Annotated in this window: 210 protein-coding genes and 1 tRNA gene (1 of these 211 cut by a window edge); 139 read left to right on the top strand and 72 right to left on the bottom strand. The window is 65.5% G+C overall.

From position 1 onward, the window contains the following. The 3 genes in view from ACFPOE_RS13285 to ACFPOE_RS13275 are tightly spaced (at most 27 nt apart) and all read left to right on the top strand, a layout consistent with a single transcriptional unit that may run on beyond the window. Positions 1 to 280: the end of an SPFH domain-containing protein gene (locus tag ACFPOE_RS13285; protein WP_376850564.1), read on the top strand. It extends 617 nt beyond the left edge of the window; only the last 280 of its 897 coding nucleotides appear in the window; its start codon lies off the left edge, out of view; the stop codon is at positions 278 to 280. A 27-nt stretch (positions 281 to 307) separates the two neighbouring features. Beyond that, complete coding sequence (locus ACFPOE_RS13280) at positions 308 to 502, top strand: type II toxin-antitoxin system antitoxin (RefSeq protein WP_376850563.1); 195 nt, start codon at positions 308 to 310, stop codon at positions 500 to 502. Then, complete coding sequence (locus tag ACFPOE_RS13275; RefSeq protein ID WP_376850562.1) at positions 499 to 729, top strand: hypothetical protein; 231 nt, start codon at positions 499 to 501, stop codon at positions 727 to 729. The genes ACFPOE_RS13280 and ACFPOE_RS13275 overlap by 4 nt, the downstream gene beginning before the upstream one ends. On the opposite strand, the gene ACFPOE_RS13270 is transcribed toward ACFPOE_RS13275, so the two are convergent. The 6 genes from ACFPOE_RS13270 to xdhA all read right to left on the bottom strand — a co-directional run bounded on the left by ACFPOE_RS13270 (position 730) and on the right by xdhA (position 9,132). Next, positions 730 to 969, bottom strand: coding sequence for a hypothetical protein (locus tag ACFPOE_RS13270; protein WP_376850561.1), 240 nt, complete (start codon positions 967 to 969; stop codon positions 730 to 732). A gap of 182 nt (positions 970 to 1,151) precedes the next feature. Further along, entirely contained in the window at positions 1,152 to 1,358 is a 207-nt protein-coding gene (locus tag ACFPOE_RS13265) for a DUF6494 family protein (RefSeq protein WP_376850560.1), read from the bottom strand. A gap of 32 nt (positions 1,359 to 1,390) precedes the next feature. Next, positions 1,391 to 3,217, bottom strand: a complete 1,827-nt coding sequence (locus tag ACFPOE_RS13260; protein WP_376850559.1) for an ABC transporter ATP-binding protein — start codon at positions 3,215 to 3,217, stop codon at positions 1,391 to 1,393. Then, on the bottom strand, positions 3,207 to 4,949 hold the full coding sequence (locus ACFPOE_RS13255) for an ABC transporter ATP-binding protein (protein ID WP_376850558.1): 1,743 nt from the start codon (positions 4,947 to 4,949) through the stop codon (positions 3,207 to 3,209). The genes ACFPOE_RS13260 and ACFPOE_RS13255 overlap by 11 nt, the downstream gene beginning before the upstream one ends. A 176-nt stretch (positions 4,950 to 5,125) precedes the next feature. After that, on the bottom strand, positions 5,126 to 7,516 hold the full coding sequence (xdhB, locus tag ACFPOE_RS13250; protein ID WP_376850557.1) for a xanthine dehydrogenase molybdopterin binding subunit: 2,391 nt from the start codon (positions 7,514 to 7,516) through the stop codon (positions 5,126 to 5,128). After that, entirely contained in the window at positions 7,513 to 9,132 is a 1,620-nt protein-coding gene (gene xdhA, locus ACFPOE_RS13245) for a xanthine dehydrogenase small subunit (RefSeq protein ID WP_376850556.1), read from the bottom strand. The genes xdhB and xdhA overlap by 4 nt, the downstream gene beginning before the upstream one ends. Before the next feature lie 111 nt (positions 9,133 to 9,243). Between xdhA and ACFPOE_RS13240 the strand changes: the two genes are divergently transcribed. The 13 genes from ACFPOE_RS13240 to ACFPOE_RS13180 all read left to right on the top strand — a co-directional run bounded on the left by ACFPOE_RS13240 (position 9,244) and on the right by ACFPOE_RS13180 (position 24,123). Then, positions 9,244 to 10,176 carry a LysR family transcriptional regulator gene (locus ACFPOE_RS13240; RefSeq protein WP_376850555.1) on the top strand — a complete coding sequence of 311 codons (933 nt, stop codon included), beginning with the start codon at positions 9,244 to 9,246 and terminating at the stop codon, positions 10,174 to 10,176. Positions 10,177 to 10,199: 23 nt separating this feature from the next. Beyond that, positions 10,200 to 11,729 (top strand): ABC transporter ATP-binding protein, encoded by a 1,530-nt coding sequence (locus ACFPOE_RS13235; RefSeq protein WP_376850554.1) that lies wholly within the window; start codon positions 10,200 to 10,202, stop codon positions 11,727 to 11,729. After that, on the top strand, positions 11,716 to 12,795 hold the full coding sequence (locus tag ACFPOE_RS13230; protein WP_376850553.1) for an ABC transporter permease: 1,080 nt from the start codon (positions 11,716 to 11,718) through the stop codon (positions 12,793 to 12,795). Before ACFPOE_RS13235 ends, ACFPOE_RS13230 begins: the two co-directional genes overlap by 14 nt. After that, the gene (locus ACFPOE_RS13225) at positions 12,795 to 13,715 is read left to right on the top strand and encodes an ABC transporter permease (protein ID WP_376850552.1); all 921 of its coding nucleotides are present in this window, start codon (positions 12,795 to 12,797) and stop codon (positions 13,713 to 13,715) included. The genes ACFPOE_RS13230 and ACFPOE_RS13225 overlap by 1 nt, the downstream gene beginning before the upstream one ends. Before the next feature lie 37 nt (positions 13,716 to 13,752). Next, positions 13,753 to 14,931, top strand: coding sequence for a BMP family ABC transporter substrate-binding protein (locus ACFPOE_RS13220; RefSeq protein ID WP_376850551.1), 1,179 nt, complete (start codon positions 13,753 to 13,755; stop codon positions 14,929 to 14,931). A gap of 129 nt (positions 14,932 to 15,060) precedes the next feature. Then, positions 15,061 to 16,968, top strand: coding sequence for an NHL repeat-containing protein (locus ACFPOE_RS13215; RefSeq protein ID WP_376850550.1), 1,908 nt, complete (start codon positions 15,061 to 15,063; stop codon positions 16,966 to 16,968). A gap of 110 nt (positions 16,969 to 17,078) precedes the next feature. Beyond that, the gene (locus ACFPOE_RS13210) at positions 17,079 to 18,119 is read left to right on the top strand and encodes an adenosine deaminase (RefSeq protein ID WP_376850653.1); all 1,041 of its coding nucleotides are present in this window, start codon (positions 17,079 to 17,081) and stop codon (positions 18,117 to 18,119) included. An 85-nt stretch (positions 18,120 to 18,204) separates the two neighbouring features. Next, positions 18,205 to 19,284, top strand: a complete 1,080-nt coding sequence (locus ACFPOE_RS13205; RefSeq protein ID WP_376850549.1) for a BMP family ABC transporter substrate-binding protein — start codon at positions 18,205 to 18,207, stop codon at positions 19,282 to 19,284. A 65-nt stretch (positions 19,285 to 19,349) separates the two neighbouring features. Then, the gene (gene guaD, locus ACFPOE_RS13200) at positions 19,350 to 20,630 is read left to right on the top strand and encodes a guanine deaminase (protein ID WP_376850548.1); all 1,281 of its coding nucleotides are present in this window, start codon (positions 19,350 to 19,352) and stop codon (positions 20,628 to 20,630) included. Positions 20,631 to 20,722: 92 nt separating this feature from the next. After that, complete coding sequence (gene dcd / locus ACFPOE_RS13195; protein WP_376850547.1) at positions 20,723 to 21,289, top strand: dCTP deaminase; 567 nt, start codon at positions 20,723 to 20,725, stop codon at positions 21,287 to 21,289. A gap of 5 nt (positions 21,290 to 21,294) precedes the next feature. Continuing rightward, on the top strand, positions 21,295 to 22,707 hold the full coding sequence (locus ACFPOE_RS13190) for an AAA family ATPase (RefSeq protein ID WP_376850546.1): 1,413 nt from the start codon (positions 21,295 to 21,297) through the stop codon (positions 22,705 to 22,707). Next, on the top strand, positions 22,704 to 23,339 hold the full coding sequence (locus ACFPOE_RS13185; RefSeq protein WP_376850545.1) for a hypothetical protein: 636 nt from the start codon (positions 22,704 to 22,706) through the stop codon (positions 23,337 to 23,339). The genes ACFPOE_RS13190 and ACFPOE_RS13185 overlap by 4 nt, the downstream gene beginning before the upstream one ends. Before the next feature lie 97 nt (positions 23,340 to 23,436). Beyond that, positions 23,437 to 24,123 (top strand): type 1 glutamine amidotransferase domain-containing protein, encoded by a 687-nt coding sequence (locus ACFPOE_RS13180; RefSeq protein WP_376850544.1) that lies wholly within the window; start codon positions 23,437 to 23,439, stop codon positions 24,121 to 24,123. Here the strand turns inward: ACFPOE_RS13180 and ACFPOE_RS13175 are convergent. The 3 genes from ACFPOE_RS13175 to ACFPOE_RS13165 are packed head-to-tail and all read right to left on the bottom strand — an operon-like array spanning position 24,120 to position 26,405. Then, positions 24,120 to 24,719: a class I SAM-dependent methyltransferase gene (locus tag ACFPOE_RS13175; RefSeq protein ID WP_376850543.1), complete on the bottom strand. Its 600-nt coding sequence runs from the start codon at positions 24,717 to 24,719 to the stop codon at positions 24,120 to 24,122. The two genes, ACFPOE_RS13180 and ACFPOE_RS13175, sit on opposite strands and share 4 nt — an antisense overlap. Before the next feature lie 16 nt (positions 24,720 to 24,735). Then, positions 24,736 to 25,491 carry a molybdate ABC transporter substrate-binding protein gene (locus tag ACFPOE_RS13170; RefSeq protein WP_376850542.1) on the bottom strand — a complete coding sequence of 252 codons (756 nt, stop codon included), beginning with the start codon at positions 25,489 to 25,491 and terminating at the stop codon, positions 24,736 to 24,738. After that, positions 25,488 to 26,405, bottom strand: a complete 918-nt coding sequence (locus tag ACFPOE_RS13165) for a delta(1)-pyrroline-2-carboxylate reductase family protein (protein WP_376850541.1) — start codon at positions 26,403 to 26,405, stop codon at positions 25,488 to 25,490. The genes ACFPOE_RS13170 and ACFPOE_RS13165 overlap by 4 nt, the downstream gene beginning before the upstream one ends. Positions 26,406 to 26,532: 127 nt before the next feature. Here ACFPOE_RS13165 and ACFPOE_RS13160 point away from each other — a divergent pair, with 127 nt between their 5' ends. Both ACFPOE_RS13160 and ACFPOE_RS13155 read left to right on the top strand, forming a co-directional pair. Further along, a complete protein-coding gene (locus ACFPOE_RS13160; protein ID WP_376850540.1) occupies positions 26,533 to 26,883 on the top strand; it encodes a hypothetical protein in 351 nt (116 codons plus the stop codon). A gap of 187 nt (positions 26,884 to 27,070) precedes the next feature. Further along, positions 27,071 to 27,373, top strand: coding sequence for a hypothetical protein (locus tag ACFPOE_RS13155; protein ID WP_376850539.1), 303 nt, complete (start codon positions 27,071 to 27,073; stop codon positions 27,371 to 27,373). Between the two features lie 166 nt (positions 27,374 to 27,539). Here the strand turns inward: ACFPOE_RS13155 and recJ are convergent, their stop codons facing one another. Both recJ and ACFPOE_RS13145 read right to left on the bottom strand, forming a co-directional pair. After that, complete coding sequence (recJ, locus tag ACFPOE_RS13150; protein ID WP_376850538.1) at positions 27,540 to 29,339, bottom strand: single-stranded-DNA-specific exonuclease RecJ; 1,800 nt, start codon at positions 29,337 to 29,339, stop codon at positions 27,540 to 27,542. Beyond that, positions 29,336 to 30,289, bottom strand: a complete 954-nt coding sequence (locus ACFPOE_RS13145) for a phosphoglycerate mutase (protein WP_376850537.1) — start codon at positions 30,287 to 30,289, stop codon at positions 29,336 to 29,338. Before ACFPOE_RS13145 ends, recJ begins: the two co-directional genes overlap by 4 nt. A 50-nt stretch (positions 30,290 to 30,339) precedes the next feature. Here ACFPOE_RS13145 and ACFPOE_RS13140 point away from each other — a divergent pair, with 50 nt between their 5' ends. Both ACFPOE_RS13140 and lolD read left to right on the top strand, forming a co-directional pair. Then, entirely contained in the window at positions 30,340 to 31,596 is a 1,257-nt protein-coding gene (locus ACFPOE_RS13140; RefSeq protein ID WP_376850536.1) for a lipoprotein-releasing ABC transporter permease subunit, read from the top strand. 4 nt (positions 31,597 to 31,600) lie between these two features. Continuing rightward, entirely contained in the window at positions 31,601 to 32,311 is a 711-nt protein-coding gene (gene lolD, locus ACFPOE_RS13135; protein WP_376850535.1) for a lipoprotein-releasing ABC transporter ATP-binding protein LolD, read from the top strand. Positions 32,312 to 32,396: 85 nt separating this feature from the next. Here the strand turns inward: lolD and ACFPOE_RS13130 are convergent, their stop codons facing one another. Continuing rightward, the gene (locus tag ACFPOE_RS13130; RefSeq protein WP_376850534.1) at positions 32,397 to 34,238 is read right to left on the bottom strand and encodes an ATP-binding protein; all 1,842 of its coding nucleotides are present in this window, start codon (positions 34,236 to 34,238) and stop codon (positions 32,397 to 32,399) included. Between the two features lie 241 nt (positions 34,239 to 34,479). Between ACFPOE_RS13130 and ACFPOE_RS13125 the strand changes: the two genes are divergently transcribed. Continuing rightward, a complete protein-coding gene (locus ACFPOE_RS13125) occupies positions 34,480 to 35,703 on the top strand; it encodes a porin (protein ID WP_376850533.1) in 1,224 nt (407 codons plus the stop codon). A gap of 11 nt (positions 35,704 to 35,714) precedes the next feature. Continuing rightward, positions 35,715 to 36,146, top strand: a complete 432-nt coding sequence (locus ACFPOE_RS13120) for a type 2 periplasmic-binding domain-containing protein (protein WP_376850532.1) — start codon at positions 35,715 to 35,717, stop codon at positions 36,144 to 36,146. Positions 36,147 to 36,195: 49 nt separating this feature from the next. Here ACFPOE_RS13120 and ACFPOE_RS13115 read toward each other — a convergent pair whose 3' ends face one another. The 4 genes from ACFPOE_RS13115 to ACFPOE_RS13100 are packed head-to-tail and all read right to left on the bottom strand — an operon-like array spanning position 36,196 to position 40,295. Continuing rightward, the gene (locus ACFPOE_RS13115) at positions 36,196 to 37,236 is read right to left on the bottom strand and encodes a VWA domain-containing protein (protein ID WP_376850531.1); all 1,041 of its coding nucleotides are present in this window, start codon (positions 37,234 to 37,236) and stop codon (positions 36,196 to 36,198) included. Between the two features lie 16 nt (positions 37,237 to 37,252). Continuing rightward, the gene (locus ACFPOE_RS13110; protein WP_376850530.1) at positions 37,253 to 38,293 is read right to left on the bottom strand and encodes a DUF58 domain-containing protein; all 1,041 of its coding nucleotides are present in this window, start codon (positions 38,291 to 38,293) and stop codon (positions 37,253 to 37,255) included. Continuing rightward, the gene (locus tag ACFPOE_RS13105) at positions 38,274 to 39,281 is read right to left on the bottom strand and encodes an AAA family ATPase (protein WP_376850529.1); all 1,008 of its coding nucleotides are present in this window, start codon (positions 39,279 to 39,281) and stop codon (positions 38,274 to 38,276) included. Before ACFPOE_RS13105 ends, ACFPOE_RS13110 begins: the two co-directional genes overlap by 20 nt. Positions 39,282 to 39,302: 21 nt before the next feature. Then, a complete protein-coding gene (locus ACFPOE_RS13100; protein WP_376850528.1) occupies positions 39,303 to 40,295 on the bottom strand; it encodes a S1C family serine protease in 993 nt (330 codons plus the stop codon). Positions 40,296 to 40,387: 92 nt separating this feature from the next. Here ACFPOE_RS13100 and ACFPOE_RS13095 point away from each other — a divergent pair, with 92 nt between their 5' ends. Beyond that, positions 40,388 to 41,215 (top strand): TatD family hydrolase, encoded by an 828-nt coding sequence (locus ACFPOE_RS13095; protein WP_376850527.1) that lies wholly within the window; start codon positions 40,388 to 40,390, stop codon positions 41,213 to 41,215. Here the strand turns inward: ACFPOE_RS13095 and ACFPOE_RS13090 are convergent. Then, positions 41,173 to 42,024 carry a mechanosensitive ion channel family protein gene (locus tag ACFPOE_RS13090; RefSeq protein WP_376850526.1) on the bottom strand — a complete coding sequence of 284 codons (852 nt, stop codon included), beginning with the start codon at positions 42,022 to 42,024 and terminating at the stop codon, positions 41,173 to 41,175. The genes ACFPOE_RS13095 and ACFPOE_RS13090 overlap by 43 nt on opposite strands. A gap of 91 nt (positions 42,025 to 42,115) precedes the next feature. Between ACFPOE_RS13090 and ACFPOE_RS13085 the strand changes: the two genes are divergently transcribed. The 14 genes from ACFPOE_RS13085 (at position 42,116) to ACFPOE_RS13020 (ending at position 56,441) form a co-directional block, all read left to right on the top strand. Beyond that, on the top strand, positions 42,116 to 42,871 hold the full coding sequence (locus ACFPOE_RS13085; RefSeq protein WP_376850525.1) for a spermine/spermidine synthase domain-containing protein: 756 nt from the start codon (positions 42,116 to 42,118) through the stop codon (positions 42,869 to 42,871). Between the two features lie 17 nt (positions 42,872 to 42,888). Then, entirely contained in the window at positions 42,889 to 44,679 is a 1,791-nt protein-coding gene (tfpB, locus tag ACFPOE_RS13080) for a type IV pilus assembly ATPase TfpB (RefSeq protein ID WP_376850524.1), read from the top strand. A 198-nt stretch (positions 44,680 to 44,877) separates the two neighbouring features. After that, positions 44,878 to 45,366: a tripartite tricarboxylate transporter TctB family protein gene (locus ACFPOE_RS13075; RefSeq protein WP_376850523.1), complete on the top strand. Its 489-nt coding sequence runs from the start codon at positions 44,878 to 44,880 to the stop codon at positions 45,364 to 45,366. Positions 45,367 to 45,379: 13 nt separating this feature from the next. Beyond that, positions 45,380 to 46,891, top strand: coding sequence for a tripartite tricarboxylate transporter permease (locus tag ACFPOE_RS13070; protein WP_376850522.1), 1,512 nt, complete (start codon positions 45,380 to 45,382; stop codon positions 46,889 to 46,891). Between the two features lie 87 nt (positions 46,892 to 46,978). Further along, a complete protein-coding gene (locus tag ACFPOE_RS13065) occupies positions 46,979 to 48,274 on the top strand; it encodes a DUF3422 family protein (protein WP_376850521.1) in 1,296 nt (431 codons plus the stop codon). Beyond that, positions 48,271 to 49,182, top strand: coding sequence for a DMT family transporter (locus ACFPOE_RS13060; RefSeq protein ID WP_376850520.1), 912 nt, complete (start codon positions 48,271 to 48,273; stop codon positions 49,180 to 49,182). The genes ACFPOE_RS13065 and ACFPOE_RS13060 overlap by 4 nt, the downstream gene beginning before the upstream one ends. 43 nt (positions 49,183 to 49,225) lie before the next feature. Continuing rightward, the gene (gene rfbF / locus ACFPOE_RS13055; RefSeq protein ID WP_376850519.1) at positions 49,226 to 49,993 is read left to right on the top strand and encodes a glucose-1-phosphate cytidylyltransferase; all 768 of its coding nucleotides are present in this window, start codon (positions 49,226 to 49,228) and stop codon (positions 49,991 to 49,993) included. Further along, a complete protein-coding gene (gene rfbG / locus ACFPOE_RS13050; RefSeq protein WP_376850518.1) occupies positions 49,987 to 51,084 on the top strand; it encodes a CDP-glucose 4,6-dehydratase in 1,098 nt (365 codons plus the stop codon). Before rfbF ends, rfbG begins: the two co-directional genes overlap by 7 nt. After that, on the top strand, positions 51,077 to 52,414 hold the full coding sequence (gene rfbH, locus ACFPOE_RS13045; protein ID WP_376850517.1) for a lipopolysaccharide biosynthesis protein RfbH: 1,338 nt from the start codon (positions 51,077 to 51,079) through the stop codon (positions 52,412 to 52,414). The genes rfbG and rfbH overlap by 8 nt, the downstream gene beginning before the upstream one ends. 4 nt (positions 52,415 to 52,418) lie before the next feature. Continuing rightward, on the top strand, positions 52,419 to 53,429 hold the full coding sequence (locus ACFPOE_RS13040) for an NAD-dependent epimerase/dehydratase family protein (RefSeq protein WP_376850516.1): 1,011 nt from the start codon (positions 52,419 to 52,421) through the stop codon (positions 53,427 to 53,429). Beyond that, on the top strand, positions 53,422 to 54,234 hold the full coding sequence (locus ACFPOE_RS13035; RefSeq protein ID WP_376850515.1) for a transketolase: 813 nt from the start codon (positions 53,422 to 53,424) through the stop codon (positions 54,232 to 54,234). The genes ACFPOE_RS13040 and ACFPOE_RS13035 overlap by 8 nt, the downstream gene beginning before the upstream one ends. Beyond that, positions 54,231 to 55,148 (top strand): transketolase family protein, encoded by a 918-nt coding sequence (locus ACFPOE_RS13030; RefSeq protein ID WP_376850514.1) that lies wholly within the window; start codon positions 54,231 to 54,233, stop codon positions 55,146 to 55,148. Before ACFPOE_RS13035 ends, ACFPOE_RS13030 begins: the two co-directional genes overlap by 4 nt. A 19-nt stretch (positions 55,149 to 55,167) precedes the next feature. Beyond that, a complete protein-coding gene (locus ACFPOE_RS13025) occupies positions 55,168 to 55,515 on the top strand; it encodes a GtrA family protein (protein ID WP_376850513.1) in 348 nt (115 codons plus the stop codon). Then, positions 55,512 to 56,441, top strand: a complete 930-nt coding sequence (locus ACFPOE_RS13020) for a glycosyltransferase family 2 protein (protein WP_376850512.1) — start codon at positions 55,512 to 55,514, stop codon at positions 56,439 to 56,441. The genes ACFPOE_RS13025 and ACFPOE_RS13020 overlap by 4 nt, the downstream gene beginning before the upstream one ends. Positions 56,442 to 56,462: 21 nt before the next feature. On the opposite strand, the gene ACFPOE_RS13015 is transcribed toward ACFPOE_RS13020, so the two are convergent. Together ACFPOE_RS13015 and ACFPOE_RS13010 are read right to left on the bottom strand one after the other, a co-directional pair. Further along, positions 56,463 to 57,389: a M48 family metalloprotease gene (locus tag ACFPOE_RS13015; protein WP_376850511.1), complete on the bottom strand. Its 927-nt coding sequence runs from the start codon at positions 57,387 to 57,389 to the stop codon at positions 56,463 to 56,465. Further along, positions 57,386 to 58,009: an SH3 domain-containing protein gene (locus ACFPOE_RS13010; protein WP_376850510.1), complete on the bottom strand. Its 624-nt coding sequence runs from the start codon at positions 58,007 to 58,009 to the stop codon at positions 57,386 to 57,388. Before ACFPOE_RS13010 ends, ACFPOE_RS13015 begins: the two co-directional genes overlap by 4 nt. Positions 58,010 to 58,026: 17 nt before the next feature. Between ACFPOE_RS13010 and ACFPOE_RS13005 the strand changes: the two genes are divergently transcribed. Then, a complete protein-coding gene (locus tag ACFPOE_RS13005; protein WP_376850509.1) occupies positions 58,027 to 58,824 on the top strand; it encodes an SDR family oxidoreductase in 798 nt (265 codons plus the stop codon). A gap of 161 nt (positions 58,825 to 58,985) precedes the next feature. Here the strand turns inward: ACFPOE_RS13005 and ACFPOE_RS13000 are convergent, their stop codons facing one another. Continuing rightward, positions 58,986 to 59,888 carry a DMT family transporter gene (locus ACFPOE_RS13000; RefSeq protein WP_376850508.1) on the bottom strand — a complete coding sequence of 301 codons (903 nt, stop codon included), beginning with the start codon at positions 59,886 to 59,888 and terminating at the stop codon, positions 58,986 to 58,988. A 99-nt stretch (positions 59,889 to 59,987) separates the two neighbouring features. On the opposite strand from ACFPOE_RS13000, the gene ACFPOE_RS12995 reads away from it, so the two are divergent. Together ACFPOE_RS12995 and ACFPOE_RS12990 are read left to right on the top strand one after the other, a co-directional pair. Continuing rightward, entirely contained in the window at positions 59,988 to 60,971 is a 984-nt protein-coding gene (locus ACFPOE_RS12995; protein WP_376850507.1) for a quinone oxidoreductase family protein, read from the top strand. Positions 60,972 to 61,119: 148 nt separating this feature from the next. Beyond that, the gene (locus tag ACFPOE_RS12990; protein ID WP_376850506.1) at positions 61,120 to 61,524 is read left to right on the top strand and encodes a response regulator; all 405 of its coding nucleotides are present in this window, start codon (positions 61,120 to 61,122) and stop codon (positions 61,522 to 61,524) included. Positions 61,525 to 61,529: 5 nt separating this feature from the next. Here the strand turns inward: ACFPOE_RS12990 and ACFPOE_RS12985 are convergent, their stop codons facing one another. The 4 genes from ACFPOE_RS12985 to ACFPOE_RS12970 all read right to left on the bottom strand — a co-directional run bounded on the left by ACFPOE_RS12985 (position 61,530) and on the right by ACFPOE_RS12970 (position 67,792). Then, on the bottom strand, positions 61,530 to 63,188 hold the full coding sequence (locus ACFPOE_RS12985) for a Na/Pi cotransporter family protein (protein WP_376850505.1): 1,659 nt from the start codon (positions 63,186 to 63,188) through the stop codon (positions 61,530 to 61,532). A gap of 73 nt (positions 63,189 to 63,261) precedes the next feature. After that, positions 63,262 to 63,756: a signal peptidase II gene (gene lspA, locus ACFPOE_RS12980; RefSeq protein ID WP_376850504.1), complete on the bottom strand. Its 495-nt coding sequence runs from the start codon at positions 63,754 to 63,756 to the stop codon at positions 63,262 to 63,264. After that, positions 63,756 to 66,665: an isoleucine--tRNA ligase gene (gene ileS / locus ACFPOE_RS12975; RefSeq protein WP_376850503.1), complete on the bottom strand. Its 2,910-nt coding sequence runs from the start codon at positions 66,663 to 66,665 to the stop codon at positions 63,756 to 63,758. The genes lspA and ileS overlap by 1 nt, the downstream gene beginning before the upstream one ends. A 128-nt stretch (positions 66,666 to 66,793) precedes the next feature. Beyond that, positions 66,794 to 67,792 (bottom strand): bifunctional riboflavin kinase/FAD synthetase, encoded by a 999-nt coding sequence (locus tag ACFPOE_RS12970; protein WP_376850502.1) that lies wholly within the window; start codon positions 67,790 to 67,792, stop codon positions 66,794 to 66,796. A gap of 137 nt (positions 67,793 to 67,929) precedes the next feature. Here ACFPOE_RS12970 and ACFPOE_RS12965 point away from each other — a divergent pair, with 137 nt between their 5' ends. Next, positions 67,930 to 68,487 carry an HNH endonuclease gene (locus tag ACFPOE_RS12965; RefSeq protein WP_376850501.1) on the top strand — a complete coding sequence of 186 codons (558 nt, stop codon included), beginning with the start codon at positions 67,930 to 67,932 and terminating at the stop codon, positions 68,485 to 68,487. Positions 68,488 to 68,505: 18 nt separating this feature from the next. Here ACFPOE_RS12965 and ACFPOE_RS12960 read toward each other — a convergent pair whose 3' ends face one another. The 4 genes from ACFPOE_RS12960 to ACFPOE_RS12945 all read right to left on the bottom strand — a co-directional run bounded on the left by ACFPOE_RS12960 (position 68,506) and on the right by ACFPOE_RS12945 (position 73,033). Beyond that, a complete protein-coding gene (locus tag ACFPOE_RS12960) occupies positions 68,506 to 69,885 on the bottom strand; it encodes an alpha/beta fold hydrolase (protein ID WP_376850500.1) in 1,380 nt (459 codons plus the stop codon). A 77-nt stretch (positions 69,886 to 69,962) separates the two neighbouring features. Beyond that, entirely contained in the window at positions 69,963 to 71,078 is a 1,116-nt protein-coding gene (locus ACFPOE_RS12955) for an acyl-CoA dehydrogenase family protein (protein ID WP_376850499.1), read from the bottom strand. A 54-nt stretch (positions 71,079 to 71,132) separates the two neighbouring features. Next, positions 71,133 to 72,311 carry an acyl-CoA dehydrogenase family protein gene (locus ACFPOE_RS12950; RefSeq protein WP_376850498.1) on the bottom strand — a complete coding sequence of 393 codons (1,179 nt, stop codon included), beginning with the start codon at positions 72,309 to 72,311 and terminating at the stop codon, positions 71,133 to 71,135. A gap of 2 nt (positions 72,312 to 72,313) precedes the next feature. Beyond that, positions 72,314 to 73,033, bottom strand: coding sequence for a YceH family protein (locus ACFPOE_RS12945; RefSeq protein ID WP_376850497.1), 720 nt, complete (start codon positions 73,031 to 73,033; stop codon positions 72,314 to 72,316). 18 nt (positions 73,034 to 73,051) lie between these two features. Here ACFPOE_RS12945 and purN point away from each other — a divergent pair, with 18 nt between their 5' ends. Then, complete coding sequence (purN, locus tag ACFPOE_RS12940; RefSeq protein ID WP_376850496.1) at positions 73,052 to 73,633, top strand: phosphoribosylglycinamide formyltransferase; 582 nt, start codon at positions 73,052 to 73,054, stop codon at positions 73,631 to 73,633. On the opposite strand, the gene ACFPOE_RS12935 is transcribed toward purN, so the two are convergent. Continuing rightward, positions 73,619 to 73,861: a DUF1653 domain-containing protein gene (locus tag ACFPOE_RS12935; RefSeq protein WP_376850495.1), complete on the bottom strand. Its 243-nt coding sequence runs from the start codon at positions 73,859 to 73,861 to the stop codon at positions 73,619 to 73,621. The two genes, purN and ACFPOE_RS12935, sit on opposite strands and share 15 nt — an antisense overlap. Before the next feature lie 30 nt (positions 73,862 to 73,891). Here ACFPOE_RS12935 and ACFPOE_RS12930 point away from each other — a divergent pair, with 30 nt between their 5' ends. The 3 genes from ACFPOE_RS12930 (at position 73,892) to ACFPOE_RS12920 (ending at position 78,326) form a co-directional block, all read left to right on the top strand. After that, positions 73,892 to 75,169, top strand: a complete 1,278-nt coding sequence (locus ACFPOE_RS12930; protein WP_376850494.1) for an RsmB/NOP family class I SAM-dependent RNA methyltransferase — start codon at positions 73,892 to 73,894, stop codon at positions 75,167 to 75,169. Between the two features lie 133 nt (positions 75,170 to 75,302). Next, positions 75,303 to 76,517: a DesA family fatty acid desaturase gene (locus ACFPOE_RS12925; RefSeq protein ID WP_376850493.1), complete on the top strand. Its 1,215-nt coding sequence runs from the start codon at positions 75,303 to 75,305 to the stop codon at positions 76,515 to 76,517. A 111-nt stretch (positions 76,518 to 76,628) separates the two neighbouring features. After that, positions 76,629 to 78,326, top strand: coding sequence for a ClcB-like voltage-gated chloride channel protein (locus tag ACFPOE_RS12920; RefSeq protein WP_376850492.1), 1,698 nt, complete (start codon positions 76,629 to 76,631; stop codon positions 78,324 to 78,326). 25 nt (positions 78,327 to 78,351) lie between these two features. On the opposite strand, the gene ACFPOE_RS12915 is transcribed toward ACFPOE_RS12920, so the two are convergent. From ACFPOE_RS12915 to trxB, 4 genes are all read right to left on the bottom strand, one after another. Continuing rightward, positions 78,352 to 78,759 carry a DUF3597 domain-containing protein gene (locus ACFPOE_RS12915; protein WP_376850491.1) on the bottom strand — a complete coding sequence of 136 codons (408 nt, stop codon included), beginning with the start codon at positions 78,757 to 78,759 and terminating at the stop codon, positions 78,352 to 78,354. A 190-nt stretch (positions 78,760 to 78,949) separates the two neighbouring features. After that, positions 78,950 to 79,120: a 50S ribosomal protein L33 gene (gene rpmG / locus ACFPOE_RS12910; RefSeq protein ID WP_141510265.1), complete on the bottom strand. Its 171-nt coding sequence runs from the start codon at positions 79,118 to 79,120 to the stop codon at positions 78,950 to 78,952. A 61-nt stretch (positions 79,121 to 79,181) separates the two neighbouring features. Further along, on the bottom strand, positions 79,182 to 79,415 hold the full coding sequence (gene rpmB / locus ACFPOE_RS12905; protein ID WP_376850490.1) for a 50S ribosomal protein L28: 234 nt from the start codon (positions 79,413 to 79,415) through the stop codon (positions 79,182 to 79,184). A 144-nt stretch (positions 79,416 to 79,559) separates the two neighbouring features. Next, positions 79,560 to 80,513, bottom strand: a complete 954-nt coding sequence (gene trxB / locus ACFPOE_RS12900; RefSeq protein WP_376850489.1) for a thioredoxin-disulfide reductase — start codon at positions 80,511 to 80,513, stop codon at positions 79,560 to 79,562. Positions 80,514 to 80,668: 155 nt separating this feature from the next. On the opposite strand from trxB, the gene ACFPOE_RS12895 reads away from it, so the two are divergent. The 10 genes from ACFPOE_RS12895 to ACFPOE_RS12850 all read left to right on the top strand — a co-directional run bounded on the left by ACFPOE_RS12895 (position 80,669) and on the right by ACFPOE_RS12850 (position 91,926). Continuing rightward, positions 80,669 to 81,343: a Crp/Fnr family transcriptional regulator gene (locus ACFPOE_RS12895; RefSeq protein WP_376850488.1), complete on the top strand. Its 675-nt coding sequence runs from the start codon at positions 80,669 to 80,671 to the stop codon at positions 81,341 to 81,343. A 58-nt stretch (positions 81,344 to 81,401) separates the two neighbouring features. After that, on the top strand, positions 81,402 to 83,735 hold the full coding sequence (locus ACFPOE_RS12890; RefSeq protein ID WP_376850487.1) for a DNA translocase FtsK: 2,334 nt from the start codon (positions 81,402 to 81,404) through the stop codon (positions 83,733 to 83,735). A gap of 46 nt (positions 83,736 to 83,781) precedes the next feature. Then, complete coding sequence (gene lolA, locus ACFPOE_RS12885; RefSeq protein ID WP_376850486.1) at positions 83,782 to 84,423, top strand: outer membrane lipoprotein periplasmic chaperone LolA; 642 nt, start codon at positions 83,782 to 83,784, stop codon at positions 84,421 to 84,423. 234 nt (positions 84,424 to 84,657) lie between these two features. Beyond that, positions 84,658 to 86,088 (top strand): cytochrome C, encoded by a 1,431-nt coding sequence (locus tag ACFPOE_RS12880; protein WP_376850485.1) that lies wholly within the window; start codon positions 84,658 to 84,660, stop codon positions 86,086 to 86,088. Positions 86,089 to 86,131: 43 nt separating this feature from the next. Then, complete coding sequence (locus ACFPOE_RS12875) at positions 86,132 to 86,776, top strand: c-type cytochrome (RefSeq protein ID WP_376850484.1); 645 nt, start codon at positions 86,132 to 86,134, stop codon at positions 86,774 to 86,776. 38 nt (positions 86,777 to 86,814) lie between these two features. Beyond that, entirely contained in the window at positions 86,815 to 88,128 is a 1,314-nt protein-coding gene (locus ACFPOE_RS12870) for a replication-associated recombination protein A (RefSeq protein WP_376850483.1), read from the top strand. A gap of 179 nt (positions 88,129 to 88,307) precedes the next feature. Further along, complete coding sequence (locus tag ACFPOE_RS12865) at positions 88,308 to 89,237, top strand: branched-chain amino acid ABC transporter permease (RefSeq protein ID WP_376850482.1); 930 nt, start codon at positions 88,308 to 88,310, stop codon at positions 89,235 to 89,237. Positions 89,238 to 89,251: 14 nt separating this feature from the next. Then, on the top strand, positions 89,252 to 90,385 hold the full coding sequence (locus ACFPOE_RS12860) for a branched-chain amino acid ABC transporter permease (RefSeq protein WP_376850481.1): 1,134 nt from the start codon (positions 89,252 to 89,254) through the stop codon (positions 90,383 to 90,385). 39 nt (positions 90,386 to 90,424) lie between these two features. Next, positions 90,425 to 91,195, top strand: coding sequence for an ABC transporter ATP-binding protein (locus tag ACFPOE_RS12855; protein ID WP_376850480.1), 771 nt, complete (start codon positions 90,425 to 90,427; stop codon positions 91,193 to 91,195). A 14-nt stretch (positions 91,196 to 91,209) separates the two neighbouring features. Continuing rightward, the gene (locus tag ACFPOE_RS12850) at positions 91,210 to 91,926 is read left to right on the top strand and encodes an ABC transporter ATP-binding protein (RefSeq protein WP_376850479.1); all 717 of its coding nucleotides are present in this window, start codon (positions 91,210 to 91,212) and stop codon (positions 91,924 to 91,926) included. A 10-nt stretch (positions 91,927 to 91,936) separates the two neighbouring features. On the opposite strand, the gene ACFPOE_RS12845 is transcribed toward ACFPOE_RS12850, so the two are convergent. Both ACFPOE_RS12845 and ACFPOE_RS12840 read right to left on the bottom strand, forming a co-directional pair. After that, entirely contained in the window at positions 91,937 to 92,533 is a 597-nt protein-coding gene (locus ACFPOE_RS12845; RefSeq protein WP_376850478.1) for an outer membrane beta-barrel protein, read from the bottom strand. Positions 92,534 to 92,650: 117 nt separating this feature from the next. Further along, positions 92,651 to 93,622: a Bug family tripartite tricarboxylate transporter substrate binding protein gene (locus ACFPOE_RS12840; protein WP_376850477.1), complete on the bottom strand. Its 972-nt coding sequence runs from the start codon at positions 93,620 to 93,622 to the stop codon at positions 92,651 to 92,653. Positions 93,623 to 93,767: 145 nt separating this feature from the next. Between ACFPOE_RS12840 and ACFPOE_RS12835 the strand changes: the two genes are divergently transcribed. Together ACFPOE_RS12835 and ACFPOE_RS12830 are read left to right on the top strand one after the other, a co-directional pair. Beyond that, the gene (locus tag ACFPOE_RS12835) at positions 93,768 to 94,076 is read left to right on the top strand and encodes a hypothetical protein (RefSeq protein WP_376850476.1); all 309 of its coding nucleotides are present in this window, start codon (positions 93,768 to 93,770) and stop codon (positions 94,074 to 94,076) included. 272 nt (positions 94,077 to 94,348) lie between these two features. Continuing rightward, positions 94,349 to 95,272: an MraY family glycosyltransferase gene (locus tag ACFPOE_RS12830; RefSeq protein WP_376850475.1), complete on the top strand. Its 924-nt coding sequence runs from the start codon at positions 94,349 to 94,351 to the stop codon at positions 95,270 to 95,272. 9 nt (positions 95,273 to 95,281) lie between these two features. Here the strand turns inward: ACFPOE_RS12830 and ACFPOE_RS12825 are convergent, their stop codons facing one another. After that, entirely contained in the window at positions 95,282 to 96,364 is a 1,083-nt protein-coding gene (locus tag ACFPOE_RS12825; RefSeq protein WP_376850474.1) for a CDP-6-deoxy-delta-3,4-glucoseen reductase, read from the bottom strand. A gap of 43 nt (positions 96,365 to 96,407) precedes the next feature. Between ACFPOE_RS12825 and ACFPOE_RS12820 the strand changes: the two genes are divergently transcribed. From ACFPOE_RS12820 to gmd, 6 genes are all read left to right on the top strand, one after another. Beyond that, a complete protein-coding gene (locus tag ACFPOE_RS12820; protein ID WP_376850473.1) occupies positions 96,408 to 97,337 on the top strand; it encodes an SDR family oxidoreductase in 930 nt (309 codons plus the stop codon). Positions 97,338 to 97,519: 182 nt separating this feature from the next. After that, positions 97,520 to 99,022 carry a lipopolysaccharide biosynthesis protein gene (locus ACFPOE_RS12815; protein ID WP_376850472.1) on the top strand — a complete coding sequence of 501 codons (1,503 nt, stop codon included), beginning with the start codon at positions 97,520 to 97,522 and terminating at the stop codon, positions 99,020 to 99,022. Positions 99,023 to 99,205: 183 nt separating this feature from the next. After that, positions 99,206 to 100,678 carry a hypothetical protein gene (locus ACFPOE_RS12810; RefSeq protein ID WP_376850471.1) on the top strand — a complete coding sequence of 491 codons (1,473 nt, stop codon included), beginning with the start codon at positions 99,206 to 99,208 and terminating at the stop codon, positions 100,676 to 100,678. A gap of 272 nt (positions 100,679 to 100,950) precedes the next feature. After that, on the top strand, positions 100,951 to 101,904 hold the full coding sequence (locus tag ACFPOE_RS12805) for a GDP-L-fucose synthase family protein (RefSeq protein WP_376850470.1): 954 nt from the start codon (positions 100,951 to 100,953) through the stop codon (positions 101,902 to 101,904). 7 nt (positions 101,905 to 101,911) lie between these two features. Then, on the top strand, positions 101,912 to 103,348 hold the full coding sequence (locus tag ACFPOE_RS12800) for a mannose-1-phosphate guanylyltransferase/mannose-6-phosphate isomerase (RefSeq protein ID WP_376850469.1): 1,437 nt from the start codon (positions 101,912 to 101,914) through the stop codon (positions 103,346 to 103,348). Next, positions 103,345 to 104,505: a GDP-mannose 4,6-dehydratase gene (gmd, locus tag ACFPOE_RS12795; protein ID WP_376850468.1), complete on the top strand. Its 1,161-nt coding sequence runs from the start codon at positions 103,345 to 103,347 to the stop codon at positions 104,503 to 104,505. The genes ACFPOE_RS12800 and gmd overlap by 4 nt, the downstream gene beginning before the upstream one ends. 184 nt (positions 104,506 to 104,689) lie before the next feature. Here gmd and ACFPOE_RS12790 read toward each other — a convergent pair whose 3' ends face one another. Beyond that, the gene (locus tag ACFPOE_RS12790) at positions 104,690 to 105,712 is read right to left on the bottom strand and encodes a S1C family serine protease (protein ID WP_376850467.1); all 1,023 of its coding nucleotides are present in this window, start codon (positions 105,710 to 105,712) and stop codon (positions 104,690 to 104,692) included. Between the two features lie 187 nt (positions 105,713 to 105,899). Here ACFPOE_RS12790 and ACFPOE_RS12785 point away from each other — a divergent pair, with 187 nt between their 5' ends. The 31 genes from ACFPOE_RS12785 to ACFPOE_RS12635 all read left to right on the top strand — a co-directional run bounded on the left by ACFPOE_RS12785 (position 105,900) and on the right by ACFPOE_RS12635 (position 143,714). Continuing rightward, on the top strand, positions 105,900 to 106,220 hold the full coding sequence (locus ACFPOE_RS12785; protein ID WP_376850466.1) for an H-NS histone family protein: 321 nt from the start codon (positions 105,900 to 105,902) through the stop codon (positions 106,218 to 106,220). Positions 106,221 to 106,317: 97 nt separating this feature from the next. Then, positions 106,318 to 108,711 carry an SLBB domain-containing protein gene (locus ACFPOE_RS12780; protein ID WP_376850465.1) on the top strand — a complete coding sequence of 798 codons (2,394 nt, stop codon included), beginning with the start codon at positions 106,318 to 106,320 and terminating at the stop codon, positions 108,709 to 108,711. Between the two features lie 7 nt (positions 108,712 to 108,718). Next, positions 108,719 to 109,942 (top strand): GumC family protein, encoded by a 1,224-nt coding sequence (locus tag ACFPOE_RS12775; RefSeq protein WP_376850464.1) that lies wholly within the window; start codon positions 108,719 to 108,721, stop codon positions 109,940 to 109,942. Between the two features lie 100 nt (positions 109,943 to 110,042). Continuing rightward, positions 110,043 to 111,350 carry a nucleotide sugar dehydrogenase gene (locus tag ACFPOE_RS12770; RefSeq protein ID WP_376850463.1) on the top strand — a complete coding sequence of 436 codons (1,308 nt, stop codon included), beginning with the start codon at positions 110,043 to 110,045 and terminating at the stop codon, positions 111,348 to 111,350. A 6-nt stretch (positions 111,351 to 111,356) separates the two neighbouring features. After that, positions 111,357 to 112,385, top strand: a complete 1,029-nt coding sequence (locus ACFPOE_RS12765) for an NAD-dependent epimerase/dehydratase family protein (RefSeq protein ID WP_376850462.1) — start codon at positions 111,357 to 111,359, stop codon at positions 112,383 to 112,385. A gap of 65 nt (positions 112,386 to 112,450) precedes the next feature. Next, positions 112,451 to 113,563, top strand: a complete 1,113-nt coding sequence (locus tag ACFPOE_RS12760; RefSeq protein ID WP_376850461.1) for a DegT/DnrJ/EryC1/StrS family aminotransferase — start codon at positions 112,451 to 112,453, stop codon at positions 113,561 to 113,563. An 11-nt stretch (positions 113,564 to 113,574) separates the two neighbouring features. Then, complete coding sequence (locus ACFPOE_RS12755) at positions 113,575 to 114,285, top strand: WbqC family protein (protein ID WP_376850460.1); 711 nt, start codon at positions 113,575 to 113,577, stop codon at positions 114,283 to 114,285. Positions 114,286 to 114,311: 26 nt separating this feature from the next. Further along, the gene (locus tag ACFPOE_RS12750; protein WP_376850459.1) at positions 114,312 to 115,241 is read left to right on the top strand and encodes a DegT/DnrJ/EryC1/StrS family aminotransferase; all 930 of its coding nucleotides are present in this window, start codon (positions 114,312 to 114,314) and stop codon (positions 115,239 to 115,241) included. A 3-nt stretch (positions 115,242 to 115,244) separates the two neighbouring features. Next, entirely contained in the window at positions 115,245 to 115,688 is a 444-nt protein-coding gene (locus ACFPOE_RS12745; RefSeq protein ID WP_376850458.1) for a GNAT family N-acetyltransferase, read from the top strand. Between the two features lie 19 nt (positions 115,689 to 115,707). Then, positions 115,708 to 117,219: an oligosaccharide flippase family protein gene (locus ACFPOE_RS12740; protein WP_376850457.1), complete on the top strand. Its 1,512-nt coding sequence runs from the start codon at positions 115,708 to 115,710 to the stop codon at positions 117,217 to 117,219. A 41-nt stretch (positions 117,220 to 117,260) separates the two neighbouring features. After that, complete coding sequence (locus ACFPOE_RS12735; protein ID WP_376850456.1) at positions 117,261 to 118,502, top strand: glycosyltransferase family protein; 1,242 nt, start codon at positions 117,261 to 117,263, stop codon at positions 118,500 to 118,502. A 1-nt stretch (position 118,503) separates the two neighbouring features. Further along, on the top strand, positions 118,504 to 119,763 hold the full coding sequence (gene wzy / locus ACFPOE_RS12730; RefSeq protein ID WP_376850455.1) for an oligosaccharide repeat unit polymerase: 1,260 nt from the start codon (positions 118,504 to 118,506) through the stop codon (positions 119,761 to 119,763). A gap of 67 nt (positions 119,764 to 119,830) precedes the next feature. Next, positions 119,831 to 120,742 carry a class I SAM-dependent methyltransferase gene (locus tag ACFPOE_RS12725; protein ID WP_376850454.1) on the top strand — a complete coding sequence of 304 codons (912 nt, stop codon included), beginning with the start codon at positions 119,831 to 119,833 and terminating at the stop codon, positions 120,740 to 120,742. Between the two features lie 3 nt (positions 120,743 to 120,745). Continuing rightward, entirely contained in the window at positions 120,746 to 121,852 is a 1,107-nt protein-coding gene (locus tag ACFPOE_RS12720) for a glycosyltransferase family 4 protein (RefSeq protein ID WP_376850453.1), read from the top strand. Between the two features lie 11 nt (positions 121,853 to 121,863). Next, positions 121,864 to 122,988: a glycosyltransferase family 4 protein gene (locus tag ACFPOE_RS12715; protein WP_376850652.1), complete on the top strand. Its 1,125-nt coding sequence runs from the start codon at positions 121,864 to 121,866 to the stop codon at positions 122,986 to 122,988. After that, on the top strand, positions 122,988 to 124,946 hold the full coding sequence (gene asnB / locus ACFPOE_RS12710) for an asparagine synthase (glutamine-hydrolyzing) (protein WP_376850452.1): 1,959 nt from the start codon (positions 122,988 to 122,990) through the stop codon (positions 124,944 to 124,946). Before ACFPOE_RS12715 ends, asnB (ACFPOE_RS12710) begins: the two co-directional genes overlap by 1 nt. Continuing rightward, the gene (locus tag ACFPOE_RS12705; protein ID WP_376850451.1) at positions 124,943 to 126,118 is read left to right on the top strand and encodes a glycosyltransferase family 4 protein; all 1,176 of its coding nucleotides are present in this window, start codon (positions 124,943 to 124,945) and stop codon (positions 126,116 to 126,118) included. The genes asnB (ACFPOE_RS12710) and ACFPOE_RS12705 overlap by 4 nt, the downstream gene beginning before the upstream one ends. Before the next feature lie 103 nt (positions 126,119 to 126,221). Beyond that, positions 126,222 to 128,372: a YjbH domain-containing protein gene (locus ACFPOE_RS12700; RefSeq protein ID WP_376850450.1), complete on the top strand. Its 2,151-nt coding sequence runs from the start codon at positions 126,222 to 126,224 to the stop codon at positions 128,370 to 128,372. Positions 128,373 to 128,476: 104 nt separating this feature from the next. After that, positions 128,477 to 129,040 (top strand): hypothetical protein, encoded by a 564-nt coding sequence (locus tag ACFPOE_RS12695; protein ID WP_376850449.1) that lies wholly within the window; start codon positions 128,477 to 128,479, stop codon positions 129,038 to 129,040. 351 nt (positions 129,041 to 129,391) lie between these two features. Next, positions 129,392 to 130,051 (top strand): sugar transferase, encoded by a 660-nt coding sequence (locus ACFPOE_RS12690; protein WP_376850448.1) that lies wholly within the window; start codon positions 129,392 to 129,394, stop codon positions 130,049 to 130,051. Positions 130,052 to 130,220: 169 nt separating this feature from the next. Next, positions 130,221 to 131,591 (top strand): UDP-glucose dehydrogenase family protein, encoded by a 1,371-nt coding sequence (locus ACFPOE_RS12685; protein WP_376850447.1) that lies wholly within the window; start codon positions 130,221 to 130,223, stop codon positions 131,589 to 131,591. A 223-nt stretch (positions 131,592 to 131,814) separates the two neighbouring features. Next, complete coding sequence (locus ACFPOE_RS12680; protein ID WP_376850446.1) at positions 131,815 to 133,560, top strand: right-handed parallel beta-helix repeat-containing protein; 1,746 nt, start codon at positions 131,815 to 131,817, stop codon at positions 133,558 to 133,560. Between the two features lie 18 nt (positions 133,561 to 133,578). Continuing rightward, on the top strand, positions 133,579 to 134,892 hold the full coding sequence (locus ACFPOE_RS12675; RefSeq protein WP_376850445.1) for a lipopolysaccharide biosynthesis protein: 1,314 nt from the start codon (positions 133,579 to 133,581) through the stop codon (positions 134,890 to 134,892). A gap of 53 nt (positions 134,893 to 134,945) precedes the next feature. Further along, a complete protein-coding gene (locus ACFPOE_RS12670) occupies positions 134,946 to 135,668 on the top strand; it encodes an FkbM family methyltransferase (protein WP_376850444.1) in 723 nt (240 codons plus the stop codon). 116 nt (positions 135,669 to 135,784) lie between these two features. Further along, entirely contained in the window at positions 135,785 to 137,227 is a 1,443-nt protein-coding gene (locus ACFPOE_RS12665) for a hypothetical protein (protein ID WP_376850443.1), read from the top strand. A 2-nt stretch (positions 137,228 to 137,229) separates the two neighbouring features. Continuing rightward, positions 137,230 to 139,113 (top strand): asparagine synthase (glutamine-hydrolyzing), encoded by a 1,884-nt coding sequence (gene asnB / locus ACFPOE_RS12660; RefSeq protein WP_376850442.1) that lies wholly within the window; start codon positions 137,230 to 137,232, stop codon positions 139,111 to 139,113. 13 nt (positions 139,114 to 139,126) lie between these two features. After that, positions 139,127 to 139,981 (top strand): glycosyltransferase family 2 protein, encoded by an 855-nt coding sequence (locus tag ACFPOE_RS12655; protein WP_376850441.1) that lies wholly within the window; start codon positions 139,127 to 139,129, stop codon positions 139,979 to 139,981. Beyond that, positions 139,978 to 140,895 (top strand): glycosyltransferase family protein, encoded by a 918-nt coding sequence (locus tag ACFPOE_RS12650; RefSeq protein ID WP_376850440.1) that lies wholly within the window; start codon positions 139,978 to 139,980, stop codon positions 140,893 to 140,895. The genes ACFPOE_RS12655 and ACFPOE_RS12650 overlap by 4 nt, the downstream gene beginning before the upstream one ends. A gap of 23 nt (positions 140,896 to 140,918) precedes the next feature. Then, positions 140,919 to 141,704 (top strand): class I SAM-dependent methyltransferase, encoded by a 786-nt coding sequence (locus ACFPOE_RS12645; RefSeq protein WP_376850439.1) that lies wholly within the window; start codon positions 140,919 to 140,921, stop codon positions 141,702 to 141,704. A 1-nt stretch (position 141,705) separates the two neighbouring features. Next, positions 141,706 to 142,860, top strand: a complete 1,155-nt coding sequence (locus tag ACFPOE_RS12640) for a glycosyltransferase (protein ID WP_376850438.1) — start codon at positions 141,706 to 141,708, stop codon at positions 142,858 to 142,860. An 80-nt stretch (positions 142,861 to 142,940) separates the two neighbouring features. Then, complete coding sequence (locus ACFPOE_RS12635; protein ID WP_376850437.1) at positions 142,941 to 143,714, top strand: WecB/TagA/CpsF family glycosyltransferase; 774 nt, start codon at positions 142,941 to 142,943, stop codon at positions 143,712 to 143,714. A 420-nt stretch (positions 143,715 to 144,134) separates the two neighbouring features. Here the strand turns inward: ACFPOE_RS12635 and ACFPOE_RS12630 are convergent, their stop codons facing one another. From ACFPOE_RS12630 to ACFPOE_RS12615, 4 genes are read right to left on the bottom strand one after another with little or no spacing between them, the layout of a single operon-like run. After that, entirely contained in the window at positions 144,135 to 146,396 is a 2,262-nt protein-coding gene (locus tag ACFPOE_RS12630; protein ID WP_376850436.1) for a polysaccharide biosynthesis tyrosine autokinase, read from the bottom strand. Between the two features lie 18 nt (positions 146,397 to 146,414). Then, the gene (locus ACFPOE_RS12625; protein WP_376850435.1) at positions 146,415 to 146,846 is read right to left on the bottom strand and encodes a low molecular weight protein-tyrosine-phosphatase; all 432 of its coding nucleotides are present in this window, start codon (positions 146,844 to 146,846) and stop codon (positions 146,415 to 146,417) included. Continuing rightward, positions 146,843 to 148,006, bottom strand: coding sequence for a polysaccharide biosynthesis/export family protein (locus tag ACFPOE_RS12620; protein WP_376850434.1), 1,164 nt, complete (start codon positions 148,004 to 148,006; stop codon positions 146,843 to 146,845). Before ACFPOE_RS12620 ends, ACFPOE_RS12625 begins: the two co-directional genes overlap by 4 nt. Before the next feature lie 59 nt (positions 148,007 to 148,065). After that, positions 148,066 to 150,264 carry a YjbH domain-containing protein gene (locus ACFPOE_RS12615; RefSeq protein ID WP_376850433.1) on the bottom strand — a complete coding sequence of 733 codons (2,199 nt, stop codon included), beginning with the start codon at positions 150,262 to 150,264 and terminating at the stop codon, positions 148,066 to 148,068. 139 nt (positions 150,265 to 150,403) lie between these two features. Between ACFPOE_RS12615 and ACFPOE_RS12610 the strand changes: the two genes are divergently transcribed. Then, positions 150,404 to 150,979 (top strand): hypothetical protein, encoded by a 576-nt coding sequence (locus tag ACFPOE_RS12610; protein ID WP_376850432.1) that lies wholly within the window; start codon positions 150,404 to 150,406, stop codon positions 150,977 to 150,979. A 48-nt stretch (positions 150,980 to 151,027) separates the two neighbouring features. Here ACFPOE_RS12610 and ACFPOE_RS12605 read toward each other — a convergent pair whose 3' ends face one another. Next, positions 151,028 to 151,420 (bottom strand): VanZ family protein, encoded by a 393-nt coding sequence (locus ACFPOE_RS12605; protein WP_376850431.1) that lies wholly within the window; start codon positions 151,418 to 151,420, stop codon positions 151,028 to 151,030. Between the two features lie 110 nt (positions 151,421 to 151,530). On the opposite strand from ACFPOE_RS12605, the gene galE reads away from it, so the two are divergent. Next, positions 151,531 to 152,541, top strand: coding sequence for a UDP-glucose 4-epimerase GalE (galE, locus tag ACFPOE_RS12600; protein ID WP_376850651.1), 1,011 nt, complete (start codon positions 151,531 to 151,533; stop codon positions 152,539 to 152,541). Positions 152,542 to 152,561: 20 nt separating this feature from the next. Here the strand turns inward: galE and ACFPOE_RS12595 are convergent. Beyond that, positions 152,562 to 152,648 (bottom strand) — tRNA-Leu (locus ACFPOE_RS12595). Positions 152,649 to 152,689: 41 nt separating this feature from the next. Here ACFPOE_RS12595 and cysM point away from each other — a divergent pair. The 6 genes from cysM to ACFPOE_RS12565 are packed head-to-tail and all read left to right on the top strand — an operon-like array spanning position 152,690 to position 156,751. Then, entirely contained in the window at positions 152,690 to 153,592 is a 903-nt protein-coding gene (gene cysM, locus ACFPOE_RS12590) for a cysteine synthase CysM (RefSeq protein WP_376850430.1), read from the top strand. Next, positions 153,589 to 154,116, top strand: a complete 528-nt coding sequence (locus ACFPOE_RS12585) for an NUDIX hydrolase (protein WP_376850429.1) — start codon at positions 153,589 to 153,591, stop codon at positions 154,114 to 154,116. Before cysM ends, ACFPOE_RS12585 begins: the two co-directional genes overlap by 4 nt. Before the next feature lie 10 nt (positions 154,117 to 154,126). After that, on the top strand, positions 154,127 to 155,029 hold the full coding sequence (gene rfbD / locus ACFPOE_RS12580; protein ID WP_376850428.1) for a dTDP-4-dehydrorhamnose reductase: 903 nt from the start codon (positions 154,127 to 154,129) through the stop codon (positions 155,027 to 155,029). Between the two features lie 47 nt (positions 155,030 to 155,076). Next, positions 155,077 to 155,964 (top strand): glucose-1-phosphate thymidylyltransferase RfbA, encoded by an 888-nt coding sequence (gene rfbA, locus ACFPOE_RS12575; protein ID WP_376850427.1) that lies wholly within the window; start codon positions 155,077 to 155,079, stop codon positions 155,962 to 155,964. Beyond that, positions 155,961 to 156,524: a dTDP-4-dehydrorhamnose 3,5-epimerase gene (rfbC, locus tag ACFPOE_RS12570; protein ID WP_376850426.1), complete on the top strand. Its 564-nt coding sequence runs from the start codon at positions 155,961 to 155,963 to the stop codon at positions 156,522 to 156,524. Before rfbA ends, rfbC begins: the two co-directional genes overlap by 4 nt. Continuing rightward, entirely contained in the window at positions 156,524 to 156,751 is a 228-nt protein-coding gene (locus ACFPOE_RS12565) for a sulfurtransferase TusA family protein (protein WP_376850425.1), read from the top strand. The genes rfbC and ACFPOE_RS12565 overlap by 1 nt, the downstream gene beginning before the upstream one ends. A gap of 11 nt (positions 156,752 to 156,762) precedes the next feature. Here the strand turns inward: ACFPOE_RS12565 and galU are convergent, their stop codons facing one another. Next, positions 156,763 to 157,656, bottom strand: a complete 894-nt coding sequence (gene galU, locus ACFPOE_RS12560) for a UTP--glucose-1-phosphate uridylyltransferase GalU (protein WP_376850424.1) — start codon at positions 157,654 to 157,656, stop codon at positions 156,763 to 156,765. A 106-nt stretch (positions 157,657 to 157,762) separates the two neighbouring features. Here galU and ACFPOE_RS12555 point away from each other — a divergent pair, with 106 nt between their 5' ends. Further along, entirely contained in the window at positions 157,763 to 158,779 is a 1,017-nt protein-coding gene (locus ACFPOE_RS12555; RefSeq protein WP_376850423.1) for an NAD(P)-dependent oxidoreductase, read from the top strand. Here ACFPOE_RS12555 and ACFPOE_RS12550 read toward each other — a convergent pair. The 4 genes from ACFPOE_RS12550 to ACFPOE_RS12535 all read right to left on the bottom strand — a co-directional run bounded on the left by ACFPOE_RS12550 (position 158,776) and on the right by ACFPOE_RS12535 (position 164,249). Beyond that, positions 158,776 to 161,625, bottom strand: a complete 2,850-nt coding sequence (locus tag ACFPOE_RS12550; RefSeq protein ID WP_376850422.1) for a valine--tRNA ligase — start codon at positions 161,623 to 161,625, stop codon at positions 158,776 to 158,778. The genes ACFPOE_RS12555 and ACFPOE_RS12550 overlap by 4 nt on opposite strands. An 85-nt stretch (positions 161,626 to 161,710) precedes the next feature. Continuing rightward, complete coding sequence (locus tag ACFPOE_RS12545; protein WP_376850421.1) at positions 161,711 to 161,908, bottom strand: DUF2783 domain-containing protein; 198 nt, start codon at positions 161,906 to 161,908, stop codon at positions 161,711 to 161,713. Then, a complete protein-coding gene (locus tag ACFPOE_RS12540) occupies positions 161,905 to 163,629 on the bottom strand; it encodes an FAD-dependent monooxygenase (RefSeq protein ID WP_376850420.1) in 1,725 nt (574 codons plus the stop codon). Before ACFPOE_RS12540 ends, ACFPOE_RS12545 begins: the two co-directional genes overlap by 4 nt. Then, entirely contained in the window at positions 163,629 to 164,249 is a 621-nt protein-coding gene (locus tag ACFPOE_RS12535) for a VOC family protein (RefSeq protein WP_376850419.1), read from the bottom strand. The genes ACFPOE_RS12540 and ACFPOE_RS12535 overlap by 1 nt, the downstream gene beginning before the upstream one ends. 191 nt (positions 164,250 to 164,440) lie before the next feature. Between ACFPOE_RS12535 and ACFPOE_RS12530 the strand changes: the two genes are divergently transcribed. The 4 genes from ACFPOE_RS12530 to ACFPOE_RS12515 all read left to right on the top strand — a co-directional run bounded on the left by ACFPOE_RS12530 (position 164,441) and on the right by ACFPOE_RS12515 (position 167,697). Next, on the top strand, positions 164,441 to 164,995 hold the full coding sequence (locus ACFPOE_RS12530) for a phosphatase PAP2 family protein (RefSeq protein ID WP_376850418.1): 555 nt from the start codon (positions 164,441 to 164,443) through the stop codon (positions 164,993 to 164,995). A gap of 214 nt (positions 164,996 to 165,209) precedes the next feature. Further along, positions 165,210 to 165,632, top strand: coding sequence for a rubrerythrin family protein (locus tag ACFPOE_RS12525; RefSeq protein ID WP_376850417.1), 423 nt, complete (start codon positions 165,210 to 165,212; stop codon positions 165,630 to 165,632). Positions 165,633 to 165,748: 116 nt separating this feature from the next. After that, positions 165,749 to 167,104, top strand: a complete 1,356-nt coding sequence (locus ACFPOE_RS12520; protein WP_376850416.1) for a heterodisulfide reductase-related iron-sulfur binding cluster — start codon at positions 165,749 to 165,751, stop codon at positions 167,102 to 167,104. A 2-nt stretch (positions 167,105 to 167,106) separates the two neighbouring features. Then, complete coding sequence (locus ACFPOE_RS12515) at positions 167,107 to 167,697, top strand: DUF3501 family protein (RefSeq protein ID WP_376850415.1); 591 nt, start codon at positions 167,107 to 167,109, stop codon at positions 167,695 to 167,697. A 3-nt stretch (positions 167,698 to 167,700) separates the two neighbouring features. Here ACFPOE_RS12515 and ugpQ read toward each other — a convergent pair whose 3' ends face one another. The 5 genes from ugpQ to ugpB all read right to left on the bottom strand — a co-directional run bounded on the left by ugpQ (position 167,701) and on the right by ugpB (position 172,731). Beyond that, complete coding sequence (gene ugpQ / locus ACFPOE_RS12510; protein WP_376850414.1) at positions 167,701 to 168,459, bottom strand: glycerophosphodiester phosphodiesterase; 759 nt, start codon at positions 168,457 to 168,459, stop codon at positions 167,701 to 167,703. A gap of 8 nt (positions 168,460 to 168,467) precedes the next feature. Continuing rightward, on the bottom strand, positions 168,468 to 169,475 hold the full coding sequence (gene ugpC / locus ACFPOE_RS12505) for a sn-glycerol-3-phosphate ABC transporter ATP-binding protein UgpC (RefSeq protein ID WP_376850413.1): 1,008 nt from the start codon (positions 169,473 to 169,475) through the stop codon (positions 168,468 to 168,470). A gap of 94 nt (positions 169,476 to 169,569) precedes the next feature. Further along, entirely contained in the window at positions 169,570 to 170,421 is an 852-nt protein-coding gene (ugpE, locus tag ACFPOE_RS12500) for a sn-glycerol-3-phosphate ABC transporter permease UgpE (RefSeq protein WP_376850412.1), read from the bottom strand. Positions 170,422 to 170,457: 36 nt separating this feature from the next. Beyond that, positions 170,458 to 171,342, bottom strand: a complete 885-nt coding sequence (gene ugpA / locus ACFPOE_RS12495; protein WP_376850411.1) for a sn-glycerol-3-phosphate ABC transporter permease UgpA — start codon at positions 171,340 to 171,342, stop codon at positions 170,458 to 170,460. Between the two features lie 84 nt (positions 171,343 to 171,426). Next, positions 171,427 to 172,731 carry a sn-glycerol-3-phosphate ABC transporter substrate-binding protein UgpB gene (gene ugpB, locus ACFPOE_RS12490; RefSeq protein WP_376850410.1) on the bottom strand — a complete coding sequence of 435 codons (1,305 nt, stop codon included), beginning with the start codon at positions 172,729 to 172,731 and terminating at the stop codon, positions 171,427 to 171,429. Between the two features lie 212 nt (positions 172,732 to 172,943). Here ugpB and ACFPOE_RS12485 point away from each other — a divergent pair, with 212 nt between their 5' ends. From ACFPOE_RS12485 to ubiB, 8 genes are all read left to right on the top strand, one after another. Then, the gene (locus ACFPOE_RS12485) at positions 172,944 to 176,885 is read left to right on the top strand and encodes a DUF3683 domain-containing protein (protein WP_376850409.1); all 3,942 of its coding nucleotides are present in this window, start codon (positions 172,944 to 172,946) and stop codon (positions 176,883 to 176,885) included. A gap of 169 nt (positions 176,886 to 177,054) precedes the next feature. After that, the gene (locus ACFPOE_RS12480; protein ID WP_376850408.1) at positions 177,055 to 178,431 is read left to right on the top strand and encodes a FecR family protein; all 1,377 of its coding nucleotides are present in this window, start codon (positions 177,055 to 177,057) and stop codon (positions 178,429 to 178,431) included. Between the two features lie 81 nt (positions 178,432 to 178,512). Beyond that, the gene (locus ACFPOE_RS12475; protein ID WP_376850407.1) at positions 178,513 to 180,141 is read left to right on the top strand and encodes a ShlB/FhaC/HecB family hemolysin secretion/activation protein; all 1,629 of its coding nucleotides are present in this window, start codon (positions 178,513 to 178,515) and stop codon (positions 180,139 to 180,141) included. An 18-nt stretch (positions 180,142 to 180,159) separates the two neighbouring features. Next, positions 180,160 to 180,573 carry a gamma-butyrobetaine hydroxylase family protein gene (locus ACFPOE_RS12470; RefSeq protein ID WP_376850406.1) on the top strand — a complete coding sequence of 138 codons (414 nt, stop codon included), beginning with the start codon at positions 180,160 to 180,162 and terminating at the stop codon, positions 180,571 to 180,573. Positions 180,574 to 180,681: 108 nt separating this feature from the next. After that, entirely contained in the window at positions 180,682 to 181,413 is a 732-nt protein-coding gene (gene ubiE / locus ACFPOE_RS12465; RefSeq protein WP_376850405.1) for a bifunctional demethylmenaquinone methyltransferase/2-methoxy-6-polyprenyl-1,4-benzoquinol methylase UbiE, read from the top strand. Positions 181,414 to 181,441: 28 nt separating this feature from the next. Continuing rightward, complete coding sequence (locus ACFPOE_RS12460) at positions 181,442 to 182,422, top strand: Tim44 domain-containing protein (RefSeq protein WP_376850404.1); 981 nt, start codon at positions 181,442 to 181,444, stop codon at positions 182,420 to 182,422. A 56-nt stretch (positions 182,423 to 182,478) separates the two neighbouring features. Next, complete coding sequence (locus tag ACFPOE_RS12455; protein ID WP_376850403.1) at positions 182,479 to 183,078, top strand: hypothetical protein; 600 nt, start codon at positions 182,479 to 182,481, stop codon at positions 183,076 to 183,078. Continuing rightward, a complete protein-coding gene (gene ubiB / locus ACFPOE_RS12450; RefSeq protein WP_376850402.1) occupies positions 183,075 to 184,640 on the top strand; it encodes a ubiquinone biosynthesis regulatory protein kinase UbiB in 1,566 nt (521 codons plus the stop codon). The genes ACFPOE_RS12455 and ubiB overlap by 4 nt, the downstream gene beginning before the upstream one ends. Before the next feature lies 1 nt (position 184,641). Here the strand turns inward: ubiB and ACFPOE_RS12445 are convergent, their stop codons facing one another. From ACFPOE_RS12445 to ACFPOE_RS12430, 4 genes are all read right to left on the bottom strand, one after another. Beyond that, entirely contained in the window at positions 184,642 to 185,529 is an 888-nt protein-coding gene (locus tag ACFPOE_RS12445; RefSeq protein ID WP_376850401.1) for an ABC transporter permease, read from the bottom strand. Next, positions 185,526 to 186,455 carry an ABC transporter permease subunit gene (locus tag ACFPOE_RS12440; RefSeq protein WP_376850400.1) on the bottom strand — a complete coding sequence of 310 codons (930 nt, stop codon included), beginning with the start codon at positions 186,453 to 186,455 and terminating at the stop codon, positions 185,526 to 185,528. The genes ACFPOE_RS12445 and ACFPOE_RS12440 overlap by 4 nt, the downstream gene beginning before the upstream one ends. Before the next feature lie 12 nt (positions 186,456 to 186,467). Then, positions 186,468 to 187,589 carry an ABC transporter ATP-binding protein gene (locus tag ACFPOE_RS12435; RefSeq protein ID WP_376850399.1) on the bottom strand — a complete coding sequence of 374 codons (1,122 nt, stop codon included), beginning with the start codon at positions 187,587 to 187,589 and terminating at the stop codon, positions 186,468 to 186,470. A 76-nt stretch (positions 187,590 to 187,665) separates the two neighbouring features. After that, the gene (locus tag ACFPOE_RS12430) at positions 187,666 to 188,796 is read right to left on the bottom strand and encodes a polyamine ABC transporter substrate-binding protein (protein WP_376850398.1); all 1,131 of its coding nucleotides are present in this window, start codon (positions 188,794 to 188,796) and stop codon (positions 187,666 to 187,668) included. 222 nt (positions 188,797 to 189,018) lie between these two features. Between ACFPOE_RS12430 and ACFPOE_RS12425 the strand changes: the two genes are divergently transcribed. The 17 genes from ACFPOE_RS12425 to ACFPOE_RS12345 all read left to right on the top strand — a co-directional run bounded on the left by ACFPOE_RS12425 (position 189,019) and on the right by ACFPOE_RS12345 (position 202,815). After that, positions 189,019 to 189,354, top strand: coding sequence for an FmdB family zinc ribbon protein (locus tag ACFPOE_RS12425; RefSeq protein WP_376850397.1), 336 nt, complete (start codon positions 189,019 to 189,021; stop codon positions 189,352 to 189,354). Between the two features lie 9 nt (positions 189,355 to 189,363). Further along, positions 189,364 to 189,963, top strand: coding sequence for a DUF502 domain-containing protein (locus tag ACFPOE_RS12420; protein WP_376850396.1), 600 nt, complete (start codon positions 189,364 to 189,366; stop codon positions 189,961 to 189,963). 55 nt (positions 189,964 to 190,018) lie between these two features. Continuing rightward, the gene (gene aspS / locus ACFPOE_RS12415) at positions 190,019 to 191,806 is read left to right on the top strand and encodes an aspartate--tRNA ligase (protein WP_376850650.1); all 1,788 of its coding nucleotides are present in this window, start codon (positions 190,019 to 190,021) and stop codon (positions 191,804 to 191,806) included. Between the two features lie 107 nt (positions 191,807 to 191,913). Then, positions 191,914 to 192,183, top strand: coding sequence for a type II toxin-antitoxin system prevent-host-death family antitoxin (locus ACFPOE_RS12410; RefSeq protein WP_376850395.1), 270 nt, complete (start codon positions 191,914 to 191,916; stop codon positions 192,181 to 192,183). Positions 192,184 to 192,189: 6 nt separating this feature from the next. Further along, complete coding sequence (locus ACFPOE_RS12405) at positions 192,190 to 192,498, top strand: CcdB family protein (RefSeq protein ID WP_376850394.1); 309 nt, start codon at positions 192,190 to 192,192, stop codon at positions 192,496 to 192,498. Further along, positions 192,452 to 192,961 (top strand): dihydroneopterin triphosphate diphosphatase, encoded by a 510-nt coding sequence (gene nudB, locus ACFPOE_RS12400; RefSeq protein ID WP_376850393.1) that lies wholly within the window; start codon positions 192,452 to 192,454, stop codon positions 192,959 to 192,961. Before ACFPOE_RS12405 ends, nudB begins: the two co-directional genes overlap by 47 nt. Then, a complete protein-coding gene (locus ACFPOE_RS12395; protein WP_376850392.1) occupies positions 192,958 to 193,686 on the top strand; it encodes an endonuclease/exonuclease/phosphatase family protein in 729 nt (242 codons plus the stop codon). The genes nudB and ACFPOE_RS12395 overlap by 4 nt, the downstream gene beginning before the upstream one ends. Then, positions 193,683 to 194,903, top strand: coding sequence for a cardiolipin synthase ClsB (gene clsB, locus ACFPOE_RS12390; protein WP_376850391.1), 1,221 nt, complete (start codon positions 193,683 to 193,685; stop codon positions 194,901 to 194,903). The genes ACFPOE_RS12395 and clsB overlap by 4 nt, the downstream gene beginning before the upstream one ends. A 2-nt stretch (positions 194,904 to 194,905) precedes the next feature. Next, a complete protein-coding gene (locus ACFPOE_RS12385; protein ID WP_376850390.1) occupies positions 194,906 to 195,928 on the top strand; it encodes a ligase-associated DNA damage response exonuclease in 1,023 nt (340 codons plus the stop codon). Further along, complete coding sequence (locus ACFPOE_RS12380) at positions 195,925 to 197,664, top strand: ATP-dependent DNA ligase (RefSeq protein ID WP_376850389.1); 1,740 nt, start codon at positions 195,925 to 195,927, stop codon at positions 197,662 to 197,664. The genes ACFPOE_RS12385 and ACFPOE_RS12380 overlap by 4 nt, the downstream gene beginning before the upstream one ends. A 15-nt stretch (positions 197,665 to 197,679) precedes the next feature. After that, on the top strand, positions 197,680 to 198,396 hold the full coding sequence (folE, locus tag ACFPOE_RS12375) for a GTP cyclohydrolase I (RefSeq protein ID WP_376850388.1): 717 nt from the start codon (positions 197,680 to 197,682) through the stop codon (positions 198,394 to 198,396). Between the two features lie 2 nt (positions 198,397 to 198,398). Further along, positions 198,399 to 198,821, top strand: coding sequence for a BLUF domain-containing protein (locus ACFPOE_RS12370; protein WP_376850387.1), 423 nt, complete (start codon positions 198,399 to 198,401; stop codon positions 198,819 to 198,821). A 27-nt stretch (positions 198,822 to 198,848) separates the two neighbouring features. Next, positions 198,849 to 199,730: a DMT family transporter gene (locus ACFPOE_RS12365; protein WP_376850386.1), complete on the top strand. Its 882-nt coding sequence runs from the start codon at positions 198,849 to 198,851 to the stop codon at positions 199,728 to 199,730. A 7-nt stretch (positions 199,731 to 199,737) separates the two neighbouring features. Continuing rightward, a complete protein-coding gene (locus ACFPOE_RS12360; RefSeq protein ID WP_376850385.1) occupies positions 199,738 to 200,556 on the top strand; it encodes a DUF429 domain-containing protein in 819 nt (272 codons plus the stop codon). Between the two features lie 4 nt (positions 200,557 to 200,560). Then, on the top strand, positions 200,561 to 200,788 hold the full coding sequence (locus tag ACFPOE_RS12355; protein WP_376850384.1) for a DUF167 domain-containing protein: 228 nt from the start codon (positions 200,561 to 200,563) through the stop codon (positions 200,786 to 200,788). Between the two features lie 148 nt (positions 200,789 to 200,936). Continuing rightward, positions 200,937 to 202,109, top strand: a complete 1,173-nt coding sequence (locus tag ACFPOE_RS12350; RefSeq protein WP_376850383.1) for an SGNH/GDSL hydrolase family protein — start codon at positions 200,937 to 200,939, stop codon at positions 202,107 to 202,109. A gap of 25 nt (positions 202,110 to 202,134) precedes the next feature. Beyond that, positions 202,135 to 202,815 carry an OmpW/AlkL family protein gene (locus tag ACFPOE_RS12345; RefSeq protein WP_376850382.1) on the top strand — a complete coding sequence of 227 codons (681 nt, stop codon included), beginning with the start codon at positions 202,135 to 202,137 and terminating at the stop codon, positions 202,813 to 202,815. 12 nt (positions 202,816 to 202,827) lie between these two features. Here the strand turns inward: ACFPOE_RS12345 and ACFPOE_RS12340 are convergent, their stop codons facing one another. The 4 genes from ACFPOE_RS12340 to ACFPOE_RS12325 are packed head-to-tail and all read right to left on the bottom strand — an operon-like array spanning position 202,828 to position 207,780. Next, entirely contained in the window at positions 202,828 to 204,480 is a 1,653-nt protein-coding gene (locus ACFPOE_RS12340) for a SulP family inorganic anion transporter (protein ID WP_376850381.1), read from the bottom strand. Between the two features lie 33 nt (positions 204,481 to 204,513). Then, the gene (locus tag ACFPOE_RS12335) at positions 204,514 to 205,827 is read right to left on the bottom strand and encodes a sulfatase family protein (RefSeq protein ID WP_376850380.1); all 1,314 of its coding nucleotides are present in this window, start codon (positions 205,825 to 205,827) and stop codon (positions 204,514 to 204,516) included. Further along, positions 205,824 to 206,789, bottom strand: a complete 966-nt coding sequence (locus ACFPOE_RS12330; protein WP_376850379.1) for a Bug family tripartite tricarboxylate transporter substrate binding protein — start codon at positions 206,787 to 206,789, stop codon at positions 205,824 to 205,826. The genes ACFPOE_RS12335 and ACFPOE_RS12330 overlap by 4 nt, the downstream gene beginning before the upstream one ends. A gap of 4 nt (positions 206,790 to 206,793) precedes the next feature. After that, positions 206,794 to 207,780 carry a Bug family tripartite tricarboxylate transporter substrate binding protein gene (locus ACFPOE_RS12325; protein WP_376850378.1) on the bottom strand — a complete coding sequence of 329 codons (987 nt, stop codon included), beginning with the start codon at positions 207,778 to 207,780 and terminating at the stop codon, positions 206,794 to 206,796. Positions 207,781 to 207,834: 54 nt separating this feature from the next. Between ACFPOE_RS12325 and ACFPOE_RS12320 the strand changes: the two genes are divergently transcribed. The 3 genes from ACFPOE_RS12320 to ACFPOE_RS12310 all read left to right on the top strand — a co-directional run bounded on the left by ACFPOE_RS12320 (position 207,835) and on the right by ACFPOE_RS12310 (position 211,472). Beyond that, positions 207,835 to 208,398, top strand: a complete 564-nt coding sequence (locus ACFPOE_RS12320; RefSeq protein WP_376850377.1) for a MarR family winged helix-turn-helix transcriptional regulator — start codon at positions 207,835 to 207,837, stop codon at positions 208,396 to 208,398. Between the two features lie 3 nt (positions 208,399 to 208,401). Next, positions 208,402 to 210,891, top strand: coding sequence for a ligase-associated DNA damage response DEXH box helicase (locus tag ACFPOE_RS12315; protein ID WP_376850376.1), 2,490 nt, complete (start codon positions 208,402 to 208,404; stop codon positions 210,889 to 210,891). Between the two features lie 107 nt (positions 210,892 to 210,998). Then, on the top strand, positions 210,999 to 211,472 hold the full coding sequence (locus ACFPOE_RS12310) for a BON domain-containing protein (protein WP_376850375.1): 474 nt from the start codon (positions 210,999 to 211,001) through the stop codon (positions 211,470 to 211,472). A 6-nt stretch (positions 211,473 to 211,478) separates the two neighbouring features. Here the strand turns inward: ACFPOE_RS12310 and ACFPOE_RS12305 are convergent, their stop codons facing one another. From ACFPOE_RS12305 to ACFPOE_RS12275, 7 genes are all read right to left on the bottom strand, one after another. Continuing rightward, positions 211,479 to 212,654, bottom strand: a complete 1,176-nt coding sequence (locus tag ACFPOE_RS12305; RefSeq protein ID WP_376850374.1) for a zinc-binding metallopeptidase family protein — start codon at positions 212,652 to 212,654, stop codon at positions 211,479 to 211,481. An 88-nt stretch (positions 212,655 to 212,742) separates the two neighbouring features. Then, positions 212,743 to 213,063, bottom strand: a complete 321-nt coding sequence (locus tag ACFPOE_RS12300; protein ID WP_376850373.1) for a BON domain-containing protein — start codon at positions 213,061 to 213,063, stop codon at positions 212,743 to 212,745. 86 nt (positions 213,064 to 213,149) lie between these two features. Further along, on the bottom strand, positions 213,150 to 213,617 hold the full coding sequence (locus ACFPOE_RS12295; protein WP_376850372.1) for a hypothetical protein: 468 nt from the start codon (positions 213,615 to 213,617) through the stop codon (positions 213,150 to 213,152). Then, entirely contained in the window at positions 213,614 to 213,994 is a 381-nt protein-coding gene (locus ACFPOE_RS12290; RefSeq protein WP_376850371.1) for a hypothetical protein, read from the bottom strand. The genes ACFPOE_RS12295 and ACFPOE_RS12290 overlap by 4 nt, the downstream gene beginning before the upstream one ends. A 13-nt stretch (positions 213,995 to 214,007) precedes the next feature. After that, positions 214,008 to 214,370: a hypothetical protein gene (locus ACFPOE_RS12285; protein ID WP_376850370.1), complete on the bottom strand. Its 363-nt coding sequence runs from the start codon at positions 214,368 to 214,370 to the stop codon at positions 214,008 to 214,010. A gap of 78 nt (positions 214,371 to 214,448) precedes the next feature. Further along, positions 214,449 to 214,619, bottom strand: a complete 171-nt coding sequence (locus tag ACFPOE_RS12280; protein ID WP_376850369.1) for a DUF1328 domain-containing protein — start codon at positions 214,617 to 214,619, stop codon at positions 214,449 to 214,451. Positions 214,620 to 214,784: 165 nt separating this feature from the next. Beyond that, a complete protein-coding gene (locus tag ACFPOE_RS12275) occupies positions 214,785 to 216,134 on the bottom strand; it encodes a CHASE3 domain-containing protein (RefSeq protein WP_376850368.1) in 1,350 nt (449 codons plus the stop codon). A gap of 126 nt (positions 216,135 to 216,260) precedes the next feature. On the opposite strand from ACFPOE_RS12275, the gene ACFPOE_RS12270 reads away from it, so the two are divergent. Further along, positions 216,261 to 216,893, top strand: a complete 633-nt coding sequence (locus ACFPOE_RS12270; protein WP_376850367.1) for a response regulator — start codon at positions 216,261 to 216,263, stop codon at positions 216,891 to 216,893. A 15-nt stretch (positions 216,894 to 216,908) separates the two neighbouring features. Here ACFPOE_RS12270 and ACFPOE_RS12265 read toward each other — a convergent pair whose 3' ends face one another. Beyond that, the gene (locus tag ACFPOE_RS12265; protein WP_376850366.1) at positions 216,909 to 217,298 is read right to left on the bottom strand and encodes a response regulator; all 390 of its coding nucleotides are present in this window, start codon (positions 217,296 to 217,298) and stop codon (positions 216,909 to 216,911) included. Between the two features lie 276 nt (positions 217,299 to 217,574). Between ACFPOE_RS12265 and ACFPOE_RS12260 the strand changes: the two genes are divergently transcribed. Together ACFPOE_RS12260 and ACFPOE_RS12255 are read left to right on the top strand one after the other, a co-directional pair. Beyond that, entirely contained in the window at positions 217,575 to 217,712 is a 138-nt protein-coding gene (locus ACFPOE_RS12260; protein ID WP_376850365.1) for a hypothetical protein, read from the top strand. Between the two features lie 5 nt (positions 217,713 to 217,717). Then, entirely contained in the window at positions 217,718 to 219,895 is a 2,178-nt protein-coding gene (locus tag ACFPOE_RS12255) for an AsmA family protein (RefSeq protein WP_376850364.1), read from the top strand. Here the strand turns inward: ACFPOE_RS12255 and ACFPOE_RS12250 are convergent. The 3 genes from ACFPOE_RS12250 to gpmA form a co-directional block, all read right to left on the bottom strand. Beyond that, positions 219,892 to 220,653, bottom strand: coding sequence for a HesA/MoeB/ThiF family protein (locus ACFPOE_RS12250; protein ID WP_376850363.1), 762 nt, complete (start codon positions 220,651 to 220,653; stop codon positions 219,892 to 219,894). The two genes, ACFPOE_RS12255 and ACFPOE_RS12250, sit on opposite strands and share 4 nt — an antisense overlap. Positions 220,654 to 220,756: 103 nt before the next feature. After that, a complete protein-coding gene (locus ACFPOE_RS12245) occupies positions 220,757 to 222,193 on the bottom strand; it encodes a S41 family peptidase (protein WP_376850362.1) in 1,437 nt (478 codons plus the stop codon). A gap of 134 nt (positions 222,194 to 222,327) precedes the next feature. Then, a complete protein-coding gene (gpmA, locus tag ACFPOE_RS12240) occupies positions 222,328 to 223,071 on the bottom strand; it encodes a 2,3-diphosphoglycerate-dependent phosphoglycerate mutase (protein WP_376850361.1) in 744 nt (247 codons plus the stop codon). Between the two features lie 81 nt (positions 223,072 to 223,152). Here gpmA and ACFPOE_RS12235 point away from each other — a divergent pair, with 81 nt between their 5' ends. Next, positions 223,153 to 223,560 (top strand): rhodanese-like domain-containing protein, encoded by a 408-nt coding sequence (locus ACFPOE_RS12235; protein WP_376850360.1) that lies wholly within the window; start codon positions 223,153 to 223,155, stop codon positions 223,558 to 223,560. Positions 223,561 to 223,570 lie beyond the last annotated feature (10 nt).

Below are 223,570 nucleotides of genomic sequence, written 5' to 3'. Positions count from 1 at the left end.
CGAGGTGCTGGACGCCAAGCTCACGCACCTGGCCTACGCGCCCGAGATCGCGCAGGTGATGCTGCGGCGCCAGCAGGCCACCGCCATCGTCAGCGCGCGCCACCAGATCGTCGCCGGCGCGGTCGGCATGGTCGAGGCGGCGCTCAACGGCCTGTCCGAGCGCAACCTGGTGGTGCTGGACGACGAGCGCAAGGCGGCCATGGTGTCCAACCTGCTGGTGGTGCTGTGCTCGGACAACGACGCCCAGCCGGTGATCAACACCGGCACGCTCTACACCTGAGGCCGCGCGCGGCGTCCCGGTCCCGAGATGGCCAGTCCCGGCAAGAAGGCCTTTCCGCTGCGCATCGATCCCGAGCTGTGGGCCGAGATCGAGCGGCTGGCCGCGCAGGACCTGCGCAGCGCCAATGCCGAGGTCGAGTTCCTGCTGCGCGAGGCGCTGGCGCGCCGCGGCCGGCTGCCCGCGCGCCCGGCCAACCCGGTCAGGAAGGAGAAGCCGACATGACGCATGCGGGATTGGCCGCGGCGTCGTCCGCAGCCTCGGCGCGGCCGGGCTTCCTGGCGAGCGGTGATGCGGGGCAGATGGTCTGGGTCGATCCGGCGCTGGAGATGGTGGTGGCCGTGACGTCGACGGTGTCGGCGGACAGCCAGCGGCGCGGGCAGGCGATCGGGCTGCTGCGCGCCGGGCTCGTCCCGGCCGCGCGCCGGCAGGCCGGGGACGAGCCGCGCTGATCAGATGCGGCTGGCGCTGGCGGCGTCGCGGCGGTTGGCGATCTCCACGGCCGGCTGGGCGGCCGGCACGGTGCCGCGCGAGATCGCGGCCGTCGCCGTCTGCACGGCGCGGTGGCTCTCGTGCTCGGCGCCGATCCAGGCCAGGGCCAGGATGGCGGCGATCGCGACGGCGGTGGCGAAGCGCACGCTCGCGGACACTTGCGACGGAACGGTGCGGCGGCTGGTTTGGGTCGTGTTCATCTTGTTCTCCGGCGAACCGACGTGGTTCGATGGAGTGGACTGTAGGGACCGGCCCGGCCCGGCGCGAGCGGTATGTGACGAACTGCAGGTTGGCGCGACGAACTGCAGAAAAAGGGGCGGCAACTGCGCCGGCTGGCGCCGCCCGGCCTGCAGCCGGGGTCGGCGGCGAGGCCCCTTGCTACTTACTGCAGCTTGATCTCGCCGTCGAAGGGCACGTTCAGCTTCAGGCCGGCGACCTCCAGCGTCATCCTGGCCGGGAAGCTCTCGCTGCCCTTGATCGCGCCGTCAGCGACCGCCTTGGCGACGGCCTGCTCGATCTCGCGCTGCGAGCTGACCCCCACCATCTTGAGGAACTTGCGGATGCTGATGTTGAAGACTTCTTCGTCCATGGGAACTCCTTCGCCGGAACCGGCGCATGGGCTCATTCTGCAACCTCGGCAGCATCGTCGTCGCCCTCGAGCTGCTGCAGCAGGTAAAGCCGCTGGTACAGGCCGTTGTCGATCTGCATCAGCTCGCCGTGCCTGCCGGCTTCGGCGATCCGGCCCTGGTTCAGCACCACGATCCGGTCGGCTTCGCGCACCGTCGACAGCCGGTGGGCGATCGCCACGATGGTGACCTGGCCGCGCAGCGCAGCCAGCGCGCGCTGCACCACCTGCTCGGTCTCCGAATCGATGTGGGATGTCGCTTCGTCCAGAAACAGGATGCGCGGCTGGCCGGCCAGCGCGCGGGCGATCGCCAGCAGCTGCTTCTGGCCGACCGACAGCCGGGCGCCGCCTTCGCCCAGCGGCGTGTCGTAGCCCTGCTCCAGCGCAACGATGAAGTCATGCGCATGGGCGGCCCTTGCGGCGGTCTCGATCTGCTGCTGGTCCAGCGGCCGGCCCATGGCGATGTTCTCGCGCGCGCTGGCCGCCAGCAGGAACGGCTCCTGCGGCACCAGCCCGACCCGTGCGCGGAAATGGCCCTCGGCGATCGCCTCCACCGGCGTGCCGTCCAGGCGGATCGCGCCCGGCCGCGCCGGATAGAAGCGCAGCAGCAGCGACAGCAGCGTGCTCTTGCCGCTGCCGGTGTGGCCGACGATGCCATAGAAGCTGCCGGGCGCGATCTTCAGGTCGATGTCGTGCAGCACCCGGCGCCCGGGCAGGTATTCGAAGTCCAGGTGGTCGATGGCGATGCCGCCGGCCGTCACCTCGCCGCGGTCGGCCGCCAGCGGCGCCTCCGCTTCCTTGAGCAGCACGTTGACCCGCGCGGCGCTCACCATCGCCTGCTGCAGCTGCGAGAACTGCATCGTGATCTGGGTCAGCGGTTCCACCACCCGGCCGATGTAGTTGATGAAGGCATAGAGCACGCCCACCTCCAGCGCGCTCAGCGCCGCGCCCTGGCCGCGGCTGCCGAACACCCAGATCACGATCGCCGTCAGCAGCACGTTCATGAAGTCCAGCACCGGCCGCAGCAGCCAGGCGTTGGCGCGCAGCGCGCTGTGGCGGGCCTGGTAGTGCGCCTCGTTGAGGTCGGCGAAGCGGCGGTTGAAGCGGCCGGCCGCGTTGCTGGCCTGCAGCACCGGCATGCCGTTGATCGATTCGGCCATCTGCGCGTTCAGCTCGCTGCGCAGCTCGCGGGTGCGCGCCACCGCCGGCGCCGACAGGCCCTGGTAGAGCACGATCACCAGCACCACCACCGGCACCAGCGTGGCCACGATCAGCATCAGCCGCCAGTCCAGCCACAGCATCGCCGCCAGCGCGCCCAGCAGCACGATCACGCTGTCCAGCATCACGAACAGCACCTGCACGTAGAGCGTCTTGACGGCTTCGGTGTCGTTGGTGACGCGGCTCACCAGCTGCCCGGTGATCGCCCGGTCGAAGAAGCTCATGGGCAGGCGCAGCACGTGGCCGTAGACGGTTTCGCGGATGCGCCGCACCGAGCGCATGGCCAGCCCGGCCAGCCGCGACAGCTGCAGGTAGCGCAGCCAGCTGGCCGCCATGCCGGCCGCCAGCGCGCCCGCCAGCAGGGCGGCGATGGCGGGCAGCTGCGGGTTGCGCGGCAGCAGGTAGTTGTCGATCAGGTACTTGCCGGCCAGCGGGCCAAAGGCTTCCAGCAGTGCGGCCAGCACCAGCCAGGCGACGCCGATGAAGACGTGCCGGCGCTCCGGCGCGGCGGCGCGCAGCAGCAGGCTGGCGGCGTCGCCGAAGGGCGCGCGGCGCGGCGGCTTGGGCACCGGCAGGACCGGCGTGGCGAGCGAATCAACCGGCATCGAGGCTGGCCTCCAGTTGCTGGTAGCGCCACTGGCGGGCATACCAGCCGTTGCCCGCGACCAGCGCGGCGTGGGTGCCGTGCTCGATGACGTGGCCGTCCCGCAGCACGACCGTCTCGTCGGCATCGGCCACGGTGCTCAGGCGGTGGCTGACGATGATCACCGTGCGGCCGACCCGGGCGTCGCGCAGATGCGCCAGGATCCGCGCCTCGGTGTCCGTGTCCACCGCGGACAGGGAGTCGTCCAGCAGCAGCAGCGGGGCGCCGGTGAGCAGCGCGCGGGCGATGGCCACCCGCTGGCGCTGGCCGCCCGAGAGCGTGACGCCGCGCTCGCCGACCGGCGTGTCGTAGCCCTGCGGCAGCAGCAGGATGTCGTCGTGCACCGCGGCCAGCCGGGCGGCGCGCTCGATCTCTTCGCGCCACGCCTGCGGGCGGGCCAGCGCGATGTTCTCCGCCACCGAGGCCGAGAACAGGAAGGCCTCCTGCGGCACCCAGGCGATGCCGGCGCGCAGCGCCTCCAGCGTGTAGTCGGGCAGGGCCACGCCGTTCCAGGTGAGCGTGCCGGCCGCCGGCGCGTCGTGCCGCATCAGCAGCTTGAGCAGCGTGGACTTGCCGGCGCCGGTGGGGCCGACCAGGCCCAGCGTGCGGCCCGGCTGCAACGCGATGGTCACGCCGTCCAGCGCAGGCTTGGGCTGGCCCGGATAGGAAAAGCGCACGCCCTCGGCGGCCAGCGGTCCCGGCGTGACCGCCGCCACCGTGCCGTGGTCGTCCACGCTCAGCGGCGTGTCCAGCACCGGCCGCAGCCGGCCCCATGCCGCCTTGCCGCGCTCCAGCAGCGAGAGCACCCATCCGGCCGCGAACATCGGCCAGATCAGGTGGCCCAGGTACAGGCTGAAGGCAGTGAGCTGGCCGACGGTGAGCTGGTCGTGCCAGACCAGCCAGCCGCCTACGCCCAGCGTCAATGCCGTGGCCGCGGCCAGCGTGAAGCCGACGGCCGGCTCGTAGGCCGCCTCCCAGCGCTGGGCGTCGAAGCTGGCGTCGGCAGCGGCGCCGGCCAGGCTGGAGAACTGCGCCTCGCTGCGTGCCAGCAGTCCCAGCGCGCGCACCGTGCGCACGCCGGCCAGCGTCTCCTGCACGTGGTCGTTGAGCGCGCCGAAGCGCTCCAGCGACAGGCGCGAGGCGTCGTGCACGTGGCGCGAGATCCGCCAGAAGCCCAGCGCCATCAGCGGGAACGGCAGCAGCGCGATCGCCGTCAGCCGCGCGTCCACGCCCAGCGACATCATCGCCACGATCAGCACCAGCGTCAGGCTGCCGTCGAAGCCGGCCAGCATGGCCTCGCCGGCCGCCATCTCCACCGCGTCGACGTCGTTGGTGGCCAGCGCCATCAGGTTGCCGGTGCGGCTGGTCTGGAAGAAGGCCGGCCCCTGCTCGGCCAGCCGCGCATAGAGGCGCTGGCGCAGTTCGAGGCCGAGCCGGTATGAGGCGGCGAACAGCCGCAGCCGCCAGCCGGCGCGCAGGAAGTAGACGATCACGCCTGCCACCAGCAGCCAGGCCAGCTCCTGCAGCAGCGCGGCGCCGTGCAGGCGGTTGGCCACCAGCGCGTCGATGACGCGGCCGATCTGGCGCGGGATCAGCACGATCAGCACCGCGATGCCGGCCAGCATTGCGCCCGACGACGCATAGGCGGACGAGTGGCGACGCAGGAACTGGCCGATCAGGCGGTAGAGGGTCACTGTGCGGATGGCGCGGCGCGCCTCGTGAGCGCGCCGCGTCGGGAAGGGAAAGCGGCGATTCTAGGCGGACCGGGCGCTGCGCGCTTCGCACGCCTGGCCGACGGGAGACGCAGCGGCGCGGAGATCCAGTCTTGAACTTAGAGACGCAGAAGAAGCGCAGAAGTCGCAGAAGTCTGTCAACGCAATGCCCGCAACACGTTCTCCGCGGTGGCCGGCGCGTCCAGCGCCACCGGCTGGCCGGGAGGGCGGGCGGAGGCGACGGCATCGCGCAGCGCCTCCCAGACGCTGATCGCCAGCATGAAGGGCGGCTCGCCGACGGCCTTGCTGCCGAACACGTTGTCCTCGCGGTTCGCTTCGGGCCACAGCGCGATCTTGAAGTGCGCCGGGATGTCGCCGGTGGCCGGGATCTTGTAGGTGCTGGGCGCGTGGGTGGAAAGATGGCCCTTGTCGTTCCACACCAGCTGCTCGGTCGTCAGCCAGCCCATGCCCTGCACGAAGCCGCCCTCGATCTGGCCGATGTCGATCGCCGGGTTGATGCTGGTGCCGACGTCGTGCAGGATGTCCACCTTCAGCACCCGGCTCTCGCCGGTCAGCGTGTCGATCGCCACTTCCGAGCAGGCGGCGCCGTACGCGAAATAGAAGAACGGCCGGCCGGTCAGCGTCACCTTGTCGTAGTGGATCTTGGGTGTTCGGTAGAAGCCGTCGCTCCACAGCTGGATGCGGTTGGCGTAGGCCGCCTTCACCACCTCGTCGAAGCTGCGGGTCGACTTGGGCGAGATCACCGAGCCGTTCTGGAAGCGCACGGCGCCGGCGCCGCAGCCGTCCAGCCCGCTGACGAAGGCCGCCAGGTTGTCGCGCACGTTGCGGGCGGCGTATTGCGCGGCGCGGCCGTTCAGGTCGGTGCCGCTGGAGGCCGCGGTGGCGGAGGCGTTGGGCACCTTGCTGGTGTCGGCCGCGGTGCTGCGCACCCGCTCGAAGGGCACGCCCAGCTCGTTGGCGACGATCTGCGCCACCTTGGTGTTCAGGCCCTGGCCCATCTCGGTGCCGCCGTGGTTCACCTGCACGCTGCCGTCGGTATAGACATGGACCAGCGCGCCGGCCTGGTTGAAGAAGGTGGCGGTGAAGCTGATGCCGAACTTGACCGGCGTGATGGCGATGCCGCGCTTGATGACGGGACTGGCGGCGTTCCACTGCGCGACGGCGGCGCGCCGCGTTGCGTAATCGCTGGTCTGCGCCAGCTGCGTGATCAGCGGCTCCAGGATGTTGTCCTCCACCTTCATCTGGTAGTGGGTGGTGTTGCGCTCCTCGATGCCGTACAGGTTGCGCATCCGCACCGCCAGCGGGTCCAGCCCCAGCGTGCGCGCGATGTCGCCCAGGATGGCCTCGATCACGATCACGCCCTGAGGGCCGCCGAAGCCGCGGAAGGCCGTGTGGCTCTGGGTGTTGGTCTTGCAGCGATAGGAGGCGATCTCGACGTCGCTGAGGTAATAGGCGTTGTCGGTGTGGAAGACCGCGCGGTCCGCCACCGGGCCCGACAGGTCCGCCGAGAAGCCGCAGTTGGCCAGCATGGCGAGCTTGAGCGCCGTGATGCGGCCGCTGTCGTCGAAGCCGACGCTGTAGTCATACGCGAACGGGTGGCGCTTGCCGGTGATCATGAAATCGTCGTCGCGGTCCAGCCGCATCTTGACCGGCCGGCCGAACTTCTTCGCCGCCAGCGCGGCCCAGACCGCGAGGTGGCCGGCCTGCGTCTCCTTGCCGCCGAAGCCGCCGCCCATGCGCCGGCACTGCACCGTGATGGCGTTGTTCTCCAGGCCCAGCGCGTGGGCGACCCAGTGCTGCACCTCGCCCGGGTGCTGGGTGCTGGAATGGATCCACCACTGGTTCTGCTCCAGCGGCAGCGCGTACGCCACCTGGCCTTCCAGGTAGAAATGTTCCTGGCCGCCGACTTCCAGTTGGCCCGTCAGCGTGTGCGGTGAATTCTCCAGCGCCGACTCGGGCTCGCCGCGCCGCACGATCACCGGCGGCAGCACGTAGCTCCTGGCGGCGTGGGCCGCGCGCGGCGTCAGCACCGGCGGCAGCGGGTCGATCTTGACCTGCACCTTGCGGGCCGCGCGGCGAGCCTGCATCACCGTGTCGGCGACCACCAGGCCGATCACCTGGCCGATGTGCTGCACGCTGTCCGTGGCGAACACCGGTTCGTCGTGGACGAAAGTCGCCAGCAGCCTGTCGCCGGGAATGTCCGCGCCGAGCACGACCCCGCGCACGCCGGGCATGGTGAGTGCGGCCTTGGCGTCGACGCCGAGCAGCTTGCCGTGGGCGACGGTGGAGAGGATGGGCGCCGCGTGCAGCGTCCCCTTCACCTCCGGAATGTCGTCGACGTAGGTCGCTGCGCCGGATACCTGCGCGCGCGCGCTCTCATGGGCGCGCGAGACGCCGGCCGGCGGGCCGCCGAGCGCCGGTGCGTGCGGCGAGAGCGTCGCCGGCGCGAGGTTGCGCTCGCCCGCGTCCGCCGCGCCGCCGGGGCCGCCGCCGGTGGCGGCGTCGAATTCCTTGTCGCGGGCGGTCATGCGCCGGCCCCGATGTTGTCATGCCGGGTCAAGCCCGGAATGACGGCCAGTTCCAGGTTGATGTTCTCCACCCCCTGGCTCTCCAGCCAGAAGCGCCGCATCAGGTTGCCCAGCACCTCGGTGCGGTAGCCGGCCGAAGCGCGCATGTCGGAGATCGGGCGGAACTCGGCGCGCAGCACCACCGCCGCTTCCTGCGCCGCCGCCTGCGTCCAGGGCTTGCCGAGCAGCAGCGATTCGGTGGCGGCGGCGCGGATGGGCGTGGCAGCGACGCCGCCGGCGCCGATGCCGATCGACGCGACCACATCGCCTTCCAGCCGCATGTTGACCACCAGGCAGACGGCTGAGATGTCGTCGTCGAAGCGCTTGGAGATCTTGTAGGCGCGCAGGAACTCGCCGGCTTGCGGCCGCGGCACCTTGATCCAGGCCACCACCTCGTCGGGCGCCAGCACGGTCTTGCGGTAGCCGCTGTAGAACTGCTCCAGCGGCAGCTCGCGGTGACCGCGCGCGCTCATGAGGACGACGTTGGCACCTAGCGCGATCAGCAGCGGCATCGAGTCGCCGATCGGCGAACCGTTGGCGACGTTGCCGCCCAGCGTGCCCGAGTTGCGCACCGGCAGGCCGGCAAAGCGCTGGGCGAAAGTCTTGAGCTGGGGCCGCTCCTGCACCAGCGCGTCGAAGGCATCCGTCAGCGTGGCGGCGGCGCCGATCGCGATGTGCCTGTCGTAGTGCTCGACGCGCTTGAGTTCCCGGACCTGCGTGACGTCCAGGACGCTGTCGAAGGTCATGTGCAGCTTGGTCCCCCACAGCCCGACGTCGGTGCAGCCGGCGACGATCTGGGCCTGGGGGTGCGAGGCGCGCAGGGCGAGCAACTGCTGCAAGGACTTGGGCAACAGATAGGCCGTTCGGGCTGAAAAACCCGTTCGCGCTGAGCTTGTCGAAGTGCTCGCGAGGGCTTCGACAGGCTCAGCCCGAACGCAGGCGAGGGCGCGGAGCTGCCGCACCAGCGCTTTCTCGTCCACCTTCACCGCCGGCAGTGTTTCCATCTGCTGGGCGGCGTCGAAGATCGGCCGGTAGCCGGTGCAGCGGCACAGGTTGCCCGACAGTTCCTCCTGCGCCACCTCCCGGGTGATGGCGGGAGGACTGGCACTGAGCGCCGCTGGGCTGCCCCGAGGCGCGAAGGCCCCCTCAGGGGGCAGCGAAGTACACGTAGTGACGAGCGTGGGGGCAATGTACTTCTGGTATATGCCGAACAGGCTCATGACGAAGCCCGGCGTGCAGAAACCGCATTGCGAGCCGTGGCAGCGCACCATCGCCTCCTGCGCCGGATGCAGGGTGCCGTCGGCGCCGGCGATGTCCTCCACCGCCCACACCGCCATGCCCTGCACCGAATGGGCGAGCCTGATGCAGCTGTTGATGGCGCGGTACCTGATGCAGTCGCCCTCGAGCTCACCGATCACCACCGTGCACGCACCACAGTCGCCCTCGCCGCAACCCTCCTTGGTGCCGGTGGCCCCCAGGTCCTCGCGCAGCACTTCCAGCAGCGTCCGCCCGGGTGGTACATTGCCCAGCGTCACCGGCTGGCCGCGGCGGATGAAGGCGAGAGGGCTGGTTTCCATGGGTGGCTTGGTCGAGAAGGGTCCGGCGTGGTCCGCCTGGGTAGCAAGGGTAGTGCTGCCCCGCGCACTGCAGCATAAGCAATGCCATATGGGAAGAATGCAGCCCCCGGTATGAGAGATCAAGCACTTTTCGACAAGATCGACCTCCACCTCATCAGGGTCTTGCACACCGTGCTCACCGAACGCAGTGTCTCCCGCGCCGCCTTGCGGCTCGGCATGCATCAGCCGGCCGTCTCCGCCGCGCTCAAGCGCCTGCGCGAGCTGGCCGGCGACCCCTTGCTGGTGCGCTCGGGCGCCGGCATGGTGCCCACCGACGCCGGGCTGCGGATGGTGGAGCCGGCCGCCGGCATCCTGCGCGGCGCCGAGGTGCTGTTCAGCGACGCGCGCGGCTTCGACCCGCTGACGGCGACGCAGACCTTCCGCCTCGCGGCCAGCGACTACCTCGATCCGCAGTTCCTGCCGCAGCTGGTGGCGCGGCTCAAGGCCAGCGCGCCGCTGACCCGCATCGAGATCCATCCGCTGTCGGCCGATTCGAACTACGCGGCGCAGCTGGCGCAGGGCGACATCGACGTGGTGATCGGCAACTGGCTGCGCCCGCCCGAGGAACTGCACCGCGGCGAGCTGTTCACCGACGACGTGGTCTGCCTGGTGGCCAGGGACCATCCGGCCGTGCGCCGCCGCTGGAGCGAGCAGGACTGGCTGGAGGCGGAGCACGTCGCGCCGACGCCCACCCATCCCGGCGCGCTGGGCGTGATCGACGAGCACCTGGCGGGCCTGGGCCTGGCGCGCAACATCATGGCCCGCTGCGCCCATTTCGGCCTGATCCCGTCGATGGTGGCCTCCAGCCTGCTGGTGCTGACCACCGGCCGCCATTTCTGCGCCCGCTATGTCGGACGGCTGCCGGTGGCGGTGCTCGAATGCCCGATCGCATTTCCCAAGCTCACGTACTACCAGCTGTGGCACGAGCGCAGCCATGCGTCGCAGGCCGCGAAGTGGCTGCGCTTGCAGGTGCGGACGGTGGCGCAGGGGCTCAGGGCAGAATAGCGCCGCAAGAACAACAACAAGCGATGACTGCTCCCCGCCTCCAGCTCACTGGCATCACCAAGCGCTATCCGGCGGTCGTCGCCAATGACGGCGTGTCGCTGGCGGTGCAGCCGGGCGAAACCCACGCGGTGCTGGGCGAGAACGGCGCCGGCAAGTCGACGCTGATGAAGATCATCTACGGCTCGGTCAAGCCCGACGAGGGCAGCGTGCTGTGGAACGGCCGGCCGGTGGCGGTGCGCAATCCCCAGGAGGCGCGCGCGCTGGGCATCGCGATGGTGTTCCAGCACTTCAGCCTGTTCGACACGCTGACCGTGGCGCAGAACGTGTGGCTGGGCCTGGACAAGAGCCTGTCGCTGGCCGAGGTGACGGCGCGCATCACGGCCAAGGCAGCGGAATACGGGCTGGACATCGACCCGGCGCGGCCGGTGCACACGCTGTCGGTCGGCGAGATGCAGCGGGTGGAGATCATCCGCGCGCTGCTCACCGACCCGCAGCTGCTGATCCTGGACGAGCCGACCTCGGTGCTGACGCCGCAGGCGGTGGACAAGCTGTTCGTCGTGCTCAAGATGCTGGCCTCCCAGGGCTGCAGCATCCTGTACATCAGCCACAAGCTGCACGAGATCCGCGAGCTGTGCAACGCCTGCACCGTGCTGCGCGGCGGCAAGGTCACGGGCGTGTGCAATCCGCAGCAGGAGACCAATGCCTCGCTGTCGCGCATGATGATCGGCGCCGAGCCGCCGGCGCTGGAGCACCACAACGTCGTCACCGGCGGCACCGTGCTGCAGGTCAGGCACCTGCACCTGCGCAAGGCCGACCCGTTCGGCGTCGACCTGGAAGAAGTGTCGCTGGAGGTGAAGGCCGGCGAGGTGGTCGGCATCGCCGGCGTCTCCGGCAACGGCCAGCAGGAGCTGCTCTATGCCCTGTCGGGCGAGGACACGCGCGCCGAGCCGGCGATGGTCCAGGTGTTCGGGCAGGACGTGGGCCGCTTCGGCCCGGCCCACCGGCGCCATCTGGGGCTGCATTTCGTGCCGGAGGAGCGGCTGGGCCGCGGCGCCGTGCCGACGCTGGGGCTGGCCCACAACCTGATGCTGACGCGTACCGACGCGGTCGGCCGCAGCGGCTGGATCGACGTCAGGGCGTTGCAGCAGCAGGCCGCCGGCATCATCGCGCGCTTCAACGTCAAGGCCGGCGGCCCGAACGCCGCGGCCAAGTCGCTGTCGGGCGGCAACCTGCAGAAGTTCATCGTCGGCCGCGAGATCGACGCCAACCCCAAGCTGCTGATCATCTCGCAGCCGACCTGGGGCGTGGACGTCGGCGCCGCCGCCCAGATCCGCGGCGAGATCCTGGCGCTGCGCGACGCCGGCTGCGCGGTGCTGGTGGTGAGCGAGGAGCTCGACGAGCTGTTCGAGATCTGCGACCGCCTGCACGTGATCGCCAAGGGCCGGCTCTCGCCGTCGGTGCACCGGCGCGACGCGACGGTGGGGCAGATCGGGGAGTGGATGAGCGGCCTCTGGTCCAGCGAGATCGATCGGGACATCCATGCTCAAGCTTGAACCGCGTCCCGAACCGTCCAGGGGCTGGAGCATCGGCTCGCCGCTGCTGGCGCTGGCCATCACGGTGGTGCTGGGCGTGCTGCTGTTCCTGGCGCTGGGCAAGGACCCGGTGCGCGGCCTGCTGGTGTTCTTCTGGGAGCCGGTCCGCACGCCCTACCAGGTCGGCGAGCTGATGGTCAAGGCCACGCCGCTGCTGGTGATCGCGCTGGGGCTGGCCGTGTGCTTCCGCTCCAACGTCTGGAACATCGGCGCCGAGGGCCAGTTCGTGATCGGCGCGCTGGCGGCCGGCGGCGTGGCGCTGCTGGCCGACAAGGACACCGGCCGCTGGATCGTGCTGGCGATCCTGCTGGCCGGCGTGGCCGGCGGCATGTTCTGGGCGGCGATCGTCGCCTTCCTGCGCGACCGCTTCAACGCCAGCGAGATCCTGGTCAGCCTGATGCTGGTCTACGTGGCCGACCAGGTCCTGAGCTACATGGTGTTCGGCCCCTGGAAGGACCCGGCCGGCTACAACTTCCCGCAGTCCAAGACCTTCGCCGCGGTCACGCAGATCCCGCGCCTGATGGCCGGCTCGCGCGTGAGCATCGGCCTGCTGGTGGCACTCGCCGGCGTGGCGGCGCTGTGGGTGTTCCTGTTCCGCACCCGCGCCGGCTTCGCCCAGCAGGTCGGCGGGCTGGCGCCGGCGGCGGCGCGCTATGCGGGCTTTTCGTCGCGGCGCGCGCTGTGGACCGCGCTGATGATTTCCGGCGGCGCCGCCGGCCTGGCCGGCGCGCTGGAAGTGGCCGGCCCGATCGGCCAGCTCAACCCGTACGTTCCGGCCGGCTACGGCTTCGCCGCCATCATCGTCGCCTTCGTCGGCCGCCTGCATCCGGTGGGCATGGTGTTCTCGGCCGTCCTCATGAGCATGTTCTACATCGGCGGCGAACTGGCGCAGTCGCGCCTGGGGCTGCCCAAGTCGCTGACCGGCGTGTTCCAGGGCCTGCTGCTGTTCACGCTGCTGGCCTGCGACACGCTGATCGCCTACCGGGTGCGCTGGCGCCGGGCCGTGCCCGCGGTGGGGGTGCACTGATGGAGTCCTATTCGCTGCTGCTGGCCGCCACGCTCAACGCCGGCACCGTGCTGGCGCTGGCCGCGCTGGGACTCCTGATCAACGAGAAGGCCGGCATCGTCAACCTCGGCGCCGAGGGCATGCTGCTGTGCTCGGCGCTGGCCGGCTTCGTCACCGTGGTCCACACCGGCAACGACTGGCTGGGCTTTGCCGCCGGCATCGGCGCCGGCGCGCTGCTGGCCGCGATGTTCGGACTGCTCGTGATCTGGCTGAACACCAACCAGTACGCCACCGGCCTGGCGCTGAGCCTGTTCGGCGCCGGCTTCTCGGCCTTCGCCGGGGTCAGGTACGTGCAGGAGAAGCTGCCCGAGCGGCCGCACTTCTCCATCCCGGTGCTGGGCGACATTCCACTGGTGGGGCCGGCGCTGTTCCGCCAGCATCCGCTGGTGTACTTCACGATCGCGCTGGCCGGCTGGCTGATCTGGTTTTTGTACCGCTCCCGCACCGGGCTGGTGCTGCGCTCGGTCGGCGAATCGCCCGAGTCGGCCCATGCGCTGGGCTATCCGGTGCGGCGCATCCGGCTGATGGCGGTGATCGCCGGCGGCGCGCTGTGCGGCCTGGCCGGCGCCTATGTCTCGGTGATCTACACGCCGCTGTGGGTGGAGGGCATGGTGGCCGGCAAGGGCTGGATCGCGCTGGCCCTCACCACCTTTGCCACCTGGCGGCCGGCACGCGTGTTGCTTGGTGCCTACCTGTTCGGCGGCGTCACCATGCTGCAGTTCCACCTGCAGGGAATCGGCGTCGAGGTGCCCAGCCAGTTCCTCACCATGCTGCCCTACATCGCGACCGTGGTCGTGCTGGCGCTGATCTCGCGCAACCCCGCGTGGATCCGCGCCAACATGCCGGCGTCGCTCGGAAAGCCGTTTTACCCCGGTTCATAATTGAACTTTTGCCAACCTGCGAGAAGAAGAGGACACCATGACTGACCTGAAGAAACGTACCCTGTTGAAGGCCGCGACCCTGATGTCGGCCGTGGCGGCAGCGGCCCTGGCCGGCTGCGGCAAGAAGGAAGAACCGGCTCCCGCGCCGGCCCCGGCGCCGGTCGCCGCGGCTTCGGCCCCGGCCGCGCCCAAGCCCGAGCCGCTGAAGGTCGCCTTCGCCTACGTCGGCCCGGTGGGCGACGGCGGCTGGACCTTCGCCCACGACAACGGCCGCAAGGCGGTGGAGAAGGAATTCGGCGACAAGGTCGTCACCAGCTTCGTCGAGAAGGTGCCGGAGAACCAGGACGCCGAGCGCGTGCTGCGCGACATGGCCACCCAGGGCAACAAGCTGATCTTCGGCACCACCTTCGGCTACATGGAGCCGATGCTCAAGGTGGCCGCCGACTTCAAGGACGTCAAATTCGAGCACGCCACCGGCTACAAGAGCGCCGAGAACCTGCGCGCCTATGACAGCCGCACCTACGAAGGCGCGTACATGGCCGGCGTGGTGGCCGGCAAGATGACCAAGACCAACACGCTGGGCGTGGTCGGCTCGGTGCCGATCCCCGAGGTGATCCGCAACATCAACAGCTTCACCATGGGCGCGCAGTCGGTCAACCCGAAGGTCAAGACCCGCGTGGTCTGGGTCGGCGAGTGGTTCAACCCGCCGAAGGAAACCGAAGCGGCCACGTCGCTGATCAACGGCGGCGCCGACATCCTGATGCAGAACACCGACTCGTCGGCCGTGCTGCAGACCGCCGAGAAGATGGGCAAGCGCGCCTTCGGCTGGGACAGCGACATGACCGCCTACGGCCCCAAGGCCCACCTGGGCTCCGCCGTCATCAACTGGGCGCCGTACTACATCTCCACAGTGCGTGAAGTGCTGGACGGCAAGTGGAAGACCTCCGACACCAAGATCTGGTGGGGCGTGAAGGAAGGCGCGATCGACTTCGTGTCCGTCGCCGCCGACGTGCCGGACGACGCCAAGAAGAAGCTGGACGACGTGAAGGCCGGGCTGAAGGACGGCAGCTTCTCGATCTGGAAGGGCCCGATCGCCGACAACACCGGCAAGGTGCAGGTCGCCAAGGACACGGTCGCCGACGACAAGTTCCTGGGCGGCATCAACTTCTACGTCAAGGGCGTCGAAGGCAAGGTGCCGGGCGGCGACAAGAAGTAAGCCGCCCGCGTCGCGGGGACAAGAAGCTGCCTGCGGGCAGCTTTTTTTTTGCCGGTTGCATCTGCTGACGCGCGTCCCGCGCCGGCTCCCTAGAATCCGGCGCAGGTGCACCTCCGGAAGGAGTCGTCGATGAAGTTCAGCCTTGCCGGGTCCGTCGCGGCCCGATCGTTCGCAGCCGCCGTTGCCGCGCTGCTGGTCGCGTGCGGAGGCGGGGGCGGCGGCTCCATCGCGCCGCCGCCGGCGCCGGTGCTGTCGGTGTTCGCCGGCCTGCTGCAAAGCGCGGGCAGCAGCGATGGCGTGGGCGTGGCGGCGCGCCTGAACCAGCCGGGCGGCGCGGTGCTCGACAGTGCCGGCGTCGTCTACGTCGCCGATACCGGCAACCACACGATCCGCCGGATCACGCCGCTGGGCGTCGTCACGACGATCGCCGGCACGGCGGGCCAATCCGGAAATGCCGACGGCACCGGCACGACGGCGCGCCTGTCGTCGCCGGTCGGGCTGGCGCTCGACGCCGGCGGCAACCTGTACGTCGCCGACAGCGGCAACAAGGCGGTCCGCAGGATCAGCACGGGCGGCGTCGTGACGACGGTCGCCACGCTGCCGGACGCTCCGACCCGGCTGGCGCTGGACCGCGCCGGCGGCATCTACGTGCTGTCGGACCAGGCGCTGCGGCGGCTGGCGCCGGACGGCAGCCTCACGACCCTGCCGATCCAGCCCGGCGCCGGCGCCGCCGCACAGGCGCCTTTCGGGCTGCGCTTTTCGGGCATTGCGGTGGATGGCGACGGCAACCTGCTGGTGGCCGACACCGCCGCGTCGGGCGTCTTCAGCGGCGTCGGGACGGTGCGCAAGGTGGACGCGCAGGGGCGTTCCCTGCCCTACGGCCCGGCAGCCGACGGCCTGGTGCGGATCGCCTTTCCGCAGGACATCGCCATCGATGGCGCCGGCAACCTGCTGGTTGCCAACGACGGCAGCTTCGGCGTGTCGGCGTCGATCAGCTTCATCTTCCGGACGCTGGTGCGCGTCGCGCCCGACGGCACGCAGACCGTCATCGCCGGTGCCGAAGAGGCCGGGCGCACGGTCGATGGCGCCGCCGCCCTGGCCCGCTTCACCGACCCGCGCGCCATCGCCGCCGGGCCGAACGGCCAGGTGGTGGTGGTCGAAACCGGCAGCAACGCGGTCCGGCTGCTGGACCCGCTGGGGACGGTGCGCACCCTGGCCGGCGGCAATGGCGCCGGGCATGTCGACGGCGCCGGACCACAGGCCCGCTTCGACGGGCCGCAGGGGATTGCCGCGGCGGCCGACGGCAGCCTGTATGTCGCCGAGCTGGTCGGGCGCAGCATCCGCAAGATCAGCCCGGCCGGCATCGTCACGACCTGGATGCCGGCCGGTTCGCCGCCGGGCCAACGGCCGGTCAGCGTCGCCGTCAACCGCGCCGGCACCGTCTACGCCAGCGACCTGGCGATCAGCATTGTCGGACGCCCGGTCTATACGGTCGCGGCCGGCGGGTCGACCACCTTCGTCCTGACGGCCCGCAGCAGCGGGCTGTCGGACGCGATCGCAACCGATGCCGCGGGCAACCTGGTCCTGAGCGAGCCGGACGGAATCAAGAGCGTGGCGCCCGATGGCAGCAAGCGCGTGCTGGCCAGCGGCATCGAGGCCGTTGCATTGGCCGCCGACGGCTCCGGCACGGTCTACTTCGCCACCAGCGACGGCACCGTCGGGACGGTGGACGCCTCGGGCCAGGCCGTGGTGCGGGCGGGCGTGGCCGGCCAGATCGGGGACCAGGATGGCGTCGGCGCCCTCGCGCGTTTCCGCCGGCCCGCGGCGCTGGCGGTGGATGCGGCCGGCACGCTGTATGTCGCCGACGGACTGCGCATCCGGCGCGTCGCGGCGGACGGCACGGTGATGTCGATCGCCGATCTGGCCACCATGGACGGTGCCGATCCGGCGCGCTCGATCGCCGGCCTGGCCTGGGCGAACGGCACGCTGTTCGCGACGCTGCAGAACGCGGTGGTGCGGATCGGCCCGGTGAGCTGAGCGGACGCAGGCCGCCCCACCCCCGCCCGCCCCGTGTGAAATGGTTCCGGCGGGGCGGGCCCGCATTTCGCTTATGCTTTTGCCAAACCTGCCGACCCATGGAACGACCGATCCCCTCGCTGCCCCCGATCCACCCCGACCGCCTGCCGGAGCTGCTGCGGCGCATGCCCAAGGCGGAACTGCACGTGCACATCGAGGGGACGCTGGAGCCGGAGCTGATCCTCGCGCTGGCCCGGCGCAACCAGGTGGACGTGGGCTACGACAGCGTGGAGGCGCTGCGCCAGGCCTACAACTTCACCGACCTGCAAAGCTTCCTTGACATCTATTACGCCGGCGCCTGCGTGCTGCGGGAGGCGCGGGACTTCGAGGACATGGCGCGCGCCTACCTGGAGCGGGCCGCCGCCGACAACGTGGTGCACGCCGAAATCTTCTTCGACCCGCAGACCCACACGGCGCGCGGCGTGTCGATGGAGAAGGTGATCACCGGCCTGCACCGCGCCTGCGAACGGGCGCGCGACGAGCAGGGCGTCAACGCCACGCTGATCCTGTGCTTCCTGCGCCACCTGAGCGAGGAGGAAGCCTTCGAGACGCTGGAGCAGGCGCTGCCCTTTCGCGACAAGTTCATCGGCATCGGCCTCGATTCCAGCGAGGTGGGCCATCCGCCGGAAAAATTCGCGCGCCTGTTCGCTCGCTGCCGCGAGCTCGGCCTGCACCTGGTGGCGCATGCGGGCGAGGAAGGCCCGCCGGCCTACGTGTGGACCGCGCTGAACCTGCTGCGGGTGGAGCGGATCGACCACGGGGTGCAGTCGGCCAAGGACCCGATGCTGATGCAGCGGCTGGCGCAGGACCAGATCCCGCTGACGGTCTGCCCGCTGTCCAACCTCAAGCTCAAGGTGTTTCCCGACCTGGCCGCGCACAACATCGGCCGGCTGCTGGGCGCCGGCCTGTGCGTGACGGTCAACTCGGACGACCCGGCCTATTTCGGCGGCTACATGAACGACAACTTCGTGCAGACCTTCGCCGCCACCGGCCTGGGCGCGCGCCAGGCCTACCAGCTGGCCCTCAACAGCTTCAACGCCAGCTTCGTTTCCGAGCGGGTGAAGCGCAACTACGGCGAGATGCTGGCCGGGACCTTCGCCTCCTTCGAGTAGGGGCCGGCCGCGCCGGGTAAAATCGCGCCTGCCGCTGTGCCCCGCAGCGGCATTTTTCATTGTCGGGGCCATGTAGAGGACCACCATGTACAAAAACCTCGCTGCCGCGCTCGCGGCCGCCTGTTGCATTTTCCATTTCGCATCGCCCACCGCCCAGGCCGCCGAGCCGCTGAAGGTGGGTTTCGTCTATGTCACGCCGGTGAGCGACGCCGGCTGGGTCCACCAGCACGAAGAGGGCCGCAAGGCCGTCGAGGCGGCCTTCGGCTCCAGGGTCAAGACCACCTACGTGGAGAACGTCGCCGAGGGCCCGGACGCCGAGCGCGTGATCCGCGACCTGGCCGCCACCGGCCACAAGCTGATCTTCACGCCCAGCTTCGGCTATATGGAGCCGACGCTGAAGGTGGCGAAGGACTTCCCGGACGTGAAGTTCGAATCCATCACCGGCTACAAGACCGCGCCCAACGTCGCCACCGCCAACGCGCGCTACTACGAGGGCCGCTACCTGTCCGGCGTGGCGGCGGGCCACATGACCAGGAGCAACGTCACCGGCTATGTCGCCGGCTTCCCGATCCCCGAGGTGCTGCAGGGCATCAATGCGTTCACGCTGGGGCTGCGCTCGGTGGCGCCCAAGGCGGTGGTCAAGGTGATCTGGCTCAACACCTGGTTCGACCCGGCCAAGGAGCGGGAAGCGGCCAACACGCTGTTCAACCAGGATGCCGACGTCGTCGCCTTCCACACCGCGTCCACCGCGGTGATGGCTGCCGCGCAGGAGAGCGGCAAGCTGGCCATCGCCTACCACTCCGACATGCGCAAGGTGGCGCCCGACGCGCAGCTGGTGGCCGTCACCCACCACTGGGGCGACTACTACAAGCGCCGGGTGCAGGCGGTGCTGGACGGCAGCTGGAAGAGCGGCGACACCTGGGGCGGCGTGAAGGAAGGGATGATCCGGGTCGGCGACTTCGGCAGCCGCGTGCCCAAGGCGGTGCAGGACGACGTGCTGGCGCGCCAGAAGCAGATCGCGGCCGGACGGCTCAAGCCGTTCGCCGGCCCGATCTCCGACAACGAGGGCCGGCTGGTCGTGGCCCAGGGCCAGTCGCTGACGGATGCGCAGATACTGGGTATGGACTATCTCGTATCCGGCGTGCAGGGAAAGATCGCAAAATGACGCGCAGTGTCCCCCCGGGCCGGGCCCGGGATCCAGCGCCTTAACGATTTCCCGAGCCGACCTCCATGCACGCCTACCGGGCCGCCCTGCTGCGCTTCGCCGACGATGGCTCGGCCATCTATGACGCGGACGGACTGCTGGTGGTGGGGCCGGATGCCCAGGGCCGGCAGGTGGTGCGCGCCGCCGGCGCCCATTCGCGGCTGGCCGCCAACTACCCCGGCGTGGCGACCGAGCACCTGCCGGGCCGCATCATCGCGCCGGGCTTCATCGACCTGCACATCCACTTTCCGCAGACCGACGTGATCGGCTCGCCCTCGGCCGGGCTGCTGCCGTGGCTGCAGGATTACACCTTCCCGCAGGAGGCGCGCTTCGCGGACCCGACGCATTCGGACGCGATGGCCACCGTGTTCCTGGACGAACTGGCGCGCCACGGCGTCACCACCGCGCTGGCCTTCTGCACCTCGCATCCGGGCTCGGTGGACTCGCTGATGCAGGAAGCGCAGCGGCGCGGCCTGCGGATGATCGCCGGCAAGGTGCTGCAGGACCGCCACTCGCCCGACGGCGTGCGCGACGAGACGCAGCAGTCGCTGGAAGACACCGAGTCCCTGATCCGGCGCTGGCACGGCACCGACCGCCTGGGCTACGCCATCACGCCGCGCTTCGCCCCCAGCTGCAGCGAGGCGCAGCTGCGCGGCGCCGGCGAGCTGGCGGCCAAGTACCCGGGCGTCTGGATCCAGTCGCACGTGGCCGAGAACAAGGACGAGATCGCCTGGGCCCGCCAGCTGTTTCCCGGCTCCCGCAGCTACCTGTCGGTGTACGACGACTTCGGCCTGATGCGCGAGCGCGCGATCTACGCCCACTGCATCCACTTCGACGACGAGGACCGGGCGCTGATGCGTTCCACCGGCGCCGCCGCGGCGGTCAGCCCCACCAGCAACCTGTTCCTGGGCAGCGGCTTCTTCGACTTCGAGGGCGCCGACCGGATCGGCTTCAGGTACGGGCTGGCCAGCGACGTCGGCGGCGGCACCAGCTTCAGCCCCTTCCACACCATGCTGGCGGCGTACTACGTGGGGCGCGAGGGCCAGACCAAGCCGGGCGTCTCGCTGTCGCCGCAGCACCTGTGGTGGCAGCACACCGCCGGCGGCGCGCGGGCGCTGGGGCTGGAGGGCACCGTGGGCAACCTGCAGCCCGGCTGCGAGGCCGACTTCATCGTGCTGGACCCGCGGGCGATGCCGCTGCTGGCGCGCAAGGTGGGCCACGCCACCAGCATCGACGAACTGCTGTTCGCGATGATCGTGCTGGGCGACGACCGGATCGTCGAGCGGGTCGTGATCGCCGGCGCCTGACTGGCATGGCGGGCTCGCCCCGGCATCCAGACCTTGGCGCCCCGGGGAAGGCGACCTGGCCCTTCACTAGAATGGCCTGCCAGGAGCAGAACATGACGATCAAGAGCGACAAGTGGATCCGCAGGATGTGCGAGCAGCACGGCCTCATCGAGCCTTTCGAGCCGCAGCAGGTGCGCGAGGTGGAGGGCCGGCGCGTCATCAGCTATGGCACGTCCAGCTACGGCTACGACATCCGCTGCGCGCCCGAGTTCAAGGTGTTCACCAACATCCACAGCACGGTGGTGGACCCGAAGAACTTCGACGAGAAGAGCTTCGTGGACTTCCACGACGACGTCTGCATCATCCCGCCCAACAGCTTCGCGCTGGCCCGCACGCTGGAGTACTTCCGCATCCCGCGCAACGTGCTGACCATCTGCCTGGGCAAGAGCACCTATGCGCGCTGCGGCATCATCGTCAACGTGACGCCCTTCGAGCCGGAGTGGGAAGGCTACGTGACGCTGGAGTTCTCCAACACCACGCCGCTGCCGGCCAAGATCTATGCCGGCGAGGGCTGCGCCCAGGTGCTGTTCTTCGAGAGCGACGAGGTCTGCGAGACCAGCTACAAGGACCGCGGCGGCAAGTACCAGGGCCAGCGGGGCGTGACGCTGCCCAGGGCCTGACAATCATGCTCACGAGACTGCGCCTCAAAGGGTTCAAGAATCTCATTGATTGTGAGGTGAGGTTTGGTCCGTTCACGTGTGTGGCTGGACCGAACGGTGCGGGCAAATCAAATCTATTTGATGCGATTGCATTTTTGAGCGACCTTGCCACCTATCCAATTATCGAAGCCGCTCATCGAGTAAGGCGTACAGGGCGCACGAGTGGGAGTTTGGTGGAACTTTTCGCGGCAACGCCGGAAGGTACTGCAAGGGAAATGTTGCTTGAAGCCGATTTCCTTGTTCCGAAAGTTGTCAGGGACGACTTTGACCGTGAGGCAGTGCCAAGTTCAACCTTTCTTACTTACATTGTTGGATTGAGATTCTTGTCTGAAACGACCGGCAGCGAACGCATTGAAATTTTCAAAGAAGAGTTGACCTACGTTCCCAAATCTGACGCCAAACGCAGGCTTGGGTTTCTTACCTCGCGTGCCTTTTTGGATTCGGTATTAGGAGGGAGTAAGCGAAGCGAGTACATAAGTACAGAGGTGCGAGATGGAGGAGACTCAGTAATACTTTTGCGACAGGACCGGGTTCAAGGTCCGCCCTCGCGAGTGCCGGCGCGCTCCACGCCACGTACGGTCCTAAGCACGGTGAACACTGAAGACAAGCCAACGGCGCTTGCCGCGCGACGAGAAATGCAGAATTGGGCGCAATTGCAGTTAGAACCTTCCAAGTTGCGTCAACCCGATGACTTTGACGCGCCTTCCAGGCTTGATTCTGATGGCGCGCATCTTCCCGCTACACTTCATCGGCTGGGCCGTTACGACGCCGTCGCCAATACTTTGGCGAATCTGCTTCCGGATGTCGGAGGGATACGCGTGGATTTGGACGAATCGCGACGTTCAAAGACCCTGTACCTAAAAACAAGGTTTGGCGGTGAGTACCCGGCTAGATCTCTTTCTGATGGAACGTTGCGATTTCTCGCCCTATCGGTTCTTGCCGCTGATGAAACCTCCATGGGCGTCATTTGCATGGAAGAGCCGGAAAACGGCATACATCCTGCCCGCATTCCCGCAATAGTTGAATTGCTAAAAGGGATTGCGGTTGACACATCGGTTCCGGTGGGCGAGGGGAATCCGCTAAGACAAGTAATCGTCAACACTCACTCCCCTCGTGTCGTCACTGCATTAGCGGTGGAGGAACTGATTGTTGCTACTCTCGTACGAGTCGGATCGGCGACTGCAACGACGTTTGGGTCTTTGGAAGGAACTTGGCGTGCCTCGCTTACGACTGAAGGCATCAAGGCTCCGCCGGTTACGCGCGGTATGTTGATCGACTATCTTGAGACGGTTAGTTCCGTCGCGACGATGAACGAAACTGAGGTCGGCTCTGAAACGATCGGCGAATGGGCCCAACAGCCACTTGAGTTTCTAGAGTGAAAACGATTGTCTTCACGCTTGTTTCTGATGGAAGTTCCGATCGAGCGTTAGTTCCAGTCGTTGAATGGGTACTGCAACATCGATTGCAGATTCAATACGCGTTTCAGATAAATATTGCCAATACGGGCCTTCCTCCCATGAGCGCGGGGCTGCAGGAGCGCCTTCTGCGTGCGCATGCCCTTTATCCTTGTGACATACTGTTAATCCACAGAGACGCGGAGGCCATGCCGCACCAAGACAGGGTTGACGAAGTTATTGCCGCGGCTGCCCCTTTGCAAGGAATGGGTGCCGTGCCTGTCGTCCCTGTCAGAATGCTTGAGGCTTGGCTGTTAGCCGATGAAGTAGCAATTCGCCGTGCGGCAGGTAACTTGCATGGGGCGGTTAACCTGGTATTGCCGGCTCGAGCTCAGTGGGCAACGAATCCCAATCCTAAACAGACCTTGTTTGCTCTGCTTAAGGCAGCTACAGAGCTGCATGGACGCCGCTTAGCTAAATTCAGTCCGCACGCCGCCAGATATCGCATCGCGGAGTTGATTTCGGATTTTTCCTATCTCGAAGGGATAGCCGCTTTTGACGCTATGGTGAATGCATTGCGTGCGCAGCTCGTTGCTCACAACCTGCTGGAAGTCTGAACGAGATTTCGCTCAGCTCGTTTGACTCGGCGCGCCCCACGGATCGTTGCTGCGGGTGTACCCTAGTTGCCCTCTCAACGATCCGACGAAAGCGCAAATGAACGTCCTCATGGTCCTGACCTCGCACGACCAACTCGGCGACACCGGCAAGAAAACCGGTTTCTGGCTGGAAGAATTCGCCGCCCCCTACTACGTCCTGAAGGACGCCGGCGCCAAGGTCACCCTGGCTTCGCCCCACGGCGGCCAGCCGCCGCTGGACCCCAAGAGCGACGCCGCCGACGCCCAGACCGACGCCACCCGCCGCTTCAAGCAGGACAAGGCGGCGCAGGCGGAACTGGCAAGCACCAGGAAGCTGGCCGACGTCGCCGCCACCGAGTTCGACGCGGTGTTCTATCCCGGCGGCCACGGGCCGCTGTGGGACCTGGCCGGCGACAAATCCTCGATCGCGCTGATCGAGGCGATGCAGGCGGCCGGCAAGCCGGTGGCGGCGGTCTGCCATGCGCCGGCGGTGCTGCGCGACGCCAAGGGCCCGGACGGCAAGCCGCTGGTGGCGGGCAAGAAGGTGACCGGCTTCACCAACACCGAGGAGGAAGCGGCCGGCCTGACGGCGGTGGTGCCCTTCCTGGTGGAGGACATGCTCAAGAGCAAGGGCGGCAACTATTCGAAGGGCGGCGACTGGCAGTCCTACGTGCTGACCGACGGCATCCTGATCACCGGCCAGAACCCGGCGTCGTCCGAAGGCGCGGCCAAGGCGCTGCTGGAGCTGCTCGCGCGCAAGCGCTAGGCCGCGGGCCGGCGCGCGACCAGCGTGACGAAGGACTTGATGCGGTCATCCGGCGCCGGGAAATCCTGCTGCTCGCACAGCAGCAGGTCCCAGCCCTCGAACCGGCGTTGCAGCGCGTCGCGCTCGAACAGGCAGTGGCCGCCGGCGTCGAACATGTCCATGTAGGTCGTTCCTTCGACCAGCACGTTGACGACGGCGATTCCACCCGGGCGCACGTGCGCCTGCAGGCTGGCGAGCTGGCGCAGGGCCGTCGGGCAGTCGAAGAACATCAGCAGGCCGATCGACACCACGGTGTCGAAGTCCTCCGCCAGCGCATAGCTGCGCAGGTCCGCTTCGATGGCCTCGATCGGCAGCTGGCCGGCCCCCGCCACGGCGCGCAGGTGGCCGATGGCGGCAGGGCTGGCGTCCAGCGCCACGACCTGGCAGCCGCGCCGTGCGGCGGCGACAGCCAGGTTGCCCAGGCCGCAGCCGAAGTCCAGCACCCGGCCCTGCAGATAGGGCAGGGCGGCCAGCTCGAACGGGTTGAGCTCGGCACCGCCCTGCTGCAGCTGGCGGCGGAACTGCTGATCGAAGAATTCGACGCTCTTGGAACTCATGGGCCTCTCCCAGCGGTCAGGGTGCCAGGAAGCCGGTGGCGCGGAACTGCGCCGCCGCCGCCGGCGTCGCCATGAACTGCAGCAGCAACTGCGCCGCCGGCTTGTGGCTGGTGACGGCGGCCGAATAGCCGGTGGTCAGTGCATAAGGCGGTGGCAGCGGGCCGGCCATCGCGATGCCTTCGTGCTGCAGGATCTCGCTGGACTGGCTCACGCCGAGCGCGAACTTGCCGGCCGCGACATCCTTGATCACGTCCACGCCGAAGGGCAGCAGGTGCAGCTTCGGCTGCAGCGCCGAGCGCAGGCCCAGCTGCACCAGCACCTTGTCGAAGTGGGTGCCGGCAGTCGCGCCGCGGGCCGGATCGGCATAGGCGATCGACGGCGCCTGCTGCAGCGCCTGCTTCAATGCCTCCGGGGTCGAGATGTCCGGCACCGGCGCGCCGGCGGGCACGGCCAGCGAGACCGCCACGCTGCCGATGAACTGGCGCTGTTCGCCGGTCAGGCGGCCGGCGCTGGCGAGCTGCGCGATCGCGCCGTCGCTCAGGACGACGAGGTCGCACTGCTGGCCGTGCAGCACCCGGTCGCGCTGGGCGCCCACGGTGTCGTACGCCGCCGCCACCGTGTGGCCGGTGGCGCGCTGGAACTCCGGGCCGATCTTCTCCAATGCCGCTTTGGCCGCGCCGGCCGCCAGCACGCACACCTCGTCGGCGAGTGCGGCTGCGGGGGCGCCCAGGGCCAGGGCCAGGCAAACCATCCAGGAAAGGCGAGTTTTCATGATTGCTCCAATTGATCGACGGCGCAGCGGGCGGCGGCCAGGTCCCAGCCGGCCCAGCCGCAGCTCTTGAACAGGACCGGACCCGGGGACGGGCGGGCCGGGCCCAGCACCACCGCCCGCAGATCCGGCAAGCGTGCCACGTCCAGCCCCGCCTGCAGCAGGTCGCCCGCTTCGTGCTGCGCATCGGGGGTGTCGACGACGATGGTGCCGCGCGCGGCGACGTCGCGGCACAGCTGCGGCGCCAGTTCCACCATCGCCGGGGTGAAGGCGCCGACGGCGGCGACGAATGCGTCGTCGCGCAGCCGGCCCCGCAGCACCACGCCGGCGGCCGGCGTGCAGGTCACGGCCAGGGGGCAGTCGGCCAGCTGGCGCTCCGGATCGTCGGCCACGCTCGCCTGCAGCCCCAGTGTGCGGGCGTGCGCCGCCAGCGCGCTGGCACTGGCGGCGCTGCGCGATGCGATCCGCACCTCGCGGATGCCCAGGCCCTGGGCGAATGCTTCCAGGTGCGCGCGGCCCTGCGCGCCGGCGCCGACCACCAGCAGCGGGCCGGCGTTGCCGGGCGCCAGCCGCTGCGCCGCCAGCAGCGACACCGCCGCCGTCCGCCGCGCCGTCACCGTCGGTCCGTCCAGCTGCAGCCGGCGCGCGCCGCTGGCGACGTCGAACACCAGCACGTCGCCCTGGATCGCCGGCCGGCCGCTGCCGGCATTGGCGGGCGTGAAGGTGATCAGCTTGGCGATCGCCAGCCGGGCGTCGAAGGCCGGCATCACGAACAGGCTGGCGCCGCCCGGCAGCGCCTGCACCAGCCGCGCCGGCACCCGCACCAAGGCGTCGGCCAGCAGGGCGGCGATCTCCCGCGCCAGCGCCGGGTAGGGCAGCAGGGCGGCGGTCTGGCTGGCGGCAAGCAGGGTGGTCATGGAGCGGTCGAGTCGCCGCAAGTGCGGCCCAGCCGCGATTCTGTCCTACGCGACGACGGGGCATTGGCGCTAGCTTGCCCCAGGGGCCGGTCCTAGCATCGACCCAACACCCCAAGGAGCCGCTGCCATGTTGTCCCGCACCCTGAACCAGATCAACCAGTCCCCTTGGGCCAAGCTGGTGTGGGCCGGTGTCTGCGTGCTGGCGCTGCTGCAGATGGTGGCGTTCTACAAGCTTTGCTCCAGCCAGGTCGACCGGGCCCACGCGCGCGAAAGCGTCGCGGTGGAACAGCGCAACGCGCTGACCGATTGCCTCGATTACATGAACAGCTCCACGATTTCCAGCTGCGTGCGCCACGCGGCCGGCAGCCGCAGCGCCGCCGACGATGCCGGCTCGCTGGCCTCGCGCGACATGCCGCACGTGCGGCCGGCCCAGGCCGTCCTGGGCAGCGTGGTGCCGGTGAGCTACGTGTTTCACTGAAGCGGCTTTCCCCTCTCCATAGTTCGGGGTGCGCAGTCACCCCGTTTTTTTTTGCCTGCGTGCGGCTTCCGCTTTCGCGCACCCGTGCTGAGCATGTGTCCGACAGTATCAGGGCCTGGCCGCCGACTGGATGCGCCCGCGGCCCCGCCTACGATCACTTCACAGCATCAAGGACAGGGAGACCTCCATGTACCAAGCCTACCAAGCCACCGCCCAGCGCACCGACACGTCGATCGACGCCTCGGACGACTATGTGGAGCCGGATGCCTCGCGCTACTGTCCGACCGACCTGCTCGGCACCTTCACGCTGCTGATGGCCGGCCAGGGCCGCTGCGTCAGCGCCGACATGATGCTGGGCGACCGCGAATACGCGATGTGGCAGCTGGCCCGGGCCCACGCCATGGCCGACGACCACCTGCGCTCGGTGGCGGTGCGGCTGTTCTCCTATTTCGATGATCCGCGCGGCTGGGGTACGGCCCTGCACGCGTAACTTGGTCAGTGGGACTGCGCTGAAGGCCTGTCCCGCAAGCTTGATCAGTTGGGGACAGAGCCGAAGGTCTGTCCCGCAAGCTTGATCAGTTGGGGACGGAGCCGAAGGTCTGTCCCGCAAGCTTGATCAGTTGGGGACAAGAGCTGAAGGTCTGTCCCGCAAGAGGTCAGACTTCCGCGCCTTCCACCAGGAAGCGCACCCGCCGCACCCCCTGCCATTCGTCGGCGTCGAGCCGGAACGCCAGCACCACCCGCGCCGGCAGCGGCTCGGTGCGGCCGAACCAGATGCCGTCCACCGGCGTTCCCTGGTGCTTCAACTTCAGCGCCAGGTGCTTCTCGCCCACCAGCCGCTGCGACAGCACTTCCACTTCCTCGCTGAACACCGGTGGCGCAAAGCCCTGGCCCCATACCTCGTGGTGCAGCGTGTCCACCAGCTCCGGCCGCCGGTATTCCGGCAGCAGCGGGCCGTCGGTGTCCAGCCGGCGCGACAGCGTGGCGGCGTCCAGCCACTCCTGCGCCACCAGGCCCAGGGCCTGCTCGAACACGTCGATGTTCTCCTCGCCCACGGTGCAGCCGGCCGCCATCGCATGGCCCCCGAAGCGCAGCAGCACGCCGGGATGGCGCTTGGCCACCAGGTCCAGCGCATCGCGCAGGTGGAAGCCCGGGATCGAGCGGCCCGAGCCCTTGAGCTCGTGTTCCTTGCCGGGCGCCTGGCTGGCGGCGAACACGAAGGTCGGGCGGTGCAGCTTGTCCTTGATGCGCGAGGCGACGATGCCGACCACGCCCTCGTGGAAGTCGGGGTCGAACACGCAGATCGCCGGCGGCGGCTCGTCGCCTTCGTCGAACAGCGATTCGGCGATCAGCATCGCCTGCTCGCGCATGTCGCCCTCGATCTCGCGCCGCTCGCGGTTGATGCCGTCCAGCGTGCGCGCCAGTTCGTCGGCCCGCGCCGCGTCGTCGGTCAGCAGGCACTCGATGCCCAGCGTCATGTCCGAGAGGCGGCCGGCGGCGTTGATGCGCGGCCCCAGCGCGAAGCCGAAGTCGAAGGTGGTGGCCACCTTGGCCTGCCGCGCCGCCGCCGTGAACAGGCTGGCCAGCCCGCAGGGAAACTGTCCGGCGCGCACCCGCTTCAGGCCCTGCGCCACCAGCCGGCGGTTGTTGGCATCGAGCTTGACCACGTCGGCCACCGTGCCAAGGGCGACCAGCGGGAGCAGCGAGTCCAGCTTTGGCTCCGTTCGCAGTGAGCTTGGCCTGTCCTGAGCTTGTCGAAGGGTCGAAGTGCCCGAATCCCGATCGTCCTGAGCTTGTCGAAGGACAGGCTCAGCCCGAACGGAAAAGCATCCGCGCCTTCTCATCTCCGCGCGCAGCGCCAGCAGCACGTAGAACATCACGCCCACCCCGGCGATCGACTTGCTCTCGAAACCGCATCCCGGCTGGTTGGGATTGACGATCACGGCCGCGTCGGGCAGCTGCGGGCCGGGCAGGTGGTGGTCCGTCACCAGCACCTGCAGGCCCAGCGCGTTGGCCTTGGCCACGCCCTCCACGCTGGCGATGCCGTTGTCCACCGTGATCAGGATGTCGGCGCCGCTGTCCTTGACCCGCTGCGCGATCGGCGCCGTCAGGCCGTAGCCGTCCACTACCCGGTCCGGCACGATGTAGCCGACGTGCTGCGCGCCCAGCAGCCGCAGGCCGCGCACGGCCACGGCGCAGGCGGTGGCGCCGTCGCAGTCGTAGTCGGCCACGATGCACAGCCTCTTGCCGGCGGCGATCGCGTCGGCAAGAAGCACGGCCGCCTCCTGCGTGCCCTTCATGCCCGAGGGCGGCAACAGGCGCGCCAGGGCGTCGTCCAGTTCCTCCTTGCCCAGCACGCCGCGGGCCGCATACAGGCGCGCCAGCAGCGGGTGGATGCCGGCTTGTTCCAGCGCCCAGGCGGCGCGCGGCGGGATGTCCCTGACCAGGATTTTCATAGTGTCTCGAAGATTGTCGTCAGGGGCTGGCGGTCCAGGGCGCCGCGCAGCCGCCGCAACCAGCCCGATGCCTGGCCCGACCAGCTGCGCGCCCGCGCTTCGCCGCACAGGCTCAGTGTCACCGCAGCGCCGCGGTCCAGGCTGTCATTGAGCTGCCGGCACTGGGCCGCGTCCACCTGCTGCCAGGCGGCGCTCCAGGCGCTCCAGTCCTGCAGCAGCGCGGCATCGCGCAGCGTGTGGGGCAGCAGCAGGCCGGCCGGCGGCCCCGCCCGGTGATCGGCCGGCAGCGCACCGGTGCCGCTGGCCCAGAAGGAGTTGACCGGCAGCAGTCCGCCGCGCACCCGCGCGTCGTTCACCGGATGCGTGTAAAGCAGCATCTGCATCTCCTGCTGCAGCCGGCGCAGCGGCGCCGCGGCGGCGGCGCGCGGCACCCAGTCGTCGATGTCGCGGTTCAGCACCCGGTCCAGCGAGGCGGTCGCCAGCCCGCGGAACAGCTCCCCGCGCGCCAGCCAGCGGGTGGGCGCGTGGTATTCCAGCGTGATGCCGTCCTGGGCGAAGAAGGGCTGCATCGCGGCCAGCAGCAGGCTGGAATCTTCCCCGTCCAGCCCCAGCTCGCGCGGATGCTTCATCACGATGTGGTCGGTCGCCACGTGCCAGTGGCAGGGCGTGATCCAGGCCCAGGCCTGGCCGGCCGGGTCGCCGCCGTCCTGCAGCACCTGCCACGCCGCCCAGGGGATCGCGCCGTCGGGCGCCGACAGCCCGCAGGCGCGGGCCAGCACCCGCTCGTGCGGCGGCGACAGGTCGCGTTCGTCGCCGTCGTCCAGCGGACCCGGCGCGAGCCGCTGCAGCAGCCGTTTCAACTGGGGCAGCTGCAGCTGCTGCAGCGCCTCGCGGCAGCCCGGCGCCGGCGACGCGGCGAAGGGGATCAACAAGTGGGCGCCGTCTGACATGGGCCCTATTGTCCGGGATGCCACAATCGCTGACCCAACAAGACGGCTCCATGCGACTTCCCTACGAACTGGCCCTGGGCTGGCGCTACACGCGGGCCGGCCGCTCCACCCGCCGCAACGGCTTCATTTCCTTCATCTCCGGTGTCTCGATGCTCGGCATCGCGCTGGGCGTGGCCGCCCTGATCATCGTGCTGTCGGTGATGAACGGCTTCCAGAAGGAAGTGCGCGACCGCATGCTGGGCGTGGTGTCGCACATCGAGATCTACGGTCCCGGCGGCGGCGTGCTGGACGACCTGCCCAAGACCATGGCCGAAGCGCGCCGCAACCCGCAGGTGATCGGCGCGGCGCCCTTCGTCGCCGCGCAGGCGCTGCTGGCGCGCGGCGAGGACATGCGCGGCACGCTGGTGCGCGGCATCGACCCGGCGCACGAGAGCGAGGTGACGGACATCGCCGCCACCATGCAGCAGTCGGCGCTGCGCAAACTGGTGCCGGGCGAATTCAACATCGTGCTGGGCGCCGAACTGGCGCGCAACCTGGGCGTGCGCGAGGGCGACCCGGTGACGCTGATCGCGCCCAGCGGCCAGGTGACGCCGGCCGGCATCGTGCCGCGCCTCAAGCAGATGACGGTGGTGGGCACCTTCGACTCCGGCCACTACGAATACGACAACGGCCTGGTGCTGATGCACATGGACGACGCCCAGAAGATCTTCCGGCTGGAGGGGCCGACCGGCATCCGCCTGAAGCTCAAGGACCTGCACCAGGCGCCCGAAGTGGCGCAGGAGCTGTCCGCTTCCATCAGCAGCCCGGTGCTGATCAAGGACTGGACCCGCCAGAACCGCACCTGGTTCGCCGCGGTGCAGGTGGAAAAACGCATGATGTTCATCATCCTGACGCTGATCGTCGCCGTCGCCGCCTTCAACCTGGTGAGCACGCTGGTGATGACCGTCACCGACAAGCGCGCCGACATCGCCATCCTGCGCACGCTGGGCGCCAGCCCGGGCAGCATCATGGGCATCTTCGTGGTGCAGGGCGCGATGGTGGGCGTGATCGGCACCCTGGCCGGGCTGCTGCTCGGGCTGGGCATCGCGCTGAACATCGACGTGATCGTGCCGGCGCTGGAGCACGCGCTCAACGCCAGCTTCCTGCCCAAGGACATCTACCTGATCAGCCGGATGCCCAGCGAGCCGCAGCAGTCCGACATCGTGCCGATCGCCGTCATCTCGCTGGTGCTGTCCTTCGTGGCCACCATCTACCCGAGCTGGCGCGCCAGCCGCGTCAATCCGGCCGAGGCGCTGCGCTATGAGTGAAAGCATGACTCCCGCGCCCGGCACTGGGCGGCCCTTCGCCGATGGAGACATCGTCCTGCAGTGCCAGGGCCTGACCAAGCGCTTCACCGAAGGGCCGCTGGACGTGGAGGTGCTGCACGGCATCGACCTGCAGGTGCGCGCCGGCGAGACGCTGGCCATCGTCGGGGCCTCGGGCTCCGGCAAGAGCACGCTGCTGCACCTGCTGGGCGGGCTCGACGCGCCGACCGCGGGCGCGGTGCAGCTGATGGGGCAGGAGATGTCGCGGCTGTCGGCCGCCGAACAGGGCCGGCTGCGCAACCGGCACCTGGGCTTCGTCTACCAGTTCCATCACCTGCTGCCGGAGTTCAGCGCGCTGGACAACGTCGGCATGCCGCTGCGCATCCGCCGGATGACGACCGAAGCCTGCCACGCGCAGGCGCAGCAGACGCTGGCTTCGGTCGGCCTGGCCGAGCGCGTCAGGCACCGGCCGGCCGAACTGTCCGGCGGCGAGCGCCAGCGGGTGGCGATCGCGCGGGCCCTGGTGACGCGGCCGGCCTGCGTGCTGGCCGACGAGCCCACCGGCAACCTGGACCGCAGCACTGCCGACGGCGTGTTCGACCTGATGCTGCAGCTGGCGCGCGACCAGGGCACGGCCTTCGTGCTGGTCACGCACGACGACACGCTGGCGGCGCGCTGCGGGCGGCAACTGCGGCTGACGTCGGGGCGGCTCGGGTAGCGAGGCTGTCGTCCCGGGCCGACCCGGGACGCCACGAACCAATCGATGCGCCACAGCCGCTCGATCGTCGGGTGTCGTTGCCTGATCAACCCTGCGTTGCGCCGATCGGAACTTCCAGGGTGAAGGTCGCGCCCTGGCCGATCCCGGCGCTGCGGGCGGTCAGGCTGCCGCCCATTTCCTGCGCAGCCAGGACGCAGCTGTGCAGGCCGAAGCCGTGCCCGTTGCTGCGTGTCGTGAAGCCGTGCGAAAAGACGAGCGCAAGGTTTTCCGGCGCAATGCCCTCGCCGTTGTCGGCCACCGTGATGCGCAGGGAATGCTCGGGCGTGAGCACTGCGGAGAGCGTGATGCACGGCGTGCGGCCGGCCGCGTCGCGCAGCGCCTGCTTGGCGTTGTCGATCAGGTTCACCAGGATCTGCAGCAAGCGGTTGCGGTCCAGCGGCAGCGCGGGCGACTCGGCCAGGTTCCTGACGATCTCCACCTTGTGGCGCGTCAACGCACTCGCGTTCATGCGCAAGGCGTCGTCCACCAGGTCGCTCAAGCGCACAAACTCCATGAAACGCGGCTTGCCCGCGTGCGATTGCTGCGCGGCGATGACTTCCTTGATATGGTCCACGCTCTTGCAGAGGGCCCCGAGTTCCGCGGCCATGGCCTCGTGTTCGAGTTCCAGCGCAGGGGCCAGCTCGCGCAGGTACGAGGGCAGCAGCTTGCCGCGGGTGTCATGCGCCAGGAATGCGCCCAGATCGTCGCCATGCTCGTCCATCAGGTGCACGGCGCGTGCCAGCCCCTTGAGCTTGGAGGTGCGCAACCAGGTATCGATCACGCCTGCCGAGACGTTGACGCTGTTGAGAACATTGCCCACGTTGTGCAGGACGTTGGTGGCGATTTCGGCCATGCCGGCCAGCCGTGCGTTGGACAGCAACTGGGTGCGGGATTTCTGGAGCTGGCGGCTCAGGTAGCCCAGCAAGGCAACGACCAGGATCACCAGGAGGCTTGCCCGGACGGCGCGCCACGAGTAGGTTTCCATGTTCTGCCGCGTCTGTGCCAGCTGTTCTTCCGCCGACAGCCCGACGACCACGGCCAGCGGGAAATCATTGAGCTGGCGTGCACTGGTATAGCGCTGCACTCCATCCCAGGCGCTGGTCGACAGCGTGGCTACGCCCTGGGCGTCATCCGCGACGGGCACCGTCGCTGCATAGTTGACCGCGTCGCCGGCCGTCAACGTGTCGCCGGTGCGCCGGACGCGAAAGACGCCGTCGGTGCCCAGGACGCCCAGAACACCCTGCGCACCCATTCTGGAGCTTTCATACACGCTGACGAAATAAGCGGCGTCGACCGTGATCATCACGACGCCGGAAAAGCCGCCACCCGCTGCGTTCAACCGCCGGCTGAATTGCAGTTTCCATTCGCCCGGCTCCTTGCCGGGCCGCGCAGGGCCAACCGCAAAGGTGTCGTGCAGGCGTTGTTCCTGGAAGATGCTCTGGCCGGCGATATTGGGCAGCTCGGGGGCCCGGGTGCTGGCCACCACGTTGCCCGCGCTGTCCGCGATACTGACGGCAAACAACAGGTCCGGGGGCAGCAAGCTGCGAGCCTTCAGCTTGTGCAGCACGTCCTGCCCACCGCCGAGTTCATGGGCGTACTTGATGAATTTCAGGCTTTGATCGACTTCGCGCAGCGCGCGCACCACCTGTCCTTCGTAGGTTTCGGCGAATTCGCGGCTGGCCACCGCTGCGGCACGCTCGGCGGCGGCGCGCTCCACGCGGATCATGTTGAGGGTTACCCCCCAGATCAGGGCCAATCCGACAACCGCGATGGCGGGAAACAGGAGCCGCGGCGCCCTTGCATACGAAGCGCGCTTGAGTGCCGCCGCCGCCGTTGTCAGGTGGCCCTTGGGTGATTTGGAACTGGAGGCGGCTGGTCCAGTGTTCATGGTCCGCCTTTCCAGGCAAGCGTGAGTGGTGTGCAATGAGACCACCGCGCTGCGCCCGCCGCTTAGGCCAAGCGGCCGGTGGGGCCGCAGGAAATGGCCTAGGGCTTGCGGCGGTCCAGCGCGCATATTGCTGACGTTGCCCGGCTCTGCATCCAGAACTCCTCGGAGACCCTTCATGTCAATTCGGAAAGCGGACCCAGGGGGTGCGCGAAGTTGCTGTGGGCGCCTGCCACGCAAGCTGGTGCCGGCCGCCCTGGCCGCGGCAACGTTGTTGGCCACCGGCGCGCGCGCCGACGAGCCAGCCAGGCCGATGTTCTCCTTCAGCGGTTTCGGAACGCTGGGGCTGGTCCACTCGAGCGAGAAGAACGCGGACTTCGTTTCAAGCAGCCTCAAACCCAACGGCGCCGGTTTCACCCGCAGCTGGAGCGCCGACGTTGACAGCCGGGTGGCCGCGCAAGTCACGGCCAATTTCACGCCACAGCTATCGGGCGTTCTGCAGGTCATCTCTGAGCAGAACTACGACAACAGCTACCGGCCGCACGTGGAGTGGGCAAACATCAGGTACCAGCTCACGCCGGATTTCAGTGTGCGCGCAGGGCGCGCCGTGCTGCCCACATTCCTTCTTTCCGACACCCGAAAGGTCGCCTATACGTACCCGTGGGTGCGTCCGCCGTCCGAAGTCTACGAGCTCGTGCCGCTCAGCTCCAGCGATGGCGTGGAGGCCAGGTACCAGGCCCATTTCGGCGAACTGGTGAACACCGTGCAGGTGAATCTCGGCCAGAGAAGCGCAAGACTTGTTGGCGGCGGCGACGAGGTCACAGCCAGGGATGCATGGTCCATCACCAATACCGCCGAATCCGGTCCGCTGCTGCTGCGGATCACCTACCAGAAGGCCAGGCTGAACCTGTCGTCGGTCAATGCCCTGTTCGGCGGTTTCCGGCAGTTCGGGCCGCAGGGGATCGCGATTGCCAACCAATACGATCCCAACGGCAAGCCGTTTTCCTTCGCCGGGCTCGGCGCCAGCTACGATCCGGGCAAGTGGTTCGTGATGAGCGAATGGGCCCGTAGCGAGAGCAGCTCCGTGCTGGGCACGCGCGTTGGCTGGTATGCCAGCGGCGGCTACCGGCTCGGGGAGTTCACGCCCTATGTCCTCTATGCCCGGGTGAGGGCGGGCAAGGTCTCCGATCCGGGACTGGCGGTCGCAGGGCTGCCGCCCGCCCTGGCGGGGCCGGCCACCGCCCTTAACGGCGGCCTCAATGCGGCTTTGGCACAGTCCGCCCCCGTTCAGAGCACTGTTTCCATCGGCGCACGCTGGGATTTCGCCAAGAGTGCCGCCCTCAAGCTGCAGTTCGATCACACCCACCTGGGCCCCGGCTCATCCGGTGCGTTGCGGAACATGCAGCCGGGATTCCAGCCCGGCGGCCAGCTCAACGTGTTCAGCGCCAGCGTTGATGTCGTCTTCTGAGCAAGACCACCATGTTGCACCTCAAGCGCGCCGGGCTGGTCGTCACTGGATGGGGCCTGTGCCTGTGCGCCGGCATGGCTGCAGCGGATGTGGTGCCCGTGGTCTCGGCCAGGAACCCGGTGGCCACGATGAGCAAGAACCAGATCGCGGACATTTTCCTGGGCAAGACCGGCCGCTTTCCCGAAGGCGGCCAGGCCGTGCCGATCGACCAGGCGGAGGGGACCGCCGCGCGCGCCGAGTTCTACCTCAACTTCACCGGCAAGTCCCCCTCGCAACTCAAGGCCCATTGGGCAAAGATCATCTTCACCGGACGCGGGCAACCGCCGCTGGAAGTCGCGAACGGCGCGGAATTGAAGAGGCGCGTCGCCGACAATACGCATGCCCTGGGCTACATCGAGCGCAGCATGGTCGATGACAGCGTGAAGGTGGTGCTCGTCCCCTAGAGTCTCAGGGACTGGCGCGCCCGGGACGACAGCGATCCGGTCGCCGGCCTCAGAGGATCCGGTTGAACCAGAGCAGCGACAGCCCGGCGGACAGCAGCGAGAGCGCGGCGGCGGCGAGGGCGAGCAGTCCGGAAACCTCGGTTTCCTTCTTCTCCACCGTCAACCGCGAGCTGAGCGTGTTGTAGACCTTCTTCAGGTCGTGGGCGCTGCCGGCGTAGAAGTATTCGGCGTTGGTCTTGGCGGCGATCGCCTTGAGCGTTTCCTCGTCCAGCCGCACCCGCATCGACCAGCCCTCGAAGCCGATGGTCTCGCCGTCCACCGTGCCGATCCCCACGGTGTAGACGCGCACGCCGCGGTCGGCCGCCAGCTTGGCCGCTTCCAGCGGGTCGACGCCGGTGGTGCGCTGGCCGTCGGTCAGCATGATGATGGCCGCCGAGGCGTAGGAGCCGGGCGCCACCGGGGTGAACGGCTTCTGCTCCTTCCTTTCCTGGTCCAGCGAGAAGCCGCGCTGCCGGTCGCGTCCGGTCTGCAGCGACTCCAGTTCGATGCCGGCGTCCGGGAACAGCGTGGCCAGCGAAATCACGATGGCGTTGCCGGTGGCGGTGGCGCGCTGCAGCTGGAAGCGGTCGATCGCGGTCACCAGGTCTTCCCGGTTGATGGTGGGCAGCTGCGCGACCTGCGCCGACCCGGCGAAGGCGACGATGCCCACCTTGACGTGGCGCGGCAGGTCGGCCAGGAAGGCCTTGGCGGCGTTCTGGGCGGCCACCAGCCGGCTGGGCTGGACGTCGGTGGCGCGCATGCTGCCCGAGACGTCCATCGCCAGGATGATGGTCTGCTGGTTGGACGGCAGCGTGATCACCGCCATCGGCCGGGCGGCCGCCAGCAGCATCGCGATCAGCGCCAGCAGGAACAGCGCCGGCGGGATGTGGCGGCGGATGGTCTGGCCCGGCCCCATCGCCTCCTTGACGATCGACAGCGAGGCGTAGCGCAGCGCCGTCTTCTTCTTGCGCCGCAGCAGCCACAGGTACAGCAGCACCAGCAGCGGCATCGCCAGCATCAGCCACAGGAATTCAGGCCATTGGAAGTACATGGAGGGCCTCTTGGGTTCAGGCAGCCTGCTTCAGGTGCGCCGGCAGGCCGCCGGAAGTCAGCCGCGAGCGGCGCTTGCGCATGTCGGTAAAGCGCACGATCGCCTCCACCAGGTCGGCGTCCGTGGACAGTTCCAGCGCGTCGACGCCGGCGCGCACCAGCGCCACCCGCAGCTGCGCCTCGCGCTGGGCGGCGATGCTGGCAAAGCGCTTGCGAAAGCCGGCGTCGTGCGTGTCCACCAGCAGTTGCTCGCCGGTCTCGGCGTCGCGGATGGTCAGCAGGCCCAGGTCCGGCAGCTGCAGCTCCATCGGGTCCAGCAACCGCACCGCCACCACCTCGTGGCGCTGCGCCAGCTGGCCCAGCGGCTTTTCCCAGCCGGGCTCGGAGATGAAGTCCGACACCACGAACACGGTGGAGCGGCGCTTGAGCATGGCGCCGGCCGACTCCAGCAGTTCGTGCAGCCGGGTCGTGCCCGCTTCCACCGCCGCCGGCCGCGCCCGCATCGTGTTGAGCAGGTTCAGCACGTGGCGCCGCCCGCCGCGGGTGGGCAGCACGTGGTCCACCCCCGCGCCGTACAGCATGGCGCCGACCCGGTTGCCGTGGCGCGTCAGCATCCGCGCCAGCACGGTGACGAATTCGGACGAGACCTGGCGCTTGCGCTGCTCGCCCGAGCCGAAGTCCACCGAGGGGCTCAGGTCCAGCAGGAACCACGCCGCCATCTCGCGGTCTTCGGTGAACACGCGCACATGCGGCACGCCGGTGCGCGCGGTGACGTTCCAGTCGATGTGGCGCACGTCGTCGTGGTGCTGGTATTCGCGCAGGTCCGCCAGGTCCAGCCCGGCGCCGCGCAGCAGCGTGCGGTAGTCGCCCTGCAGCAGGCCGTCCAGCCGGCGGATCACCGTCCATTCCAGCCGGCGCAGCACGTGCTCGGCGCTCTCCGACTGAGATGCCGTTCGGTCTGAGCTTGTCGAAGACCCCGCGGGCACTTCGACAGGCCTGTCCTGAGCCTTGTCGAAGGGCTCAGTGCGAACGGGACTTCTACGCAGCCAGTTTTTCATGTTCCAGCGGCCGCGGCGGGGCGGCGATGCGGCTCATGATCTTGCCGACCAGCGCGTCGGCCGACAGGCCTTCGGACAGCGCCTCGTACGACAGCACCAGCCGGTGCCGCAGCACGTCCGGCACCAGGTCGGTCATGTCTTCCGGCAGGGCATAGGTGCGGCCGCGCATCATCGCCAGCGCCCGGGCGCCCTCGGTGAGGTTGATGGTGGCGCGCGGGCTGGCGCCGAAGCTGAGGTACTTGCCCAGTTCCTTCAGGCCGTGCTTTTCCGGCGTGCGGGTGGCCGAGACCAGCTTGACCGCGTACTGCACCAGCGAGGGGTCCACGTACACGCGCCGGCATTCCTGCTGCAGCATGGCCAGCTGCTCGGTGGTGGCCACCGAGGAGACGGCGACGGCCGGGCCGGTGACGCGCTCCACGATCACGAATTCCTCTTCGTCGGTCGGGTAGTCCACCAGCACCTTCATCATGAAGCGGTCCACCTGCGCCTCGGGCAGCGGATAGGTGCCTTCGGTCTCGATCGGGTTCTGCGTCGCCATCACCAGGAACGGGCTGGGCACCTTGTGGGTCTCGCCGGCGATCGTGACCTGCCGCTCCTGCATCACTTCGAGCAATGCGCTCTGCACCTTGGCCGGCGCCCGGTTGATTTCGTCGGCCAGCAGCAGGTTGGTGAACACCGGGCCGAGCGCGGTGGAGAAATCGCCGGTCTTCTGGTTGTAGATGCGCGTGCCCACCAGGTCCGAGGGCACCAGGTCGGGCGTGAACTGGATCCGCTTGAACTGGCCGCGGATGGTGTTGGCCAGGGTCTTGATGGTCAGCGTCTTGGCCAGGCCGGGAACGCCCTCCACCAGCAGGTGGCCCTGCGCCAGCATCGCGACCATCACCCGTTCCAGGAAGCGGTCTTGCCCGACCACCACCCGCTTGACCTCGTAGAGGATCTGTTCCATCAGCTGCGCGGTGGCGGTGTCCTGGCGGGTGGTTTCGTTCATGGAGGAGGGCTTGAGGTGGTGTCAGAAGGGGGGCAGGCCGGCGGCGGCGGCGGCGTTCTCGATCGGCACCGCGAAGCCGATGCCCAGGAAGGTGCGGGCCGAGGTCGGGTTCAGGATGGCGGTGACGATGCCCACCACCTCGCCGTCCATGGTCACCAGCGGGCCGCCGGAATTGCCGGGGTTGGCGGCGGCGTCGAACTGGATCAGGTTGTTCATTTCCTGCTTGCCTTCGGGCGAGCGGAACACGCGCTTGAGGCCGGACACGATGCCGCCCGATGCCGAGGGGCCGATGCCGAACGGGAAGCCCACCGCCAGCACCTTGTCGCCGGGCAGCAGGTCGCTGGTGGAGCGCATGGTGGCGGCGATCATGTCGTCGGGAATCTTGCTGGCCTGCAGCACCGCCAGGTCGTTCTCCGGCTGCACGCCGCTGATCGAGGCGCTCGATTCCATGCCGTCGAAGAAGATCACCTTGATGCGGTCGGCGCCCGAGACCACGTGCAGGTTGGTCAGGATCACGCCCTTGTCGATGATCACCACGCCGGTGCCCACGCCCTGCTCGACGTCTTCGTCGTCCGCGCCGGGCTGGGTGCCGGGCTGCGCGGGACCGAGCGACTTGGGCCGCGGGGCCAGCCGCGCGTTCTTGATCGGCTCATCCTTCTTCAGCCGGCTGCGCTTGACGTAGCTGACGACGCGCACCACCGAGGGGCTGATCTTGTCGTAGGCCCGCGCGTATTCGGACGGCATGACCTGCGTTTCCATGGTCTTGAGCACCGCGGCGTTGATGTCGTCCTGCGTCAGGCGACGCTGGGCCGGGCGCAGCGCCAGCGACAGGCTCAGGGCGAGCAGGGCCGCCAGCAACAGGATGGCGGCCCAGAGCAACCGGGGGCTGGAAGCGGACATGCGGGAGGTGCGGGTGGCGCCCGCGGGTGGGGCTGCCGGCGCTGTGTCGGTGGCGGGCTGCGCCTGCGGGACACGGCCGGAGCGGCTGGAGCTGTAAAGGGCTGGCCTGCGCATCCGTTCACCTATGAAACTGCGGGGAAAACGAGAATTGCACGGTATCACGGTTTCGGCGGCACTGCACGCGCTTGCGGCATCATCGAGGGGACATGGCGCCATGGATCGACACCCACTGCCACCTGGACGCGCCGGAGTTCGCGCGGGACCGCGACCAGGTCCGCGCCAGGGCGGGCGAGGCCGGTGTCGGACTGTGCGTGCTGCCGGCCGTGGAGGTCGGCAACTTCGACACCGTGCGCGCGCTGGCGCAGCGCCACGGCGACGCCTACGCTCTTGGCATCCACCCGCTGTGCACCGGCACTGCCGCTGACGATGACCTGACGACGCTCGATCGGGCGCTGGCGCAGCACCGCGGCGATCCGCGCCTGCTGGCGGTCGGCGAGATCGGGCTGGACTTCTTCGTGCCGGGCCTGGACCCGGCGCGCCAGGAGCACTTCTACCGCCAGCAGCTGGCGCTGGCGCGCCAGCACCGGCTGCCGGTGATCCTGCATGTGCGGCGTTCGGCCGACCGGCTGCTCAAGGGCCTGCGCGGCGCCGGCGTCACCGGCATCGCCCATGCCTTCAACGGCAGCGAGCAGCAGGCGCGCCAGTTCCTGGACCTGGGTTTCAAGCTGGGTTTCGGCGGCAATCTCACCTACGAGCGGGCGCAGCAGATCCGGCGGCTGGCCGCGGCATTGCCGCTGGACGCGCTGGTGATGGAAACCGATTCGCCCGACATCCCGCCGCACTGGCTCTATGCCACTGCGCAGCAGCGCGATCAGGGCCAGCCGCAGGGCCGCAACGAGCCGGCCGAACTGCCGCGCATCGCTGCGGTGCTGGCGCAGCTGCGCGGCTTGGCCGTCGACGAACTGGCGCAGGCCACCACCGCCAATGCCTGTCAGGCCTTGCCGGGGCTGGCGGCGCTGATCGGGGGGTCCTGAATCATGCGCTGCGCGGTGCGCACTTCCGGCACCGGGTAGCCGGCGGCGGCGAAGGTGTCGGCGATGGCCCGGTTGGTGTCGAAATACACCTGCCAGTAGTTGTCGGTATGGGCGTACGGCCGCACCGCGAGCAGCGGGCCTTCGGGGGTGAACTGCAGGATCTCCACGTCCGGCCGCGGCTCCTTGGCGATGTTGGGCACCTTGGCCACCGCCTCGCGCAGCTTGTCCATCGCCTCGCGCACGTTGACGCTGTTGTCCACCTTGGCCGTGAGGTCGACCCGCCGCGAGGGCAGCGTGCTGAAGTTCTGGATGTTGTCCGAGAGCACCTTGTTGTTGCCCACCAGCGCGGTGATGCCGTCGCCGGTGACCAGCGTGGTGCCGAACAGGCCGATCTCCTTGACGATGCCGTTGACGCCGCCGACGCTGACATGGTCGCCGACCCGGAACGGCCGCAGCACCTGCAGGAACACGCCGGCGGCGAAGTGGGTCAGCAGGCCGCCCCAGGCGGTGCCGATCGCCAGGCCGGCGCCGGCCAGCAGCGCGGCGAACGAGGTGGTGCGCACGCCGAAGATGTCCAGGATGACCAGCAGCAGCAGCACGTTGAGCACCACGCCGATCACAGCGCTCATGTAGACCGTCAGCGTGGGGTCGATCTTGTGGCCGCGCTGCAGCGCCGCGCCGAACAGCCGGCGGGCGATGCGGATGACCCAGCGGCCGACGATCCACACCACCAGGGCGCCAAGCAGCTTCAGGCCGAGATCCATCCCCTGCGTGCTCAGAAAAGTCCAGATCACGTCCTTGTCGACCATCGCGTCACTCCATTGCGGGCAAGCGGACGATTCTGCCGCAGCGGGCATGGCTTGTGGGGCGACTTGCCCGGCCGTGGATAATCCGCCCACCTTGAAAGCCGCCGCGCCCCAACTCCCCGATGTCAGCTTTTCCGACCACGGCGACATCCGCTATCTCCACCTGGGCAGCACCGACTGGGTCCAGGGCTCGATGCGGCTGGACGAGCCGTTCGAGCTCCACCTGGAGTACATCCAGCGGATGATGGCCTGGCTGCTGTTCACCGATCCGGCCGGCGTCTCCAAGCGCCACGCGATGCAGCTGGGGCTGGGCGCCGCCTCGCTGACCAAGTTCTGCCGGCGCAAGCTGCGCATGAAGACCACCGCCATCGAGCTGAACCCGCAGGTGGTTGCGGCCTGCCGGCTCTGGTTCAAGCTGCCGGCCGACGACGACAAGCTGTCGGTGGTGCTGGGCGACGCCGCCGAGGTCGCGGCCCATGCGCACTGGCGCGGCACCGTCGACGCGCTGCAGGTGGACCTGTACGACCACGAGGCGGCCGCGCCGGTGGTGGACAGCGCCGCCTTCTACGCCGACTGCCGGCGGCTGCTGACCGAGGACGGCTGCATGACGGTCAACCTGTTCGGCCGCTCCTCCAGCTACGAGCAGAGCCTCAAGAAGATCGTCGCCGCCTTCGGCGCCGATTGCGTCTGGGCCTTCAAGCCGACGCGCGAGGGCAACACCATCGTGCTGGCCCTGCGCGAAGCGCAACACCCGGTCCGCAGCGTGCTTGCCGAACGCGCCGAAACCATCCAGACTCGATGGGGACTCCCCGCGCCGAAGTGGCTGCGCGTCTTCAAACCCGTCGCCTGATCCCGCCTCTCATTCAAATGCGCGCCGCCGCCAGCCCCACCTCCCTCGCCAGAACGCCGCACCTGGGCCCGATCGACTGGCGCAACATGGTGGAGTGGCTGAGCCAGGACGGCATCATTTCGCCGGAAGAAGCGCGCCGCACGGTGGCGCGCTGCTCGCAGGCCGAGAGCGCCCAGCACCCGCTGGTGCGGCTGGCGTCGGTGGCGATGGAGCGCCAGAGCGACGGCAAGCCGCTGGACATCGAGATGCTGACCCAGTACCTGGCCGGCCGCGCCGGCCTGGATTACCTGCGGATCGACCCGCTCAAGGTCGACGTCGGCAAGGTGGCGGACACCATGAGCGCCGCCTATGCCGAGCGGCACCGGGTGCTGCCGGTGCAGGTGACGACGCGCGAGGTGGTGGTGGCCACCGCCGAGCCCTTCATCACCGACTGGATCGACGAGGTGGAGCGCCAGTCCAAGCGCAGCGTGCGCCGGGTGGTCGCCAATCCGCTGGACATCCACCGCTACACGGCGGAGTTCTTCGCGCTGGCCAAGTCGGTGCGCGCCGCGGTCAAGGCCGGCGGCAACGCCGGCTCGGCCAGCTTCGAGCAGCTGGTGGAACTGGGCAAGAGCAACAAGCAGCTGGACGCCAACGACCAGAGCGTGGTGCAGGTGGTGGACTGGCTGTGGACCTACGCCTTCGACCAGCGCGCCAGCGACATCCACCTGGAGCCGCGGCGCGAGCAGGGCGTGATCCGCTTCCGCATCGACGGCCTGCTGCACCCGGTCTACCAGATGCCGATGGGCGTGCTCAACGCCATGACGGCCCGCATCAAGCTGCTGGGGCGGATGGACGTGGTGGAAAAGCGCCGGCCGCAGGACGGCCGCATCAAGACCCGCAACCCGCGCGGCGACGAGATCGAGATGCGGCTGTCGACCCTGCCCACCGCCTTCGGCGAGAAGATGGTGATGCGGATCTTCGACCCGGACACCGCGGTCAAGGACCTGGACGCGCTGGGCTTCTCCCAGCACGACTCGGCCCGCTGGGAGGCGCTGGTCAAGCGCCCGCACGGCATCATCCTGGTGACCGGGCCGACCGGCTCGGGCAAGACCACCACGCTGTACTCGACGCTCAAGCGGGTCGCCACCGAGGAGGTGAACGTCAGCACGGTGGAAGACCCGATCGAGATGATCGAGCCCTCGTTCAACCAGACCCAGGTCCAGCCGCAGCTCGACTTCAATTTCGCCGAGGGGCTGCGGGCGCTGATGCGGCAGGACCCGGACATCATCATGGTCGGCGAGATCCGCGACCTGCAGACCGCCGAGATGGCGGTGCAGGCGGCGCTGACCGGCCACCTGGTGTTCTCCACGCTGCACACCAACGACGCGCCCTCGGCCATCACGCGGCTGATGGAGCTGGGCGTTCCCTCCTACCTCATCAACGCCACCATGCTGGGCGTGCTGGCGCAGCGGCTGGTGCGCACGCTGTGCAAGCAGTGCCGCGAGCGGGACACCACCGACGGCCGCGCCGCGATCGACGAGGTGATCAAGCCCTGGAAGATCAGCGGCAGCTACAAGCCGATGAAGCCGGTGGGCTGCGTGGACTGCCGCATGACCGGCTTCCTGGGCCGCACCGGCCTGTACGAGCTGCTCACCGTCACCGAGGCCTTCAAGGACAAGGTCGCCTCGGGGGCCACCAACGACGCCCTGCGGCGCCAGGCCATCGCCGACGGCATGCGGCCGCTGCGCCTGGCCGGCGCCCTGCGCGTGGCCGAGGGTGTCACCACCCTCGACGAAGTCCTCACCACCACGCCTTCCCTGGATTAGGGCTCTATGTTCCCGCCCGCCGCCGCCATCGGCGGCGCCGCCGCATGGCTCCAGGCCGAGCCCAACCTGACTCGATCTGAGTCGTGGCTGACAGATTCTGAGCCCAAACTGACCGTTTATAGGTGGAACCCACAACAGGGACGGCCCCGCTGGGCACCCACAATCGGCCCTCGGATTTCAATTTCGAGGAGAGAAAACGTGCATATCAAGAGCCAGAAGGACTTCTTCTCGGGCCTGCTGTTCATCGGCATCGGCATCGCGTTCTCCTGGGGCGCGACCACCTACAACGTGGGCGAGGGCGCGCGCATGGGGCCGGGCTACTTCCCGTTGATGCTGGGAATCGTGCTGGCACTGATCGGCGCGGTGGTGCTGTTCACCTCGCTGGTGGTGGAAGTCGAAGGCGGCGAGCGGATCGGCAAATGGGCCTGGCGGCCGCTGTTCTTCATCATCGCGGCCAACCTCGCGTTCGGCGTGCTGCTGGGGGGCCTTCCTTCCATCGGCCTGCCCGGCATGGGCCTGATCGCGGCCATCTTCGGCCTGACCATCATCGCCAGCATGGCGGACGGCAAGTTCCACACGCGCGACATCCTGATCCTGGCGACGGTGCTGGCGGTGGGCAGCTACCTGGCCTTCATCGTGCTGCTCAAGCTGCAGATCCCGGTCTGGCCGGCCTTCATCAGCGGCTAAAGGAAACAAGAACATGGACCTGATTGCCAATCTCTCGCTCGGTTTCGGCGTCGCCTTCACGCCGATCAACCTGCTGTATGCCTTCATCGGCTGCATGCTGGGCACGCTGATCGGCGTGCTGCCCGGCATCGGCCCGGTGGCGACCATCGCGATGCTGCTGCCGGCCACCTATGCGCTGCCTCCCGTCTCCGCGCTGATCATGCTGGCCGGCATCTATTACGGTGCGCAGTACGGCGGTTCCACCACCGCCATCCTGGTGAACCTGCCGGGCGAATCGTCCTCGGTGGTCACCTGCATCGACGGCTACCAGATGGCGCGGCAGGGCAGGGCCGGGCCTGCGCTGGCCGCTGCCGGCCTGGGATCGTTCTTTGCCGGCTCGGTCGGCACGCTGATCCTGGCGGCATTCGCGCCGCCGCTGACGGAGCTGGCCTTCAAGTTCGGCCCGGCCGAATACTTTTCGCTGATGATCCTGGGCCTGATCGGCGCGGTGGTGCTCGCTTCCGGTTCGCTGCTCAAGGCGATCGGCATGATCGTGCTGGGCCTGCTGCTGGGACTGATCGGCACCGACGTCAATTCGGGCGTGGCGCGCTACAGCTTCGACATCCCGGAGCTCACGGACGGCATCGGCTTCGTGGTGATCGCCATGGGCGTGTTCGGCTACGGCGAGATCATCTCCAACCTGTCGCAGCCCAGCGACGAGCGCGAGGTCTTCACGTCCAAGGTGACGGGCCTGTGGCCGACCAAGGACGACTTCAAGCACATGCTGCCGGCGGTGCTGCGCGGGACCTCGCTGGGGTCGGCGCTGGGCATCCTGCCTGGTGGCGGCGCGCTGCTGGCCGCGTTCGCAGCCTATGCGCTGGAGAAGAAGGTGAAGCTCGCCCCCGGCGAGATCGCCTTCGGCAAGGGCAACATCCGCGGCGTGGCCGGTCCCGAGTCGGCCAACAACGCCGGCGCCCAGACCTCCTTCATCCCGCTGCTGACGCTGGGCATTCCACCGAACGCGGTGATGGCGCTGATGGTGGGTGCGATGACCATCCACAACATCCAGCCCGGCCCGCAGGTGATGACCAGCAACCCGCAGCTGTTCTGGGGCCTGATCGCCTCCATGTGGATCGGCAACGCGATGCTGGTGATCCTGAACCTGCCGCTGATCGGCATGTGGATCAAGCTGCTGACGGTGCCCTACCGCTTCCTGTTCCCGGCCATCGTGCTGTTCTGCGCCGTCGGGGTCTATTCGACCAACAACAACACCTTCGACGTCTGGATGGTCGCGGCCTTCGGCGTGATCGGCTACCTGTTCGTGAAGCTGGGCATGGAGCCGGCGCCGCTGCTGCTCGGCTTCATCCTGGGCCCGATGATGGAGGAGAACCTGCGGCGGGCGCTGCTGCTGTCGCGCGGCGACTGGAGCGTGTTCGTCACCCGCGGCCTGTCGGCCGGGCTGCTGGCCGCCGCCGTGCTGCTGCTGGTGATCGTGCTGTTGCCGGCGGTCAAGAACAAGCGGCAGGAAGCCTTCGTCGAGGAGTGATCGGCGGTTGCCCCTAGCCAGCGGCGCCCACGGGCGCCGCTTTCCTTGGTGCGGCCGCACTGCGCCACAATTGCGCCGGAGGACCGAATGCAAACCACCAGCCGCCTGCCGCCGGCGCATCCGCAGCGCACGGCCCTGCACAACGAAATCCATGCCCGCCCGCCGCAGGAGCTGAGCGCGCCGCTGGCGATCTCGCACGTGGTGATGGCGTGCGACGCCGACCAGCGCATCGCCAGCCGCGAGCACCTGGCGGCGCTGCTGCGCGACCACCACCTGCCCGGACCGGATGCGGCGTCCACCCACCTGCGCACCGAACTGGCCCGGTTCGGCCTGCGCTGGGAGATGCACACCGAATTCGTCACCTGGACCTTCCTGCGGCCCTTCGACGCCACCGGCTTCGGCGAGCGCAACCCGGATGCGGCGATCGCGTCGGTGCCGCAGGAGTGGCTGGGGCAGTTGCCCGGCCAGCTGCTCGCCGGCGTCCACCTGTGGGTGCTGCCGGCGCGCGAGATGCCGGCGGCCACGCTGGTGCGCCACGTGCTCAACGAGGAGACGCTGGTCGGTTCGGCCGTCGTTCAGGGCCAGGGCGAGGTCTTCACCGACTTCGCGATGCATGCCGACGGCTTCTCGCGCATGGTGCTGCTGGCCGGCCAGGTCGGCGCCCGGCGCCTGGGCCGGCTGGTGCAGCAGCTGCTGGAGATCGACACTTACCGGATGGCGGCGCTGCTGGGCCTGCCGGCCGCGCGCGAGGCGAGCTCGGTGCTCGGGTATGCCGAGCGCGAGCTGGCCGAACTGGCCGAATCGATCCGGCTGGCGGCCAAGGACCAGGAGCGGGTGCTGCTGGACCGGCTGACCCGGCTGGCCGGCAAGGTGGAGAGCCAGTACGCCGCCACCCATTCGCGCTTTTCCGCCAGCGCCGCCTATTTCGAGCTGATCGACCGCCGGATCGCCGACATCGGCGAGACGCGGATCGACGGACTGCAGACCATCGGCGCATTCATGGAGCGGCGCCTGTCGCCGGCGCGCAGCACCTGCGCCTGGGCGACGCGGCGCCAAGATGCGCTGTCGCAACGGGTGTCCCGCATGAGCGCCCTGCTGCGCACCCGGGTGGAGATCGAGCAGCAGCAAAGCAGCCAGGCGGTGCTGGACGCGATGAACCGGCGCCAGGGCCTGCAGCTGCAGCTGCAGGCGACGGTGGAGGGGCTGTCGGTCGCGGCCATCACCTATTACATCGTCGGCCTGGTGAGCTACCTGGCCAAGGCGGCCCACGCCATCGGCTGGCCCTGGAGCGCCGAGAGCACCGCCGCCTGCGCGATCCCGGTGGTGGCGCTGGCGGTCTGGGGCTCGCTGCGCCGGCTGCACCACAAGGTGTTTTCTTCTTGACCGCGCCCGCGGGCGCACCCGCCACGCAGGCGCTGCTGCCCGGGCTGGCGCTGGCCGTCACCGGCGCCATCACCTTCAGCGGCAAGGCCATCATCGTCAAGCTCGCGTACCGCTACGGCGTCGACGCGGTGACGGTGATCATGCTGCGCATGCTGTTCGCGCTGCCCATCTTCCTCGCGATGGCCTGGTGGGCCGGACGCGGCCAGCCGCCGCTGGCGCCGCGCGACTGGCTGGGTGCGATCGGCCTGGGTTTTTGCGGCTACTACCTCTCGAGCTTCCTGGACTTCGCCGGCCTGCAATACATCAGCGCCTCGCTGGAGCGGCTGATCCTGTACCTCAACCCCACCGTGGTGATGCTGCTGGCCTTCCTGCTGCACGGCAAGCGGTTCTCGCGGCTGCAGCTGGCCGGCATGGCGCTGAGCTACTGCGGGGTGGTGCTGGTGTTCGGCCACGAGATCCAGGCCGCCGGCCGCCAGGCGGTGCTGGGCGCCGCGCTAATCTTCGGCAGCGCCGTCAGCTATGCGGTCTACCTGGTCTACAGCGGGCAGATGGTCAAACGGCTGGGCGCCCTGCGGCTGGTCGGGCTGGCCACCTCCGCGGCCTGCCTGTTCTGCATCCTGCAGTACGCGCTGCTGCGTCCGCTCGGCGCCATCGCCGCAATCCCGTTGCCGGTGGTCTGGCTGTCCGTGCTCAATGCGACGCTGTGCACCGCCGTGCCGGTGCTGCTGGTGATGATGGCGATCGAGCGCATCGGGCCGGCGCTGTCGGCGCAAAGCGGGATGGTCGGCCCGCTGGCCACCATCCTGATGAGCGTGTGGATCCTGGGCGAGCCCTTCACCGCCTGGATCGCTGCCGGCACCGTGCTGGTGGTGGCCGGGATCTTCGTGTTCAGCCGGGCTTCGCGCTAAAGTCAATCGCGATAATCGGTACATCCTTTCTGAAAGAAGCGCGATGAAGTTAGTCATTCTGGCCGGAGGCCTGGGCACCCGGATCAGCGAAGAAACGTCGGTGCGTCCCAAGCCGATGGTGGAGATCGGCGGGCGTCCCATCCTCTGGCACATCATGAAGATGTACTCGTGCCATGGCGTGAACGAGTTCATCCTCTGCCTGGGCTACAAGGGCTACCTGATCAAGGAATTCTTTGCCAACTACTTCCTCCACACCTCCGACGTCACCATCGATCTGTCCAGCAACGCGATCGAGGTGCACCAGCGGACGGCCGAGCCGTGGAAGGTGACCATGGTCGAGACCGGCGAATCGACCATGACCGGCGGGCGCCTCAAGCGCGTTGCCCCCTATCTGGGCGACGAGGATTTCTGTTTCACCTATGGCGACGGCGTGGCCGACGTGGACATCACGAAGTTGATCGCCTATCACCGCAGCAGCAGCCGGCTGGCGACGCTCACGGCGGTTCAACCGCCGGGGCGCTTCGGCGCGCTGAACCTGGAAGGGGACCTGATCCGGGGCTTCCAGGAAAAGCCGCAGGGCGACGGGGGCTGGGTCAACGGCGGCTTCTTCGTACTGTCGCCGCGCGTGCTCGACTACATTGCCGGCGACGACACGACCTGGGAGCGCGAACCGCTGCAGCGGCTGGCGCAGGAGGGCCAGCTGTCGGCTCATTTCCACCACGGATTCTGGCAGCCGATGGACACGCTGCGCGACAAGATCCATCTGGACGAACTCTGGGCCGGCGGCAGCGCGCCCTGGAAATCATGGTGACACCGGCCGCCATCGACCCGGCCTTCTGGCGCGGGCGGCGGGTCTTCCTGACCGGCCACACCGGCTTCAAGGGCAGCTGGCTGGCCTTGTGGCTGCAGCGGCTGGGCGCCGACGTGACCGGCTATGCGCTGGCGCCGGAGCCGGGCCCCAACCTGTTCGACGTGCTGCACCGGCAGCAGCCGCTGCGGTCCTTGATCGCCGACGTGCGCGACGGCGCGGCGCTGCGGCAGGCGCTGGCCGACAGCCGAAGCGAGGTGGTGCTGCACCTGGCCGCCCAGCCGCTGGTGCGCCGCTCGTACCAGGACCCGGTGGAAACCTATTCCACCAACGTCATGGGCACGGTGAACCTGCTGGAGGCGGTCAGGAGCACGCCCGAAGTGCGTTCGGTGGTGGTGGTCACCAGCGACAAGTGCTACGAGAACCGCGAATGGGACCGCGGTTACCGCGAGACCGACGCGATGGGCGGCCACGATCCCTACAGCAGCAGCAAGGGCTGCGCCGAGCTGGTGTCGGCCGCGTACCGCTCCTCATTTTTCAATGCGCGTGGCCAGCAACAGCCCGGCGTCGCGCTGGCAAGCGCCCGCGCCGGCAACGTCATCGGCGGCGGCGACTGGGCGGTGGACCGGCTGGTGCCGGACCTGTTGCGGGCCTTCGCGCAGGGCGAGCCGGCGTCGATCCGCAACCCGTCGGCGGTGCGGCCCTGGCAGCACGTGCTGGAGCCGCTGCGCGGCTACCTGCTGCTGGCGCAGCAGCTCGCGATCGACGGCCAGCGCTGGGCGCAGGCCTGGAACTTCGGCCCCGCCGACACGGATGCGCTGACCGTCGGCGAGATCGCAGACCGGCTGTGCGCCCTCTGGGGGCCGCCGGCGGCCTGGGCCACCGACGGCCAGCAGCATCCGCACGAAGCGCGCTGGCTCAGGCTCGATTGCTCCAAGGCGCGCGAGGAGCTCGGCTGGAGCCCGCGCTGGGACCTGGAGCGCGCCCTGCGCGAGATCGTGCGCTGGCACCGCGCCAGCGCTGCCGGGGCGGACATGCGGGCGCTTTCCCTGCAGCAGATTGACGACTTCGAAACCACTTCCCACCATGCCTGATCCCGACCTGTCCCTGAAGAAGAACGAGCTGCGCCGCAAGATCGCGGACCTGGTGGCGCAATACGGCGAACTGGCCGGCGTGCCGGTGCCGTTCGAGCCCGGTGTCACCGTGATTCCGCCGTCCGGCAAGGTCGTCGGTGCGCCCGAGATGCAGCTGATGGTGGAGGCCTCGCTGGACGCCTGGCTGACCACCGGCCGCTTCAACACGCTGTTCGAATCCCGCCTCGCGCAGTACCTGGGCGTCAAGCACCTGATGACCGTCAACTCCGGGTCGTCGGCCAACCTGGTGGCATTCAGCACGCTGACCTCGCCCAACCTGGGCGACCGCGCGATCCGGCCCGGCGACGAAGTGATCGGCGTGGCCGCCGGCTTTCCCACCACCGTCAACCCGATCCTGCAATGCGGCGCCGTGCCGGTTCTGGTGGACGTCGACATCCCGACCTACAACGTCGATCCCAGCCTGCTGGAAGCCGCCATCGGCCCGCGCACCAAGGCCATCATGCTGGCCCATACGCTGGGCAACCCGTACAACCTGAAGGTGGTGCAGCAACTGTGCCGCAAGCACCAGCTCTGGCTGATCGAGGACTGCTGCGATGCGCTGGGATCGCGCTACGAGGGCAAGCTGGTCGGCACCTTCGGCGACATCGGCACCCTGAGCTTCTATCCGGCGCACCACATCACCATGGGCGAGGGCGGCGCCGTCTTCACCAACAACGACGAACTGCGGCTGATCGCCGAGTCGATCCGCGACTGGGGCCGCGACTGCTATTGCCCGCCGGGCAAGGACAACACCTGCGGCAAGCGCTTCTGCTGGAAGCTGGGCGACCTGCCGCAGGGCTACGACCACAAGTACACCTATTCGCACCTGGGCTACAACCTCAAGATCACCGACATGCAGGCGGCCTGCGCGCTGGCCCAGATGGACCGGCTGGACGGCTTCGTGCAGGCACGCAAGGACAACTTCGCCTACCTGAAGGACCGGCTGCGCAGCTGCGAGGAATTCCTCGAGCTGCCGGAGCCGACCGCGGGCGCCGAGCCCTCGTGGTTCGGCTTCCCGATCACGCTGCGCGCGGGGGCCAACACGCAGCGGGTGGACCTGCTGACCTACCTCGACCAGCGCAAGGTCGGCACCCGGCTGCTGTTCGCCGGCAACCTGACCCGCCAGCCCTACATGCTGGGCCGCAACTTCCGGGTGAGCGGCGAACTGCGCCGGACCGACCGGATCATGAACGACACCTTCTGGCTGGGCGTGTACCCGGGGCTGAGCCGCACCATGCTGGACTACGCGGCGGAACAGGTCGAGACCTTCTTCGGCCTGCACTTTGACTGAGGCCATGGCCGCCTTGCCCCCGCTTGCCGACCCGCAAGGCAGCGTGGCGCTCGGCGGCCTGAAGGGACAGTCGATCTTCGTCACGGGGGGCACCGGATTCCTGGGCAGCTGGCTGGTGGAGTCGCTGCTGCAGCAAAACAGGATCCACGCACTGGGGTTGCGGGTGACGGTCCTGAGCCGCAACCCCGCAGCCTTCTCTGCGGCTTATCCGGATCTGGCGCAGGACGCCGCCTTGACGCTGCACCAGGGAGACATCGCATCCTTCGAGTTTCCCGCGGGCCGGTTCGGGTTGGCGGTGCATGCCGCCTTGCCGGTGGCCTCGGCCACGCCCGATCTGGTCGAGACCGCCCGCCTGGGGGCGCGGCGAATGGCCGATTTCGTGCGGCACGCCGGTGTCGGCCGGCTGCTGCACGTGAGTTCGGGGGCGGTGTACGGTCCCCACCCGCCCGGCGTCGAGCGCCTGGCCGAGGACACCGCATGGGACACCGCTGCTGCCGCCAACGACTACACGCTGGCCAAGCGCGCCGAAGAACAGGTGTTCGCCGACGCTGTGGATGGCTGCATCACCGCGCGCTGCTTCGCGCTGATCGGCCCGCGGCAATCGCCGGACTCCGGGACGGCATCGGCCCAGTTCATCGACCGCGCCGCCAACGGGCTTGGCATCCGGATCGAGGGCGATGGCCAGGCCGTGCGCAGCTACCAGTACGCGTCCGACACGGCCGCGTGGCTGGTCGCGCTGCTGGCGCGCGGCCGGCCGGACCGCGCCTACAACGTCGGCAGCGAGGAAGCGCTCAGCATCGCCGCCCTGGCGCAGAAGGTCCGGGCGATCGCCGGCGGCCCGCCGGTGGAGGTGCTGGGACGGGCCGCGCCCGGGCGGGCCGGTGCCCGTTATGTGCCCGACACGGCGCGGGCCCGCCAGGAGCTGGGGCTGGCCAACCAGGTGGGCCTGGACGAGGCCATCGCCCGCACCCTGCGCTGGCGGCAGGGCTGTCCTTTACCATCGCCCCATGAGTGAAGTTGCTTTTGAACCGGCGGCCCTGCGCCGGACGGTCGTGGAAATGGCCTATGCCGGCAGTTCGGTCCATCTGGGTTGCGCCTTTTCCATCGTGGAGCTGCTGGCCTGCCTGTACGGCCGCCACATGCGCTACCACCGCACCGACCCCAGGGACCCGGGGCGCGACTACCTGGTCCTGAGCAAGGGACACGGCGTGATGGCCCAGTACGCCTGCACGCTGGCGCTGGGATGGATCGAGCAGTCCGACGTGGACAATTATTTCAAGGACGGATCGCGCCTGAAGGGCCTGTCCGACTCGCACGTGCCCGGCTGCGAGGTCACCTCCGGCACCCTGGGCCATGGCCTGTCGGTGGGCGTCGGCCTGGCGCTGGCGGCCCAGCGGCGCGGCACCGGCCAGCGCTGCTATGCCATCGTCGGCGACGGCGAGCTCGACGAGGGGGCGATCTGGGAAGCCGTGATGTTCGCGGCCCACGCCCGCCTGGACAACCTGATGGTGATCGTCGATGCCAACGGCTTCCAGGCGATGGGGCGCACCGACGACATCATGGCGCTGGGCGACATCGCGGCGCGCTTCACGGCCTTCGGCTTCGACGCGGCGACGGTGGACGGGCATGACATGGCGGCCATCTCCGCGGCGATCGACCAGCTGCAGTCCCGGGCCGACGGCAAGCCCAAGGCGCTGGTGGCCAACACGGTGAAGGGCAAGGGCGTGTCGTACATGGAAAACGACAACGCCTGGCACTACCTGCGGCTCACGCCCCCGCTGTACGAGCAGGCCCTGGCCGAACTCGGGGGCCGGCCTTGAGGGCCGCCTTCTCGCGCGAACTGGCGAACGCCGCTGCGCGCGACGAGCGCGTGCTGTTGCTGACGGGCGACCACGGCTACGCGCTGTTCGACGAGTTCCGCAAGGCCTGCCCGGGCCAGTACATCAACGCCGGCGTCGCCGAGCAGAACATGGTGGGCGTCGCCGCCGGCCTGGCGAAGGCCGGCTTTCGGCCGGTGGTCTACGGCCTGAGCGCCTTCGTGCCGGTGCGCGTGCTCGAGCAGATCAAGATCGACGTCTGCTACGAGCAGCTGCCCGTCACCTTCATCGGCGACGGCGCCGGCCTGGTCTACAGCACGCTCGGGGCGAGCCACCAGAGCTTCGAGGACATCGCCTGCCTGCGGCCGATCCCGCACATCGACATCCTGTCGCCCGGCGACGCCGGCGAGATGGCGGCCGCGATGAACTTCGCACTGGGCCACGATGCCCCGGTCTACCTGCGCATGGGCAAGGCCGACCTCGGCAACGTCCACCGGCAGCCGCCCGTGCTCAGGCGCGGCGAACTGCTGCAGTTGCGGCGTGGGCGGCACGCGGTCGGCCTGGTTGCGACCGGCTCGATGCTCAAGACGGCGCTGGCGATCGCCGACGAAATCGATGCGTCGGTATGGAGCGCGCCGTGGATCAAGCCGCTCGACGAGCAGGCATTGGCCGCTGCGGTTGGCCGCTGCAAGGCCCTGGTCAGCCTGGAGGAGCATTCGGTGGCGGCGGGCCTCGGTTCCGCGCTGCTGGAGGCGCTGTCGCTGACGCATCCGCTGCCGCTGCTGCGCATCGGGATCGGCCAGCGCTTTTCCAGCACCTGCGGCAGCCACGCCCACGCGTTGCGCGAGCACGGCCTGGACCTGGCGAGCGTGCGCGAACGCGTCCTGCCCTTCGCCGCCCGGTGGAGTGCAGCCTGAGGTGCTGTCCCCGCGGTTCATGCGCTTCCTGCTGGTCGGCGGCCTCAATACGCTGGTCGGCTATGGGCTGTTCGCCCTGTTCACCTGGACCGGGCTGTCCTATCCGCTGGCGATCGCCCTGGCGACGGTGCTGGGCGTGGCGTTCAATTTCCAGAGCACCGGGCGCCTGGTGTTCGGGGGCGCACCGCTGGGCCGGCTGGGTCGCTTTGTCGGCGCGTACGTCGTAACCTACCTGCTGAACGTCGCTGCCGTCGCCGGCCTGCTGGCGTTGGGATTGAACGTCTACCTGGCCAATGCGGCCGTCATCGTTCCGTTGGCCATCGTCACCTATTTTCTCCAACGCACCTTCGTCTTCCTGCCGCCATGAACAAGATCACCATCGTCACCCCTTGCTACAACGAAGAAGAAAACGTCGAGGAGGTGTGGCGGCAGGCCCGCGCGGTGATGGAACAGATCGAGGGTGTGAGCTACGAGCACCTGTTCATCGACAACCGCTCGACCGACCGGACGGCGGTGCTGTTGCGGCAGATGGCGAGCGCCGATCCGCGGGTGAAGGTGATCCTGAACGCGCGCAACTTCGGCCACATCCGCTCGCCGTTCCACGGATTGATGCAGGCGCAGGGCGATGCGGCGATCCTGCTGGTGTGCGACCTGCAGGACCCGCCGGAGCTGATGCGCACCTTTGTCCAGCACTGGCTGGAGGGCGCAAAGATGGTGATCGGGGTGAAGCCCAGCGCCGACGAGTCGCGCCTGATGTTCATGGTGCGGCGGCTCTATTACCGGATGGTCACGCGCATCGCGGATGTCAAGCTGATCCAGAACTTCACCGGCTTCGGGCTCTATGACCGGCAGGTGCTGGACGCCCTGCGCCAGCTCGACGACCCCTATCCCTATCTGCGCGGGCTGATTTCCGAGATCGGCTTCGACCCGGTCGAGATCCCGTACAACCAGCCGCGGCGCGTGCGCGGGATCACCAAGAACAATTTCTACTCGCTCTACGACATCGCGATGCTGGGCATCACCTCCCACTCGCGGGTGCCGCTGCGGCTGGCGACGATGGCGGGATTCGCCCTGTCGGGATTGAGCGTCCTGGTGTCGCTCGGCTACCTGGCCGCCAAGCTGCTGTTCTGGGACCAGTTCAGCCTGGGGACTGCGCCGCTGCTGATCGGCCTGTTCTTCTTCGCCTCCATCCAGCTGTTCTTCATCGGCTTGCTCGGCGAATACGTCGGGGCCATCTTGACGCAGGTCGCGCGCCGGCCGCTGGTGATCGAGCGCGAACGGATCAACTTCTAGCTGCTGCCGGCTGCCGATCCGCTAGCGCCCCACCAGCCGCTGCGACAGCGGCACCGCCGGCTTGCCGGCATAGGCGTCCAGCCGGTTGCCCATCGCCAGTTCCAGCTGGTCCAGCCGCAGCTGCGGCGCCGGATGGGTGCGCAGGGACAGCGAGAACAGCGGATTGTCCGGCGCCGCGCTGCGCAGCTGCTGCAGCACCGAGGGCAGGCCGTAGGGATCGAAGCCGGCGCGGGCCGCCAGCGTGACGCCGTTGCGGTCGGCGGCGAACTCGTCGCCCTGGTCCAGCCCGCTGGAGTACAGGTCCTTGCCCAGCGCCAGCAGCTGCGCCGACACGGCGCCGCCCAGGTTGCTGTTCAACTGCGAGCCGATCGCCTGGGTGGCCAGCCCGGCGCGCGCCTTGGTGCGCAGGGCCTGCAGGTGGTGCTTGTCGGTGACATGGGTGATCTCGTGCGCCAGGATGCCCGCCAGCTCCGCCTCGTCGACCCGGTCCACCAGTCCCTTGGTGACGAACACGTAGCCGCCCGGCGCGGCAAAGGCGTTCACGCCCGGGTCGTTGAGCACGCCGAAGGTCCAGGGCAGCTGCGGCCGGGCCGACTGCAGGCTGATCCAGCGACCGAGCCGGTTCACGTAGCGCTGCAGCGCCATGTCCGGATGCAGGGGCTTGCTGCCAAGCAGCACTGCCGCCAGCTGGCGGCCGATCTCGATCTCGTGCGCCTCGTCCACATGGTCCACCGACTGCATCAGCAGCTGGATCAGCTCGCCGCCGGCAGCGCCGCGGTTGCCGGCGGCGGGCGCCAGCAGGTTGCCCAGGCTGGCCGGCGCCGACGGCAGCTGCTGCTGCCGGATGATGTTGTTGAAGATGCCGATGCCCTGCGCCGTGGCCGGCGCCTGCAGGCCGGCCGCGAGGGCAGCGGCGATCGCGATGCGGGCGAGGAAGCTGTTGTTCATGGCGACTGGTTGCCGCCCGGCGGCGTGGAGGTGCGCGCCGGCGCCGGCAATTCGGGCACGGTGGCCGCGACCAGCGACGCCTCGGCGGCGAATTGGCGGGCGCCCGCCTCGCCCTGGCGCAGCTGCTCCATCCGCCCGACCGCATTCAGGTCGGGCTGGGCGCGGGCCAGGTCTTCCGCTTCCAGGCCGCGGATGCCGATGGTGGAGGTGGCCACCCGCGGCGGCGCAGCGGAGCCGCCGCCAAGCAGGCTGCTCAGGCCGCGCAGGCCGCCGGCCAGCGCATTGCCGCCGGAGGAGGCGCTGGTGCCGGCACCACCGCCGAAGCCGGCCGGACCGACGTCGAACATGTGGACCCAGCCGGCGACGCCGGCCGCGCTCTGCACCCGGATCCAGGGCCCCTCGCGCTCGCCCAGCCGCGTCACCGGCGCCTGGGCCGGCAGCGCGACCAGGCTGCGGGCGCCGTCGCCCGGCGCGTCGCGCAGGTCGGCCGCCCGCTTGAGCGCAGCCGACTCGCCCTGCTGGGCCGATGCCGCGCCCGGCAGCGATGCCAGCGCCGCCAGCAGCAGCGCTGCGCAGGCGTCGGGCAGCCGCACCGCACGTATCATCCTGTGTTCTTTCAATCGCACAGGGGCATTTTATGGATCTCGGTATCGCCGGCAAATGGGCGCTGGTCTGCGGCGCCAGCAAGGGCCTGGGCTTCGGCTGCGCGCAAGCGCTGGTGCGCGAAGGCGTCAACGTGGTGATGGTGGCGCGCGGCGCCGAGGCGCTGGAGGCGGCGGTGCAACGGCTGATCGACGATCCGGCCCGTCCCAAGGACACGGCGGTCCAGCACGTTGCCGCCGACATCACCACCCCCGAGGGCCGCGCCGCCGCGTTCGCCAAGCACAAGGAATATGACATCGTGGTCACCAACGCCGGCGGCCCGCCGCCCGGCGACTTCCGCGACTGGGACCGCGATGCCTGGGTCAAGGCGCTGGACGCCAACATGCTGACGCCGATCGAACTGATCAAGGCCACGGTCGACGGCATGGCCGCGCGCGGCTTCGGGCGGATCATCAACATCACCTCCAGTTCGGTGAAGGCGCCGATCGACGTGCTGGGCCTGTCCAACGGCGCGCGCAGCGGCCTGACCGGCTTCGTCGCCGGCGTCGCCCGCACCACCAAGCTGGCCTCGGCCAACGTCACGATCAACAACCTGCTGCCTGGCGTGTTCGACACCGACCGCGTCCGCAGCATGGCGGCCGGCCAGTCGCAAAAGACCGGCAAGGCGGTCGACGAGATCCTGGAAGGCCGCCGCGCCGCGGTGCCGGCCAAGCGGCTGGGCACGCCCGACGAGTTCGGCGCCACCTGCGCCTTCCTGTGCAGCCAGTACGGCGCCTACATCACCGGCCAGAACATCCTGATGGACGGCGGCGCTTACCCGGGCACCTACTGAAAGCGGAAGGCCGAAAGCGGGAGCGGGGGCAAGGACGCGGAAATCGCAGAAACAACGCAGAAAGCGCAGAAGGAAGCCAGGTTGAGTGTTGGATTCAATCCTTCCACTGTCTTTTCGCGTCTTCCGCGTTGCTTCGGCGTCTTCTGCGTCCGGCTGTCTTCTCATCCCCTGCGTGACGACACCACGATCCCGCCGACGATGAGGAGGAAGGCGACGCCGTGATAGAGGTGCGGCAGTTCGCGCAGGAAGGCGGCCGACATCAGGGCGGCGAATAGCGGCGTGAGGTTGGAGAAGAAGCCGGCCACCGTCGGCCCGGCACGCTGCACGCCCATGCCCCAGCAGCGGTACGCAATGATCGCCGGACCGACTGCCACATAGGCCAGCGCTGCGGCCACCGGCCAGCCCCAGTGGATCTGCGCGTCGGTCAGCGCCCACTCACCGGCCGCGAACAGGCCGGACCAGCCCAGCCCGAACACCATCTGCGCCAGCAGGAAGGCCGCCCAGTCGGCGCGGATCGCCGGCGGGTCGCCCGGCCGCACCAGCAGCCAGCTGTAGACGGCCCAGGCGGCGGTGGCCAGCAGCACGTAGAGGTCGCCCGGCACCAGCCGCACCGCCAGCAGCAACTGCCAGTCGCCGCGCGCCAGCACCACCAGCACGCCGGCGATGGACAGCACCGCGCCGAGCAGCTGCCGCCCGGCCACGCGCTGGCCGAAGAACAGGGCGCCGACGCCCAGCATGAAGACCGGCGAGCTGGCCGCCACCAGCGTGACGTTCAACGGCGTGGAGGTCTTCAGCGCCAGGTACTGCAGCGCGTTGTAGCAGCCCACCCCCAGCAGGCCGAGCACCGCGTAGCGCCTCCAGCTGCGCCACAGGCCGCTGTCCCTGCGCAGCACCCATGCCGCCAGCGGTAGCAGCAGGGCGAAGGCCAGCGCCCAGCGCAGGAAGTTCAGGGTGATCGGCGGCACCAGCGTGTTGACCAGCCGGCCGACGACGGCGTTGCCGGCCCACAGGATCGGGGCGATGGACAGCAGGAGGGCGGTGGAGGGGGTCAGGCGCTGGGTCATGGGGTCCCCGACTGTAGCCGCGCCGGCAGTGGGTTTCGGCCGGCAGGGCCGCACGATTCATGGCAGCATGGCGCAGCTTTCCAACCCGAGGAGAACAGCATGAGCAAGGCAGTGCGCATCGACCGCCACGGCGGTCCCGAGGAAATGAAGATCGTCGAGGTGACGGTGGGCGAGCCCGGCCCCGGCGAGATCCGCATCCGCCACAAGGCGGTGGGCCTGAACTTCATCGATGTCTACCAGCGCAGCGGCGTGTACCAGCTGCCGATGCCGCTGAGCCTGGGCATGGAAGCCTCGGGCGTGGTCGAGGCGGTCGGCGCCGGCGTGACGCACCTGAAGGCGGGCGACCGCGCCGCCTACGCCAGCCAGCCGCCCGGCAGCTACTGCGAGGTCCGGGTGATGCCGGCCAAGTGCGTCTGCAAGCTGCCCGACGCGATCGACTTCGACACCGGCGCCGCGATGATGCTCAAGGGCCTGACGGCGCAGTACCTGCTCAAGAAGACGCTGCCCCAGGGCGGCCTGGCCAAGGGCGACTTCGTGCTGTTCCACGCCGCCGCCGGCGGGGTCGGCCTGATCGCCTGCCAGTGGGCCAAGGCGCTGGGGCTGCAGCTGATCGGCACGGCCGGCTCGGACCAGAAGTGCGCGCTGGCCAAGGAGCTGGGCGCCGCCCACGTGATCAACTACAGCAAGGAAGACTTCCTGCCGCGGGTCAAGGAGATCACCGGCGGCAAGGGCGTGAAGGTGGTCTACGACTCGGTCGGCAAGGACACCTGGGACAAGTCGCTGGACTGCCTGCAGCCGTTCGGCCTGATGGCCAGCTTCGGCAATTCGTCCGGCCCGCCGACGCCGTTCGCGCCCGGCATCCTGGGCGCCAAGGGCTCGCTCTACGTCACCCGCCAGACCCTGTTCACCCACATTTCCAGCCGCGAAAGCACCCAGGCGATGGCGGACGACCTGTTCGAGGCCGTGACCAGCGGCAAGGTGAAGATCCGCATCGACCAGCGCTACCCGCTGGAGCAGGTGCAGCAGGCCCACCGGGACCTGGAGGCGCGCAAGACCACGGGCTGCACCGTCCTGACCCTGTAACCGCTGCTTACTTGGGAGCTGAGCGCAACCTCCTACAGGGGCTTGGCTAAGGTACTGGCAGCGGCGCGCCGGGCCGGGCTTTACAGTGGATTAACTTTACAAATTCGGGCCGCACCGCGGGGCGCCCCGACAACCACTGGAGCAAGCCATGAAGTTCAGGGCTTATATCGTCGAGGACAGTCCGATGATCCGGGAGAACCTGATCGAGACGCTGCAGGAGCTGGCGCTGGTCGAACCGGTGGGCGTGGCCGATACCGAACAGGAAGGCAAGCGCTGGCTGGCGCAGAACGACGGCTACTGGGATCTGGCGATCGTCGACCTGTTCCTGCGCGAAGGCAGCGGGCTGAACATCCTGGAAGCCTGCCGCGACCGCAAGCCGAACCAGAAGATCATCGTGCTGAGCAACCACGCCACCACCGACGTGCGCTGGCGCTGTGCCCAGCTGGGCGCCGACGCCGTGTTCGACAAGTCCACCGAGATCGATGCGCTGGTCGACTACTGCATGACCGAGCGCAGCAAGGCGGAAAGCGCCTCCGAGGCCTTCGTCGGCTGAGGCCGCTACGGTCCCTCGGCCAGCGGCAGCTGCCGCAGCCGGCTGGGCGCCAGCGCCCCGGCCGAATCCAGGATCGGATAGGCGATCGAGCAGATGTGGGAGTTGATCCGCTTCAGGTCGCTGATCAGGTCGATGTGCAGCGAACTGGTCTCGATGCTCTGCACCGTGTTGTCCGTCAGCCGCACCAGATGGCTCTGGGCGTAGGCCCGCTCCAGGTCACGGAACCGCGCCTTCTCCTCCAGCAGCTTCTGGGCATCGCGCACGTTGCCATTGAGGAACACGCTCATGCCCAGCCGCAGGTTGTCCGTCAGCCGCGCGTGCAGCTCGCAGATCTCCGCCATGCCGGCCTCCGAGAAGCTGCGACCCTTGCGGATCTTCTTGTCCTCGATGTCCAGCACGATGCGCTCGATGATGTCGCCCACCTGCTCCATGTTGATGGTGAAGCTGATGATGTCGGTCCAGCGCCGGCTCTCCGCCTCGGATAACGCCTCGCGCGAGATCTTGGTGAGGTAATACTTGATCGCCGAATAGAGCTCGTCGACCGAGTCGTCGAGCTTGCGCAGCTCCTCGGCCAGCCGCAGGTCGTTGTTCTTGATGACCGTCAGCATGCCGGTCATCATGGTCTCCACCAGGTCGGCCTGGTGCAGGGCCTCGCGCGCGGCGCAGGAGATCGCCAGCGAGGGCGTGGCCAGCGCCGACGGGTCCAGGTGGTGCGGCCGGCCCGCCACCAGCGGCTTCTGCGGCTTGGGCAGCCAGCGCTGCACCATGCGCGCCACCGGCGAGGTCAGGCCGATGAAGATCAGGGCGACCAGGATGTTGAAGCACAGGTGGAACAGCACCACCACCCGCGTCGGCTCGTTCAGGTAGGGCCGCGCGTACTTCAGCCACAGGCCGATCAGCGGCATCGCGATCACCACCCCCAGGATCTTGAACACCAGGTTGCCCAGCGGCACCTGGCGCGCCTCGATCGTCGCCCGGGTGGTGGTGAGCACGGCCAGCAGGCCGCTGCCCAGGTTGGCGCCCAGCACCAGGCCGAGCGCCACGTCCAGCGGGATCACGCCGGTGGTGGCCAGCGTGGCGGTGAGCAGCACGATCGCCAGGCTGGAATAGGAAATGACCGAGAGCAGCGCGCCGACGAAGATCTCCAGCATCAGGTCGCTGGACAGGGACGACAGCAGCGTCTTGATGGCGGGCGCCTTGGTCAGCACGCCGGTGGCTTCGCTCACCAGCCGCAGCGCCAGCAGCATCAGGCCCAGGCCGATCAGCACCCGGCCGAAGCGGCCGGCCGGACTGGACTGGCGCGAGATGAACAGCACCACGCCGACGAAGATGAACAGCGGCGACAGCCAGGACAGGTCGAACGAGAACACCACCGCCATCAGGCTGGTGCCCATGTCGGCGCCCAGCATCATGGCCAGCGCCAGCGGCAGGCCGACCAGGCCCTGGGCGACGAACGCGGAGACGATCAATGCGGTGGCCGTGCTCGATTGCACCAGCGCCGTGACGCCCAGGCCCGACAGGGCGGCCGTGTAGCGGTTGCTCAGGCTGTGCGCCAGCACGCGGCGAAGGTTGGCACCGAACACCCGCAGGATGCCGGTTCGAACGAGTTGGGTGCCCCAGACAAGCAGCGCGATCGCTGCCAGAAGATTCAACAGATGCTTCATTGGTCGAACTTCACTATACGCCTGACGCACTGCAGCAAGAACGGAGCCCGCCGGCGCGCGGGCCCGGCGGCGGCTAGCGGGCGCGCCGCACGCGCAGCAGTTCGTCCAGGATCAGGCAGGCGGCGCCGACCGTGATCGCGCTGTCGGCCACGTTGAAGGCCGGGAAGTACCAGCGGTTGTTCCAGTGGACCTGCAGGAAGTCCACCACGTAGCCGTGCATCAGCCGGTCCAGCACGTTGCCGATGGCGCCGCCCAGGATGCAGGCCAGCGAGAAGCAGAACAGCTTCTGGCCGGCGTGCGAACGCAGCATCCAGACGATGAACACCGTGGCGCCGACGCCGATGGCGGTGAACAGCCAGCGCTGCCAGCCCGAGGCCGCCGCTAGGAAGGAGAAGGCCGCCCCGGTGTTGTGGGCGCGAACGATGTTGAAGAAGCTGGTGACGGTGGTGGAGTCGCCCAGCTGGTAGGCGCCCAGGATCAGCGCCTTGGTGAACTGGTCGACGATCAGGATGATGAGGGCCAGTCCCAGCCAGGGCAGCATGCCGCCCGGGGTCGCGGGGCGGGCCATCAGGCGAACACCCGCTCTTCGCCGGCGCCGAACAGGTTGCTGACGCAACGGCCGCACAGCGTCGGGTGCGCCTCGTCGGCGCCGACGTCGGCGCGCCAGTGCCAGCAGCGCTCGCACTTGGTGTCCTCCGAGGCCGTCACCCTGACGGCCATGGCGTCCCCGGCAACGATGCGCATGGCGGAGGTGATGAAGACGAACTTGAGGTCGTCGCCCAGGCTGGCCAGCGCCTCCCACAGCTCGCCGTGGCTGGCCATCGGCACCGTCAGTTCCACGTTGGCCTGCAGCGAGGAGCCGACCTTGCCGTCGGTGCGCAGGGCCTCGATCTCCTTGTTCACCAGTTCGCGGGCGGCGCGGATGCGGGTCCACTTCTCCAGCAGCGCGGCGTCCGGACCGCCGATCTCGGCATAGGTCTCCAGGAAGATCGACTCCGAGTCGCCGAAGATCTTCCAGGCTTCTTCCGCCGTGAAGCTCAGGAACGGCGCCATCCAGCGCAGCATCGCGTGGGTGATGTTCCACAGCGCGGTCTGCGCGCTGCGGCGGGCCAGCGACTTGGGTGCCGTCGTGTACAGGCGGTCCTTGAGAACGTCCAGGTAGAACGCGCCCAGGTCCTCCGAGCAGTAGACCTGCAGCTTGGCGACCACCGGGTGGAACTCGTACACCTCGTAGTGGGCCAGCACTTCTTCCTGGAAGCGGGCGGCGCGCGACAGCGCGTAGCGGTCGATCTCCAGCATCTCGGCCAGCGGCACCGCGTCCTTGGCCGGGTCGAAGTCGCTGACGTTGGCCAGCAGGAAGCGCAGCGTGTTGCGGATCCGGCGGTAGGAATCGACCACCCGGGCCAGGATCTTGTCGTCGCCGGCGATGTCGCCGGAATAGTCCGAGGCCGCGACCCACAGCCGGATGATCTCGGCGCCCAGCTTCTGCGTCGTCACCTGCGGATCGACGCCGTTGCCCTGCGACTTGCTCATCTTGCGGCCCTGGCTGTCCACCGTGAAGCCGTGCGTCAGCAGGCCGCGGTAGGGCGCCCGGCCGTACATCGCGCAGGCGGTCAGCAGCGAGGAATGGAACCAGCCGCGGTGCTGGTCGTGGCCCTCGAGATAGAGGTCGGCCTCCGGCCCGTTCTCGTGGCCGGCGCCCGGGTGCGAGACCTTCAGCACCGTGGTGTGGGTGGTGCCGGAGTCGAACCACACCTCCAGGATGTCGGTGCTCTTGGTGTATTGCGCTGCCTCGGCGGCGGCGCCGACCTTGGCGAACACCTCCTCGGTGCTCACCTTGCTCCAGGCCTCGATGCCGCCGCGTTCCACCATGTCGGCGGCCAGGTCCAGGATCTCCATCGTCCTGGGATGCAGCTCGCCCGAGTCCTTGTGCAGGAAGAAGGGCAGGGGCACGCCCCAGCTGCGCTGGCGGCTGATGCACCAGTCCGGCCGGCCGGCGATCATGTCGCGCAGGCGGATCTGGCCGTTCTCCGGATAGAAGCCCGTTTCCTCGATCGCCGCCAGCGCCATCTGGCGCAGCGTGGCCGGCGCCTTGTCCTTGGTGAAGACGCCTTCGCCCTCGTCCATGCGGATGAACCACTGGGCGGCGGCGCGGTAGATCACCGGCGTCTTGTGGCGCCAGCAATGCGGATAGCTGTGGCTGATGGTCTGGGTCGCGAACAGGCGGCCGGCGTCCCTGATGGTCTCGATGATGACCGGCGCCGCCTTCCAGATGTTCATCCCGCCGAACAGCGGCAGCTCCGGCGCGTACGAGCCGTTGCCCTGCACCGGGTTGAGGATGTCGTCGTAGGACACGCCGTGGGCGACGCAGGAGTTGAAGTCTTCCACGCCGTAGGCGGGCGAGGAATGGACGATGCCGGTGCCGTCATCGGCCGTCGCGTAGTCGGCCAGGTACACCGGCGACAGGCGCCGGTAGCCCGCATCGACGTCGTACAGCGGATGGCGGAAGTTCAGGCCGCCCAGCTGCTCGCCCTTGACCGTCGCCAGGATGGTGCCGCTCAGGCCGTAGCGCTGCATGCAGTCTTCCACCAGCACCGAGGCCAGCACCAGCAGGCCGCGCTCGGTGTCCACCAGCGAGTAGTCCAGTTCCGGATTCAGGTTCAGGGCCTGGTTGGCCGGGATGGTCCAGGCGGTGGTGGTCCAGATGACGATGAAGACCCCACCCGTTCGGGCTGAGCTTGTCGAAGCCTTGGCGAGCCCTTCGACAAGCTCAGGGCGAACGGAATTCAGGTCCAAGCCGAAGGCCGAAAGCACATGCGCCGGATCATCCGCCTCGAACCCCACGTCCAGCGTCTGCGACTTCTTGTCGGCGTATTCGATCTCGAACTCGGCCAGCGAGGAGCCGCAGTCGAAGCACCAGTACACCGGCTTGAGCCCCCGGTAGACGAAGCCGCGCTCCACCACCCGCTTGAAGGCGCGGATCTCGGCCGCCTCGTTGACGAAGTCCATCGTGCGGTACGGATGGTCCCAGTCGCCCAGCACGCCCAGGCGCTTGAAGTCGCCCATCTGGATGCCGATCTGCTCGGTGGCGAAGGCGCGGCTCTTGGCCTGCATCTCGTCGCGCTGCAGGTTGCGGCCGTACTTCTTCTCGATCGCGTTCTCGATCGGCAGGCCGTGGCAGTCCCAGCCCGGGATGTAGGCCGCGTCCAGGCCCTTGAGCTGGCGCGCCTTGACGATCATGTCCTTGAGGATCTTGTTGACGGCGTGGCCCATGTGGATCTGGCCGTTGGCGTAGGGCGGGCCGTCGTGCAGCACGAACTTCTCGTGGCCGCAGCGGGCCGCGCGCAGCTTCTTGTACAGGCCCTGGTCTTCCCATTCCTTGACCCATTGCGGCTCGCGCTTGGGCAGGTCGCCGCGCATCGGGAACGGCGTGTCGGGCAGGTTGAGCGTGGCTCGGTAGTCGGTTTTTTCGGTCATGGAGGGCTCGAGGGCTTCGATCCTTCGACAGGCTCAGGATCAGCCCGAACGGGGCTGGGTCTGCTGGAGGGGCGCTTGAAGAACCGTTCGCCCTGAGCCTGTCGAAGGGCGGCGAGCGGAACCGCGATCTAAATTCGGTCGCGGGTCGTCTGGCGGCGGGTCGAGGAAAAATAGGCGCGAGCATCTTCGCAGTCCTTCGCGATTCCCCTGGTCAGGGCATCGAGACCGTCGTACTTGAGCTCGTCGTGCAGTTTGTGCAGCAGTTCCACCCGGATGATTTTACCGTACGCCCCCTCGGTCCCGAGGCGGGCGGGCCATTCCAGGCAATGGGTCTCCAGCAGCACCCGGCCGCCGTTGACGTCGTCGGCCTCCAGCGAGGGCCGGATGCCCAGGTTGGCGACCCCCGGCAAGGGGAAGTCGCCCAGGCCGTGCACTTCAACGGCGAAGATCCCGCTGGCCGCCGGTTTCCAGTGGGCGAAGCGCAGGTTCAGGGTCTTGAAGCCCAGTTCCCGCCCGAGCTTGCGGCCGTGCACCACGTGGCCGCTGATGCTGTACGGGCGTCCCAGCAAGGCCGCCACGTCCTGCATCCGGCCCTGGCCCAGCGCCTCGCGCACCGCGGAACTGGACACCCGCAGGCCGTGAACCTCGTAGCTGTTCATCCGGGCGACGTCGAAGCCCTTGCGGTTGCCGGCGGCATCCAGCATCGCGTAGTCGCCGGCGCGGCGCTGGCCGAAGCGGAAGTCGTCGCCCACCAGCACGTACTGCACGCCCAGCCCGCGCACCAGCACGTCGTCGATGAAGGACTCGGGAACCATGGACGACAGGCGGGCATCGAACGGGATGACGACGCACTGCCGGACGCCGCAGCGGGCCAGCTCGGTCAGCTTGTCGCGCAGCGGCGCCACCCGGGCCGGCGCCAGTTCCGGCTTGCGCTGCAGGGCGGCGAAGTAGTCCCGCGGGTGCGGCTCGAAGGTCATCACGCAGCTGGGCACGCCCCGGTGCTGCGCCTCGTTGTTCAGCAGCGCCAGCATGGCCTGGTGCCCGCGGTGCACCCCGTCGAAATTGCCGATCGTCAGGGCGCAGGCGGGCGCGATGCCGGGGTGGTGGAAGCCTCTGAAGATCTGCATGCGCGTTGGTATCGTTTTGATAGCAGGCGGCGCCCGCCCCTCAAGCGCCCGCGGGGCCGATCGTCACCAAACAAGGTATATTGTGCGGTACGTTTGCTGTTCCGTTCAGTGGTTGCCCATTGTGAAGGAGGCGTGGTTTGAAGGTCCTGAAGCTGTCCGCCCAAGGTCTGCCCCAGTCGTGGATTTCGCTGGAGCAAGCCGTGCTGCATTACGCCGCGGAGGAAGTGCGCTGGGAAGTGGGGGCCCAGGTGGCCCGCTTCCGCGGGGGCCACAACGCCACGACCGGCGAGCAATCCGTCATCACGGTCAGCAGCATCATCGGCACCAAGGGCGTGCCCAACATCAATCCCTTCGACCTCAAGCCCGGCCTGACCAACAGCAAGCTGTTCGCCCGCGACCGGAATGTGTGCGCGTACTGCGGCCAGGACCACGAGGAGGAGGAGCTGACCCGCGAGCACATCATCCCGTTCGCGCAGAACGGCAAGGACCACTGGATGAACGTGGTGACGGCCTGCCGCGCCTGCAACCACCGCAAGAGCAACCGCACGCCGGAGCAGGCCCACATGCCGCTCCTGTACGCGCCCTACGTTCCCAGCCTGTGGGAAGACTTCATCCTGCGCAACCGCCGCATCCTGGCCGACCAGATGGAGTTCCTGATGGCGCACCTGCCGAAGTCCTCCAGGCTGCACGCCTGAGGGATCCGGCGGCCGCGTCTAGTAGGTCAGTTCAAGCAGGGTGACCTCGCCGTGGCTAGCCGGCCACGGCCATCCCACGATCCGTTCCCCGTTGAATTCCGCCACCACCGGCCGCGGCTGCGCCGTCGCCAGCTTGATCTTCGAGCTGGCGACGCCGGCGCCCGGCAGCGCGCCAGGCGGCGGGCTCTGGCCGTCGAACGCCATCTTGTCGCGCGTCGGATCGAAGTAGCCGCGCGGCCGGGTCATGGTGACGATGGCGGCGGCATCCTTGTCGGCGTCGGCAATCCGTTCCGGTTTGAGGTGGACGATGCTGCTGGAGCGCGGAAACGGGCTGCGGTAGATATGGGTGGTGGCGTAGCCGCGGGCGGCGACCTCGAATTCGTACGGCGTTCCCGCCTGCGCCGCGAATGGGCCCCACAGGCCGTCGGCGCCGGTGGTCGCCGTATACGCGGCCGGACCGCGGCGCTCGCCGGTTGCGGGGTCGGTGGCGAAGATCTGCAACTGTGCGCCGGGCAGCGGCAGGTTGTTGCTGAAGTTGCCGGACTTGGAGTCGTTCGACGACACGCCCAGGCCGGTGATCTTGCCGCTCAATGCGATCGACGCCTCCGGCACCGGCGTGGTCGTGGCCGGCGGGCGGCCAGTGATGAACTGGTAGGCCGCCGCGAACGCGGCCGGCGAGTAAGCGGTCTCGCGATGGTCGATCCTGGGGATCACGACATTGGTCGCGCCGCGCAGTTCGGGTCCGGCCGCGGTGATTCCGGTGGGTGTGCCCTTCTTGCCAAGCCAGATCCCGTCGGGCTGGGCGAACTTGTCGTTGCCGTCGGAGCGGATCGTCAGCCACTTCACCGGGCCGGTGACTTCGTCGCCGGCGGCGTTCTTCGGCGCATTCAGCGCCTTGAGGAAGGGCCCGGCGCCGGCGAATTCGCTGCCGTCCGGCAGCCCCGGCACCGACACCCACACCCCGTGGTTGGGCGTGCCGCCCAGGATCGCGTGGCCGACCGTGCGCTCGCCGCCGCCGTTCTGGATGTAGTTGCGGATCGCATAGCCGCCGCGCGAGTTGCCGATCAGCACCACCTGCCGGGCGCCGGTGGCCTGCAGCACCTTCTCGACCTCCGCCTTGAGGTAGGCCATGGATTCGGCCGTCGAACTGCGGCCCGGCTGGGGCTTCGCATCGACGTCGCGCGCCAGCGGATAGGGCATGTCGAGCGCATACAGCCGGTCTCTCGGCCAGCCGTTGGACTCGAAGCGCCAGACCGTGGTCTGCCACAGCGCCGCGGTATCGCCGTTGCCGTGCACGAACACGATCGGCGGCGCCTCCTGCAGCGACGGCCCGCTGGCGCAGCCGGCGGCAAGAACGACGGCGGCAATGGCGCCAAGAAAGGAACGGCGGAGGATCATCTTGCTTGTCTCCAGGAGGGAACTGTCATTCCGGCCCCGAGCCGGAGTCCAGACGTTGGCGCGACGCGGTCTATCCGTCAGGCGAAGACGCCGGCCGTGTCCTGCATTCTTTCCGACACTTCGCCCAGCTGGTGCAGGCTATCGCCGAAGCTCAGTTCCAGCTCGGTCAGCTTCTTGAAGTAATGGCTGCCGATGTATTCGTCGGTGACGCCGATGCCGCCGTGCAATTGCACCGAGTTCTGCCCGACGAAGCGCATCGCGACGCCCAGCTGGTACTTGGCGCGCGCCATCGCGCTGCGCCGTTCCGGCGCCGGCGCATTGAGCTTGAGCGACGCGTAGTAGCTCATCGAGCGCGCCAGCTCCTGCTGCATCTTCATGTCGGCCACCCGGTGGCGCAGCGCCTGGAAGCTGGCCAGCGTGGCGCCGAACTGCTTGCGGGTGTTCATGTATTCCACCGTCACGTCCATCGTCTTGTCGATCACGCCCACGCCTTCGGCGCAGGTGGCGGCGATGCCGATGTCCACGCCGTGTTCCAGCGCTGCCAGACCGTCCTCGGTCACCAGGCTGGCCGGGCTGTCCTTGAACGAGACTTCGGCCGCGCGGCCGCCGGCCTGCGTGCCGTAGCCGCGCGCCGTGACGCCGGCCGCGGAGCGTTCCACCAGGAACATGGCGATCCTGCCCTTGACGGTGGCCGGCACCAGGAAGGCATCGGCCTGGTCGCCGGCGGGCACGATGCTCTTGGCGCCGCTGACCGTCCAGGTGTTGCCGCTTTGCGCGGCGGTGGTGGCGCAGACGTCGAGTCGGTAGCGCGCCTTGCGCTCGACCTGCGCGAGCACCACCAGTGCTGCGCCGCCGGCGATCCGGGGCAGCCACGCGGACTGCAGCGCCGCCGGCGCGTAGCCGGCCAGCAGGCCGCTCGCGATCAGCGTCTGCCCCAGCGGCTCCAGCACCATGCCGCGGCCCAGTTCCTCCATCACCACCATGGCCTCGACCGGGCCCATGCCCATGCCGCCGTGGTCTTCGGCGATGTACAGGCCCGCCAGGCCCAGGTCCGCCAGTTCGCCGTAGGCCGCGCGGTCGAAGCCGCCGGCCTTCACCGCCTTGCGGCGGCGCTCGAAGTCATAGCCCTTGTCGACCCACTTGCGCACCGCGTCGCGCAGCGATTGCTGGTCGTCGGAAAAGTCAAAGTCCATGTGGTACTCCTCTATTCGAATTCGGGGGCTGCGTCCGGTTGTCCGTCTTTTCAATTAACCAAGAACCGTCTGGGCGACGATGTTGCGCTGCACTTCATTGCTGCCGCCGTAGATGGTGGTCTTGCGCAGGTTGAAGTAGGTCGAGGCCAGCGGCGCCAGGTAAGACGCGCCGACGAACTCGCCCTGCCAGCCGGCGTCCATCGCCTCGGGCAGGAACGGGATCGCATAGGGGCCGGCAGCCAGCATCATCAGCTCGCTGTAGCGCTGCTGGATCTCGCTGCCCTTGATCTTGAGCAGGCCGGCGATGTCCAGCGAGTTCTTGCCCGACTTCTCGGCCGAGAGCACGCGCAGCACCAGCATCTCCAGCGCCACCACGTCCACTTCCAGCTTGGCGATCTCGTCGCGGAAACGCCGGTCCTCGTAGACGCCCTCGGCCTTGGCGATGCGCTTGACCCGCTCCAGCTCGCGCTTGGCGCGGTTGACGTCGGCGATGTTGGTGCGCTCGTGGGACAGCAGGTGCTTGGCGTAGGTCCAGCCCTTGTTCTCCTCGCCGATCAGGTTCTCGGCCGGCACTTCGACGTTGTCGAAGAACACCTCGTTCACCTCATGCTCGCCGTCCAGCATGATGATCGGCCGCACGCTGACGCCGGGCGACTTCATGTCGATCAGCAGGAAGGAGATGCCGGTCTGCGGCTTGCCGTCGGTGCCGGTGCGCACCAGGCAGAAGATCCAGTCGCCGTGCTGCGCCAGCGTCGTCCACGTTTTCTGCCCGTTGACGATGTACTTGTCGCCCTTGCGCTCGGCCCGGGTCTTGAGCGAGGCCAGGTCGGAGCCCGACCCCGGTTCGCTGTAGCCCTGGCTCCACCAGACCTCGCCGCTGGCGATGCCGGGCAGGAAGCGCTGCTGCTGCTCCTGGTTGCCGAAGGCCATGATCACCGGCGCCACCATGACCGGCCCGAAGGGGATGATGCGCGGCGCGCCGGCCAGTGCCGTTTCTTCTTCGAACAGGTGCTTCTGGATCGCGTTCCAGCCCGGGCCGCCGAACTGCTTGGGCCAGCCATAGCCCAGCCAGCCCTTCTTGCCCAGGATCTTGGCCCAGCGCTGCAGGTCGTCGCGCGTCAACCGCAGCGCGTTGTGGACCTTGTCCGATATCTCCTTGGGCAGGTTCTCTCGAACCCAGCCGCGGATCTCTTCGCGGAACTTCTGTTCCTCGGGGGTGAATGCCAAATCCATGATTAGTCCTCCGGTCGTCCTGTGCCTGCTGACGGATTATCGGCACGCTCGTGCTTTTCGGGCTGTCGGAGAGGCGACACGCCCAGCTGCTCGCACAGATCCTGCAGCGCCGAGCGCAGTTGCGCGACCTCGGTTTCCAGGATCTGGACCCGGGCCTCGAGTCCGCCCCGGGCGGCCGCGTCCGGCTCCCGGGAATGGCCCGCCGCCGCGCCGGCGTCGACCGGCCCGCACAGCAGATGGGCCCAGCGCTGCTCGCGCATGCCGGCGGCACGCGGCAGCTTCACCACCAGCGGGCCGCCCTTGTCCGGCGAGCGCGCCTCCAGTTCGTCCAGGAAGCCCTCGACCGAGGAGATGTCGGCGAAGCGGTACCAGCGCTCGCAGTTGATCCGCAATTCCCCCGCTGTCTGCGGGCCGCGCAGCAGCAGCAGGCCCAGCAGCACGGCGGACTGTTCCGGCACCCCGATGGCGCGCTGGAAATTGTGTTCCCAGCGGGTCACCCGGCTGCCGCTGGTTTCGAACACCAGCGCATGGCGCTTGAGCGTGTCGAGCGCTTCCTGCGCCTGGGCATCGCTGACATTCATCAGCGGCTCGCGGCTGGATTTCTGGTTGCAGCCCAGCACCAGCGAGTTCAGCGTCAGCGGATAGCTGTCCGGGACGGTGCGGGCCTTTTCCATCAGCGTGCCCAGCACGCGGGCCTCGATCGGGGAAAGGACTGGCGTCATGGCATTGATAATTGGGAGGTGAAGAACATCGTGATCCTGATCTCCGGCGGCGGCTCCAACATGGCGGCCATTGTGCGCGAGGCGCAGCGCGGCAACTGGCGCGAGACGCTGGACGCCCGGGTGGCGGCGGTGATCAGCAACCGCGCCGACGCCGGCGGGCTGGCGCTGGCCCGGGAGCAGAAGATCGCCGCCGAAGTGGTCGACCACAAGGGCTTTGAATCGCGCGAGGCCTTCGACGCCGCGCTGGCCGATGCGGTCGACCGCCACCAGCCGGCGCTGGTGGTGCTGGCCGGTTTCATGCGGATTCTGACCCCGGCCTTCGTCGGGCGCTACGCCGGCCGGCTGCTGAACATCCATCCCTCGCTGCTGCCGGCGTTCCCGGGCCTGCACACCCACCGGCGCGCCATCGAGGCCGGCTGCAGAGTCGCCGGCGCCACGGTGCACCTCGTCACCCCGGAGCTGGACCACGGCCCGATCCTGGCGCAGGCAGCTGTGCCCGTGCTGCCCGGCGACAGCGAGGAAACGCTGGCGGCGCGGGTGCTGACCCAGGAGCACCTGCTCTATCCGCGCGCCATCGCCGGCCTGCTACGCACCGTCTAGCGGCGTGAAGCGCCGCTGGCGCACCCCGTCGATCACCAGCTCCTCGTTGAACATGGCGGCCGGCCGGACCCACAGGCCGTGCTCGCCGTACAGCGCGCGGTAGAGCGTCATCGGCTCCAGCGTCTCGCTGTGGCGCACCGTGCCGACCACGTCGTACAGCATGCCCTTGTAGTGGCGGTAGCGGCCGGGCGGGGTCTCGATCAGCGGCGGCAGGTCCTTGTCGGTCATAAGTGATGGGGTGGATGGGACAATCGGGGCATGCATCCTAAAGCCCTGCTCGACGCCTGTGCCGAACTCGTCGCGCTCACCCTGAAATTCGACCATCCCGCGGACTCCATCGTCTCGCACTATTTCCGCAGCCACCGCTCGCTGGGGCCGCGCGAGCGCGCCACCCTGGCCGAGACGGTCTACGCCGTGCTGCGCAAGAAGCTGCTGTTCGACCACTTCGCCCCGTCCGGCAGCGGGCCGAAGGAGCGCCGGCTCGCCATCCTGGGCTTCTACGGTCCGCGCGACTTCCTCATGAGCGCGATGACCGACCAGGAGAAGAACTGGCTGGGCCAGATCGACACCGTCAAGACCGCCGACCTGATGGAGCGGCATCGCCACAACCTGCCCGAATGGCTGGTGCAGCCGCTCAAGGAGCAGCTGGGCGACGAGTTCTGGCCGCTGGTGGAGGCCCTGAACCAGCCGGCGCCGCTGGACCTGCGCGTCAACATCCTGAACGACAAGCGCCCGGAGGTGCAGAAGGAACTCAAGACTGCCGGCATCAAGTCGACCATCACCCCGTATTCGCCCTGGGGCCTGCGGCTGGCCGACAAGCCGCAGCTGGCCAAGGTGGACGCCTTCGCCCGTGGCGCGATCGAGGTCCAGGACGAAGGCTCGCAGCTGCTGGCGCTGATCCTGGACGCCAAGCGCGGCGAGATGGTGGTGGACTTCTGCGCCGGCGCCGGCGGCAAGACGCTGGCGATCGGCGCCACCATGCGCAACACCGGCCGCCTGTATGCCTTCGACACCGCCGCCCACCGGCTCGACGCGCTCAAGCCGCGGCTGGCCCGCAGCGGCCTGTCCAACGTCCATCCGGCGGCGATCGCGCACGAGCGGGACGAGCGGATCAAGCGCCTGGCCGGCAAGATCGACCGGGTGATCGTCGATGCGCCGTGTTCGGGGCTGGGGACGCTGCGGCGCAACCCCGACCTGAAGTGGCGGCAATCGCCCCAGTCGGTCGCCGAGATGACGGTCAAGCAGGCCGCAATCCTGCAGAGCGCGGCGCGGCTGCTCAAGCCGGGCGGCCGCCTGCTCTATGCCACCTGCAGCATCCTGCCGCAGGAGAACGAGGCGATCGCGCAGGCCTTCAGCGCCGCCAATAGTGAGTTCACTCCACTGCCGGTGGCCGAGATCCTGTCCAATCTGAAGGTCGAGGCGGCGGCCAGCCTGTGCAGCGGGCCGCAGACCGGCCAGGAATACCTGAGGTTGTGGCCGCACCGGCATGCGACCGACGGCTTTTTCGCTGCTGCCTGGCAGCGCAGCGGCACGTAAAAGTCACATTCTTTGACGCAAGTCAGACTTGCTGTTCTTATTCACAGCTTGATTTGGAACCCCGCGCCGTAAAATGGCTCTTACTTGTAGGGCCACCCTGATGGCCTTCTTTTTTGAGAGAGACAATTTCCCTATGTTGCTTCCCGATTGGGCCGTGCTGAACGCGGCGATAGACTGGCTCGGACACGGGCTGTGGAACCTGGCCTGGTGGCAGGTCGTCCTTTACACGCTGGTGACCACACACATCACCATCGCCGCAGTCACGATCTTCCTGCACCGCACCCAGACCCACAAGGCGATGGAGCTGGGCCCGATCCCCTCGCATTTCTTCCGTTTCTGGCTGTGGCTGAGCACCGGCATGGTCACCAAGGAATGGGTGGCCATCCACCGCAAGCACCACGCCAAGTGCGAAACCATCGACGATCCGCACAGCCCGCAGGTCAAGGGCATCGACGAAGTGCTGTGGCGCGGCGCCGAGCTGTACCGCAAGGAGTCCAAGAACATGGACACCATGGAGCGTTACGGCACGGGCACCCCGGATGACTGGATCGAACGCAACCTGTACACCCGCTACAGCTGGCAGGGCGTGGGCCTGATGCTGATCATCAACGTCGCCCTGTTCGGCATGGCCGGCCTGGCGGTGTGGGCGGTGCAGATGCTGTGGATCCCGATCACGGCTGCCGGCATCATCAACGGCATCGGCCACTATTGGGGCTACCGCAACTTCGAGGCGCCGGACGCCAGCCGCAACGTCTCGCCCTGGGGCCTGCTGATCGGCGGCGAGGAACTGCACAACAACCACCACACCTACCCGACGTCGGCCAAGTTCTCGGTCAAGAAGTATGAATTCGACCTCGGCTGGGTCTACATCCAGATGATGAGCGCGATCGGCTGGGCCAAGGTCAAGAAGGTACCGCCGAAGCTGCAGCTGGGCGAGATCAAGCCGGTTGCCGACGAGAAGACGCTGGAGGCGCTGATCGCCAACCGCTACGAGGTGATGGCCCGCTACGCCAGCGAGATGCGCCGCGCCTGCAAGGTGGAGATCGACCAGCTCAAGGCGCGCCAGGCCGATGTGTCGCCGCTGAAGGCCGCCAAGCGCTGGCTGCACCGCGACGACGACAAGGTGCCGGCGGCCGCCCGCGGCCAGGTGGCCCAGGCCCGCGCCGCCCACCCGGTGCTGGACAAGATGGTCACGATGCGCGAAGAGCTGCGCCAGCTGTGGCTGAGCACCAACCTGACGCGCGAACAGCTGGCCGTCAACCTGCAGTCCTGGTGCCGCCGCGCCGAGGAAAGCGGCATCGCCCAGCTCCAGCAGTTCTCCATGAAGCTGCGCTCGGCGCGCGGCTAGCCGCAAGGACCCATGCGCCCGGCCACTTGGCCTGGCGCTTCGAAGCAGCCTCCCGCACCCCCGGGAGACTTTTCTTTTTCAGCACCGCTGCCGGCCCAACCCATCATTTCGATGCGCCCCCTGCGCGATACCGCCCTGCTGGCGCTGCTGCGGCTGCGGCCCTCCGAGTGGCAGAAGACCCTGGCCTTCGCGGCCCTGATCGGCGTCACCGGCGCGCTCGCGACCATCGGCTTTCGCGGCGCCGTGCTGCTGGCCGAGCACCTGCTGTTCGGGCGCCAGGACGGCCTGGTGCGGATCGCCGAAGGGCTGGCCTGGTGGCAGCGGCTGGCGATGCCGGCCGCCGGCGGCGCCGTCGCCGGCCTGCTGCTGATGTGGGCGCGCCGGCTCGGCGCGCAGAAACCGGCCGGCGACTACATGGAAGCCATCTCGCTGGGCAGCGGCGACCTGCCGGTGCGGGTCTCGCTGGTGCGGGCGCTGTCGTCGGCAGCGACCGTCGCCACCGGCGGAGCGATCGGCCGCGAAGGTCCGATGGTGCAGCTCGCGGCGCTCACTGGATCGTTGCTGGGCCGCTGGCGCCGGTCCCCGATTCCGCGCCGCCGGCTGCTGGTGGCATGCGGCGCCGCCGCCGGCGTGGCCACGGCCTACAGCGCGCCGATCGCCGGCGCCCTGTTCGTCGCCGAGATCGTGCTGCAGTCTGTCGCCATCGAAAGCCTGGGCCCGCTGCTGGTGGCGGCCGTGATGGCCAACCTCACCCAGACCGCGCTGGTCGGCTTCTCGCCGGCCTACCGCATGCCGGGCTTCGTCCTGCCGCACGGCACCAGCACCCTGCTGCTGGCCGGGCTGGGGCTGGTCGCCGGGTTCGCGGCGCCGGCGTACCTGTGGCTGCTCGATCGCGCGCACGGGGCGTTCGGGCGCTGGCCGGCGGCGCTCTGGCTCAAGCTCGGCGCCGGCGGCCTGATCGTCGGCGCGCTGTCGATCGCCAAGCCCGAGGTCTGGGGCAACGGCTACAGCGTCGTCAACTCGATCCTGCAGGGCAACTGGCCCTGGACCGTGCTGATCGCCGTCCTGGTGTTCAAGCTGCTGGCGGTGGCGGCGACCACCGGCTCCGGCGCGGTTGGCGGCATCTTCACGCCGACCCTGTTCGTCGGCGCGGTGGCGGGCGCGCTGTTCGGCGCCGGCGTGCAGCAGCTGTGGCCGGGCCTGCTGCCCGTGCCGGCCAGCGTCGCGGTCGGCATGGGCGCCTTCCTGGCGGCCTGCACCCACGCGCCGCTGATGTCGGTGCTGATGATCTTCGAGATGACCGAGAACTACGGGGTGGTGGTACCGCTGATGCTGGCCTGCGTGGTCGGCTATTTCATCTCGCGCGCGCTGCGGCCCGAGTCGATCTATTCGGCGGTGCGCGCCTTGCTACCGGCGCCGTCCCTGGCGATCGCGGCGGACTTCCTGCGGCGCGACAGCGCCACCGTGCGCGCCGGCCAGAGCCTGCGCGAACTGGAAGAGGTGTTCCTGCGCTATCGCTGGCAGCACGTCTATGTGCTGGACGACGAGGGCAGCTTCCTGGGCGCCATTTCGCTGTACGACCTGGCCCCGCTGCTGCGCGAGGGGCACGGCGAAGCGGGCTGGCCGGCGCAGCTGCTGCGAACGGATTACCCGCGCGTCAGCAGCGTGACGCCGTCCTGGCAGGTGCTGGAGACATTTGCCGCCCATCCCGGCGAGCGGCTGCCGGTGCTGGACGGGCGCGGCCGATTGCTCGGCCACGTGACCAAGACCGACGTCGTCCTGATGTTCAGGGAACGGCTCGGCAACTAGCGGCCGCTTCGCGACCGCTGCTGGCTCAATCCTTCAGGTCGGCCGGCACCTTGCCGCCGTTGGCCGCGAGCTTGTTCATCACCTGGCGGTGCAGCCAGATGTTCATTTCGGCCGAGCCGTCCTTGGCGCCGGTGTAACCCAGCTCGGTCGCCAGGTCCTTGCGCTCCTGCAGGCTGCTGTCCAGGTCCAGCAGCTTCATCAGGTCGACGATGGACGTGCGCCAGTTGAGCTTCTGCGGGTTCTGGGCGGCCAGGCCGTTCAGGACGGCCTCCACGTCCACCGGCTGCTGGGCGGCGGCGCCTGCGGCCACGCCGGCTGCGGCGGCATCGCTGGCGCTGGGATAGGAAGGCGCTGCACTGACCTGGTCGGCCGGGGCGGATGCGGCGGCGCCGCGGTGGAAAATCTTGTCGAAAATCTTGCTGAAAACGCTCATGGGATGCTCCGGGTGCAAAGGCGGAAGTGCCTTGGCGCCATGGTCAGGCTGCGCACAGCGCGGCAGTGTCGGACAAGCGCCATTTCGCGCAAGGACGAGCAGCCGAAAAAAAGCCCCGCATCGGCGGGGCTGTCTGGATCCCCGGGGTGAGCCGGGAGAAATGAACTGCCTGCCCCTGGCGGGGCGGGCCTCACTTGAGCTTCGTTTCCTTGTACTCGACGTGCTTGCGGGCCTTGGGATCGAATTTCATGATCGCCATTTTCTCGGGCATCGTCTTCTTGTTCTTGCTGGTGGTGTAGAAGTGGCCGGTTCCCGCAGTGGATTCCAGCTTGATCTTTTCGCGTCCGCCTTTGCTCGCCATGATATTTCCTTAGTCAGTTGGGGACAGAGCTAAAGGCCTGTCCCGCAAAGTCATTCGATGATTAAGCTTGACCGCGGGCGCGCAGGTCCGCGAGCACGGCGTCGATGCCGTTCTTGTCGATCAGGCGCAGGGCCGCGCTGGAAACGCGCAGGCGAACCCAGCGGTTTTCGGTCTCGACCCAGAAACGGCGGTATTGCAGGTTCGGCAGGAACCGGCGCTTGGTTTTGTTGTTGGCGTGGGAAACGTTGTTTCCGACCATCGGGGCCTTGCCCGTGATTTCGCAGACGCGTGCCATAAGCACTCCAGTAGTTGCAAACGGCCGTCCCAGCAGGGAGAGCCTGACCTCGCCAGAAGGGTGGCGGTAACCCGAGTGCCGAACCAGCCTTCCCAGGCGAATTCAGCAAAGCCCTGGATTATAGCCTGCCGGCCGGGAACGGCTTTATTGCGCCTGTTCCAGGAAGCGCTGGGCGTCCAGCGCCGCCATGCAGCCGGTGCCGGCGCTGGTGATCGCCTGGCGGTAGACGTGGTCCTGCACGTCGCCGGCGGCGAACACGCCCGGCACGCTGGTCATGGTGGCGAAGCCCTGCAGCCCGGACCTGGTGACGATGTAGCCGTCCTTCATCTCCAGCTTGCCCTGGAAGATCTCGGTGTTGGGCGAATGGCCGATGGCGATGAAGCAGCCCTTGAGCTGCACGTCGGACTTCTCGCCGGTCCGGGTGTCCTTCAGCCGGACGCCGGTGACGCCGGTCTTGTCGCCGAGCACCTCGTCCAGGGTGTGGAACAGCTTCAGCTCGATCTTGCCGGCCGCCACCTTCTCCATCAGCTTGTCCACCAGGATCGGTTCCGCCTTGAACTTGTCGCGCCGGTGCACCAGCGTCACCTTGTTGGCGATGTTCGACAGGTACAGCGCCTCTTCGACCGCGGTATTGCCGCCGCCGATCACGCAGGTGTCCTCGCCGCGGTAGAAAAAGCCGTCGCAGGTGGCACAGCCCGAGACGCCCTTGCCCATGAAGGCCGTCTCCGATTCCAGCCCCAGGTACTTGGCCGAGGCGCCCGTTGCCAGGATCAGCGCATCGCAGGTGTAGCTGCCGCTGTCGCCCTTGAGGGTGAACGGGCGCTTGCTGAAGTCGACTTCGGAGATGTGGTCGAACAGGATCTGGGTCTTGAAGCGTTCCGCGTGTTCGAGGAAACGCTGCATCAGGTCGGGGCCCTGCACCCCGTGCACGTCGGCGGGCCAGTTGTCCACGTCGGTGGTCGTCATCAGCTGGCCGCCCTGGGCGATGCCGGTGACCAGCACCGGGCTGAGGTTTGCGCGCGCGGCGTAAATGGCCGCGGTGTAGCCTGCCGGGCCCGATCCGAGGATCAGGACTTTGGCGTGTTGGGTGGTGCTCATGGTGGAAAACCTGTGTGGAAAACGCGACAGCTCGGTGTACAGTTCGGCCCGATAACGCCAGTATCAAGTGATGATGAACGGGTGATGGCTGCCAATTTCAATCCGTGCGATTGTAAGAACCCATCGAAAGGCTCGCGCCGGAAGGGATTACAGACATGTCGATGCTCTCGAATCTGGAGCTGATCCGCAGGGTCCCGCTGTTCGCGTTGCTCACCGCCAACCAGGCGGAGGCGGTCGCCGACGCGGTCACCAAGCGTCGCTTCAAGCGCGGCGAGGTGATCGTCGAGCAAGGCGAGAAGTCCAACACGCTGTTCATCATCCTCACGGGCCGCGTGCGGGTGGTCACTTCCGACAAGCGCGGCCGCGAGGTGATCCTGGCCACGCTGCAGCCGGGCGACTACATCGGCGAGATGAGCCTGATCGACAACGAGCCGCATTCGGCCACGGTGCGCGCCGAGGTGCAGACCGACATGCTGACGCTGGGGCGCGCCGAATTCGCGCGCTGCCTGCCGGAAAACAGCTCGATGTCGTACGCCATCATGAAGGGGCTGGTGCAGCGGCTGCGGCAGGCCGACCGCAAGATCGAATCGCTGGCGCTGATGGACGTGTACGGACGCGTGGCCCGCTCGCTCCTCGAGTTCGCGCTGCCGGACCGGGAAGGCCTGCTCACCATCCGCGAGCGCATCTCGCGCCAGGACATCGCCAAGATGGTCGGCGCCTCGCGCGAGATGGTCAGCCGCGTGATGAAGGACCTGGAAGACCGCGGCTTCATCGAAACCCGGGTCGACGGCTCGATGCTGATCAAGGACAGGTTGACGACGCTTGGCTGACGCAGCGCCGTCGCGCGATGGCGGCACCGGGGACGTGCGTTAAGCTCGCCGGACGCCCATGACCTACTCGCTCAACACACTGAACAATCCGGCCCCGGGCTCGGGTCCGCAACGCGGCGTCGTCGGCCGCTTCGCCCACGAAATCGTCATCATCCTGGGCCTGGTGGCGCTGGTGTTCTGGCTGATGGCGCTGGCCAGTTATTCGATCGACGACCCCGCCTTCTCCACCTCCGGCAGCGGCGCCGCGGTGCGCAACTGGGGCGGCCGCCTCGGCGCCTGGGTGGCGGACGGCAGCCTGTTCCTGTTCGGCCTGTCGGTCTGGTGGTGCGTGGCCGCCGGCGTCCGCGCCTGGCTGTCTGCCCTGGCGCGCTGGATGCGCGCCGGCGAGGCGGAGCCCGACCAGCCCCAGGGCTTCAGCCACACGCAACTGGCGTTCTGGATCGGCCTGGCGGTGCTGCTGTGCGCCAGCACGGCGCTCGAATGGTCGCGCCTGTACCGGTTCGAGGGCCAGGGCCGGCTGCCCGACCACGCCGGTGGCGCGCTCGGCTACCTGGCCGGGCCGCTGGCGGTGACGTGGCTCGGGTTCACCGGCTCGGGGCTGGTCTGCATCGCGCTGGTGGTGCTGGGGTCGGCGCTGGTATTCCGCTTTTCCTGGAGCCATGTGGCGGAGCGGGTCGGCGCCGCCATCGTCGGCTTCATCGAGTCGCGGCGCGAGAAGCGCGAGATCGCCCAGGACCTGGCCTTCGGCCAGCAGGCGGCGCGCGAGCGCGAGGAGATCCTGATCGAGGAGCGCATCGAGATCGTCGAGCACCATCCGGTGCCGGTGCTGATCGAGCCGGAGATCGTGGAGGTTCCCAAGAGCACGCGGGTGGCCAAGGAAAAGCAGAAGCCCCTGTTCATGGAACTGCCCGATTCCAGGCTGCCGCAGGTGGACCTGCTGGACGGCCCGCAGGGCCGGCAGGAGACGGTGTCGCCGGAAACGCTGGAGATGACCAGCCGGCTGATCGAGAAGAAGCTCAAGGACTTCGGGGTCGAGGTGCGCGTGGTGCTGGCCCAGCCCGGCCCGGTAATCACCCGCTACGAGATCGAGCCGGCCACCGGCGTCAAGGGCTCGCAGATCGTGGGCCTGGCCAAGGACCTGGCGCGGTCCCTCAGCCTGGTGTCGATCCGGGTGGTGGAAACCATCCCGGGCAAGAACTACATGGCGCTGGAGCTGCCCAATGCCAAGCGGCAGTCGATCCGGCTGTCGGAGATCCTGGGCTCGCAGGTCTACCACGAGGCCAAGTCGATGCTGACCATGGGCCTGGGCAAGGACATCGGCGGCCTGCCGGTCGTGGCCGACCTGGCCCGGATGCCGCACGTGCTGGTGGCCGGCACCACCGGCTCGGGCAAGTCGGTGGGCATCAACGCGATGATCCTGTCGCTGCTGTACAAGGCCGAGGCGCGCGACGTGCGCCTGCTGATGATCGACCCCAAGATGCTGGAGATGTCGGTCTACGAGGGCATCCCGCACCTGCTGGCCCCGGTGGTGACCGACATGCGCCAGGCCGCCCACGGCCTGAACTGGTGCGTCGGCGAGATGGAGCGGCGCTACAAGTTGATGAGCAAGCTGGGGGTGCGTAACCTGGCCGGCTACAACCACAAGATCGACGAAGCCAAGGCCAGAGAGCAGTTCATCTCCAACCCCTTCAGCTTGACGCCGGACAGCCCGGAGCCGCTGGAGCGCTTGCCGCACATCGTGGTGGTGATCGACGAACTGGCCGACCTGATGATGGTGGTCGGCAAGAAGATCGAGGAGCTGATCGCGCGGCTGGCGCAGAAGGCGCGCGCCGCCGGCATCCACCTGATCCTGGCCACCCAGCGCCCCAGCGTGGACGTCATCACCGGCCTGATCAAGGCCAACATTCCCACGCGGATCGCCTTCCAGGTCTCCAGCAAGATCGACAGCCGCACCATCCTCGACCAGATGGGCGCGGAAGCGCTGCTCGGGATGGGCGACATGCTGTACATGCCCAGCGGCACCGGCCTGCCGATCCGCGTCCATGGCGCGTTCGTCAGCGACGAGGAAGTGCACCGCGTCGTGGCCTACCTCAAGGAGCAGGGCGGCGAGCCCAATTACATCGAGGGCGTGCTCGAAGGCGGCACCGTCGACGGCGAGGAGGGCGACCTGCTGGGCGGCGACGCCGGCGGCGAGAAGGATCCGATGTACGACCAGGCGGTCGAAGTGGTGCTGAAGAACAAGAAGGCCAGCATCTCGCTGGTGCAGCGGCACCTCAAGATCGGCTACAACCGGGCCGCACGGCTGGTGGAAGACATGGAGAAGGCCGGCCTGGTGAGCGCGATGAGCGGCGCCGGCCAGCGCGAGATCCTGGTTCAGCAACGGGCCGAATGAGCCCGCGTCCTACGAACTTCCTGCTTCCGCGGGGACCCAACCCGGCATGAAGAAACTCATCACCTCAGTGGCACTCCTCGCCTGCGCGCAGTTTGCGTCGTCCGCATTTGCCGGCGGCATGGAAAGCCTGGAAAACTTCGTCAAGACCGCCAAGTCCGGCCGGGCCGACTTCAGCCAGGTCGTGACGGCGCCCGGGCGCGACGGCCAGGCGCCGCGCAGCAAGACCTCGACCGGCTCCTTCGAATTTTCCCGGCCGGCGCGCTTTCGCTTCGACTACAAGAAGCCGTTCGAGCAGACCATCGTGGCCGACGGCCAGACGCTCTGGCTGTATGACGTGGACCTGAAGCAGGTCACGTCGCGCAAGCAGGCGCAGGTGCTGGGCTCGACGCCGGCGGCGCTGATCGCCTCTTCGCCGGACCTCAACGCGCTGAAGAAGGACTTCAGCCTGGAAGCGATCGCCGACCGCGACGGCCTCCAATGGGTGCAGGCGACGCCGAAGGTGAAGGACGGCCAGCTGCACAGCGTGAAGGTGGGCTTTCGCGGCAACGAGCTGGCGGCGCTCGACATCCTGGACAGCTTCGGCCAGCGCTCGGTCATCAGCTTCAGCAAGATGGAGCTCAATGCCGGCGTCTCGCCGGACAGCTTCCAGTTCAAGGCGCCGCAGGGCGTGGACGTGGTCAAGCAATAGCGCCGCCGGCAGCGCGGCCGGGGCGCCGCGTCAGCTCCCGATCAGGGCACTCACGCATTCCGCCTGGCTGCCAGTGGCGCCGCCGCCACGCCAGCGCGCTTGAAGATGGTTGGTTGACGTAGCTCAATCCGGCCAGGCACGGCGAGCGCACATTGGACTCCCCACAAAGGGAGTCTGCGCATGAAGAACCTTGACCGCGCCTGCGGATCTCCGGCCCCGCTCCGGCGATGGATGATGGCCATCGCGCTGCTCGCATTCGCGACCCTGGTGTCGCAGCCCGCGTCTGCACTGCCGCTGTTTGCGCGCCAGACCGGACAGAACTGCGTCGCCTGCCACGCCGGCGGCCAGTTCCCCGAGCTCACCCCGTACGGGCGCATCTTCAAGCTGACCGGCTACACCATCGGCAAACGGACGATCCCGCTGTCGGCGATGGCGGTGCTCTCCAATTCGAGGGTGGCCGACACGTCCAAGAGCGACAACCCGGACGACGACTTCCAGAGGAACGCACGGACCATCCTGGCGACAGGCAGCCTGTTCCTGGGCGGCAAGATCACCGACAACCTGGGCGCCTTCGCACAGATCACCCACGACCCCTACGCCACCCGGTCTGCCGACGGCCAGTTCCATGGCCACACCAGCGCCGACAACATCGACCTGCGCTACGCCGACCGCTTCATCGACCCGAAGCGCGACCTGATCGTCGGGCTGTCCGTCAACAACAACCCGTCGGTCTCCGACCCCTGGAACACCGCAGCGGCGTGGATGCAGTATGTGCCCGTTCCGAGTCCCACCAGCAGCCGGTTCATCGACGGCAACGCACCCTATCCGTCCTATGCCGCCGGCGGAAACATCGCGGGCCTGACGGCGTACGCCTTCTGGAACCGGACCATCTATGCCGAACTGGGCGGGTACGGCACGTCGCGCGGCCCGCTGGCGTTCATGCACGCCGGGCTGGCCGACGACAGCGTGACCAAGCTCAAGGGCATCAATCCCTACTGGCGCCTGGCCTGGAACCACGAGTGGGGACCGCACAGCCTGATGGTCGGGACGGCGGGCATGACGGCCAGGATCTACAACGATCCGCTGGACACCTCCGACGACTCCACCATCCACCGCACCCGGGACCTGAGCATCGACTCGCAATACCAGTACCTGCTGGATCCGCATGCGGTCACGGCGCAGCTGGTCTACCAGCACAGCCGCCACAGCTATCCCGGTGGCCTGGCCAACCAGCCGGTGCCCTTCGTCGATGCGCTTGGCAATCCGCTGGCCAACACCAGCGCCGCCGACACCACCAACCTGCTGCGGGCCAAGCTGACCTACGTGTACCGGGCGCGCTATGGCGGCAGCGTCGGCTTCTTCAACCTGACGGGCAGCACCAACACCGCCAACCAGAGCTCGGGCTTCAGTCCCGACACGCTGGCCATCACATCGGACCCGGCCGCGCTGGCCCCTTCGCAGCGGGTCGGCGGCAACCTGTCGGGCGACCCGGCCACCCGCGGCATGACCTTCGAGGCGTTCTGGGCACCGGTCCAGTACCTGCGGCTGGGCGCGCAGTACACGGCGTACAGCCGCTATAACGGCGCCGCGCAGAACTACGACGGATTCGGGCGCAACGCGCGCGACAACAACTCGCTGTTCCTTTATCTGTGGGCCGCGTATTGAGGCGGTGCCTTCCGACATCCGCAATTCCTTAAGGGACGCCATCATGAAGCTCCGACCAATCGCCCTGGCACTGCTGGGCGCCGCACTGGCGACCGGCTGCGCCCACCCGGACCGCTCGCGCGACCTGGGCAACCCTAACGTGACGGCGGTGACGCTCGCGCAGCAGGTCTGCTCCAACTGCCACGGCCTCACCGGCAACAGCGTGTCGCCCAATTTCCCGAACCTGGCCGGCCAGATGCCAGCCTATCTGGTGGAGCAGCTCAGGGGGTTCAGAAGCCACGGCCGGCAGGATCCGGCCGGCTTCGAGTACATGTGGGGCCTCAGCCGCAGCCTGACCGATGCGCAGATCGACGGCCTGGCTGCCTACTATGCGGGCCAGCCGGCGACGCCGCTGCCGCCCGAGGGAGGCGCCAGCCGCGTGGCCGCGGGCAAGGCGATCTTCCATGACGGCCTGCCGGCCCAGAACGTGCCGGCCTGTATCGCCTGCCACGGCGAAAACGGCCAGGGCAATGCAGGTTTCCCGCGGCTGGCGGGCCAGCACGCCGATTACACCGCCAAGCAGTTGCTGGTGTTCCAGCGCACCGACGAGCGGCCCGAGGGCGCGGTCATGAAGGTGGTGGCGCACGAACTGACGGCGGAGAACATCAGGAACGTCGCGGCCTACGTGCAGGCGCTGGGCAGTCCCTAGCGGCTCGCCGGCGCGGCGCTGCCTATAAACTCCGGCGGGTGAGCAAGACCGTCGCGACCGCGCACCAGCCCCTGGCCGAACGCCTGCGCCCGAAGACGCTGGGCGAGGTGATCGGCCAGCAGCACCTGCTGGGCGAGGGCATGCCGCTGCGTATCGCCTTCGAGTCCGGCCAGCCGCACAGCTGCATCCTGTGGGGACCGCCGGGCACCGGCAAGACCACCATCGCGCGCCTGATGGCCGATGCCTTCGACGCCCAGTTCATCACCATCAGCGCGGTGCTGGGCGGCGTCAAGGACATCCGCGAGGCAGTGGAGCGGGCCCAGGTGGCGCAGGGCATCCTGGGCTCCGGCGGGCGCCGCACCATCGTGTTCGTCGACGAGGTGCACCGCTTCAACAAGAGCCAGCAGGACGCGTTCCTGCCGCACGTGGAGTCGGGCCTGTTCACCTTCATCGGCGCGACCACCGAAAACCCGTCGTTCGAGGTCAATTCGGCTCTCTTGTCGCGGGCTGCCGTCTATGTGCTGCAGCCGCTGGCCGAGGACGACCTCAAGCAGATCGTCGCCAAGGCGCAGGCGATCGGCGCCGTGCCGCCGATCGAGCAGGCCGCGCTCGACCGGCTGGTGGCCTATGCCGACGGCGACGCCAGGCGGCTGCTCAACACGCTGGAGACGCTGGCCGTCGCGGCGGAGCAGGAGAAGCTGGGCGAAGTCACCGACAGCTGGCTGCTCAAGGTGCTGGGCGAGCGCATGCGCCGCTACGACAAGGGCGGCGAACAGTTCTACGACACCATCAGCGCCCTGCACAAGTCCGTGCGCGGCTCCAACCCCGACGCCTCGCTCTACTGGTTCCTGCGCATGCTCGATGGCGGTGCCGACCCGCGCTACATGGCGCGCCGGCTGGTGCGCATGGCCAGCGAGGACATCGGGCTGGCCGACCCGCGCGCGCTGCGGCTGGCGCTGGACGCCGCCGAGACCTACGAGCGCCTGGGCACGCCGGAGGGTGAACTGGCGCTGGCCGAATGCGTGGTGTACCTGGCGATCGCGCCCAAGTCGAACGCCGTCTACAACGCCTTCAACGAGATCAAGGCCTTCATCAAGCAGGACGGCACCCGTCCGGTGCCGCTGCACCTGCGCAATGCGCCGACCAAGCTGATGAAGGACCTCGATTACGGCAAGGACTACCGCTACGCGCACGACGAAGAGGGCGGTTTCGCCGCCGGCGAAACTTATTTTCCGGACGGCATGAAGCCGCCGCAGTTCTACCGGCCGGTGGAGCGCGGCCTGGAGATCCGCATCGCGGACCGGCTGCGCGAACTGCGCCGCCTCAATGAAGACAGGCAGCGCAAGCCGTGATCGCGCGGTGACTGCACCGCGTCGCCGGCCGCGTCCCGCCTTGCTTCATCGAGGGTAAACCCCGCGTCTGCGGCGTTTTTAGCCGCTGGACCGGCTGGCTACAATCGCGCACCATCAACCCGCAGAATCGGCATCTGGCGGGTTTTTTGCTAGATGGCGTCAAACCACCGGAGAAGCGTATGGAAATCCTGCTGCAGCAGATCATCAACGGTCTGGTTCTCGGCAGCATGTATGCCCTCGTGGCCTTGGGCTACACCATGGTCTACGGCATCATCAACCTGATCAACTTCGCCCATGGCGAGGTGCTGATGGTGGGCGCGCTGACAAGCTGGTCGATCATCGTGACGATCCAGGAGTCGATGCCGTGGATGCCCGGCTGGCTGGTGCTGATCATCGCGCTGGTGATCTCCTGCGTGGTGGCCGCGATGCTGAACTTCATCATCGAGAAGGTGGCCTACCGGCCGCTGCGCAACAGCCCGAAGCTGGCGCCGCTGATCACCGCCATCGGCATGTCGATCCTGCTGCAGACGCTGGCCATGATCATCTGGAAGCCGAACTACAAGCCCTATCCCACGCTGCTGCCGCCGGTGCCGTTCCAGATCGGCGGCGCCGTCATCACCGCCACGCAGATCATGATCCTGGGCCTCACGGCAACCTCGCTGGCGGTCCTGATGTACCTGGTGAACTACACGCGGCTGGGCCGCGCGATGCGCGCCACCGCGGAGAACCCGCGGGTGGCGGCGCTGATGGGGGTGCGGCCGGACACCGTGATCTCCGCCACCTTCATCATCGGCGCGGTGCTGGCGGCGATCGCCGGCGTCATGTACGCGTCGAACTACGGCACGGTGCAGCACACCATGGGCTTCCTGCCGGGGCTGAAGGCGTTCACCGCTGCGGTGTTCGGCGGCATCGGCAACCTCGCCGGCGCCGTGGTCGGCGGCATCCTGCTGGGGCTGATCGAGTCGATCGGCTCGGGCTACATCGGCACGCTGACGGGCGGAGTGCTTGGCAGCAACTACTCCGACATCTTCGCCTTCATCGTCCTGATCATCATGCTGACGCTGCGGCCCTCCGGGCTGCTGGGCGAGCGGGTGGCGGACCGGGCCTGAAGGGAAACAACACCATGATCGATTTCATCAACCGCCAGAACAAGCATGCGGTGCGGGCCGTCTTCACGCTGGCGCTGATTCTGCTGCCGCTCCTGTTGCAGACCCAGGGCAACGCCTGGGTCCGGATCGCCGACACCGCCCTGCTCTATGTCCTCCTGGCCCTGGGCCTGAACATCGTGGTCGGTTACGCCGGCCTGCTGGACCTGGGCTATGTCGCCTTCTACGCGCTGGGCGCCTACATGTTCGGGCTGCTGGCCTCGCCGCACCTGACCGACAATTTCCCGGCGATCGCGGCGATGTTCCCGAACGGCCTGCACTTGCCGCTGTGGATCGTGATCCCGGCCGGGGCGGCGCTGGCCGGCTTCTTCGGGGTCATGCTGGGCGCGCCCACGCTCAAGCTGCGCGGCGACTACCTGGCCATCGTGACGCTGGGGTTCGGGGAAATCATCCGGGTGTTCCTCAACAACCTGGACCAGCCGGTCAACATCACCAACGGGCCCAAGGGCATCAACCAGATCGACTCGATCCATTTCTTCAACCTCAATCTCGGCAAGCCCGCCACCCTCCTGGGCTACGAGATCGCCTCGGTGAGCCTCTATTACTACCTGTTCCTGGCGCTGGTGGTGGTGAGCGTGATCGTCTGCCACCGGCTGGAGCTCTCGCGCATCGGCCGGGCCTGGATGGCGATCCGCGAGGACGAGATCGCCGCCAAGGCGATGGGCATCAACACCCGCAACATGAAGCTGCTGGCCTTCGGCATGGGGGCCACCTTCGGCGGCGTGGCGGGCTCGATGTTCGGAGCCTTCCAGGGCTTCGTCTCGCCCGAGTCCTTCAGCCTGATGGAGTCGGTGATGATCGTCGCGATGGTGGTGCTGGGCGGCATCGGCCACCTGCCCGGCGTGATCCTTGGAGCGGTGCTGCTGTCGGCCCTGCCGGAGGTGCTGCGCTATGTCGCCGGACCGCTGCAGGCGATGACCGGTGGCCGGCTGGATTCCGCCATCCTGCGCCAGCTGTTGATCGCGGTGGCGATGATTTCGGTGATGCTGCTGCGCCCGCGCGGACTGTGGCCGGCGCCCACGCACGGCAAGTCGCTGCAGAACACCAAGGCGCCGCCACCCGGCGCGCCCGGCAGCACGGCGCTCAATTGAACTTGCCTGGGGACGGGCCTTCAGCTCTGTAGGAAACATATGGCAGAAACAGTTCTTCGCGTGGCCGGCATCTCCAAGCGCTTCGGCGGGCTGCAGGCCCTGTCAGACGTGGGCATCACCATCGAGCGCGGCCAGGTCTACGGCCTGATCGGCCCCAACGGCGCCGGCAAGACCACCTTCTTCAACGTCATCACCGGCCTGTACACGCCCGACAGCGGCACCTTCGAGCTGGCCGGCAAGCCCTACAAGCCCAGCGCCGTGCATGAAGTGGCCAAGGCCGGCATCGCCCGCACCTTCCAGAACATCCGCCTGTTCGCCGACATGACGGCGCTGGAGAACGTCATGGTGGGCCGCCACATCCGCACCGGTTCCGGCCTGCTCGGCGCGATCTTCCGCACGCCCGGCTTCAAGGCGGAAGAGGCGGCGATCGCCAAGCGGGCCCACGAGCTGCTGGACTACGTGGGCATCGCCAAGTTCGCCGACTACAAGGCGCGCACGCTGTCGTATGGCGACCAGCGGCGGCTGGAGATCGCGCGGGCGCTGGCCACCGATCCGCAGCTGATCGCGCTGGACGAGCCGGCGGCGGGCATGAACGCCACCGAGAAGGTGCTGCTGCGCCAGCTGATCGACCAGATCCGCAAGGACAACCGCACCATCTTGCTGATCGAGCACGACGTCAAGCTGGTGATGGGGCTGTGCGACCGGGTGACGGTGCTCGATTACGGCAAGCAGATCGCCGAGGGCACGCCGGCCGAGGTGCAGAAGAACGACAAGGTGATCGAGGCATATCTCGGCACCAGCGGCCACTAGGCGGAGCAGGACACATGGCAGAGATTCTTCTGGAAGTGAGCGGCCTGAAGGTCGCCTACGGCGGCATCCAGGCCGTCAAGGGCGTGGACTTCAATGTGCGCGAGGGCGAACTGGTCTCGCTGATCGGCTCCAACGGCGCCGGCAAGACCACCACGATGAAGGCCATCACCGGCAGCCTTCCGTTCCTGGAGGGCGACATCAAGTACCTCGGGCAGAGCATCCGCGGCAAGGGCGCCTGGGACCTGGTCAAGCAGGGGCTGGCGATGGTGCCGGAAGGCCGCGGCGTCTTCACCCGCATGACGATCACCGAAAACCTGCAGATGGGCGCCCACATCCGCAACGACAAGCCGGAGATCGCCAAGGACATGGAGAAGGTGTTCACCACCTTCCCGCGCCTGCGCGAGCGCAAGGACCAACTGGCCGGCACCATGTCGGGCGGCGAACAGCAGATGCTGGCGATGGGCCGGGCCCTGATGAGCCGGCCCCGCGTGCTGCTGATGGACGAGCCCTCGATGGGCCTGGCGCCGATCATGGTCGACAAGATTTTCGAGGTGGTCAAGGAGGTGTACGAGCAGGGCGTCACCATCCTGCTGGTGGAGCAGAATGCCAGCCGCGCGCTTCAGGTCGCCAACCGCGCCTATGTGATGGAGTCCGGCTTGATCACCATGAGCGGCGACGCCCGGCAGATGCTCAGCGACCCGAAGGTGCGGGCGGCGTACCTGGGCGAATAAGCGGCGATCGCTAGTACTTGTACTGCAGCCCGAGGCTGGTGGAGCGCACCGGGTCGCGGCCGCTGCCGGCGAAGTGGAAGTCGTGGCTGTCCCACGCCAAGGTGGCCGACAGCTGCGGCGTGAAGTCGTAGCTGACGCCGGCGCCGTACGACAGGCCGAATCCGCGATCGGTGCCGTTGTTCACGCCGCTTCCCAGCAGGGCGCTGGTGTCGGTGCGGCCATATGTGGTCCCGATCTTGCCGAACACGCCCAGCGATTGCCACACCGGCGCCTTGCCCACCACGCTCAGGTTCAGTCCCTGGGCCTTGGTGGTGCCGCCGCCGCGGCTGATCCGGCCCATGTCGAGATAGCCCAGCTCCACGCCCCAGAAGTTGCCCAGCATGCTGCCTGCAGAGATCTGGACCGAGCTGTCGGTGCTGTCGCAATTCAGGGAGGTCACGCCGCAGGGGACCGAATAGCGGGACCGGCCCAGGCTGAGGCCGACGTAGCCGCGGCCCGCGGGCGGCACGATCGACCGGCTGGGGGAGCTGTCCTGCGCCTGCGCCGCGGGGGCGGAAGCCATCGCGGCCAGCGCTGCAGTCCACAAGAAGAGGTGTCGCACTTTCATGTCCGTCCCCTGCTGTTGTCTTTCGAAATCCAAACTTACGACCGGTCGCAAATCCCGGCTGTAGGACGAGTCCCACAGCCGGCGTAGGAGGCTCAGCAGGCGGGAATTATTCGAGCTTCAGTCCACTTTTGCGCCGGAGGCCTTGACCACTTTCTCATACTTGGCCAGCTCCGCTCGCATGAAAGCGCCGAATTCTTCCGGAGTGTTGGAAACCGGCTCCGCCAGCAGGGTGGCGAAGCGGGATTTGGCTTCCGGGGATTGCAGCGCCGCAACAAACGCGTGATTGAGCTTGACGATGACGTCGTGCGGGGTGTTGGCCGGCGCCACCAGGCCCCACCAGGTGTCGATGGAAAAGTCCTTGAGCGTGTCGGCCACCGGCGGCACGTCCGGCAGGCTGGGCGAGCGGCGCGTCGTGGTCACGGCCAGGGCCTTGAGCTTGCCGGCCCGGATGTTGGGAGCGGCGGTGGCCAGGTTGTCGAAATTGAAGTCCACCTGCCCCGACAGCAGGGCCAGCTGCGCCGGGTTGCCGCCGTTGTAGGGGATGTGCACGGCGTAGATGCCGGCGTCGCGCTTGAACATCTCGCCGGCCAGGTGGCCGGCGCTGCCATTGCCGCCGCTGCCGTAGTTGAGCCGGCCCGGATGGGCCTTGGCGTAGGCGATCAGGTCCGCCACCGAGCTGATCTTCAGGCGGGCGGCGGTGTCGGCGTTCATCACCAGCACGTTGGGCACGCGGACCATCTGCGTGATCGGCGCGAAGTCGCGGATGGGGTCGAACGGCATCTTCGAGAACAGCCACGGGTTGATCGCATGGGTGGCGACGGCGGAGATGCCGATCGTCAGGCCGTCGGGAGCCGCCTTGGCCACCGCGTCGGCACCGATGTTGCCGCCGCCGCCGGGGCGGTTCTCGATGATCACGGTGCCCAGCGAGTCCTTGACCCGTTCGGCCAGGATGCGGGCGGTGGCGTCGATCGGGCCCCCGGCCGCGTACGGCACGATGATGCGGATCGGCTTGTTCTGGGCCAGGGCCAGGGACGAGGACAGCGCGGTGGCGGCGGCCAGGGCGGAGAGGATGAGGGTTCTGCGGTTCATAGGGGGATTTTCACAGCAGTGCCACCGCGGCCCGCCATCGCATTCCCCTACATGCCCGCGAGGCGTTGTCCGACATGGCGGGCATCGACTGGGACGTTGAAGGAAGGTAGGCAGTTTTTTCAGCCTTCAACCCACAGGAGTCACCATGAAATTTCACACTCTCGCCCTTGCAGCCGCTCTGGCTTTCGGCGGCGTCGCGTTCGCCGCCTCGAACGACACGGCAACAGCGCCATCCACGCCCGTGGCATCGACCTCGGTGAAGGTGAAGCATCACGCCAGCCGCCACGCCGTGCGCCGCGTTACGAAGAAGCATCACCGCGCGATGACGACCGCCAAGCGCCACCATGGCCGCGAGTACATGGCGTCGTCGACGAATTCCGACCTCAGCAATGACACCAGCCGCGAAGCGCGGATGGACGAAGCCCTAAGAAAATTCCGTACCTCGCACAGCTGATCCGGCGCAACGCTGGTTCAAACCTCGGCCAGCTGCGACGCGCAATCCGCCGAACGGAGGATTGCGCGTTGCAGCATCTTGCCTAGAATCTGCGTAGCTAGGTTTTAGGGTCGTGTGTATTCATGGGCTACGTGCTGTCATCAGCGGCGATTTCGTTCCTGATTGCTTCCTTCTTCGTCAGGCAGAGCAGTAACGGCGTCCTGTGGGGGTCGGACAGCGACTTTGACGGCCCGCAGAAATTCCATCGCAGGCCGGTGCCGAGGCTAGGCGGCGTGGGACTCTTGGTCGCCTTGATCCTGTGCGCCGCCTACGCATACTGGTGGACGCCGATCGGTGGCCGCCTGGGCCAGCTGGTGGCCTGCGCCTTTCCGGCCCTTGCCTATGGCCTGGCCGAAGACATCACCCTGTCGGTGCGTCCTCGCACGCGGATGCTGGCGGCGGCCGTCTCGGCCCTGCTCGGAGCCCTCGTGCTCGATGCAGTGGTCGACCGCACGAACATGGTTGTCGTCGACGCCTTTCTCGCCGTCAGCGTGACCTCCATCCTGCTCACCGTGTTCGCGGTCTCAGGCCTCGCCCATTCGGTCAACATCATCGACGGCTTCAACGGGCTGGCGGCAATGGTCTGCATGATGATGTTCTGCGCCATCGGCTACGTGGCCTATTCGGTCGGCGACCAGTTCATCCTGCTGGCGGCGCTGTGCTGCCTGGGGGCGCTGGCCGGGTTCTTCCTGTGGAACTTCCCGCTCGGGATGATCTTCCTGGGCGACGGCGGGGCCTATTTCATGGGCTTCATGCTGGGGGAGCTGGCCGTGTTGCTGGTGCATCGCCATCCGGAAGTTTCGCCCTGGTTCGCCATCTTGCTGTTCCTGTATCCGACCATGGAGACGGTGTTCAGCATCTATCGACGCAAGGTGCTCAAGGGCGCGCCGATCGCCAGCCCGGACGCCTGGCACCTGCATTCGCTGATCTTCCGGCGGCTGTTGCATGCCGGCCGGGGCGAGGGCCGCACCCACAGCAACCCGGTCACTTCGCTCTACCTGTGGGTGTTGTGCTCGCTGGCGGTGGTTCCGGCCGCCCTGTTCTGGGACAACACGCCGGCGCTGTTGTTGTTCTGCGCCACCTTCATCGGCGTCTATTTGTGGCTGTACCAGTGCATCGTGCGCTTTCGCACGCCGGTGTGGCTGATCCTGCGCTGAGCGCCGCCATCAGTCCCGGTGCTTGTCGGCTTCGGTGGTGAAGGAGTCGGCGAAGAATTCTTCCGGCGGCAGCTTGCCGATGGCGCTGTAGTCGGCCCGCGCCGAATCGACCACGATGGGCGCGCCGCAGGCATAGACCTGGAACCCCGACAGGTCGGGAAAGTCCTCCAGCACCGCCTTGTGGACGAAGCCGGTGCGGCCGGTCCAGTTGTCCTGCGGCATCGCGTTGGAGATCACCGGCACGTACTTCAGGTTCGGCATATCCGCCAGCCGCGCCTGCACCCAGTCATCCAGGTACAGGTCGCCGGGGCGCCGGCCGCCCCAGTACAGCGTGGCCGGCCGGGTGATGCCCTTGAACTGCATGTGTTCGATCACCGCCTTGATCGGCGCGAATCCGGTGCCCGAAGCCAGCAGGATCATCGGCTTGTCCGAGTCCTCGCGCAGAAAGAAGCTGCCGTAGGGGCCCTCCACGCGCAGGATTTCCTTTTCCTTCATGGCGGTGAAGACGTGGTCGGTGAACTTGCCGCCCGGCATGTGGCGGATGTGCAGCTCGATGCTGGGACCCACCGGTGGCGTTGCGTCCGCCTTGACCATGGTGTGCGGCGCATTGGCCATCGAATAGCTGCGGCGGGCGCCGTCTCGCAGGATGAACTCGATGTACTGCCCGGCGTGGTAGCGCATGGTGTCGTTGGCCGGCAGCTGCAAACGGACCACCATCACGTCCCACGACTTCTTTTCCAGGGCGGTGACCCGGGACGGCATCTTCTTGATCGGGAACGCCGATTCGTCCGTCACCTGGCGCGACTCGAGCACCACGTCGCTCAGGGGCACACCGCAGCAGGTCAGGATGAAGCCCGCCGCTTCCTCCTCGGCGGACAGTGCCTTGCTCTGATGCGGCCCGTGGAACACCTGCCCCTCGAGCTTCTTGCACTTGCAGGAGCCGCAGGCGCCGTCCTTGCAGCCGTAGGGCATGCCGATGCCCTGGCGGATGGCGGCCGGCAGGATGGCCTCGTCCGGATTGACCGAGAAGGTGCGGCCGCTGGGCAGCACGCTGACCTGGAAGGTTGCCGCGGGGGGCGAAGCGCTCGTCATGTTTTGGTTATCCTCGGGCAGTCTCTAGAAGAACCCCCCGATTTTGCCCTCAATCCAGAGTCCCCTCGGCGCGCTGCCGGCGCGCTTTCGCCGCGAACGGGTGCTGATCGTCGGCTGCGGCGACATCGGCCTGCGGGTGGCGAAACTGCTGGCAAAGCGGGTGCGGCTGCTGGCGCTGACCTCCTCGCCAGACCGCATGGCCGACTTGCGCAGCGAAGGCATCACGCCGCTGCCGGGGAATCTGGACCGCCCCGCCTCGCTGGCGCGGCTGGCCGGACTGGCAACCCGCGTCGTCCACCTGGCGCCGCCGCGTGGCGACGACCAGGCGCAATGGTGGCGGGACTTTCGCACCGTGGCCTTGCTGCAGGCCTTGCGATCGAGGACGGCGCCGGCATCGCTGGTCTATGGGTCCACCAGCGGGGTCTACGGAGACTGCCGGGGCGAGCGGGTGAGCGAGACCCGGGCACTGCATCCGGCAACACCCCGGGCCCAGCGCCGGGTCGACGCCGAGACCGCGGTGCGCCACTTCGGCCGGGCCGCCCATGTCAGGACCAGCATCCTGCGCATTCCCGGCATCTACGCACCGGACCGCGAAGGCGGCACGCCCCGGGGGCGGCTGCTCAAGGGCACGCCGGTGCTGGCGCCCGATGACGACGTCTACACCAACCACATCCACGCCGACGACCTCGCACGCGCAGTGGTCGCTGCGCTGTGGCGCGGCCGGCCGCAGCGGGTCTACAACGTCAGCGACGACAGCGAGCTGAAGATGGGCGAGTACTTCGACCTGGCCGCCGACCTGTACGGCCTGCCCCGGCCGCCCCGGATCGCCCGCAGCGCAGCGCGCGACGCGTTGCCGCTGTTGGTGCTCAGTTTCATGGGCGAGTCGCGGCGGCTGCGGAACGCGAGGCTGAAATCCGAACTGCGGGTGAATTTGTTGCACCCCACTGTTGCCGCGGGCCTGCTGGCGGGATAGGCAATGCGCCGCGCCTTGCCCATAATGGCTTGGCTCGTCAATTCGCGGTCCAATCAAGAAATGGGAAACGTGGGGATCGAATCTTTCATTTTTCTCGTGACGGCAGGCGAATTCCCTGGGCATCGCCGCTTGGCTAAATTTGGCGATGCGGTCACGTCAAAGAAGGTCATGCACCCGCCGCCATGCCAGTAAGACGAAACCTGCTGGCGGGCCTGGCAAATTCGGTCTGGACCGCGCTGCTCGGCTTGGCTGTCGTTCCCCTGTACATCAGGTATTTGGGCCTTGAGGCCTATGGTTTGATCGGCTTCTTCGCTACGGCCAACGCGGTGCTCTTGCTGCTCGACATGGGCCTCGCTCCGACCATGACAAGGGAGTTGGCGCGGACGTCGGCGACAGGAGAAATGGATCAGTCGCGACGGTTGCTGCATTCCTTGGCCTACGTGTATTGGGCCGTCGCAGTGGTCCTTGGCATCACGATTGCCGGGGCGTCGTCAATCATCGCAAACGGGTGGTTGAAGGCCGGTGGCCTCACTACCGAGACCTTGAAGACTGCCGTGGCGCTCATGGGACTGGTCATTGCCTGCCGCTGGCCGGTGTCCGTCTACCAGGCTGCTTTGGTCGGAATGCAGCGCCTGACCGTCCTTGCTGCCGTCAGTCTGGTCATGGTGACGCTCGGCAGCGTCGGCGCGGTGGCGATCCTTGCCTTCGTCTCACCGACCGTTGAAGCCTTCTTCGTCTGGCAAGCGGCAGTCGCTCTCTTGCATGTCACGGTCATGCGCAGCGCTGCATGGCGCGTCATCGGCCGAGACTCCAACACGCAATTTGACATTGGCCAACTGAAAAGGATCAGGAACTTCTCTTTCGGAATGAGCGGCGTGGCGATGGCCTCGATCGTGTTGACACAACTGGACAAAGTTCTCCTGAGTCGGATGCTGACCCTGCAGGATTTCGGCCGCTACGTCCTGGCGGGCGTTGTCGCCGCCGCGCTTGCGATCGTGATTCTTCCGGTCTTCAACACAATTTTCCCGCGTTATACGAACATGATTGCGCGGGGCGACATGCACGCCCTGGGAAGATCCTATCTTCAGGAGACCCAGCTTTTTTGCGCCGTCTTGCTGCCTGTCGCGCTGACGATTGCGGTTTTCGCCGAGGATCTGTTGCGGGTATGGACGGACAATCCGGAGTTGGCTGTAAGCGTTGCGCCGATCGCCTCTTTGCTTGTAATCGGTTCGGCATTGAACGGCGTGATGCACTTTCCATATGCACTTCAGATCGCCTACGGCTCGGTCAAGCTGCCGCTGTTCTTGGTGTCGGGCCTTGCCGTTCTGATGGTGCCAGCGACAGTTGTCCTTACTGCAAACTTTGGAGCAAAAGGGGGAGCGACAGCCTGGCTTCTGATCAACGTCATTTATCTCTTCAGCGGTGCTTGGCTCACGCACCGGCGGTGGCTCAAAGGCCTGGCGTCTCGATGGCTCTTTCGATGTGTGCTGATGCCGTTGGCTCTCTCCGCCGCAATAGTGCTACTGGGAAGGTATTGGATAGATAGTCACTCCCTGTGGACCCCTCTTGTCAGGTTGGTGGCCGCCGGGATGGTGCTTCTGCTCTCGATTCTTTGGCTTGCGATCTTGACAGTCAAGTCGGGCGCCTGGATGACCCCGTTTCGGGCCGACACCGGCAAGGCATGATCGTGCGTTGCGATGCGAACTTTTTCTAACCTTTGGCGGTTGCTCCTGCGTCATCGGCGAGCTGCGAATTGACAGCATGAATTCGGGTGCACCTAGTTCGATCGGGAAAGCTTGTCCTTTTCATTTCTGGAGACATCGTTCGAGCGACGCATGGCCATGATCCAAGCACCCACACTACTTCTGATGGCTGAACTGAAGAAGAAGATCCTGACGTCTGCGCTCGAAAACGCCCTGGGAATGGCTGCCTTATACGGAAACCTGGCGTGGCACAACTTCGTGGGAATTTACAGCGCAGAGGAAATCGAAGATGCATTGTTCGAAAAGATCAATAGCCGCGAATTACAGGTGGCGCGATCAGAGAAGAATGGGAGACTGATCCACGTCCTGAGCGAAGGGTATCTGAGTGGGGGACATACGCGCGTCGTTGAAAGGCTGGTTGCGGCGGGAGCAGGCGTTTTGGGTCAGGACGTGGTCGTCACCGGTTTGCTCCCCGGTGTCATCGCCGACCGATTGCGACAGCACGGCGCGGTCGTGACGTTCGTTCGGGCGACTGGCGTGACAGCAATCGCAGAGTTGGGTCGGCTCATTGGCGCCTATACGTCGGCTGTTTTGCATATCCACCCGGACGACATCTCCGCAGTACTTGCGGCGCGGCTGGCGCGACAGGCAGGCACCAGAGTCGGACTTTACAACCATGCCGACCATGTATTTACCTTCGGCCACACCGCTTGCGACGTTGTCCTTGAGGTAAGCATTTACGGACGGGCGATATCGAAAAAATACCGGCCGGCCCATCACTGGTCATTTGCGGGCATACCACTTGACGCACCTGCAGCTCCCGCGAAGAGCGGAGCCGACGAATACATATTGTCTTCGGGGCCTGCCTACAAGTACGATTTTCGGGAAGGCGGCGTGTTTGCGTCGTTGCTAGTGAATCTGATCGCTGCGACAAACAGGAAGTGCCTGATCGTCGGTCCAGGGAAGCTACCGCCCGACGCCTCGAACGAATTGAAGGAGCTTGCGAGGGTCGGGTTGCTCCAGATGGAGGGCGAAGTCAGCAGGGATGTCTACGTCCAGTACCTGGCGGGCTGCTTCTGTTATCTCGACAGTGCACCTGTGTCTGGTGGATCGGCGTTTCCTGAAGCGGCACTGGCGGGAAAGGAATGCCTTGGATTGACCAATCCCATCATGGGATATTCGCCGGCGGACGCGATGCGGAGCACAAGCGTGGATGAACTCGTCCGGCGGGCTCGGAACCTGTCGGGGGACGGGCTCGATCCGCTGCATCGTCTGATATCTGAAGTCCATGACCCCAAGCAAGTCTTGGATCGAATCGAGCGCGCGCTGGTCGACGGCACGGTTTATGGCATTCCTTTTGACGTGCAGATTGGAGCAATTGACTCGGAATTCATGCAGAAGGGCTGGGCGCGGAATCAGCGGCTCGACTTGAGGGGACGTGCGGGCGAGTCGCTTTCCCTGGCGAATAGAGCAGCAGTTTTGCGGCTCTTATGGCGCACGGGCCTGATGGGACGGGTTCGCTGGCTCCGGTTACTGCAATTCTGCTGCGACAGTTTTGCGTTCCGGAGAATTCGTGGCGACGGGGCTGCCGATGTTCCGAAAGTTGTCCTGTCGGTGATGCGTGGCAAGAGGGGATGAGTCACCCACATAGCGCGGCGTTGACGGTGCCATCGCGCGCCAGGCGAACGATGACGGCGTGCCCCCAACGCGGCATTGACCCGGCTGCCGCAGCGGAGCGCCAAGATGGTCAAATCCGAGCTAGCGCCGCCGAGCTGACAGCGGCGAACCCAAGTGGTCAACGAGTGCGTTAACGCACCCGCGTCCGACTTCCTAGCGCAGCGAGCCGGCGGACACCATCATGTCGGTAAGCGAAGTGCAGGTAATATCCGTCCAACACAGGACTTGAATCGATGTCGGAACTTCCGGTTATTTTTGTGGCGGGTCATCAAGGCATGGTTGGGAGTTCGATCGTCCGGGCGTTAAAGCGGGCCGGAAACGAGTTGATTCTGACGCGGACCCATAGCGAATTGGATTTGACGAACCAACGTGATGTCGACGCGTTTTTTGCCACCAACAAGATCGATCAGGTTTACCTCGCGGCCGCAAAGGTCGGCGGCATTCACGCCAACAACGTCCTGCCGGCGCAATTCATTTATCAAAACCTGATGATCCAGGCAAATGTCATTCATGCGGCGCACACCAATGGTGTTGACCGCCTGTTGGCGCTCGGCAGCAGCTGTATTTACCCGCGTGATGCCATACAGCCGATTTCCGAAGGGGCGCTGCTCTCCGGGAAGCTCGAGGCGACCAATGAACCCTACGCAATTGCGAAAATCGCGGGGATCAAGCTCTGTGAGAGCTACAACCGACAGTACGGTCGCGACTATCGGTCGCTGATGCCGACCAATCTGTATGGTCCCGGAGACAACTATCACCCCGAGTACAGTCACGTCATCCCTGCCTTGCTGCGGCGTTTTCATGAGGCGAAGGTCACGGGGCAGCCCGTTGTCAGCATCTGGGGGACGGGTCAGCCGAGGCGCGAATTTCTATTCGTCGACGATCTCGCTGCTGCATGCATGCACGTGATGAGCCTCGACAGGAAAGCCATCGAGGAACATACTGAACCCCAGCTCAGCCATATCAACGTGGGGTTCGGCTCAGACATTTCGATTGCGGAACTGGCAATGGTCATCGCGCGTGTGACCGAGTTTGCCGGCGAGATCACCTTCGATCCGTCCAGGCCGGATGGAACCCCCCAGAAACTGATGGACAGTTCGCGTCTCAGGAGCCTGGGTTGGCAGCCAACAGTGGACCTGGAAGCCGGGCTCCGGCGAACCTACAGCGACTTCCTCTCTCGCCAATAACACCGTGATGATCCTGCCAGTCATTCTCTGTGGGGGCGCCGGAACCCGGCTCTGGCCGTTGTCCCGTCGGGCGTTTCCCAAGCAGTTCGTACCGTTGATTGGCGGGAAGAGCCTCCTGCAACTGACTCTGGAAAGAGTGGCAGACCTTGCGAATCAGCCAAAGCGCGAAGTGCTCTGCGTCGGTTCGGAAGAGCACAGATTCCTGATCGCCGAGGCAATGGACGCCGCTGGCGTCAAGGGCGAAGTGCTGCTGGAGCCTGCGGCGCGCAATACTGCGGCAGCGATGGCGCTTGCCGCACTGCAGGTGTCGTCGCCTGACCATCTGCTCTTGTTCTGTCCGGCGGATCACCATATCCCTGACTCCACCGCCTTTTGCGCCATGGTGCTGGATGGGGCCCCCGCTGCGCGCGCTGGCGCCATCGTCACCTTTGGTGTGAGCCCGACGTTTCCGAGCACGGCCTATGGCTACATCGAGCGCGGGCCGAAGAACCAGGATGGCAGTTTCGACGTCGCCCGATTCATCGAGAAGCCGGACCTGGCCAGTGCGCAGGAGTTGCTGTTGCAGGGGCAAGTTCTCTGGAACGCGGGCATCTTCCTTTGCACAGCTGCGACGTTGGTCAGCGCACTCGGACTTCACGCAAGCGACATCCTCGCGCAATGCCGACTGGCCATGACCAACCCCGGGCGCGACGGCGTCTTCGTGCGCCCGCAATCCAAGGCCTTTGAGGCCTGTCGTTCCGAAAGCATCGATTACGCGGTGATGGAGCGGCACAGCAAGGTCTCGGTCCTGCCGTTCAATGGGCAATGGAGCGACGTTGGCAGCTGGAACGCGGTCGCCGAACTGACGCCCCCGGACGAAAACCAGAATCGGATCGATGGTGACGGTTTCGCTGTCAGCTCCCGAAATACGTTCATTCACGCTCCCACCCGCCCGGTCGTGGCTCTAGGAACGCAAGATCTGGTGATCATCGATACGCCCGATGCGTTGTTGGTCGCTGCCAGCTCGGCGGTGGAGCAGGTGAAGAACGTCGTGGCGCAGCTCGAGGCGCGCAAGAGGCCCCAAGCCCTGAGCCACCGCAAGGTTGCGCGTCCCTGGGGCTGGTACGACAGCATCGAGGCCGGCGACCGGTTCCAGGTCAAGCTGATCTCGGTCAAACCCGGAGCCTCGCTCAGCCTGCAAAAGCACCATCACCGGGCCGAGCACTGGGTAGTGGTGAAGGGCACCGCCGAAGTGACGCGGGGCGATGCGACATTTCTGTTGACCGAGGACCAATCCACCTATATCCCGCTGGGCGAGATTCACAGGCTCCATAACCCCGGCAAGACGCAATTGGAGATGATCGAAGTCCAATCTGGAAGCTACCTCGGTGAGGACGACATCGTGCGTTTCGACGATGCCTACGGGCGGATCGTGCCGATTGGCGGCATCAAGGTGAAAGCATGACAGAAACCAACAAAGCCATGCATGCCATGTCCAACAACTCGCAGAAGGTCGCACTGATCACAGGCGTCACCGGCCAGGACGGCTCCTATCTGGCGGAGTTTCTGTTGGCCAAGGGCTATGTGGTCCATGGAATCAAGCGTCGCGCCAGTTCGTTCAACACGGCGCGCGTGGATCACATCTATCAGGACCCGCACGTCGACCACCGGAACTTCGTCCTTCACTACGGTGACTTGACGGACAGCACCAATCTGATCCGCATCGTGCAGCAGACCCAGCCCGATGAAATCTACAACCTGGGAGCCCAAAGCCACGTCGCCGTGAGCTTCGAGTCACCCGAGTACACAGCCGACGTCGACGGCCTGGGCACATTGCGGCTGCTGGAGGCGATCCGCATCCTCGGTCTGGAACAGAAGACGCGCTTTTACCAGGCGTCCACCTCAGAACTGTTCGGCCTGGTGCAGGAAGTGCCGCAGAAGGAGACGACTCCCTTCTATCCCCGCAGTCCCTATGCCGCCGCAAAGATGTACGCATACTGGATCACGGTCAACTACCGTGAGGCATACAACATGTATGCATGCAACGGCATCCTGTTCAATCATGAGAGCGCGCGCCGTGGTGAGACCTTTGTCACCCGCAAGGTCACGCGCGGATTGGCGAATATCGCACAAGGCCTGGACCGCTGCCTGTTCATGGGCAACATGGACTCGCTGCGCGATTGGGGCCATGCGCGGGACTACGTGAGGATGCAGTGGCTCATGCTGCAGCAGGAGCAGGCGGAAGACTTCGTCATTGCCACCGGCAAGCAGATCAGCGTACGGGACTTCGTCGATCGCAGCGCCGTGCGGCTCGGCATTCAGTTGCGATTTACCGGCGAGGGCGTCGACGAAATCGGAACCGTGGCAGCGGTAACGGGAGATTCAGCGCCCGGAGTGAAAGTTGGGGATGTCATCGTGCGGGTTGATCCCCGCTATTTCAGGCCGGCGGAAGTCTCCACGCTGCTGGGCGACGCAACCAAGGCGCGGGAGAAGCTGGGCTGGGTCCCCCACGTCACCGTCGACGAGATGATCGAGGAAATGGTGTCGCACGACCTTGACCTCGCGCGACAGCACGCGCTTCTCAGGCAGTCCGGCTATCAGGTTTCGATGACATCCGAATGACCGGCTTCGGCCCTTCGCGATGCGGGGCTCGCGCTCTTTTTCTATTGCTAGATTGACGTGGTCCTCGCGACCTGCGCTTACCGCAATCGTATGCGCGTTGATTTAGGCGTTGACTGCTGGAATAGGCGTGTGGGTGTGCCGGTGGGACGTGAGGTTCTTGCGCGGCTCGCCAACAGGTCGGGCATCAAATCCCCGCCGGCTTGATCATCGTCGTCATGCGGTCGATGGGGCGGATCGTCAGGGTCTTGATATTTGCGCCTTGCAGCACCGTCAACCTCACCTCGTCGTCGGGATGGGGGCGCGCCCAGAGCCTGCGGTAGAACTCTTCCAGTGTGGCCACTTTGGCGTCATCGACGGCAAGCACCACGTCGCCGGCTTCGAGGCCGGCTTCGTCCGCCGGGCTTTCCCTCGTCACGCGGACAACATTGACCCGGCCGCCCTGCTCGCTGGAAGTCACCCCGAGCCAGGGGCGGTGGCTCTGCCGGCTGGTGCCGGTCTGCTGCATCTCGGCCAGAATTGGCTTGAGCAGGTCCACCGGCACGAACATGTTGCCCGGCACGCGGGCGTTCTCGCCCGTCACGTCACTGACGAACAGGCTACCGATCCCGACCAGTTCGCCGCGCTGGTTGAACAGCGCCGCGCCACTGTGGTTGTCGATCGGCGGACTGGTGAATAGCGCCGTGTCGATGTGGTACTCCCAGTAGCCGGAGAAGGGCCGCTTGCCTACCAGCTGCGTCATCGCGACGTCAGCATCGGCACCGCCGATGGCCGCCATCACCATGTCGCCCGTGTTCAATTCCTTGTGGCTGCCGAGCGGCACAGGTGCGATGCCGCGTAGCGGCAGCAGGGAGCGGACCAGCCCGAAGCCGGTCGCCAGGTCGTAGGCCACCGGGCCGGCCGGGAGCGTCCGGTTGTCCTGGGTCACCACCTCGATGGTCTGCGCCTCCAGCACGAGATAGCCGATGGTCAGGATCAGGCCGTCAGCGCCGATCACAACGCCGGAACCCGTCCGCTGTTTGCCCAGGGTCTCGGCCGATCGCGCGCCATCCGCCGCCACCACCTGAATGCCGACAACCGCCGCGTTGGCTCTGTTGAGGGCGTCGATCTGGACGGCCGGGGGTGGAGGTGACGCGGCAATTGCGTGACCCCAATTCGCGCATGCGACAAGGGCCATCAGAACGACGCGGGACCAGTGTCTAGTGCACATGATCACTCCTTGATGCGGCAAGGCCGACAAGCAAAGAATGCTCCCGATCAAAGGCCTGGGCAAGTTGAAAGATGTTGTCAGGCGAACCTGCACTCGCTGTCTTTATGCCCGCCGAATTGCCGGCAGCCTTTGAATTGGCGTTTTTTTGCGCTATTCTTCCGTCATCAATAACGATGAGGACTTTTCAATGGCTACTTATCTGGAACTCAAGGCAAAAGCCGAAAAATTGATGGCCGAGGCGGAAGAGGTCAGGGCGAAGGAATTGAATGATGTCATTTCCGACATCAAGGAAAAGATCAGGGCCTATGGACTGACCGGCGCCGACATCGGTTTGGGCGGTGGGGTGCGACGGAAAACCCCCTCTGCCGGTTCGAAGACAACCGCTATAAAGTACCGCGGGCCGAATGGCGAAACATGGTCCGGAGGCCGGGGCCGTAAGCCCAATTGGGTGGTCGAGTTATTGGGTGCCGGCAAGTCACTGGACGATTTCCTAGTTGGCAAGCGTTGATCCGAATGAGCGCCTACGCCAATTGTTGACTTCGACCGCTGGATGGGGCGTCGGGTAAGATGCGTCCAATCAAAATTCTGACGCGAAAAATCCAGTGATGAACAGCAGTATGTCGGTGTGTGGGTTGCGGCGCGGCGGACGGCTCATTTTTTTGCTGGCGCTCTCCGCGTCGTTGGGACTTCATGCCCAGACCTTAGGCGGTGCTGCGGGGACGAGTGCGACAACCGCCCTAAGTCCGCCGGTCGCGGTTCCTCTCGCACCGTCCCCGGGGCCGACTGGCGCAACGTCGCCGGGCGGCTCGGCGACAACGATTCCCCTGCTTTCCCCGGCGCCGCTCTCATCTGCAAAGCTGAATGGGCCTGTCGTGGCGCGCTCAGCGGGCGACGCCTCCGGAGAGGTCCCCGCCGACACTTCCGGCGGTGCGCGTTCCACAGCGCGCGACGTGACGCCCTTGGCAGTCACGGAATTTCAACGCTTCGTCGCCGAAACGACGGGGCGCACCCTGCCGCTTTATGGCTATGACTTGTTTTCCGGCCCTGACTTCCAGTCCCTGAAGAACGTCCCGGTGTCCGCCGATTACGTCCTGGGCCCAGGCGATGAAGTACAGCTCAAGCTCTGGGGTTCGATTGACGGGGACATGCGGCTGATGGTGGACCGAAACGGCCAGATCAGCATCCCTCGGGTCGGAACCGTCAATGTCGCCGGCGTACGGGCCTCCCAGCTCGAATCGGTGCTCAAGGGCCAGATCAGTCGGGTGTACAACAGCTTCCAGCTGAGCGCCACGCTGGGCCAGTTGCGCTCGATCCAGGTGTTCGTGGTGGGGCAGGCGCGCCGGCCTGGCGCATACACCGTGTCCAGTTTGTCGACGCTGATTGGCGCCCTGTTTGAGAGCGGCGGCCCCGCAGCGAACGGCAGCATGCGTAGTATTCAGCTCAAGCGTGACGGCCGGACCGTGTCCACGATCGACCTGTACAAATTCATCAACGAAGGCGACAAGTCGGCCGACGCCAGGTTGCTGCCCGGGGATGTCATCGTGATACCGCCAGCGGGACCGCGGGTCGCGTTGACCGGGGCGCTGGACACCCCTGCCATCTACGAACTGGCCTCGCCTGAAGAGCCGCTGGGCAAGGTGCTCTCATACGGCGGTGGGACGCTGTCCCTGACGACGCCGCACAAGGTGCTGGTGGAACGCATCGATCCGACACGCAGCCGGGCGCCCCGCCAGGTGGAAGAGCGTGCGCTGGATGCCAAGGGCCTTCAAAGCGCCGTCCGGGACGGTGACGTCGTTACCCTGTTCAAGATCAGCCCCGAGTTCGCCAATGCCGTGACCTTGCGCGGCAACGTGGCGGCGCCACTGCGGTACCCATACAAGCCTGGCATGCGCGTCTCGGACCTGATCCCTGAGCGTGAGGCGCTGATCGCGCCCGACTACTACGTGCGGCGCAACATGCTGGTGCAGTTCGAGTCCGGTCGCCGCGTTTCCGACTCACGGGTGCAGAACGAAGTGAAGAACCTGCTGGAAGAGATCAATTGGGATTACGCAGTGGTGGAGCGACTCGACCGCGGCCAGGTCCGCTCCCAGCTCATCCCCTTCAACCTGGGGCGCGCCGTGATCGAGAAAGACCCGGCCAGCAACATCGAGCTGCTTCCTGGGGATGTTGTCACGGTGTTCGGCGTCAGCGATCTCCCGGTGCCGGTGGAAAAGCGCACGCAGTACGTACGCCTGGGCGGTGAAGTTCAGACTCCAGGTGTCTATCAGCTCACCGCGGGTGAAACGCTGGAACAAGTGATCCATCGAGCTGGCGGCTTCACTCACAATGCCTTCCCGTATGGAACCGTGTTCACGCGAGAGTCCACCCGGCTACAGCAGCAGAAGAACCTGGACCTGGCGGTGCGTCGAATGGAAGCAGATGTGAACTCGCAGGCGATCGAAGCGGTGCAGAGTGCAGGTACCCGCGAAAAGACGGATTTCCTGCAGGCCAATCTGGCAACGCAACGGACCATCATCACGAAATTGCAGAGCCTGCGCGCCAGCGGTCGCATTGCGCTGGAACTTGACCCCAAGACCAATATCCTGCCGCCGGTTGTGCTGGAAGACGGCGACCAGATCACGGTGCCCAATATTCCAAGCTTCATTGGCGTGTTCGGCGCCGTGCAGGCCGAGACGTCTTTTCTGCACCGCTTCAACTTCAGCGTGCGCGATTACCTGGAACGCGCTGGCCCGACCCGGGATGCAGACCTGGACAATGTCGCGCTGATCCGGGCCGACGGCAGCGTCGAGAGCGGGCAGAGCATCAGCCGGGGTTGGTTTGCCAGTTGGTCCGGCGACGTGCTCGACAAACGGCTGAACCCTGGCGATTCGATCTTCGTCCCGGAAAAGTTCGACAAGCGCAGCGCCTATGCGCGCTTCATCGAAGGTGCAAAGGACTGGACCTCGATCTTCTACCAATTCGGCCTCGGGGCGGCTGGCCTCAAAGTGCTGCGGAACTGAGGCGAGCATGACCGAGCCACATCTCGCGGAGGGCCGGCGTCCGGACCAGGGCGCGCAAGGATCCGAAATCAGCGTGCTTGAAATTCTGACCGCAATCGGCGAAGAAAAAAAGACGATCGGGCTGTTCGCTTTCGTTGGCGTCGGTGTCGGGTTGACAATTGCTCTGCTTCTGCCGCCGATCTACACAGCAAAGACGACGTTGCTGCCTCCGCAACAGAACCAGGGCGGGTCATCAGCGGTGCTGGCGTCGCTAGGTGCGCTGGCAGCCACGGCCGGCGTGGCCGGGACTGTGAAGGCGCCAGAAGAGCTCTATGTCGGACTCCTCAGGACCGACTCCGTCGCCAACGCTCTGATTGAACGCTTCAAATTGAAGGAGCGCTATAAGGCCAGCACCTTGGACGATACCCGAAGGGCATTGAATAACAATTCTGTAATCAGTGCGGATCGCAAGTCCACGTTGATCTCGGTCGAGGCGAGTGATCGAGATCCAGTTTTTTCCGCACAGCTTGCCAACGCCTACGCGGAAGAATTGCGCCGGTTAATGACGCGCATCGCAGTCACGGAGGCCCAGCAACGGCGCCTGTTCTTCGAGCAGCAGATGGAAAAGGCAAAGGCGGACTACGTCCGCGCGGAGCTAGCGGTGAAGCGGGCGCAAGATAAATCAGGCCTTATCAGCCTCGATTCCCAGACGCAATCGATAATAGGAGCAGCCGCTCAAGTCCGCGGCGAGATTGTTGCTCGGGAAGTACAGTTGCAGGCCACACGCCCATTCGCCGGGCCCGAAAACCCAGACCTGAAGCGGCTTCTTTCTGAGTTGGGAAGTTTGCGGGCACAACTCAGCAAAATCGAAGGCGGAGGAATAGACTCTCCCGCTAGGGGTGCGGGCGACAGCGCGCAAGCTCTCGCGAACGTCCGCATTTTTCGAGAGTTGAAGTACCAAGAGGCAATATATTCGGCCATGCTTCAACAGTTTCAGATGGCAAAGGCCGATGAAGCCAGAGACGCGCCTCTGGTGCAACAAGTCGACGTCGCGGCGCCGCCCGAGCGAAAAAGCAAGCCCCGGCGCACGCCGATTGTCTTTTTGTCGATGGCGTTGGGCTTGTTGAGTGGGTTGATTGTTTCTCTCGTCCGCCGGGTGGCCCGCAATGGGCGTAACGACCCCCGAACAGCCCATCGGTGGAACGATTTATCGAGTGCTTGGTTCTCGTGGCGAACACGGGCTCGCCCTTAACAGCAATCCCCAGTAGTCATATGGGCAGCCTCGGTGAAGCACCCGGAAGGCCCATCCGAGCGCCCGGCGCTTGTCTAGCAATCAAATTCCCTTAATTAAAATGATTAATTTTGTTTCGGGCCCACTCCCCACCGTTGGTATTGTTGGCCTAGGTTACGTCGGTTTGCCGCTGGCGATTGAATTCGGCAAGCAAATGCCAACGGCAGGCGTGGATCTTTCGCTTGAAAAAGTGGCCTCATACCGACGTCAAATGGACCCGGCCGGTGAAGTCAAAAGTGAAGATTTCCAAGCGGCTTCGCAGCTGCAATACCACACCGATGGAGCCGTGTTAAATACTGCGGACTTCATCATCATTGCGGTGCCAACACCAGTCAATTTGGCGCACCAACCGGACTTCGGTCCTCTGGAAAAAAGCAGTGAGACCGTCGGCAGAAATATGAAGCGCGGCACTACCGTGGTTTACGAATCAACGGTATACCCCGGGGCTACCGAAGAAGTATGCATTCCCATCTTGGAAAAATTTTCGGGCTTAAAGTGGAAAGAGGACTTTTGGGTTGGCTATAGCCCCGAGCGCATCAATCCCGGTGACAAGGAGCGCACGCTTACAAAGATCATCAAGGTAGTCTCCGGAGACACGCCGTCGACGTTGGAGAAGATAGCGGATTTGTACGGGGCAATAATTACTGCGGGCGTATACAAGGCCAGCAGTATCAAGGTGGCAGAAGCGGCAAAAGTGATCGAAAATACCCAGCGCGATCTCAACATCGCACTGATGAACGAACTTGCCATCATTTTCGACCGGGTAGGCATCGACACGACGGAGGTGCTTAAGGCCGCAGGTACGAAGTGGAACTTTCTCCCGTTTCGACCTGGGTTAGTGGGCGGCCACTGCATCGGTGTGGATCCATATTACCTGACCTATAAAGCGGACATGCTTGGCTACCATCCCCAGGTCATTCTGGCCGGGCGCCGCATCAATGACGGCATGGCCGCGTACATAGCGCAGCAAACAATCAAGCAAATGATCATTAACGGCGCGTCGATCAAGGGCGCCCAAGTAATCGTGCTGGGTTTGGCCTTCAAAGAAAATTGCTCGGATCTGAGAAATAGCAAGGTCGCGGATCTGGTCACGGAGTTGCGAGAATTCGGATGCGTTGTATCTGTCTACGACCCATTGGTTGATCCACGCGAAGCGCGCCATGAATATGGAATTAATTTAAGCGAATGGGGGCAATTGCCCTATGGTGCCGATGCCATGATTGCCGCTGTTTCCCACGCTGAATTTATTGAGCGGCCCGTGCAGGATTTACTGGGCCCCCTTAAAGCAGGAGGCGTGTTTATTGACATAAAGTCCGCCTATTCGACATCAGCCATTACAGAGATGGGGATGCGCTTGTGGCGCCTTTAGGAATATATGTCGGCATACGAACAACTTCAGTCCGGTTTGACGGTGCGCCGCCACGTTTGGCTCATCACCGGGGTGGCGGGATTTATCGGCAGTAATCTACTTGAAAGCCTTCTAAATCTAAATCAACGCGTGGTCGGGTTGGATAATTTCGCCACCGGTCATCGGCGTAATCTGGACGAAGTGCAAAGCCTTGTGTCCTCTGAGGCTTGGGAGAATTTCCAGTTCATCGAAGGTGATATCCGCGAACTTCAGGACTGTCATAGGGTATGCCAAGGGGTTGACTACGTACTTCATCAAGCGGCGCTCGGTAGCGTACCGCGCAGCGTCGAGGACCCTATCACGACAAATGGAGTCAATGTCACGGGTTTCTTGAACATGCTCGTGGCAGCGAGAGATGCCAAGGTTAAACGGTTCGTTTACGCCGCCAGTAGCAGCACTTACGGTGACTCCCCCAGCCTGCCGAAAGTGGAGGCGGTAATAGGCAAGCCGTTATCGCCATACGCCGTTACGAAATTCGTGAATGAGCTGTACGCGGACGTTTTTGCTAGAACCTACCATTTGGAAAGTATCGGCCTCCGCTATTTCAACGTATTCGGCCCCCGTCAGGATCCCGACGGGGCGTATGCGGCCGTCATTCCGAAGTGGATTGCCAGCATGATTAGGGACGAACCGGTCTACGTAAATGGCGACGGAGAAACCAGTCGGGATTTCTGCTTTGTTGCAAACGTGGTACAGGCCAATCTTTTAGCTGCGACCACGTCGAATTCCGCGGCTGTTAATCAAATTTACAATGTTGCGCTGGGATGTCGGACCACCTTGAATGAACTTTATTCGCAGCTTCGCCTCAGTCTACTTCCTCGTTATGGGCATTTGGAAGATGCTAAGGTCGTGAACCGGGAGTTCCGCCCGGGCGACGTGCGTCACAGCCTTGCGGACATCGGGAAAGCGGAGAAGCTCCTTGGCTACGCTCCTACACATCGTTTGGATGCGGGGCTGGCTCTAGCCATGCCTTGGTATCTTTCGAAAAACCTTTAGAAGCGAACGGACGAAGCCTGCGCGACGCGCTTGAATTGAGCCCAGCGAAGAGAGCGGGTCACACTATGAACCAAAGTATATTCGTCACACAGCCTCATTTACCGCCACTGGAAGAATTTATCCCTTTCCTTGAGGAAATTTGGGCCAACAAAATACTTACTAATGGCGGCCCGTTTCATCAACAGCTGGAACAGGCACTTTGCGACTACTTGGGTGTAGAGCACATTTCGCTGTTTACGAATGGCACCATCGCCTTGGTGACGGCGCTCCAAGCACTTGGCATTACTGGCGAAGTAATCACCACCCCGTATTCGTTTGTAGCCACTGCCCATTCGCTCTTATGGAATGGGATAAGACCAGTGTTTGTCGACGTCGATCCTGTTACGTTGAACCTGGATCCAGCCCGGATTGAGGCGGCTATCACTTCTGAAACTACCGCAATTATGCCTGTGCATTGTTACGGCCATCGATGTGACGTCGATGGAATTCGGAAAATCGCCGACAAACACGGATTGAAGGTGATCTACGACGCCGCCCATGCCTTCGGCGTGAAGGATGACCGAGGGTCTGTACTCAATCATGGTGACTTATCAGTCCTCAGTTTCCACGCGACGAAGGTATTCAACACTTTCGAAGGTGGTGCAATTGTTTGTCCTGACCTTGAGGAAAAAAGGCGGATCGACCAGTTGAAGAACTTCGGATTTGTCGATGAATTGACGGTCGTTTCTCCCGGCATCAATGGCAAGATGAGCGAAATCAACGCGGCTTTCGGACTGCTCCAACTCAAGCATATCGACGAAGCGTTAAGCCGCCGTGCAGAAGTTGATGCCGCTTATCGGGAACAGTTGGCGACTGTGAAGGGCATCCGCTGCCTGACGGGCGGTGGAGAATCCGTGCCCAATCACGCATATTTCCCGATCCTGGTTCAGCCGGAGTTCCCACTGAGCCGCGACGCTCTCTATGCGAGGTTGAAAGAGCACGGAATATACGGGCGCCGCTATTTTTACCCATTGATTTCCGATTTCCCGATGTATCGCGGAGTATTATCGGCACGCCCGGAAAATTTACCGGTTGCGACCGACGCGGCAAGGAAGATATTATGCCTACCAATCTACCCCGCCTTGACTCTGCAGCAGGTATGCAACATTGTTAGAGTTATTTCCGAGGCCGGGGCATGAAGCTAGGAATAATGCAGCCCTATTTTTTTCCGTATCTAGGCTATTACAGCTTGATTCGAAATACGGATAAGTTTATCTTATTTGATACGGTCCAATTTATTCGACATGGCTGGATTGAGCGTAACCGGGTTCTAAAGCCAAGTGAAGGTTGGCAGTATGTGGCGGCGCCGCTAAAAAAGAAGTCGCTCTCGACGCTCATTTGTGATTGTGAGATCAGACGCGACGAGCCGTGGAAAGACAAGCTCATCAGTCAGCTCGGTCATTACAAAAGAACTGCGCCATTTTTCCGTAAGACAGTGCGCGTTGTCGAAGATTCGTTAGATGTTGACACCGACAGTATCGTCAAGTTGAATCAGAACATATTGATCGAGACATGCAAATACCTTGGAATGCCGATCGACATATCGATTCTGAGTGAAATGGGTTTGGTATTGGATACGGTATCGGATCCGGGTGAGTGGGCGCTGGAAATATGCAAGTCACTCAAAGCGGATGAGTATCTAAATCCCTCTGGCGGGCGTCACTTGTTCGACCAAGCTAAGTTCACTGAGTCGGGCGTGAAATTGACTATAGTTCATAACAACTTGACGTCTTATGAGCAAGGTCGGCCCGCGTTCGAGGCCGGCCTTTCAATTATAGATGTGATGATGTTTAACGATGCGGCGAGCACCCTTAGGTTGATCGAGGACGCCAGCTTGGCGCCAATAAATGCTCAGCAATAGATCAGTTCACTAGGAGGTCCAGGAGAATGATCACAAAGGCGGCTGAGAGCAAAACCAATTTCGCTAAGAACTTGGTATTCACTAGAAACGCACGGTCCGCTTGGGGTCATTTACTCCGTGGCGTCAAGGGCGCAACGGCTCCATCGGTTCTGCTGCCCTCGTATATCGGAATTACCGACCGCGAAGGATCAGGGGTCTTTGATCCTATTTCGGAGACCGCGTCAACTTACGCATTCTACAAACTTGACGGCCAATTGCGGATTGACCTTGACGACTTTGCCCGCTGCTTGCAGACTGGAAATCTGGATGTGGTGTTGGTCATTCACTATTTCGGGTTTTGTAGAAATGACATGGATCATGTCAGCAAGATTTGTGCGGCGCATGGCGTCCTGTTGGTCGAAGATTGTGCTCATGCGCTGCAGCGTGGAATTTTAGACCGAGGGCTGGGAAGCTTCGGGGAATACAGCTTCTACTCGTTGCACAAATATATGGCAACCGACTCCGGTGGCGTTCTGAAGATCAACTCTGATCGTGTCCGGCTCCCGCAACTGCCGAGCGAAGATGGAATTTCGCTGGATTCCATGGGGCAGTATATCAAGACAAATTTCTCCGAAGTCGCAAACGCTAGAATTGATAATTTCAAAGCATATTTGAAATATTTGCCGGTGCTCGACGAAGTCAAGGTGATGTACGAGCTTGGTGAAGGTGAAGTTCCCTATAGCTTCCCGGTCCGGATAAAGGGCGGAATGCGAGAAAAGCTGTATTTCCACTTGAATAATCGTGGCATCCCGGTCACGGCTCTTTACTATCGTCTCATTGAAGAGATTAAGGAAGACCTCTTTCCGGTGTCTTATGATTTATCGAGAGAAATATTAAATTTCCCAGTGCACCAGGATATAACCCCGGTCGACGTGGAAGTGATTTGTTCCGTGGTTGATGAGTTTTATAGGACCTAGGCCGTGGCGGCAAGTGAAGAGATTTCAAGTTTATTGGAGGAAGTAGACGCGGACTTTTATCCGCGCCTATCTTCCCAGGTATCGATTCCAATCTACGCTGAGAAAATAGTCAAAAATAGTACGATCTTCTCTATTCGGGAAAGCGGCCGTCTGACCGCGTTTGTCGCGTTATATTGCAATGACCGCGTGACGTGGACCGCCTACATGTCAATGTTGTGTGTTGCGAAAGGTCGCCGGAAGGACGGCCTGGCGACCGGCCTAGTAAGAAATGGTATAGATTATCTCGCCAACTTGGGCTTCCTTCGTCTTAGACTTGAGGTATACAAGAATAATAGCGCCGCCGTTAACTTTTATCGCCGCCTAGATTTCATTTCTGTCGGCGAGAACGAGAAGTCCCATTTTATGGAACTCGCATTGGTTGGAATCCGCGAACATCGCGCTGAGTGAGGTGGACCTTCGCTCAATAATGTCTATCAAACACAACATTTTAGCTAGTTATGTTAGTCAGATCTACACGACGCTAATCGGAATCGCGATGGTTCCCATGTACGTTCGGTACATGGGCGTGGAGGCGTATGGCCTCGTCGGGTTTTTCGCGATGGCCCAAGCTTGGTTTCAGCTATTAGACATGGGTCTTACTCCAACGATGGCCCGCGAGACGGCCAGGTACGGAGGGGGCGCCGGCGAGGCGGCCGATTTGCGCCTCCTGCTGCGTTCGCTTGAATTCGTTTTTGTGGCCGTCGGTATCGTTGGGGGTGCTGCAATGCTGCTAGGCTCGCAGTTGATTGCTACCCATTGGCTTAAAGTCCAGAAGCTGCCGGTCATGGAAGTACAACATTCTGTCATGCTTATGGCGGGGGTTGTTTCGCTACGCTGGATGTGCGGTCTTTACCGAGGCGCAATTACAGGCTTTGAACGGCTGGTCTGGCTCAGCGGATTCAACAGCACCATCGCGAGTGCCCGGTTCATATTGGTAATCCCGTTCTTTATTTATGTCGGCACAACCCCGACCTTGTTCTTTGGTTACCAGCTCGCTTTGGCGGCAGTGGAACTGGCCGTGCTCTTGGCTAGAACCTATCAGCTGATGCCGCATGTAAACATTCTTCAGCAAAGTAATGGGCCATGGGGGCCGCTACGGAGAACTCTTAGATTCTCGCTCACGATTGCATTCACCAGCTCTATCTGGGTGATGGTTACACAGGTAGATAAACTCCTTCTATCAACTCTACTCCCCCTTGCGGAATATGCTTACTTTACACTGGCAGTCGTGGCGGCCGGCGGTGTAATGCTAATCAGCATTCCGGTGAGTAATGCGCTGATGCCCCGGATGGCAAATCTTGAGGCCTCTCGGAGCGAGGTAGAGCTTTATCAACTTTACCATCACGCCACTCAGATCGTGAGCGTTATCGCTATTCCCACTTGTTTTGTCCTCGCATTCTTTTCGGTAACTGTCCTTTGGGCATGGACTGGCGACCTGACGGCCGCAACCAACGCGGCACCCATTCTTAGACTCTACGCGATAGGTAACGGGCTATTGGTCCTGGCTGCATTTCCTTACTATTTGCAATATGCAAAGGGGGAGCTCAGAATGCATGTGATCGGTAATATTTTATTTGCCGTTATACTGATTCCCGCTTTGTTAATTTCTACCACCCATTATGGTGGGTTTGGCGCGGCTTGTACGTGGGTCGCAGTCAACGCGTTTTCGTTTCTCATCTGGGTGCCGTTAGTCCATCGTCGATTTCTTAAGGGACTCCATTGGCAGTGGCTAAAGGGCGATATTTTCCAAGTGGCCGTATTCAGCTTGCTGTCCATCCTCCCGTTCTATATCTTCCTGCCCCGGCCTGAGACAAGGGGCGCTGCCATCATTGCTCTTATGGGTGTCGGCGCCATCGTGATCAGTGCAGGTGCACTGGGTAGCCCACTAATGAGGCAAGCGTTGCTACGTAAAGTGCGGAAGACGCCGTTCAAGCCGTAAAGCGTAGTCATGGATCCGGCGCACTAACTCGATCACATCTAATGGCAAAGATCGCATTCTTAGGCAACACCAACTGTATGCCGTTCAGGTACGCCTTGCACATGAAGAAAATGGGCCACGAGGTTGTATTTTATATAGATTCCAATCGGGATGAGCGCCTTCATAGGCCGGAGTTTCTGTTTCGGGAGATTGGATATCCGTATCCGGACTGGATTGTTGAATTGGGTTGGAAGCCGAGAGGGCGTGATTATCTTACTTGGCCGCGAAATCTGCGCAGGCTGGTTGATACTCTCAACGCCGACCGCTGGGATGGGGTCGTGCTTTGTGGTGAGTGGCTGAAACTGGCTAGCTACCTCAAACACCGCGGTGCGTTCGTAGCTCTTCTCGCGGGTTCGGATCTGGATGTAGTTGCAAGCTACAAGCAGGTGATGGCATCCAGGTATCCTGGAAGTGCTGTTGCAAGTATCGCGGCGAAAGGATTGCAGATGCTTGGGGCATTCCTGCAACGGCGAGGCATTCGTAAGTGCACTTTGGTGAACTACTACCCTGAAGGAATAAATCCGAACGGTGATTTGCTGCTGCAGGAGATTATGAAGGGCGGTACGTATGCCCGGCTGCAGAACCGCGGGCTCAGCGTGGAAAATACTCCCTACAGACAACCTTCAACCAGGACCGGCGCTTCGGTTGTCGTCTTTAGTCCAACTCGGTTCATCTGGAAATCCCCGTTGCCCATTGGATACACCGAGCAGGAAAACAAGGGTAACGACGTCATGCTGAGAGGTCTGGCGCAGTTTTACCTAAAGACGGGAATAGCAATCAAGGTTCACTTGGTTGAAAAGGGAATTCACGTTAACCAGGCAAAGGAGCTCGCAGCTGCTCTAGGCATAGCGCATTTGATTACTTGGCATCAGGAAATGTCACTTGCTGAAATTCTTGAGTGGTATGCAGCGTCGGATATTATCCTTGACCAGTTTGGCAGCCATTGGCTAGGTGCGGGGGCCGTCGACTCAATGCTCATGGGTCGTCCTGTCATTGGCAATGCTCGAAACGATGTTTTCGTCAGAGTTCTTGGGCAGGCAATACCGATGTGTAACGCCGTTAACGAGCAAGAAATATCCGATTGGTTGGAAATTCTGGTCGCCGACTGCGCGCGCCGTGACTCGATTGGTGTCGAGGGTCGAGATTATATGCTCCGACATTTTGACGCAAAAGAAACCGCTATCAGCATAATCTCCCATATCGAACAGTTCGCGCGCGGTTCAGATCCACGGAGAGGGCCTTGATATGATGCGGAGAATTGTCAATTTTGAAAATGATCCCGCATTCAAGGGGTTGGTCGCTGTTATCGCGTTGTATATTTTCGCGAATATATATTCTGCAATCTCTTCGCTCGCTAATGCGGGCGTTTTTACGGGGGGCGATTTTGAGGGGTTTCGCTCTGATGCGGTTGTCATCCTGATCAACCTGTTCTTAGTGATCCTGTTTTATCTTGCGTCCGTATTCTTGTACCGAAACCTCAAGGGTAAATTCCGCGAGGCCGAACTGTTTCCCTCGAACGTCATGAGCCTAGGTTGGTTTGTGGCAGCTATTCAGATTATCTTTTTCTTGTATTTGACTTTCGGTGAGGTCGGCTTGGACCAACTGAAAGGGCAGGCGTCGTTCGCTAGCTATTTCCAATATCTCTTCGTTCCGGACTATTTGTTCTTGACGTACTACGCCTTCGGCAGAGGGGCAAGACTCTTCTATCCGAATTTGCTGTTATATTTGGCAAGTACGTCGGTCCGTGGAGTGTCGGGTGGCTTTATATTCCTGATCTTCTTTGAAGTGGTGGCGGCGTTTCAAAAGTCAAAATGGACGTTAGTGTCGTTAGCGTTGCTAATTATAGTATTGCTGTCTCCGTTCATCTACGAGTTAAGAAACTTAGTGCGGTCCGCATCCCCGGCTTATCTCTTTTCCACCCCTTGGTCAGAGCTGGCCGCCACAGTATTCGAGAGCGCCTATCTCAACATTCATTTTCTCGATTCCTTGCATGATGTCGGCGACTTTGTTCTGATGAGGCTTCAACATCTGTCTAGTCCTGTTGCAATCTACAATCATCTCGATCTATTTTGGTTGGGAGATATAAAAGGCACATTTTTATCATTCTTGTTTGATGGTGGTCCGCAAAGATCATTGTTGGGCGAATCTTTCTATTCGTCGCCGCTGCTCTCCGAGTATCTGACGATTTCGATGTTTCCGACGCCGTATGGATCATGGTTCACGCATCCAAGCCTGGTTGGCTGGCTTTGGGTGGATCCATTTTCGTTTCCCTTGCTGGTGGTTTACTGCATTGCTTTACTGTCTTTGAATTTGTTCTTGGTTAAGAAAATAGGTGGAGATGCATACGCTCTCGCTTGTTCGTTTATTTTCTTTCTCGTCTTTATAATGAATGGATGGTTTGGTCCCTATATTTCGACCATTCAGGCATTTGTGATTTTGCTGGTCTTGTCTCGGGTCGCGCGCGCGGCCAGGAATTTTTCATCTTCCTTGGCGCGGAGCGCTTAATTTACATCCCTACTGTAGACCTTTGCGTGATCTGTGATTACCTTACTACCGATTTTATGGCTTTGACATGACGACACATTCGGCCGAAGTTCAGACTGGCGAAAGATTTGAATTTGGTGCCAACTGGGCCAATTTCTTAAAGACTCTGGATGATGAGCGCATTCTAAGGGCCGAGGCCTCCCTTTCCGAAATGCTCGGGCTGAGTAGTTTGACGGGAAAGATGTTCTTAGATGTTGGCAGCGGTTCTGGATTATTCAGCTTGGCCGCGCGGCGTTTGGGGGCGAGGGTATTTTCGTTTGATTTCGATCCGCAGTCTGTCGCTTGTACTCGTGAGTTAAGGCGGCGGTATTTTCCGGACAATTCGGACTGGACAGTGGAAGAGGGGTCCGCTTTGGATCGGGCATACCTCGACCGGCTTGGCGGATTCGACATTGTCTACAGCTGGGGCGTTTTGCACCATACTGGTTCCATGTGGGCGGCATTGAACAACATAGCGCCCCTGGTTAACATTGGCGGTCGGCTATTCATTGCTATTTATAACGATCAGGGTAATGCCAGTTTACGTTGGAAATCCTTGAAACGTCTCTACAACAGAAATCGTGTTCTCCGCCATCCTTTGGCGATGTATACCGCTATCAGGCAATGGATGCTAACGGTGATTCGTGATAGTGTGCGCGGATCTCCGCTCAGATCCTGGCGCCGCTACAAAGAACAGCGCGGCATGTCGGCGTGGCATGATGTAGTGGACTGGATTGGGGGATACCCATTTGAGGTTGCGAAGCCGGAGGAGATATTTGATTTCTTTGCGGGAAAAGGGTTTGTTTTGCTTCGACTGAAAACCTGTGCTGGCGGTTTGGGGTGCAATGAATTTGTTTTCCTACGTTCTGACGCGCTAACTGATGCATCATTTCCATTGCCACAGACGGGCGGCTCTGGAGTGGTTCCAAATGAAGGCGCGGCGACGATAACGGGTTTCTAGGCGGTGAAGATTGTTTTATTGGTGAGCTCTTTAGGAGCAGGGGGCGCCGAGCGGGTGGCTACAACGCTTTGTAGCGCATGGGCTGCGCGGGGGGACGAAGTGACGTTGGTGGCGACCTTCTCTGGAAGTGGAGAATGCGCATTTCCACTTGATGACGCCGTCCACTTGATATTTCTTTCCGATTATGTCGGAGGTTCAAAAGGGCTTGGTAAGCGCTACGGAGCTCGACTTAGGGCTCTTCGTCAATTAATTCGTGACGAAAGGCCGGATGTCGTGATCTCTTTCCTCCCCAATGTCAACATTGCCGCTTTGGCAGCGACCGCGTTTAGCGGGGTCCCCTGCATTGTGTGTGAGCGTAGCGACCCACGGGTTCAGCCCATTGGCTGGGTGTGGAGGGCAGCTTGCGGCCTGCTTTATCGTTACGCCGACGTGGTGAGCGTGCAGACCCTTGGCGTCGCGAACAGCATTCGTCGAGTCTACGGTGGACTAGGGAAGGTCGTGGCGGTGCCCAACCCCTTGCCGCTGGAACTGCTGCATTGGCACGCGGGGGCATCGTCCAAGAGTCGAAGGACGATCTTGAGTCTGGGTCGACTGTCGGGCGAAAAGCGTGTTCACGTGATTATTGAAGTCTTTTCGCAACTGGCAAAGGCGCATCCCGATTGGGATCTAGCAATTTATGGTGACGGGCCGGAGCGAGACGCACTCAGGTTACGCATCTCGGAGCTAGGTCTGCAGGACAGGGTCTTTTTGAAAGGGCGTACCAGCGAGCCCTGGCGAGTGATGTCTGAAGCAGACGTGTTTGTATTGGCTTCTTGCTATGAGGGTTTTCCGAACACTCTACTCGAGGCGATGGGCGTGGGGCTGGCCTGCATCTCGACTGATTGTCCGAGCGGTCCAAGCGAGATCACTCGGGAGGGCGCAGACGCGCTTCTGGTTGGTGTTGACGATCAAGCCGGGCTGCGAGATGCACTCGAGCGGCTGATGTGTTCTGACTCTTTGCGAAGTGAACTTGGCGAGAGGGCACGGGCCTCGGTTGTTGATCGCTACGCTCTCGATTTGATCCTATCGCATTGGGACCGTCTGTTTGCCACGGCGGGCGGGCGAGTTTGAAGGTTCTCCATGTGATTACTGGCTTAAGTGTCGGCGGGGCGGAGCTTATGCTCAAACGCTTGGTGGAATCCCATCTCGCGAACGCAAGTTATGAGCATGCCGTGGTTTCTCTCACCAACGTCGGTATCGTAGGCCAACAACTTCAGGACCTTGGCGTTGAGGTCCAAGCGTTGCGTATGCGCTCGCTGCTTGATGTTCCGCTAGTTGTAGGGAGGCTGGCACGTTTGATTCGCAGAGCTAACCCCGATGTTGTCCAAACGTGGATGTACCATGCTGATCTTATGGGAGGAGTAGCCGCAAGATTAGCTGGAAAGAACAACGTAGTCTGGGGAATACGCACTACCCGGATCGACGCGCGGGCGGCGCGGACTACTAGGTTGGTCATGAAGCTGTGTGCACGGCTTTCATATAGCGTGCCACAGATCATTGTCTGTGCTGCCGATGCCTCACGCTTGGCCCATATCGCGGCGGGTTACGACGCCTCCCGCATGGTGGTCGTGGCAAATGGCCTTGATTTTGGAGCTCTGGCCGCGACGGCGGAGCAGCGAGATGCGTTGAGGCAGCGGTGTGGTTTCGGCGCAGATGTCACAGTGATAGGTTCGGTGGGCCGTTTCCATCCCGACAAAGGGCAGGAATATTTTGTGCAAGCGGCTGGGTTGGTAGCACAGCAGCACAAGGAGGCTCGATTTCTAATGATAGGCCGCGACGTGGACACACGTAACGCCTTGCTGGCCACTTGGATAAGTGCGACGGGCTGTCCCGAGCGTTTTGTCTTGTTGGGCGAGCGGCCCGATGTGTCGGTCTGTCTGGCTGCGATGGATCTGTTTTGTCTTTCTTCCCGCACTGAAGGCTTCCCCAATGTAGTGGGAGAAGCTATGGCGATGGGACTGCCGTGCGTCGTGACCAATGTGGGAGATGCGGCTTTACTAGTGGCAGACTCGGGTGAAGTCGTGCCCGCTGAGGATGTGGCCGCCCTGGCGGGCGGGCTGCGCCGATTGTTGATGATGACACCCAATACACGGCAGCTAAAGGCCCAGAAAGCAATGTCCAGAATACGTTCGCAGTTCTCGATGGACAGGGCCCGCGAGCGGTTTGAGTCCATCTATGAACGCATAGCTAAGACTGGGCGACGCTGATGTGTGGATTCGCTGGTTTCTTGGGTGGAGTGGCCGCGCATGGGCAGCTTGGAGACGAGGCGGTGCTGCGGCGCATGGCGGATGCGATTGAGTACCGCGGACCGGACGACTCGGGTTGTTGGGTGGATCCCGCGCAGCGAGTCGGCTTGGGCCACCGCCGCTTGTCGATTGTCGACCTGTCGCCTGCCGGACATCAGCCAATGGGATCGCTGAGCGGCCGGTACGTGATCGCGTTCAACGGGGAAATTTACAATCATTTGGAGTGCCGCGCAGCGCTCGCCCGCGCGGGCCGCGTTACGCCCTGGCGGGGGCATTCTGACACTGAAACTCTGCTGGCCAGCTTTGAAGCTTGGGGAATTCAGGGAGCTCTGGAGCGCTGTGTTGGAATGTTTGCTTTCGCCGTCTGGGATAGGGACGCCCGTACTCTTACGCTTGGACGGGACCGGTTGGGAGAAAAGCCGCTTTATTACGGCTGGCAAGGGGAAGGCAGAGACGCTACATTCATTTTCGCGTCCGAACTTAAAGCTCTCAACCCCCACCCAGCTTTCAAGCCAAACATAGACCGCAACGCCATGTGTCTGCTAATGCGGCACAACTATATCCCCGCTCCTTACTCCATCTTTAAAGGTATCTCGAAATTGGAGCCTGGTTGTTTGCTGTCTGTCTCCCTGGCCCACCCCGAACCTACGATCCGTAAATATTGGGATATGGTAAATGCGGCCCAAGCTGGCCTGCTAAAGCCGTTTTCGGGCACTCCGGAGCAGGCCGTAGACGAGCTTGAATTGTTGGCGAAACGGGCGGTTCTCCAGCAGATGGCCGCGGATGTGCCCCTTGGCGCATTTTTGTCGGGAGGGATTGATTCCAGCACTGTCGTGGCGCTGATGCAAGCACAGTCATCCCGCCCTATTAGGACCTTCACCATCGGCTTTAACGAGGCGGGCTTCGACGAGGCCGTCCACGCCAAGGCCGTGGCCCGGCATTTAGGAACGGAGCATAGCGAGCTCTATGTCACGCCGTCCCAGGCAATGCAGGTGATCCCGCGTTTGCCAAGTTTGTATTGCGAGCCTTTTGCAGATTCATCACAGATACCCACATTCTTGGTCAGTCAATTGGCACGGCAGCATGTGACGGTGTCGCTCTCGGGTGATGCCGGGGATGAACTGTTTTGCGGCTATAACCGCTATCACATGACCGATAAGTTGTGGCGAAATCTGGCGCGCATCCCTTTGCCATTGCGGGCGCTAATTGCGAAAGGCATTATTACCTGTTCGCCGAGTGCGTGGGATCGATTGGCCGGGCTGATTCCTGGCGCGCCGCGGCATTCAAACGTCGGCCACAAACTGCACAAAGGTGCGGGCGTGCTGACAAGCACTTCCGTGGACGATCTTTACTTGGGAATGGTTTCGCATTTGCGCAACCCGGAGGAATGGGTCATAGACGGTAAAGAGCCACCCTCGCGTCTGTCTGGCTGCCGACCCAATCTGGAGGGCCTGGGGGCCGTGGAACGAATGATGGTGTTGGACGCGATCAGCTACTTGCCAGACGACATCTTGGTCAAACTCGACCGTGCAGGAATGGCGGTCTCCCTTGAGAGCCGTGTCCCCTTTTTAGATCACCGGGTCGTTGAATTCGCCTGCACCTTGCCGCTGACCTATAAATTGCGCGAAGGTCAGACGAAGTGGCCTTTGCGGCAGGTATTGAACCGATACGTTCCGCGTCAGTTGATTGACCGCCCCAAGATGGGATTTGGTGTGCCTTTGGACGAGTGGTTGCGCGGGGCGTTGCGCGAATGGGCCGAAGAGTTGCTGGGCGAAGCGCGCTTGGCGAGGGAGGGATTTTTTCATCCTGCGCCGATTCGCAAGATATGGGCGGAGCATTTGAGCGGGCGTCGAAATTGGATGGCGCAGCTGTGGAATGTACTCATGTTCCAGGCATGGCTTGAGGCTCAAACCGCATGAGTCGCAAGCTCTTGTTTGTAGTAAACGTAGATTGGTTCTTTCTATCTCACCGTTTGCCGATTGCGCTTGCAGCCCAGCAGCAAGGCTATCAAATCCACATCGCAACTGGCCTGACCGATCGTCTGGAGGAACTTCGGCGTTATGGTTTCGTGGTGCATCCACTGGTCCTGGATCGGAGCAGTTCGGGGTTGGGTGACGCATGGCGCACTATGGCTGAGTTGTGGCATGTGTTCACGGATGTGAAGCCGGATGTGGTGCATTTGGTGACTATCAAGCCGGTATTGTTGGGTGGTCTCATAGCGCGGCTCACTGCCATGCCGGCTGTGGTGGTGGCCATCTCGGGCCTGGGTTTTGTCTTTCTGGCTCGTGGCGGGAGAGCGGCCGTGCGCCGCTTCTTGGTCGGAGCGTTGTATCGCCTAGCGCTGGGCCACCCGAACGTCAAAGTGATATTCCAGAACGCTGGCGACTTACAGATCGTGACCCGGCTGGCGCGCCTATCTGCCTCCAAGACAGCGATGATCCGTGGCTCAGGGGTGGATTTGGCCGGCTTTGCCCACCTGCCCCTGCCGGGCGGCGTGCCTGTCGTCGTACTCGCGGCGCGCCTGATCGCGGACAAAGGCGTGCTGGAATTTGTCAACGCTGCCCGCCTCTTGAAGCAGCGCGGGTGCAACGCCCGGTTCGCTTTGGTGGGCACTGTCGATTCTGCGAACCCCAGCAGTTTCACAGACGTTGAAGTTTCGCGATGGGTCGGTGATGGGACGGTGGAATGGTGGGGCCAACGTCCCGATATGCCCCAAGTTCTTGCTGCGGCCCGGATGGTGGTGCTGCCCTCCTACCGCGAGGGTCTGCCTAAGGTGCTGATCGAGGCTGCGTCGTGTGGGCGAGCCGTCGTGACGACGGACGTGCCGGGTTGCCGCGACGCGATTGACCCTGGTATCACAGGCCTTTTGGTGCCAGTCCGCGATTTCATTTCGCTCGCCAATGCGATGGAAAGCCTGATCGAAGATCCCGCCCTGTGCCAGCGGATGGGTGATGCTGGGCGTGAGTTTGCCGTGCGGACCTTCGATATACGGCAAGTCGTACATGCGCATTTGCAGATTTACGAGGAATTGATCGGCAAGTCCCAAGGTGCGGGCGACTCGGGCCGCGCCTCTAGGAAAGGCACTCTATGAAGGGTGTGTGCTACTTTGCCAAGTACCGCGACGGTTGCTTGAGGAACTGCGCCGGCAGGCACGGTTGGCCGTAGCGAACTCCGCAAGCCATAATCCGTGAGCCATGCAGACCGAGACCAAGCCGTTTTTCCGTTGTCGGAGTGCCATCCCACAGCACCTTCGCGCTCTGCCAGCGGCGCGGTGGTTTTGGATTTTTCTCATACTTGGCGGAACGTGGACCCCAGCTACCGTTGGCGCGCAAAGCCTAGCCGTCTCCAGCCAGGGCAATACCGGCGGTCTGACGATCCCTTCCGCCTACGTGCTAGAAACAGGCACATTGGCCGTGACCTACGGCAACTTCCGCGAGCCGGGTTTTTCGCCGAACGACACGAAGAGAAACTGGAGCGGCGGAATTGGCCTGGTGCCTCATGTCGAGGTGTTTGGCCGTTTCGTTGACTACAGCAGTACAACGCCCGGTTCCGCTGTATTTACTGGCGGCATCCGCGATCTTTCACCCAATATCAAGATCCAGATCCCGTCCCTTTCCCCCAGGCTGCCGAAATTCGCAATCGGCATGAACGACTTCGCCGGCGGCGCCGTCAACTTCCGGTCGGCCTACGGGGTGGTTAGCGACCAGTATGGCCCGCTGCGGTGGTCGGCTGGCTATGCTTTGGGCAAACCGATTCAGGGTGTGGCAGCCAACGGCTCTACATTCAAGGGCGTCTTCGCGGGCGGCGAATTGTTTGTCGGCGCAACCGGCATCGCCGTCCTGGCGGAATACGACGGCCAGCAAAAGCATGCGGGCCTGCGCTACTACTCGCCACCGATGGCTGCGTTGGGCGGCGCGCAGTTGATCGGATCAGTGCAGCGGTCCTTTGGCGGCACAGACCGCCTGGGTGCGCGCGCCGACGCCAGTGCATTTACGATCAGCCTCGTCGTGCCGCTGGACAAGGCGCCGCCCAAGCCCGTGGCGGATAAGCTGGCCATGGACAAGAGCCTGCCGCCGCTTAACGCGAAGGCTACGCCCGGTATGGTGGCTACCGCGCAGGACCGCCTGGAGGGCTTGCGCAAGGCGCTGGTTGCGGTCGGCCTGGAGCGGGTGCGGGTGGGCACGCTCGCCAGCAATCTGGTGGTGGAGTACGAGAACCACCGTTACGACCATAACGAGGCGGACGCCATCGGCGTCGTGCTGGGCCTGGCTGTGGAATATGCGCCTGCCGGCCTGCGGCGGGTCTATGCCGTTACCCACAAGGCCGGTTTGCCGATCTACGAGACGTCGGTCGATATCCCGACCTTCCGTGCGTTCCTGCGCGACGGCGATGAAACGAATGTGCGCACCAGCATGGCCGTCGATCGCGCGCCGGACTATCGCAAGGCCGACGTGAAGTGGCAGGACAGCACGTCCAGTTACCGCTCGCCGGTCAGGATCGAGGTCCGGCCAGACACCAATCTCCAATTGGGAACCGAGATTGGTTCTTTTGACTATTCGGTGGCGGCTAACGTCCAGGCGATGGTGCCGTTATGGCCCGGGGCCGAGATCTATACCAGCTACATCCAGCGGTTGGCCAATTCCCGCAACACGGAGGAGGGCGCGGCGCTCCAGGGTTTACGCCAGCAAAACGGCCTGAAGGTGGTGTCGCTCCAGCAATCGTTCTGGTGGACGGACCGGGTCTTCGCCAACCTCGGCGCGGGCCGGTTCAACTATGGCGCTTGGGGGGTCCAGGGCGAGTCCACCGTTTTCCTTCCGGGCGACGATACCGTCCGGCTGCGGGCGGCGCTCCAGCAGAAGAAGACGGTGTCGACCTTCGCGCCCGAGCCGGCCTTCTCCGCAGCATATCGGAAGGCTGTGAATGCCAACACATGGGTGGAAGCTGGCCTTCAACAGTACAGCGATGGCTCACGCGGCCCGGCCTTGGCCTTCAAGCGCTGGTTTGGCGACGCAAGCGTCCAGTTGTTCCTGCGTAAGGGGGGCAGCCGCAGCTTCGTCGGAATGGAGCTTTCGTTTCCGCTCACGCCGCGCCGCGGCATGGAGCCGGGCCCGGTGCACGTCTCCGGACCATCGCAGTTCGTGCAGGGGCTGCGCACCCGGCTCACCAGCAGCAGCAGTCCGATTAATTTTGTTGAGCCGAATGGAGTGCTGGACCTGAAGCTCGACTACAACGCAGAGGTTCGCCAACTCAACGCTGGGCGGCTTGGGCAAGGGTACCTGATTGCTCAGGTCCAGCGAATGCGCGAGGCGTTTTTCGTGTACGCTCGAGACCAAATTCCGCAATAAAGAGGTTTACGACAACTCCACGAAACTGTAATCTCGGCTCTCGTGGATGCCCGGTCGGACAATCTGCATTAACCCCAACCCGCAATCAGCCCAAGGAACCAAACATGAAAATCAATTTGAAGATGGCCCTGATGGTCGCTGCCGCTGCCCTGTTGACTGCTTGTGGAAGCAGCGACAACACGACGCAGACCTTTGTCGCTGCATCTGATACCACCCTGCCCGCGAACGCAGCCACCGTTCCGGCAGTAAACGGTACCGCTTTCACCTACCCGGGTGGGGTGCCGGCGCTTTCAACCACGGGCACGACCACCGTTGCAATGACTGTCTCCCCCGCCACGTCTACATTCACGATTAGCAGCGCTGGTCAGGGCACCGCGTCTGGAAACTTGACGTTCGGTTCGTGCATTTTCGCGGTCACGAGTTCGACCTTCCCCGCCGGACACCCGTTGGCCCTCGGCCAGACTGTGACGGTTAACCCATGCAACATGAACGTCAACACCGCCGGTGCGGTGGCAAACGGGGTTGGGACGTCGCGGAGTGTGGCGTTGGTGCTGGGTGCTGCCAGCTCGGCCGGCGCCTCGGTGACCATTTCGGTCAACGCAGGGGGGCAACTGACGCTGAACGGCGTCGCCGTCGGCACGATCACTCTCACGCCAGTGTCAGGCTAACTCCTGATTCCGGAGCGTCGAAAAGGCCCCGCGCGCAAGCCCGGGGCTTTTTTGTTGCTGGAGTCCGCTTTTTTAGGCGTTGATCGTGCTGTCGGCAGCGCTGCCGACGCCGCACCGCGAGCCCCGCTGCGGTAACCGTGCCATGACCATGCACAACAGCCTGAAATTCTTCCCAGTCTGGTCGCGCACCTCCGCAACGTGAACTACTTCATGTATTGCCGGGACGGGCATTGTTAGATACCATGACACATAGTGTTTCCAATGTAACCAATAAATATCACTTACTTAGCGAGTGGGCTGATGTACCGGGTCGATTCCGAACAATATGGAGGGAAGCGGGGAGCAATGCCGATGGCGGCGCACGACCGGCTGCCGGCGCCGGTCCCGCGGTTCAGCCCGTTCGCGTTGGCCGTCAAGCGCGGCATCGACATCGTTGGCGCACTTGTCTTCTTTCTGATTTTTCTGCCCGTCTTCGTCTTCGTGGGCGTGGGTGTCCGCATGTCGTCCCCCGGCGCCGCCCTTTATCGGCAAAGTCGGGTTGGAAAAGGTGGCCGCAGATTCGGTTTCTATAAATTCCGGTCGATGCTTTGCGATTCGGAAGAAGTGTTGAGTTCATTCCTGGATACCGATCCCCGCGCGCGCGAGCAGTGGGAAAGCCACCAGAAGTTGGAACAAGACCCGCGCATCACTCGGTTCGGCCGCTTTATCCGCAGAAGCAGCCTCGACGAACTGCCGCAGTTCTGGAATGTCCTGGTTGGCGACATGAGCTTGGTGGGCCCGCGTCCCTGCATGCCGGAGCAGGAGCCCCGCTACGGCAGGTATTGGTCCATCTATTGCGCCATGCGGCCCGGATTGACGGGGCTGTGGCAGGTCAGTGGGCGCAATCACCTTTCCTATAACGACAGGGTCAGGTTGGACGTGCAGTACGCACAGCACTGGTCACTCTGGCTGGACCTCAAGATCATTTCAAAGACCTTCTGGGTGGTGGCGACCGGACACGGTTCCCAATGAGGGCACGCGCATGGACAATCTGAAAGGGCGCATTGACGTGGCCCGCCCAAGTGGTAATGGATGGCAATGCCACCCAGCCGCTTCAGGGGGCGTGTCGCCAGCGCGCGTGCGAACATCGCTGTCCGACCAATAACCATCCCTCACGGCCTGTAGATCGGGTCAGCTCCCAATGAATGTGACCATTATCGGATCCGGCTATGTAGGGCTGGTCACTGGTGCTTGCCTTGCCGACCTGGGCAACCACGTGTTCTGCCTTGACGTCGACCAGGCCAAGATCGACCTGTTGAACAGCGGCGGCATTCCCATTTTCGAGCCTGGGCTGAAGGAAGTGATCGAACGCAACGTCGAAGCCGGTCGCCTGGTTTTTTCGACCGATGTTGCTGCCAGCGTGGCACATGGCGAAGTGCAGTTCATAGCAGTCGGCACGCCTCCGGACGAGGATGGCAGTGCGGACTTGAAGTACGTGCTGGCCGCAGCCCGCAACATCGGGCGCCACATGGATGGATTCAAGGTGGTGATCGACAAGTCCACCGTGCCTGTTGGCACTGCGGACAAGGTCGCCGCTGTCATTCGCGCAGAACTCGCCCAGCGCGGTGTACAAGACATGAGCTTTTCGGTCGTCAGCAATCCCGAGTTCCTGAAAGAAGGCGCTGCGATTGAAGATTTCACCCGCCCGGATCGGATCGTGCTGGGAGTCAAGGACGACGTCGAAGGCCGGCAAGCCCTTGCGACCATGCGGGAGCTCTACGCGCCGTTCAACCGGAACCATGAGCGCACCCGCGTGATGGATGTGAAGAGTGCGGAGTTCACTAAGTACGCGGCCAACGCGATGCTAGCCACACGCATCAGTTTCATGAACGAACTCGCCAACCTGGCCGACGAAGTCGGGGCGGACATCGAACTGGTCCGGCAGGGCATTGGGTCGGACCCGCGAATCGGCTATAGCTTTCTGTACGCAGGCACCGGCTATGGCGGCAGCTGCTTTCCCAAGGACGTTCAGGCCCTGGCCAGTACCGGCCGCGAGCACGGCCAGGTCCTGCGCGTGCTGGAAGCGGTGGAGGCCGTGAACAGAGACCAGAAGCAGGTTCTGGTCAACAAGGTATTTGCAAGATTCGGCCATAACCTGCTCGGGAAAACCTTTGCCATGTGGGGCCTGGCCTTCAAGCCCAACACCGACGACATGCGCGATGCGCCCAGCCGCGTGATCATTGGCGCCCTGCTACGCGCCGGCGCCAGCATCTGCGCGCATGATCCGGTGGCCACCGAGGAAGCCCGGCGCGTGTTGGCGGTGGACTTTGCTGAAGCGCCGGCACTGCTCGATCGCATCCGCTTTGCAGGCAAGCCCATGGAAGCGGTGCAGGACGCTGACGCGTTGATCATCGTCACCGAGTGGAAGGCGTACCGAAGCCCGAACTGGACGGCCTTGAAGACGGCCATGAAGGCCCCGGTGATATTCGACGGCCGCAACTTGTATGAGCCCCACGCAATGCGCCAGAACGGCGTGCACTACATCGCCGTTGGCCGGGGTGGGCATGGTTAACCTTCTCACCCGGCAGTCCTTGCCTCTTGGTGGATCGATATGGCTCTCCGGCGTAGTCACGAAGCGGCTTGCCCTTGCAACATGCATTTTTGCCAGCCTGTGCGCTTGGCCTGCCTGGGCACAGCGCATCGTCTACGTCGCGCCCTTCGCTAAGGTGGAGACCGTTTCCGCCGGTCTCCCAAACAACGCCACCGCTCCCGTCACCCTGACACGAGCGCTCGCCATGCTCAAGGACCCGGCACTGCGTGACCCTCAGGGAACACTTAAGGAGACCGTCACTATCCGCCTTGGTCCAGGAACATATCGCCTTGAGAAGACACTGGACCTGGATGCCGCCAGCAGCGGCAGCGCCCAACACCCGGTCAACATCGAAGGGCCAAAGGACGCCAGTGCGATCATCTCGGGAGGGCGAGCAGTAGGCGGCTTCACAGCGGTGACCGATCGCGGCGTTTTGATGCGCCTGCCTGAAACAGCGCGGGCCCACGTCCTGCAGGCCAATCTTGCCAAACAGGGCATCACCGACTACGGCAAACAGGCGCGCCATGGCTGGGGTGCGATGAATGTTCCAACCGCATTGGAAGTCTTCTATCGCGGCCACCCCATGACACTGGCTCGCTGGCCCAATCAGGGCTTCGCCAAGATTGCTACGACACCGGACGGAGAAAAAGGGTCTACCTTCACTGTAGAAGCTGCAAATCTGGATGCATGGAAGGACGAACCCGATCTGCTGGCAACCGGCTATTGGTTCCAGAACTGGGCCGATGCCACCATCCCGATCAAGGCGCTGGATCTGGTCACGCGCCACGTCACTCTGGCCCCGCCGGCGCCGCCTTACGGCTTGAAGATCGGGCAGCCGGTATTTTTCCAAAACGCGCTCTCCGAGCTCGATCGGCCCGGGGAATGGTATTTGGACAACGCGAGGGGCATGCTTTACTTTTGGCCGCCCCAGCCGTTACAGGAGGGGGAGGTCCAAGTCTCCACTCTGGAAAGACTGCTGGTGATGGACAATGTCAGCCATCTGCACATCGGCGGGGTGACATTTGGAGGTGCCAGGGGTGACGCCATCACCATCCGAGGCGGGCATGACGTCTCGATCGCGAACTCGGTCATTCGCGACGTCGGTAACCGGGCCGCCGTTATCGGCGGGCAAGACAACGGCCTGACAGACATGGTCATCGAAGACATCGGAGAGGGGGGCGTCGTGCTGGCAGGCGGGGACCGTCAGACACTGACCCCCGCCAACCTCTATGTGGCGCGCAGCACAATCCGGCGGTTTGCCCGCGTTTCCCGCACCTACCAACCAGCCATCCTCATGTCTGGTGTGGGCAACCGCGCCGAAGGAAACAAGATCTACGACGCGCCGCATACGGCGATCCTGTTCACCGGCAATGACCACTTGATTTCTGGCAACGAGATCTTTGATGTCTGCAAAGAAACGGGTGACGCCGGCGCTATTTACACCGGTCGGGATTGGTCGGCACGTGGCACGGTGATTTCCGGCAACCACATCCACGACATTCCGGCGAACGTCCGACTGGGCAGAACCAAGGGCGTCTATCTGGACGACCAAGCCAGCGGCATCACTGTGCGCGGAAACTACTTCGAGCGCGTAGATGAAGCTGTCTTCATCGGTGGCGGACGGGACAACCTTATCGAAGATAACAATTTTACCGACACACCCACGGGCATCCATCTAGATGCGCGTGGAACATCTTGGCAAAAGGCAATGACAGAAGCCTCGGGTGGAACTTTGCGTGCTCAATTAACCGCCGTCCCCTACAAGTCCGCGCCGTATCGGCGCTATCTTCATCTCGCCACCATTCTTGAGGATGACCCAGGAATGCCAAAATACAATGTTGCACGAAACAATCTTTTCATCGGCGACGTCACTATTCGGATCCACAAAGATGCTGAGTCTGGAATTTCGATAACTGATGCCTCAGAAAATGTCGTAAGTGAAATACATTGATATTGCGCAAAGTAACGGATGAATCATCTTGCTTATCTACGCGGCAAAATTACCGAGCATAGAGCAAAATCAAAGTCTTTCGCGAAATCGGTTTTGAGCAGCTTGATGAATCAAGCGGTCAGCAGTGGCACCAATTTTGCGCTAACCGTTTACCTGGCTCGGACGCTCACAACTGCTGATTTTGGCTTGTATGGGATCGGCTTCGCAATAACGCTTCTTTATGCCGGTGTGTGCGATGCCCTGTTTCTGACGCAAATGGTAGTGCATGCGCCCGAAAAACTACCGGATGATCGGCTGCCCTATGCCGCGCGCATGCTGTCCGCGCTGGTGCTGTTCTGCGTGTTGACCGCTTCCCTTACTATATTATTGCTTTGCCTTGATGCAACTTCGTCACACTTGGCTGGCCAATACTTCGCTCTAGCACTATCAATAGTTGCTGCTTCCGTTTCATTTGCGCTGAAGGATTTTTTCATTCGGCATGCGTACACCGTGCGCAGGGAAAATTGGGCGCTGTGGGTAAATATCGTTGTTGCTGCAACTCTAGCAGCTGCTCTGGCAGTCAAATACATGCTCTTCGGAGGCTTTGGCCCCGCTGGCGCTTTATGGGTTTATGCACTAAGCAATCTAGCGGGAGCTGCGGTTGGATTCGTGATCGTTGGTTTACCAATGGCCTCAGTGTGTATGAAGGAAATTTATAAAGACGTTCGGCATGCGTGGGTCGGCGGACGCTGGGCATTCGTCGGAGTTGCCGTGACGTGGTCCCAAACTCAGCTCTACATGTACGTCACAGCGATGTTTGTTGGCCCCGCAGGTGTCGGACTTGCCAATGCAGCCAGGATTTTGGTTACGCCTGCGATGTTTTTAATGCCTGCCGTTACGCAAATCGTCATGCCAAGGCTCGCCACCTTGCGAACCACGAACCTCGCAAGAATGATACAAATGAGCACGATCTTTTCCGCCGGATTGGTTGCGTTTGCGGCGCTGTATTCAATCGCGTTAATAAGTACGGGCGATTTTATTGCCCCTATGCTGACGAGACACTATCGGTATGTTGACGTTGCACCATTAGTGGGCGCCTGGTGCGTCATGCTTGTGTTTCAATTTTCGCGTATTGGCGCCGTTACTTGCCTGCAGATTTTGAAGGAGTTCAGAGCCGTGACGTTGTCTAACTCTATAAGCTTACTGGCGGCAGTTCCGATTGCAGTAATACTCATGCAGATGATAGGCGTTAGCGGCGCAATTCTAGGTGGAGCGATTGGCGAGATGGTCTTCAGCGTCCTTCTCTATAAGGTAGTCAAGATGAAATACGTGGCACTACGCGTCCATATGTAAGTATGCTTCGCGACATAAGCGCCAAGCTCTGGAGGAGGTGAGAACATATGTCAATGAAAAATAGAATCCGGATGCTCTTAAGGGGCGTTGGAATAGAGGTCCATAGATACAATGCGGCGCAGTCATTGTCGGCACGAACCGGGGTCCAACTTGCTCATCATGAGGTCGACTGTGTAGTGGACGTTGGCGCTAATGATGGAGGATATGGCCGCTTTATTCGGTCCACCGGTTTCACAGGAAGCATTGTTTCATTTGAGCCTCAGATGGGGGCATATCAGAAATTGCTCCATGCCAGTCATTCAGACCGCGAATGGCATGTGCCAGCAAGAATGGCGCTGGGTGACGCGGCGGCCGAGCTGGAAATCAATGTCGCGGGAAATAGTGTAAGCAGTTCTCTTCTAAAAATGTTGCCACGCCACCTGGAGTCAGCGCCCCTGTCACAGTACGTCGGTAAGGAGAAAGTTGCCGTGAATAGACTGGATGCACTTGAGATTCCTGAGATTAAGCTCGCGCGGAGAATCTTCCTCAAGGTTGACACTCAAGGATATGAGCTTCCAGTCTTGATGGGGGCAGAGGGCATCTTAGACAAAGTTGTAGGTGTGCAACTTGAAATGTCCGTATTGCCTTTATACGACGGACAAGCTTTGTACAGGTCTCTTCTCGATTGGTTGGAAAAGACCGGCTTCGCGATGTGGGGGGTGGAGCCTGGATTTTCGGACTCCAAAACTGGGCAAATGTTGCAATTCGACGGATTATTCTTCAAGAAAAATGCATAGGTGTCAAGTTTCTTCAATGATTTAATGAGCCGCAGTTGGGTCATGTTTATATCTTTAATCGCTTCGAAGATTAACGATCCTGAAACCGGGTATTAATCAAATTAACGAGATCAGGAATGCATAACATTAATGGTTCATGGATCCGTGGCCGTCTTTTCGGTTTACTTATCGTTCTTTCGCTTATTTCTTGGCCGGCGCTGCTGGCAAGTATATTTCCCGAGATTTCGTATCAAAAACTCCCATCGCCGTTAGATCTATTTCCGGCCTTGGTTTCATGGGTTTTACTGTCGACCATTCGGTGTCCCTACTCTCGCTTGCTTGGGTATGCTTGGGTGATTTGGTATTTTGTAGGTGTGCTTAACACCCTCTCAAGCTCCATTGTGCTGGGCAGTTACTATGGTAATCTCAGACTTCAGGAAGCAACGGAAATTTATTTCTGGGGCTGTGCCTTCTATTTCGCGGGCATGCTTTTATTCGAGAAAACCGCGGGTAAAAGGAAGAAGTCCGTCTATGGGGTATCAGTATCCTCGCTTGGGATTCATCCCATTTTTCGGGCTGTTTTACTGGCGTTCCCGATCGCTTGGCTCGCGTCTATGTATTGGACTCTGGGCTATATTCCTATTCTTCGTGGCGTAAATATTGTTGATGACATGTATGAGATTGGATATGGTCCACTGTATCCTTACGGGCCGTTTCTGATTGTTTCCATATTGTTTGCCGCATATAGATGTATGAGCGCCGGCACTCACAAACGGCGGATTTCCTACGGGGTCATCGCGTTGCTGTTTATAATTATCTCAATGGCTGACGGAAAAAGAGCATTTGCAATGGTGGCATTCGGAGGTGTTTGTGGAATTTCGTTTAAGTTGTTCGGGCGCAAGACTTGGTGGCCGATTCTGCCTATATTCGCAAGTGCGATGCTGGCTTTGTATGTTGGTGTACTCCTCCTCCGGGGTGACGAGAGTGGCGTTATTAGATTTGACGCATACGAGAAGATGATGTTAGTCGGTGTGGAGTTCAGGGACTTCGTTTATACGGTTAACTATGCAAAGCCCGGGGAGATACAGAATTATTCTTGGGCAGTGAGTTCTCTGGCTTCTGTCACCAACAATCTGGCGATGAAAGTCCTTGGCTTGGACAAAACGGCGTTGGTGAACTTAGATAGCGCACATGCTTGGGCTACCATTTGGGGCTCCAATTTTGGTATTAGAACCGGAATCCTTAGTGAACTGTGGTTTTCCTACGGTGGCATGGCGATGCCGCTCCTTGTTTTATATGGATTCTTATCGGGCATTCTCATAAGGGGGCTTCGTGCAGTCAGGAGCGGCCGGGATTTGATCTTCTTTTCAAGCTTGTTCGGCCTCTTGGTATTGAACATCACCAGTCAATCGACTTTTACGTTTGGAATTTTGCCCACCTTGTTGTACCTCTATGTCGTCGTGCGGGGAGGTAGCGACCTGTTGCACCAACGCAATCTACGTCGAAATAGGATTCTTGAGTTTTACAGTGGTCTGCGCGATGTGGGGCTGGATGGGCGCTCCGAAAGGCTGCAGAGGTAGCTATGTGCGGAATTAACGGTGTTATATGTCTAGGGGGCGCTCCATCTGAAGCGTATTTGAAAGCCGAAATTGCTGAGATGAATGACGCAGTTGCTCATCGAGGGCCGGATGGGGAGGGGGCATATGTTAACGGGAATGTAGCATTGGGCCATCGTCGGCTTTCCATTATTGACCTAAGTGCTGGCGGCCATCAGCCGATGTTTAACGAGGATGATTCTCTGGTTCTAGTATTCAACGGTGAAATCTATAATTACCTAGAATTGATTCCGGTCCTTAAAGCACTTGGCCATGTATTTCGTTCTCACTCGGATTCCGAGGTGATATTGCATGCTTATGAAGCGTGGGGTCCCCAGTGTGTAGAGCGTTTTAATGGAATGTGGGCGTTTGCGATTTGGGACGTTAAACGAAAGCGGCTTTTTGCGTCACGTGATCGCTTGGGCGTCAAGCCTTTTTACTATGTCAAGGATGCCGTGAGGCTGATCTTTTCCAGTGAGATCAAGGGCATTGCTGCTGTCCGACCCTTGCATCACGCGAATTTGGCCAAGGTACATGACTACTTGCGATACGGGTATCGCACAAGCGACGGCAGTACCTTCTTTGCAGATGTACACGAGTTGATGCCGGGGCAAAATTTAGTGCTTGAGGATGGTGACGTGACGGTCACGCGCTATTGGCAACTGCCGTCGGAGCAGGGTCCGATTGAGCCAGACACAGTGCTCCGTAGCCGCTTTAGCGATTTGCTAGAAGATGCTGTGCGGCTGCGATTCCGCAGCGACGTGCCGGTGGCACTCCTGCAAAGTGGCGGGCTGGATTCGTCGGCCATTTGTCGGGTTGTAGATGATGACATTGAGTCGGGTCGGCTGGCCTGTGAATCCGTTACTGCTTTTACGGCGGTGTTCCCAGGGTTTGAGCACGATGAGCAGGCCCGCGTGCGTGAGCTGATTGGCACATGCAAGCATGTTAAATTGGTGGAGTTAAGCCCAACTGCTGCGGATCTGCTCGCCGACTTGCCCAAGTTTGTCGCCGGGATGGGCGAGCCGGTTCAGAGCACTACCAGCTTCGTGCACTGGCAAATCATGCAGGCCGTGCACGCGCGCGGCATCAAGGTGATTATTAATGGTCAGGGGGCCGATGAGGCGTTGGCAGGCTACGCTCCCTACATCGTCGGCTACCGGCTACTTGACACGCTGCTGGCCAACCCTTTGAAAATGTGGTCGCAAGCCCGTGCGATGCGGGCGCGGCTTGGGTATCCAGCTACTAAGCTAATAGCTCAAACTGCCAAGGCGATGCTGGGGCGACGCGCAGCGAGCAAATGGCGTGCGGCCCGGGTCGAGGGCACCACGCAGGTGCTCAACTCCGAGTTTTGCCAGCGCCACGATGCCCACCTGCCCGACACCAAGATGTCGATGCGCCCACGTAACCTGGACCGCCACCTTCGTGGCCAGATAGAGCACTATGGGTTCAATCAAATACTGCACTACGAAGACCATTCGGCCATGATGAGCTCGATCGAGATGCGCTCGCCATTCGTAGATTACCGGCTGATGGAATTTGCCTTCAGATTGCCAGACCGGATGAAGTTTGACCTAGGAGTGACGAAGCGCATCCAGCGCGAAGCCTTTGCGAGCCGTCTGCCAAGATCGATCGTGAACAATCACAGCAAGATTGGCTTTGCTACGCCGTTCCAAATTTGGATGACCAATCCCGCCTTGAATGCTTATCTCCGAGAGATAGTGGACAGCAGTTCATTTCAGGCGCGCAGTATTTGGAAGGGTGATGAAATCATGAAGCGCTTTGCAGAAAGCGGGCGATACCCCAACTTCCCGTTTTGGCGTTTTATCAATCTGGAGCTGTGGGCCCGTGCTTACGGCATCAGCAACTTATAATCGGCACATAGTCATGCAAACCATTGCGGTTTTAATGACCTGCCACAATCGGCGCGAAAAAACTCTGGCATGTTTGGACGCTTTGTTTGGAAGCGATCGAGTAATTGACGCCGCGTTTGAAGTCTTTCTAGTCGATGATGGCAGCACGGATGGCACGGGTGATGCCGTCAAGGCAAGCTACCCGGCGGTGCACGTGATTACTGGAGATGGCAACCTGTATTGGAACGGCGGCATGCGTGTAGCTTTTGGCGGGGCCATGCAAACCGGGTTCGATTTTTACCTTTGGCTGAATGACGACACGGTGCTCTACCCTGACGCAATGGACGCGTTGCTGGCTTTGGCAAACGCCGAGAACCGCATTCGACAGAAACCCGTCATCATTGTCGGCACCACCCAAGATGCACCTGGGGGCGGCCCCACATACGGAGGTCTCTGCCGTAAGTCTATTTGGCGGCCACTCAAGCATTCCATCACTTTCTCCCAGACGGAACCAACCCCTTGCGAAACCATGAACGGGAATTGCGTCCTTGTGCCGAGTGCAGTGGCAACACAGCTCGGAAACTTGGAGCCGGCCTTTGTCCATGCAATGGGGGATATTGATTATGGCCTTCGTGCTACAAAGGCCGGTTTTCCACTAGTGGTGTTGCCGCGTTATGTGGGTGTTTGCTCGCACAATCCAGTGACGAACACATTTCTCGACGGGCGCTTAAGCCGGCGTGATCGCTGGGCAAAGATCATGAGCCTCAAAGGCCTGCCGCCGAAGCAGTGGTATGTGTTGGTAAGGCGACACGCAGGTTTGATGTGGCCGCTCTTATTTGTATGGCCTTACATCAGAGTAGCGCTGGGAGTTGGGGGAAAAAGAAAATGACCAATGCTCCAATAGCTCTTTTCATATTCAAACGACCTGAGCATACCCGCCGCACGCTGGAGTCATTAGCGCAAAACTCCGAGTTCCACCACAGTCCGCTGTTCATTTATTGCGATGGTGCACGCAATGTAAGCGAGGTGGAGGCGGTGGAAACAACTCGCAAACTGGTGCGTGGTTGGCCTCACCCCGACAAGACGCTGATCGAGCGCGACCACAATTGGGGGCTTGCCAAATCCATCATTGAAGGCGTCACTGTCCAATGCGACTTGCACGGAAAAGTCATTGTCGTCGAGGACGATCTTGTCGTTTCGCCTCATTATCTTAGTTACATGAACGCAGCGCTGGTCAAGTATCAAGATGACGATAGAGTAATCAGTGTGCACGGCTATTCTTATCCGATCGACAATTTGCCGGAGGCATTTTTCATAAAAGGGGCAAGTTGCTGGGGGTGGGCTACGTGGAAGCGTGGTTGGGATTTGTTTGAACCTGATGGGCAGAAGCTGTACGATGAGCTCAAGCGGTTGAATCTGATGCACAGATTCAACATACTTGGCGCATTCCCCTACATGAGGATGTTGCACGATCAAATTCTTGGCAGAAATAATTCATGGGCCATTAGATGGTATGCATCGGCTTTTATCAAAGGTAAGCTCACTTTACACCCGGGCAAATCCTTGGTGTCGAACATCGGACTTGATGGTACCGGCGACCATTGCGATCCGGAAGATATGAGGCCCCCTAATTTTAGTTCTGATCCAATAAAGCTGGAAGACATTGTTGTCGCAGAGGAAGCAAACGCACTACAGGCGTGGGCCGTTCACCTAACTGTGATGAGACGAAAGAAAATGATTAAGATACTTTCTTCGTTGAACCTTCTGATGAGGGTCGTCAGGAGGCGGCTGGGACTGCTTTAGGCTCGTTTAATATGGATTCCTCCTTGAACATCAACTGTCAATGCGGCGCAGGTCAGGAGCACTTGGCCCAGTTCTTTGCCAATGGTGAGACGGATTTCCGTTTGTGTGGGGTTTGTGGTTGTGTTTTTCGTGAGCGTTTCCCTAGCCCCAGTGAGCTTGATCAAATATACCGCCAAGCCTATGGCAACGAAAATATTGGTGCCGTGAATACAAACCAAGAGTCTGGCGACCATGCGACGCTAAATTATGCTCGGCATTTGCTGCGTGAGGTTCTCCATCCGGGCGATCGCCTGCTCGATTACGGGGCCGGAACTGGTGCACTACTCCACGAACTGCGAAAGTTCGGCGTGCGTGGGGACGGGCTGGAGTTTTCGGAAAATGCACGGTCTTACTGCTTGGCGGAGCGTGGTTTTGCGCTTCGATCTAATTTGCGTGATGTGCCCGATGGGTACTTCAATGTCATTTCGATGATTGAAGTAATTGAACACCTCACTGATTTGCCCGGAACGCTGAAAGAGGTCCATCGTGTTTTGGCCCCCGGAGGTCAGATTTTTGTGACAACGCCTTGTCGAACTGGTCTTCGGGCGCGGCTCGAAAGGGGTTTTTGGCGCGAAGCGCAAAAAAAGTTTCATCTGTTTTTGTTCGATTGGCGAAGCATTAACTTTCATTTGCAGCGCGCGGGTTTTTTGGATGTGCGGCGCAAGGTGTTTAGCCCACTACAAAAACCAGGTTGGAAATTTTGGGTTTATTCGAGAATTACCCAGTCCATTGGATTATCTGGCACGCTGTGCGTATTGGCTCGCAAGTAGCATGAGGGTTCTTATCGCCCACAACGCCTATCAACACCGTGGCGGTGAGGATGCTGTCGTTGAGGCTGAAATGGCTTTGCTTCTTTCCCACGGGCACGAGGTGGCAACCTATTTTCGCCACAACGACGATATCGGAGCTATGTCACGTATGTCGGCCTCGCGGCAAGCTCTGTGGTCTTCACGCACCACGAGTGAACTGACAGAACTGATCCGCACCTTCCGCCCTGACATCATCCACGCCCATAACACCTTGCCACTGATCTCGCCGTCTCTTTATTGGGTGGCGGCCCAAGCGGGCGTTCCGGTGGTGCAGACCCTGCACAACTTTCGGCTGATGTGTCTCAATGGCTTGTTTTTGCGAGAGGGTCGCGTGTGCGAGGACTGCCAAGGCCGCTTGCCGTGGCGCGGTGTAGTGCGTAAATGTTACCGGGGTTCCGGCACTGCATCGGCGGTGTTGGCAAGCATGGTGACTTTGCACCGGGGGTTGGGGACCTATCGCCACAAGGTGGCGCGCTACATCGCGCTGAATGACTTCTGCCGCGCCAAGTTCATTGAGGGCGGGCTTCCCGAAGCGCGCGTTGTAGTGAAACCCAACTTTGTTGATTTTGCTGCGCCAGCCGCATTGCATCGCCGAGGCTTCTTGTATGTGGGGCGCCTATCTGTGGAAAAAGGCGTGCAGACGCTAGCGAGCGCAGCGGCATTGTTGCCTGATGTCTGTCTGCGTGTGGCAGGCGATGGTCCGTCGGCGACGTTACTGGACGGACTCAGAGGTATTACGCGCTTGGGAAGCCTGTCCACCGATGCGGTCCGGTTCGAGATGAATAGTGCGATGGCGCTGGTGCTGCCTAGCATCTGGTACGAGAACTTTCCCCGCACGATAGTTGAGGCATTTGCGAGTGGCCTGCCGGTAATTGCCAGCCGTATCGGCGCGCTGCCTGATTTGGTGGACGATGGCGAAACTGGCTTGTTGTTCGAGCCTGGTAACCCGGAAGACTTGGCTCAGAAGATGGCTTACGCACTGGCGCAGCCGGGAAAGTTCGCAGAGATGGGGCGTAAAGCGCGCGCGCACTATGAGGCGAATTTTTCCCCCGAGCGCAACTATGCGCAATTGATGGAAATTTATGGGGATGTTGTCAGTGAAGGAAAGGAGGATTGATCAAACCCTATGCCACCGTCAATCGCATATTCGCGAGTGCCTACGCGCGGCAGTAACTGTCTCGAAGAATGCCAAGTCAGATGACTAATATCCTCCCGAAAGCAGAAGTATTGGGTGTGCCCGTCAACGCATTGGGTTTTTCCCAAGCGCAAGACCGCGTGCTGACATGGGGCGGTGCGCGTCAAAGTCGCTATGTGGTGCTGGCCAATGTGCATGTGGTTGTCACCGCCGCGCGCGACCCCAGCTTTGGCGCAGTCGTGGCTGCTGCAGACCTCATTGCGCCCGACGGCGCGCCAGTCGCGTGGATGCTGCGCAGGCTGGGATATGCGGGACAAGAGCGCGTGAGCGGACCTGACTTGACTTTGGCACTGCTCGCGCGCTGCGCCGTTGAAGGCTTGTCGGTGTATTTTTTTGGCAGCACGCGGCAGACCCTGGTGTTGCTCGTCGAGCGCATCACTGCCGCTTTCCCCGCGCTGAATATAGTAGGTTTTGAAGCGCCATCCTTTGGCGTCAGCACTCCGCAAGAAGATGCTGAGTCAGTAGAGCGCATCAACGCGAGCGGGGCGGGCTTGGTGTTTGTGGGCCTGGGCTGCCCAAAGCAAGAGCATTGGATGCTGGCACACCGCGGCCGAGTGAACGCAGTGATGCTGGGCGTGGGCGCAGCATTCGACTTTCATGCCGGCACCGTATCCCGCGCGCCGTTGTGGATGCGCGAGCATGGGCTTGAGTGGCTGCACCGGCTGGCATCTGAGCCAAGACGCTTGTGGCGACGTTACTTCGTGACTAACACGCTATTTGTGGCCGGGGCGGTGCGGCAGTTGCTTGCTGCGCAGTGGGCCAAGATTTGGCAGTAGAAGAAGACGCTCCATCATTAGTTGGCGAGTTTCTCTGGGCTGGAATCGAGGTTCTTGCTACCGATTGTTAGCATCCAGGACCGCTAAGATGACAGTGAGCCAAAGGGCTAGGCCCACCACCAGAAAGGCTTTCTGGCCGATCCTCTTTGGCCTCTTCGCCGTAAATGCGAAGACCTTCCGACCGCATTCCCTGCAAATATACAGGCGCGTCCAAGGGAGCAACTTCATCCATGGCCGACGCCGGGTCCGCTCCAGCCTAATTGAGCCGCAGTTGCAGTGAGGTTGTGCGATCTTACGCCTCATGACTTTTCGCGAAGTCGCGCTCATGTGTCACGCATAGAGCTTTAGCAGCGACAACGAGCTGGGAATGCGCCGAGTGGCAACGGAATGACCCTGCCATTCGAGTTCAGGCTCGCGCAGTCAGCGCGCAGTTGGAGTCTCATACCGGTATTGGCGGTATTTGTAGCCGCCATACTTATATGCATAGTTACCATAATGGCGCCGACTCATATCAATGGCATTAAACAGAACGCCGGTGACATTGCGGCCTGCGTGGGCCAGGCGTTTCGCGCTCTCGTGCAATTCACCCATCTGGGTTTGGTTGGCCCGCGCTACAAGCAACAGCGTCCCCGCCTGTTGAGCCATCCCAACGGTGTCGGCCGCCACCAGCACGGGCGGTGTGTCCATGATGACCAAGTCGTATTGGCGTGAAAGTTCTTCCAATATTTGTGTAAACGCCCCACTTATCATTAACTCGGCGGGGTTGGGCGGGAGCACGCCGGTCGTCAGCAAGTCTAGATTCGGCAGCACACTGCGACGGATAGCCTCGGACAGCTTCATAGTGCCGGCCACCACTTCCGACAGCCCACCGGAGCGGCTCTTGCCAAAGTAGTGGCTAAGGTAGCCCTTCCGCAGATCGGCGTCGATCAGCAGTACGCGTTTGCCTGCGCTGGCGAGAATGGCGGCGAAGTTGACGGAGACAAAGCTCTTGCCGACCCCAGGGGTGGCTCCGGTAATCAGCACGCGGTTGTTCGGCGCCTCCAACATGGCAAATTGGAGCGCCGTGCGCAGGCTACGCAGGCTCTCCACCGCTGGGTCTTGGGGGCTTACGAGAGCCAGCACGTGGATGCCCGGCTGCTTGGCCAGAGCCTTGCCGGCTAGCACTTCCTGTGCGCCGCTCAACGGAATCGTGCTGTAGACATTCAGGCCAGTGTGCGCCTCAATTTCCTGCGCGTTGCGGATGCCGCGGAACATCGCGTTGCGGGCCAGTGCAAGCATGATGCCGCCTAACAATCCGAGCGCTGCTGCAAGCCCCAGCACAAGAACTCGCTTCGGTTTGATCGCCTGCTCTGGCACGATGGCTTGGTCGATTACCCGCACGTTCCCGATCTTGCCTTCGCGGATCAGCTGCAACTGCATTGAATTATTGCGCAACGACTGGTACAGCTCGTTGTTTACCTTGACGTCGCGCTCCAGACGAAGGGCGTCCTGCTGAACTGCGGGTAAGTTTTTCACCCGCGCGTTAAGTGCGGCGATCTCACGATTCCAGGACGCGATCTGCTGGTCCAAGGTGCGCACAACCGGATGCTCCGCAGTGAACCTGGAAACGAACTCAATCCGCTTCTGCTGCGCTTCAAGAAGCTTGCCCTGTAAGTCAATCGCGCGAGTCAGCGCCAGCTTGGCCTCCTCGTCCAGTGCAACCGTGCCCTGCTGATTGCGATAGCGGCTGTAAGCTTCTTCCGACTGATCCAACTGCTTCTTGAATTGCGGGAGTTGCGTGTCAAGGAAGGCCAGGCTCTTTTCGGCCTCTGCCGCCTTGCGCTCGATGTTCTGGCGCACGTACTGCTTGCCGATTTCGTTCAGCACGTTTGTCATCTGCTCAGGATCTGAGCTCTGCAGGGTTGCTTCGATCACACCTGATTGGCGGCCTTTCTCCGTCAGCTTCAAGTTCTCTTGCAAGGTCTCCATGGTGGAAAGGCGTGAACGTCGCACCAGATCGAACTCCGCGCCGGGCTTGCCGTCGAGTTCGCTGACCATGAGCGTGATGGTACCCAGTGGAGTAGAGCGCACCATGGGCGCATTCACCGCGCCCGCCAGGGCTTGCCGCAGTTCCGGATGGGACAGAACGAATTGCCCACCTCCTTTGGCCGTGATCCTGAAGCGTGAGTTCTCTAGCGCCTGCGGCACGTTGAATGCAGGCACCGAGATCTTTTCGCTGCCGCTGACAAAACCCGGCAGCCCCAGAGCGCCGGGTTCAGACAGGGCTGTGGCGCGGCGGCCGAGCCATTGGCCTACCACAGGGATGTAGCGCGGGCGGGCTTCGATGTACAGCAGGGTGTTGTCCACCGCCTGGCCGACGATCATCCGAGACCGGATCAGCTCGATCTCGGCCGTGGCTGGAGTTTTGACGTCGAACAGGCTGGCCGCCTCGCCCAGGAAGCTCTTGGCGGAGCTGGACGAGTCTTCGACCTGAATCAGCATGTTGGCTTCGTAAACCGGCTTGGAGAACAAGGCGTAGCCGCTACCGACTGCCAGCGCCAGCACCAGCACCAGCAGGATCAGCCAACGGTTGTCCACAAGGATGTCCCAGTATTCAACCAGGTTGATCTGGTCGTCGTCCTCCGGCGCTGGCGCGGGTTGGGTAACCAATTGGTTCTGGAGCAAGGGGTGAGGTGCGTTCATGGGGGCCTGCCTTATCTCTCAAATTCGCTGCAGACGGTGCAGCCATTCGCCGATGCCGTCGTCGATCAGGCGCAGCGCGTCGCGGAAGTTCTTTTCGGGTTTGCGGTATGGGTCCGGGATGTCGCCCTTGCTGAACTCGCCCAGCCTGAAGATGCGACCGCAAGCCTGGGGGTAACGCCCCTCCAGTTCGCGACGCTGCACGGCGTCCATCACCAGTACCAGGTCCGCTGCCAGGCAGGCCGTACGGGTGATCTGTGTGGCTCGGTGTCGGGTGATGTCGACGCCGCGACTCTGCATCAGCCGCACGGCGGTTTCATCCGCAGGCATGCCGACCAACGCGCCGGTGCCGGCGGAACTCACCTGGAAGGCCGGCAGGGCTGCGGCCAGGAGGCCCTGCGCCATCGGGCTGCGGCAGATATTCCCTTCGCAGACCACCAGGATCGAGTTCACGGCGAAATCACCTGCCTGCCGGTCATTAGCGCCTGGGCGGACGGGAGAACCAGGCTGATGATGCGGTTCCAGTTGACCAGCGGCACCGGGTCGATATAAACCACGTCGCGCGGCCGCAGGGCAAACGTATCGGCGAGGGCGAGGGCGGTGGGGGAGCTGGCATTCAGGTGATACACGGCCGGCGAGCCGCCCTGGGCGGTGTTGCGGATGACGTAGATCTGACCGGTGTTGGCCGTCAGCAGATTGGGGCCGCCGGCTTCCCCAAGCGCCTCGTTCAAGCTCATGCGACCGTTGTGCATCGGCAGGGCCGAAGGCCGCAGGATTTCGCCCATGACGTATACCTTGCTTTCGTCGCGGCCTCGCACCGTGACCATGTCGCCGTTCTGCAGCAGGATCCGGTTCGGATTGACGCCCAGCTCCTGCAATTGCATCAGGTCGATCAGCGTAGTTTCGTTGTTGCGGGTCAGGGTGACAAAGGACCGATCGCCGGCAGCGGTCACGCCGCCGGCGCGGCTGATCGCCTCGGGCAGGGTCATTGGCACGTCGGTGAAGATCTGCGTGCCGGGCATGCGTACCTCGCCTTCCACATAGGCGCGGCGGCTGCGGAACGACTGGATCCGTACCGTGACCTGCGGGTCCTTGATGACGCGGCGCAGCCGCTGCACCAGCAGCTCGGAAGCTTCGATCTCGGTCAGCCCTTCCACCTTGACGCGGCCGACGTACGGAAAGGTCACCTGCCCGTCGGCGCCGACGATGAATCCCGGCGCTGAACTGATGCCAGTTGGATCGACCTGCTGGCTGATGACAGCGCCCGCTGCAGGCAGCAGTTCCGGGTGGTCGTACACCACGATGCCGATGATGTCGCTCGGCCCGATGGTATAAGGCTTGGCTTCGGCGAACAGGCGCTGGATTTCCGGGGGCAACGCCCGCGGCCGCTTCTGCATCTGGGCCTGCACCAGCGCCGGGGTGATGGGGGTGATGACGCCCTGGGGCGGATTATCCGCATCGGCTACCACGAATTGCCCGAGCGTCACGCTGGTTCTCACCTTGGGGTCGGCGTAATCGAAGCCCGGCGCCGTGACCACGGCACAACCGTGAACCAGCAGCAATGGCGCCACCAGTAGCAGGCGTGCAATGGCGGGCAATCCGTGTTTCAGCATGTTTTTCCTTGTATCCGAAAGTTCGGCCAAATGGCTCGAACTTTATCCTAGTTGTTCGGCTAACGGGCCGCGTCGCGGATGCGCCGGATGTTGTCCTCGAAGTAGACGAGGCCAGCGCGATCTGAATTGAAGACGGCGTCCAGGGTCGGCACCGGCGGCAGCAGGCCGTAGCCGGGGCGCAATGGGTTGCTGCCGATTTCGCGCACCGTCGATTCGATGGCGTGGCTGAACCGCGGTGTGCCCGTCAGCTGCACCGGCCCGCGCGGTGCCATGTCGCGCCGCGGTCCCAGTGGAAGCGAGATCTCGAGCCCGATGAAGTTGCGCGCCACCGAGTCGCGGTAGGCGCTGCGGCGGAAATACGCATTCACCGCCACGTCGCTGAACCACTGCCGGGCGCCCAGCTGGAAGCCCCGGTCATTGTTCATGAACTGGCCGGCCGTCGCCTCCACGAAAGTCCGTGTGGGAGTGACGTTATAGCGGTAGCTGGCCAGCAGGGGCTTGGCGGTGCGAAGCGTCGGAGCGGGCGTGCCGGCGTGGCCGAACTCCGCGTTCCGGAAGAGTCCGGCCTGGCCGGTCAGTCGGTGCCGGCCTTCGCCCGGCTCCCAGCGCAGGGCCCCGTGGACGCCGTCGAAGTCCCCGCCCACTCTGCCGATGGTGGCTTGGGCCGTCAAACCCCCAAGGCCCCAGCGCAGCGCCTGCAGGTCGCTGCCGGGCGCCAGCCAGCGCTCCAGGGGCACCCGCACCGTTTGCACGAAGGCAAGGCGCTCGGTTTCGGCCCGGATGCGGCGCGGACCGAACACGCCTTCCGGGGCGTAGTCGCTGCTGTTTGCCAGTGGCAGGTTGGCCCGCCATTCGATGCTGGCACCGTGCCACAGCGGCTGCAGCACCCCGACGTTGACGCCCAGCGCGTAGTCGAAAGCGCCGAACTCGGTTCCGATGCTGGTGCGAAGCACGGGGCTGAAGGACACGCGCGCCGTCCGCCAGCTGGGCTGCCTGCCTTGCACGGCCCACTGCACTCCGGCAAGCAGGGATTCCAGTGTGCCCGTCCCCGGCGTCGAGAGTTGGCCGGCCGTGCATGGCGCATTGGAATCGGCCACCCAGCGGGCCAGGCAGTCGGCCTGGCCGGTCACTGCCACGAGCGGAACCTGCCGCTGCGTGAGCACCAGCCGGTAGCCCGTCGTGCTCGTGCCTAGTTTCCGGGCCACCGCACCCAGGGCAGCGCCCAGCGCGTCGGCGGAATTCCAGTTGTAAGTGGCGTTGTTCGCGAGCACCGCGATCGTGCGGTCAGGCATGCGCCCCACCGAGATGTCTTCCAGCCCCTTGGCTTGCAGGGCGACGGCCAGTTCTTCAAGCTGGCCGTCCGTGACGGTAGTGGCGGGCTGCTTCTCGCTCTGCGCTGATGTCGGGGGCGTCGCGACTGGGGCCGGCGGCAAACTGCGCGCTTCGTATGCGGGCATGGGCAGCTGGCCGCTCGCCAGGGCGGGTAGCGCGGCCTTGGCCCCGCCGCCGGGGAGGTCAGGCACCTTGTACAGCGGGATCGACACCCCGGCGGTGACCCAGGCCTTTCTTGTCACAGGCGAGTTGGTCAGCCGCTGGTTGACGCCGACGTACGCCTGCCAGCCTTCGGGCAACCATTGTTTTGGGCTCAGCATCCGGACGCCGGCCCAGGCGTTGCTGTCCGCGTATTCGACGTGGCCGCGCAGCCAGGGCAGCAATTGCCAGGCGACGCCAGCGAAGGGCCCGTCCAGCGGCGAACGCGAGCCGTTGATGCCGTTGTTCGATCGTTTGGCCAGCCCGACGCTGCCTTCGAGCGGCCCCTGGTTGTATGTGAGCACGCCGTAGTAGGTGCGGAAATGGGGCACAGAGCCGCCAACGTCTGCCCCACCGACGGCGATCCGATACCGGTTGGCGGTGTCCAGGCCGATGCCGAACTTGACCGATGCCGACAGGTCGCGGGTGCCGCAGCCTTCGGTGAAACAATTGCGGTTCAGGCTGTTGGTCGCCAGGCGGCCGGACAGTTCGAGGTTCGGAAACAGGCCGAAACTTCCGACGAAATTGTGGCCGCTGGTGTCGCGCACCACGCCCGACAGCTGGTTCTCGTAAGTCGCCTCGAAGCGACCCCAGTCGAGCAGATGGGCATTCGGGGTGATACCCAGACCGGTGTAACCAGCGCCCGTCATCGTCGAATCGATTGCCTTTGCGGAGAAGCTGGCTGTCGTCACAGCAGCGAAAAGGCAGATCGAAAGGCATTGGCGCATGGTGACTTATTGATACAACGCGGTAAGACAGACGATTTTCATTCGAATGGGGGACTTTCCTTTCGAGGATCTTTACGAAACTGAATGTTTCTTGTAGGCTTGTCCCGCTCAAACAACAAATGCTTACCGGGAAGCGCAAATGATCAACACGTTCAAAGGGCTGACGGCCGCTGCCGTCACTGTCGTCGTCATTCTGACTTCCGGGTGTGGCGGCGGCGGGGGCGGCCCCGAACCAGTGCTCACCGCAACCACGAATGTGAATCAGGCCGTGACGGCGAACAACATCAGCGCTATCACCGACAAGACTTTCACGTTTAGCGGCGGAATCCCGGCGCTGGGCACAACCGGCACGACGACGCTGAGTGTCACGCCCGCGGGCACGGGCACATTGCCCAAGTTCTCCGTGTCCAGCGCGACCGATGGCGTTGCGAGCGGAACCGTGGCATTCGGTTCGTGCATCTTCAGGATCGACACGTCCACGTCGAAAAATCCCAAGCTTGCCGTGGGACAAACCGTCGAAGTCACGGATTGCACCCTGCAGGCGCCCACCGCGTCCAAGCCCGTTGGCGCTGCTTTCGGCTCCGACCTGACCCTGACCCTGAACGGAACATCCAGCAAGATTCCGGTGACCATCGTGGTCAACGCGGACGGCTCAGTGACGGTGGATGGCAAGGGGCTTGGTACTGTCACAGTGACCTTGGTCACGGGCACCTGATTCTTCGCGTTCCCGGCTGGAACCCCGCGCCTATACCCGCGGGGTTTTTCATTTCTGGGCCGGGTTCGCTGTGCCACTGCGCCAGCGCCGGGCCAGTCGCAGATGAACTGCTGCCAATCCCCAGCCGAAGAAGGCGCCCGTCATTTCTGTGACCACGCCCTGCAGGCTGGGATGACGCTCGATCGCGAAAAATTGCAGCGCCTCGGTCGCGACGGAGAGCGCAAGTGCGCTGCCCAGAATCTTCCAGGCCCTGGGTGTGGTAACAGCGTGCGTGATTGAGAACGCCGTCAGGGCGAACATCAGCAAGTGCGCGGCGAGCGACATGTCGATGGGGCCGTGCCATCGATCCATCACGGCCATCTTCCAGGGATTTGGCATCAGCTTGCTCACCAGAACCGTGGCGATCAGCAGTGCGGACAGTATCTTCCAGGGAGATTTCATCGTATCCGGCGGGTGGTGAATAGAGCATGGAACTTGCGGGGCGCGATTTTGGCCGTTGTACCATTCCTGCCTTTGCTTCTCTTGCGCGCGCTGCGCCGCCGCATCTTGCCATGACCATCTTGTTGACTGGCGGAACTGGTTTTATCGGCAGTCACACGGCCTCTGTCCTCGTCGAGGCGGGTCACAACGTGGTGTTGTTGGACAATTTTTCCAACAGTTCGCCCGATGTGGCGGACCGCCTCGCGCGGATCACGGGCGAGCGGGTGGTATTGGTCAAAGGCGACGTGCGGGACACGCCATTGGTTCGAGACTGCCTCGAGCAGTACGCATGCACGTCGGTCATCCATTTCGCCGGGCTCAAGGCGGTTGGTGAGTCGGCCTCCAGGCCCCTGGACTACTACGCATCGAATGTGCAGGGGACGATCAGCCTTGTTCAGGCCATGAACATGACTGCGGTGCGAAGCCTGGTGTTCAGCTCCAGCGCCACTGTCTATGGCGTGTCGCAGTACTTGCCGTATGACGAGAAGCATCCAACAGCTGCAATCAACCCGTATGGGCGCACGAAGTTGCACGTCGAGGAGATGCTCAAGGATCTCTGCGATTCGGACCCGTCCTGGCGCATTGCCTGCCTGCGCTATTTCAATCCCGTGGGCGCGCATCCATCGGGTTTGATCGGCGAGGACCCGCAAGGCATCCCGAACAACCTGATGCCATTCATCGCCAAGGTGGCCAGCGGTGTGCTGCCTGAGGTGAACGTGTTTGGAACGGACTATGAGACGCCCGATGGCACCGGAATTCGCGACTACATCCATGTGATGGACTTGGCGGAAGGGCATCTGGCCGCGGTCGCCTATCTGGAGAGAAACGCCGGATGGCAGGCCATCAATCTGGGGACCGGTCGAGGCTATAGCGTCCTGGAGGTGCTGCGCGCTTTCGAGCGCACTTGCATGAGAACGCTCCCGTGGGTGGCTGCGTCGCGCCGGCCAGGAGACGTGCCGACGTCTTATGCAAACGCATCCAAGGCGGCGGAATTGCTTGGATGGCGTGCCCACCGAGATCTGGACGACATGTGTGCCAGCACCTGGCGCTGGCAATGCAACGTCGCGGGAAAAGCAACGTAGAGGTCCCCGCAATTTTAGGCTGGTGCCGGAGGCCGGAATCGAACCGGCACGAGTTTTACCTCGGGGGATTTTGAGTCCCCTGCGTCTACCAATTTCACCACTCCGGCGTCGGAAAAGCGAAGCCGGAAATTATGGCACAGTGACATCCATGAACTACCCAACCATCGAAGACGCCATCGGCAAGACGCCGCTGGTGGCGTTGCAGCGCATTGGTGCGGCCGATAACGCGAAACGGGGCAACGTGGTCCTCGGCAAGCTCGAGGGCAACAATCCCGCCGGCTCGGTCAAGGACCGGCCGGCGCTGTCGATGATCAAGCGTGCCGAGGAGCGCGGCGAGATCAAGCCGGGCGACACCCTGATCGAGGCGACCTCCGGCAACACCGGCATTGCCCTGGCGATGGCGGCCGCCGTGCGGGGCTACCGGATGATCCTGATCATGCCGGAGGACCTGTCGGTCGAGCGCGCCCAAACCATGAAGGCCTTCGGCGCCGAGCTGATGCTCACGCCCAAGAGCGGCGGCATGGAATATGCCCGAGACCTGGCCGAGAACATGCAGCGCGAAGGCAAGGGCCGGGTGCTCGACCAGTTCGCCAACCAGGACAACCCGCGGATCCATTACGAGACGACCGGCCCCGAGATCTGGGCCGACACCAAGGGCAAGGTCACCCACTTCGTCAGCGCCATGGGAACCACCGGCACCATCACCGGCGTCTCGCGCTTCCTGAAGGAAAAGAACCCGGCCGTCAGGATCATCGGCGCCGAACCGAGCCCGGGCTCGCGCATCCCGGGAATCCGCAAGTGGCCGGCGGAATACATGCCCAAGATCCACGATCCATCGGCCGTCGACCAGATGGTCGCTGTCGGCCAGGAGGATGCCGAGGAGATGTGCCGGCGGCTGGCGCGCGAGGAAGGCATCTTTGCCGGCATCTCCGCGGCCGGTGCCTGCTGGGTGGCGCAGCAGATCGCGGGCACGGTCGAGAACGCGACGATCGTGTTCGTGGTCTGCGACCGGGGCGACCGCTACCTGTCCACCGGCGTGTTCCCGGCATGAGCCAAGAGTATCGGTTCTGCCCCAACTGCGCCCAGCCGCTGGAGCTCATTTCCTCGCTGGAGGATGGCGGCGAGAAGCAGCGCCTGCGCTGCGTGGCCTGCGGCTGGACCCACTGGAACAATCCGACGCCGGTGCTGGCCGCCGTCATCCAGTACCGCGACCAAATCCTGCTGGCGCGCAACGCCGCATGGACGCACAAGATGTACGCGCTGATCACCGGCTTCATGGAGGCCGGCGAGTCGCCGCAGGAAGGCATCGCGCGGGAGATCAAGGAAGAAACCAACCTCGACGCGTCCGAGCTCAACCTGATCGGCGTCTACGACTTCCAGCGCATGAACCAGGTCATCATCGCCTACCACGCAGTGGCAGATGGCGAGGTCAGGCTGTCGCCGGAGCTGGTCGACTACCAGCTCTATGACTACGACAAGGTGAAATGCTGGCCCGCCGGCACCGGCTACGCGCTGGCGGACTGGCTGCGCGGCCGCGGCATCGAGCCCGAGTTCATCGAATTCAGGCGTCCCTGACCGTGCGGCGATGAAGCTTCTTCTTCTGGGCAGGAACGGCCAGGTCGGGTGGGAACTGCAGCGCAGCCTGTCGGTTCTGGGAGAAGTCGTGGCGCTGGACCGCGGCTCGTCCAACCATTGCGGCGACCTGTCGAACCTGGAGGGCCTCGCGCGCACCGTCCGCGAGGTCCGTCCCGACGTGATCGTGAACGCAGCCGCCTATACGGCCGTCGACAGGGCCGAGAGCGAGCCGGAGCTGGCGCGCCTGGTCAATGCCGCTGCCCCCGGGGTGCTGGCGCAGGAGGCCAGGCAGCTCGGGGCGCTGCTGGTCCACTACAGCACCGATTACGTCTTTGACGGCTCCGGCAGCCGGCCCTGGACCGAAACCGACGTGCCGGCGCCGCTGAGCGTCTACGGGTCGACCAAGCTGGACGGCGAACGCGCGATCGCGGCGCACTGCGAACGGCATCTGATCCTGCGCACCAGCTGGGTCTATGCCGCCCGCGGTGGCAACTTCATCCGAACCATGCTGCGGTTGGCGCAGGAGCGCGAGCGCCTGACGGTCGTCGACGACCAATACGGCGCACCGACCTCAGCCGAACTGGTCGCTGATGTCACCGCGCATGCGATCCGGCAGCTGACGGCTCCTGCGGCCGGTCGCGCGGGCTTGGCAGGGATCTACCACCTGGCCGCCGCCGGCGAAACCACGTGGCACGGCTATGCGAGCCATCTGCTTGGCGAGGCCCGGCGGCTGCGCCCGGAATTGCCCCTGAAGGCGACCGACATCGCGCCGGTGCCGTCCGAGGCCTTCGTCACTGCCGCCCGGCGGCCTCGGAACTCCCGGCTGGACACGGCTAAACTGCGGGAAGCCTTTGGTCTGGCATTGCCGCCCTGGAAGCAGGGCGTCGACCGGATCCTGGCGGAAATCCTGTAAATTTTGCTGCGTCGGAAGACAACCGACAGAAAACGTACTCAGAAATAATGCTTCCCCGCAAAGGCATCATCCTCGCCGGCGGTTCCGGCACCCGCCTGCACCCCGCGACACTGGCGATCAGCAAGCAGTTGTTGCCGGTGTACGACAAGCCAATGATCTATTACCCGCTGAGCACGCTGATGATCGCGGGCATCCGTGACGTTCTCGTGATCAGCACGCCGCAGGACACGCCGCGCTTCCAGCAACTGCTGGGCGACGGCAGCCAGTGGGGCATGAACCTGCAGTACGCCGTCCAGCCGAAGCCGGAAGGACTTGCGCAGGCGTTCATCATCGGCGCCGACTTCGTCGGCGACTGTCCCAGCGCCCTGGTGCTTGGCGATAACGTCTTCCACGGGCATGACTTCGTGCACCTGCTGGCGCAGGCCGACAAACAGGCCAAGGGCGCCACGGTGTTCGCATACCACGTGAACGATCCCGAACGCTATGGAGTAGTGGCCTTCGATGAGCAGGGGCGCGCCAGCAGCATCGAGGAAAAGCCTGCTGCTCCCAAGAGCAACTTTGCGGTGACGGGCCTGTACTTCTACGACAACCAGATCGTCGAGATCGCCAGGTCGATCAAGCCCAGCGCGCGGGGCGAGCTGGAGATCACCGCGGTCAACCAGCATTACCTGGAAATGCGCCAGCTCAATGTGCAGATCATGACCCGCGGCTATGCCTGGCTGGACACGGGAACCCATGACAGCCTGCTCGAGGCCAGCCAGTTCATCGCCACCCTGGAGCACCGGCAGGGACTGAAGATCGCCTGTCCGGAGGAAATCGCCTGGCGCAGCGGCTTCATCAGCACCGACCAGTTCGAAGCCCTGGCGCAGCCTCTGATCAACAACACGTACGGTCAGTACCTGATGCGCATCCTGAAAGAAGAGACCGGCGGATGAAGGCCACCGCCACAGCCATCCCCGAGGTCCTGATTCTCGAGCCCACCTTCCACGGCGATGCCCGCGGTTTCTTCTACGAGAGCTACAACCAGCGCGCCTTCGAAGCCGCAACCGGTCTGCGGCCCACCTTCGTCCAGGACAACCACAGCCGCAGTCTCAAGGGTGTTTTGCGCGGCCTGCACTACCAGATCAGGCAACCGCAGGGCAAGCTGGTGCGCGTCGTGCAGGGCTGCGCCTTCGACGTCGCGGTGGACGTCCGCAAGGGCTCGCCCACCTTCGGCCGCTGGGTCGGGGTCGAACTGAGCGAAGACAACCATCGTCAGCTCTGGGTCCCGGAGGGCTTCGCCCACGGCTTCGTGGTCACCAGCGAGTCGGCGGATTTCCTGTACAAGGCCACCGACTACTACGCCCCGCAGCACGAACGCTGCATCGCATGGGATGATCCGGAGATCGGTATCGACTGGCCGCTGCAGGGGCCGCCCAGCCTGTCGGCCAAGGACGCTGCCGGTGTCCGGCTGGCCGATGCCGACGTCTTCGAACCAACGCCCAGGAGCCTCTGATGAAAATCGACAAGGAAATCGACACCCGCGGCCTGAACTGCCCGCTGCCCATCCTGAAGGCCAAGAAGGCGCTGACGGACATGCACACGGGCGAGCTGCTCAAGGTGATTGCCACCGACGCCGGGTCGGTGCGGGATTTCCAGGCTTTCGCCAAGCAGACCGGCAACGAGCTGGTGGAGCAGCAGAACGCCGGCCAGGAATACATCCACGTGCTGCGCCGCCGCTGAAGGCGCGCCGCTCAGGCCCGCAGCGGCAATTTCTTCAGATAGTCCTGGAAGCGGGCGCCGACCTCGGGGTGCCTGAGCGCCAGTTCCACGGTCGCCTCCAGGAAACCTTCCTTGCTCCCGCAGTCGTAGCGCTTGCCCAGGTACTGCAGCGCATGCACACCCTCGCTTGCGATCAGCGCGGCGATGCCGTCGGTCAGCTGGATCTCGCCGCCGGCGCCGCGGTCCTGGTTGCGGATCCGGGCGAACACGCCCGGTGTCAGGATGTAGCGGCCGGCCACGCCCATCCGTGAAGGCGCGTCGGCCGGCTTGGGCTTCTCCACCATCGCGGAGACCTTCGTCAGGCGCTCCCCGACCAGTTCGCCGGCCACGATGCCGTAGCGGTTGACATGCTCCAGCGGCACTTCCTGCACGGCCAGCAGCGAGGTCTGCACCTCCAGGAACTTGTCCACCATCTGGCTGAGGACCGACGGGCCGCCGTCCGGGCCGCACATCAGGTCGTCCGCCAGCAGCACCGCGAACGCGTCGTCGCCGACCAGCGCCTCGGCGCACAGCACCGCATGGCCCAGGCCGAGCGAGCGCGACTGCCGCACATAGGTGCAGTCCATGTCGTCCGGCTTGATCGAGCGCACCAGCGCCAGCAGGTCCTGCTTGTGGCCGGCTTCCAGCTCGGTTTCCAGCTCGTAGGCGGTGTCGAAGTGGTCCTCGATGGCGCGCTTGTTGCGGCCGGTGACGAAGATCATGTGGCGGATGCCGGCGTCGTAGGCCTCCTCGACGGCGTACTGGATCAGCGGCTTGTCGACCACCGGCAGCATTTCCTTGGGCTGGGCCTTGGTGGCCGGCAGGAAGCGGGTGCCGAGGCCGGCAACCGGAAATACTGCTTTGGTAATCTTCTTGAAGTGATTCATCGGCCGCGAAAAAAGGATATCGTTGCAGTGCGTAAGGAATTTACCTAACGGGCGAGCCAGTATGCGGTGAAGCGTGTCCGGCTACCTGTCAGACAGGATGCACTAGTTGGACATCTTACTTCTCGAACGTCTCGTTCCCGAGGCACTCGCCTGGCTCGAGGAACGGCACCATGTGACCACGCGGCTGGACCTGGGCAACGATGCCAGCGCCGTGCGCAAGGCCCTGTACAACGCCGCTGCCGTGGTGGTGCCGCGCAAGATCGCCGTCACCCGCGAGATGCTGGATTTCGCGCCGGTGCTCAAGGCGGTGGCGCGCATGCAGTCCGGGGGCGACAACACCGACCTGGAAGCCTGCCGGGAACGCAAGGTGCGGGTGATCCAGGCCACCACCGCGAGCGTGCGCGCCAACGCGGAGTACCTGCTGGCCGGCCTGCTGCTGCTGTACCGGCGCGGTTTCGGCGCCACCCTGGCCGGCGACAACCATTCCGAGATCCGCCCCGGGCGCGAGCTGCATGGCAGCACGGTCGGCATCTTCGGCCTGGCGCCGACCGCCCATACGCTGGCCCCGCTGCTCAGCGCGCTCGGCGTCAAGCTGATCGGCTATGACCCGGCGATCCACAGCACGGCGCCGATCTGGGACAAGCTGCAGATCCAGCCGGTCTCGCTGCCGGAACTGCTGTCGCAGGCCGACGGCATCTCGGTCCAGGTGATGTTCGCCTCGCGCTACCTGGGCTTCATCAACGACAAGATGCTGGCGCACTGCAAGCCGGGCCAGGTGTGGACCGGCATCAGCCGCTCCCACCTGTTCGATCCGCAGGCGCTGGCGCGAGCGCTCACTGACGGGCGGATCGAGGCTGCGGTGCTCGATGGCGCCCAGTCAAGCTTCGCGGCCAAGGGCTCGCCGCTGCACGGGCTGCCGAACCTGACGCTGACGCCGCGGCTCGGCTCCTTCACGCAGGAAGCGCGCATCCGCGCCAGCTGGTACGTGGCGCAGCGATTGCACGAGGCGCTGGCCGGCCCGCTGCACGGACCCGAACCGGGCCCCTCCGGCCCGATGGAGCTGGACGGCCCGGTCAGCAGCCTGGGGCCGCTGAGCGGCCCCGCCAGCCTCGAAGGACCCTAGGCCAGGCGCGCCAGCTGCTCGCGCAGCTTGCCCAGGGTGGCGCTGAACTCGCCGATGCGCTTGCGCTCCTGCTCGATCACGGCTGGCGGCGCCTTGGCCACGAAAGCCTCGTTCGAGAGCTTGGCGTTGGCCTTGCTGATCTGCTCTTCCAGCCGCGCCGCTTCCTTGCCCAGGCGCACCTGTTCGGCGGCGACGTCGATTTCCATGAACAGGCACAGGCGCGCCTCGCCGACCACCGCGACCGGCGCGGCCTGGGCGGCGGCGGTCCAGGCCGCTTCCTCGTCGAACACCTTCACTTCGCTCAGCTTGGCCAGGGCCTGCAGCACCGGCGCGGCCTCGCGCATGAAGGCGGCGTCGCCCACCGCGTACAGCGGCAGCCGGGTGGCGGGCGAGACGTTCATCTCGCCGCGCAGCGTGCGCGAGGCATCGACCACCGCCTTGAGCTTGGCGACGTAGGCTTGCGCCTGCGGATCGATCGCCCCCGGATTGGTGACGGGGTAGGGCGCGATGCTGACGGAGTCGCCGCTCTTGCCGGCCACCGGCGCCACCTTCTGCCACAGCTCCTCGGTGATGAACGGAATCACGGGATGGGCCAGCCGCAGGATGGCTTCCAGCACCCGGATCAGCGTGCGGCGGGTGCCGCGCTGCTGGCTGGCACCCGCTTGCGGGTCCTCGAATTTCTCGGCGGTCTGGATCTGCACCTTGGCGATCTCGAGGTACCAGTCGCAGAACTCGTCCCAGACGAACTGGTAGATGGTGTTGGCGACGTTGTCCAGCCGGTACTCGGCGAAGCCCTTGGCCACCTCGGCTTCCACCCGCTGCAGGGTGGAGACGATCCAGCGGTCGGCCGCCGTCAGCGTGGCGCCGGCCTCGGCCAGGTCCTGGCCTTCGGTGTTCATCAGCGTGAAGCGGGTGGCGTTCCAGAGCTTGTTGCAGAAGTTGCGGTAGCCCTCGCTGCGCTTGGCGTCGAAATTGATGTTGCGGCCCAGGGACGCCAGCGACGCGAAGGTGAAGCGCAGCGCATCGGCACCGAAGGCGGGGATCCCGTCCGGGAATTCCTTCTCGGTGTTCTTGCGCACCGCGGGCGCGGTCTCGGGCTTGCGCAGGCCGGTGGTGCGCTTGCCCAGCAGCTCGGGCAGGGCGATGCCGTCGATCAGGTCCACCGGGTCCAGCACGTTGCCTTCGGACTTGCTCATCTTCTTGCCGTGCGAGTCGCGCACCAGGCCGTGGATGTAGACGTCGCGAAACGGCACCCGGCCGGTGAAGTGGGTCGTCATCATGATCATCCGGGCGACCCAGAAGAAGATGATGTCGTAGCCTGTGACCAGCACGGTGGACGGCAGGTACAGGTCGTAGTCGGGCGCGCCGGTGTCCGGCCAGCCCATGGTGGAAAAGGGCACCAGCGCCGACGAATACCAGGTGTCCAGCACGTCCTCGTCGCGCCGCAGCGTCTTGCCCGGCGCCTGGGCCTGCGCGTGCGCTTCGTCGCGCGCGACGTAGACCTTGCCGTCCTCGTCATACCAGGCCGGGATCTGGTGGCCCCACCAGAGCTGGCGCGAGATGCACCAGTCCTGGATGTTGTTCATCCACTGGTTGTAGGTGTTGACCCAGTTCTCCGGCACGAACTTCACGGCTCCGCTGTCGACCGCATCGATCGCCTTCTGCGCGATGGATTTTCCGGTCGGGTCCTGCTCGCTCACCTTGCTCACGGCCACGAACCACTGGTCGGTCAGCATCGGCTCCACCACCTGGCCGGTGCGGGCGCAGCGCGGCACCATCAGCTTGTGCTTCTTGGTCTCCACCAGCAGGCCCAGCGCCTCCAGGTCCTTCACCACCTGCTTGCGGGCCGCGAAGCGGTCCAGGCCCTGGTACTTGGCCGGTGCGTTCTCGTTGATCCTGGCGTCCAGCGTCAGCACGCCGACGATCGGCAGCTTGTGGCGCTGGCCGACGGCGTAGTCGTTGAGGTCGTGGGCGGGCGTCACCTTGACCACGCCGGTGCCGAACGCGCGGTCCACGTAGTCGTCGGCAATGATGGGGATCTCGCGGTCGCAGAGCGGCAGCTTGACGCTCTTGCCGATCAGGTGCCGGTAGCGCTCGTCCTCGGGGTGCACCATCACCGCCGTGTCGCCCAGCATGGTTTCGGGCCGGGTGGTCGCCACCGTCAGCGAGCCGCTTCCGTCGGAGAGCGGATAGGCTATGTGCCACAGGAAGCCGTCCTCCTCTTCGCTTTCCACTTCCAGGTCGCTGACCGCGGTCTTGAGTTCCGGGTCCCAGTTCACCAGCCGCTTGCCGCGGTAGATCAGGCCCTGCTCGTACAGCCGCACGAAGGTTTCGGTCACCACCTTGGACAGCTTGTCGTCCATGGTGAAGTACTCGCGCGACCAGTCCACGCTGTCGCCCATGCGGCGCATCTGGGTGGTGATGGTGTTGCCGGACTGCTCCTTCCATTCCCACACCCGGGCCACGAAGTTCTTGCGGCCCAGGTCATGGCGCGACTGCCCCTGCTCCTGCAGCTGGCGCTCCACCACGATCTGGGTGGCGATGCCCGCGTGGTCGGTGCCCGGCACCCACACCGTGTTGAAGCCGCGCATCCGGTGGTAGCGCGTCAGGCTGTCCATGATGGTCTGGTTGAAAGCGTGCCCCATGTGCAGCGTGCCGGTCACGTTCGGCGGCGGCAGCTGGATCGCGAACGCCGCCTCGCCTGCGGCCGGCTGGCCGGTGCCGCGGAAGCCGGCGCGGCCGTAGCCGCGTTGCTCCCACAGCGGGCCCCACCGGGCCTCGATGGCGTGCGGTTCGAATGACTTGGAGAGGCTCTCCAGGCCGGGTTGCTTGGGCGTGTCGCTCATGGCGGGCAATCGGGAAATGAAAAGCGGCACCCATGGGTGCCGCTGGATGACCGGGTGGGGAAGCCGCGATTTTAGCGGCTGCGCCTCATTCGGACACGGGCGCCGGGTTTGCCGCCGCTTCCACGCATTCGCGCAGCACCTTGGCGTCGCCGACCTGGTTGGCCAGCAGCAGGATCAGGCGGGCGTTGAGCAGTTCGGACTGCGCCGGGCTCAGGCCCTGGTGGGCGTCCAGCAGCTGTTCATAGAAGCCGTCGGCGTCCTGCAGGTTGAGCGCGGTCTTCATGCGTTTTCTCCTTGCAGCGCGGCGCCCAGCGCCCGGCCCAGCGCATGCACCAGCGCCGCGTCGACGCTCTCGCCGGTGGCCGCGACGTAGCTGTCGGGGCGGATCAGCGCCCAGGCGTGGCCGAAGACATGGCAGGCGCCCTGCACATGGCCCTGCGGGTCGCGCACGTGCTCCAGCGCGCCGGCCCGACCCTCGGCCCCCAGCACCTGTACGCAGCGCAGTGGCGCGGTCTGCGCCAGCGTCCGCAGCCGCTCCAGGCTGGAGCGGCTGGCGTCGCCGAACAGCAGCAGCAGCAGGTTGCCGTCGGCCCATTGCAGCAGGTCGTTGATCGTGCCGCGCGAGCCGTCGGGCCAGGCGAAGGAGACGTTCTGCACCGGCAGGCCGCCGGTGCGCTCGCAGGCGCTGGAGCGCGAGTACGGATTGGCGATCGCCATCCGGCCGGTGTTGACCAGCTGGCGGGCGAACGGGTGCTGGCGCGCCAGGCCCAGCACAGCGTCGCGGAAGGTCTTCTCGATGCCGGCCAGCGGCCGCAGGAAGCGGCCGGTCCGGTTGGTGACTTGCACGTTCTGGGTGGCCGCCTCGTGCCGCTCCTCGTGGTAGCTGTCCAGCAGCGACGGCGCGGCGGTGCCACGGACCACGGCCGCCAGCTTCCAGGCCAGGTTGTCGGCGTCGGCGATGCCGGTGTTGCCGCCGCGGGCGCCGAAGGGGCTGACCACCTTGGCAGCGTCGCCCATGAAGAACAGGCGCCCGTGGCGCATCCGGTCGACGCACTCGCTCTTGTACGCATAGGGCCCGACCCAGACGATTTCCACCTCGGTCTCGGCGCCGAACTGGCGCGCCAGCCGTTCGCGCACCACCTCCTCGCGGCTCACCTGCTCGGGGTCCGCATCCGGCGGCATCTGGTAGTCGATCCGCCAGACGTCGTCGCCCATCAGGTGCTGCCAGACGGCCCGGTTCTCGTTGAAGGGCGCCTCGATCCAGGTGTGGCGCTCGGCCGGCGGATGCACGGTGAAGCGGACGTCGGCAATGCACCAGCGGTCGTCGCCCTTCCTGGCGGTGACCGAGGCGCCCACCCATTTGCGGAACGGCGTGTGCGAGCCGCTGGCGTCGATCACGTGCTCGGCCCGGATCCGGTAGTCGCCGGCCGGCGTGGAGACCGACAGCGTCGCCCCGGTGTCGTCCTGGTCGAATGCGGTGACCCGGTTGTTCCAGCGGATCTCGACGTGGCCCAGCTCCCCGATCCGGTCGACCAGGAAGCCCTCGATGTAGAACTGCTGGATGTTGATGAAGGGCGGCTGGCTCGACAGGTTGTAGGCGCTCTGCTGGCGCAGGTCGAAGGAATAGACCTCGTCCTTGCCGGCGAAGGTGCGGCCCACGCTCCACTGGATGCCCTTGGCCGCGATCGGCTCGTAGACCCCGAGCCGTTCGAAGATCTCCAGCGAGCGCTGGGTGTAGCAGATGCCGCGCGAGGAGGCGCCCTTGACGCCCACCGTGTTGTCCTCGTCCAGCAGCAGCGCCGGCACGCCGTAGCGCGCCAGCGCGCAGGCCATGGTCAGGCCCGCCAGGCCGGCGCCGACGATCACGATCGGGTGGCGGCCGACCTGGCCGGAGGCGATTTCCGGCGGCTCGACGAACGGGTATTCGGGCAGGACGTAGCCCTTGCCTTCGGTGAATTGGTAGCCGTTGCGAAACGCCGTCTCGGCGTAGCCGGGCGCAGCCATCAGCGCTTCGCCGCCACTTCCGGACGGTCGTTGCGCTGGGGCTTGAGCGGCTCGGCCACCTTGCCGGCAGCGCGGTCGGCGCGCCACTGCTCCTTGCGCGCGGTCCACTCGGCCAGCCGGGCGTGGGCGGTCTTGCTTTCCTGCAGCATCTGGAATTCGTCGGCCAGCTGGGCTGTCAGTTCGAGCCGGACGCCGTTGGGGTCGAAGAAGTAGATGCTGTGGAAGATGTGGTGGTCGGTGATGCCCAGCACCTCGATGCCGTTGGCTTCCAGCCGCTCCTTCATGTCGCGCAGCGCCTGCTGCGAATCGACCCGGAACGAGATGTGGTTCACCCAGGCCGGCGTGTTGGGCGAGGGCAGGGCCGCCTCGTCGTTGCCGAGGTCGAAGAAGGCGATGAACGAGCCGTCCTGCAGCCGGAAGAAGAAGTGCGTGTACGGGCAGTACTCGCCGGTGCTGGGGACGTGGTCGCTCTGGATGATGTGGTACAGCGGCAGGCCCAGGATGTCCTCGTAGAAGTGCCTGGTTTCCTCGGCGTCCCTGGCGCGGTACGCGTAGTGATGCAGCTGGTGGATGGGTGCCGGTGCCGGCAGCAATTTCGGGTCTTTGAGAACGGCGGCCATTGGAGTCTCCGAGAGTCGAGGACGGTGCAGGAGGATTTACCCATGCGTAACGCATTTACTATAGCGTAATTGGGCGCCGTCACGGGCCATCGCTCCGGCGCCTGGCGCGCCCCGGATGCGCTTTCCATGCTGCTATCCTCGACGCCGGCATCCGAATGGAAAAGCCCTCCGCCGTTGAATGAAGGAGAACGATGCGTCACCCCCAACTCGCGCAAGTCGCTTCCTGCGCCACGCTGCTGCTGGCCTCTACCTTCGCCACGCATGTGGGGGCGCAGGTTGTCGCGAAGACCGACCGGTTCGGCGATGCGATGGAAATCCTGCTCCCCGCGGCGGCGGCGGCACTGACCCTGGAACGCGGCGACGTCCAGGGACTGAAGGAATTTGCCTTGTCCGGCGCCCTTGCGGTGGGGACGACGGAAGTGCTCAAGCGGGCCGTCAACAGCCCCAGGCCGGACGGGAGCTCGGGCGGCTTTCCGTCAGCGCATACCTCCATCGCCTTCGTTTCGGCGGCCTATGTTCACCAGCGCTACGGCGCGCAGTGGGCGATGCCCATGTACGGACTGGCCACGCTGGCCGGCTATAGCCGGGTTAGGTCGCACGCGCACTTCACCAAGGACGTGCTGGGCGGCGCCCTGATCGGCATCAGCTCGGCCTTCTTTCTGACCCATCCGTTGAGTGCCCGGACCCAGGCGACGGTGGGCATGGAAGGGCGCACCCTGCAAGTGATCATCAGATCTCAGCTGTAGCGGGACAAGTTCCGCCAGCTGTTGCGGCGCTCGCCTCACCGGAGCCCGGCTCGAGCTCCTTGCTCCTTCCGAAAGCAGGCTCGATGCCCATTCTCAATCCTGCGCATTGACGCAGCCAATTAGACGCAGGCGTGGCGCGGGGCTACTCTCACGGGGTCTTCGACCTCGTGTTCAAGGCGTTTTTAGATTCATCAACCCACTAGGAGATTTCCACATGGCAGCACTCAAAGGCTCCAGGACGGAAGAAAACCTGAAGGCCGCCTTTGCCGGCGAATCCCAGGCCAACCGCCGTTATCTGTACTTCGCAAACAAGGCCGACGTCGAGGGCCAGAACGATGTCGCAGCCCTGTTCCGCTCCACCGCCGAAGGCGAGACCGGCCATGCGCACGGCCATCTCGAGTGGCTCGAGCAATGCGGCGACCCGGCCACCGGCATGCCGATCGGCCCGACCCGCGACAACCTGAAGTCCGCCGTCGCCGGCGAGACCCACGAGTACACCGACATGTACCCCGGCATGGCCAAGACCGCCCGTGAAGAAGGCCACGACGAAGTGGCGGACTGGTTCGAGACGCTGGCCAAGGCCGAGCGCTCGCACGCCAACCGCTATACCCGCGCGCTGAACGAGCTGGTCGACTGACTTGCGGCCTTGCGGACAGATCGGGGCGCAAGTTCCGCTCTGTCCGCAACCGGTTATTTTTGCTGGGCGCTGCCCGCAGCGCCCAGTGCAAAGCATCGATCCTGAAAGAGAAGAACATGGCAGCAGCACGCGAAGGCAACCTGGAAGCCCCCACCCGTCATCCGATCGACTGGAAGAACCCCGAGTACTACGACGAGAAGAAGACCTTCGACGAGCTGGAGCGGATCTTCGACATCTGCCATGGCTGCCGCCGCTGCGTCAGCCTGTGCGCGTCGTTTCCGACGCTGTTCGACCTGATCGACGAGAGCAAGACCGGCGAGGTGGACGGTGTGGAGCGCAAGGACTACTGGAAGGTGGTCGACCAGTGCTACATGTGCGACCTGTGCTACATGACCAAGTGCCCCTACGTGCCGCCGCACGAGTGGAACGTGGACTATCCGCACACCATGCTGCGCGCCAAGGCGATCAAGTTCAAGCAGGGCGGGGTCGGCTTCGGCGAGAAGTTCCTGTCGTCGACCGACGTGCACGGCCAGTTCGCCGGCATCCCGATCGTGACGCAGGTCGCCAACGCGGTGAACCAGACCAAGCCGGCGCGCGCGCTGATGGAAAAGACGCTGCACGTGGACGAGAACGCCTGGCTGCCGGCGCTGGCGACGCGCAAGTTCCGCTCCGGCGCGCCCAAGTCGAAGGACTTCAGCATCCGGGACGGCGCCAAGACGCCGGGCAAGGTGGCGATCTTCGCCACCTGCTACGTCAACTACAACGAGCCGGGCATCGGCCACGACCTGCTCAAGGTGCTGGAGCACAACGAGGTGCCGTACGTGCTGGTGAACAAGGAGAAGTGCTGCGGCATGCCCAAGCTGGAGCTCGGCGACCTGGAGTCGGTCGACGAGAGCAAGCGGGCCAACATCCCGGTGCTGGCGAACTATGCGAAGGAGGGCTACGCGATTCTCACCGCGGTGCCCAGCTGCACGCTGATGTTCAAGCAGGAGATCCCGCTGATGTACCCCGGCGACGCCGACGTGCAGGCGGTCAAGGAAGCGATGTGGGACCCGTTCGAATACCTGATGCAGCGCAAGCGCGACGGCCTGCTCAAGACCGACTTCAGCAAGCCGCTGGGCAAGATCAGCTACCAGATCCCCTGCCACTCGCGGGTGCAGAACATCGGCAAGAAGACCGAGGAGATGCTCAAGATGGTGCCGGACACCTATGTCCACACCAACGAGCGCTGCTCCGGCCATGCCGGCACCTACGGCGTGAAGGTCGGCTCGCACGAGGTGGCGCTGAAGATCGGCAAGCCGCTGTTCAAGAAGATGGCCGAGCACCCGCAGGGCGGACTGCCGGACTTCATCAGCTCCGACTGCCCACTGGGCGGCCACCACATCGACCAGGGCTTCGACGTCAACGCGCTCGGCACGCCGCGGCTGGAGCATCCGCTGACGCTGGTGCGGATGGCTTACGGATTGGAATGAATATGCAATTGACCGGAAAAATCACCCGCGACAGCCTGATGACGCTGGAGGCGTACAGCAAGTACCGCAAGGAGCGCAAGTCGGAGGTGATCGCCCACCGCAAGCTGCGCAGCGTGCCGCTGGGCGACCACATCAACCTGCAGTTCGAGAGCGAGCTGACGATCCGCTACCAGATCCAGGAGATGCTGCGGATCGAGAAGATCTTCGAGGAGGAGGGCATCGAGCAGGAGATCGAGGCCTATGCGCCGCTGATGCCCGACGGCAGCAACTGGAAGGCCACGATGCTGATCGAGTATCCCGACGTCAACGAGCGCAAGCGCGAGCTGGCGCGGCTGATCGGCGTGGAGGACCGGATGTTCGTCGAGGTGGAGGGCCATCCCAGGGTCTACGCGATCGCCGACGAGGACCTGGACCGCGAGAACGACGAGAAGACCTCGGCCGTCCACTTCGTGCGCTTCGAATTCACGCCGGAGATGAAGGCAGCGGTCAAGGCCGGCGCCAGCGTCAAGCTGGGCTGCGACCACACCAACTATCCGGCCCACACGATGATCGCGCCGGAAACGCTGGCCTCGCTGGCCGGCGACCTCAGGTAGCCGTCAGGCCGGCGCGAACAGGTCGACCCGGTCGGTGATGATGCCGTCGGTGCCCAGCAGCAGCAGCCGCTGCGCCGCCCATTCGTCGTTGACGGTGTAGCTCAGGCACTTCATGCCGGCGCCGTGGACCCTGGCGACGGTCGCCGCGTCCCACAGCGCGTGGTTGCAGACCACGGCCACGCAGTCCAGTGCGACGGCCTGTTCCAGCCAGCCGTCCTTGAGCGTCTCCAGCAGCAGGCCGCGCGGCAGCTGCGGCGCGGTGGACCTGGCGCCTTCCAGCGCCTCGGGCTTGAACGACGTCAGCAGCGGCGGCACCGGCGCGTTGTTCCACAGCCGGTCGGCATGCCTTGCCACGACCTCGCCGGTGCGGCGTTCCGCGCCCGGCGTCGGCTTGATCTCGATATTGAGCAGGTGGCCGTTGGCCATGCACCAGCGCGAGACGTTCTCCAGCGTCGGCAGGGGCTCGCCGGCAAAGGCGCGGCTGTGCCAGCCACCGGCGTCCAGCTTCGCCAGTTCGCTCCACGGATGGTCGCCGCCGACCGCGCTGGCGGCCGGGCCGAGGATCTCGCGCGCATTGGTGGTGCGCGTGAGCGTCGCATCGTGCATCAGGAAGGGCACGCCGTCGGCCGACAGCTTGGCGTCGCATTCGAACATCCGGTAGCCGTGGCCGGCGCCGGCGCGGAACGCCGCCAGCGTGTTTTCGGGCGCCAGCTTGCCGGCGCCGCGGTGGGCGATCCAGCGTGGGTAGGGCCAGTGCTGCATCGCCGGCCTCAAAGCCGCTTGCCGCTGCCGGCGTCGAACCAGTGCAGGCGGTCCTCGCGTGGCTGGATGTGGATCGTGGAACTAGGCGCCGGCACCGGCTGGCCTTCCTCGACGCGCACGATCAGCTGCTCGTCGTCGCCCAGGCGTGCGTAGATCAGGCGCTCGGCGCCCAGCAGCTCGGTGGTCTCCACCCGCACCGGCCAGCCGCTCTGGCCCACGTCCAGGTGCTCGGGCCGGATGCCCAGGATGGTGTTGGGCCGGCCGCCCGGCGCGTTCTTGAGCAGGTTCATCGGCGGCGAGCCGATGAAGCTTGCAACGAAGGTGGAGGCGGGCCGGTGGTAGACCTCCTCGGGGGTGCCGAACTGCTCCATCACGCCGGCGTTCATCACGATCATGCGTTCGGCCAGGGTCATCGCCTCCACCTGGTCGTGGGTGACGAACAGCGCCGTGATGCCCAGTTCGCGGTGCAGCTTCTGGATTTCCAGCCGGGTCTGGGCCCGCAGCTTGGCGTCGAGGTTGGACAGCGGTTCGTCGAACAGGAACACCTGCGGCTCGCGCACGATGGCGCGGCCCATCGCCACGCGCTGGCGCTGGCCGCCGGAGAGCTGGCGCGGCGTGCGATCCAGCAGGTGGCCCAGCTCCAGGATGGCGGCGGCCTTGTCGACCCGGGTCTTGATCTCGGCCACCGGCATCTTCTTGATCTTCAGGCCGTAGGCCATGTTGTTGAAGACGCTCATGTGCGGGTAGAGCGCGTAGTTCTGGAACACCATCGCGATGTCGCGCTCGGCCGGCTCCAGGTCGTTCACCACGCGCCCGCCGATCGAGATCTCGCCGCCGGAGATTTCCTCCAGGCCGGCGACCATGCGCAGCAGGGTGGACTTGCCGCAGCCCGAGGGGCCGACGATGACGATGAATTCCCGGTCGGCCACGTCGGCGTTGACGCCGTGGATGACCTGCAGCGCCTGCTTGCCCTTGCCGTAGCTCTTGGTGACGTTCTTGAGTTGGATGGAAGCCATGTCTCTTTCTAGTCAATCGGGGACAGAGCTGAAGGTCTGTCCCCGAGGTCTCTAATCAGTCGGGGACAGAGCTGAAGGTCTGTCCCCGAGATATTTACTTTTCGGTGTCAACCAGGCCCTTGACGAACCACTTCTGCATCCCGACCACCACGATGGCGGGCGGCAGCATGGCCAGGATCGCGGTGGCCATCACGACGTTCCAGGCGTTGGCGGCATCGCCGCCGGCGATCATCCGCTTGATGCCGATCACCACCGGGTACATGTTCTCGCTGGTGGTCGCCACCAGCGGCCAGAGGTACTGGTTCCAGCCGTAGATGAACTGGATGACGAACAGCGCCGCCATCGAGGTCTTGGACAGCGGCAGCAGGATGTCCTTGAAGAAGCGCATCGGCCCGGCGCCGTCCATCCGCGCCGCCTCCACCAGTTCGTCCGGCACCGTGAGGAAGAACTGCCGGAACAGGAAGGTGGCGGTCGCCGAAGCGATCAGCGGGATCGTCATGCCGGCGTAGCTGTTGAGCATGCCCAGGTCCGACACCACCTTGTAGGTCGGGCCGATCCGCACCTCCACCGGCAGCATCAGCGTGACGAAGATCGCCCAGAAGCACAGCGAGCGGAACGGAAAGCGGAAGTACACCACGGCGAAGGCCGACAGCAGCGAGATCGCGATCTTGCCGAAGGTGATCACCAGGGCGTTGATCAGGCTGACGGTCATCATCCGCGCCACCGGTGCGTGCGAGCCGGAGCCGCCGCTCTCCCCGAACAGGGCGGCCTTGTAGGTCTCCCAGAAATTTCCGCCGGGCAGCAGCGGCATCGGCCGCTGCACGATCTCGGCAGCCGTGTGGGTGGAGGCGATGAAGGCCAAGTAGAGCGGGAAGGCGACGATGCAGATGCCCAGCACCATCACCACGTGGGACAGCGCCCGCAGGCCGGGACGGCGTTCAACCATGGCAGCTCTCCCGCCCGTGACGACACAGATGGACCATCAGTACTGCACCTTCTTTTCCACGTAGCGGAACTGGACGACCGTGAGCGCCACGACGATCAGCATCAGGATCACCGATTGCGCGGCCGAGCCGCCCATGTCCATCGCCTTGAAGCCGTCGTGATAGACCTTGTAGACCAGGATCGAGGTCTCGGCGCCCGGTCCGCCTTCCGTGGCCGCATCGACGATCGCGAAGGTCTCGAAGAAGGCATAGACGACGTTGATCACCAGCAGGAAGAAAGTGGTGGGCGACAGCAGCGGGAACTGGATGGTCCAGAACCGGCGCCACGGCTGCGCGCCGTCGATGGCGGCCGCCTCGATCAGCGACTTGGGAATCGACTGCAGGCCGGCCAGGAAGAACAGGAAGTTGTAGGAGATCTGCTTCCACACTGCCGCCATCACGATCAGCGCCATCGCCTGCCTGCCATTGAGCAGGTGGTTCCAGTCGTAGCCGAAGTGCCCGAGCGCATAGGCCACCACACCTAGCGAGGGCGAGAACATGAAGACCCACAGCACCGCCGCGACGGCCGGCGCCACCGCGTACGGCAGGATCAGCATGGTCTTGTACGCCGTGGCGCCGCGCACGATGCGGTCGGCAAACACCGCCAGCATCAGCGACAGGCTGATGCCGCTGACGGCCACCAGCACCGAAAAGACAGCCGTGGTCTTGAACGATTCCACGTAGCTCGGGTCGTCCCACAGGCGCTGGAAATTCTCCATTCCCACCCACTGGACGGCCGACGTGCCGAAGGCGTCCTGGGCCTGCACCGATTGCAGCAGCGCCTGGCTGGCCGGCCAGAAGAAGAACACCGCGATCACGATCATCTGGGGCGCCAGCAGCGCCCAGGGCAGCCATCGCGAGCGGAAGACGACGCGTTTTTCCATGAAGCTCCGGAAAGAATTGGGACGGCCGCCTCGAGGGCGGCCGCGTCACTATATCGCCGGCGAGCGGGCCTGCGCCCGCGGCGCTCAGCCCTTGTTGGCCTTTTCGAAGCGTTCCAGCAGTTCGTTGCCGCGCTTGACGATGGCGTCCAGGCCCTCCTTGGCGGTCTTCTTGCCGGCCCAGACCTGCTCCAGTTCCTCGTCCTCGATGGTGCGGATCTGCACGTAGTTGCCCAGGCGGATGCCGCGCGACTTGTCGGTCACCTTGCGGATCATCTGGTTGACCGCCACGTCGGTGCCGGGGTGCTCCTTGTAGAAGCCCGATTGCTCGGTCAGCTTGAACGCCGCCGTGGTGATCGGCAGGTAGCCGGTGCGCTTGTGGCTGGCCGACTGCACTTCAGGCTTGGACAGGTAGTCGAAGAAAGCCGCTACGCCCTTGTAGTGGGACGCCGGCTTGCCGGCCATCACCCACAGGCTGGCGCCGCCGATGACGGTGTTCTGCGGCGCGCCGGGCACGTCCGGGTAGTAGGGCATGGGGGCCAGCGCGTAGGCGAACTTGGCGTTCTTGGCGACGTCGCCGTAGAAGCCCGCCGAGGTCTGGATCATCGCGCACTCGCCGGAGGTGAACGCCGCCTGCGGCACGCTGTTGCGGCCCTTGTAGATGAACAGGCCCTGCTTGGCCATGTTGGCCAGGTTCTCGATGTGGCGCACGTGCAGCGGCGAATTCACCTTCATCCGCGCGTCCAGGCCGGCCAGGCCGTTCTGCTTGGACGCGAACTCCACGTTGTGCCAGGCGGAGAAGCTTTCCAGCTGGGTCCAGCCCTGCCAGGCCAGCGTCAGCGGGCACTTGTGGCCGCTGGCCTTGAGCTTGGCGGCGGCCAGCGTCACTTCCGGCCAGGTTGCCGGCGGCTTGTTCGGGTCCAGGCCGGCGGCCTTGAAGGCATCCTTGTTGATGTAGAAGATGGTGGTCGAACTGTTGAACGGGAAGCTCAGCATCTGGCCGTTGGGCGCGGTGTAGTAGCCGGCGACCGCAGGCACGTAGGCGGCCGGGTCGAACTTGTAGCCGGCGTCGGTCATGACCTTGCCCACCGGCACGATCGCGCCCTTGCTGGCCATCATGGTGGCGGTGCCCACTTCGAACACCTGCAGGATGTCGGGCGCGTTGCCGGCACGGAAGGCGGCGATCGCGGCGGTCATCGATTCGTCGTACTGGCCCTTGTAGGTGGGCACGACCTTGTAGTCCTTCTGGCTGGCATTGAAGTCCTTGGCCAGGTCGTTGACCCATTCGCCGTTGACCGCGGTCATCGAGTGCCACCACTGGATCTCGGTCTGGGCCTGCGCCGTGAGGGAAAGGACTGCCGCGAGTGCGACCGCGTACCGTTTTAGTTTCATGAATGCTCCTGGATGAAAGATGCAAGCGTACGAATTTTTTGTGACAGCAGATTGAAGCGTGGCGCACCAGGCCTCACAAGCGGGGTTTCCATGAGGCGGGCGCGCCGTTCGCGCCGCAGGGCCGCACCGGCGCAGCCCATACTTCTTGCTGCACTGCGGTAACATCCCCATTCAGCCCTCCAGATGCTTTCATCCGGCTGAATACCACACCGATGAACGCACCCACAACGCTCAACCAACTCATGGCCGCGGCCCCGGGCGACGCGCCTCGCCTGCGGGAGATTCCGTACAACTACACGTCGTTCTCCGACCGCGAGATCGTGATCCGCCTGCTCGGCGCGCGGGCCTGGGAGGTGCTGAACCAGCTGCGCGAGGAGCGCAGCACGGGCCGCTCCGCGCGCATGCTGTACGAGGTGCTGGGCGACATCTGGGTGGTCCAGCGCAATCCCTACCTGCAGGACGACCTGCTGGACAACCCCAAGCGCCGCCGCATGCTGGTGGACGCCCTGCAGCACCGGCTGGCCGAAGTGGAAAAGCGCCGCACGCCGCAGGTGGACCCGACGCGCGACGCGGTGGTGGGCGAGCTGCTCAGGGGCGCGGCCCGGGCGATCCGCGCCTTCGACGCCAGCTTCACCGCGGCCGCCGACCTGCGGCGCCGCACCCAGCGCGTGCTGCGCCGCTGCACCGCCAAGGACAACATCAAGTTCGACGGCCTGTCGCGGGTGTCCCACGTGACGGATGCCACCGACTGGCGGGTCGAATATCCGTTCGTGGTGCTCACGCCCGACACCGAGGCCGAGATGGCCGGCCTGGTCAAGGGCTGCATCGAGCTGGGCCTGACCATCATCCCGCGCGGCGGCGGCACCGGCTACACCGGCGGCGCGATCCCGCTGACGTGGAAGAGCGCGGTGATCAACACCGAAAAGCTGGAGGCCATGACCGAGGTGGAGATGATCTCCATCCCGGGCCACGCGCAGCCGGTGGCTACCGTGTGGACCGAGGCAGGCGTGGTGACGCAGCGGGTGGCCGACGCCGCCGAGCGCGGCGGCTTCGTGTTCGCGGTCGACCCGACGTCGGCGGAAGCGTCCTGCATCGGCGGCAACATCGCGATGAACGCCGGCGGCAAGAAGGCCGTGCTGTGGGGCACCGCGCTGGACAACCTGGTGTCCTGGCGCATGGTGACGCCGCAGGCGCAGTGGCTGGAGGTCACGCGCCTGGACCACAACATGGGCAAGATCCATGACGCCGAGGTCGCCACCTTCGAGCTCAAGTACTTCGAGGCCGACGGCAAGACCCCGGTGCGCACCGAGCAGCTGGCGATTCCCGGCGCCACCTTCCGCAAGGAGGGCCTGGGCAAGGACGTGACGGACAAGTTCCTGTCCGGCCTGCCGGGCATCCAGAAGGAAGGCTGCGACGGCCTGATCACCAGCGGCCGCTGGGTGGTGCACCGGATGCCCAAGCACACGCGCACCGTCTGCATGGAATTCTTCGGCAACGCGCGCGACGCGGTGCCCAGCATCGTCGAGATCAAGGACTTCATGTTCGCCGAGCAGAAGCGCTCGGGCGTGCTGCTGGCCGGCCTGGAGCACCTGGACGACCGCTACCTGAAGGCGGTCGGCTATTCGACCAAGTCCAAGCGCGCCATCCTGCCCAAGATGGTGCTGGTGGGCGACATCTCCGGCGACGACGCCGACGCGGTGGCCCGCGTCACCTCGGAAGTGGTGCGGATCGCCAATTCGCGCAGCGGCGAGGGCTTCATCGCCATCAGCCCGGAGGCGCGCAAGAAGTTCTGGCTGGATCGCAAGCGCACGGCGGCGATCAGCAAGCACACCAACGCCTTCAAGATCAACGAGGACGTGGTGATTCCGCTGCCGCGGATGGCCGAATACACCGACGGCATCGAGCGCATCAACATCGAGCTGAGCCTGCGCAACAAGATCAAGCTGGCCGACGAACTGGAAGCCTTCTTCAGCCGCGGCAGCCTGCCGCTTGGCCAGCACGACGACGCCAACGAGATCCCGTCAGCCGAATTGCTGGAGGACCGGGTCGGCCAGGCGCTGCAGCTGGTGCGCGAGGTGCGCGCGCAGTGGAAGGACTGGCTGCAGAACGTGGAACCGCTGTTCCCGCAGCTGCAGGACCACAGCCTGCGCGCCAGCTGGAAGACCCAGATCCGCGCGCCGCTTCAGGTGATTTTCACCGGCGAGGCCTTCGCCGGCATCCTGGCCGAGTGCAACGCGATCCACAAGAAGGTGCTCAAGGGCCGGGTCTGGGTGGCGCTGCACATGCACGCCGGCGACGGCAACGTGCACACCAACATCCCGGTCAACAGCGACGACTACGACATGCTGCAAAGCGCCCACGGCGCCGTCAAACGCATCATGGCGCTGGCGCGCTCGCTCAACGGCGTGATCTCGGGCGAGCACGGCATCGGCATCACCAAGCTGGAATTCCTCACCGACGAGGAATTGAAGCCGTTCGCCGACTACAAGGAGCGGGTCGACCCGGAAGGGCGCTTCAACAAGGGCAAGCTGCTGCGCCACGCCCAGGCTCCTTCGACAGGCTCAGGACAGGCTCCTTCGACAGGCTCAGGAGAGGTTCCGTCGGACGGCAACGGTGCGCCGCTGCTGGGCGTCTATGCCGACCTGACCAACGCCTACACGCCCAGCTTCGGGCTCATGGGGCACGAGTCGCTGATCATGCAGCAGTCGGACATCGGCGCCATCGCCGACAGCATCAAGGACTGCCTGCGCTGCGGCAAGTGCAAGCCGGTCTGCGCCACCCACGTGCCGCGGGCCAACCTGCTGTACAGCCCGCGCAACAAGATCCTGGCGACCTCGCTGCTGGTGGAGGCGTTCCTGTACGAGGAGCAGACCCGGCGCGGGGTGTCGATCAAGCACTGGGAAGAATTCGAGGACGTGGCCGACCACTGCACCGTCTGCCACAAGTGCGAATCGCCGTGCCCGGTCAAGATCGACTTCGGCGACGTCTCGATGAACATGCGCAACCTGCTGCGCAAGATGGGGCAGAAGAGCTTCCGGCCCGGCAACTTCGCGGCGATGCTGATGCTCAACGCCACCAATCCGCAGACCATCAAGTTCATGCGCTCGGCGATGGTGGACGTCGGCTTCAAGCTGCAGCGCCTGGGCAACGACCTGCTGCGCGGGCTGGCGCGCAAGCAGGTGACCAGCCCGCCCTCGACCCACGAGCGGGCGCCGGTGAAGGAGCAGATCGTCCACTTCATCAACAAGAAGTTGCCGGGCGGGCTGCCGAAAAAGACCGCGCGGGCGCTGCTGGACATTGAGGACAAGGACTACGTCCCGATCATCCGCAACCCCAAGACCACCAACGCGGAGACCGAGGCGGTGTTCTATTTCCCGGGCTGCGGATCGGAGCGGCTGTTCTCGCAGGTCGGCCTGGCCACCCAGGCGATGCTCTGGCATGCCGGGGTGCAGACGGTGCTGCCGCCGGGCTACCTGTGCTGCGGCTATCCGCAGCGCGGCTCGGGGCAGTTCGACAAGGCCGAGAAGATCATCACCGACAACCGGGTGCTGTTCCACCGCGTCGCCAACACGCTGAACTACCTGGACATCAAGACGGTGGTGGTCAGCTGCGGCACCTGCTACGACCAGCTGCAGGGCTACGAGTTCGACAAGATCTTCCCGGGCTGCCGGATCATCGACATCCACGAGTACCTGCTGGAAAAGGGCATCACGCTGCAGGACCATGCCGGCTACCTCTATCACGATCCCTGCCACACGCCGATGAAACTGCAGGACCCGATGAAGACGGTCAAGGGGCTGATGGGCGACAACGTGCGCAAGTCGGACCGCTGCTGCGGCGAGTCGGGCACGCTCGGCGTGACGCGTCCCGACATCTCGACCCAGGTGCGCTTTCGCAAGGAAGAAGAACTGCGCAAGGACGAAGCTGCGTTGCGGGCGTCCGGCAAGGTCGGTCCGAAGGAGGACATCAAGATCCTCACCAGCTGCCCGAGCTGCCTGCAGGGGCTGACGCGTTTCGGCGCCGACCTGCAGAACGGATTGCTGGAGGCCGATTACATCGTGGTCGAAATGGCCAACAAGATCCTCGGTGCGGACTGGATGCCGCAGTACGTGGCAGCGGCCAACAGCGGCGGCATCGAACGCGTTCTCGTCTGATTGGTGGGCGAAGGGCGGGCGTGCAGCGGTTCAAACTGCAGGGGATCGTGAATTCCGGCACGTGCATCCCGCCAGGCCGCCCTGGCAGGTCGCACGGCGAAGAGCGAGCGTGTATAACTCCTTGAGTCCTGCATGTGCTGGAAAATCGGGTATCCGGAGGTAAAAGATCATGACCTTGCAACACCGTATCAAACGGCTGGTGCCTCTGGCGTTCGGCATGGGCGTGCTGCTGGCCGGCGTGTCCGCCCATGCGCAGGCAGTCGGTGAGGTCGAGTTCGCCCGTGGCGTCGGCTTCGCGCAGACCCCCGGCCAGGTGCCGCGCACGCTGGGCAAGGGCCTGAGCCTGAAGGAGGGCGACCGGCTCACCACCTCGGAAGGCGCCTCCGCGATCATCAAGCTCGATGACGGCACCCGCATGACGGTCCGCCCCAATTCCGAGATGGTGCTGCAGCAATACCACTTCAAGGAAAACGCGCCCGACAACAGCATGCTGATGCAGCTGGTGCGCGGCGGCTTTCGCGCCGTCACCGGCCTGATTTCCAAGAACGCGCCGGAGGCGGCCAAGGTGCGCACCAGCACCGCCACCATCGGCATCCGCGGCACCGATTTCGACGCGCGCCTGTGCGTGAATGAATGCGGCGCCGAATCGTCGCGCGTCCAGGAGAGCGCACGTCCCAACGCCGTGCAGGCCAGCGCCAAGGTGGTCAATGCGCAGGGCGTGCTCAATGCCACCGACACCTCCGGCACGCGCCGGCGGCTGGTCGACGGCGGCAGCGTCTATCCGGGCGACGTGGTGGAAACCAACCCGGGCACGCGCGCCGTGCTGGCCTTCCGCGACGACACGCGCATCACGCTCGGCCAGTCGACGCGCTTTCGCGTCGACAACTTCGTCTACGACAACCAGAACGCCGGCGAGGGCCGCTTCCTCGCATCCGTGCTCAAGGGCACGGTGCGCGCGCTCACCGGCCTGATCGCCAAGGCCAACAACCGCAACGTCGGCTTCAGCACCGCCACCGCGACCATCGGCATCCGCGGCACCGGCCTGGACATCGCCTGCAGCGGCCCTTGCGCCGAAGAGCCGTCGACCGGCGACGATTCCGGGCTGTCCGTCTTCACCTGGCTGGGTTCGGTCAGCGTGCAGCAGACCGGCACCACGGCACTCGAAGTGCTGCAGGCCGGCCAGGGCCTGTTCATCTCCGGCAACGGCGTGCGCCAGTTCTCCACCGAGCCGGCTTCCGACGTCCCGCGCCCGGACACCGTCACCGTGCCGCCCAAGCTGTTCTCGAGCGACAACGTGTCCGACAACGAGCAGGGCCTGTTCGTGTTCGTGCGCGACGGCCACATCGAGATCGCAACCGGCAGCGACATCCTGGAGCTGGGCCGGGGCGAAGCCGGCTTTGCCGGCAACAACGGCAACACGGCGCGGCCCGGCTTGATTCCGAAGTTCCTGGACTTCGACAAGATGCCGCTGCCGACCAGCAGGAATCCATTGCTGGTGAGCGTGCTCGCCGAGGCCGGCGTCAAGCCCTCAAATCAGTGCAAGTGACGCGGCGCGCCGTGATGACAAACACGACACGCGGGTGAGACAATCCGCCCTCATCAGCGTTGTCTGAGAGGGCGAATAAAAATGATCCAAGGGTTTTGTGCGCCCCGCGCGGCGCGTGGCCTCCCCTCGCGTGCGGCGCGCCTGGCCCTGACGATCGCGGTGGCCGCGGCGCTGCCGGCCCTGGCGCAGCAATCCGTGCCTCCCGCCCCCCAGTCCGCTGCGTCGCCGGTGTTCGCGATCAAGGGCTTCCAGGTCACCGGCGACAACCCGCTGAGCGAGGCCGAGACTGCCAGCGTCCTTGCTCCCTACCTGCGGCCCGACGCCACCATCGAGACCCTGCAGAAGGCCACGGCCGCGCTCGAAGCGGCGCTGCGCGACAGGGGCTTCGGCCTGCACCGGGTGGCGCTGCCGCCGCAGGAAGTGGGCGACAAGGTCACGCTGAACATCGTCAAGTTCACCATCAGCCGCGTCACCATGGAGCCGCTGAAGATCTACGACGAGGCCAACATCCGCCGGTCGATCCCGGAGCTGAAGGAAGGCAAGACGCCCAACTTCAAGGTGCTGGCGGTGCAGACCGCCATCGCCAACGAGAGCCCCAACAAGCAGATCCAGGTCGGCATCAAGGAATCCGACGAGCCTGACAAGATCGACGCCACCGTCAGCGTCAAGGAGAGCCGGCCCTGGACCTTCGCGGCCAGCCTGTCCAACACCGGCTCGGCCTCGTCGGGGCGCGACCGGCTGACGCTGTCGGGCGGCCACACCAACCTGTTCAACCGCGACCACACCTTCATCGGCGCCTACACCACCTCGATCGAGCGCACCAGCGACGTCAAGCAGCTCGGCCTGTCGTACAAGGTGCCGCTTTACGCGGCGGGCGGCGTGGTGGGCGTCAACTACACGCAGTCCGACGTGGTCGGCAACTTCGGGGCCTTCAGCAGCACCGGCGCCGGTCATACCTTCGGCGTGAACTACACGCACTACCTGCCGCCGGACGGCGGGCGCCGCAGCTACGTGACGGTGGCGTACGACGACAAGCTGTTTCGCGCCACGATGATCAACGACCAGACCATCGGCGTCGACCGGCGCAGCCGCCCGCTCACCCTGGGCTACGCCTCGCGCACCGAAACCGACACGGCGGTCTGGGGCTACAACGTGGACCTGGCCTTCAACCTGACCGGCGGCGCCGGCAACGACCTGGCCTCCTACCAGGCCGAAGACCCGAACATCCAGACCACCCGCTGGAAGGCGCTGCGCGGCGGCGCCAACTACTCGGCCAGCATCTGGAACAACTGGGTCTGGAGCGCACGCGGCCAGTACCAGTACAGCGCCGACGCCCTGATCTCCGGCGAGCAGTTCGGCCTGGGCGGGCTCGGCTCGGTGCGCGGCACTTCGATCGAGCGGCCGCTGTCGGGCGACAAGGGCCTGTCGGCCACGCTGGAGCTGACCACCCCCGAACTGGCGCCCGGCTTGCGCGCGCTCGGTTTCGTGGACGCCGGCTGGCTGGGCAACAACAACCCGGCGCCGCCGAAGCCGTCGACCGACCACCTGGCCAGCGCCGGCCTGGGCCTGCGCTACGGCGTCGGCGCGTATGCTGTGGCCCTGGACTACGCGTACATCCTCAGCGGCAGCCGGGTGCCGCTGTCGCTCAATTCGGCGGCGCCGCAGCGCGGCGACGACCGCTTCTACATCAACCTCTCGGTGCGCTTCTGAACGGCGCTGGACACTGACATGGCAGGCTTGCAGACGGGCGCTCCCACCCCCACGGACATCACGGTGCACAGCCAGTCGCGCGTGCTGGAGGTCGCCTTCTCCGACGGCAAGCACTTTCGCATCCCGTTCGAGCTGATGCGGATCTATTCCCCCTCGGCCGAGGTCCAGGGCCACGGGCCCGGGCAGGAGGTGCTGCAGACCGGCAAGCGCGAGGTGGACCTGGTCGGCCTGGAGCCGGTGGGCAACTACGCGGTGCAGCCCACTTTTTCCGACGGCCATGACACCGGCCTGTTTTCCTGGGATTACCTGTATTTCCTCGGCTCCGAGCAGGACCGGCTCTGGTCCGACTACGAGCAGCGGCTCAAGGCCGCCGGCGTCGAGCGCGATGCGCCGATGCCCGCCAAGGGCGGCCACGCCTGCGGCTCGCACTGAGCGTCCCCGGCGCCGCGCCCGCACCCTTTGGGGGAGAATCCCCGCACGGATCGCGATTTATTTTCGCGACCCGATGCAGTCAGCCTCCATTCAGCCTAGGATCGCCCCATGAGCAGTACCCATTTCGGCTTCGAATCCGTCGACGAGCGCGAGAAGGCGCGCCGGGTCAAGGGCGTGTTCGATTCGGTCGCGCCCAAGTACGACCTGATGAACGACCTGATGTCGCTGGGCCTGCATCGCGCCTGGAAGGCCTACACGGTGCTGGCGGCGAACGTGCGCGAGGGCCAGCAGGTGCTGGACATCGCCGGCGGCACCGGCGACCTGGCGCTGGCCTTCGCCAGGAAGGTGGGGCTGACCGGCCAGGTGGTCCACACCGACATCAACGAGGCGATGCTGCGCGGCGGGCGCGACCGGCTGCTGGACGCCGGGGTGGCCCTGCCCACCCTGGTCTGCGACGCCGAGAAGCTGCCCTTCGCCGACAACCGCTTCGACCTGGTCAGCGTGGCCTTCGGCCTGCGCAACATGACGCACAAGGACCTGGCGCTGGCCGAGATGCAGCGCGTGCTCAAGCCCGGCGGCAAGCTGCTGGTCCTTGAATTCTCCAAAGTGCCCCGACCTATGGCAAAGGCCTACGACTGGTATTCGTTCAAGGTGCTGCCGCGGCTCGGCCGGCTGGTGGCCGGCGACGAGCACAGCTACCGCTATCTGGCCGAGTCGATCCGCATGCATCCCGGCCAGGAGGAACTCAAGGCCATGATGAAGAAGGCCGGGTTCGGCCATGTCGACTATCACAACCTGACGGGCGGAGTGGTTGCACTCCACGTCGGGATCAAGTGCTGAGCAATTTGGCGAGAGCCTGGAGAAGGTCATGAAAGTCTGGTCCCTGGTGTTGGTGGTGCTGCTGGCGTTCTCCAGCATGAGCGCCGATGCGGCGCGCCGCCTCGGTGGCGGCGGTTCGTTCGGCCGGCAGTCCAGCAACGTGACGCAGCGCCAGGCCACGCCACCGGCGGCGCCGGGCAACGTGCAGAACGCGACCGGTGCCCGGCCCGCGCCGGCGCCTGGTGCAGCACCGGCGGCACCGGCCCGGCGCCCCTGGGGCGCGATGCTTGGCGGCCTGGCTGCCGGCCTGGGCCTGGCCTGGCTGGCCAGCTCGCTGGGGCTGGGCGGCGCCTTCGGCAACATCCTGATGTTCGCCCTGCTGGCGATGGTGGTGATGATGGTGATCGGCTTCATCGCCCGGCGCCGCGGCGCGCCCGCGCCGGCCGCCAGCCCGTACGCCTTCCAGGGCGCCGGCGCCGAGTCGGCCCGGCCGGCCCCAACTTACAGCCCCGACAAGGTCGGCAACGACGCCTCGGCCCGCCCCTGGGAGCGCAGCAGCATGGCCTTCGATGCCGCCAAGGCCGGCAGCGCCGGCACCGGCGTGCAGATCGGTTCGGCCCTGGCCGGCTCGCAGAGCTGGGGCGTTCCGGCCGGCTTCGACACCGAAGGCTTCATTGCCGCGGCCAAGCGCAATTTCGTGACGCTGCAGGACGCCTGGGACCGCTCGGACATCCCGTCGCTGCGGGCGATGATGACCGACGAGATGCTGGGCGAGATCCGCTCGCAGCTGGCCGAGCGCGAGGCCAGCTCCGGCGGCGCGCCGGGCAAGACCGACGTGGTGATGCTGGAGGCGCAGCTGCTCGGGATCGAGGACACGGGCGGCGACTACATGGCCAGCGTGGAGTTCTCCGGAATGATCCGCGAGGAGCCGTCGGCCGGGCCGAGCCCGTTCCGCGAGGTCTGGAACATGACCAAGCCCAAGAGCGGCCAAAGCGGCTGGCTGGTGGCCGGGGTGCAGGCGCTGCAGTAGCGCGGACCGCAGGGGCGGCCGGCGCGCGCCGCTGGCATCGTGAATAATCGGGGACTATGGCAACACAGTCCCCTTTTCCATTCCTGGACGGCCTGTTCCGCCAGCTCTCCAATGGCCTGAAGCCGCCGCCCTGGCTGGTGGAGGAGGTCCAGCGCCGCCTGGTGCTGATGCTCAATCACGTGCTGATGCAGGAGCCGGAGGCCCAAGCCCGCCTGGTGCGCCAGACCGGCCGGGTGGTCGAGGCCCGCTGGCGCAGCTTCACCATGCGGCTGGTGGCGACGCCGGCCGGCCTGCTGGACCTGGCCACGCCGTCGGCGGCGCCCGACCTGACGCTCACCCTGGTGGAGGAGTCGCCCTGGCAGCTGGCGCAGGCGGCCGCCCGCGGCGACAAGCCGCCGGTGCGCATCGCCGGTGACGTGCAGTTCGCGGCCGAGATCAACTGGCTGGTCGACCACGTGCGCTGGGACATGGAGGAAGACCTGTCGCGCCTGATCGGCGACGCGCCGGCCCACGCCGTCGGCCAGGGCATGCGCCGCATCACCGAGGCGCTGCGCAAGTTCGCGTCGGCCGCGCCGGTCGCCGGCGCCGGAAGCAGCGGTGCCGCGGGCACGCCGCCTCCGGCCGCGCCGGCGCCGCCCGGCCCGCCCGGCGCATGACCCGGTACATCCGCGGCATCGTCATCCTCTGGGTGGCCTTGCGTTATGGCCTGGACGAGCTGGTCCTGAGCAGCTTCCGCCAGCCCGGCCTGCGCACGCTGGCCCGGGTGCTGGCCTTCGGCCGCCGGCTGGATGCGCCGCGGGGCCAGCGGCTGCGGATGGCGCTGGAGCACCTGGGCCCGATCTTCGTCAAGTTCGGCCAGGTGCTGTCCACCCGCCGCGACCTGCTGCCGCCCGACATCGCCGACGAACTCGAGCGGCTGCAGGACCGCGTCCCGCCTTTCGACCCGGCCATCGCCATCGCCACCATCGAGCGCGCCTTCCGCCGGCCGCTGGCGTCGGTCTTCCTCAGCTTCGAGCGCGAGCCGGTGGCCAGCGCCTCGATCGCGCAGGTGCACTTCGCGACGCTCAAGGACCGGCACGGCAACGTCCGCGACGTCGCGGTGAAAGTGCTGCGCCCCGGCATGCTGCCGGTGATCGAGAAGGACCTGGCGCTGCTGCGGATGATGGCCGGCTGGGTGGAGGCGCTGTCGGCCGACGGCAAGCGGCTCAAGCCGCGCGAGGTGGTCTGGGAATTCGACAAGTACCTGCACGACGAGCTGGACCTGATCCGCGAGGCGGCCAACGCGGCGCAACTGCGCCGCAACATGGCGGGCCTGGACCTGGTGCTGATCCCGGAGATGCTCTGGGACTTCTGCCATCCCGACGTGCTGGTGATGGAGCGCATGGTCGGCGTTCCGATCAGCCAGGTGGAACGGCTGGTGGACGCCGGCGTCGACCTGCGCCAGCTGGCCCGCGACGGCGTGACCATCTTTTTCACCCAGGTGTTCCGCGACGGCTTCTTCCACGCCGACATGCACCCGGGCAACATCCAGGTCAGCCTGGAGCCGGCCACCTTCGGGCGCTACATCTCGCTGGACTTCGGCATCGTCGGCACCCTGACCGAGCATGACAAGGAATACCTGGCGCAGAACTTCACCGCCTTCTTCCGCCGCGACTACAAGCGGGTGGCGGAGCTGCACATCGAGTCCGGCTGGGTGCCGCCGGCGACCCGGGTCGACGAGCTGGAAGCGGCGGTGCGCACGGTCTGCGAGCCGTACTTCGACCGGCCGCTCAAGGAGATCTCGCTGGGCATGGTGCTGATGCGGCTGTTCCAGACCTCGCGCCGCTTCCAGGTGGAGATCCAGCCGCAGCTGGTGCTGCTGCAGAAGACGCTGCTGAACATCGAGGGGCTGGGGCGCCAGCTCGATCCCGAGCTGGACCTGTGGAACACCGCCAAGCCGTTCCTGGAAAAGTGGATGCTCGAACAGATCGGCCCGCAGAAGCTGCTGGAGGAACTCAAGGACCAGGCGCCGCGCTACGCCAAGATGCTGCCGGAGCTGCCGCGGTTGCTGCACGACTACCTGCAGCAGCGGCCGCGCGACCAGCGCAAGGAACTCAGCGAGCTGCTGGCCGAGCAGCGCCGCACCAACCGGCTGCTGCAGGGCATCATCTACGGCGGCATCGGCTTCGCGCTGGGGCTGCTGGCGATGCAGCTGCTGCTGCGGGTGCGGCTGTTCTGACTCAGGCCCCGGACGGGCGCGCGGCCGCCGGCGCCAGCGGGCGCTGCTGCTCCACCTGCTGCATGCCCTCCCGGTAGGCAGCCGCCTGTTCGGCGGCGCGCCGGCGCTCCTGGCGGCTCAGCCACAGGCTGCCGGCCAGCACCCCGATCGAGACCACGGCCACCGTGATGGTGGCGATCGCGTTCACCGTGGGATTGAGGCCCAGGCGGGCCCGCGACAGGATCACGATCGGCAGCGTGGTCGAGCCCGGCCCCGACAGGAAGGCGGTGGCGACGACGTCGTCCAGCGAGATCGTGAAGGTCAGCAGCCAGGCCGACACCAGCGCCTGCGCGATCATGGGCAGCGTCACCAGGTAGAACACCTGGAACGGCCGGCAGCCCAGGTCCATCGCCGCCTCCTCCAGCGACTTGTCCATCTCCAGCAGCCTGGACTGGATCACCACCGCCGCGTAGGCCATGCCCACCGAGGTGTGGCCGGCCCAGATGGTGAACATGCCGCGTTCGGGAAAGCCGAACATGCGTTCGCACATCACGAAGAACAGCAGCAGCGACAGGCCGGTGATCACCTCCGGCACCACCAGCGGCGCGTTGACGTGGGCCGCGAAGGCGGTGCGCCCGAAGAAGGACTTGTAGCGCACCAGGGCGAAGGCGGCCAGCGTGCCGAGCAGCACCGACGCGGTGGCCGTCATCAGCGCCACCTTCAGCGACAGCAGGAAGGCGTCCACCACCTCGGTGTCGTTGGCGATCACGCCGTACCACTTGAGCGTGAACCCGCCCCACAGGGTCACCATCCTGGAGTCGTTGAAGGAGAACACGACCAGCGTGACGATCGGCAGGTAGAGGAACGCGTAGCCGGCCGCCAGCCACGCCTTGCCGAGCCGGCTGTTCATACCTTGGCCCCCCGCACGCTGCCGGATTCCGCCTGGTAGCGGTTGAAGATGGCCAGCGGAATCAGGATCAGCACCACCATGCTCACGGCCACGGCGGCGGCCATCGCCCAGTCGTTGTTGCTGAAGAACTCGTCCCACAGCACCCGGCCGATCATCAGCGTGCTGGGCCCGCCCAGCAGTTCCGGAATGACGTACTCGCCGACGCTGGGGATGAACACCAGCATCGAGCCGGCGATGACGCCGTTCTTCGACAGCGGCACGGTGACCAGCCAGAACGCCGTCCAGGGCGTGGCCCCCAGGTCGTTGGCCGCCTCCAGCAGCCGCAGGTCCATCTTGACCAGGTTGGCATAGAGCGGAAGGATCATGAAGGGCAGGTAGGTGTAGACCATGCCGATGGTCATCGAGAAGCCCGTGTGCATCATCTTGATCGGCTCGTCGATGACATGCAGCCAGATCAGCAGGTTGTTGAACACGCCCTGGTCGTCCAGCAGCCCCTTCCAGGCGTAGACCCGCAGCAGGTAGGAGGTCCAGAACGGCAGCGAGACCAGCATCAGCAGGGCCGGTCGCAGGTTGGCCGGCGACCGGGCCATGAAGTAGGCGAACGGGTAGCCGATCGCCAGGCAGATCAGCGTGTTGAGCGCGGCGAACTTGACCGACGACAGGTAGGTCTTGACGTAGAGCGAGTCGGTGGTCAGGAAGATGTAGTTGGCCAGCTTGATCTTCACGGCCAGCACGCCGTCGGCATAGCTGGCCAGATCCTGGAACCGGATGCCGTCGGACTCGGACACGCTGATCTTGAGCACCACCAGGAAGGGCACGGTGAACAGCAGGACCAGGAACAGGTAGGGGATGCCGATCACGCTGCGCCGGCCCCAGCCGCGGGTGGCGGCCCGCGCCAGGCCGATCGGTTGCTTGCTCGCTGCCATGGTGCCTGCCGCCTAGTTCTTGAGGATGACCATCGCGTCGGGCTCGCAGGTGGCGTAGACGGTTTCGCCGCGCTGGAACTGCCTGCCGTGCCGCTCGCTGTGCGTGATCTGCACCTTCAGCGTGGTGCCGTCGGCCAGCGTCACGCGGTACAGGCTGAAGCTGCCGAAGTAGCCGCTGTCGCTGACCTGCCCGCGCAGGCAGTTGGTGTCGGCCGCGGCGGGCGCGTCGTGCCGCAGCGCGATCTTCTCCGGCCGCAGGGCGACGCTGACCGCCATGCCGGCGGTGCCGGTGATGCCGTGGCCGACGTAGAAGCGGCCCTGCGGCGTGGCGATCACGCAGTGGTCGGCGGCGTCCACTTCCAGCACGCCGTCCAGCAGGTTGACGTTGCCGATGAAGTCGGCGACGAAGCGGCAGTTGGGCGTCTCGTAGATCTCGTGCGGCTGCCCCACCTGCAGGAAGCTGCCCCGGCTCATCACCGCGATGCGGTCGGCCATGGTCATCGCTTCTTCCTGGTCGTGCGTCACCAGCACGCAGGTGACGCCGACGGTCTTGATGATGTTCTGCAGCTCGAACTGGGTCTGCTCGCGCAGCTTGCGGTCCAGCGCCCCCAGCGGCTCGTCCAGCAGCAGCAGCTTCGGGCTCTTGGCCAGGCAGCGCGCCAGCGCCACCCGCTGCTGCTGCCCGCCGGACAGCTGGTGCGGCTTGCGCTTCGCGTAGGGCTTGAGCTGGACGATGTTGAGCATGGTGTCCACCCGCTCGGCGATGCGGTCGGCCGGCATGCGGTCGCGCTTGAGGCCGAAGGCGATGTTGTCGGCCACCGTCAGGTGCGGAAACAGCGCGTACGACTGGAACATCATGTTGATCGGCCGCTCGTAGGGCGGGATGCCCGAGATCTCCTGGCCTTCCAGGAAGATCCGCCCCGCCGTCGGCGTCTCGAAGCCGGCCAGCATCCGCAGCAGGGTGGACTTGCCGCAGCCCGAGGAGCCGAGCAGGGCGAAGATCTCGCCCTTGCGGATGTCGATCGACACGTTGTCGACCGCCGCGACCTCATCGTAGCGCTTGGTCAGCCCCTCGATGTGCACGAAGTCCGGGCTGTGGCCGCTGCTCGCGGTGTCCGTGACGCGATCCGCCATGCATTGTTCTCCCAACGAATTCGTTGCTGGCAAGTGCCGGCGGCCGGGCCGGCCGCGGGCGGTTGCCGGTCTTTTCTTACTGGCCCGTCTTGACGCTGGTGTACATGCGCGTGCGCAGGCGCCGGATGTCCGGCGGCACCACGTCCGGCGGCACCATGCGCGCCAGGTCGGCCGGCGGCATGAACACCGCCTTGTTGGCCAGCACGTCGGGCTTGATGTACTTGGCCGACGCCTTGACCGGGTTGGCGTAGAAGATCTTGTTGACCAGGGCGGCGTTGACCTCGGGCCGGTAGATGTAGCTGATCCACTTGTAGGCGTTCTCGACGTGCTTGGCGTCGGCCGGGATGGCCATCGTGTCGAAGAACAGGATGGCGCCGGTCTTGGGCAGCAGCACCTGGATGTTGTTGCCGTTCTTGGCCTCCAGCGCCCGCGCCCGCGCGATGCTGATGTCGCCGTTCCAGCCCACCGCCAGGCAGATCGAGCCGGCCGCCATGTCGTTGATGTAGCCGGAGGAAGAGAACAGCGTGATCGAGGGCCGGATCGCCTTGAGCAGCTTCTCCGCCTCCTTGTAGTCGGCGGGATTGCGGCTGTAGGGCGGCTTGCCAAGGTAGCGCAGGGCCGCCGGCACCAGCTCGTCGGCCGAGTCCAGCACCGAGACACCGCAGGCCTTGGCCTTGCTGACGTATTCCGGCTTGAACACCAGGTCCCAGGCGTTGTCCGGCATCGGCAAGTTGCCCAGCGCCTTCTTCAGCTTGTCGACATTGATGCCGACCGTGGTGATGCCCCACAGCCAGGGAACGACGTACTGATTGCCCGGGTCGGTGGCCGCCAGCTGCTTCATCACGTAGGGATCGAGGTTGCCGTAGGTGCTGATCCGGCTCTTGTCCAGCTTCATCAGCAGGCCGCCCTCGGCCTGCAGCTTGGCCCAGTTGGCCGACGGCACCACGATGTCGTAGCCGGTCTTGCCGGCCACCAGCTTGGCGTGCAGCGCCTCGTTGCTGTCGAAGGTGTCGTAGTGCACCTTGATGCCGGTTTCCTTCTCGAAATTGGCGACCGTGTCGTCGCCGATGTAGTCGGACCAGTTGTAGATGTTCAGAATCTTTTCTTCGGCGGCCGCTGCGCCCTGCGCGCCGCCCAGCACCAGGCAGAAAGCGGCCAGCACAGCGGCGGCCACGCCGCGCGGCGCTTTCAGCTTCGATCCCACCATGTCGATCTCCTTGATGACTGCGTTCAAAGATGCCCGGCCGCCATCGCCCGGGCTGGGTGCGGTGCCGGCCGCATGGCCCCGGGCACCGCGGGGATTGTCTCTCAAACGCCGCCCGGGCCCGCCCGGGCGGCGTGCCGCGGAGCCGGAGCCGGCGGCCCAGGGCCTTGAACAGGGGCCGCCGCCTATAATTGAAGGCTTTGCTTCTCCCCAAGCCCTAGAGCGATGCCCATCTACGCGTACAAGTGCGCATCCTGCGGCCATGCCAAGGATGTCCTGCAGAAGATTTCCGATCCGCAGCTGACGGTTTGCCCGGCCTGCGGAGCCGCCGCATTCCAGAAGCAGCTGACGGCGGCCGGCTTCCAGCTCAAGGGGTCGGGCTGGTACGCGACCGACTTCAAGGGCGGGGCAGCGCCCGCGCCCGCCGGCGCTGATGGCGCCCCGGCAGCCTCGGAACCGGCCAACGCCGGCGACGCTGCCAAGCCCGCCACCGACAGCGGCGCCGCCAAGCCGGCGCCTGCCGCCACGCCGGCGGCCCCCGCCAGCGGCAAGGGCGACTGAAAGAGCGCGATGGGCCCGCTGCGCAAATGGCTGTTCGCCGGATTGCTCGTGATCGTCCCGCTGGCGATCACGATCTGGGTGCTGCAGTGGATCGTCTCCACCCTGGACCAGACCCTGCTGATCCTGCCGCAGGCCTGGCAGCCGGACCGGCTGCTGGGCTTCCACATGCCGGGCTTCGGCGTGCTGCTGGCGCTGTCCATCCTGCTGCTGGTCGGCGCCGTCACCAGCAACTTCATCGGCAAGAAACTGGTTGTCTGGGGCGACGCGATCCTGGGCCGGATCCCGGTCGTGCGCTCCATCTACACCAGCGTCAAGCAGGTCTCGGACACCCTGTTCGCGCCCGGCGGCAATGCCTTCCGGGTCGCGGTGCTGGTGCAGTGGCCGCGCCCCGACGTCTGGACCATCGGCTTCGTCACCGGCTCGCCCGGCGGCGAGGTCAACAACTACCTGCTGGGGGAATACCTCAGCGTCTACGTCCCCACCACCCCCAATCCCACGGGCGGCTATTTCGTGATGCTGCGCCGCAGCGAGTGCATCGAGCTCAAGATGAGCGTGGATGCCGCGCTCAAATACGTGGTCTCGATGGGCGTGGTGGTTCCCAACTCCTAAGAAGGACGCGCCGCCGCAAGGTGGCGCGTGATCGTGCCATATGTCCACCCAGAAAATGCGTTCCACCTATTGCGGCCTCGTCACCGAGGCCCTGCTCGGCCAGACCGTCACGCTGTGCGGCTGGGTCAATCGCCGGCGCGACCACGGCGGCGTGATCTTCGTCGACCTGCGCGACCGCGAAGGCTACGTGCAGGTGGTGTGCGACCCGGACCGCGCCGAGATGTTCAAGACGGCCGAAGGCCTGCGCAACGAGTTCTGCGTCCAGGTCAAGGGCCTGGTGCGCGCCCGCCCGGCCGGCACCGCCAACGAGAACCTCAAGAGCGGCAAGATCGAGGTGCTGTGCCAGGAGCTGACGGTGCTCAACCCCTCGGTGACGCCGCCGTTCCAGCTGGACGACGACAACCTGTCGGAGACCACCCGCCTGATGCACCGGGTGCTGGACCTGCGCCGCCCGTACATGCAGAACAACCTGATGCTGCGCTACAAGGTGACGATGGAGGTGCGCAAGTTCCTCGACGCCAACGGCTTCATCGACATCGAGACGCCGATGCTCACCAAGAGCACGCCCGAAGGCGCCCGCGACTACCTGGTGCCGTCCCGCGTCCACGAAGGCATGTTCTTCGCGCTGCCGCAGTCGCCCCAGCTGTTCAAGCAGCTGCTGATGGTGGCTGGCTTCGACCGCTACTACCAGATCACCAAGTGCTTCCGCGACGAGGACCTGCGGGCCGACCGCCAGCCCGAGTTCACCCAGATCGACGTGGAGACCTCCTTCCTGGACGAGGAAGAGATCCGCACGATGTTCGAAGGCATGATCCGCAGCACCTTCAAGAACGTGATCGGCGTGGACATGCCGGCGTTCCCGGTGATGAAGCATTCGGAGGCGATGCGCCTGTACGGCTCGGACAAGCCCGACCTGCGCGTGAAGCTGGAGTTCACCGAGATGACGGACGTCATGAAGGACGTGGACTTCAAGGTGTTCTCCGGCCCGGCCAATGCCGAAGACGGGCGCGTGGTGGCGCTGCGCGTTCCGGGCGGCGGCGAGATGAGCCGCGGCGAGATCGACGGCTACACCGAGTTCGTCAAGATCTACGGCGCCAAGGGCCTGGCCTGGATCAAGGTCAACGAGGTGGCGTCCGGCCGCGAAGGGCTGCAGTCGCCGATCGTCAAGAACCTGCACGACGCCGCCATCGCCGCCATCGTGCAGCGCACCGGCGCCGCCAACGGCGACCTGATCTTCTTCGGCGCCGACAAGGCCAAGGTGGTGAACGACGCGATCGGCGCGCTGCGGGTCAAGGTCGGCCACAGCGAGTTCGGCAAGTCGCGCGGCCTGATCGAAGGCCAGTGGAAGCCGCTGTGGGTGGTCGATTTCCCGATGTTCGAGTACGACGAGGAGGGCCAGCGCTGGAACGCGGTGCACCATCCCTTCACCTCGCCCAAGGACGGCCACGAGGACCTGCTGGAGACCGATCCGGGCAAGGCGGTGGCCAAGGCCTACGACGCGGTGCTCAACGGGATCGAGCTGGGCGGCGGTTCGGTGCGGATCCACCGCGAGGAAGTGCAGAGCAAGGTGTTCCGCGCGCTGAAGATCGACGCCGAGGAGGCGCAGCTGAAGTTCGGCTTCCTGCTGGACGCGCTGCAGTACGGTGCCCCGCCGCACGGCGGCATCGCCATCGGCCTGGACCGCTTCGTGATGCTGATGACGGGCGCCGAAAGCCTGCGCGACGTGATCGCCTTCCCCAAGACGCAGCGCGCCCAGGACCTGCTGACCCAGGCCCCCGGCCCGGTGGACGAGAAGCAGCTGCGCGAGCTGCACATCCGGCTGCGCAACGTGGAGAAGGCCTGATCCGGCGCACCCGCAGGTTGAACGGACAACAAGGGCGCTGCGGGCGCCCTTGTCATTTGGACAATGGCCCGGGATTGGCTAAAATGGCCATGTTCCAGGAGACTCCAATGCCCATCACCGCCACCGAAGCCAAGAATCGCTTCGGCTACTTCTGCAGCCAGGCCAAGAGCGGCCCTGTCATCGTCGAAAAAGACGGGCGACCGGACACGGTGCTGCTGGACTACCAGGAGTTCCAGGCCCTCAAGAACGCCGCCCAGAAGAAGACGCTTGCGCAACGCAAGAAGGAATTCAACGAGAAATACGGGGCATGGATCGCCGAACAGAATCGCATCGTGGAGGAGATGGGCGTCTTCGGCGAGGAATATCGGGTCTGGTAGCGCACGATGCCTCAGTTCGACATCTACGCCAATCCCAACGTTGCGCAGCGCGAGATCTTCCCCTACGTCGTCCAGATCCAGCACGATTTCTTCGATGCGCTGCCCACGCGGCTGGTGGTTCCGCTGCAGCGCGCACGAAACCCGGTTGGAGCTTTCCCCACGGAGACTGTCCGGGTCGGCGGCGAGGCCCTGTTCATCGCGGCCCACCTCACCGCGGCGCTGCCCGCGCGCCTGCTGCGCCACCCGGTCGCCAATGCGCACGAGCAGCATGCCTTGCTGCGCGACGCACTCGACGCGGTGGTTTCCGGTGTCTGACCCCCGGCCGTTCAAGATCCCCCAGTCGGTGCTGGTCGTGATCCACACGCCGGCACTCGACGTGCTGCTGATCGACCGGGCCGACGCCAGCGGCTTCTGGCAGTCCGTGACCGGCAGCAAGGACGACGAGGCCGAGAGCTTCGAGCAGACCGCGGTGCGCGAGGTGGCCGAAGAAACCGGCATCGACTGCGCCCCCGGCAGCCCGCTGCACGCGGGCCTGAAGGACTGGTTCCTGGAGAACGTCTACGACATCTACCCGCGCTGGCAGCACCGCTACGCGCCGGGCGTGACGCGCAACACCGAGCATGTGTTCGGGCTGTGCGTGCCGGCGGGGACGCCGGTCCTGCTCAACCCGCGCGAGCACACCGGTTACCGCTGGTTGCCATGGCGCGAGGCGGCGGACGCCTGTTTCTCTCCTTCCAACGCCGAGGCCATCCTCTTGCTGCCACAATTTGCGCGATGAGTTCCTTCCGGGTCGCAACCTACAACATCCACAAAGGCGTCCAGGGCATCGGACCGGTCCGCCGGCTCGAGATCCACAACCTGGGCCACGGCGTGGAGCAGCTGGATGCAGACGTGGTCTGCCTGCAGGAAGTGCGCAAGCACAACCGCGGCGAAGCGCAGTTCTTCAAGCACTGGCCCGAGCAGCCGCAGGCGGACTTCCTCTGCCCCGAGGGCTACCAGGCGGTTTACCAGACCAACGCCACCACCAAGCACGGCGAGCACGGCAATGCGCTGCTGTCACGCTGGCCGGTGGTGTCGCACAAGCACGAGGACATGTCGGACCACCGCTTCGAGCAGCGCGGCCTGCTGCACGTGGAAGTGAAGGTGGAGCGCAAGACCATCCACGTCATCGTGCTGCACCTGGGGCTGATCGCCGGCAGCCGGGCGCGCCAGATCGAGCAGCTGGGCGCCTACATCAAGCGCGAGATCCCGTCGCGTTCCCCCGTGATCGTGGCCGGCGACCTCAACGACTGGGGCGCCAAGCTGCGCCCGGCCATGAACGAGCTGGGCTTTCGCGACCACATCGGCGAGCGCGTCGCCACCTACCCCTCGCGGCTGCCGCTGGCGCAGCTCGATTACGTCTACTCGCGCGGCCTCAAGCCGGTGGGAATCGAGGTGCCCAAGGGGCGGGCCTGGTGGCGCATGTCGGACCACCTGCCGCTGATCGCGGAATTCAAGTTGTGACGCAGGGCGTGCCCGCGCTGCGTCCGGGCCATCGGCTCGACCTGCTCGAGGGCAGCCGCGCGATGTTCCCGGCGCTGGTCGATGCCATCGACGGCGCCCGCACCGAGGTCCGGCTGGAGACCTACATCTTCGACTTCACCGGCACCGGGTCGGACGTGGCCTGCGCACTGGAGCGGGCTGCGCGCCGGGGGGTGGCGGTGATGGTGGTGGTCGACGGCTTCGGCACCGCGCCGCTGGCGCCGGACTGGACCGGGCGTTTCGCGCAGGCCGGCGTGCAATGGCGGGTGTTCGCCGCCCCGGGCCGCATCGGCGTGCTGTGGCCGGCCAACTGGAGCCGGCTGCACCGCAAGCTGTGCGTGGTCGACAGCACGCTCGCCTTCTGCGGCGGCATCAACATCCTGGACGATTTCCACGACCCGACCCACGGCCAGCTGGAGCATCCCCGCTTCGACTTCGCCGTGCGGGTGGCGGGTCCGCTGGTGGTTCCGCTGCGCGACACGATGGTTCGGCTCTGGCAGCGGCTGGAGGCGGCGCAGAAGCTGCGCAGCGTGCGGCTGGCCGCCGCGCTCGGGTCGCTGCGCGCCGGCCGCCCCGGACGGCATGCCGCCCCGGCGCCGGCGGCCGGGGAGCCGGTCCACCTCGCGAAGGCGGCGCTGGTGCCGCGCGACAACGTGCGCAACCGCACCCGCATCGAGCGGGCCTATCGCCGCGCGATCGGGCAGGCCCGCTCGGAGGTGATCATCGCCAACGCCTACTTCGTGCCGGGCCGCAGGATGCGCAATGCGCTGGTGCAGGCGGCGCGGCGCGGCGTGACGGTGCAGATCCTGCTGCAGGGGCGCTACGAATACTTCATGCAGTACTACGCCGCGCGGCCGATCTACGGCACGCTGCTGGCCGCCGGCGTCGAGATCTACGAATACGCGCCCAGCTTCCTGCACGCCAAGGTGGCGGTGATCGACGGCGAGTGGTCCACCGTCGGCTCCTCCAACCTCGACCCGCTCAGCCTGCTGATGGCGCGCGAGGCCAACGTGATGGTGCAGGACGAAGCCTTCGCGCAGGACCTGCGCGGCCGGCTGGTGGCGGCGATGGCCGATGCCGGCAAGCGCATGGACGCGGCGGAGTTCGCGCGCCGGCCGCTGCGCCAGCGCGTCGGCGAGTGGGTGGCTTACGGCGCGATGCGGGTGGCGCTCGCGCTGCAGGGAAAGAAATACCTGTAGCGATGGCGCAGGACCTCGTCGTTCAGCGGCCGCAGGGCCTGTACTGCCCGCCGGGCGATTTCTACATCGATCCGTGGCGGCCGGTGGCGCGGGCGGTCATCACCCACGCCCACTCGGACCACGCGCGCATCGGCCACGGCCAATACCTGGCGGCGGCGCCGGCCGAGGGTGTGCTGCGCGTGCGGCTCGGGGACGTCAACCTGCAGACGCTCCGTTACGGCGAGGCGATCGAGCACCACGGCATGAAGCTGTCGCTGCACCCCGCCGGCCACGTGCTGGGCTCGGCCCAGGTGCGGCTGGAGCACGGCGGCCAGGTCTGGGTCGCCAGCGGCGACTACAAGGTGGCGCCGGACCCGACCTGCGCGCCCTTCGAGCCGGTGAAGTGCGACGTGTTCATCACCGAATCGACCTTCGGCCTGCCGATCTACCGCTGGTGCCCGGACCAGGAGCTGTTTGCCGACATCAACGGCTGGTGGCGGCGCAACGCCGAGCGCGGCGTCGCCAGCATCCTCACCTGCTACAGCTTCGGCAAGGCGCAGCGCATCCTGAGCGGCGTCGACCCCTCGATCGGCTCGATCGTCGTGCACGGCGCGGTGGAGCCGCTGAACCGGGCTTACCGCGCCGCCGGCGTGCAGCTGCCGCCGACGCGCCTGGTGACCGAGGTGAGCGACAAGGCGGACCTGCGCCAGGCGCTGGTGATCTGCCCGCCCAGCGCCGCTGCGAGCCCCTGGGTGCGGCGCTTCGGCGAGGCCAGCACCGCGTTCGCCAGCGGCTGGATGCAGCTGCGCGGCGCCCGCCGGCGCGGCGGCTACGACCGCGGCTTCGTGCTGTCGGACCACGCCGACTGGCCCGGGCTGATGAGCGCGATCGGCGCCACCGGCGCGCAACGCGTGATCGTCACCCACGGCAGCATCCCGGTCATGGTGCGCTATCTCACCGAGCAGGGCCTGCAGGCTGAGTCGTTCGAGACCGAATACGGCGGCGACGCGGTGGAGGCGGATGCGGCGCCGGAGCCAGCGCCATGAAGCAGTTCACGCGCCTGTTCGCCGAGCTGGACGCCACCACCTCCACCAATGCCAAGGTGGAGGCGCTGCAGCGCTACTTCGCCGCCGCGGCGCCCGCCGACGCGGCCTGGGCGGTGTATTTCCTGTCCGGCGGCAAGCCGCGCCAGGTGGTCTCGATGGCCAAGCTGGCGATCCTGGCCTGCGAGATCGCCGGCATCCAACCCTGGCTGTTCGACGAGTGCTACCAGGCCGTCGGCGACCTGGCCGAGACCATCGCCCACATCCTGCCGCTGGGCGCGACCACGTCCGACGTCGGCCTGGCCGAGTGGGTGGAGCAGCGCCTGCTGCCGTTGCGCGGCATGCCTGAGGAGGAGATTGCCGGGCGCATCCGCAGCTACTGGAGCGAGCTCGATTCCACCGGCCGCTTCCTGCTGTCCAAGCTGGTCGGCGGCGGCTTCCGGGTCGGCGTCAGCAAGCTGCTGGTGCAGCGCGCGCTGGCGGCCCACTCGGGAGTGGACGCCAAACGGATCGCCCAGCGGATGATGGGCTACACCGACGGCAAGACCGCGCCGACGCTGGAGCGCTACCAGGCGCTGATCGCGCAGGTGCAGGAGGGCGTGGCCGACGTGCAGGATCTGGGCCAGCCCTATCCGTTCTTCCTGGCCCACCAGCTCGATGCGCCGCCGGAGCTGTTCGCCTCGATGCTGGGCCCGGTCGGCGACTGGATGGTGGAGTGGAAGTACGACGGCATCCGCGGCCAGGTGGTGCGGCGCCAGGGCCAGAGCTGGATCTGGTCGCGCGGCGAGGAGCTGGTGACGGACCGCTTTCCCGAGATCGTGGCGCTGGCGCAGGCGCTGCCCGACGGCACGGTGCTCGATGGCGAGATCATGGTCTGGACCGCTTCGACCCTTGGACAAGCTCAGGACCGGCCAAGCTCAGGGCAATCGGGAAAACCAGGCGCCTTCTCCCTGCTGCAGCAGCGCATCGGCCGCAAGACGCTGACCAGGAAGGTGCTGGCGGACGCGCCGGTCACCTTCATGGCCTACGACATCCTGGAGCAGGACGGGCAGGACATCCGCGCCCTGCCGCAACGCGAGCGGCGGGCCCGGCTGGAGGCGCTGCTGGCCGGCACGGAGTTCCGGATCTCGCCGGTGGAAAGCGACAGCAGCTGGCTGGAGTTCGCGCGCCGTCGCGAGCAGTCGCGCGAGCGCGGCGTCGAGGGCTTCATGCTCAAGCGCCTGGACGCAGCCTACGGCACGGGGCGGACCAAGGCCGATGGCCTGTGGTGGAAGTGGAAGATCGACCCGATGACGATCGACTGCGTGCTGGTCTACGCCCAGGCCGGCCACGGAAGAAGGGCGTCGCTGTACACCGACTACACCTTCGCGGTCTGGAACCGCCAGCCGAAGGACAAGGCGGAGGCCGACGCCGTGCTGGAGGCGATCGCCCGCAAGGAGCCGGCGCAGCCGGGCGCCTTGCAGCTGGTCGCCTTCGCCAAGGCCTATTCGGGCCTGACCGACGAGGAATTCAAGCAGGTGGACGCCGCCATCCGCCGGACCACGCTGGAGAAGTTCGGGCCGGTGCGCAGCGTCAGGCCCTCGATGGTGTTCGAGCTGGGCTTCGAGGGCATCAACCGCAGCCCGCGCCACAAGAGCGGCATCGCGGTGCGCTTTCCGCGCATGCTGCGGATGCGCTTCGACAAGCCCCTGCACGAGGCCAACACACTGCAGGACCTGGAGGCGCTGCTCAATGCTTAGGTGTTAGCATTTGCAATGCTCATGAAAGCTCCACCCACCACGCCCCCGCTCGACGAAGGAACGCCGGTCTCGGCCAAGATCCGCGAGCGCATCGTGGCCGCGCGCAAGCGCTTCCACTCCAACGACAACATCGCCGACTTCATCGAGCCGGGCGAACTGGCGCTGCTGCTGGACGAGGTGGAGAGCAAGATGAAGGGCGTGCTGGACTCGATGGTGATCGACACCGTGAGCGACCACAACACCGGCGACACGGCGCGCCGGGTCGCCAAGATGTACCTCAACGAGGTGTTCAAGGGCCGCTACGTCAAGGCGCCGCCGATCACCGAATTCCCGAACGTGGAGCACCTCAACGAGCTGATGATCGTCGGCCCGATCACCGTGCGCTCGGCCTGCAGCCACCATTTCTGCCCTGTCATCGGCAAGGTCTGGATCGGCGTCATGCCCAACGAGCACACCAACGTGATCGGCCTGTCCAAGTACGCGCGGCTGGCCGAATGGGTGATGGGCCGTCCGCAGATCCAGGAGGAGGCTGTGGTGCAGCTGGCCGACCTGATCATGGAGAAGACCCAGCCCGACGGCCTGGCCATCGTGATGGAGGCCACGCACTACTGCATGGCCTGGCGCGGCGTGAAGGACCTGGACAGCAAGATGATCAACTCGGTGATGCGCGGCGCCTTCCTGAAGGATTCGACGCTGCGCCGCGAATTCCTCGCCCTCATTCCCAGGAACTAGCCATGTTGGTCCGACTCCTCTATGCCAGCCGCGCGGTGGACACCAGCCCCGACGCGATCGAATCGATCCTGGCGCAGTCGCGCCAGCACAACCCCGTCACCGGCATCACCGGCATCCTGTGCTACGGCGGCGGCATCTTCCTGCAGGCGATCGAGGGCGGGCGCCAGCAGGTCAGCGACCTGTTCGGCCACATCCAGCGCGACGCCCGCCACAAGGCCGTGATCCTGCTGCATTACGACGAGATCTTCGAGCGCCGCTTCGGCGGCTGGACCATGGGCCAGGTCAACCTGTCCAAGCTCAATCACTCGATCCTGCTGAAGTACTCCGAGAAGCCGGAGCTGGACCCGTACTCGGTGTCGGGCAAGGTCTCGCTGGCGCTGCTGGAAGACCTGATGGCCACCGCCGCCATATGCGGACGGGTCTGATGACCCGGGCGGCCGGCTGATCCGGCCGTGTCGCCCACCGCGCTCGCCCTCGTCGTCCTTGCCGGACTGATCCACGCCAGCTGGAACATCGCTGCCAAGAAAGCCGGCGGCGACGTGCGCTTCGCCGCATTCACCGGCCTGGTCACCATGCTGTTCTGGGCGCCGGTCGGCATCTGGCTGGGGCTGGAGCAGGTTCCGCGCTGGGGCCTGCTGGAATGGTCGCTGGTGGTCGCCAGCGCCGCCGTCCACTGCCTGTATTTCATCGCGCTGCTGCGCGGCTACCGCAAGGCCGATCTCACCGTGGTCTATCCGCTCGCGCGCGGCTCGGGCCCGCTGCTGTCGTCACTGGTGGCAATCCTGTTCCTGGGCGAGCGGCTGTCGGCGCTGGGGGCGCTGGGCATCGCCGGCGTGGTGGGCGGCGTGTTCCTGATCGCCGGCGGCCCCGGGCTGCTGCGCGCCAGCCACGACCCGGACCGGCGCCAACGCGTCCACAAGGGCATGGCCTACGGCCTGGTTACCGGCGTCTTCATCGCCTGCTACACCGTGGTCGATGGCTACGCCGTCAAGTTCGCCCTGATGTCGCCGATCCTGGTCGACTACTTCGGCAACCTGGCGCGGATGGTGCTGCTCACGCCTGCCGTGCTGCGCGACCGCGCGGCCGCCCGCGCGCTGTGGAAGACGCAGTGGAGGTACGCGCTGTTCGTCGGCGCCATCAGCCCGGTGTCCTATGTGATGGTGCTTTACGCGATGCAGACTGCGCCGCTGTCGCACGTGGCGCCGGCGCGCGAGGTCTCGATGCTGTTCGCGGCGCTGATCGGCGGCCAGCTGCTGGGCGAGGGCGACCGCCTGCTGCGCATCGTGGGGGCGGCCTGCATCGCGGCGGGCGTGATGGCGCTGGCGCTGGGATGAACCCGCGATGAACGCACCGCTGCTGGTCGGCTGCGACTTCTCCAGCAGCCCCACCCGGCGCAAGCCGGTGGTGCTGGCGCTGGGCCACTGTACCGGCGACCGGGTCGTGCTGTCGCGGCTGGAGCGGCTCGAGTCGCTGCCGGCCTTCGGCCAGTGGCTGGCGCAGCCGCAGGCCTGGATCGGCGGCTTCGACTTCCCCTTCGGCCTGCCGCGCGAGCTGGTGGAGACGCTGGGCTGGCCGCTGCAATGGCGCGAGTGCATCGCGCACTACGCCGGCCTCACGCGCGAGGAGATCCGCAACACCTTTGCCGCCTTCTGCGACGCCCGGCCGGTCGGCGGCAAGTTCGCCCACCGCGCCTTCGACAAGCGGGCCGGCTCCAGCCCCTCGATGAAGTGGGTCAACCCGCCGGTGGCCTACATGCTGCATGCTGCGCTGCCGCTGCTGCTGGCCGCCGGCGTCCACATGCCGGGCCTGCACGACGGCGACCCGGCGCGCGTGGCCCTGGAAGCCTATCCCGGCCTGCTGGCGCGCGAGCTGATCGGCAACCGCAGCTACAAGAGCGACGACCGCGCGCGGCAAACCCCCGAGCGGCTGATCGCGCGCAAGGACCTGCTGCATGCGCTGGAGCTGGGTGCGACCCGGCTGGGCCTGCGGCTGAAGCTCACCAACGCGCAGCGCGACGCGCTGATCGCCGACGCCAGCGGCGACAGCCTGGACGCGGTGCTGTGCCTGGTGCAGGCCGCCTGGGCCGCGCGCCACGGGGCGCCCCGCTACGGCCTGCCGCAGCAGTTCGATCCGCTGGAAGGCTGGATCCTCAGCGCCTGAGGCCATGGCGACGCTGCAAATCAAGGTCAAGCCGAACGCGCGCGTGAGCCTGCTGCAGCAGGCCGCCGACGGCACGTGGCTGGCGCAGCTGAAGTCGCCGCCGGTGGAGGGCAAGGCCAACCAGGAGCTGATCGCGCTGGTGGCGCGGCAGTTCGGCTGCCGCAAGTCGGCTGTCACGATCCGCAGCGGCGCGTCCGGCCGGACCAAGCTGGTGCAGGTCGACGACGACTGAGGCGTGGCGGGCAGCGCGTCAATCCCATTGCCGGCCGGCGCGCAACCCGGCACAAACCCTGGGCGCCGGCGCTATGCAAACGGATATCCTGAGGCGACTCAAATCGAACGGTCGTTCTTTTTTCTTAGCGAGGTGATGCATGCATTCCATGACATTCAAGCGGGCGCTGCTGGCGGCGGCCTGCGCATCGGCAGCCCTGCTGTCGGCATGTGGCGGCGGCGGCGACGCCGCCGGCCCGAAGGTCGAGATCAAGCGGGTGGTGGTGGCGGGCGACAGCCTGGCTGACGCCGGCACCTTCGGCTTCAAGTTCACCGTGCAGAACGCGGCCAACCCGGCGGCCGGCTTTCCGATCTATCCGCAGCTGGTGGCACAGGACTTCGGCGTCGCCAGCCAGTGCAACTTCTACGTCTTCACCGGCACCACCTTCGTCGCCAACAGCACGCCCGGCTGCACCGACTTCGCCATCGGCGGCGGCCGCGTGGTGGTCCCCGCCAGCCAGGGCGGCGCGGCCAGCCCGCTGGGCGTTCCGCTGCAGCTGGCGACGGCTGCCAACGTGGTAGGCACTTACACCGCCACCGACCTGGTGCTGGTCGACGGCGGCGGCAACGACGCTGCCGACCTGGCCGGCGCCTACCTGGGCGCCGCGTCCGGCGGTCCCGGCCTGGTGGCCTTCCAGGGTTTCCTGTCGCAGCAGATCGACGCCGCCACGCTGGCCGCCACCCTCGGGCAGCCCAATGGCGGAGCGCTGGCCGCCGGCCTGTACATGCAGAAGCTGGCCGACACCTACTACAACGCGATCAAGGCCAGCGCGCTGGACAAGGGCGCCACCCACGTGGCCGTGCTCAACGTGCCTGACATCACCCTCACGCCGCGCTTCCAGGCGGTGCTGGGCGGCGTGGCCCAGGCCAGCGGCGGCGGCACCGCCGGCGCCACGGCGGCGGCCACCCTGCAGGGCGCGATCCGCCAGTGGATCGGCGCCTTCAACACCCAGCTCAAGACCCGCATCGGGTCCGATGCGCGCGTCGCGCTGGTGGACTTCTACACCGACAACACCGACATCATCCTGAACCCCGCCTCGTACGGCCTGACCAACGCCACCAAGGCGTCCTGCCCGGTGACCGGCATCGACTCGCAGGGCCTGCCCTCGTACACCTTCCAGACCTGCTCCTCGGCCGCGCTCGACGCCGCGCCGCCGGCCGGCGCCGGCGCCGGCTGGTGGCAGACCTGGGTGTTCTCGGACGGCTTCCATCCGACCCCGTACGCGCACCGCCTGCTCGCCGCCTCCATCGCCCGTGCCCTGGCGCGGGCCGGCTGGCTCTGATCATCACCGTCGCAGGAGACTTCCCATGCACAAGTACACGTCCATGACCCGGCTGGCCGCCGCGGTTGCCCTGGCCTGCGGCGCGTTCGGCGCGCAGGCCCAGACTGCCGGCACCTGGTCGATCAGCGCCGGCGCGATCCGCATTTCTCCCAACGTGTCCAGCGGCACGCTATCGGCGCCGTCGACGGCGGGCCTGACGGTGGGCATCGGCGGCGACACCCAGCCCACCATCTCGGTGGAACGGATGCTGACCGACCACTGGGCGGTGGAAGTGCCGATCGCCCCGGCCTTCACCCACTCCATCACCGGCGACGGCGCGATCGCCGGCGTCGGCGAGATCGGCACCGTCAAGGCCCTGCCGATCAGCGTGTTCGCCCGCTACCACTTCTTCGAGGCGACGGCGCGGGTGCGTCCGTACGCGATGCTGGGCGTGACCTACGCCAAGTTCTATGGCGCGCGCGGCAGCGCCATCCTCAATGCGCTCAACCCGATCAACCCGCCCGGCGGCACCACGCTGAGCGTCGAATCGCGCTTCGCGCTGACGCCCGGCTTCGGCGTGACGGCGATGATCAACGACCGCTGGTTCGTCGATGCGCATTACGCGCACTCGTTCCTCAAGACCACCACCACGCTGTCCACCGGCCAGAGCATCACCACCAAGATCAACCCCGACGCCTTCACGATCGGCGTCGGCTTGCACTTCTGACCGGGCGGGCGGCTAGCCGCCCAGGCGCCCGAACGCCAGCAGCGCATCGACGTCGGTGCGGTACATCTTCAGCAGCGGGCCTTCGTCCAGCGCGCCCGCGCGCTGCAACACCCGCTCCACCGGCAGCTTGATGCCGCTGATGTGCAGCACGATGCCGCGGTCGTGCAGCATGCCGCGCATCTGCGTGAACACTTCCACGCCGGTGGCGTCGATGCGGTTGACCGGCTGGGCGAACAGCACCACGTGCCGCACGCCGGGATGGGCCGCCAGGTGGTCGACCACGGCACGCTCCAGCGCGCTGGCCGAGGCGAAGTCCAGTTCGGCGTCCATCCGCAGCGCATAGGTGTCTGGCGCCAGCGGTTCGAGCTTCCACAGGTGGCGGTCGCGCAGGCTGCCGTCCGGGTGCAGGCCGACCTCGATGATGCGCGGATGCAGGCGGTGGTGCAGGAAGTGCGCCAGTCCCAGCAGCACGCCGGTCAGCACGCCCCAGTAGATGCGCGGCGCCGAGGCGATGGTGACGCCGAAGGTGGCCAGGGCGATGGCCGCTTCCACGCGGTCGATCCGTCCCAGGCGCAGGAAGGTGCGCGGCCTGAACAGGCTGGCCACCGCTGCCACCACCACCGCCGACAGCACCGCGCGCGGCACGTGGAACAGCAGCGGCGTGAGGAACAGCAGCACGATCAGCACCAGCACCGTGGCGGCCACCGTGGCCCAGCCGGTCTTCGCGCCGGCGTACAGCGTGATGGCCGAGCGCGAGAACGACGTGCTGGTCGGAAAGCTGCCGGACAGCGCCGAGGCCAGTTTGCCCATGCCCTGGCCGATCAGGTCCTGGTTGGCGTCCCAGCGCTTGCCGTCCTTCTGGCTTTCGATCTTGGCGCTGGAGGCCATCTCCAGCGAGCTGACCAGGGCGATCACCAGTGCCGGAGCCACCAGCGCGGACATCGTCTCCCACGGCAGCAGCCGCGGGATGTACAGCGAGGGCAGGCCGACCGGCAGCGCGCCGATCACCGCGCCATGGGACGAGTAGCCGCTCAGGTAGCTGATGGTGCCGGCGGCGGCCAGCACCAGCAGCACCATCGGCAGCCGGGGCACGAAGCGCTTGCCCAGCACGAACAGCGCCAGGCTGACCAGGCCGAAGGCCAGCGCCGCCAGGTCCAGGCGCGGGTGCTGCCACAGCGTCGCCAGTCCGCCTTCCAGCCCGATCAGCGCCGGCAGCTGCGACGCGATGATCAGCAGCGCGGCGGCCTGGCTGAAGCCGGTCAGCACCGGCGAACTCACCAGGTTCAGCACCCAGGAGGAGCCGGTGGCGCCCAGCGCCAGCTGGATGCCGCCGGACAGCAGCGCCAGCCACACCACCAGCGCCACCCACTGGTCGCTGGCCGGTTGCGCCATTCCCAGCACCGAGGCGCCGACCAGCACGCTGCTGAGCGCCGACGGGCCGACCGAGAGCCGGGTCGAGCCGCTGAACAGCACGGCCACCAGCATCGGCAGGAAGGTGGCGTACAGGCCGGTGATCAGCGGCATGCCGGCCAGGCCGGCATAGGCCACCGACTGCGGAATCATCACCAGGGCGACGGTGAGCGCAGCGCTGACCTCGCCGCGCAGCAACGCCGCATCGGGGCGCGGCCAGCGCAGGAACGGAAACCAGTGTCGGAGATCGGGCATTGAGCTGCGAGTATGCCAAGCCCGCGCGCGGGTTCAGCGTTGCGGCATGTCCTTGGCGCCGTAGCCCAGGCTCACCGTCGCATCCTGCGGGATCGGCGGCATGGTGGCGTTCCATGCCTGCCATGCGGAGCGCATTGCGTCGAGTCGCTGCGGCTCGCGCGGTGCCCGGTTGGCGCGCTCGCGCTCGTCGGCCGGGATGTTGAACAGGTAGTCGTTGCCGTCCACCCGCAGGTACTTCCACTCGCCCAGCCGCAGCGCGCGCTGGCCGCGGTGGTTCATGCGGAAGTACAGCGGGCGCTCGAAGCGGTGCGCCGCATCGTCCAGCACCGGCAGCAGCGAGATGCCGTCCAGCGGATAGTCCGGCGCGGCCGCCACGCCGGCGGCAGCCAGGAAGGTGGCCGACCAGTCCATGGTCATGCACTGCTGCTCGCTGACGCCGCCGGGCGCGATCCGCGCCGGCCAGTGGGCGATCCACGGCACCCGGATGCCGCCCTCGGTCAGGTCCATCTTGCCGCCCACCAGCGGCCAGTTGTCGGAGAAGCGCTCGCCGCCGTTGTCGCTTGTGAAGACGATCAGCGTGTTGTCGGCCTGGCCGTTGCGCTTCAGCGCTTCGACGATCCGGCCGATGCCTTCGTCCATGTGGTGGATCATGCGGCGGTAGCTGTGGATGTTGCCGCCATGCAGGTGGAACAGGTTGTCCTTCACTTCCTGCGCCAGCGCCTCGTCGTCGCGCGTCTCCCACGGCCAGTGCGGCGCCGTGTAGTGCAGGCTGAGGAAGAAGGGCGCGTCCTGCTTCGCCATCCGGTCCACGTAGCCGACCGAGCGCTGCGACAGCAGGTCGGTGAGGTAGCCCGGCTCGACCTTCTCCTGCTCGCCCTCCCACAGGTCGTGCGCGCCGGTGGAGGCGCAGTGGGTGAAGTAGTCGACGCCGCCCGACATCGGGCCGAAGAATTCCTCGTAGCCCGAACGCAGCGGGCCGAAGTGCGGCGGGTAGCCCAGGTGCCACTTGCCGATCAGCGCCGTGCGGTAGCCGCTGTCCTTGAGCAGCGAGGGCAGGGTGGGATGGTCCACGGGCAGGCCCAGCGTGGAACTGCCGCGGCTCTTGCTGTTGATCGGCTCCTCGGCGGCGCCGCGCAGCCGGTACTGGTAGCGGCCGGTGATCATGGCGAAGCGCGTGGGTGAGCAGACCGGCGAGTTGGAATAGCCCTGGGTGAACTTGATGCCCTCGGCGGCCAGCCGGTCCAGCACCGGCGAGACCGGCGCGCGGCCGCCGTAGCAGCCCAGGTCGGCGTAGCCGAGGTCGTCGGCGACGATGAAGATCAGGTTCGGGCGGGTCTTGTTCGTCATGGGTGGTATCCGGACTTCTGGACGACCGGCGCCCATTGGGCGCGGAAGGTCTTGAGCATGGCCGCGGTCTGGGCCTGGGTGCTGACCACCGGCGTCATGCGGGTGGCGTTGAACTGGCGCACCGTGTCCGGGTCCTGCATCACCTCGCGGATCGCCTGCGCCAGCCGCGTGGCCTTGGTCGCCGGCATGCTGGCCGGGGCGAAGAAGGCGTTCCAGCCGGTGGCCACCAGGTCCAGCCCGGCTTCCCTGAAGGTGGGCACGTCGGGCGCGAACGGCGAGCGCTTGGCGCCCGACATCGCCAGGATCCGCAGCTTGCCGGCCTCGTGCTGCGGCAGCACCACGTCGAAGGTGTCGAAGGCGATCGGCACCTGGCCGCCGATCAGGTCCGAGGTCAGCGGACCGGAGCCGCGGTAGCCCACCACCTCGGCCCGGACATGGGCCTTCTCGCCCATCATCAGGGCGAAGAAGTGCGGCAGGCTGCCGGTGGCGGGCACGCCGAAGTTGGCCTTCTCCGGGTTGGCGCGCATCCAGGCCAGCAGGTGCGACAGCTCGCGCACCGGCACCGCGGTGGCGACCGACAGCGCGAACTCGTAATCGTTGACGTGCGAGAGCGGCACGAAGTCGCGCTCGGGGTCGTACATGTTGTCCTTGAACACCAGCGGCGCGATCACCATCACCGCCGGATTGGCGACCATGATCACGTTCTGGCCGGGCGGCGCGGCCTTGACCTGCTGCGCCGCCAGCCGGCCGCCGGCACCGGTCTTGTTCTCGACGATCACCGGCACGCCCAGCCTGGCCTGCAACTTGTCGCCGACGATGCGGGCGACGCGGTCGGTGGCGCCGCCGGGGGCGTAGCCCACCACGATGTGCAGCGGGCCGTCCAGCGGCTGCGCGTGGGCCGCGAACGCCGTGGCCGTCGCCACGAGCAGTGCCGCCAGGCGGCCGATGAAGGTGGTGGCCATGGGTTCAGTCGTTGGCCTGGAAATTCACCGCCCGCATGATGCGGCCCCAGCGCGCCGTGTCCTCGCGCATGGTCTTGAGCAGCGCCTCCGGGCCGTCGCCCACCGGGTACATGCCGTTGAGAAGCAGCTGCTGGCGGACCTCGCGCGAGTTCACCGCTTTCGCGAACTCGGCGCGCAGCCTGTCGACCACCGGCTTGGGCGTCTTCGCCGGCGCGTAGTAGGAGAACCAGGCCGAGGCGACGACGTCCTTGTAGCCCAGCTCGGTGAAGGTCGGGATCGCCGGCATCGGCGGCGAGCGCTTCGCGCCGCTGGTGGCCAGCACCCTGACGCGGCCGCTGGGCACCATGGTGATGGCGCCGCCGACGGTGTCGAAATAGACCGGCACGATGCCGCCCATCACGTCCTGGCGCGCCGGCGTCGAGCCCTTGTACGGGATGTGGACCATCTGCAGCCCGGCCGCCCGGTTGAGCATCTCGCCCAGGAAGTGCGAGGGCGTGCCGGCGCCGTAGGAGGCGAAGCTGACCTTGTTGCCCTGCGCCTTCGCCCAGGCGACGAACTCCTGCAGCGTGGCGGCCGGCACGTCCTTGTGGACCACCATCGCCAGCTCGAAGCTGGCCGCGTTGATGATCGGGACGAAATCGCGGATCGGGTCGTAGTTCAGGTGCTTGTACGCGTTCGGGTACATGGTCATCATGCTGGCCGTGCCCAGCAGCAGCGTGTGGCCGTCGGGCTCGGCGTTCTTGACCAGGTCCACCGCGATGCGGCCGGCCGCGCCGGCGCGGTTGTCGACGATCAGCGGGCCCAGCGAGCCGCGCACGGCGTCGGCGATGGCGCGGGTCAGCACGTCCTGGGTGCCGCCGGCCGGCACGCCGATCAACACCCGGGTCGGCTTGCTGGCGAAGTCCTGGGCCCGGGAACGCAGCGGCGCCAGCGCAAGCGCGCCCAGCGTGGCCAGCGCGAGCCGGCGGTCGGGAAAGAGGGGAGCGGTCATTGAAAAGTCTCCGGGCAGTGCGCCCCACGGGCACTCTAACCCCGCGACAATTGATTGATCAAATCAACCATCGCCCGCGTTTACCCTGTGCCGCCGCCCGTCCGCCTCGCCGAGCCCGCATCCCTGGATGACGTCCTGCTGTACCGCCTCAACCGCCTGCTGGCAGCGGCCGGCGGCATGGTGATCCGGCTGTGCGAAGGGCGCTTCGGCATCACCCGGCGGGAGTGGCGGATCCTGGCTCTGCTGGCCCAGGAAGAAGGGCTGCTGTCCTCGCAGCTGGCGCAGCGCGCCCAGCTGGACCGGGCCCGCACCTCCAAGGCGATCACCTCGCTGGTCGGCAAGAAACTGCTGGAGCGGCGCACCGGCGCCGGCGACCGCCGCCAAGCTGCGCTGGCGCTGACGGCCGCCGGGCGGGCGCTGTACGACGAGCTGTTCCCGCTGGTGCTGCAGATCAACCGCGAACTGCTGGCCTGCCTGCCCGAAGCCGAGCTGCCGCGGCTGGATGCGGCGCTGGACGCGCTGCAGCAGCGCGCCGAGCAGATGATGGCCGCGGCCGGTCCAGCGCTGCCCAAGGCCGACCGCCGGCGCGGTGCGGCGCAGAAGGGCCGGGCAGGCTGAAGGATGGCGAGCCGCCGGCAGCCGCATTCGACCGCGGAGCAGTGGCTGCAGGGCCGCGGCTGGAAGTCCTTCCCGTTCCAGCGCGAGGCCTGGCAGGCGATCGCGCAGGGCCGCAGCGGCATGCTGCACGCCACCACCGGCTCAGGCAAGACCTATGCCGTGTGGCTCGGCATGCTGGATGCGCTGCTCAAGCGCCATTGGGCGCCGGCCGGCTCCGCTGCCCCGGCCCGCAAGTCGGTCGCCGAGCCGCTGCGGGTGATCTGGCTGACGCCGATGCGGGCCCTGGCCTCGGACACCACCCGTGCCCTGGCCGCGCCGCTGGCGGCGCTGGCACCGTCCTGGACCATCGGCCAGCGCACCGGCGATACGCCCAGCGCCGAGCGCGCCAGGCAGGACCGCCGCTTCCCCACGGTGCTGGTGACGACGCCGGAGTCGCTGACGCTGATGCTGACCCGCAGCGACCCGCGCGCCGACCTGCAGGGCGTGGAGTACGTGGTGGTCGACGAGTGGCACGAGCTGATCGGCAGCAAGCGCGGCGTGCAGGCGCAGCTGGCGTTGGCGCGGCTGCGCCGGTTCAATCCGCAGCTGGTCACCTGGGGCCTGAGCGCGACGCTGGGCAACCTGGAACAGGCGATGGAGGTGCTGTGCGGCCGCGACGCGCAGCCGGCTCCGGCGCTGGTGCGCGGGCGCATCGACAAGAAGCTGGTGATCGACACGCTGATCCCGCCCGACCCGGGCAAGTACTCCTGGGCCGGCCACCTGGGCGCGCGCATGCAGCAGCCGGTGGTGGACGAGATTGCGAGAGCGCCGGGGAGCACGCTGGTCTTCACCAATGTGCGCTCGCAGGCCGAGATCTGGTACCAGCTGCTGCTGGAAGCAAAACCCGAATGGGCCGGCGAGATCGCGCTGCACCACGGCTCGATCGACAAGGCCAGCCGCGAGTGGGTGGAGCTGGGGCTGAAGGAAGGGCGGCTGCGGGCGGTGGTGGCCACCTCCTCGCTGGACCTGGGCGTCGACTTCCTGCCGGTGGAGCGGGTGCTGCAGATCGGCTCGCCCAAGGGTGTCGCCCGCATCATGCAGCGCGCCGGACGCAGCGGCCATGCGCCGGGGCGCGCCAGCCGGCTGACACTGGTGCCGACCCACACGATGGAGCTGATCGAAGCGGCGGCGGCGCGCCGCGCCGCGTATGAAGGCCGGGTCGAAAAGCGCGAGGCGCCCGACAAGCCGCTGGACGTGCTGGTGCAGCACATCGTGACGGTGGCCCTGGGCGGGGGCTTCCGGGCCGACGCGCTGTTCGACGAGGTGCGCACCGCTTGGTCCTATCGCGACCTGACGCGGGCCGAATTCGACTGGGCGCTGCTGTTCTGCGAGCGCGGCGGCGAGAGCCTGACGGCCTATCCCGATTACCACCGCATCGCGCTCGGCGAGGACGGCGTCTACCGGGTGCGCGACGCCGCCATCGGCCGCCGCCACAAGCTGGGCATCGGCACCATCGTCAGCGACTCGGCGATGCACGTGAAGTACATGAGCGGCGCCAGCCTGGGCACCATCGAGGAAGGCTTCATCGCCCGCCTGCGCAAGGGCGACTGCTTCTTCTTCGCCGGCCGGCTGCTGGAGTTCATCCGGGTGCAGGAGATGGCCGCCTACGTGAAGAAGGCGACGCGCAGCAAGGGCACGGTGCCGACCTGGCAGGGCAGCAAGATGGCGCTGTCTACCGAGATGGGCGACGCGGTGCTGCAGATGCTGCGCAGCGCGGCGCAGGGCGACTTCGTCGAGCCGGAACTGCAGGCGGCGCGGCCGATGCTGGAGACGCAGGCGCGGCTGTCGCGGATCCCGACGCCCGAGGGCCTGCTGGTAGAAACCTTCCGCTCGCGCGAGGGCTTCCACCTGTACGTCTATCCCTTCGCCGGCCGCCACGTGCACCTGGGGCTGGCCAGCCTGCTGGCCTGGCGGCTGGCGCGCGAGCGGCCCAACACCTTCAGCATGTCGGTCAACGACTACGGCTTCGAGCTGGTCAGCCCGCAGGAGTTCGACCTGGCGCCGATCATCGACCGCAGCGCCTTCGCCACCGGCGAGCTGCTGCAGGACGTGCTGGCCTCGCTCAACTCCACCGAGCTGGCGCAGCGGCGCTTCCGCGAGATCGCGCGGGTCGCCGGCCTGATCTTCAGCGGCTATCCGGGCCAGCCCAAGAGCGCCCGGCAGCTGCAGGCCTCCAGCGGCCTGTTCTTCGAGGTGTTCCGCAAGTACGACAAGGGCAACCTGCTGCTGGGGCAGGCCGAGCGCGAGGTGCTGAGCCAGGAGCTGGAGCTCTCGCGGCTGCGCTCCACGCTCGAAGCCATGCTCGCCAAGGAGCTGTGGCTGATGGAGCTGCGGCACGTCAGCCCGATGAGCCTGCCGCTGATGGTGGAGCGCTTCCGCGAGAAGCTCACCACCGAGCAGCTGTCGACCCGGCTGGACCGGATCCTGCGCGACATGGAAGCGGACGCGCGCTGAGGCGCCGGCCGTGCGCCTGGTCCTACGGCCGGCCGCGCCGCCGGCCGCTGGCGGCAGCCGGGCCGCTCCCTACAGTGGGATCAAGCCATGCACCGAAAGGAACCCGCATGAAGGCCAATCCCACCAGGCCGGTCGCCGCGTTGACGGCGCTGGCCTTGCTGCTCGCACTGGGCGGCTGCGACCGCACCGACCTCGAGCGCACCCAGGCGCGCAACGCCACCAGGAAGGCAGTCGAAGCCACCCGCACCATGGGCGCCAGCGCCTCGGTGGAACTGAAGGACGCCAGCGCCCGGGCAGCGGCGGTCACGGAACAGGCGGTCGATGCCGCCGGCGAAGTGGCGACGCAGGTCGCCGGGCAGCTGCATGTCGACGATGCGCTGATCGCCGCCAAGGTGACCACCGGCCTGGCCGCCGACAAGAACCTCAGCGCGCTCAAGATCAGGGTGGAAGCCCACCACGGCGTGGTGACGCTGCGCGGCCCCGCGCCCAGCAGCGCGGCCCGGGCCCGGGCCGAGGAGATCGCCCGCAACGTGCAGGGCGTGACCTCGGTCGACAACCAGCTGGCCGTGCAGGCCGGCTGAGGGGCCTCAGGCCTGCGGCTGCTGCACCGGCTCGGCGGCGGGCGCGGGCGCTGGCGCTGGCGCGAATTCGGCCGGCGGCGGCGCCGGATCGCGCGCCTGCGCCGGCTCGCCGTGGCGCGACTGGATCAGGTCGTGCACGAAGCGCAGCTTGTTCAGCGAGGTGGGGCTGAGCGCGAAGGGATAGGCGTCGTTCTGCCCCAGGCTGCGGTTCAGGCTGTTGACCAGCAGCGTCAGCGGCACCCATTGCTCCACCAGCTGCTCGAAGTCGGTCTCGCCGGCGTCGAAGGGATTGATCACCGCATCGTCGGCCTCGCCCTCGTCGCCCGGCACCGCCAGCCGCGTGTTGTACGAGGACGCCGTCTCCAGCAGGTCGACCATGTGCAGGTAGTGGGCCCAGGTCTCGGCCCAGTCTTCCCACGGGTGGGCGGTGGCGTAGGCGCTGACGAAGCTGTCTTCCCAGTCCGGCGGAGCGCCGTTGGCGTAATAGGTCTGCAGGGCGGCCTGATAGTCCTGCTGCTCGTCGCCGAACACGGCGCGGAACTCCTGCTGCAGCCCGCCGTCGCGGATCAGGCTGTCCCAGTAGAAGTGGCCCGACTCGTGGCGAAAGTGGCCCAGCAGCGTGCGATAGGGCTCGCGCATCTGCAGCCGGCGCTTGACGCGCTCGTCGTCGTCGGCCTCGGCCACGTTCAGCGTGATCAGGCCGTTGGCGTGTCCGGTCATCACCTGCTGGCCCGGCAGGTCGGCCAGGAACTGGAACACCGGGCCGTCGCGCTGGCCGTCGGGCGGATTGTTGGAGACCAGGCCCAGCCGCGCCAGCGTGTAGAACAGGCGCCGCTTGGCTGCCTCGATCTGGTACCAGCGTTCGCGGTTGCCCGCCACCGAGAGGTCAGGCAGGATCTGGGTGAGGCGGCAGCACACGCACAGGGGATTGGGGTCTTGCTGCGGGACGGCGAAATTGCAGGCCTGGTGTTGGGTGTAGTTCTGGCACAGGCGGAACTGGTGCGACGACGGCGCCTTGCCCTTCTTGATCCGGCGCCACAGGCCGTCCGCTTCGGGGACCGGCTCGACGGCGGCCAGCGCCATCCGGGTGGGCAGGAAAGCGAGCTGGCTGCCGCAGTGCAGGCACTTCACGTTCTCGAAGAACAGCGCGTGGCGGCAGTTGTCGCAATGGAATAACTTCATGGTCCGCGCTCCAGTGGGACGCTCACAAACAAAAACAGGCAGGCGGGGCGATTGCGCGCCCGGCCTGCCTGCACTAAGGCGTCAGGGATTACGGACGCACGGTCAGGCTGTTGCGCACTTCGCGCACGCCGCGGGTGTTGCGGGCGATGTATTCGGCTTGCGACTTCTCGGCGTTGGACTTGGCGAAGCCCGACAGCGACACGGTGCCGTTGAGGGTTTCAACCTTGATGGCGCCGGCGTCGACGGTCTTGTCCTCGACGAACTTGGCCTTGATCGAGGTGGTGATGGCTGCGTCGTCGACGTAGGCGCCGGCGGTTTCCTGGCCGCGGATCATGGCGCAGCCGCTGGTCAGGATGGTGCTGCCGGCAAGAGCGGCCAGGGCCAGGGCCCGGATGTATTTAGCGTTCATAAATTTCTCCTTCAAGTGAATCGGTTCGTCGGTGCCTTCGTTGCCAAATGCTTGCCTGCCGTGGCACTACGCCGGCAGGCTTGCGGTCATAAGTGGGGCTCGCGGCCCCGCTGCTGTTCATGCCAGCCCTGCGCGTTCGTCAGCGCGGACATCACCACGCCCGACAGCTGCGACGACTTGACGATCGCCACCACCAGCGTGGTCAGCGAGATCAGGCGCCAGGGCCGCGTCACCACCAGCAGCGCGCCGACGCCGGCGCAGGCGCCCAGCACCGGAAACGGATGCTTGCGCATCACGCCGCGCAGCGCCGGCGTGGCCATCTCCACGGCCATCTGCGCCGGGTGATGCGACCACCAGGTGCGGGCCGCCGACGACATGCCCGACAGCCAGCGGTTGCGCGCAAACAGGCGGCTCGCAAATCCCGGGCCGCCCGCCGCCTCGTCAGCGTCGTCGAAATCCTGCGGCTCGTCGCGCCGCTCGTGCCGCTTCTCGCCCCTGGCCAGGTACTCGATGATTGCCAGCCGGCTGCGCTCCAGCTTGTCCGCGGGCGTCATGAGTCCGCTCCGGCCATGCGCAAGGCCTGGGCATCGGCCTCCAGCTGGCCGCGCAACTCCACGAAGGCCTGCGTCGGAAGGGGATTGCGGGCGATGGTCATGGCCACCAGCGCCAGGGCCAGCGCGGCGCCGGGCGCCAGCACCAGCACCCAGTGAAATTCACCCTGCATGAAGCCGAGCATCACTGCGACGCCGGCCAGCATCAGGAACACCATGAACGAGGCTGCAGCCACACCCCAGGCAACCGCCCGGCGCAGCACCTCGGCACCGATCACCGATGCCTCCTGCTGCGCCAGCGCCGCATAACCGCTCAGGTGATCGACCACCAGCTCGGGCCGGCGGATCAGGACCTTGAAGATCGGGTGGACAAGCGCCATCGGGACCGCGGGATCAGTAGCGGTTGCCGTTGCGGCGGCGCGCGGCCATCACCAGCGCGGCGATCGCGGCGCCGGCGGCGACCGCGATCAGTGCCGACTTCACCGGCTGCTGCGAGACGTAGCGGCCGGTCGCGTCGGCGTAGCGGGAGATCTGCTTTTGCGCCAGGGCGGCCGCTTCGGAAGCGGCATCGACGCCGCGGCTGGCCAGCTGGCCGGCGCCGGAACGCAGGTCGCGCACCTTGTCGCTGGCCCGGCCCAGCACCTGGCTGGCGAGCTGGCGGGTGCTGTCGAGGGCGTTTTCCGCGGTGCTCAGCGCTTCGTCGGCGTAGGCCGTGGTGGAGCTGCGCAGGGATCGGGTGGTGGGGGTGTCGTTCATGGGGAGTCCTCTTGGTTGATTGAAAACAGGGAAGACGCGCCGGCCCGGAGGCAGGCGGCGGAAAGCGCTCGCTGGCGCTTAGCCCTTGCCCTTGCGCACCAGGCTGACGATGAAGGTGACGACCGCCAGGACCACGAACACGAAGAACAGGATCTTCGCGATCTCCACGGCACCCGCCGCGATGCCGCCGAAACCGAACACGGCTGCGATCAGGGCAATGACCAGAAACACGACGGCGTAATGCAGCATCTTCTTCCTCCTTGGGGCGCGGCCGGGACATGGGCGTTCCGGCCCGGACGCTTGGCGCAAGGTTAGATCGGAAGGTCAGCCATTACCGATCAGCGGCAGGCGTGACAGCGTGTCGGTCGCCGCGACGGGACCGCGTAGGACCGGTCCGACAGCCGGACGGGAACTTCAGGCAGGCTGGGTGCTGCGCGGCAGGCTGGCGCTGATGCGCGTGCCTTCACCCGGCACCGATTCCACCGTCAGCTTGCCGCCGGCCGCTTCAACGCGGTGCTTCATGCCCGCCAGGCCGTGGGTGGAGGTGCGGACGTCGGACATGGCGAAGCCCCGGCCGTTGTCCTTGATGTCGACCTCCACCAGGCCGTCGCGGTTGCGCACGTTGATGTCCACCTGGGCCGCCTGGGCGTACTTGCCGACGTTGGTGAGCGACTCCTGCACCAGCCGGTAGACGGTCAGCTGGCTGGATTCGTCCAGTTCCACCGCCTCCAGGTTGGTCGCCACGTCGATGCCCGAGCGTTCGGCGAACTCGCGCGCCAGGATCTCCAGCGAGGCGGTCAGGCCCAGGTTGGACAGGGACGAGGGCCGCAGGTCCTCGATGATGCGGCGCTTCAGCGCGATCCCGCTGTTGAGCGTCTCGGTCAGATGCTGCAGCCGCTGGGCGAATTCCGGCGCCTGGGTACCGAGCTTGGACTTGAGCCGCGCCACGTCGAGCTTGGCCGCCGTGAGCAGGGCGCCGAGTTCGTCGTGGAGTTCGCGCGCCAGGTGGCCGCGCTCCTCCTCTCGCACCTGCTGCAGGTGGGTGGCCAGTTCGGCCAGGGTGGCGGTGCGCTCGCGTACCTGGCGCTCCAGCAGGTCGCGCTCCTGCTGCAGGATCTGCTGCTGCTGCTCGCCGGCCAGCTTCAGGGCCGTGCCCTGGCGCAGGTAGAGGTAGAAGGCCAGCAAGCCGGCCATGGCGACGGCGGCGATGCCGATCCGCGAGTACAGCAGTGCCCGCCGCACCTGGGCCTGGCTGACGTCCATGCGGTCGCTGCTGGCATTGATCAGCTTGGTGGCCTGTTCGCGGATCGCGTCCATGTGCTCCTTGCCCATGTCCGTCATCAGCACGAACTTCCAGGCCTCCTCGTTGCCCTGCTTGCGCATGCGCACCGACAGCTCCATTTCGGCCAGCTTGCGCTGTACATTGCGCCCGAGCTGGGACAAGGTGGCGTATTCGTCGGCGTTGGCGGTGTGGAGCAGCCGCAGGTTGTCCAGGGTCTGGGTGATGTTGGCCACCGCGCTGTTGTACGGCTCCAGGTAGCGGGGGTCGCCGGTCAGCAGGTAGCCGCGCGAGCCGGTTTCGGCGTCCAGGGCGTGCTGCAGCAGCAGGTTCAGCGCCCCGCGGGTGCGGGACGCATCCGCGATGTCGTTCAGGGCGGCCGTCGACCGGTTGTAGCCGGTTTCGTTGATCCCGATCAGGATCGCGGCCGCGAGAATCGCCAGAAGCAGGCTGATAGCCATCTTCGGCATTGAAAACGATCGCATGAATATCACTCCAGACTGCCTTCGTTACGAATAAAATCGCCAATAATCAATACTTGAGGGAGACGGCCCCTTCCGCTGTTGTTGTACAAACGGGCCTGTGCTTGTCATCGCGAAAGAGAATCAGACATGATCAAAGTCGGAATTGTGGATGACCATGCCATCGTGCGGTCGGGGTTGAAACAGTTTTTCTCCGAACAGGTCGATCTGCGCGTGGTCGGCGAGGCGTCCAGCGGGCGCGAGGCCATCGACCTGGTCCGCACCACCGAACTGGACGTGCTGGTCATGGATTTGTCCATGCCCGGCCAGAGCGGCATCGACGCCCTCGGAATGATCCGCGCCAAGGCGCCTGACGTCGGCATCCTGATCCTCTCGGGCTATCCGGAAGAGCATTACGCCATGAACCTGATCCGCCAGGGCGCGAGCGGCTACCTGAACAAGGAATGCGAGCCGATGGAGATCGTCAACGCGATCCGCACCATCGCCCTGGGCCGCCGCTACATCTCGCCCGCCGTGGCGGAACTGCTGGCGCAGCAGCTCAATCGCAAGGAAGGCGGCGCGCCTCACGAGCAGTTGTCCGAGCGCGAGTTCCAGGTGTTCCTCAAGCTGGCCAAGGGCGAGACGGCTGGCGACATCGCCAAGGCGCTGTCCCTCAGCGTCAAGACCGTCAGCACCTACCGCACCCGCCTGATGGAGAAGATGAGCCTGGCTTCCAACAGCGACCTGACCTACTACGCGCTGAAGAACAAGCTGATCGACTGAATCCCGCCCCGCCCGTCATTGCGCGGGCGCGGACGGCGAGCGCTGCTCCATGCAGTACTCCACCAGCGCATCGATCTCGTTGGATTTGTCGAACACGGCGTCCGCACCGAGCTGCGCGCAGCGCTTGCGCATGTCTTCGGTTGCATAGTTGCTCAGCACCACCACGCGCTGGGTGCCGCGACGGCCCTGGCAGGCCTCCAGCACGCCCAGTCCGCTGCCCTGCTTGAGGAACAGGTCGACGATCGCCAGGTCCCAGTCCTGCGGATGGCCGCCCAGCCAGCCGCGCGCCTCGCTCTCGGTTTCCGCCCAGCCCAGCGCCTTGATGCAGGCCAGTTCTTCCAGCGTCCCGATCAGGTTCTCGCGGATGGTGGCGTTGTCTTCGACGATATAGGTTCGCAGTTCCACGGTGGTCATTCTTGGCGCGCTCAAGGCCACGCGCCCACGGTCCATCGGTCGGATGGAAGCCGTTGGTGTCACTGATGTTCTCCCCCAGCCGGCGATTCTGCCAGCGCCGGCTCGCCACCAGCGTAGGAAGAATCCTACGGTTCCCGCTGTAGGTACCAGCCGACATGCCTTCAGGCCTGCTGCTGGCAGCGCGCGCACTGCACACCTTGCACACTGAGGTCAACGACGCACGCGCCTGCCGCCTGCGCAGAACAACAGCCTAGGGAAGCGCTCGCAATGAAGTTGTTGATCCAGTCCGCCATGATCTTTTTCGGAACCCTGCTGGCGGCCGCGGTGGTCGCCCTCGGCGAGCCGGCGCAGGCCGACACGCCCTTCGCCTCCAGCGCCCCGGTGCAATCCGCGAGCCTGCGCTGATCGCCATGCAGGCCAGCACCGCCCATCCCGCCGTCCACGGCCGCCCGCTATGGGTCAAGCTGCTGGCGGGGCTGGCCGTGCTGCTGCTGGCGCTGGTGCTGCTGGTGGTGTTCTTTCCCTGGGACGTGCTGCGCGGCCCGCTCAATCGCTATGTCAGCGAACGCACCGGCCGCCACTTCGAGATCACCCGCAAACTGGACGTGAAGATCGGCCGCAACACGCGCGTCATTGCCGACGGACTGGTGTTTGCCAACCCGGACTGGGCCAAGGATCCGCAGCTGGTGCAGGCGGAGGCGGCCGAGGTCGACATCCTCCTGCTGCCGCTGCTGCGCGGGCGGATCGAACTGCCGATGGTCAAGCTGACCAAGCCGCAGCTGGGGCTGCAGGTGGAGCCGGACGGCCGCCGCAGCTGGGCGCTCAGCCGCGACACCAAGGACGCCAACAGCATTCCGAAGATCGACGCGCTGGTGGTGGACCAGGGCTCGGTCCATTACATCGCCAGCAAGCACGGCGCCGACATCCACACCGACTTCGGGCTCGACGAGCGCGGCGACGCCAGGTTGCCGCTGGCGTTCAAGGCCCGCGGCACCTGGGCCAAGGAGCCGTTCACGGCGCAAGGGCGGGCCGGCGACGTGCTGCGCCTGACCAGCGGCGGCGGTTCGTTTCCGCTGGTGATCAATGCCGCGGGGGCCCACACCACGCTGAAGGCGTCCGGCACGGTGGACAACCTGGCGACGCTGGACGGCACCAAGGCCGATTTCACCCTCACCGGCGCCAACCTGTCCGAGCTGTACAAGCTGCTCGGGGTCGTGCTGCCGGAAACCCCGCGCTACCAGGTCAGCGGCCATCTGGACCGCGAAGGCGAGGTCTGGAAGGTCAGCAAGATCGACGGCAAGCTGGGCAACTCGGACCTGGCGGGGCAACTGAGCTTCGACCGCTCCCATGACGTGCCGGTCCTGTCCGGCAAGCTGCAGTCCAGGGCGCTGGACTTCGACGACCTGGCGCCGCTGGTCGGCCTGCCCGAGCAGCCGCGCAGCGCCGCGGCGCTGCCGGGCGTCGCGCCGGTCGCGGCCGGCACCGTGCCGGCCAAGGTGGCGCGCGACAAGCGGCCGCCCGGCCGGGTGCTGCCCACCGCCGAACTGGACCTGGCGCGCCTGAAGGCGATGGACGCCGACGTGCAGTACGCGGCGGCGCGCATCACCAACGTGCGCGAGTTGCCGCTGGACCGCATGAGCCTGCACGTCAAGCTCAAGGACGGCGTGCTGCTGCTCGATGGCATCGACCTGGGCATCGCCGGCGGCCAGATGACTGGGCGCCTGCGGATCGACGGCAACAGCAATCCGGCCGTCAGCAGCGCGAAGCTGGATGCCCGCTCGCTGGAGTTGAACAAGCTGTTCCCCGGCTTCAAGATCACCAAGGCCAGCTTCGGCAAGATCCACGGCGTGGTGGACCTCAAGGGCCGGGGCAATTCCGCTGCCAAGATGCTCGCCACGTCGTCGGGCAACGTCGCCTTGCTCATGGGCAAGGGCGAGATCAGCAACCTGCTGCTCGAATACGCGAACCTCAACGGCGGCGAGATCATCAAGTTCCTGGTCACGGGCGACCGCAACGCGGAGGTGCGCTGCGCCGCCGCGGCCTTCGACGTCAACGACGGCCTGATGAAGACCCGGGCCCTGCTGCTGGACACCTCGGACACCGTCATCTACGGCGACGGCAGCGTCAGCCTGGCCAACGAGTCGCTCGACCTGAGGGTGCATCCCTATCCGAAGCACAAGGGCATCCTGTCGCTGCGCTCGCCGCTGAAGGTCGGCGGCACGTTCTCCAAGCCGACCGCCGGTGTCGACAAGGGCGCCCTCACCGGCAAGGCGGGCGTGCTACTGGCGCTGGGAGCGGTCAATCCGCTGCTGGCGCTGGCCGGCAGCATCGAGTCCGGACCGGGCAAGGACGCCGATTGCCGCACGGTGCTGCAGGAGGCCCAGGCCCCTGCAGCCGCCGCCCGCGCCGCCGCCGCCGGAACCCCCGACCCTGCCAGGCCGGCCACGCCGGCCAGCGGCGCCGGCAACCCGGCCCTGATGGGCGCGCCCGGCACGACAGCCTCGCCGCAGGAAGCGGCGCGCCAGCGGCTGGAGAAGCTGGAACGGGCGCCGCAGGAGCGCGACGCCGCCGCGGCCAAGACCCGCTAGGTGCTCGCGGCGCGCGCCGCGCAGACCGGGCACTGCGGATTGCGCGGCACCTTCATCTCGTTCCATTCCATCGCGCGGCCGTCCAGCATCAGCAGGCGGCCGGCCAGCGACGGCCCGGCGCCACTGAGCAGCTTGAGCGCCTCGGCCGCCTGCATTGCGCCAATGATGCCGACCATCGGGGCGAACACGCCCATCACCGCGCACCGGGTCTCCTCGAACTCCAGGTCCGGCGGGAAGATGCAGGCGTAGCAGGGCGAGGCCGGGTCGGCCGGATCGAACACGGCGACCTGGCCGTCGAACCGGATCGCCGCCCCCGACACCAGCGGCTTGCCGTGCCGGACGCAGGCGGCGTTGATGGCCTGGCGGGTGGCGAAGTTGTCGCAGCAGTCCAGCACCACGTCGGCCTGCGCCACCAGCGCATCGAGCAGCGCGGCGTCGGCACGCGCGTTGACGGCGTGCACCTCGATCTCGGGGTTGATGGCGGCGATGGCCTGCCGGGCCGACTCCGCCTTGGGCGAGCCCACCCGCGCCAGGTTGTGCGCGATCTGGCGCTGCAGGTTGGTCAGGTCCACCGTGTCGTGGTCCACCAGCGTGATGCGCCCGACCCCGGCCGTGCCCAGGTAGAGCGCCACCGGCGAGCCCAGGCCGCCGGCGCCGATCACCAGCGCGTGCGCGGCCAGCAGCCGCTGCTGGCCCTCGATCCCCACCTCATCGAGCAGGATGTGGCGCGAGTAGCGCAGCAACTGGTCGTCGGTCATGCAGGGATTGTGTCGTGGAATGAAAAAGGCCGGCGGGAGGCCGGCCTTCGCGAGGAGAAGCATGGATCCCGGCTCGCGCCGGGATGACACGGCCGCAGCCGGGTCAATTCTCCTTCTTCTCTTCCTTGCGTTCGACCATGGTCTTGCTGATCAGGACGGGGCGGCCCTTGAGCTGGTTGATCGCCTGCACCAGCTGGAAGTCCTTGTCGGTGCCGAACTCGGGGATCTTGCGGTCCACCGGGGCCTTCCTGGCTTCCTCTTCCGCCTTCTTCAGCGCCGCCTCGCGCAGCTTCTCGCGCGCCGGGTCCTTGACCTCGGCGCCCTGGCCGCTGCCCAGGTGCTTGTCCAGGTCCGCTTCGCGGGTGCGCAGGATCGCGAACGGGCTGCCGTCCTCGGTGTCGTCCACCATCACGTCGGGCACGATGCCCTTGGCCTGGATCGACTTGCCGCTGGGCGTGTAATAGCGCGCCGTGGTCAGCTTCAGGCCGGTGTCGGGGCCGAGCGGGCGCACCGTCTGCACCGAGCCCTTGCCGAAGGTCTGGCTGCCCAGGATGGTGCCGCGGTGGTAGTCCTGCAGGGCGCCTGCGACGATCTCGCTGGCCGAGGCCGAGCCTTCGTTGACCAGCACCACCAGCGGCACGGTCTTCATGCCGGCCGGCAGCCGGCGCAGCGGGTCGCCGCCGGCACGGCGCTGGTAGAACTCCGGCGCCGCCTTGTAGGTGAACTTGCTCTCGGCCAGCTGGCCGTTGGTGGACACCACCGTCACGTTCTCCGGCAGGAAGGCAGCGGAGATGGCGACAGCGGCGTCGAGCAGGCCGCCCGGGTCGTTGCGCAGGTCCAGCACCAGGCCCTTGAGGTTGGGCTCTGCCTTGTAGATTTCTTCCATCTTGTGCACGAAGTCGTCGACCGTGCGCTCCTGGAACTGCGACAGCCGGATCCAGGCGTAGCCGGGTTCGATGACCTTGCCCTTGACCGACTGGGTCTTGATCTCTTCGCGGGTGATGGTGACCGGGAAGCTGCGGTTCTCGTCCTTGCGGAAGATGGTCAGCGTTACCTTGGTGTTGGGTTCGCCGCGCATGCGCTTGACCGCGTCGCTCAGGCTCAGGCCCTTGACCACGGTGTCGTCGATCTTGGTGATCAGGTCATTGGGCTTGAGGCCGGCGCGGAAGGCGGGCGAGCCTTCGATCGGCGACACCACCTTGACCAGGCCGTCTTCCTGCGAGATCTCGATGCCGACGCCGACGAAGCGGCCGGACGTGCCCTCGCGGAATTCCTTGAACGACTTCTTGTCGAAGTACTGCGAGTGCGGGTCCAGGCTGGCCACCATGCCTGAGATGGCGTCGGTGATCAGCTTCTTCTCGTCGACCGGCTCGACGTAGTCGGTCTTGACCATGCCGAACACGGCCGCCAGCTGCTGCAGTTCTTCCAGCGGGAGGGGGGCCATCGAGCCGCGGGCGACCGTCTGCAGCGACACGGTGGTCAGCGCGCCAGCCAATGCGCCTACGGAAATCCAGCCGGCAATCTTCAGTTTCTGGCTCATACAGTGAAAGGTCCTCGCTACCGTTGAATACTACACCTGCGAACGATGTATGAGAGGCCTGTGCCGGTGGGGTTCCCGGGGGGGCGGCGGAATTGTGGAAAAAAGTTCGACGGTTTACCGTCCGTTGACGTCGGTCAGCCCCGGCCCTGCCTGGCAACCGCCTCCGCCGCCCGGGCCGCCGCCTCGGCGTCGCCCAGGTAGTAGTGGCGGATCGGCTTGAGCTGGTCGTCCAGTTCGTAGACCAGCGGTATGCCGTTGGGGATGTTCAGGCCGACGATGTCGGTGTCCGACACCTGGTCGAGGTACTTCACCAGGGCGCGCATCGAATTGCCGTGGGCGGACACCAGCACCTGCTTGCCGGCCCGGATCGCCGGTGCCATCGATTCGTCCCAGAACGGCAGCACCCGCGCCACCGTGTCCTTCAGGCATTCGGTCAGCGGCACCTGCTGCGGCGCCAGCCTGGCGTAGCGCACGTCGGAGCGCTCGCTGCGCGGGTCCGACGGCTCCAGCGGCGGCGGCGGCACGTCGTAGCTGCGGCGCCAGGCCAGCACCTGGGCATCGCCGTACTTCTTGGCCGTCTCCGCCTTGTTCAGGCCCTGCAGCGCGCCGTAATGGCGCTCGTTCAGGCGCCAGCTGTGGGCCACCGGCAGCCAGGTGCGGTCCATCTCGTCGAGCACGTGCCACAGGGTCCGGGTGGCGCGCTTGAGCACGCTGCAGTAGCACAGGTCGAAGTCGTAGCCCTCCGCCTTGAGCAGCTTGCCGGCGGCCACGGCCTGCGCGATGCCGGTCGGCGTCAGGTCGACGTCAGTCCAGCCGGTGAAGCGGTTTTCGAGATTCCAGGTCGATTCGCCGTGGCGAACGAGCACGAGTTTGTACATGGAGTGGGCTTGGTAAAGCAGGGCGGGACCCGGCATTTTAGAATCGCGGGTTGCCTTTCATCTCCCACTTCAAGGAAAACCGTGAATTTCATCGTCGAGAACTGGATGATCATTGCCGTGGCCGTGGCCTCGGGCGCCATGCTGCTGTGGCCGCTCGTCAAGGGAGCGACCGGCGGGGCGCTCAGCACTGCCGGCGCGGTCCAGCTCATCAACCGGGAGCGCGGCGTCGTGATCGACGTCAGCGAGCCTGAGGAATTCGCCGCCGGCCACGTCGGCGGCGCCAAGAGCGTGCCGCTGGGCCAGCTGGAGCAGCGCCTGCCGGAGGTGGTCAAGAACAAGGCCCTTCCGGTGATCCTGGTGTGCGCCAGCGGCGGCCGCGCGGTGCGCGCCGAGGGCATCGCCCGGAAACTGGGCTACGAGAAGGCCCAAGCCATGGCCGGCGGGCTGAAATCATGGAAAGAGGCTAACCTCCCGATTGAAAAGGCGTGAGTCCCACCGC

Origin of the sequence: Caenimonas terrae, assembly GCF_042655405.1 — a bacterium.
GTDB classification, from domain to species: Bacteria; Pseudomonadota; Gammaproteobacteria; order Burkholderiales; family Burkholderiaceae_C; genus Ramlibacter; species Ramlibacter terrae_A.
The sequence above is the reverse complement of the archived record's forward strand: the minus strand, read 5'-3'. Positions and strand labels throughout refer to the sequence as shown.

Excerpts from the sequence above, each read along its gene's own strand:
- ACFPOE_RS13280 (WP_376850563.1), top strand. The coding sequence starts at position 308 with ATGGCCAGTCCCGGCAAGAAGGCCTTTCCGCTGCGCATCGATCCCGAG.
- ACFPOE_RS13275 (WP_376850562.1), top strand. The coding sequence starts at position 499 with ATGACGCATGCGGGATTGGCCGCGGCGTCGTCCGCAGCCTCGGCGCGG.
- ACFPOE_RS13270 (WP_376850561.1), bottom strand. The coding sequence starts at position 969 with ATGAACACGACCCAAACCAGCCGCCGCACCGTTCCGTCGCAAGTGTCC.
- ACFPOE_RS13265 (WP_376850560.1), bottom strand. The coding sequence starts at position 1,358 with ATGGACGAAGAAGTCTTCAACATCAGCATCCGCAAGTTCCTCAAGATG.
- ACFPOE_RS13260 (WP_376850559.1), bottom strand. The coding sequence starts at position 3,217 with ATGCCGGTTGATTCGCTCGCCACGCCGGTCCTGCCGGTGCCCAAGCCG.
- xdhB (WP_376850557.1), bottom strand. The coding sequence starts at position 7,516 with ATGACCGCCCGCGACAAGGAATTCGACGCCGCCACCGGCGGCGGCCCC.
- xdhA (WP_376850556.1), bottom strand. The coding sequence starts at position 9,132 with ATGGAAACCAGCCCTCTCGCCTTCATCCGCCGCGGCCAGCCGGTGACG.
- ACFPOE_RS13240 (WP_376850555.1), top strand. The coding sequence starts at position 9,244 with ATGAGAGATCAAGCACTTTTCGACAAGATCGACCTCCACCTCATCAGG.
- ACFPOE_RS13235 (WP_376850554.1), top strand. The coding sequence starts at position 10,200 with ATGACTGCTCCCCGCCTCCAGCTCACTGGCATCACCAAGCGCTATCCG.
- ACFPOE_RS13230 (WP_376850553.1), top strand. The coding sequence starts at position 11,716 with ATGCTCAAGCTTGAACCGCGTCCCGAACCGTCCAGGGGCTGGAGCATC.
- ACFPOE_RS13225 (WP_376850552.1), top strand. The coding sequence starts at position 12,795 with ATGGAGTCCTATTCGCTGCTGCTGGCCGCCACGCTCAACGCCGGCACC.
- ACFPOE_RS13220 (WP_376850551.1), top strand. The coding sequence starts at position 13,753 with ATGACTGACCTGAAGAAACGTACCCTGTTGAAGGCCGCGACCCTGATG.
- ACFPOE_RS13215 (WP_376850550.1), top strand. The coding sequence starts at position 15,061 with ATGAAGTTCAGCCTTGCCGGGTCCGTCGCGGCCCGATCGTTCGCAGCC.
- ACFPOE_RS13205 (WP_376850549.1), top strand. The coding sequence starts at position 18,205 with ATGTACAAAAACCTCGCTGCCGCGCTCGCGGCCGCCTGTTGCATTTTC.
- guaD (WP_376850548.1), top strand. The coding sequence starts at position 19,350 with ATGCACGCCTACCGGGCCGCCCTGCTGCGCTTCGCCGACGATGGCTCG.
- dcd (WP_376850547.1), top strand. The coding sequence starts at position 20,723 with ATGACGATCAAGAGCGACAAGTGGATCCGCAGGATGTGCGAGCAGCAC.
- ACFPOE_RS13190 (WP_376850546.1), top strand. The coding sequence starts at position 21,295 with ATGCTCACGAGACTGCGCCTCAAAGGGTTCAAGAATCTCATTGATTGT.
- ACFPOE_RS13180 (WP_376850544.1), top strand. The coding sequence starts at position 23,437 with ATGAACGTCCTCATGGTCCTGACCTCGCACGACCAACTCGGCGACACC.
- ACFPOE_RS13175 (WP_376850543.1), bottom strand. The coding sequence starts at position 24,719 with ATGAGTTCCAAGAGCGTCGAATTCTTCGATCAGCAGTTCCGCCGCCAG.
- ACFPOE_RS13170 (WP_376850542.1), bottom strand. The coding sequence starts at position 25,491 with ATGAAAACTCGCCTTTCCTGGATGGTTTGCCTGGCCCTGGCCCTGGGC.
- ACFPOE_RS13165 (WP_376850541.1), bottom strand. The coding sequence starts at position 26,405 with ATGACCACCCTGCTTGCCGCCAGCCAGACCGCCGCCCTGCTGCCCTAC.
- ACFPOE_RS13160 (WP_376850540.1), top strand. The coding sequence starts at position 26,533 with ATGTTGTCCCGCACCCTGAACCAGATCAACCAGTCCCCTTGGGCCAAG.
- ACFPOE_RS13155 (WP_376850539.1), top strand. The coding sequence starts at position 27,071 with ATGTACCAAGCCTACCAAGCCACCGCCCAGCGCACCGACACGTCGATC.
- recJ (WP_376850538.1), bottom strand. The coding sequence starts at position 29,339 with ATGAAAATCCTGGTCAGGGACATCCCGCCGCGCGCCGCCTGGGCGCTG.
- ACFPOE_RS13145 (WP_376850537.1), bottom strand. The coding sequence starts at position 30,289 with ATGTCAGACGGCGCCCACTTGTTGATCCCCTTCGCCGCGTCGCCGGCG.
- ACFPOE_RS13140 (WP_376850536.1), top strand. The coding sequence starts at position 30,340 with ATGCGACTTCCCTACGAACTGGCCCTGGGCTGGCGCTACACGCGGGCC.
- lolD (WP_376850535.1), top strand. The coding sequence starts at position 31,601 with ATGACTCCCGCGCCCGGCACTGGGCGGCCCTTCGCCGATGGAGACATC.
- ACFPOE_RS13130 (WP_376850534.1), bottom strand. The coding sequence starts at position 34,238 with ATGAACACTGGACCAGCCGCCTCCAGTTCCAAATCACCCAAGGGCCAC.
- ACFPOE_RS13120 (WP_376850532.1), top strand. The coding sequence starts at position 35,715 with ATGTTGCACCTCAAGCGCGCCGGGCTGGTCGTCACTGGATGGGGCCTG.
- ACFPOE_RS13115 (WP_376850531.1), bottom strand. The coding sequence starts at position 37,236 with ATGTACTTCCAATGGCCTGAATTCCTGTGGCTGATGCTGGCGATGCCG.
- ACFPOE_RS13110 (WP_376850530.1), bottom strand. The coding sequence starts at position 38,293 with ATGAAAAACTGGCTGCGTAGAAGTCCCGTTCGCACTGAGCCCTTCGAC.
- ACFPOE_RS13105 (WP_376850529.1), bottom strand. The coding sequence starts at position 39,281 with ATGAACGAAACCACCCGCCAGGACACCGCCACCGCGCAGCTGATGGAA.
- ACFPOE_RS13100 (WP_376850528.1), bottom strand. The coding sequence starts at position 40,295 with ATGCGCAGGCCAGCCCTTTACAGCTCCAGCCGCTCCGGCCGTGTCCCG.
- ACFPOE_RS13095 (WP_376850527.1), top strand. The coding sequence starts at position 40,388 with ATGGCGCCATGGATCGACACCCACTGCCACCTGGACGCGCCGGAGTTC.
- ACFPOE_RS13090 (WP_376850526.1), bottom strand. The coding sequence starts at position 42,024 with ATGGTCGACAAGGACGTGATCTGGACTTTTCTGAGCACGCAGGGGATG.
- tfpB (WP_376850524.1), top strand. The coding sequence starts at position 42,889 with ATGCGCGCCGCCGCCAGCCCCACCTCCCTCGCCAGAACGCCGCACCTG.
- ACFPOE_RS13070 (WP_376850522.1), top strand. The coding sequence starts at position 45,380 with ATGGACCTGATTGCCAATCTCTCGCTCGGTTTCGGCGTCGCCTTCACG.
- ACFPOE_RS13065 (WP_376850521.1), top strand. The coding sequence starts at position 46,979 with ATGCAAACCACCAGCCGCCTGCCGCCGGCGCATCCGCAGCGCACGGCC.
- rfbF (WP_376850519.1), top strand. The coding sequence starts at position 49,226 with ATGAAGTTAGTCATTCTGGCCGGAGGCCTGGGCACCCGGATCAGCGAA.
- rfbG (WP_376850518.1), top strand. The coding sequence starts at position 49,987 with ATGGTGACACCGGCCGCCATCGACCCGGCCTTCTGGCGCGGGCGGCGG.
- rfbH (WP_376850517.1), top strand. The coding sequence starts at position 51,077 with ATGCCTGATCCCGACCTGTCCCTGAAGAAGAACGAGCTGCGCCGCAAG.
- ACFPOE_RS13040 (WP_376850516.1), top strand. The coding sequence starts at position 52,419 with ATGGCCGCCTTGCCCCCGCTTGCCGACCCGCAAGGCAGCGTGGCGCTC.
- ACFPOE_RS13035 (WP_376850515.1), top strand. The coding sequence starts at position 53,422 with ATGAGTGAAGTTGCTTTTGAACCGGCGGCCCTGCGCCGGACGGTCGTG.
- ACFPOE_RS13025 (WP_376850513.1), top strand. The coding sequence starts at position 55,168 with ATGCGCTTCCTGCTGGTCGGCGGCCTCAATACGCTGGTCGGCTATGGG.
- ACFPOE_RS13020 (WP_376850512.1), top strand. The coding sequence starts at position 55,512 with ATGAACAAGATCACCATCGTCACCCCTTGCTACAACGAAGAAGAAAAC.
- ACFPOE_RS13015 (WP_376850511.1), bottom strand. The coding sequence starts at position 57,389 with ATGAACAACAGCTTCCTCGCCCGCATCGCGATCGCCGCTGCCCTCGCG.
- ACFPOE_RS13005 (WP_376850509.1), top strand. The coding sequence starts at position 58,027 with ATGGATCTCGGTATCGCCGGCAAATGGGCGCTGGTCTGCGGCGCCAGC.
- ACFPOE_RS13000 (WP_376850508.1), bottom strand. The coding sequence starts at position 59,888 with ATGACCCAGCGCCTGACCCCCTCCACCGCCCTCCTGCTGTCCATCGCC.
- ACFPOE_RS12995 (WP_376850507.1), top strand. The coding sequence starts at position 59,988 with ATGAGCAAGGCAGTGCGCATCGACCGCCACGGCGGTCCCGAGGAAATG.
- ACFPOE_RS12990 (WP_376850506.1), top strand. The coding sequence starts at position 61,120 with ATGAAGTTCAGGGCTTATATCGTCGAGGACAGTCCGATGATCCGGGAG.
- ACFPOE_RS12985 (WP_376850505.1), bottom strand. The coding sequence starts at position 63,188 with ATGAAGCATCTGTTGAATCTTCTGGCAGCGATCGCGCTGCTTGTCTGG.
- lspA (WP_376850504.1), bottom strand. The coding sequence starts at position 63,756 with ATGGCCCGCCCCGCGACCCCGGGCGGCATGCTGCCCTGGCTGGGACTG.
- ileS (WP_376850503.1), bottom strand. The coding sequence starts at position 66,665 with ATGACCGAAAAAACCGACTACCGAGCCACGCTCAACCTGCCCGACACG.
- ACFPOE_RS12970 (WP_376850502.1), bottom strand. The coding sequence starts at position 67,792 with ATGCAGATCTTCAGAGGCTTCCACCACCCCGGCATCGCGCCCGCCTGC.
- ACFPOE_RS12960 (WP_376850500.1), bottom strand. The coding sequence starts at position 69,885 with ATGATCCTCCGCCGTTCCTTTCTTGGCGCCATTGCCGCCGTCGTTCTT.
- ACFPOE_RS12955 (WP_376850499.1), bottom strand. The coding sequence starts at position 71,078 with ATGGACTTTGACTTTTCCGACGACCAGCAATCGCTGCGCGACGCGGTG.
- ACFPOE_RS12950 (WP_376850498.1), bottom strand. The coding sequence starts at position 72,311 with ATGGATTTGGCATTCACCCCCGAGGAACAGAAGTTCCGCGAAGAGATC.
- ACFPOE_RS12945 (WP_376850497.1), bottom strand. The coding sequence starts at position 73,033 with ATGACGCCAGTCCTTTCCCCGATCGAGGCCCGCGTGCTGGGCACGCTG.
- ACFPOE_RS12935 (WP_376850495.1), bottom strand. The coding sequence starts at position 73,861 with ATGACCGACAAGGACCTGCCGCCGCTGATCGAGACCCCGCCCGGCCGC.
- ACFPOE_RS12930 (WP_376850494.1), top strand. The coding sequence starts at position 73,892 with ATGCATCCTAAAGCCCTGCTCGACGCCTGTGCCGAACTCGTCGCGCTC.
- ACFPOE_RS12925 (WP_376850493.1), top strand. The coding sequence starts at position 75,303 with ATGTTGCTTCCCGATTGGGCCGTGCTGAACGCGGCGATAGACTGGCTC.
- ACFPOE_RS12920 (WP_376850492.1), top strand. The coding sequence starts at position 76,629 with ATGCGCCCCCTGCGCGATACCGCCCTGCTGGCGCTGCTGCGGCTGCGG.
- ACFPOE_RS12915 (WP_376850491.1), bottom strand. The coding sequence starts at position 78,759 with ATGAGCGTTTTCAGCAAGATTTTCGACAAGATTTTCCACCGCGGCGCC.
- rpmG (WP_141510265.1), bottom strand. The coding sequence starts at position 79,120 with ATGGCGAGCAAAGGCGGACGCGAAAAGATCAAGCTGGAATCCACTGCG.
- rpmB (WP_376850490.1), bottom strand. The coding sequence starts at position 79,415 with ATGGCACGCGTCTGCGAAATCACGGGCAAGGCCCCGATGGTCGGAAAC.
- trxB (WP_376850489.1), bottom strand. The coding sequence starts at position 80,513 with ATGAGCACCACCCAACACGCCAAAGTCCTGATCCTCGGATCGGGCCCG.
- ACFPOE_RS12895 (WP_376850488.1), top strand. The coding sequence starts at position 80,669 with ATGTCGATGCTCTCGAATCTGGAGCTGATCCGCAGGGTCCCGCTGTTC.
- ACFPOE_RS12890 (WP_376850487.1), top strand. The coding sequence starts at position 81,402 with ATGACCTACTCGCTCAACACACTGAACAATCCGGCCCCGGGCTCGGGT.
- lolA (WP_376850486.1), top strand. The coding sequence starts at position 83,782 with ATGAAGAAACTCATCACCTCAGTGGCACTCCTCGCCTGCGCGCAGTTT.
- ACFPOE_RS12880 (WP_376850485.1), top strand. The coding sequence starts at position 84,658 with ATGGCCATCGCGCTGCTCGCATTCGCGACCCTGGTGTCGCAGCCCGCG.
- ACFPOE_RS12875 (WP_376850484.1), top strand. The coding sequence starts at position 86,132 with ATGAAGCTCCGACCAATCGCCCTGGCACTGCTGGGCGCCGCACTGGCG.
- ACFPOE_RS12865 (WP_376850482.1), top strand. The coding sequence starts at position 88,308 with ATGGAAATCCTGCTGCAGCAGATCATCAACGGTCTGGTTCTCGGCAGC.
- ACFPOE_RS12860 (WP_376850481.1), top strand. The coding sequence starts at position 89,252 with ATGATCGATTTCATCAACCGCCAGAACAAGCATGCGGTGCGGGCCGTC.
- ACFPOE_RS12855 (WP_376850480.1), top strand. The coding sequence starts at position 90,425 with ATGGCAGAAACAGTTCTTCGCGTGGCCGGCATCTCCAAGCGCTTCGGC.
- ACFPOE_RS12850 (WP_376850479.1), top strand. The coding sequence starts at position 91,210 with ATGGCAGAGATTCTTCTGGAAGTGAGCGGCCTGAAGGTCGCCTACGGC.
- ACFPOE_RS12845 (WP_376850478.1), bottom strand. The coding sequence starts at position 92,533 with ATGAAAGTGCGACACCTCTTCTTGTGGACTGCAGCGCTGGCCGCGATG.
- ACFPOE_RS12840 (WP_376850477.1), bottom strand. The coding sequence starts at position 93,622 with ATGAACCGCAGAACCCTCATCCTCTCCGCCCTGGCCGCCGCCACCGCG.
- ACFPOE_RS12835 (WP_376850476.1), top strand. The coding sequence starts at position 93,768 with ATGAAATTTCACACTCTCGCCCTTGCAGCCGCTCTGGCTTTCGGCGGC.
- ACFPOE_RS12825 (WP_376850474.1), bottom strand. The coding sequence starts at position 96,364 with ATGACGAGCGCTTCGCCCCCCGCGGCAACCTTCCAGGTCAGCGTGCTG.
- ACFPOE_RS12815 (WP_376850472.1), top strand. The coding sequence starts at position 97,520 with ATGCCAGTAAGACGAAACCTGCTGGCGGGCCTGGCAAATTCGGTCTGG.
- ACFPOE_RS12810 (WP_376850471.1), top strand. The coding sequence starts at position 99,206 with ATGGCTGAACTGAAGAAGAAGATCCTGACGTCTGCGCTCGAAAACGCC.
- ACFPOE_RS12805 (WP_376850470.1), top strand. The coding sequence starts at position 100,951 with ATGTCGGAACTTCCGGTTATTTTTGTGGCGGGTCATCAAGGCATGGTT.
- ACFPOE_RS12800 (WP_376850469.1), top strand. The coding sequence starts at position 101,912 with ATGATCCTGCCAGTCATTCTCTGTGGGGGCGCCGGAACCCGGCTCTGG.
- gmd (WP_376850468.1), top strand. The coding sequence starts at position 103,345 with ATGACAGAAACCAACAAAGCCATGCATGCCATGTCCAACAACTCGCAG.
- ACFPOE_RS12790 (WP_376850467.1), bottom strand. The coding sequence starts at position 105,712 with ATGTGCACTAGACACTGGTCCCGCGTCGTTCTGATGGCCCTTGTCGCA.
- ACFPOE_RS12785 (WP_376850466.1), top strand. The coding sequence starts at position 105,900 with ATGGCTACTTATCTGGAACTCAAGGCAAAAGCCGAAAAATTGATGGCC.
- ACFPOE_RS12780 (WP_376850465.1), top strand. The coding sequence starts at position 106,318 with ATGAACAGCAGTATGTCGGTGTGTGGGTTGCGGCGCGGCGGACGGCTC.
- ACFPOE_RS12775 (WP_376850464.1), top strand. The coding sequence starts at position 108,719 with ATGACCGAGCCACATCTCGCGGAGGGCCGGCGTCCGGACCAGGGCGCG.
- ACFPOE_RS12770 (WP_376850463.1), top strand. The coding sequence starts at position 110,043 with ATGATTAATTTTGTTTCGGGCCCACTCCCCACCGTTGGTATTGTTGGC.
- ACFPOE_RS12765 (WP_376850462.1), top strand. The coding sequence starts at position 111,357 with ATGTCGGCATACGAACAACTTCAGTCCGGTTTGACGGTGCGCCGCCAC.
- ACFPOE_RS12760 (WP_376850461.1), top strand. The coding sequence starts at position 112,451 with ATGAACCAAAGTATATTCGTCACACAGCCTCATTTACCGCCACTGGAA.
- ACFPOE_RS12755 (WP_376850460.1), top strand. The coding sequence starts at position 113,575 with ATGCAGCCCTATTTTTTTCCGTATCTAGGCTATTACAGCTTGATTCGA.
- ACFPOE_RS12750 (WP_376850459.1), top strand. The coding sequence starts at position 114,312 with ATGATCACAAAGGCGGCTGAGAGCAAAACCAATTTCGCTAAGAACTTG.
- ACFPOE_RS12740 (WP_376850457.1), top strand. The coding sequence starts at position 115,708 with ATGTCTATCAAACACAACATTTTAGCTAGTTATGTTAGTCAGATCTAC.
- ACFPOE_RS12735 (WP_376850456.1), top strand. The coding sequence starts at position 117,261 with ATGGCAAAGATCGCATTCTTAGGCAACACCAACTGTATGCCGTTCAGG.
- wzy (WP_376850455.1), top strand. The coding sequence starts at position 118,504 with ATGATGCGGAGAATTGTCAATTTTGAAAATGATCCCGCATTCAAGGGG.
- ACFPOE_RS12725 (WP_376850454.1), top strand. The coding sequence starts at position 119,831 with ATGACGACACATTCGGCCGAAGTTCAGACTGGCGAAAGATTTGAATTT.
- asnB (WP_376850452.1), top strand. The coding sequence starts at position 122,988 with ATGTGTGGATTCGCTGGTTTCTTGGGTGGAGTGGCCGCGCATGGGCAG.
- ACFPOE_RS12705 (WP_376850451.1), top strand. The coding sequence starts at position 124,943 with ATGAGTCGCAAGCTCTTGTTTGTAGTAAACGTAGATTGGTTCTTTCTA.
- ACFPOE_RS12700 (WP_376850450.1), top strand. The coding sequence starts at position 126,222 with ATGCAGACCGAGACCAAGCCGTTTTTCCGTTGTCGGAGTGCCATCCCA.
- ACFPOE_RS12695 (WP_376850449.1), top strand. The coding sequence starts at position 128,477 with ATGAAAATCAATTTGAAGATGGCCCTGATGGTCGCTGCCGCTGCCCTG.
- ACFPOE_RS12690 (WP_376850448.1), top strand. The coding sequence starts at position 129,392 with ATGGCGGCGCACGACCGGCTGCCGGCGCCGGTCCCGCGGTTCAGCCCG.
- ACFPOE_RS12685 (WP_376850447.1), top strand. The coding sequence starts at position 130,221 with ATGAATGTGACCATTATCGGATCCGGCTATGTAGGGCTGGTCACTGGT.
- ACFPOE_RS12680 (WP_376850446.1), top strand. The coding sequence starts at position 131,815 with ATGCTCAAGGACCCGGCACTGCGTGACCCTCAGGGAACACTTAAGGAG.
- ACFPOE_RS12675 (WP_376850445.1), top strand. The coding sequence starts at position 133,579 with ATGAATCATCTTGCTTATCTACGCGGCAAAATTACCGAGCATAGAGCA.
- ACFPOE_RS12670 (WP_376850444.1), top strand. The coding sequence starts at position 134,946 with ATGAAAAATAGAATCCGGATGCTCTTAAGGGGCGTTGGAATAGAGGTC.
- ACFPOE_RS12665 (WP_376850443.1), top strand. The coding sequence starts at position 135,785 with ATGCATAACATTAATGGTTCATGGATCCGTGGCCGTCTTTTCGGTTTA.
- asnB (WP_376850442.1), top strand. The coding sequence starts at position 137,230 with ATGTGCGGAATTAACGGTGTTATATGTCTAGGGGGCGCTCCATCTGAA.
- ACFPOE_RS12655 (WP_376850441.1), top strand. The coding sequence starts at position 139,127 with ATGCAAACCATTGCGGTTTTAATGACCTGCCACAATCGGCGCGAAAAA.
- ACFPOE_RS12650 (WP_376850440.1), top strand. The coding sequence starts at position 139,978 with ATGACCAATGCTCCAATAGCTCTTTTCATATTCAAACGACCTGAGCAT.
- ACFPOE_RS12640 (WP_376850438.1), top strand. The coding sequence starts at position 141,706 with ATGAGGGTTCTTATCGCCCACAACGCCTATCAACACCGTGGCGGTGAG.
- ACFPOE_RS12635 (WP_376850437.1), top strand. The coding sequence starts at position 142,941 with ATGACTAATATCCTCCCGAAAGCAGAAGTATTGGGTGTGCCCGTCAAC.
- ACFPOE_RS12630 (WP_376850436.1), bottom strand. The coding sequence starts at position 146,396 with ATGAACGCACCTCACCCCTTGCTCCAGAACCAATTGGTTACCCAACCC.
- ACFPOE_RS12620 (WP_376850434.1), bottom strand. The coding sequence starts at position 148,006 with ATGCTGAAACACGGATTGCCCGCCATTGCACGCCTGCTACTGGTGGCG.
- ACFPOE_RS12615 (WP_376850433.1), bottom strand. The coding sequence starts at position 150,264 with ATGCGCCAATGCCTTTCGATCTGCCTTTTCGCTGCTGTGACGACAGCC.
- ACFPOE_RS12610 (WP_376850432.1), top strand. The coding sequence starts at position 150,404 with ATGATCAACACGTTCAAAGGGCTGACGGCCGCTGCCGTCACTGTCGTC.
- ACFPOE_RS12605 (WP_376850431.1), bottom strand. The coding sequence starts at position 151,420 with ATGAAATCTCCCTGGAAGATACTGTCCGCACTGCTGATCGCCACGGTT.
- galE (WP_376850651.1), top strand. The coding sequence starts at position 151,531 with ATGACCATCTTGTTGACTGGCGGAACTGGTTTTATCGGCAGTCACACG.
- cysM (WP_376850430.1), top strand. The coding sequence starts at position 152,690 with ATGAACTACCCAACCATCGAAGACGCCATCGGCAAGACGCCGCTGGTG.
- ACFPOE_RS12585 (WP_376850429.1), top strand. The coding sequence starts at position 153,589 with ATGAGCCAAGAGTATCGGTTCTGCCCCAACTGCGCCCAGCCGCTGGAG.
- rfbD (WP_376850428.1), top strand. The coding sequence starts at position 154,127 with ATGAAGCTTCTTCTTCTGGGCAGGAACGGCCAGGTCGGGTGGGAACTG.
- rfbA (WP_376850427.1), top strand. The coding sequence starts at position 155,077 with ATGCTTCCCCGCAAAGGCATCATCCTCGCCGGCGGTTCCGGCACCCGC.
- rfbC (WP_376850426.1), top strand. The coding sequence starts at position 155,961 with ATGAAGGCCACCGCCACAGCCATCCCCGAGGTCCTGATTCTCGAGCCC.
- ACFPOE_RS12565 (WP_376850425.1), top strand. The coding sequence starts at position 156,524 with ATGAAAATCGACAAGGAAATCGACACCCGCGGCCTGAACTGCCCGCTG.
- galU (WP_376850424.1), bottom strand. The coding sequence starts at position 157,656 with ATGAATCACTTCAAGAAGATTACCAAAGCAGTATTTCCGGTTGCCGGC.
- ACFPOE_RS12550 (WP_376850422.1), bottom strand. The coding sequence starts at position 161,625 with ATGAGCGACACGCCCAAGCAACCCGGCCTGGAGAGCCTCTCCAAGTCA.
- ACFPOE_RS12545 (WP_376850421.1), bottom strand. The coding sequence starts at position 161,908 with ATGAAGACCGCGCTCAACCTGCAGGACGCCGACGGCTTCTATGAACAG.
- ACFPOE_RS12540 (WP_376850420.1), bottom strand. The coding sequence starts at position 163,629 with ATGGCTGCGCCCGGCTACGCCGAGACGGCGTTTCGCAACGGCTACCAA.
- ACFPOE_RS12535 (WP_376850419.1), bottom strand. The coding sequence starts at position 164,249 with ATGGCCGCCGTTCTCAAAGACCCGAAATTGCTGCCGGCACCGGCACCC.
- ACFPOE_RS12530 (WP_376850418.1), top strand. The coding sequence starts at position 164,441 with ATGCGTCACCCCCAACTCGCGCAAGTCGCTTCCTGCGCCACGCTGCTG.
- ACFPOE_RS12525 (WP_376850417.1), top strand. The coding sequence starts at position 165,210 with ATGGCAGCACTCAAAGGCTCCAGGACGGAAGAAAACCTGAAGGCCGCC.
- ACFPOE_RS12520 (WP_376850416.1), top strand. The coding sequence starts at position 165,749 with ATGGCAGCAGCACGCGAAGGCAACCTGGAAGCCCCCACCCGTCATCCG.
- ACFPOE_RS12515 (WP_376850415.1), top strand. The coding sequence starts at position 167,107 with ATGCAATTGACCGGAAAAATCACCCGCGACAGCCTGATGACGCTGGAG.
- ugpQ (WP_376850414.1), bottom strand. The coding sequence starts at position 168,459 with ATGCAGCACTGGCCCTACCCACGCTGGATCGCCCACCGCGGCGCCGGC.
- ugpC (WP_376850413.1), bottom strand. The coding sequence starts at position 169,475 with ATGGCTTCCATCCAACTCAAGAACGTCACCAAGAGCTACGGCAAGGGC.
- ugpE (WP_376850412.1), bottom strand. The coding sequence starts at position 170,421 with ATGGTTGAACGCCGTCCCGGCCTGCGGGCGCTGTCCCACGTGGTGATG.
- ugpA (WP_376850411.1), bottom strand. The coding sequence starts at position 171,342 with ATGGAAAAACGCGTCGTCTTCCGCTCGCGATGGCTGCCCTGGGCGCTG.
- ugpB (WP_376850410.1), bottom strand. The coding sequence starts at position 172,731 with ATGAAACTAAAACGGTACGCGGTCGCACTCGCGGCAGTCCTTTCCCTC.
- ACFPOE_RS12485 (WP_376850409.1), top strand. The coding sequence starts at position 172,944 with ATGAACGCACCCACAACGCTCAACCAACTCATGGCCGCGGCCCCGGGC.
- ACFPOE_RS12480 (WP_376850408.1), top strand. The coding sequence starts at position 177,055 with ATGACCTTGCAACACCGTATCAAACGGCTGGTGCCTCTGGCGTTCGGC.
- ACFPOE_RS12475 (WP_376850407.1), top strand. The coding sequence starts at position 178,513 with ATGATCCAAGGGTTTTGTGCGCCCCGCGCGGCGCGTGGCCTCCCCTCG.
- ACFPOE_RS12470 (WP_376850406.1), top strand. The coding sequence starts at position 180,160 with ATGGCAGGCTTGCAGACGGGCGCTCCCACCCCCACGGACATCACGGTG.
- ubiE (WP_376850405.1), top strand. The coding sequence starts at position 180,682 with ATGAGCAGTACCCATTTCGGCTTCGAATCCGTCGACGAGCGCGAGAAG.
- ACFPOE_RS12460 (WP_376850404.1), top strand. The coding sequence starts at position 181,442 with ATGAAAGTCTGGTCCCTGGTGTTGGTGGTGCTGCTGGCGTTCTCCAGC.
- ACFPOE_RS12455 (WP_376850403.1), top strand. The coding sequence starts at position 182,479 with ATGGCAACACAGTCCCCTTTTCCATTCCTGGACGGCCTGTTCCGCCAG.
- ubiB (WP_376850402.1), top strand. The coding sequence starts at position 183,075 with ATGACCCGGTACATCCGCGGCATCGTCATCCTCTGGGTGGCCTTGCGT.
- ACFPOE_RS12445 (WP_376850401.1), bottom strand. The coding sequence starts at position 185,529 with ATGAACAGCCGGCTCGGCAAGGCGTGGCTGGCGGCCGGCTACGCGTTC.
- ACFPOE_RS12440 (WP_376850400.1), bottom strand. The coding sequence starts at position 186,455 with ATGGCAGCGAGCAAGCAACCGATCGGCCTGGCGCGGGCCGCCACCCGC.
- ACFPOE_RS12435 (WP_376850399.1), bottom strand. The coding sequence starts at position 187,589 with ATGGCGGATCGCGTCACGGACACCGCGAGCAGCGGCCACAGCCCGGAC.
- ACFPOE_RS12430 (WP_376850398.1), bottom strand. The coding sequence starts at position 188,796 with ATGGTGGGATCGAAGCTGAAAGCGCCGCGCGGCGTGGCCGCCGCTGTG.
- ACFPOE_RS12425 (WP_376850397.1), top strand. The coding sequence starts at position 189,019 with ATGCCCATCTACGCGTACAAGTGCGCATCCTGCGGCCATGCCAAGGAT.
- ACFPOE_RS12420 (WP_376850396.1), top strand. The coding sequence starts at position 189,364 with ATGGGCCCGCTGCGCAAATGGCTGTTCGCCGGATTGCTCGTGATCGTC.
- aspS (WP_376850650.1), top strand. The coding sequence starts at position 190,019 with ATGCGTTCCACCTATTGCGGCCTCGTCACCGAGGCCCTGCTCGGCCAG.
- ACFPOE_RS12410 (WP_376850395.1), top strand. The coding sequence starts at position 191,914 with ATGCCCATCACCGCCACCGAAGCCAAGAATCGCTTCGGCTACTTCTGC.
- ACFPOE_RS12405 (WP_376850394.1), top strand. The coding sequence starts at position 192,190 with ATGCCTCAGTTCGACATCTACGCCAATCCCAACGTTGCGCAGCGCGAG.
- nudB (WP_376850393.1), top strand. The coding sequence starts at position 192,452 with ATGCCTTGCTGCGCGACGCACTCGACGCGGTGGTTTCCGGTGTCTGAC.
- ACFPOE_RS12395 (WP_376850392.1), top strand. The coding sequence starts at position 192,958 with ATGAGTTCCTTCCGGGTCGCAACCTACAACATCCACAAAGGCGTCCAG.
- ACFPOE_RS12385 (WP_376850390.1), top strand. The coding sequence starts at position 194,906 with ATGGCGCAGGACCTCGTCGTTCAGCGGCCGCAGGGCCTGTACTGCCCG.
- ACFPOE_RS12380 (WP_376850389.1), top strand. The coding sequence starts at position 195,925 with ATGAAGCAGTTCACGCGCCTGTTCGCCGAGCTGGACGCCACCACCTCC.
- folE (WP_376850388.1), top strand. The coding sequence starts at position 197,680 with ATGCTCATGAAAGCTCCACCCACCACGCCCCCGCTCGACGAAGGAACG.
- ACFPOE_RS12370 (WP_376850387.1), top strand. The coding sequence starts at position 198,399 with ATGTTGGTCCGACTCCTCTATGCCAGCCGCGCGGTGGACACCAGCCCC.
- ACFPOE_RS12360 (WP_376850385.1), top strand. The coding sequence starts at position 199,738 with ATGAACGCACCGCTGCTGGTCGGCTGCGACTTCTCCAGCAGCCCCACC.
- ACFPOE_RS12355 (WP_376850384.1), top strand. The coding sequence starts at position 200,561 with ATGGCGACGCTGCAAATCAAGGTCAAGCCGAACGCGCGCGTGAGCCTG.
- ACFPOE_RS12350 (WP_376850383.1), top strand. The coding sequence starts at position 200,937 with ATGACATTCAAGCGGGCGCTGCTGGCGGCGGCCTGCGCATCGGCAGCC.
- ACFPOE_RS12345 (WP_376850382.1), top strand. The coding sequence starts at position 202,135 with ATGCACAAGTACACGTCCATGACCCGGCTGGCCGCCGCGGTTGCCCTG.
- ACFPOE_RS12340 (WP_376850381.1), bottom strand. The coding sequence starts at position 204,480 with ATGCCCGATCTCCGACACTGGTTTCCGTTCCTGCGCTGGCCGCGCCCC.
- ACFPOE_RS12335 (WP_376850380.1), bottom strand. The coding sequence starts at position 205,827 with ATGACGAACAAGACCCGCCCGAACCTGATCTTCATCGTCGCCGACGAC.
- ACFPOE_RS12330 (WP_376850379.1), bottom strand. The coding sequence starts at position 206,789 with ATGGCCACCACCTTCATCGGCCGCCTGGCGGCACTGCTCGTGGCGACG.
- ACFPOE_RS12325 (WP_376850378.1), bottom strand. The coding sequence starts at position 207,780 with ATGACCGCTCCCCTCTTTCCCGACCGCCGGCTCGCGCTGGCCACGCTG.
- ACFPOE_RS12315 (WP_376850376.1), top strand. The coding sequence starts at position 208,402 with ATGGCGAGCCGCCGGCAGCCGCATTCGACCGCGGAGCAGTGGCTGCAG.
- ACFPOE_RS12310 (WP_376850375.1), top strand. The coding sequence starts at position 210,999 with ATGAAGGCCAATCCCACCAGGCCGGTCGCCGCGTTGACGGCGCTGGCC.
- ACFPOE_RS12305 (WP_376850374.1), bottom strand. The coding sequence starts at position 212,654 with ATGAAGTTATTCCATTGCGACAACTGCCGCCACGCGCTGTTCTTCGAG.
- ACFPOE_RS12300 (WP_376850373.1), bottom strand. The coding sequence starts at position 213,063 with ATGAACGCTAAATACATCCGGGCCCTGGCCCTGGCCGCTCTTGCCGGC.
- ACFPOE_RS12295 (WP_376850372.1), bottom strand. The coding sequence starts at position 213,617 with ATGACGCCCGCGGACAAGCTGGAGCGCAGCCGGCTGGCAATCATCGAG.
- ACFPOE_RS12290 (WP_376850371.1), bottom strand. The coding sequence starts at position 213,994 with ATGGCGCTTGTCCACCCGATCTTCAAGGTCCTGATCCGCCGGCCCGAG.
- ACFPOE_RS12285 (WP_376850370.1), bottom strand. The coding sequence starts at position 214,370 with ATGAACGACACCCCCACCACCCGATCCCTGCGCAGCTCCACCACGGCC.
- ACFPOE_RS12280 (WP_376850369.1), bottom strand. The coding sequence starts at position 214,619 with ATGCTGCATTACGCCGTCGTGTTTCTGGTCATTGCCCTGATCGCAGCC.
- ACFPOE_RS12275 (WP_376850368.1), bottom strand. The coding sequence starts at position 216,134 with ATGCGATCGTTTTCAATGCCGAAGATGGCTATCAGCCTGCTTCTGGCG.
- ACFPOE_RS12270 (WP_376850367.1), top strand. The coding sequence starts at position 216,261 with ATGATCAAAGTCGGAATTGTGGATGACCATGCCATCGTGCGGTCGGGG.
- ACFPOE_RS12260 (WP_376850365.1), top strand. The coding sequence starts at position 217,575 with ATGAAGTTGTTGATCCAGTCCGCCATGATCTTTTTCGGAACCCTGCTG.
- ACFPOE_RS12255 (WP_376850364.1), top strand. The coding sequence starts at position 217,718 with ATGCAGGCCAGCACCGCCCATCCCGCCGTCCACGGCCGCCCGCTATGG.
- ACFPOE_RS12250 (WP_376850363.1), bottom strand. The coding sequence starts at position 220,653 with ATGACCGACGACCAGTTGCTGCGCTACTCGCGCCACATCCTGCTCGAT.
- ACFPOE_RS12245 (WP_376850362.1), bottom strand. The coding sequence starts at position 222,193 with ATGAGCCAGAAACTGAAGATTGCCGGCTGGATTTCCGTAGGCGCATTG.
- gpmA (WP_376850361.1), bottom strand. The coding sequence starts at position 223,071 with ATGTACAAACTCGTGCTCGTTCGCCACGGCGAATCGACCTGGAATCTC.